Here is a 230686-nt window from a genome sequence, read left to right on the forward strand (position 1 = left end):
CGTCGCCTTTGCGATGGCCAGCGCGCTGGGGCTTGGAGAGCAGAGCCTGTCTGTCAACCTGCTCCCGATGACGCTGGTTAACGTGCCCAATGCGGTCAGCTATCTGATTCAGGAGATAGAGGCCAACGGGCTGGTGGCCGAGCAGATCATCGTGGAGTTTACCGAGAACGAAGTGATCTCGCGTCTCGAGGAATTCACCGGTGCGGTGCGTGAGTTGAAGGCTGCGGGCATCGGCGTGGCCATTGACCATTTCGGCGGCGGTTTTGCCGGACTGCTGCTGCTGGCGCAGTTCCAGCCGGACCGGATTAAGATCAACCGCGACCTGATCCGCGACGTTCACAAGAGCGGCCCGCGCCAGGCCATCGTGCTGGCCATCATCAAATGTTGTACAGCTTTGGAAATTCTGATCTCGGCAGTGGGTATTGAGCAGCCGGAAGAGTGGATGTGGCTCGAATCGGCCGGGATTTCTCACTTCCAGGGACACCTGTTTGCCCACCCGGAACTGGCCGGCATCCCGCCAGTTTACTGGCCTGAGCCGCGCGATACATTCTGAAACTGATACAACCCAGGCAGTGATACAATTTTGTTGTACAATATAACGGGTTGTACAGCCCGATGAGATTCGTTACTTTGTTTACAGAATATATCGGTCAGGCATGGGGAATCGATGGCCTTTTACAGTATTGGCGATGTGGCAGAACGCTGCGGCATCAACCCCGTCACACTACGCGCATGGCAGCGACGATATGGTCTGCTCAAACCGCAGCGCAGTGAAGGCGGGCATCGACAATTTGACGACGAAGACATCCAGCGCATTGTGGAGATCAAGCGCTGGATTGAGCGTGGCGTGCCGGTGGGTAAGGTCAAAGCCCTGCTCGATCAGGACAAACCCGCAGAGCCGGGAGACTGGAGCACGCTGCAGGAAGAGATGATGGGCACGTTGCGGCAGGTCAGCCCGGGTAAATGCCGCGCCCAGATCGTGGCGTTTTGCCAGCATCATCCTGTGGATGCGCTCATCAACCACGTGTTTATTCCCGTCCGGGAAACCCTCAGCCTCGATCAAAATACCGCGGGCATCATGTGCAGCATGCTGGACGGCATTCTGATTGAGCAGGCGGTCGCCAGCCTGAGCGAATCACGCGCCAAAGCGGGCAGGGATGCGTTACTGATTGGCTGGAGCGTTGAGGATCGTACCCGTCTGTGGCTTGAGGCGTGGCGTCTGTCCCAGCGTGGCTGGCGCATTAACGTATTTGCTGAACCGCTGGAGTTACCCCATCCGGAGTTCTTCCCCGGTCAGCATATCCTTGTCTGGGCCGGGAAAACGTTATCGCCGCAACAGCGTCTGCAGCTGGAGCACTGGCAAAAGCAGGGATACAACATTACCGCCCACGGGGCAGCCGACGCTGCCTGATAAGATTACCCGCCGCAGCGGGTCACTTTTCGCCTGTCACGAGCCGATCCGGCACGCATCCGCTTCCCAGCGATAACCCACGCCATACACCGCCCGAATAAACGACTGTTCCGCGTCGAGGGATTCCAGCTTACGCCGCAGGTTTTTGATATGGCTGTCGATAGTTCGGTCGGTCACCACCCGGTAGTCATCATACAGATGGTTCAGCAGCTGCTCGCGGGAGAAGACCTTGCCCGGCTCGTGCGACAGGATTTTCAGCAGGCGGAACTCGGCGGGGGTCAGATCCAGCAGCTTGCTGCGCCAGCTGGCTTGGAAACGGGCTTCGTCGATGATTAACGGACTTTCGGCATCCAGCGCCTGCAGCTCGCGCTGCGGTTTGCAGCGGCGCAGAATGGTTTTCACCCGTGCCACCACTTCACGCGGGCTGTAGGGTTTGCAGATGTAGTCATCGGCGCCGATCTCCAGCCCCAGCAGGCGGTCGATCTCTTCGATTTTGGCGGTCACCATCACAATCGGCACTTCAGAGAAGCGGCGGATTTCGCGGCACAGGGTCAGGCCGTCGGTGCCGGGCAGCATCAGATCGAGCAGGATCAGATCCGGCGGGGTCTGGCGCACATAGGGCAGAACCTGATCGCCGTGGCCGATCAGCGATGGGGCATAGCTTGCCGCCCTGAGATAGTCGATTAATAACTGCCCAAGCTTAGGCTCATCTTCCACGATCAGGATGCGGGGTGTGTTTTCGTCAATGGGTAACTCAGTCATACTTCTCTCGATAAATCGCGTTCCAGCGGTAGCTCTACTGTAATGCTAACCCCGCCAAAAGGCGAATGGGCGGTGCGGAGGGTACCCCCGTGGGCCTCGACGATGTTGACGCAGATCGCCAGCCCCAGACCGGATCCGCCGCTGGCGCGGTTGCGTGAGCCTTCGGTGCGATAAAAACGCTCAACAAGCCTGTTGAGCTGGTCGTCAGAGACGCCAGGGGCGGTGTCGGCAAAGGTCAGCGCAAAGCGGTGATCTTCACATTTGCCGGAAATACGGAGCGCGCCGCCCGCGTCGGTATAGCGCAGGCAGTTTTCCAGCAGGTTGTTGAAGAGCTGCATCAGCCGGTCGCGATCGCCAAACACCACCGCATTTTCCGGCAGCGACAGCTCAATGCGCAGGTCGCGGCTGGCGAAGCGTTCGCGGAACACGCCGCTCGCCATCTCCAGAATGTTAATCACATCGACGGGCGCTTTCTGGTAGGCCAGCGCCCCCTCGTCGGACATCGACAGCTGGTGCAGGTCGTCCACCAGCTTGGTAAGCGTGCCGACTTCCGCCTGCAATGAGGTGACTGATTCCGGGGTGAACTTGCGCACCCCGTCCTGGATCGCCTCCAGCTCGCCGCGCAGCACCGCCAGCGGGGTGCGCAGCTCGTGAGAGATATCGGCCATAAAATCCCGGCGCATCTGCTGGTTCTTCTCGAGGGTGCTGGCGAGCTGGTTAAAGTCCTGCGCCAGCTTGCCCAGCTCATCCTCGCTACGGGTATCCACCCGGGTGGAGAAATTGCCCGCCGCCAGCTGGTGGGTACCGTCCACCAGCCGTTTAACCGGGGCCAGCAGGCCACGCGCCAGCGGGAAGGTCGCCAGCGCCGCCAGCAGGGTGGAGAGGGCGACAATCAGCCAGCTGGTCTGGCGCTGCTGGCGGTCAAAGTTGATATCGGTATTGCGCGTCAGCCGTTCAACCGGAGAGGCAATCACCCAGCCGACGGCAGCCCCGTTCACCGTAATGGCCCGCTTCGTGCCGTCCGCCGGCACCGGGGCGCGCGGGCCGACCAGCACCCGCATCTCCTGGTCGATCACCCAGAACTGGGTGCGCCAGCCGTGCGGCGGCATGCCGGGGCCGGGGCGATCGTCGTCGGTGTCGTGCTCCAGCGAACGCAGGATCTGGAAGATAAACCGGTCATTATTGCGTAAAAAACGCCAGTTGCCGTGCAGGGCGTACTGCTCGGCCAGGGCATCGCTCAGGCCCTGTAAACGCTGCTCGTTACCGTGTTTGATGTAGTCGATAAAGCCGCGTTCAAAGCTGACCCGCACCGCCCAGTGCATGGTGATCAGCAATACGATGCAGGTGGCAAAGATGGCCAGAAACAGCTTGCCGGTAATGCCGGGCCGCCAGAACTTCATGGTTCACTCCTTTTGCGCCGCCTGATGACGACATTCTTGCTGGTATCATCCGGGACCCGGGCGAAAACAAAGGCCGGCAGGGCGATAATCACCGCCATGCTCAGGTAGGTGTAGAGGAACACCTGATGGACGACGGGGCTGTCTGCTGTCAGGTGGTGCTGGCCGTACATGCCCAGCAGCAGCCCGGCGATGGTGACGCCGACGCTCATCGACAGCTGCATGATCATCGACAGCAGGCTGTTGCCGCTGCTCGCCAGCTCGTCGGGCAGATCCTTCAGGGTCAGGGTGTTCATGGAGGAGAAGCGGATGGAGTTGACCATCCCCTGGCAGAACAGCACCAGCGGCAGAACGTAATACCAGCCGAGCAGCGCGATGCCCATAAACAGCAGGCTCACCAGCGCCAGCCCGAGGGTGGAGGCCACCAGCACCCGGCGATAGCCCAGCGCATTAACGACCTGGACCACAATGCGTTTCATCCCCATGCTGCCGAGCACCATCGGGATCATCATCAGACCGGCGTGGAACGGCGAAAAGCCGAGGCCAATCTGCAAAAATACCGGGGTCATAAACGGCAGCATCCCGCTGCCGATGCGCCCGGCAAAGCTGCCGAGCAGTCCCAGTCGATAAGTGGTATTGCGGAACAGGCTCAGGCTGAACAGGGCCCGATCGTTATCCCGCGCATGCCACAGATACCAGAGAATAGCGATCACGCCGATGGCGACCAGTCCGGCCAGCGACAGGGTGGAGATCCCCAGCCCTTTCTGGCCGTCGAGGGCTAGGGTGAGGGTCGCCATTCCCGCCGCCAGCAGGAAAAAACCCACCAGATCGAAGCGCCGGGTCTGCATTTTGTAGTTCGGCATCAGCCAGAGGGTGGCAATGGCCCCGATAATGCCCACCGGCAGGTTGATCAGGAAAATCCAGTGCCAGGAGGCATACTCCACCAGCATCCCGCCGAGCGCCGGGCCGAGCAATGGCCCCACCTGGCCGGGCAGGGTGACAAAGGTCATTGCCGCCATATACTGCTCGCGCGGGACGATCTTCATCACCGTCAGCCTGCCGACCGGCACCATCATCGCCCCGCCGACCCCCTGTAACACCCGGGACATCACCAGCTCGTTGAGGGTCTCCGCCCGGGCGCAGAACAGCGATCCGGCGGTAAACAGCACGATGGCGGTAAAGAAGATATTGCGCACCCCAACCTTGTCCGCCAGCCAGCCGCTGGCGGGCAGCATGACCGCCACCGTCAGCACATAGGCGACGATCACCATATGCATATGCAGCGGGCTCTCCCCCAGGCTTTGCGCCATCGAGGGGAGGGCGGTATTAACGATGGTCGTATCCAGGGCCTGCATAAAGAAGCCGAAGGCGACAATCCATAACTGCCAGCGAACGTTAGCGGGGAGATCCGTCATTAGCCAGTTACCGTCTCTTTCTGTTTACGTGAAAAACGCACCCGTAAGCGGTCAAAGAACAGATAGACCACCGGGGTGGTGTACAGCGTCAGCAGCTGGCTCATCACCAGCCCGCCGACAATGGTGATCCCCAGCGGCTGACGCAGCTCGGCGCCATCGCCGCTGGAGATCACCAGCGGCAGCGCGCCGAACAGCGCCGCCAGGGTAGTCATCATGATCGGGCGAAAACGCAGCAGGCAGGCCTGGAAGATCGCCTCCTGCGGGGTCATATTGCCGTTGCGCTGCGCCTCCAGCGCAAAGTCGACCATCATGATGGCGTTTTTCTTCACAATCCCGATTAACAGCATAATGCCAATCAGCGCGATCAGGCTGAACGGCGCGCCAAACAGCTCCAGCGCCAGCAGCGCCCCCACGCCCGCCGAGGGCAGGGTGGAGAGGATGGTTAGCGGATGGACGTAGCTCTCATACAGCACGCCGAGCACGATATAGACCGTGGCGATCGCCGCCAGAATCAGGATCACCTGCGAATTCATGGTCTCCTGGAACACCTGAGCGGTCCCGGCAAAGCTGCCGCGCACCGTTGACGGCACGCCGAGCTGGGTCATGGCGCGGTTGATGGCATCGCTGGCCTCAGACAGGGATTTACCGGTCGGCAGGTTAAACGACACCGTCGATGCCGCCGACAACCCCTGATGGTTCACCGACAGCGGCGCGTTCGACGGCTGCCAGCTGGCGAAGTAGGACAGCGGGATCGCCTTGCCGTCGTTATTAATCACGAACATCTTATCCAGCGCACTGATGTCCTGGGTATAGCGCGGATCGACCTCCATCACTACCTTGTACTGGTTCATCGGCTGATAGATGGTCGAGATCTGCCGCTGGCCGAAGGCGTTGTTCAGCAGGCTGTTGGCGGCGTTGACATCAATGCCCAGCCGCGACATGGTTTCGCGGTCATAGGTCAGGGCCATCTCCGCGCCGTTATCCTGCTGATCGGAGTTCACGTCCGCCAGCTCCGGCAGGGCCGCCAGCGCCTTGCGGATCTTCGGCTCCCACTCTCTAAGCGCCGCCAGATCGTCCGACAGCAGGGTGTACTGGTAGCTGGCGTTCGACTGACGCCCGCCGACGCGGATATCCTGCACCGCCACCAGGAACATGTTTGCCCCCGGCTCTTTGGCGAGCTTACCCCGCAGGCGGTCGATCACCTGCTGGGCGGTTTCGTTGCGCACATCGCGCGCCTTGAGGGTGATAAACATCATCCCGCTGTTGACCCGCGAGCCGCCGGTAAAGCCGGTGACGTTATCCACGGCCGGATCTTCACGGATGATCTTCATGAAATCCTGCAGTTTGCCACGCATCGCCTGGAAGGAAATGCTCTGGTCGGCCTGGATCCCGCCCATCAGCACCCCGGTGTCCTGCTCCGGGAAGAAGGTTTTCGGGATGGTGATGTACATCCAGACGTTAAGCGCGATGGTGCCGATCAGCACCAGCCCGACGATCCGGGTGTGGTTCAGCACCCATTTCAGCGATTTGCCGTAGCCCGCCTGCAGCGCCATCAGCATCCGGCCAAAGCCTCTCTTGCGTGGCTGCGACTGGGGCGGGCTGCGCTTGAGCATCCAGCCGCACATCATCGGCGTCAGGGTTAAGGAGACTAACAGCGAAATACCGATCGCCACCGACAGGGTGACGGCGAACTCTCGGAGCAGTCGCCCCGGCAGGCCGTCCATCAGCAGCAGCGGCAGGAACACCGCCACCAGCGACAGGCTCATGGAGAGCACCGTAAAGCCCACCTCCCGGCTGCCCTGCAACGCCGCCTGCAGCGGCTTCATTCCCGCCTCGAGGTGGCGGGAGATGTTCTCCAGCACCACGATGGCGTCGTCCACCACAAAGCCGGTGGCGATGGTCAGGGCCATCAGTGACAGGTTGTTGAGGCTAAAGCCGCACAGGTACATGGCGGCGAAGGTGCCGATCAGCGACACCGGGACCGCCACCGCCGGGATCAGCGTCGCCCGACCGGAGCGCAGGAACAGGAACACCACCAGGATCACCAGCGCCACAGAGATGAGCAGCGATTGCTCCACCTCCTCCAGCGAGGCGCGAATGGTCGGTGAACGGTCCTGGGCAATCTGCAGATCGATGGCCGCGGGAATGGTCTCCTGCAGCTCCGGCAGACGGGCGCGAATGCTGTTCACCGTCTCAATAATGTTGGCTTCCGGCAGCTTGCGGATCATCAGCAAAATCGCCGGTTTGGCGTTGGTCATCCCGGCGTTACGTACGTCCTGCACCGAGTCGGTGACGCTCGCCACGTCGCTTAAGCGCACCGCCGCGCCGTTGTTGTAGTGGATGATTAAGGGCTGATATTCTGCCGCGGTTTTCAGCTCGTCGTTGGTCTGGATCTGCCAGCGATGGCTGCCATCCTCCACCGACCCCTGAGGTCTGCGCACGTTGGCGTTGCTGATGGCGCTGCGCACGTCATCCAGCGAGACGCCCTGATTAAACAGCGCCTGCGGGTTGAGCCCCACGCGCACCGCGGGAAGGGAGCTGCCGCCGACGTCGACATCGCCCACGCCGTCGATCTGGGCGATGGTCTGCGCCAGCTGGGTGGAGGCGAAGTCGTACAGCTGCCCCTGGGAGTGGGTATCCGAGGTGAGCGTCAGGATCATGATCGGCGCATCGGACGGGTTGGCTTTGCGGTAGGTCGGCCGGCTCGGCATCCCGCTCGGGAGCAGGCTTTGCGCAGCGTTGATCGCCGCCTGCACGTCGCGCGCCGCGCCGTTGATGTCGCGGTTAAAGTTGAATTCCAGAATGATGCGCGTGCTGCCGAGCGAGCTGCTGGAGGTCATCTCGTTAACCCCGGCAATGCGCCCCAGCGAGCGCTCCAGCGGCGTCGCTACCGACGAGGCCATGGTCTCCGGCGAGGCCCCGGGGAGCGAGGCGCTGACCATGATCACCGGGAAATCCACCTGCGGCAGCGGGGCCACCGGCAGCAGCCGGAAGCCGAGCACGCCGCAAAGGGTGATGGCCAGCGAAATCAAAATCGTCGCCACCGGGCGGTAAATGAAGAGGGCAAAAAACTTCACTTACGCCTCCTCTTCTTCACGTTTCGGGAAACGGCTTTTGCTCCACAGCGCCAGGCGGTCAAACAGCAGATAGATCACCGGGGTGGTAAACAGGGTTAACACCTGGCTCACCAGCAGCCCGCCGACCATGCCGATCCCTAACGAACGGCGCAGCTCCGCGCCGACGCCCGTGCTCAGCATCAGCGGCAGGGCACCGAGCAGCGCGGCGAGGGTTGTCATCAGGATCGGGCGGAAACGCAGCAGGCAGGCCTGGTAGATCGCCTCGCGCGGCGGCATGCCCTGCTCGCGCTCGGCGGCGAGGGCAAAGTCGATCATCATGATGGCGTTCTTCTTGACGATACCGATCAGCAGAATGATGCCGATGATGGCAATCACGTCCAGCTCGCTGCCCGCCAGCATCAGCGCCAGCAGGGCCCCCACACCCGCGGTCGGCAGGGTGGAGAGAATGGTGATCGGGTGGATAAAGCTCTCGTACAGCACCCCCAGCACGATGTACATCGCCACCACCGCGGCGACAATCAGCCAGATGGTGCTCCCGAGCGCCGCCTGGAACGCCAGGGTGCTGCCCTGGAATTTGGTCTGAATGTCGGTCGGGAAGCTGAGGTTTTTCTCCGCGTCGGTGATCGCCTGCACCGCTTCGCCCAGCGAGTATTCATCCGGGACGTTAAACGAGATGGTGGTGGACGGGAACTGATCCAGATGGTTCACCGCCAGCGGGGTATAGCGCTCCTCCACTTTGGCAATCGCGCTCAACGGCACAATGCCGCCGCTGCTGCTGGTCAGACGCACCGAATCCAGCGCCGCCAGCCCTGGCGTCTGTCGGGTGTCGTGCTCCAGCACCACCCGGTACTGGTTAGCCTGGGTGTAGATGGTGGAGATCAGGCGCTGGCCGAAGGCGTTGTACAGCGCGTTATCCACATCCGCCATGGAGATCCCCAGCCGGCTGGCGCTGTCGCGGTCGACGTTGATGTATGCCGCCAGACCTTTGTCCTGCCAGTCGCTGCTGACGTCGGAGAGCTGCGGCAGCTGCTGTAGCTCATCTACCAGCTGCGGTACCCAGGTGCTGAGGGCGTCGAGGCTGGTGGCCTGCAGGGTGAACTGATACTGGGTGCGGCTCACCGTGGTGTCGATGGTCAGATCCTGCGTCGGCTGCAAATACAGCTCCACCCCTGGCACCTTCGCCACCGCGCTCTGCAAGCGTTCGATCACCGTGTTAACCCGGTCGTCGCGGTCGTCCAGCGGCTTGAGGTTGATCTGCAGGCGGGCGCTGTTGAGCGACGGGTTAGTGCCATCGACGCCGACAAAGGAGGTCAGGCTCTCCACCGCCGGATCTTTCATGATTGCTTCCGAGACCGCCTGCTGGCGCTGGGCCATGCTGGCGAAGGAGACCGACTGCGGGGCCTGCAGGGTGCCCTGAATAATGCCGTTATCCTGGATCGGGAAGAAGCCTTTCGGGATCATCACCCACAGCAGCACGCTCAGGGCCAGGGTGCCCAGCGCCACGCCGAGGGTGGCCCACGGGTGGTTCAGCACTTTTGCCAGCATGCGGCCGTAGGCGGCAATAATGCGCTCGAACATCCGCTCTGAGGCGCGGGAGAAGCGGTTCTGCTTGCGCAGGGACTCGTGGCTCAGCATGCGGGCGCACATCATCGGGGTCAGGGTCAGGGAGACCACCGCCGAAATGAGGATCGCCACCGCCAGGGTCACTGCAAACTCGCGGAACAGGCGTCCGACGATATCGCCCATAAACAGCAGCGGGATCAGCACCGCAATCAGCGAGAAGGTCAGGGAGATAATGGTAAAGCCAATCTCCCCGGCCCCTTTCAGCGCCGCCGCCAGCGGTTTTTCGCCTTTTTCGATATAGCGGGAGATGTTCTCGATCACCACGATGGCGTCATCCACCACAAAGCCGGTGGCGATGGTCAGGGCCATCAGCGTCAGGTTGTTGATTGAGAAGTCGAGGAACACCATCACCGCGAAGGTACCCACCAGCGACAGCGGCACCGCCACGGCGGGAATGATGGTCGCGGGAACGTTGCGCAGGAACAGGTAGATGATCATCACCACCAGCGCTATCGCCAACATCAGCTCAAACTGGGTGTCGCTGACCGAGGCGCGAATGTTGGTGGTGCGATCCGACAGCACCTTGACGCTCACCGACTTCGGCAGGCTGTCGATAAGCGTTGGCAGCATGGTGCGAATGCTGTCGGCGGTATCGATGATGTTCGCCCCCGGCTGGCGCTGGACGTTCATTACGATCGCCTGCTGCTTGTTGGCCCAGGCACCGAGCCAGCTGTTTTCTGCCCCTTGTTCGACGGTGGCGACATCTCCTAAGCGGATCGCCGCCCCGTTCTGGTAAGCGACAATCAGCTGACGATACTCATCCGCGGACTGCATCTGGTCGTTGGCGGAGAGCGTCACCGCCCGGGTCGGGCCATCGAGCGAGCCTTTCGCCGAGTTGACGTTGGCGTTGCTGATGGCGGTGCGGATGGTTTCGCTGGTTAAGCCCAGAGAGGCAATCGCCTGGGCGTTCAGCTTCACGCGAACCGCCGGACGCTGGCCGCCGGAGATGGTCACCAGCCCGACGCCGGAGACCTGGGAAATCTTCTGCGCCACCCGGGTTTCCACCATGTCTTCGACCTGGGTCATCGGCATGGCGGAGGAGGTGACGGCGAGGGTCATGATCGGCGGATCCGCAGGATTCACCTTACTGTAGACCGGCGGGTTAGGCAGGTCGGACGGCAGCAGGTTGGTGGCGGCGTTGATTGCGGCCTGCACCTCCTGCTCGGCGACGTCCAGCGACAGGCTGAGCTGGAACTGTAGGGTCACCACCGACGCGCCGCCTGAACTCTGGGAGGACATCTGCTTCAGGCCGGACATCTGGCCAAACTGGCGCTCCAGCGGGGCGGTGATCGCCGAGGTCACCACATCCGGGCTGGCGCCAGGGTAGAGCGTCACCACCTGAATGGTGGGGTAATCCACTTCCGGCAGGGCAGAGACCGGCAGGAAGCGGTAGCCAATGATCCCCGCCAGCAGGATCGCCACCATCAGCAGGGTGGTGGCGACAGGGCGCAGGATAAACAGACGTGACGGCCCGCCTGTAGAGCTCGGGGGCATCACCTGCATCAGGCGTTCTCTCCCTGTTTTTTATGGTCGCGTTTTGCCGGCTGGGCAGGGGTGTCGGCGTGGGCTTCCACCACTTCCACTTTCGCCCCTTCGGTCAGACGGTCGATACCGTCGGTCACCACGCGGTCGCCCGCCGACAGCCCGGCGGCAATCACCACGCTCTGGCTGTCCTGAATGCCCGGTTTCACCAGATGCTTGCTGACTTTGTTGTCGCTGTTCAGCACCCAGACGAAGTTGCCTTCGTTACCCATCTGCAGCGCCGCGGTTGGGATCACTACCGCGTTCTCTTCGGTAGCCACCAGCATCCGGGCGTTAACAAACTGGTTCGGGAACAGGGCATCGTCCTGATTGTTGAAGCGCGCTTTCAGCTTGATGGTGCCGGTAGTGGTGTCGATCTGGTTGTCGAGGCTCAGCAGGGTGCCATCGCTCAGCTTCTGCTTGTTGGCCCGATCCCAGGCTTCCACCGTTAAGCTCTGCCCGGCTTTCTGCGCCTGGATCACGGTGGCGATATCGCTTTCCGGCAGGGTAAACACCAGATCGATCGGGTGGGTCTGGGTAAGCACCACGATCCCGGTGGTATCTCCGCTGGAGATCTGGTTGCCGATATCCACCTGCTTTAAGCCCACGCGCCCGTCGATAGGGGCGGTAATGCGGCTCCAGTCGAGCTGGAGCTGCGCGCTGGCAACCGCGGCTTGATCCGCTTTAATGGTGCCGAGGCTTTCGCTAACCAGCGCCTGCTGGGCGTCAAGCTCCTGGCGGGAGACGAGGTTGGTTTTCACCAGCTGTTGATAACGGGCCAGATCGCGGCGGGCATTGGCGAGGGTGGCGGTGTCTTTCGCCAGCTGTCCCTGGGCCTGGGCCAGCGCCACTTTGAACTGGCTGGGATCGACTTCGGCCAGCAGATCGCCGGCTTTCACCTGTTGCCCTTCCTGGAAGTGCAGGGCGATCAGCTGCCCGTCGACGCGGCTGCGCACGGTGACGGTGTTGGCGGCGGTAATGGTCCCGAGCCCGGACAGATACCGCGGCACGGATTTACTCACTGCGGTAGCAGCCTGCACCGGGGCCAGCGGACCGCTGCGCATCCCGTGGCGTCCACCACCGCCCGCCGGGCGCTGCGCCTGGCTGGACGCACCGGCAGGGGCCGAAGACTGTTGATGCCAGTACCACGCGGCGGCAAGGGCCACCACAATGATGCCAGCGGCGATTACCCAGCGGGATTTATTGCGGCCTTTCATCGTTATACGTACTCATCCTGAAACTGTGCGGAAAATAATACTAGTTTAGTAAGGCAATGGAGCAGAAAAATGGAGGAAATATGGAAGACTGTCTGGAATTGTCTGAATGGAGGCGGTGCGGCCTGGTTGCCGGGTGGCGGCTGCGCCTTACCCGGCCTACGGGAGGTAAAAGCAAAACGGCAACGCGCGTTGCCGTTTGTAGGGTTTTCTCCCTCTCCCCGTGGGAGAGGGCGGGGTGAGGGCAACAGACCGCACCAGACGTAGGCCGGGCAAGCGCAGCGCCGCCCGGCATTTCCACCCTAGCTAAAGACCACCTGCGCCCAGCGGGCCAGCCCGGCGGTGACGGAGCCGAAATCATCGCCCCCGGCAATCGGGATGCCCGGCAGCTGCTGCGCCAGCGCTTTTTTGATCAGCGGTGAACGGGCGCTACCCCCGGTCAGGTAAATGACGTCCGGCTTTTCGTTGCCATTATCCAGCGCCAGCTGCACCTGTTCCAGAATGCGCTGTAACGGCTGAGCAAGCGCCGCTTCCAGCCCCTGCTGGCTGATGGCCGTCGCCAGCTCATCGCTGATAAACGGCAGCGTCACGGCGTGCTCTGCGGCCTCGGAGAGGGCGATTTTGCTCTCTTCCGCGCTGCGCACCATCCGGTAGCTCAGGCGCTGGCGCCACACTTTATGCAGCAGCGCCACTTTGTCGCCGTCCTGGGCGTCGCGGACCAGGTCGTTAAGGAAACGCCCGTTGGCGACGCTGTAGAAATCGCTTTGCGCCGGCACGTCGTTGATTGCCACGGCGTTCCACCACGGCAGGATCGGCAGGGCAGTGCCTTTTTCGGTCTGGCCGCCCATGCCGAGCAGCGGCATCAGGCTGCGGAAGGCCAGGGCGATATCGAGGTCGTTACCGCCGATACGGCAGCCGCTGTGCCCCAGCAGGCTGGTTTCGCGATCCCGGCGCTGGTGCCACTCCGGGCCCATCAGCAGCAGCGAGCAGTCGGTGGTCCCGCCGCCGATATCGACGACCAGCACCCGTTTTTCACTGCTCAGCGTCGCTTCAAAATCCAGACCGGCGGCAACCGGCTCATACTGGAACACCACGTCGCGGAATCCGGCACGCTGGGCGGCACGCTCGAGGATCCCCTGCGCCTGCTGGTTGGCCTCATCGCCCCCCAGCCCCTGGAAGTTGATCGGACGGCCAATCACCGCCTGGGTAATCTCTTCCGTCAGCTGGGACTGCGCCTGCTGGCGGATATGCAGCATCATGGCGCAGACCAGATCTTCAAACAGCGCCACCTGCTGCGGCTTCAGACCACTCGCGCCGAGGAAGGATTTTGGCGACTTAACGAAGTACACCTCCTCCGGATCCTCAATGTAGTGGCCCAGCGACGACAGGCCAAACTGCACGCTGCCCGGGGTCACGTCGATATCTTCATCGCGGTTAAAGTTGACCGCGCGGCGCAGCAGCGCCTGGGTTTCCGCGCCGGTGGCCGGAACCTGGTGATGGCGGTACAGCCACTCGCTCACCGCCTCGCGGGTCGGTGCGCAGAGCATCGACGGCAGCAGCGTGCTGTTGTTTTCCATTTTCAGCAGCTGCGGCTGCCCGTTTTGCATTACCGCTACTGAGCAGTTGGCGGTGCCATAGTCAAATCCGATAAACACGTCAGCGTCCCCATGCCATTGAGAAGGGGCGAGACTTTAGCGAAATGTCAGGCTGGCGACAACTGGAATATGAAAGCAAGGCACAACCCGCCATCTCCGTTTATGCTGTGACAGGACAAAAAAAGGAGCGACGATGTTTACCCTCACCTGGCAGCCGCCCTACGACTGGCAATGGATGTTGAAATTTCTTGGCGATCGTGCGGTCGCCGGGATTGAAATCGTGACCGCCACCGACTACACCCGCAGCTTTGCCTGGCAGGGCTATCGCGGGCTGATCCACGTCACGCCGCAATCCGGGGGCACGCTGGAGGTGGTGCTCAGCGACGGGCTGTTGCCGATTGCCGATCTCTGCCTGGCGCGCATTACCCGCCTGTTCGATCTGCAGTGCGATCCGCAGCAGATCGCCGCCGCGTTGGGCAGCCTCGGGGCCGCGCGGCCCGGTCTGCGTCTGCCGGGATCGGTTGATACCTGGGAGCAGGGCGTGCGGGCGATCCTCGGCCAGCTGGTCAGTGTGGCGATGGCCGCGAAGCTGACCGCGAAGCTGGTGGCGCTCTGCGGCGAACCTCTGCCGGAGGCACCGGGCTATCGCTGTTTCCCGGAACCTGCCGCGGTGGCGGGGGCCGATCCGCTGGCGCTGAAGGCGCTGGGCATGCCGCTTAAGCGCGCTGAATCGCTGATTCATCTCGCGCAGTCGGTGGTGGCGGGGGATTTCCCGTCGGAGGCCCCGGAGGATATTGAAAGCGCGATAAAAGCCCTCCAGACCCGGCCGGGGATCGGTCGCTGGACGGCGAACTACTTTGCCCTGCGCGGGTGGCAGGCAAAAGATGTCTTTCTGGCGGATGATTATCTGATCAAGCAGCGCTTTGCCGGGATGACCCCGGCGCAAATACGTCGCTATGCCGAACGCTGGCAGCCGTGGCGCTCGTACGCTCTGCTGCACATCTGGTATACCGACGGCTGGACACCGTCAGTTGATACCGAAATAACTGGTATTTAGCAGGAGTTCCAGCGGCTGCGGCTCGCCGATGGTATTACCGAAGATGTAGTCGATGCCAATGCCGGAGAGGGTGTCCATCATGATCGGCTGATTGCTCGGTCCGGCAATGGTCTTGATGCCCAGGCGGCGGGCATGGCCCTGGATAATAGTCACCAGCATCTCATCCATCAGATTGCCGTGGACGTTCACCACCAGCTCCGGATCGAGGAGCAGGTAATCGGCCATCTGCGCGCTCAGGTGGTTGAACACCTCCATATCGCGGCCCACATGGCTCAGGATAATCTGGCATCCGGCCTGGCGCAGTTTATACAGGTTGTTGTGGGTGTGCTCATCCTCCAGCGTCAGCACGCTGACGTGCACCACCAGATGCAGCAGCCGCGGCTGTAGCGGGCTGGCGCTCAGCATCTCCAGCAGTTCATCCACCAGCGTGGCGCTGGCGAGACCGGCCATCGACAGCGGCAGGGCGACTCCGGTGCCTTTGCTGGTCAGTGGCGTGGCGAAATTGCGGAAAAACTCCTGCAATATACGTCTGTCGAGGGCGTGAACCAGCTCCGGCTCAGCCAGCCCGGCCCGGAAGGCCTGCTCTTCCAGCATCTCGCCGTCGTTGGTCCACAGACGCAGGGCCAGCATCCAGAAAGTGCTGCTCTCAGGGATGCGCGGTGAGGCGACGCTGCGGGCAATCATCAACAGATGATTGTCTTTAATCATGTGCCACTGCTCGTCGAGAGAGATGGTGCCCGGGGCGTTGTGCATCCGTTCCTGCTGCGGTTCATACACCGTCACCACGCCGCGACCGTTGTTTTTCGAGGAGTAGCAGGCGATATCGGCCTGCGACATCACCTCTGAGGCCTGATTGTTGCGCTCGTCAATCTGGGTGATCCCGGCGCTGGCGCCAATCCGGTGCAGGCGGCCTTCCCACATAAAGTGATAGTCGTTGATGGCGTCAATGATGCGACCGGCAATGTAGCGCGCGCTTTCGGTATTGCAATCCGGCAGCAGCAGGCCGAACTCGTCCCCGCCCAGGCGCGCCAGCATGTCGGTGGAGCGCAGCATGCTCAGCATCAGCGACGATAGCTCCCGCAGCAGGGCATCCCCCGCGGCGTGGCCTGCGGTGTCGTTGACCGCCTTAAAGCGGTCGAGATCGATAAACACCAGCGCATGACGCTGACGGGTATCCTGCACGGTGTGCAGCATCCGCTTGAGGTAGGCCTCAAAGCTGACGCGGTTCGCCAGGTGGGTGAGGGCATCGTGAGAGGCGTTATAGCTCAGCTCGCGCAGCATTTTCCGCGATTCGGTGACGTCCTGAATGACCAGCACCGAGCCGATATTTTGCCCGTCGAGGGTGCTGAGCGGCGTAATGCTGTAATGGATGTCGAAGCTGCCGCCGCTGCGGCTGTGTAGCACCACGTCCTGCTCTATGTCGGTCCGGGACATATCCCCGCTATGAATGTTCTCCATCAGCGGGCCGTTATCCCCGAAGGTAATATGCAGCACCGAGAGGATCGGTTGCCCCAGCGCATCCTGCTGCAGCCAGCCGCTCATCTTCTCCGCCACCGGGTTCATAAAGGTGACGTTCATATTCACGTCGGTACAGAGCACCGCTTCACCGATCGAGTCGAGGGTAATATGCAGACGCTCTTTTTCCTGGAACAGCGCCTCATTCAGCTCTTTGACTTCGGTCATGTCCATATTAATGCCGAGCAAGCGTTCCACTTCACCCTGCTTATTCAGCACCCGGTTCGCCAGGGCGCGGATGTGGCGAATGCCATCTTTTACCCGGATGCGGAACTCCAGCTTGAACGGCACGCGGGCCGCCAGCGAATCGCGCACCACCTGTTCCGCCTGGGCGCGATCTTCCGGCAGCATGCACTCGTGCCACAGCTGCCAGGTGGGTTTGACGTGCGCAGGCACTTCGTACAGCTCGAACATCCGTTTGTCCCAGCTGATGACGTTAGGTTTCACGTCCCACTCCCAGATGCCGATCCCGCCCGCTTCGTTAGCGAGGGTAATACGCTCCATCAGGCGCTTATTGACCCATTCGGTATGTTTAAGATCGTTAATATCTTCGATCTGGGCGATAAAATAGAGCGGGGTGCCGTCGGCGTGACGCACCAGCGACACCGCCAGCAGGGCCCAGACCACCTCACCATTACGGGTGTAGTAGCGTTTCTCCAGCGAGTAGCTGTTGATTTGGCCTTTTAATAACTGGTCCAGCTGCTGCAGATCGCTTTCCAGATCTTCCGGCCAGGTTAACTGCTGGAAGTTAAGGGAACGCAGCTCTGACTGGCTGTAGCCGAGGAACTGACACAGGGCCTTGTTCGCCTGCAGCCACTGCCCGTCGGTGCTCACCAGCGCCATGCCGATAACGGAATACTCCATCGCATTCCGGAAGCGCTCTTCGCTCTCGGTGATGTGCTTACGCTCGGCGCGAAACGCGTACATCACCATGGTCATGACGTTAGCGGGGAGCAGCATCATCAGGAACGGCAGCCAGGGGGCGTTGATCATCGCGCTGGCATTCTGCGTCGTCAGCGGGATAGGGTTTTTGGCGATCATCAACGACACCGTCATCACCGTAACGAGGAAGACCAGGAAGGCTTCGAGGCGCGGCAGGCGCACGGCGCTCCACATCAGCAGAACAATAATGGCCGTGAACGGCCACGGCAGAAACTGCAGGGAGATCCAGCTCAGAACCAGCGTCACCGCCATGGTCAGCAGGGTTTCAAGCAGTAACCGGGGATTGCGGTGACGCAGAAGATAGTGCGGTTTGAACAGCAGGCCTAAAGGCACCAGCGCCAGCGAGCCGATGGACTCCGACAGCACCCAGACCAGAAAAGTGCGCAGCGGCTCGTCGCTCGGCACCAGCAGATACATCAGCACCCCGCCCAGCAGGGGAGGGATCACCGCGCTGCCGATCGCCAGACGGAGCCAGTCGCCCAGGTTCTGCAGCGGATTGTAGCTGGGCAGCAGTTTACGCAGCAGCAACGCGCCAACGAAAGCTTCCACAATATTGATGGTGATGTACCAGGGATTGACCGTCCCCCAGGAGTAAATCAGCGAGGAAGCAAGGAGGTTTCCGAGGGTGCAGGCGAGGGCGATCCCGGGCCACATCTTCCCGGCGTGGCGGTAAAACGCCACCATCATAATAGAGGTCGGGAACCATAAAGGTGCCAGAAAAGTTCCGAAACGCGTGAGTTCGAGCGAGAACAGAGTGAAGATGAAGGTAACCAGACCAAGACTGACAAGCCGTAGTAAAGGATGTGGCGTAGTTACCAAAACGCGCTGGTATTTTTTATTCATTACCGCTTTATCCGAAGACGCCATGCCGCCAGGAGCCAACTCCGGACGAGTTCATTTCTAATTTGAATCATGCTAGTACAAACAATTTACAATTAATATGGTATGCGCTCATAATTTGACATCACAGGGTTATTAAATACTTATCCTGCGAAGATTTCATCTTAGGCGCTGAAAAAGTAAGCGGGAAAATTTGTGGCAGGGATAATCCGCACGGACTTTGAAGGCGTCTCGCATAACATTTCTATTCGACTGGTATCAGGCCCGTGAAATCCCTATAATTGCCGCGTTTGACGCTCAGGCGTCGTCCTTCCTTACTTACATCCAGGTTACTCAGGTCGCAAAATTTATGACTGATAAGTCTCATCAGTGCGTCATTATAGGCATCGCCGGCGCATCGGCTTCAGGTAAAAGTCTCATTGCCAGTACGCTTTACCGTGAATTACGTGAACAGGTCGGTGATGAGCACATCGGTGTCATTCCAGAAGACAGCTACTACAAAGATCAAAGCCATCTGTCGATGGAAGAGCGTGTTAAGACCAATTATGACCATCCAAGCGCGATGGATCACAGTCTGTTATTCCAGCACCTTCAGGCCCTGAAGAACGGCACCGCCATTGAGCTGCCGGTATATAGCTATGTTGAACACACCCGTCTGCAGGAAACCGTTCGCATTGCCCCGAAAAAGGTCATTATCCTCGAAGGGATCCTGCTGCTGACCGACGCCCGCCTGCGCGAGTCGATGAATTTCTCGATTTTTGTCGATACCCCGCTGGATATCTGCCTGATGCGCCGCATTAAGCGCGACGTGAACGAACGCGGCCGCTCCATGGACTCGGTTATGGCGCAGTACCAGAAAACGGTACGCCCAATGTTCCTGCAGTTCATTGAGCCCTCCAAGCAGTATGCCGATATCATCGTGCCGCGCGGGGGTAAAAACCGCATTGCTATTGATATTCTGAAAGCAAAAATCAGCCAGTTTTTTGAATAACACCCGCGAATTGTGTACCGTTCAAAGATAAACGGGTTCGCCCTCCGGCTTTGCAGGCCCGAGGGCGCGATGCACGAAAGGAGAAAGTGGCATGCGTCTTTGTGACCGAGATATTGAAGCCTGGCTGGACGAAGGCCGTCTGACCATCACCCCGCGCCCGCCGGTCGAGCGGATTAACGGCGTTACTGTCGATGTGCGTCTGGGTAATAAGTTTCGTACCTTCAGCGGTCATACCGCGCCCTTTATCGACCTCAGCGGGCCGAAAGATGAAGTCAGCGCGGCACTCGATAGAGTGATGAGCGATGAAATCGTGCTGGCCGACGGCGACGCCTTTTACCTGCACCCGGGTGAGCTGGCGCTGGCGGTCACCTTTGAGTCAATCACCCTGCCAGCGGATCTGGTAGGCTGGCTCGACGGGCGCTCTTCACTGGCGCGTCTGGGGCTGATGGTGCACGTTACCGCGCACCGTATCGATCCAGGCTGGTCCGGGCGGATCGTGCTGGAGTTTTTCAACGCGGGTAAACTGCCGCTGGCGCTGCGCCCGGGCATGATGATCGGCGCGTTGAGCTTTGAACCGCTAACCGGCCCGGCGGCACGTCCGTATAACGCCCGTCAGGACGCAAAATATCGCGACCAGCAGGGTGCGGTCGCCAGTCGTATTGATAAAGATTGAGCTTAAACCCGGTCCATTGAGGAAGCCATGAGAAGAGTTCTGACAACGCTGATGATTTTGCTGGTGGTGCTGGTTGCTGGCCTTTCAGCGTTGGTTCTGCTGGTCAACCCCAATGACTTTCGCGCCTATATGGTGCGTCAGGTCGAGGTTCGCAGCGGCTATGCTCTGAAGCTGGAGGGTCCGCTGCGCTGGCACGTCTGGCCGCAGCTCAGCATCCTGTCCGGCCGCATGTCGCTTACCGCTCCGGGGGCCTCAGTGCCGCTGGTTGCTGCCGACAACATGCGCCTCGACGTGGCGTTGACCCCGCTGTTTTCGCATCAGTTGCAGGTTAATCAGGTGATGCTCAAAGGGGCGGTGATCCAGCTGACCCCGCAGTCTGAAGCGGTACGTAACGCCGATGCGCCGGTGGCCCCGCGCGAAAACACCCTGCCGGATAAAGCAGAAGATACCGGCTGGTCATTTGATATTGGTCGCCTGAAGGTGGCAGACAGCCTGCTGGTGTTCCAGCACGAGGGTGACGAGCAGGTCACGGTGCGCAATATCAACCTGCAGATGGATCAGGATGAACACCACAAAGGTAAGATCGACTTCAGCGGTCGCGTTAACCGCAACCAGCGCGATCTCACCCTCTCCCTCACGGCAAATGTGAATGCCTCTGACTATCCCCACCTGCTCAGCGCCGATATCCAGCAGCTGAGCTGGCAGCTGACCGGTGCCGATCTGCCTGCGCAGGGCATCAGCGGGCAGGGCACTCTGCTGGCGCAGTGGCGAGAAGAGCAAAAGCAGCTCGAACTCAACCAGCTCAATTTACAGGCCAATGACAGCACGATGACCGGCCAGGCCAGCGTGATCCTGGGCAGCGAACCGCAGTGGAACATGAACCTGCAGTTCGACAAGCTCAATCTGGAAAACCTGCTCCCGGCCCAGGTCGCCGCAGCCGCCGAAGGCGACGCGGTGCAGCAGGGGCAAACGCAGTCCAAACTGCAGCGCCCGGTGATCTCCTCCAATCTCGAACAGCCCGACTACAACGGCCTGCGCGGCTTTAGCGCCGATGTCCTGTTGAAGGCCAACACCGTCCACTGGCGGGGGATGGACTTCAACCAGGTTACCAGCCAGATGTCCAATAAAAATGGCCTTCTGACCATTACTGATCTAAGCGGTAAGCTGGGGGAAGGGCATATCTCCTTACCCGGCACGCTCGATGTGCGTAAAGCTATCGCCCGGTCATCTTTCCAGCCGCGCCTGGATAACATTGAGATCGGCACCATTCTGAAGGCCTTTAACTACCCGATTTCGCTGACCGGCCGCCTGACCATGGCGGGCGATTTCTCGGGCAGCAAGATTGACGCCGACGCCTTCCGTCACCACTGGCAGGGTCAGGCCCATCTGGAGATGCAGAATACCCGGATGGAAGGGCTGAACTTCCAGCAGCTGGTGCAGCAGGCGGTAGAGCGCAGCAGCAATGTGAAGGTGAAAGAGAATGCCGATAACGCGACCCGTCTGGACAGCTTTGTCACCGACCTGAGCCTCGACGAGGGGCAGGTGACGTTGGACGGTATGCAGGGCGAGTCGCCGATGCTGACGCTCGAAGGGAACGGTACTCTGGATCTGATCAAAGAAACGGCCGACACCCGCTTTAAGATCCGCGTGCTGGAGGGCTGGCTGGGTGAAGGTAAGCTGATCGATTTCCTGAAAACGACGCCGATCCCGCTGAACGTCTACGGCAACTGGCAGGCGCTGAACTACAGCCTGCAGGTGGATCAGCTGCTGCGTAAACATCTCCAGGATGAGGCGAAACGACGCCTGAGCGGCTGGGCGGAGAAGAACAAAGATTCGCAGAATGGTAAAGACGTGAAGAAGCTGCTGGAAAAGATCCAGTAGTTTTCAACACCCCTCACCCCGCCCTCTCCCCATAGGGGAGAGGGGGAAAACCCGATCGAGCTCATGCTTTAAGACCGCACCTGACTGTTCCCTCTCCCCTCTGGGGAGAGGGTTAGGGTGAGGGCAACAGCATCACACCTCGTAATCCACATCATCCTCGTTAATCAGCGGGATCAGCTGCACCTTCTGCACCCGGTGGTTTTCCACCTCCAGGGTTTTCAGCGCATAATCTCCCACCTGAACTTCTTCACCCGGCTGCGGGATGCGCTGCAGATATTCCATCAACAGACCGGCAATCGTGTGGTACTCCCGCTTATCGTCCAGCGGCAGCGGCACATATTGCACCAGATCTTCCAGCGGCATATGGCCGTTGGCGGTCCAGCTGCCGTCGGCATTCTTCTGAATATCGTGCCGGGCGTCGATCTCTTCCACTTCGTTCGGCAGGTTACCGGCAATGGTCTCCATCACGTCGCTGAGCGTCACAATCCCCTCTACAGAACCAAACTCATCCACCACGAAGGCGAAATGGGTCCGCGCATTGCGGAACTGCTCGAGTGCCTGCAGCAGCGGCAGCACTTCCGGGAACACCAGCGGCTGGCGGATCAGTACCCGCAGGTTGAGCGGCTCGCCGCGCAGCTGCTGATTGAGCAGGTCGATAACGTGCACCACCCCCAGCAGCTCCTCCTCCTGCTCGCCGCCGGTGACCACGATGCGGGTGTGCTGGTTTTTATCCAGCAGCGCCCGGATGCTACTCTCCGGCGTGTTCAGGTCGATATGCTCAATATCGTGGCGCGAGGTCATGATGCTGCTGACGGAGCGCTGGTTAAGGTGCAGCACCCGCTCAATCATCCGCCGTTCCTGCGGGGCAAAGATCGGGCTGTCGTCGTGGTCGGCAAGCAGCGAAGCGCTCTGCGCATCCAGCTCGGCATCCTCTTTTTTACCGCTCAGCAGGCGGATTACCGTGTCCGCGGTGCGCTGACGCAGGGTCTGATTGGCTGAGAGGAAACGGCGGCGGTTGAAGATCGCCAGCTGGTTCAGGGCCTCGATAATCACCGAGAAGCCAATTGCGGCGTACAGATAGCCTTTCGGAATGTGGAAGCCAAAACCGTCTGCCACCAGGCTAAAGCCGATCATCAGCAGGAAGCTCAGACACAGAATCACAATCGTCGGATGGTCGTTAACAAAGCGGGTGAGCGCCTTGCTGGCCATCACCATCAGCGCAATGGCGATAATGACCGCGGCCATCATCACCGCCAGGTGATCGACCATCCCCACGGCGGTGATCACCGAATCCAGCGAGAAAACGGCGTCCAGCACCACAATTTGCGCCACCACGGCCCAGAATTTGGCCCCTCGCCGCTGGGTGGGGTTTTCGTTGTCCTTGCCTTCCAGCCTTTCGTTGAGTTCGACGGTGGCTTTGAAAATCAGGAAAAAACCACCAAACAACATGATCAAATCGCGGGCGCTAAAGCCAAAACCGTGGACGGTAAACAGCGGGCGGGTGAGCGTCACCAGCCAGGAGATAGAGGCCAACAGCAGCAGGCGCATCACCATCGCCATTAACAGGCCGGTGACGCGGGCGCGGTCGCGCTGAGCAGGGGGCAGTTTTTCGGCGAGAATAGCGATAAAGACCAGGTTATCGATACCGAGCACAAGTTCCAGCACCACCAGGGTGACCAGTCCGGCCCATATTGATGGATCTGCTATCCATTCCATAGTGTGAGTAATACCCTTTCGTTATATGACAATTGTCACATTTCGATCATGGATACTGCGCCTGAAAAATGCAATGCCAGCCGGGCATTTATCTGTACAGATTTTCCTGAATCCTGGTGAAAATAAACCCTGCACTCTGTGGGTTAATATTGTGAATAGTCTGTATTATCGCAAAATAAGAAATATCGCAGGCTGAGGTGCTTCTGCAATAAAGTCAATATAAAGCTATTCCTAAAAACACAGAAGTGTCGGTGTTAATACTAATCTTAAAAGCGATACCTTCACGGATGTTTCCTTGCCTGCTATTCCGTTAGCTGCAACAATTCTTTCAGCATTAAATGGCGCTGTCTTTTTGATGCTATTTCTGTATCGGTTTAATGACGTGAAACATTTATATCGGGTTCGGAATAATCCTGCCTTTTATTTTTTCCGTTATGCCCTGCCAAAGAGGGTGTTTGCTCATAACGTACTGTTTAAACAGTAGATTGGTAACTGAAAGCCAAGGGCGGTAGCGTGCCTGAAAGCGTGTGAATCAGCCTCGATTATTCTGTCAATAGTCTGAATGCAAATAAGCCTCTTTTAGGACTGATGCCAGTTATATTTCACTTTTATTGACTGCATGCTAAAAGTAATACGCCTCCGCGCTTATTTAAATGCACAGGATAATTACTCTTCCATAGTGATAAATAATCAATGATGAAATCCAAAATGAAATTGATGCCATTATTGGTGTCTGTGACCTTGATGAGTGGTTGTACGGTCTTTCCCGGCAGCAATATGTCAACATCGGGCAAGGATGTGATTAAACAGCAGGATGCTGATTTTGATATCAACCGCATGGTGAATGTTTATCCAATGACCCCGCAGCTGGTTGAACAATTACGCCCTCGCCCGGTTGTGGCGCGACCTAACGACAGCCTCGACCAGGAGATCGCCAACTACCAGTACCGCGTCGGGCCTGGGGATGTCATTAACGTCACCGTCTGGGATCACCCGGAGCTGACCACCCCCGCCGGGCAGTATCGTAGCTCAAGCGATGCCGGTAACTGGGTTCAGCCGGATGGCACCATGTTCTATCCCTATGTCGGCAAAATCCGTGTGGCCGGCAAAACGCTTTCCCAGATCCGTAGTGATATTACCGGCCGTTTAGCGCAGTACATCGCTGACCCGCAGGTGGACGTTAATATCGCCGCATTCCGTTCGCAAAAAGCCTATGTCTCCGGCCAGGTGAATAAATCCGGCCAGCAGCCGATCACCAACGTGCCGCTGACGGTGCTTGACGCCATCAACGCCGCGGGCGGGCTCACCGATGGCGCCGACTGGCGCAATGCGGTGCTGACCCATAAAGGCAAAGAGGAGCGTATCTCCCTGCAGGCGCTGATGCAGAACGGCGATCTGAGCCAGAACCGTCTGCTCTATCCGAGTGACATCCTGTTTGTGCCGCGCAATGACGACCTGAAAGTGTTTGTGATGGGTGAAGTGAAGAAACAGAGCACCCTCAAGATGGACTTCAGCGGTATGACCCTGACCGAAGCGCTGGGCACCGCGGAAGGGCTGGATATGAGCACTTCCGACGCCAGCGGTATCTTCGTGATCCGTCCGATTACAGGAAACGGTGCGAAGGGCAAGATTGCCAACGTCTACCAGCTGGATATGTCTGATGCCACCTCGCTGGTGATGGCAACCGGGTTCCGCCTCCAGCCGTATGACGTGGTTTACGTCACCACCGCGCCGATAACGCGCTGGAACCGTGTGATGAACCAGCTGATGCCGACCATCAACAATATCCATACCATGACCGATACGGTACATCAGTACCACAACTGGTGATAACGATGTTTAACAAAATTCTGGTGGTTTGTGTGGGGAATATTTGCCGTTCCCCCACCGCTGAGCGGCTTTTAAAACAGTACCAGCCACAGCTGACCGTCGCGTCAGCCGGGCTGGGGGCGCTGGTCGGCAAAGGGGCCGATGAGCGTGCCAGTCAGGTCGCGGCAGAGCATCAGCTGTCACTCGACGGGCATTGCGCCCGTCAGGTGTCAGCCAGCCTGTGCCGGGACTACGACCTGATCCTCGCCATGGAAAAACGCCACATCCACGCCCTGTGCGATATCGCACCGGAGATGCGCGGCAAGGTGATGCTGTTTGGTCACTGGGACAATGAGCGTGAGATCCCCGATCCGTATCGCAAAAGCCATGAAGCGTTTGAGGCGGTTTACACCTTACTCGACCAGTCTGCCCGCCAGTGGGCACAGGCACTGAACGTTCAGCAGGGATAATAATGACAGCAAACGTAAAACCTTCTTCCTCCCCAAGTGCGGGCGGTGATGAGATTGATCTTGGTCGCCTGATCGGCACCGTAGTAGAGGCGCGCTGGTGGGTAATTGGGATCACCGCGGTGTTTGCCGTGGCGGCGGTGATTTATACCTTCTTTGCTACCCCCATCTACAGCGCCGATGCGCTGGTGCAAATTGAGCAAAACAGCGGCAGTTCGCTGGTGCAGGACATTGGTTCGGCGCTGGCGAACAAGCCGCCCGCCTCGCAGGCGGAAATTGAGCTGATCCAGTCCCGCCTGGTATTGGGGCAAACGGTAGACGATCTCGACCTCGACATCGGCGTCAGCAAAAACACCTTCCCGGTGTTTGGCGCGGGCTGGGATCGGTTGATGGGCCGTCAGAATGACACCGTCAAAGTGACCACCTTTACGCTGCCTGCCGGAGGAGCCAGCCAGGTCTTTACCCTCGAGGTGTTGGGCAAAGATCAGTATCAGCTCACCAGCGACGCCGGGTTTAGCGCCCGCGGCAAGGTGGGGGAGATGCTGACCAAAGACGGCGTGAGCATGATGGTCAGTGACATTCATGCCCAGAACGGCAGCGAGTTCACCGTCAGCAAATTCTCGATGCTGGGGATGATCAATAACCTGCAGGGCAACCTGACGGTGACCGAAACCGGGAAAGACACCGGGGTGCTGAGTCTGACCTTTACCGGGGAAGACAAGGATAAGATCCGCGACATTCTCAACAGCATCACCCGCAACTATCAGGCGCAGAACGTGAAGCGCAAGTCGGAAGAGGCGTCAAAAAGCCTCGACTTCCTTGCCAAACAGCTTCCGGAGGTGCGCGCGCATCTGGATGAAGCCGAGAACAAGCTCAACGCCTTCCGCCAGGATAAAGATTCCGTCGACCTGCCGCTGGAAGCGAAGTCGGTGCTGGATTCGATGGTCAACATCGACGCCCAGCTCAACGAGCTGACCTTTAAAGAGGCGGAAATTTCCAAGCTCTACACCAAGCGCCACCCTGCCTACCGCACGCTGCTGGAAAAACGCCAGACTCTGGAAGAGGAAAAAGCGAAGCTCAACGGCCGCGTCACCGCGATGCCAAAAACCCAGCAGGAGATCCTGCGTCTGACCCGTGACGTGGAGTCCGGCCAGCAGGTCTATATGCAGCTGCTGAATAAACAGCAGGAGCTGAAGATCACCGAAGCGAGCACCGTGGGCGACGTGCGGATTGTCGACCCGGCCATCACCCAGCCCGGCGTGCTGAAGCCGAAGAAGGCGCTGATTATTCTCGGCAGCATTATTCTCGGCCTGATGCTCTCCATCGTCGGCGTGCTGCTGCGCTCCCTGTTTAACCGTGGAATCGAAAGCCCGCAGGTGCTGGAAGAGCATGGCATCAACGTCTACGCCAGCATCCCGTTGTCCGAGTGGCAGAAGTCCCGTGACAGTGTCAAAACCACCAACGGGGTCAAACGCTACAAACAGAGCCAGCTGCTGGCGGTGGGTAACCCGACGGATCTGGCCATCGAAGCCATTCGTAGCCTGCGCACCAGCCTGCACTTTGCCATGATGCAGGCCAGTAACAACGTGCTGATGCTCTCCGGGGTCAGCCCGTCGATCGGGAAAACCTTCGTCTGCGCCAACCTCGCGGCGGTGGTCAGCCAGACCAACAAGCGCGTGCTGCTGATCGACTGCGATATGCGTAAGGGCTACACCCACGAACTGCTGGGCACCAACAATGTGAACGGTCTGTCGGAGCTCCTGCTGGGCAAGGGCGATATCACCCAGTGCGCGAAACCAACCTCTATTCCTGGCTTTGACCTCGTTTCTCGCGGGCAGGTACCGCCGAATCCGTCGGAACTGCTGATGAGCGAGCGCTTTACCCAGCTGGTGAAGTGGGCCAGCGAGAATTATGACCTGGTGATCATCGATACCCCGCCAATCCTCGCGGTCACCGATGCAGCGATTGTGGGTCGCCACGCGGGCACCACCCTGATGGTAGCGCGTTACGCGGTCAACACCCTGAAAGAGGTCGAGACCAGCCTCAGCCGCTTTGAGCAGAACGGCATTCCGGTGAAAGGGGTGATCCTCAACTCAATCTTCCGTCGCGCCACCGGGTATCAGGATTACGGGTATTACGAGTACGAATATAAGTCGGACAGCAAGTAATGAGCCATTCGGGGAATACCATGACAACACGCCCTTTGATTTCTATTTATATGCCGACATGGAACCGTCAGCAGCTGGCGATCCGTGCGATAAAGTCGGTATTGCGTCAGGATTATGACCACTGGGAGCTGATCATCGTCGATGACTGCTCCTCCTCCTGGGAACAGCTGCAGCAGTTTGTCACCGACCTCAACGATCCGCGCGTGGTCTATACCCACAACGCCATCAACTCCGGCGCCTGTGCGGTACGCAATCAGGCGATCCTGCAGGCTAACGGTCAGTACCTGACCGGTATTGACGATGACGACGAGTGGACGCCGAACCGGCTCTCGACCTTCCTCGCGCATCAGCATCATCTGGTGACCCATGCGTTCCTGTACGCCAACGACTACGTCTGCGAAGGTGAGGTCTACTCTCAGCCCGCCAGTCTGCCGCTGTACCCGAAATCGCCGTACTCGCGCCAGCTGTTCTACAAGCGCAACATCATCGGCAATCAGGTCTTCACCTGGGCATGGCGCTTTAAGGAGTGCCTGTTCGATACCGAACTGAAGGCTGCTCAGGATTACGACATCTTCCTGCGGATGGTGGTGGAGTATGGCGAGCCGTGGAAAGTGGACGAGGCGACGCAGATCCTGCATATCAACCACGGTGAAATGCAGATTACCTCCTCGCCGAAAAAGTTCTCCGGCTACTTCCACTTCTACCGCAAGCACCGGGACAAGTTCGATCGCGCCAGCCGCAAATATCAGCTGTTTACCCTGTATCAGATCCGCAACAAGCGCATGAACTGGCGCACGCTGCTGACGCTGATCTCGGTGCGTAACGGCAAGCGTCTGGCTGACGGACTGCGGGGGAAATAATGGTGCTGGAAGATTGTCGCGCAAACAGCTGGAGCCTGCGCCCCTGCTGCATGGTGCTGGCCTACCGGGTGGCCCATTTCTGCTCCGTCTGGCGCAAAAAGAACGTCCTTAATAACCTGTGGGCGGCCCCGGTGCTGGTGCTCTACCGCATCATCACCGAGTGCTTCTTCGGCTACGAAATCCAGGCCGCAGCCACCATCGGACGGCGTTTTACCATTCACCACGGCTATGCCGTGGTGATCAATAAGTTCGTGGTCGCCGGGGATGATTTTACCATCCGCCACGGCGTGACTATCGGCAACCGCGGCCCGGACAGCCTGGCCTGCCCGGTGATTGGCAACAACGTTGAGCTGGGTGCCAACGTGGTGATGATTGGTGATATCACCGTGGGCAATAACGTCACCGTGGGCGCGGGGAGCGTGGTGCTCGACAGCATCCCGGACAACGCGCTGGTGGTGGGCGAGAAGGCCCGGGTGAAGGTGATCAAATGAATATTCTGCAATTTAACGTGCGCCTCGCCGAGGGCGGGGCGGCAGGGGTCGCGCTGGATCTGCACCAGCGCGCGCTGCAAAAAGGACTTCAGTCGCGCTTTATCTACGGCTACGGCAAGGGCGGCAAGAAGAGCGTCAGCCATGACCGTTATCCGCAGGTGGTGAAACACACCCCGCGCCTGACCTCGGTGGCCAATATTGCGCTGTTCCGCCTGTTTAACCGCGATCTGTTCGGCAACCTCAACAGCCTGTATCGCACCGTGACCCGCACCCCGGGCCCGATGGTGCTGCATTTCCACGTCCTGCACAGTTACTGGCTGCGGCTTGAAGAGGTGGTGGCCTTCTGTGAGAAGGTGCAGGCCCATAAGCCCGATACCACGTTCGTCTGGACCCTGCACGATCACTGGAGCGTCACCGGCCGCTGCGCCTTTACCGACGGCTGTGAAGGCTGGAAAGACAATTGCCAGAAGTGCCCGACGCTTGGCAACTATCCCCCGGTGAAGATAGATCGAGCCCATCAGCTGGTGGCGGGTAAACGCCAGCTGTTCCGCGACATGCTGGCGCTTGGCTGCCAGTTTATCTCTCCCAGCCAGCACGTGGCCGACGCCTTCAACAGCCTGTACGGGGCAGGGCGCTGCCGGATCATCAACAACGGTATCGACGTGGCGACGGAAGCCATTCTGGCGGAACTGACGCCGGTCGCGGTCACGCCGGGCAAACCGAAAATCGCGGTAGTGGCTCACGATCTGCGCTACGACGGCAAAACCAACCAGCAGCTGGTGCGCCAGATCATGGCCCTTGGCGATAAGGTCGAGCTGCACACCTTCGGTAAATTTTCGCCGTTTGACGGTGCCAACGTGATCAATCATGGCTTCGAAACCGACAAGCGTAAGCTGATGAGCGCCCTGAACGGTATGGACGCGCTGGTGTTCAGCTCCCGGGTCGATAACTACCCGCTCATCCTGTGCGAAGCGCTCTCCATCGGGGTGCCGGTGATCGCCACCCACAGCGACGCCGCCCGGGAAGTACTGGAGAAATCAGGGGGCAAAACCTTCAGTGAAAACGAGGTGCTGCCGCTGGTGCAGCTGTCGAAAGCGGAGATTGCCCAGGCTGTTTTTGGCACCGACCTGGAATCGTTCCGCACCCGCAGCCGCCAGGCCTACAGTGGACAACAGATGCTGGAGGAGTATGTCTCGTTCTATCAGAATCTGTAGCTATCTGCTGCTGCCGCTGATCTACCTGCTGGTCAACGTTAAAATTGCCCAGCTGGGTGAGAGCTTCCCCATCACCATCGTGACCTTTTTACCGCTGCTGCTGTTGCTGTTCGTCGATAAGATCAGCGTGAAAAAGCTGATGATTGCGCTGGGGTTAGGCGTCGGGCTGACGGCCTTTAACTACATCTTTGGCCAGTCGCTGGATGCCAGTAAATATGTCACCTCCACCATGCTGTTTGTCTATATCGTGATCATTATCGGTATGGTGTGGAGTATTCGTTTCAAAACTATCTCGCCGCACAATTATCGGAAGATCCTCAGGTTCTTTTATCTGGTCATCGGCATCATTGTTATGATAGCGGCTCTGGAGATGGCGCAAATTATTTTGACAGGCGGCAGTAGCCTGATGGAAATAATTTCGAAATATCTTATTTACAGTAATAGCTATGTACTGAATTTCATTAAATTTGGCGGCAAGCGTACTACGGCACTCTATTTCGAACCGGCATTCTTCGCTCTGGCGTTAATCTCAATTTGGCTCAGCATCAAACAGTTTGGTATCAAAACGCCCAAGAGCGATGCTATGATTCTTGCAGGAATAGTCCTTTCAGGATCGTTCTCCGGGGTAATGACCTTTATTCTGTTTTACCTTCTGGAGTGGGCGTTCCAGTATCTGAATAAAGAGGCGATCAAGAAAAAGTTACCTTTAGCGATCATTTCATTGTCCGTATTTTTAGTGGGGGTAGTATTTGCCTTCCCGTATATTTCTGAGCGTCTGGGTGATTTAGGGACCGAAGGGTCGTCATCCTATTACCGTATTATCGGTCCGCTGGTGATGGTGGGTTACTCTTTAACCCATATTGACGGCGTTGTCAGATTCGGCTCACTTTATGAATATGTCGCATCATTCGGAATCTTTAACGGTGCGGACGTCGGAAAAACCATAGACAATGGTTTGTATCTGCTGATTATTTATTTTTCATGGTTCGCAGTATTATTAACTGCGTGGTATCTGAGCAAAATTTTCAAAATGACGCTCAGCGCCTTTGGTGATAATCAGAATTTTCGCGTACAGCTTTATCTTTTTACGCCGGTGTCGCTGTTTTTTACCGGGTCAATATTTAGCCCGGAATACGCATTCTTAATTGTTTGTCCGTTTATTTTGCGCAAGGCGCTGAATATTACCCATTCATAACGAGGTGGTTTATGTTACTCAGCGTTATTACTGTTGCCTTCCGTAATCTTGACGGCGTGGTAAAAACCTGGCGGTCGCTGCGCAATCTGGCCCGCGATCCCAGCCTCAGCTTTGAATGGATTGTGGTGGATGGCGGTTCAAACGACGGTACGGCAGAGTTTCTCGAAAAACTGAATGGTGAGTTCAACTTACGCTACGTCAGCGAGAAGGACCGCGGCATATACGATGCGATGAATAAAGGCATCGATATGGCGCAGGGGCGCTACGCCATCTTCCTTAACTCCGGCGATATTTTTCATGACCATGTGGCGCAGTTTGTGCGCCAGCTCGGCAGAGTGCAGGGCAACGCCATGGTCATGGGCGACGCCTTACTCGATTTTGGTGACGGCAATAAAGTCCGCCGGGCGGCGAAACCGGGCTGGTATATTTATCACAGCCTGCCGGCCAGCCATCAGGCGATTTTCTTCCCGGTAAGTGGATTAAAAACGTACCCGTACGATCTGCAGTATCGCGTCTCGTCGGATTACGCCCTGACCGCCAGAATGTATAAAGCCGGTTATCCCTTTAAACGTCTGCCGGGCCTGGTGTCTGAATTTTCGATGGGCGGGGTGTCAACCTCGAATAATCTGGAATTATGTCAGGATGCCAAAAAAGTGCAGCGCGAAATATTACGCATGCCGGGCGTGTTCGCGGAATTATCTTATTTATTACGTCTGAAAACGACGGATAAAACTAAAGCCTTATATAACAAAGCCTGAATATAAGGAAATACGATGCAGGAATTAAGTGGCTTCTCTGTGCCAAAAGGCTTTCGTGGCGCAGGCGGTATAAAAGTGCAGTTGTGGTGGGCCGTACAGGCGACGTTATTTGCCTGGTCGCCACAAATCATGTACCGCTGGCGTGCCTTTTTATTACGCCTGTTTGGCGCAAAAATCGGAAAAAACGCAGTGATTCGACCGTCGGTAAAAATTACCTACCCGTGGAAATTAACCTTAGGGGATAACGCCTGGGTAGGCGACGAGGCGGTGTTATATACGCTGGGTGAAATTTCGATTGGCGCCAATTCAGTGGTGTCGCAGAAGTGTTATCTCTGTACCGGCAGTCACGATTATAAGAGTCAACATTTTGATATTAATGCGCAGCCCATCACCCTGGGTGAGAAATGCTGGCTGGCGACCGACGTCTTTGTCGCTCCCGGTGTTTCCATTGGTGATGGCACCGTGGTTGGTGCGCGCAGCAGTGTTTTTAAATCGCTACCGGCAAATAAGGTTTGCCGTGGCAATCCCGCAGTGGCGATACGCGAACGCGTTGAAACTGAATAACTTCTGATAAGTCTGGAGAAAATAAACATGTCTAAAGTCGCTCTCATCACCGGCGTTACCGGACAGGATGGTTCTTATCTGGCGGAACTCCTGCTGGAAAAAGGCTATGAAGTGCACGGAATCAAACGTCGTGCCTCCTCATTTAACACCGAGCGCGTGGATCATCTCTATCAGGATCCGCATGCAGCAAACCCGAAATTCCACCTGCACTACGGTGACCTGACCGACAGCTCCAACCTGACCCGTATTCTGCAGGAAGTGCAGCCGGACGAGGTCTACAACCTGGGCGCGATGAGCCACGTAGCGGTCTCCTTCGAGTCCCCGGAATATACCGCCGACGTGGATGCCATCGGTACCCTGCGTCTGCTGGAAGCCATTCGCTTCCTCGGTCTGGAGAAGAAGACCCGTTTCTATCAGGCGTCCACCTCCGAGCTGTATGGCCTGGTGCAGGAGATCCCGCAGAAAGAGACCACCCCGTTCTACCCGCGCTCACCGTATGCCGTGGCTAAAATGTACGCCTACTGGATCACCGTGAACTACCGCGAGTCGTACGGCATCTACGCCTGTAACGGGATTCTGTTCAACCACGAATCCCCGCGTCGCGGCGAAACCTTCGTGACCCGCAAAATCACCCGCGCCATCGCCAACATCGCCCAGGGTCTGGAATCCTGCCTGCACCTCGGCAACATGGACTCCCTGCGTGACTGGGGCCATGCCAAAGACTACGTGAAAATGCAGTGGATGATGCTGCAGCAGGAAAAACCAGAAGACTTCGTGATTGCGACCGGCGTGCAGTACTCCGTGCGTCAGTTCGTTGAGATGGCGGCAGCCCAGCTGGGCATCAAGCTGCGCTTCGAAGGCACCGGCGTGGAAGAGAAGGGTATCGTGGTCTCTGTCACCGGTCATGACGCACCGGGCGTGAAGCCGGGCGATGTGATTGTCCAGGTTGACCCGCGCTACTTCCGTCCTGCTGAAGTGGAAACCCTGCTCGGCGACCCAAGCAAAGCGCACGAAAAACTGGGCTGGAAGCCAGAAATCACCCTGCAGGAGATGGTGTCCGAGATGGTTGCCAACGATCTTGAAGCGGCGAAGAAACACTCCCTGCTCAAGTCCCATGGCTACGAGGTTGCCATCGCGCTGGAGTCCTGAGTATGAGCAAACAACGAATTTTTGTTGCTGGTCATCGCGGGATGGTGGGTTCCGCGATTGTCCGCCAGCTGGAACAGCGCGGCAACGTCGAACTGGTGCTGCGCAACCGTGATGAACTGAACCTGCTGGATGCGGGCGCGGTACAGGCCTTCTTTGCCGAACAGCGCATCGATCAGGTCTATCTGGCGGCGGCAAAAGTGGGCGGTATTGTCGCCAACAATACCTACCCGGCGGATTTCATCTACGAAAACATGATGATCGAGAGCAACATCATTCACGCTGCGCATCTGCATAACGTGAACAAGCTGCTGTTCCTCGGATCCTCCTGTATCTATCCGAAGATGGCGAAACAGCCGATTGCCGAGAGCGAGCTGCTGCAGGGCACGCTTGAAGCGACCAACGAACCGTACGCCATCGCCAAGATTGCCGGGATCAAGCTGTGCGAATCCTATAACCGCCAGTACGGTCGCGACTATCGCTCGGTGATGCCGACCAACCTGTACGGCCCGAACGATAACTTCCACCCGAGTAACTCCCACGTGATCCCGGCGCTGCTGCGTCGTTTTCACGAGGCCACCGTCAGCAACGCACCGGAAGTGGTGGTGTGGGGCAGCGGTACGCCGATGCGCGAGTTCCTGCATGTGGATGACATGGCGGCCGCCAGCATTCACGTGATGGAGCTGGCCCGCGAGGTGTGGCAGGAGAACACCGAGCCGATGCTGTCGCACATCAACGTCGGCACCGGGGTGGACTGCACCATTCGCGAGCTGGCAGAGACCATCGCCCAGGTGGTGGGATACAAGGGGCGCGTGGCGTTCGATGCCAGCAAACCCGACGGCACGCCGCGCAAGCTGCTGGATGTGACCCGTCTGCATCAGCTGGGCTGGTTCCACGAGGTAACGCTGGCCGCCGGGCTGGCCAGCACCTACCAGTGGTTCCTGGAAAACCAGCAGCGCTTCCGGGGGTAGATATGTTTTTAAGTCAGGAAGATTTTGCCACTGTGGTGCGTTCCACTCCGCTGATCTCTATCGATCTGATTGTGGAGAACGAGCGGGGCGAGTTCCTGCTCGGGCAACGTACCAACCGTCCGGCGCAGGGCTACTGGTTCGTGCCGGGCGGGCGGGTGCAGAAAGACGAGACGCTGGAAAATGCTTTTGCGCGTCTGACGCAAGCGGAGCTGGGGCTGCGCCTGCCGATGACGGCGGGGCAGTTCTACGGGGTCTGGCAGCACTTCTATGACGACAACTTCTCCGGTACCGGTTTCACCACCCATTACGTGGTGATCGGTTATCGCCTGCAGGTGAAAGAGGCAGACCTGCGTCTGCCTGATTCTCAGCACGACGATTATCGCTGGTTGACGCCTGAACAGCTTCTGGCAAGCGATAACGTGCATGACAACAGCCGGGCCTATTTCCTGGAAAATGCTGGAGTACCGGGCTTATGAAGATCCTTATTTACGGTATCAACTACTCGCCAGAGTTAACCGGGATCGGTAAATATACCGGCGAGATGGTGGAGTGGATGACGGATCAGGGACACGAGGTGCGGGTCATTACGGCCCCGCCTTACTACCCGGACTGGAAGGTGGGTGAGCGCTACTCCAGCTGGCGCTACCGCCGCGAAGAGGGGGCCGCCACCGTCTGGCGTTGTCCGCTGTATGTGCCGAAAAAGCCCTCTACCTTAAAGCGTTTGATTCATCTGGGCAGCTTTGCCCTGAGCAGTTTCTTCCCGCTGATGGCGCAACGTCGCTGGAAGCCGGATCGCATTATCGGCGTGGTGCCGACCCTGTTTTGCACCCCGGGCATGCGCCTGCTGGGCAAGCTTTCCGGGGCCCGCACCCTGCTGCACATTCAGGATTATGAAGTAGATGCCATGCTCGGTCTGGGCATGGCCGGCAAAGGCAAGGGCGGCAAAGTCGCCAAACTGGCCAGCGCCTTCGAGCGCAGCGGCCTGCACAAAGTCGACTACGTCTCAACCATCTCGCGCTCGATGATGAATAAAGCGCAGGAGAAGGGCGTGGCGGCGGAAAAGGTGATCTTCTTCCCTAACTGGTCGGAAGTGGCGCGTTTTCGTGACGTAACCCGTGCCGATGCGGCGGCGCTGCGCGCAGAGTTGGGTCTGCCTGAATTGCAAAAAATTATTCTCTACTCCGGCAATATCGGCGAAAAACAGGGCCTCGAAAACGTGATTGAAGCCGCAGAGCTGTTAAGCGATAAGCCCTGGCAGTTTGTGATTGTCGGTCAGGGGGGCGGCAAGGCGCGGCTGGAGAAGATGGCCCGCGAGCGTGGCCTGGCGAACGTGCGGTTCATGCCGCTGCAGCCTTACGAGGCTTTACCAGCGCTGCTGAAGATGGCCGACTGCCATCTGGTGGTGCAAAAACGCGGCGCGGCGGATGCGGTTCTGCCCTCCAAGCTGACCAATATTCTGGCGGTGGGCGGCAACGCGGTGATCACCGCTGAAGCCCACACCGAGCTGGGCCAGCTGTGCGACAGCCTGCCGGGCATCGCCGTATGCGTTGAGCCGGAGTCGGTTCCCGCGCTGGTGGCCGGGATCGAACAGGCGCTGTTTATGCCCAAAGAGAACAGGGTAGCCCGTGACTATGCCGAACGCACGCTCGAGAAAGAGAACGTGCTGAGCCAGTTTATTGCAGATATTCGGGGATAAATCATGAGTAAAAATACGTTGTACCCGGTGGTAATGGCAGGTGGCTCTGGCAGCCGTTTGTGGCCGCTCTCCCGCGTGCTCTACCCAAAACAGTTCCTCTGCCTGAAAGGGGAACTCACCATGTTGCAGACGACGGTCAACCGTCTGAATGGCGTGAATTGTGAAAGCCCGGTGGTGATCTGTAACGAACAGCACCGCTTTATTGTCGCCGAGCAGCTGCGTCAGCTGAACAAGCTGACCGAAAACATCATTCTTGAGCCTGCCGGCCGTAACACCGCTCCGGCCATCGCCCTGGCGGCGCTGGCGGCCCAGCGCAGCAGCCCGGATTGCGATCCGCTGATGCTGGTGCTGGCAGCGGATCACGTGATCCAGCAGGAAGAGGCCTTCCGCGACGCCGTGCGCGCCGCTATCCCTTATGCCGACAGCGGCAAGCTAGTGACCTTCGGCATCGTGCCGGATCTGCCTGAAACCGGCTATGGCTATATTCGCCGTGGCAACGTCACGCCGGGCGAGGGCGACAGCCTGGCCTTTGACGTGGCGCAGTTTGTCGAAAAACCGAATATGGAAACCGCCCAGGCCTACGTCGCCAGCGGGGAGTATTACTGGAACAGCGGCATGTTCCTGTTCCGCGCCGGACGCTATCTGGAAGAGCTGGAGAAGTACCGCCCGGATATCCTGAACGCCTGCCAGCAGGCCATGGCCACCGTTGACCCGGATCTGGACTTTATCCGCGTCGATGAAGCCGCGTTCCTCGCCTGCCCGGAAGAGTCGGTGGATTACGCAGTGATGGAAAAAACTGCCGATGCGGTGGTAGTGCCGATGGACGCGGGCTGGAGCGACGTTGGCTCCTGGTCTTCCCTGTGGGAGATCAGCGCCCAGACTCCGGAAGGCAACGTCCATCACGGGGATGTGATCAGCCATAAAACCGAAAACAGCTACGTCTACGCCGAGTCTGGCCTGGTCACCACCGTCGGCGTCAAAGATCTGGTGGTTGTGCAGACCAAAGATGCGGTGCTGATTGCCGATCGCAACGCGGTGCAGGACGTCAAAAAAGTGGTGGAGCAGATTAAGGCCGATGGCCGCCATGAGCACCACATTCATCGCGAAGTGTACCGTCCGTGGGGCAAATACGACTCCATCGACGAGGGCGATCGCTACCAGGTCAAACGCATCACCGTTAAACCGGGCGAGGGCTTGTCGGTGCAGATGCACCATCACCGCGCCGAGCACTGGGTAGTGGTGGCGGGGACCGCCAAAGTGACCATCGACGAAGAGGTGACGCTGCTGGGTGAAAACGAATCCATTTACATCCCATTAGGCGCGACCCACTGCCTGGAAAACCCGGGGAAAATCCCGCTCGACCTGATTGAAGTGCGCTCCGGCTCGTACCTGGAAGAGGACGATATCGTCCGCTTTGAGGATCGCTACGGCCGGGTCTAGCCCCGGAGCGCGGCTTGCCGGATGCGCGTTGCTTATCCGGCCTACGAATGAAGCAAAACAAATAATTTAATTGGCCCTGTCCGGGTCGGGCCAACTGTTGCCTGAATAAGGGGTAATGATGCAAAAATTAACCTGTTTTAAAGCCTACGATATTCGCGGCAAGCTCGGTGAAGAGCTGAATGAAGACATTGCGTGGCGCATTGGCCGCGCGTACGGCGAATACTTAAAGCCGAAAACCATTGTGCTGGGCGGCGACGTGCGCCTGACCAGCGAATCCCTGAAGCTGGCGCTGGCGAAAGGGCTGCAGGATGCGGGCGTCGACGTGCTGGATATCGGTTTATCCGGTACCGAAGAGATCTACTTTGCCACCTTCCACCTGGGCGTTGACGGCGGGATCGAAGTGACCGCCAGCCATAACCCGATGGACTACAACGGTATGAAGCTGGTGCGCGAAGGTGCCCGTCCGATCAGCGGCGACACCGGTCTGCGCGACGTGCAGCGTCTGGCGGAAGCCAACGACTTCCCGCCGGTGAACGACGCCAGACGCGGCAGCTATAAAAAAATTGAGCTGCGCGAGGCCTACATCGACCACCTTCTGGGCTACATCAACCTGGCGAACCTCAAGCCGCTCAAGCTGGTGATCAACTCCGGCAACGGCGCGGCAGGCCCGGTGGTGGATGCCCTGGAAGCCCGCTTTAAAGCGCTTAACGTGCCGGTCACCTTCATCAAAGTCCACAACACCCCGGATGGCAACTTCCCGAACGGCATCCCGAACCCGCTGCTGCCGGAGTGCCGGGCCGATACCCGCAACGCGGTGATTGAGCATGGCGCGGACATGGGGATCGCCTTTGACGGCGACTTTGACCGCTGCTTCCTGTTCGACGAAAAAGGGCAGTTTATCGAGGGCTACTATATTGTCGGCCTGCTGGCGGAAGCCTTCCTTGAGAAAAACCCAGGGGCGAAAATCATTCACGACCCGCGTCTCTCGTGGAACACCGTTGACGTGGTGGCTGCGGCGGGCGGTCAACCGGTGATGTCCAAAACCGGGCACGCGTTTATCAAGGAGCGGATGCGCGAAGAGGATGCGATTTACGGCGGCGAGATGAGCGCTCATCACTACTTCCGCGATTTTGCCTACTGCGACAGCGGGATGATCCCCTGGCTGCTGGTCACCGAACTGCTGTGCCTGAAGGGCCAGTCGCTGGGTGAACTGGTGCGTGACCGCATGGCGGCCTTCCCGGCGAGCGGAGAGATCAACAGCACTCTGGCGGCACCGGCCGAGGCGATTGCCCGCGTGGAGAACCACTTTGCCCTGCACGCGCTGGAGATCGACCGTACCGACGGCATCAGCATGACTTTCCCCCAGTGGCGTTTCAACCTGCGCTCGTCGAATACCGAGCCGGTGGTGCGCCTGAACGTGGAATCACGCGCCGATGCGGCGCTGATGGCGGCGCGAACGCAGGACATTATGGCGCTGTTGAATCAGTAACCTTTCCCCCTCTCCCGTTGGGAGAGGGGGCCCTGAAACAGGAACAACGATGACAAATCTAAAAAAGCGCGAGCGAGCCAAAACGAATGCATCGTTAATCTCTATGGTGCAGCGTTTTTCTGATATCACCATCATGTTCGGCGGTTTGTGGATGGTGTGTAAACTCAGCGGGCTGCCCTTCCTCTACATGCACCTGCTGATGGCGCTGATCGCCCTGGTAGTGTTCCAGATGATCGGCGGGATGACCGACTTCTACCGTTCATGGCGTGGCGTCAAGATCGCCACCGAGCTCCTGCTGCTGTTACAGAACTGGACCTTAAGCCTGGTCTTCAGCTTCGGGTTGGTAGCCTTTAATAACGACTTTGATAACCGCTTTGCCACCTACTTTGCCTGGTACCTGCTCACCAGCGTGGGGATGGTGGTCTGCCGGGCGCTGATCCGCTTTGGCGCGGGCTGGCTGCGTAACCGCGGCTACAACACCCGCCGGGTGGCGGTAGCCGGGAGTCTGCCGGCCGGGATGGCGCTGCTTGACGGTTTTCGTAAAGAGCCGTGGCTGGGGTTTGACGTGGTCGGGGTTTATCATGATGCGCAGCCTGGCGGCGTTTCTGCGGACTGGGCCGGGAACTATTCGCAGCTGGTTGACGATGCCAAAGCCGGCAAGATCCACAACGTCTACATCGCCATGCCGATGAGCGACGAGGCCCGAATCAAAACCCTGATGCACAAACTGGCGGATACCACCTGCTCGGTGATCCTGATCCCCGATGTGTTCACCTTTAACATCCTGCATTCCCGCATCGAAGAGGTGAACGGCGTGCCGGTGGTGCCGCTGTATGACACGCCGCTCTCCGGGCTCAACCGGGTGCTGAAGCGCGTGGAAGATATCGTCCTCTCCTCGATGATCCTGCTGCTGATCTCCCCGGTGCTCTGCGCCATTGCCCTGGCGGTTAAGCTCACCTCTAAGGGGCCGGTGATCTTCCGCCAGACCCGCTACGGTATGGACGGTAAGCCGATCATGGTGTGGAAATTCCGCTCCATGAAGGTGATGGAGAACGACGAGGTGGTCACCCAGGCGACGCAGAACGACCCGCGCGTCACCCGCGTCGGTAACTTCCTGCGCCGTACCTCCCTCGACGAACTGCCGCAGTTTATCAACGTCCTGACCGGGGGCATGTCGATTGTCGGCCCACGTCCGCACGCGGTGGCCCATAATGAGCAGTATCGTGCCCTGATTGAAGGCTACATGCTGCGCCATAAAGTGAAACCGGGCATTACCGGCTGGGCGCAAATCAACGGCTGGCGCGGTGAAACCGACACCCTCGAGAAGATGGAAAAACGCATTGAATTCGACCTGGAGTACATCCGCGAGTGGAGCCTCTGGTTCGATATCAAAATCGTGTTTCTCACCGTCTTCAAGGGCTTCGTGAACAAAGCGGCGTACTAACATGAGCTTACGTGAAAAAACTCTCAGCGGGGCAAAGTGGTCGGCTATCGCCACGGTGATTATCATCGGCCTCGGGCTGGTGCAGATGACGGTGCTGGCGCGCATTATCGATAACCACCAGTTTGGCCTGCTGACCGTCTCGCTGGTGATCATCGCCCTGGCCGATACGCTGTCGGACTTCGGCATCGCCAACTCGATTATTCAGCGCAAGGAGATCAGCCACCTGGAGCTGACCACTCTTTACTGGCTGAACGTCGGCCTCGGCGTGCTGGTGTTCGTGGCGCTGTTTCTGCTGAGCGATACCATCGCTGGCGCACTGAATAACCCGGAGCTGGCCCCGCTGATGCGCGCGCTGTCGTTTGCCTTTGTGGTGATCCCGCACGGGCAGCAGTTCCGCGCCCTGATGCAAAAGGAGCTGGAGTTCAGCAAAATCGGCATGATTGAAACCAGCGCGGTGCTGGCCGGGTTTACCTTTACCGTGGTGAGCGCCCATTTCTGGCCGCTGGCGATGACCGCCATCCTCGGCTATCTGGTGAACTCTGCCGTGCGCACCCTGCTGTTCGGCTACTTTGGCCGCAAGATTTATCGTCCAGGTTTTCACTTCTCGCTCTCTTCCGTGTCATCCAACCTGCGCTTCGGCGCCTGGCTGACCGCCGACAGCATCATCAACTATGTCAATACCAACCTCTCGACGCTGGTGCTGGCGCGCATCCTCGGCGCCAGCGTGGCGGGGGGCTATAACCTGGCGTACAACGTGGCGGTCGTGCCGCCAATGAAGCTCAACCCGATCATTACCCGCGTGCTGTTCCCGGCATTTGCCAAAATTCAGGACGACACGGAAAAGCTGCGGATCAACTTCTACAAGCTGCTGTCGGTGGTGGGGATCATTAACTTCCCGACCCTGCTGGGGCTGATGGTGGTCTCCGGCAATCTGGTGCCGCTGGTATTCGGTGAAAAGTGGATCAGCATTGTGCCCATTCTGCAGCTGCTGTGCGTGGTGGGCCTGCTGCGCTCCGTCGGTAACCCGATCGGTTCCCTGCTGATGGCCAAAGCCCGCGTCGATATCAGCTTCAAATTTAACGTGTTTAAGACTTTCCTGTTTATTCCGGCGATTGTCATCGGCGGCCATCTGGCCGGTGCGATGGGGGTAACGCTGGGCTTCCTGCTGGTGCAGATTATCAACACCGTACTGAGCTACTTCGTGATGATTAAGCCGGTGCTCGGTTCCAGCTATCGCCAGTACATTCTGAGCCTGTGGCTGCCGTTTTACCTGTCGCTGCCCACGCTGGCGGTGAGCTATGGCTTAGGGCTAGCCCTCAACGGCCATCTGCCGCTGGCGGCGCTGCTGGCGGTGCAGGTTGCCGCGGGCGCGCTGGCCTTCGCGGTGATGATTGTGCTGTCGCGTAATGCGCTGGTGGTGGAGATCAAACGTCAGTTCTGCCGCAACGAAAAGATAAAAACGCTGCTTCGCGCAGGCTAATTTTAAGAGGTCATTATGAAATTACTGATTCTGGGCAACCATACCTGTGGTAACCGTGGTGACAGCGCCATTCTGCGCGGCCTGCTGGATGCCATTTACGCGCTGTCGCCGGAGACCGAAGTCGATGTGATGAGCCGCTATCCGGTGAGCTCCTCCTGGCTGCTGAACCGCCCGGTGATGGGCGATCCGCTCTACAGCCAGATGAAGCAGCATAACAATGCCGCGGGCGTGATGGGCCGGGTGAAAAAGGTGCTGCGCCGCCGCTACCAGCATCAGGTGCTGCTGTCGCGCGTGACCGACACCGGCAAGCTGCGCAATATCGCCATCGCCCAGGGCTTTACCGATTTTGTCCGCCTGCTCTCGGGTTACGACGCCATTATCCAGGTAGGCGGCTCCTTCTTCGTTGACCTCTACGGCGTGCCGCAGTTCGAGCATGCACTCTGCACCTTTATGGCGAAAAAGCCGCTGTTTATGGTCGGCCACAGCGTTGGGCCTTTCCAGGATCCGCAGTTCAACCAGCTGGCGAACTATGTGTTTGGCCACTGCGACGCCCTGATCCTGCGTGAGTCGGTGAGCCTGAATCTGATGCAGCGTAGCGAGATCGATACCACTAAAGTAGAGCAGGGGGTCGATACCGCCTGGTTGGTGGATCACCAGGAGGCGAACTTTACCCCGAGCTATGCCGTGCAGCACTGGCTGAACGTGGTAGGGCAGCAAAAAACCGTCGCCATCACCCTGCGTGAACTGGCCCCGTTTGACAAACGTCTGGGCACCACCCAGGCGGCCTATGAAAAGGCCTTTGCCGAGGTGGTGAACCGGGTGCTGGACAGCGGCTATCAGGTGCTGGCGCTCTCCACCTGTACCGGGATCGACAGCTACAACAAAGATGACCGCATGGTAGCGCTCAATCTGCGCCAGCACGTCAGCGATCCGTCCCGCTACCATGTGGTGATGGACGAACTCAACGACCTCGAGATGGGCAAGTTGCTGGGCGCCTGCGATCTGACTGTCGGCACCCGTCTGCATTCGGCGATCATCTCCATGAACTTTGGCACGCCAGCCGTCGCCATTAACTATGAACACAAGTCCGCCGGGATCATGCAGCAGCTGGGCATGCCGGAGATGGCGGTGGATATCCGCCATCTGCTGGATGGCTCGCTGGGCGCGATGGTAGGCGACACCCTGGGCCAGCTGCCGGCCATCAACGAACGCCTGGCGGTGGCGGTGAAGGCCGAACGTGAAAACGGCATCAGGATGGTGAAATCGGTGCTGGATCGTGTCGGGGAGGGCAAATGAAGGTTGGTTTCTTCTTACTGAAATTCCCGCTGTCGTCCGAAACCTTTGTGCTGAACCAGATCACCGCGTTTATTGATATGGGATATGACGTGGAGATCGTCGCCCTGCAAAAGGGCGACACGCAAAATACCCACGCCGCCTGGACGCAGTACGACCTGGCCAGCAAAACCCGCTGGCTGCAGGATGAGCCGCAGGGCCGGCTGGCGAAACTGGGCTACCGCGCCCGCCAGACCCTGCGCGGGCTCCATCGACCGGGCACCTGGAAAGCGCTGAACGTCTCCCGCTATGGTGCCGAATCGCGCAACCTGATCCTCTCCGCCATCTGCGGTCAGACGGTGCGGCCCTGGCGCGCGGATGTCTTTATCGCCCACTTCGGTCCGGCTGGCGTAACGGCAGCAAAGCTGCGTGAGCTGGGCGTTATCGAGGGGAAAATCGCCACCGTCTTTCACGGGATCGACATCTCCAGCCGGGAGGTGTTGGCGCACTATACCCCGGAGTATCAACGCTTGTTTCAGCGCGGCGATATGATGCTGCCAATAAGCGATCTCTGGGCTGGTCGCCTGAAAAACATGGGCTGCCCGCCGGAGAAAATCACCGTCTCGCGCATGGGTGTGGATATGCAGCGCTTTACCCAGCGTCCGGTGAAGACACCGGGAAGCCCGCTGCAGATCATCTCGGTGGCGCGCCTGACCGAGAAAAAAGGGCTGCACGTGGCGATCGAAGCCTGCCGTCAGCTGAAAGCGCGCGGGGTGGATTTTCGCTATCGCATTCTTGGCATAGGTCCCTGGGAGCGCCGCCTGCGCACCCTGATCGAACAGTACGAGCTGGAAGACGCTGTCGAGATGCCGGGGTTCAAGCCCAGCCATGAGGTCAAAGCCATGCTGGATGCCGCCGATGTCTTCTTGCTTCCGTCGGTCACCGGCACGGATGGCGATATGGAGGGCATCCCGGTGGCGCTGATGGAGGCGATGGCGGTAGGGATCCCGGTGGTCTCCACGGTACACAGCGGGATCCCTGAGCTGATCGAGCCCGGCCACTCCGGCTGGCTGGTAGAAGAGAACAACCCCGAGGCGCTGGCCGGGCAGCTGGAGCGTTTTGCCGCGCTGGGCGACCAGGAGCTCTCACCCGTGCTGCACAACGCACGGCGGAAAGTGGAGACCGATTTTAATCAACACCTGATCAACCGGCAGTTAGCCACTCTGCTACAGACGCTTTAAAAAGGGAGGCGATATGCCGAAAGAGATAACGCGACGCGCGTTTGTCACCGCCTGCTCCGTACTGGCCGCTGCACCGCTGGTGGGCGTACGGGCCGCAGCGAACAGCGCCACGGTAGATATCAGCCGCTACAATCGCCGTGACTGGATCGCGGCCTTCAAACAGGCCTTCACCGAAGGCGACACCGTGGTGGTGCCCGCCGGGTTGACCTGCGACAACATCAACACCGCCATTTTTATCCCCGAAGGCAAAACCCTGCGCATCCGCGGCGCGCTCACCGGCAACGGGCGCGGGCGGCTGGTACTGCAGGATGGCAGTAAAGTGATTGGCGAAGGGGAGGGGCGCAGCGAAAATATCACCCTCGACGTCCGTGGCTCCGACTGCGTGATCCAGGGGCTGGTGATGAGCGGCTATGGCCCGGTGACCCAGATTTACATCGGCGGTAAAAAGCCGCGGGTAATGCGCAACCTGCTGATCGACAACCTGCGGGTGACCAAAGCGAACTATGCGATCCTGCGTCAGGGTTTCCACAATCAGGTGGATGGCGCCAAAATCACCAACTGCCACTTCAGCTATCTGCAGGGCGATGCCATTGAGTGGAACGTGGCGATCAACGACCAGAATATCCTGATTTCAGACCACGTAATCGACCATATCGACTGCACCAACGGCAAAATCAACTGGGGGATTGGCATTGGCCTGGCCGGAAGCACCTACGACAATGCCTACCCGGAAGACCAGGCGGTAAAGAACTTTGTGGTGGCCAATATTACCGGCAGCAACTGTCGCCAGTTAGTGCATGTGGAGAATGGTAAACACTTTATTATCCGTAATGTTAAAGCCCAAAATATCACCCCTGATTTCAGCAAAAAAGCGGGGATTGATAACGCCACGGTAGCCATATATGGCTGCGATAATTTTGTCATCGATAACGTAGAAATGATCGACAGCGCGGGCATGTTAATTGGCTACGGCGTGATTAAAGGCGATTATCTGTCGATACCGCAGAATTTTCGCCTCAACAATATTCATCTCAACAACCAGAATCTTGCGCGGAAATTGCGCGGAATACAGATCTCCTCCGGCAATGCCACCTCGTTCGTGGCGATCACCAATCTTGAGATGAAACGCGCCACGCTTGAGTTACATAACAAACCGCAGCATCTTTTTATGCGCAATATCAAAGTGATGCAGCATTCTGACATCGGGCCGGCCCTGACGCTGAATTTCGATCTGCGCAAAGACGTGCGCGGGAAATTTATGGCGCGTGAAGCGACGCTGCTTTCACTGGCGAACATTAACGCGATTAATGAGAAGGGCCAAAGTTCGGTGGATATCGACCGCATCGATCAGCATACAATTAATACGGAACGGCTGAATTTTAATCTGCCGAAGCGCTAAATATTAACCAGACGGCATTTTGCGAGGATTCCTGGAATTAAAGCGCGCGGATTCAGACTGCATCCACTGGTATTCGCAAGGCAGCGGCGTAACATCTACCGCTGATTTGTAGCAAATCATGCTGGCGAAACCAGGCTAAAGAGCTATAATTCGGCAACCATTTTAAGGTGGAAGAAATATGATTAATTTGAAAGCGGTTATTCCGGTAGCCGGTCTGGGCATGCATTTGCTCCCGGCCACAAAAGCCATTCCTAAAGAGATGCTGCCGATCGTTGACAAGCCGATGATTCAGTACATCGTCGACGAGATTGTTGCTGCAGGGATCAAAGAAATCGTTCTGGTGACCCATTCCTCGAAGAATGCGGTAGAAAACCATTTCGACACCTCCTACGAACTTGAAGCCCTTCTGGAGCAGCGCGTTAAGCGTCAGCTGCTGGCGGAAGTGCAGTCCATCTGCCCGCCGGGCGTGACCATTATGAACGTTCGCCAGGCGCAGCCGCTGGGGCTGGGTCACTCTATCCTGTGCGCGCGTCCTGTGGTTGGCGATAACCCGTTTGTGGTTGTGCTGCCGGACATCATTCTGGACAACGCCTCAGCCGATCCGCTGCGCTACAACCTTGCAGCCATGGTGGCGCGTTTCAACGAGACCGGCCGCAGCCAGGTGCTGGCGAAGCGCATGAAGGGCGATCTGTCCGAGTACTCCGTGATTCAGACTAAAGAGCCGCTGGATTCTGAAGGTAAAGTCAGCCGCATCGTTGAATTTATCGAGAAACCCGATCAGCCACAGACGCTTGACTCAGACCTGATGGCCGTGGGCCGCTATGTGCTCAACGCTGAGATCTGGGCTGAGCTGGAGCGTACCGAGCCAGGTGCCTGGGATCGTATTCAGCTGACGGATGCTATCGCTGAACTGGCGAAGAAGCAGTCTGTCGATGCAATGCTGATGACTGGCGACAGCTACGATTGCGGTAAGAAGATTGGATACATGCAAGCCTTTGTACAATATGGCCTTCGTAACCTGAAAGAAGGACAGAAGTTCCGGGAAAGCATGAAGAAACTACTCACCAACGATTAACCGTTGGTTGGTTGTTGACTAAACGGCAGTGGATCATTCCAGGCTTGCATAAGCTATGAGAATGACACTGCCGTTTTCTTTTTTTTAAATAAATTCTTGTTTTTCAGGTAGTTAATTGCTGTTTTTTTGTATTGTTCGCCTGCTTTTTTCCCTTGTTTCTGCAAGCATTTAAGACGACAATTATTAATTGGTTCACATGCTATTCTGTTACTAAGTAACAGTGAGTGAAAACTGACCAAATTCTCTATTTTGACTGCATTCAGTGCACTGGTAGCTGTTAAGCCAGGGGCGGTAGCGTGTCTACATATCGTGATCAAACCATCTATGCAGGCGATCGTCCCGGGCATGACCGTCGATACGCGATAGACGCCGGGAAAATGAGCCAGGAATTAGGCTGGCTGCGGTCTGAAACATGTAATTCAGAACTTCGCAAAACTGTGTAATGGTACTTAGAAAATCAAGAATGGGTAGAGAATATCCAACGCGGGACTTTTCCAAACCAGATTAAATTGAACTGCAGGAATCGTTAATGAAAAAAATTCTGCTTTTCGGTAAAACGGGTCAGGTCGGCTGGGAATTGCAACGCGCTCTGGTACCACTCGGTAGTGTTATTGGCGTAGATACTCATTCGACTGAGATATGTGGTGATTTCAGAGATCCTCAGGGCGTTGCAGAAACGGTTCGTCTCATTCGCCCTGATATTGTCGTGAACGCGGCCGCCTATACCGCTGTCGATAAAGCAGAATCAGAATATAAATTAGCTTACTTAATCAATGCAGCCAGCGTTGAAGCAATTGCTCGAGAAACTGAAGCCCTAAATGCATGGTTTGTCCATTATTCAACCGATTATGTCTTCCCTGGCACAGGCGATTTGCCCTGGGATGAAAATGACAGACCTGCACCGCTAAACGTTTACGGCGAAACAAAGCTGGCTGGGGAAAAGTTTATTCAGCAGGAATGCTCTAAATATTTAATTTTCCGGACAAGTTGGGTCTATGCAGCGAAAGGCAATAATTTTGTCAAAGCCATGCTGAGATTAGCAACAGAACGTCATGAGATATCGGTTGTTAACGATCAATTTGGTGCTCCGACAGGTGCTGAGTTACTGGCAGACTGCACTGCTCACGCGATTTCCATCGCAATGAACAAAACGGATGTTACCGGGCTTTATCATCTGGTTGCTACCGGTACAACAAACTGGTTTGAATTTGCACAACTTATTTTTGCTGAAGCACGAAAGGCTGGTTTGACATTAGCTGTCCAAAAAATTAACGCGATCACATCTGATTCATATCCGACGCCGGCTAAACGTCCACTTAACTCGCGTCTCAATACCACTAAATTCACTCAGAAGTTCGGTCTCACTCTTCCCCATTGGGAGAACGGAGTAAAACGGATGTTGGCTGAAGTATCAACACCGGCTTCAGTTTAATTAATTCTCAAATACTATCGTAAAAGTATTTTATTCTGAGGAATACGAAATGAAAACGCGTAAGGGAATTATTTTAGCTGGCGGGGCCGGTACTCGGTTATATCCAGTGACGATGGCTGTTAGCAAACAATTATTGCCAATCTATGACAAACCGATGATTTACTATCCGTTGACCACTCTTATGTTGGCAGGGATTCGCGATATTCTTATCATCAGTACTCCCCAGGATACTCCTCGTTTTGAACAATTGCTTGGTGATGGCAGTCAGTGGGGTATCAATCTTCAATACGAAGTGCAGGCAAATCCTGATGGGCTCGCACAAGCTTTCCTCATTGGCGAGAAATTCCTTGGTACGGATGATTGTGTATTAATCCTGGGCGATAACATTTTCTATGGTCATGATTTACCTAAGCTGATGGATAAAGCTGCTAATCAGGAAGGCGGGGCGACAATATTTGCCTACCACGTTAACGATGCTGAGCGATATGGTGTGGTAGAGTTTGATAACACGGGCAAAGCAATAAGTCTCGAAGAAAAGCCAACGGAACCAAAAAGTAATTATGCGGTTACCGGCCTGTATTTTTACGACAATACTGTTATCAGTATGGCAAAAGACCTTAAACCATCCGAACGTGGTGAGTTGGAAATTACCGACATCAATCGTATTTATCTGGAGCAGGGTCTTTTAACTGTCGCAATGATGGGGCGAGGATATGCCTGGTTAGATACAGGAACGCATCAAAGTCTTATTGAAGCAAGTAATTTTATTGCGACTATTGAAGAAAGGCAGGGTCTAAAAATTGCCTGTCCTGAAGAAATTGCATATCGTAAGGGTTTTATTAACAAAGAAAATTTAGAAGCCTTAACGGCTCCGTTCTTAAAAAATAATTATGGTAAATATCTACAAAAAATCATCAATGAGCAGAGCGATTTAACAAAATAACTTCGCTTTGCGGTAGCATTAATTAATGCGTGCATTAGTATGGATATTATTGCCAATACTTTCATGTCACACATCATGCATTTATTATAATCATCAATATGATTCAAATTAAGGTAAATTATGAGTAAAGTTGCACTTATTACAGGTATTACTGGGCAAGATGGTTCCTATCTGGCTGAATTCTTGCTTGAAAAAGGCTATGTAGTTCATGGCATCAAACGCCGTTCTTCTTCTTTCAATACAGAAAGAGTCGATCATATTTACCAAGAGCCACATACTAGCAACTCTAATTTTCATTTACACTACGGTGATTTGACTGACACCTCAAACTTAACTCGAATTATTTCAGAAGTTCAGCCAGATGAAATTTATAATTTAGGTGCAATGAGTCATGTTGCGGTTTCTTTTGAATCCCCAGAATATACTGCCGACGTTGATGCAATCGGCACGTTGCGGATATTAGAGGCTATTCGATTTTTAAAATTAGAGAAAAAAACGCGTTTTTACCAGGCGTCTACATCTGAGTTATATGGTCTTGTTCAGGAAATACCGCAGAAAGAAACAACACCATTTTATCCTCGATCACCTTATGCTGTAGCTAAACTGTATGCTTATTGGATTACGATTAACTACAGAGAGTCTTATGGTATCTATGCATGCAATGGAATACTGTTTAATCATGAATCACCAAGACGCGGTGAAACTTTCGTAACGCGTAAAATTACTCGTGCTTTAGCGAACATCTCATTGGGATTGGAAAAGTGCTTGTATCTGGGAAATATGGATTCCTTGCGTGACTGGGGACATGCGAAAGACTATGTAAAAATGCAGTGGCTTATGTTGCAGCAAGATCAGCCAGAAGATTTTGTGATTGCGACGGGTATTCAATATTCAGTTCGTGAATTTGTAAGACTTGCCGCACTTGAATTGGGTATCACGCTTCGTTTCGAAGGTGAAGGTGTAGAAGAAAAAGGCATCGTTGAGTCCATTACTGGTGATAAAGTGACCGGGGTTCAAATCGGAGATGTAATTGTCTCTGTAGACCCACGTTATTTCCGACCTGCGGAAGTTGAAACTCTTCTGGGCGATGCGACAAAAGCTTGTCAGAAATTAGGTTGGAAGGCAGAGACATCATTGCAAGAACTGGTTGCTGAAATGGTGTTAAGCGATTACGACACCGCAAAAAGACATTCTCTGCTGCAAAAGAATGGCTACGCCGTAAATATTTCGCAGGAATGAGTGTTATGAACAAAACAAGAGTTTTCATTGCCGGGCATAACGGAATGGTAGGTTCAGCGATAGTACGTAAGCTGGCCAAAGAACCTGATGTTGAATTGATTTTAAAAGATAGAAAAGAACTGGATTTATTAGATTATAAAGCTGTTAATGAATTTATAAAAAAAGAAAGACCAGATCAAATCTATCTTGCAGCTGCAAAAGTCGGGGGTATAGTTGCTAATAATACATATCCCGCAGATTTCATTTATCAAAACCTAATGATCGAAGCGAATATTATTCATGCTGCTCATATAAATGATGTGCAGAAATTATTATTTCTTGGATCTTCATGCATTTATCCAAAACTTGCAGCGCAACCGATTAAAGAAGATGAGTTGTTGCAAGGAACATTAGAATCCACCAACGAACCATATGCAATAGCAAAAATTGCAGGTATCAAGCTTTGTGAATCTTATAATCGGCAATATGAGCGTGATTATCGTTCGGTTATGCCAACGAACTTATACGGCCCGAATGATAATTTTCATTCCGAAAACTCTCATGTCATACCTGGATTGATGAAGCGTTTCCATCAGGCCAAATTGGATAATGCTCCAACAGTTACCGTGTGGGGTAGTGGGAATGTCATGCGTGAATTTTTGCATGTCGACGATATGGCTGCTGCTAGCATTTATGTGATGAATTTAGAACGCAATGTATGGCTGGAAAATACAGAGCCAATGCTTTCGCATATAAATGTCGGAACAGGAATAGACTGCACGATTAAGGAACTTGCACAAGCTATTGCGCAAACTACCGGTTACGAAGGCCGCATAGAGTTCGACTCAACTAAACCTGACGGTACACCACGAAAGCTACTCTGTGTAGAGCGTTTATCGAAACTGGGCTGGAATTATCAAACTGAACTGCAGAATGGGTTGCAGGACACATACGCTTGGTTTAAGGCTAACCAGAAAAGTATTCGAGATTAATTATGTATTTGCCGGATGATGATTTTAAAAAAATCATACAAAGTAGCCCGTTGATCTCAATAGATTTATTGGTGAAAAACGAGTGTAACGAATTCCTCTTTGGTGAAAGAGTCAATCAGCCTGCTAAGGGATATTGGTTTGTACCCGGTGGTCGTATCTTAAAAGATGAGACTATTGAACAAGCTATGCAGCGGATAAGCCTTAATGAGTTGGGTGTTACTTTGCCACTACAACTTGCTAAACATTATGGCGTGTGGGAGCATTTTTATCCCGATAATTTTTTTAATGATGAATTCACCACTCATTACATCGTCCTTGCATACATAGTTAATGTCATTAAACAGGATATTAATCCGCCTAAAACACAGCATCAAAATTTTAAGTGGCTCCGTAGAGAACAGATTTTAGTAGACTCTACGGTCCACAATTATTCAACATCATATTTTTTGAATGATGCTATTGTCACAGCAATTGGGTAATGTAGATGTCAAATATAAAAGAACCATACAAGCTTTTCCCTGTTATAATGGCTGGTGGGACAGGTAGTAGACTGTGGCCTTTATCCAGGGAATTGTACCCAAAGCAGTTTTTATCGTTGACTGGCCAGTCTTCAATGTTGCAAACCACGTTGAATCGATTGACTGGCATGCATTGTGAAAATCCAGTCGTAATATGTAATGAATTACACCGGTTTATTGTTGCTGAGCAATTGCGTAATATTGGTATGCTTTCCAATAATATTATTTTGGAACCGGAAGGTAGAAATACTGCGCCAGCAATTGCTTTAGCTGCATTAACTATATTAAAAGCGAATCCTGATTCAGATTCATTGCTCTTGATTCTTGCTGCCGATCATATCATTGAAGATGAAATTAATTTCAGGAAAAGCGTTACTGGTGCTCTGGAACTTGCTCAATTGGGTAAATTAGTTACGTTCGGGATTATTCCAACGCATCCAGAAACTGGTTACGGCTATATTAAAAGAGGCGATAAATTTAGTCATGTTTCTGTCGATTTATCTGAAACTGGTTATGCAGTAGAAGCATTTGTTGAAAAGCCTGATTTATCAACCGCTGAAACTTTCCTTTCCTCGCAAGAATATTACTGGAACAGTGGTATGTTCCTTTTCAGTGCCAAAAATTATCTTGCGGAATTGAAAAAGTATCGACCTGATATTCTCGAAGCATGTGAGAAAGCGCTTAACTCCTCAATGCCTGATATGGATTTTGTCAGAGTAGATCAAGAAGAATTTTTAAGATGCGCGTCAGAATCGATTGATTATGCTGTTATGGAAAATACCAGTGATGCCGTCGTAGTACCATTATCCGTTGGTTGGAGTGATGTCGGTTCATGGTCATCTCTTTGGGACATCTCTACAAAGTCTGAAGGGGGTAATGTGCTTCAGGGAGATGTCATTGTCACTAATTCGCAGAATAATTATATAAATGCTGAATCATCGTTAGTTGCTGCTGTTGGCATAGATAATTTAGTTATCGTACAGACAAAAGATGCAGTTCTGGTTGCTAATAAAAATGATGTCCAGGACGTTAAAAAAATAGTTTGTGATTTAAAGCTGGAAGGGCGGCGTGAATATTATAGTCACCGCGAAGTTTTCCGGCCGTGGGGAAAATATGAAGAAATTGCCCACGGCAACCGTTATAAAGTAAAACGTATTACGGTTAAAGAAGGTGAGGGACTATCGCTGCGATTGCACCATCATCGTTCTGAACATTGGGTTGTAGTTTCAGGTACTGCCCGTATGACCTTGTCTGGTGAAAGCAAATTACTTGTAACGAATGAATCAGTTTATATACCTGCCGGAGCGAGCTATAGCCTCGAAAATCCCGGTGTTATTCCGTTAGAGCTTATAGAAGTTACCTCTGGCGATTATCTTGAAGAAGACGATATAGTACGATTCAGCAATCGTTATCAAAATTAACATATTTGATGATATGAGAGCATGTAAGAATGGACCAGTTAACTTGCTTTAAAACATATGACATACGCGGTCGTATTGATAGTGAAATAACCACGGATATAGCCTGGAAAATCGGCAAGGCGTTTGGTATTTACTCTAATGCCAAAGCTGTAGTAGTGGGCGGCGATTGTCGACTTACTAGTGAATCTTTTAAAATGGCCGTGGCAAATGGTTTAAGAGATGCCGGGGTTGATGTTATTGATATTGGAATGGTGGGCACAGAAGAAATTTATTTTGCCACCTCATATCTAAATCTTGATGGCGGTATTGAAATCACAGCTAGCCATAATCCAATTAATTACAATGGGATGAAAATTGTCGGAAAGAATTCGCAACCAATTAGTTGCGAAAACGGTCTGAATGAAATAAAGAAAATAGCTGAATCAATTGAAATTGACGCTAATATCATAAATCTCAAAGGAAAATATAATAAAATATCCTTAAAGGATGAATATGTTGATCATATTTTGTCCTTTATCGATTTAAATAATATAAAGCCATTAAAAGTTGTAGTTAATTCGGGGAACGGATCTGCAGGCCCTGTAATTGATTGTTTGGAAAAGCGCTTTCAAGAAAATAATGTCCCAATAACAATCATAAAACAACATCATGATGTTGATGGTACTTTTCCACATGGGATACCAAATCCTTTACTCCCAGAATGTCGCCAGGATACCTCTGATGCGGTGTTGCATCATGGGGCGGACCTGGGTATTGCATTTGATGGCGATTTTGATAGGTGTTTCTTTTTCGATAAAAATGGACGTTTTATCGAGGGATATTATATTGTTGGATTGCTAGCCGACTCCTTTTTGAAAAAGGAGCCAGGTGCTAAAATTATTCATGATCCGAGATTAATTTATAATACAATTGATATTGTTAAAAAAGCAGGAGGCACTCCTGTGATGTCAAAAACCGGGCATGCCTTTATTAAAGATAGAATGCGCCTTGAAAATGCCATATATGGTGGGGAAATGAGCGCGCATCATTATTTTAGAGATTTCTTTTATTGCGATAGCGGCATGATTCCCTGGCTGTTAGTTGTTGAAATGCTGAGTATTCAAAATACGGGTTTGAGCCAATTAATTGATTCTTATATCTCTGCATGGCCTGCTTCTGGCGAAATCAATCGTCGAATAGCCGACGCGCGTGCTTGTATTAAAGAAATCAACGATAATTATGCCCCTTCTGTACTTTCTGTCGAACATGTAGATGGCCTAAGTATGGATTTTGGTGATTGGCGCTTTAATTTACGTTCATCAAATACTGAAAACTTAATCCGATTAAATGTGGAAGCACGTGGAGATTATGCTTTAATGGAAGCGAAAACTTCAGAGCTTCTTCGTTTCCTGGATGCTTATGTAGAGTGACGTATTGTAACGGCATTTCAGTAACCTGAAATGCCGTAAAAATGAATAAAATCCATCTTTCTAATAAGTGGATTTTTGCAGTAGCAGTAAGCTAAATATAGATTGACTAAAGTGTCTGTAAGCTATCGATAGTTATACCTATGCCTTAAAAAATATACATCATATAGAGGCCTCAGGTTGCGTCGTATGATGTATGTAATTTACTGGAAGCGACATTGGTAAATCGAAAGAAAGTATTTAGTAACGTAATGCAGAGCATAATCTACTTTTGAATTATTATTCTTGCCTTAAAAGTTCAATTTTAAGGTGATATTTCTAATTCGGAAAATCATCAACCTGGATTTTGCTATTCAACGTACCTATATTTAAATAACCAAGTTAATCAAATTGAAAATTTTAAAGAATAGTTTTTGGAATATTGGGGGATTTATCATCCCCTCATTGATTGCGATTCCAGCGATGGGTATGATAGCCCGTTTACTTGGGGTTGAACTGTTTGGCTTATTCACGATCTTTTTTACCATTTTTGGCTTTGCAAGTATTCTGGATGCAGGATTAAGCCGTACGGTCATTCGTGAAGTTGCGATGTATCGTGAAGATAAGAAACAGCTGGATATTATACTTTCAACCTCTTTGGTAATGATACTGACCATCAGTGTATTAGGCGCGATTCTTGTAGCTTTAAATGCGAATAATATTGCTGGTATTTTCAATGTATCGGGTGAGCATATAAACGATGTCGTCATTTCTCTAAAAATTATCAGCATATCCTTTCCCTTTTTGCTATTTTCTCAAATATACACAGGTTATCTTGAAGGATTAGAGAACTTTAGATCAATCAACTTACAAAAAACAATAACTGGCTCTATACTTGCGTTACTCCCCGTTGTTCTTATTTATTATAACGCTTCTCTTAGCTCAGGAATACTTGGGTTAACCCTCGCTAGAGTTATTTCTTTTGCGATAAATCATTACTGTGTTCGGCGTTATGTGACAATTAATTTTTTGCTATTTGACAAGCATGTATGTAAACGACTTTTATCACATGGCGGTTGGGTATCAGTGAGTAATATTATAAGTCCCTTGATCCTGTATTGTGATAGATTCATTTTATCGAATATGTTGGGTGCTAAAAATGTTGCTTTTTACACCGCTCCATCTGAAATAGTCAATAGAATTTCAATTTTCCCAAATGCGATTTCTCGCGTCCTGTTCCCGCTGTTTAGTCATTCAATAAATAAAAAAGAGACGGGTAAACAGCTTCGGCATGGTTATCTGCTAGTAGGAGGCAGTGCTTTAATAATAATTTTGCCTTTCCTGATCGCACCTGCTTTTATTTTGAATAGTTGGGTAGGCAAAGAATACGGAGCACATTCTGTAGGAATCTTATTCGTGCTTTTACTGGGGATGTTTGTCAATTCGATCGCTCAAGTAACCTTTGCTGAAATTCAAGCGAAGGGTTATTTCAAAGCGACGGCTATTATACATGTTATCGAATTGGTTCCCTATTTTTGTTTCCTCTATTTTGCAATCAAACAATACGGTTTGTTAGGTGTGGCTTGGGCCTCTACTTTTAGGGTCATACTGGATTTTATAATGTTACTTATTTTTAGATCTTTCATACAGAATGGTGAAAAATTAAAATGACTCCACTCTTGATAACTTCTTGTGTTGTTTCCAATGCACCTCTTACAGTATTGAGCGATAGCAATGCGCGTTTGCAGTCAACAATGAATGCTCTTTTGGAATTAGCTAAAAATTGCCGCGAAGTTCCTATAGTCATCTGTGATGGCAGCGGTTATGAATTCACAAATGAAAGGAAAGCACTTCAAAATATATTTAAAGAAATAGAATTCCTCAGTTTTCACAACGATAGTGATTCAGTAAAACTGTACGGTAAGGGTTATGGTGAAGGGCAGATTGTAAACTTTGCTCTGGAACATAGCCGAATTTTAAAAAAGTACGATGCTTTTGCGAAATGCACCTCTAAGCTGTGGCCCTCAAATTATCTTGAATGTATTAACGCTTTTTCTGGTCATGCCGCATTTTTAACGGCTCCGTTTTTTTCTCCAGATAAGGTAGATACAAGATTTTATATTATAAAAAAACAATATTATCTTGATAAATTTTCAAATATTCATACTAAGGTAGATGACTTAAATGGACGTCATCTGGAGCATGTCTTTTTTGAAGTAATTGATGGATTACCTTATAGAGATGTGATTGGCCGTATCATCCCTGAGATGTATGGACACTCTGGATCGGTTGGTATTCATTTCAAGCCTTCAAAAGCTAAAAACTTCATTAAAAAAATGAAGGTATTATTTGCAACGGCTCTCAACCTTAAGGTATAAGAGTGGCATTTAATTATTGTGATATTAACTTTTATTGTTAGCATATTCGCTAAGATAAAGTTATTTCTCTGTATTTCTGTACTACGCTATGCATTACCTTTTTTATTATTTTGAGGGCTATTAGCATCTTATATGTATCTTATAATTTTAATTTATCTGCTATGCTGCTCGCTGGTAAATAATAAAAGCATTACTGGCTTTAATATATTTGTTACTTTTTGCATTATGAGTGGTTGGTATTTTCCTGCTTATGATTGGATGAACTACCATGATTTTTATGCTCGAATAGATACTGTAGGTTATTTAAATAGTACTTTTGAGCCTGGTTTTACGGCATTAATGAAATTTTGTGCCTTTTTCAATTTTGATTATCATGTCGTTTATATTTTAAGCAATGCAATAATCTATTTTTTCATATATAAATATTGCATGAAGTTCCCCCGGCCCGGATTTGTATTTTTCTTTATTTTTTCTTTGTTCGGGTTTGTATTATTTGCTGAGCAAATTAGACAAGGTATCGCCTTAGCCATATTGTTATATGCTTCTGGGCGAAGGAAGTTTATCTTTTATGCGTTAATTGCCTGTCTTTTCCATTATTCAGCAGTTTTCGCTATTGGATTGGAATATATAATTAACAGTGATGATAAACGGCGTAAAAGATTAACCTTTATATTTGCTGGTTGTTTGGCAGTGGTTGTTGGCTTTATATTGTTAGGTATGGGTTCTCCAGTATTTGATTTTATTAATAATAAACTTGCTAACCATTTGAACGTGAATATCCTTGCTCCATCATTTATGGTTGGATTGTTGTTATACTTTATGTTTCCATTTTTTTGCTTATATAAAAACAGAAATAATATTATTAGCAAGAAATGGCAATATTTCTGTTTTACAGTAATTTTATTAGGGGTGCCTTTCCCAGTTTTCAACAGATTCACATATTACTGTTACCCATATATTATTCCTGATATGGAGAAGTTATTTTCTCGATACATACATCGTGCAATTTTGATTCTTGCTATAGTATTTATACTTGGGCTGAGGATTGTTATATCACCGATCTATTTACCGTTAATGAGTGACTATCACTTCTATATTCCGGGACTTACTGATGCGCCAAATTATGAATCAATCAGGATAGATCGCTGCATCATTTTAAGAAATAATGATGTTAACGATTTCTGTTAGAAATATTTTTGTATGATTTGATAGAAGGAATGGTAATGATTGTTCGCTTAACTGGTGGATTAGGGAATCAACTTTTCCAGTTCGCTGCAGCAAAAGTTTTACAAAATAAATTTGGCGGCAATGTTGTCATTGACGACAGTTATTATGCAAATCAACCTAAAAAAGACACTTTGCGTAATCTGGAAATTTTTCAATTCAATGTTGAGTACACTCGGAAAAGTAACAGAAGAGAGCAAACTAATATTCGTAATGCAGTATTAATACATAAAGTATTAACGCGCATTCCTGTATTAAATCAGCCTTCGTTAATTTATAAAGCTTCTCGATTAATTAATATATACTCGGAAGAATTATTTCTTAATAATGTTGTGCCTAAAGAAAATGATTGTCTCATTGGACATTTTCAGAACTACAACTTCCTGAAAGACCAGTTGGTTTCTATTCAGGATGAGTTTTCATTAGCTCCAGAAGTTAAAGAGCAGATGCTTGGGCTTGATGCATATCGTTATATTACAGAACATGATAATACTATTGCGATTCATATACGCAGAGGTGATTATGTCTCTAATAAAAATGCCAGTGCTTTCCATGGGCTTTGTGGTATAGATTACTATAAAAAAGCGTTAGAGTTTTTTGCTGTTAAAATTTCAGAGCCGAATTATGTGTTTTTCTCTGACGATATTGAATGGGTAAAAGAAGCATTCTCATGGGTGCCTAATGCTTACTATGTTGAACATAATGTACCTACGTTTTCTGCTGTAGATATGTTTTTAATGTCTCTGTGTAAACATAATATTATCGCTAATAGTACCTATAGTTGGTGGGGCGCTTTTCTAAATAGAAATTCAGAAAAAATAGTTATATGCCCTCAACAATGGACGTTGGGGCACAGTATTGACCAACTTTATGTAGATGGTTGGGTTAAAATTTGAATTATATCTTCATGATTTTTATTAAAAGTAACGTGATGCTATGAGCGACAAATACGGTGTTAGTGGATTGATCGCCCTGAACAATATTGATAAATATACTCGCTTAGCGATTGATAGTATTCTTAATCAGACCCGCTCTCTCGATGAGCTTGTCGTTGTTGTTAATGGGAAAAACAGGGCGTTTATAAAAAGTACTTTGACGGAATGGTATGCTGAAATCAGCAATATCAAATTTATTGACTGCTCTTTGGAACAACTTTCTTTCGCATTGAACCTGGGCTTAACAAAATGCGAATATAAATATGTTGCGAGAATGGATGCGGATGATATATCCCATCCGGAAAGAATTGCAACACAGCTTGCGTTTATCGAAGCACACAATCTGGATGTCGTAGGTTGTGACATATATAAAATAAACTCTTCAAGCGAGATTATTGGAGAAGTTAGTTACCCCCGAGGTAACAAAATCAAAAATAAACTCAAATATAGTAATCCATTTTGCCATCCTGCAGTAATGTTTAAAAAAGAAACTATCATGATGGCACGCGGATATAATGCTGGTTTTAAATCAGAAGATTATGACCTTTGGTTAAGATTAGCGCGTACGGATATCAGATGGGATAATATTGAAAATATATTATTTAGCTACCGTATCCATGATAGTACGGCCCAACGCAAATCATTAGCATATGCAGAGCTTACAGGATTAATGTTCCGCGAAATGCTGGTTAATAAGAGCTTCCACTTTTTTGTTGCTTCACTGATTGCAATTTTGAAGTTTTTTATTCGCGGCAAAGATTGATTTGTTTACTTTGTACCATAGATGTTTAGTAACATTGTATAATTCACAAGCGTTTCAATTAGTTAATTATAAGATATTTATAGTTGCTATTATAATGTTGATATTTCGTGGTCATATTTTGTCTCAGGATTTGTAAATGCGGATATTATTTATTGGTAACCAAAGCGGAACCATCGTTCTTTTTCGAAAAAGATTGATAGAAAAATTTATATCTAAAAACTGTGATGTATACACACTCACAATGGATAATAATGCTGAAAATTTCAAGCAAATTATTAATATTGGTGCGCATCCATCGAGATATGAGTTTTCACGTTCAGGCACCAACCCATTATCCGATATATATAACACTTTTAAACTTTCTAAGATAATAAAAGAGTTAAAGCCTGACGTTGTTTTTTGTTTTTTCCCTAAGCCGGTTATTTTCGGTGCTCTTGCATCCCGATTAGCGGGGATTAAAAAAATCGATGTGCTGCTTGAAGGATTAGGTTATTGTTATACGAAGCATGCTACGCCTGATAGTTTTAAGAAAAAAGTACTCCGAACTGTGCAAACAACGCTTTATAGAATAGTTCTGCCCCGATGCAGACAAGTAATGTTTCTTAATCCAGACGATCATAAAGAGCTTCTAATTAATAATAATATTACTGTAAAATCTACTCAAGTTGTTGGAGGAATTGGCGTTAATTTAAATGAGTATAACTATTACTCTCCAAAGATTGAACCCGTACACTTTACTATGGTTTCTCGTCTTTTAATCGAGAAAGGTGTACGTGAGTTCGTACATGCTGCTGAAAAAGTAAAAAAAGTCTATCCCAATGTGAAGTTTAGTATCGCTGGTACTTTTGATGATAATCCTGGTGGTATTACAAGTGCTGAATTTGAATCATGGGTTAAAAGCGGTGATGTCGAATTTTTAGGTCAAATTTCTGATATTAAGTCTCATCTTGAAAATTGCAGCGTATTTGTTCTTCCTTCCTACCGTGAAGGTGTGCCAAGAAGTACTCAGGAAGCTATGGCTGTTGGCCGGCCCATCATTACCACAGATGTTCCAGGATGTCGGGAAACAGTCATTGATGGCAAAAATGGTTTCTTGATTCCGCCTTGGAACGAAGATGCCCTTGCTGATAAAATGATGACCTTTATTCAGCAACCTGAACTTATTGTGACTATGGGAAAAGCAAGTCGCGAAATAGCACAGGCTAAGTTTGATGAAGAACAGGCATGCGATCTATTAGTATCAGTCATCTTATCCTGAGATAACCTATAAGAAGCTTTACCTGAAAGTTTGAGGGGCCATTATGTCAATATTGGTAACAGGCGGGGCAGGATACATCGGTTCTCATACCGTATTGTCCCTTTTAGAGCAGGGTTATGAGGTTGTCGTTCTCGATAACCACAGTAATTCCTCTTTCGAATCGCTACGCCGCGTCAAAATTTTAACGGGATGTGATATCACCTATTATGAGGGCGATGTCTCAAATCGTTTACTTCTACAGAATATTTTTTCAGAAAACGATATCAAACAAGTTATTCATTTTGCTGGGCTTAAATCTGTTTCCGAATCAGTTCAGTCGCCACTTAAATACTATGACAACAATGTTATGGCAAGCATTGTCCTCATTCAGGAAATGATTGCGCATAATGTTTGCGAACTTATTTTTAGTTCGTCTGCAACGGTTTATGGCATACCTGAATCTGTTCCGCTTAACGAAGATTCTAAAATAGGGGGGACTACAAACCCCTATGGTACGTCTAAGTTAATGGTAGAGCAGATATTACGAGATACAGCAAAAGCTTATCCGCAATTAGATATTACGATACTCCGTTACTTTAACCCAGCAGGTGCTCATCCCTCAGGACTTATTGGAGAGGATCCAAGCGGTGTACCTTGCAATCTAGTACCTTATATTAGCCAGGTTGCTGTTGGTAAACTCCCAAAACTTTTGGTTTATGGTAATGATTATCCTACACATGATGGCACCGGTGTAAGAGATTATATCCATGTCATGGACCTTGCAGAAGGTCATATCGCTGCATTGAAACATAAAATGGCTGAAAGCAATTGTAGAACGTACAATTTAGGCACCGGCAAGGGCTATTCAGTATTGGATTTGATATCTGCTTTCGAGCGCCAAAGCGGTAAAATAATCCCTTATCAATTTGTTGAACGACGTATCGGTGATGTTGCTGAGTGTTGGGCAAATCCTTCTTTGTCGCAGCAAGCATTGAATTGGACCGCCAGCCGAAGTTTAGATGACATGATGCGAGACTCATGGAACTGGCAACAAAAGAATCCAACTGGCTATGAGTGATGAATCGGATCTAAAATCATTGTCCATTCATGCTTGATGTCTTCTAGCAGGTTGATTTCGGTTAACATATCGAGACATCCTGAGTTAGCATAATAAACACTATTACCTGCGTTGAGTTTCGCAGTATCACACCTGACAGGAGTAAGTAATGTCCAAACAACAGATCGGCGTCGTCGGTATGGCAGTGATGGGGCGCAACCTGGCGCTGAACATCGAAAGCCGTGGTTATACCGTCTCCGTTTTCAACCGCTCCCGTGATAAAACCGAAGAAGTGATTGCCGAGAACCCTGGCAAAAAACTCGTTCCTTTCTATACGGTTCAGGAGTTCGTTGAATCTCTGGAAACGCCTCGTCGTATCCTGTTAATGGTGAAAGCGGGCGCTGGCACCGATGCAGCCATCGACTCCCTGAAACCGTATCTGGAAAAAGGCGACATCATCATCGATGGCGGTAACACCTTCTTCCACGACACCATTCGTCGTAACCGTGAACTGTCAGCTGAAGGCTTCAACTTCATCGGAACCGGTGTATCCGGCGGTGAAGAGGGCGCGCTGAAGGGCCCATCCATCATGCCTGGCGGTCAGAAAGATGCCTATGAGCTGGTTGCGCCGATCCTGACAAAAATTGCTGCCGTTGCTGAAGACGGTGAGCCGTGCGTGACCTATATCGGTCCGGACGGTGCGGGTCACTATGTGAAGATGGTTCACAACGGTATCGAATACGGTGATATGCAGCTGATTGCAGAAGCCTATTCTCTGCTGAAAGGCGGCCTTAACCTCTCTAACGATGAGCTGGCGCAAACCTTCACCGACTGGAACAACGGCGAGCTGAGCAGCTACCTGATCGACATCACCAAAGATATCTTCACCAAGAAAGATGAAGAGGGTAAATACCTGGTCGATGTGATTCTGGATGAAGCGGCGAACAAAGGTACCGGTAAATGGACCAGCCAGAGTTCACTGGATCTGGGCGAGCCACTGTCCCTGATCACCGAATCAGTCTTTGCACGTTATATCTCTTCTCTGAAAGAGCAGCGTGTTGCAGCCTCTAAAGTGCTGACCGGTCCACAGGCGAAGCTGGCAGGCGACAAAGCAGAATTCATCGAGAAAGTCCGTCGCGCACTGTACCTGGGTAAAATCGTCTCTTACGCACAGGGCTTTTCTCAGCTGCGTGCCGCGTCTGATGAGAACAACTGGGATCTGAACTACGGTGAAATCGCGAAGATTTTCCGTGCCGGTTGCATCATTCGTGCGCAGTTCCTGCAGAAAATCACCGATGCGTACGCTGAAAACGCAGGCATTGCAAACCTGCTGCTGGCACCATACTTCAAGCAGATTGCTGATGATTACCAGCAGGCGCTGCGTGACGTCGTAGCCTACGCAGTGCAGAACGGCATTCCAGTGCCGACCTTCTCTGCTGCAGTTGCGTATTACGACAGCTATCGTGCTGCCGTTCTGCCTGCTAACCTGATTCAGGCGCAGCGCGACTACTTCGGTGCTCACACGTATAAGCGTACCGATAAAGAAGGTGTATTCCACACCGAGTGGCTGGATTAATCTGATTTAACTCAGTCATGTAGCGAGGCCCGGTGAACGTCACCGGGTTTTTTTTATCCATAATATCCCCGTGTTGCCTAACCTGGTTCATCCAGGAGGCTATACTGCAGCATAAACCACTATAATTGTCCCTTTCTGCAGCCAGCCATTCGTCTTGACATCAACTCGGCATACGGGGTAAAAACCCCAAAAGTTGCTTATTGCGGTGGGGCGATTGTCGCTCCCGACACTTAACTTAAAGAAGTTAATTCAATGAAAATAACAATCTCCGGTACAGGTTATGTGGGTCTCTCTAACGGGATCCTGATTGCACAGCACCATGAAGTGGTGGCCCTGGATATCGTGCAGGCCAAAGTGGATATGCTTAACCAGAAGATCTCCCCTATTGTGGATACAGAGATCCAGGATTATCTGACCAATAAGCCGTTGAATTTCCGCGCGACAACCGACAAAGTTGACGCCTACAGCGGTGCGGATTTTGTAATCATTGCCACGCCAACCGATTACGATCCAAAAACGAACTATTTCAACACTTCTAGCGTTGAAGCGGTGATCAAGGATGTGACGGCGATTAACCCGAACGCCGTGATGATCATCAAATCGACCATCCCTGTCGGCTTTACCCAATCGATCAAAGAAGAGCTGGGTATCGATAATGTCATTTTCTCGCCTGAGTTTTTGCGTGAGGGCAGGGCATTGTACGATAACCTGCACCCGTCACGTATCGTCATTGGCGAGCGCTCAGAGCGTGCAGAACGTTTTGCTGCCCTGCTGCAGGAAGGCGCAATCAAAAAGGACATCAATGTCCTGTTTACCGATGCGACAGAAGCTGAAGCCATCAAACTCTTTGCCAATACCTACCTGGCGATGCGTGTCGCCTATTTTAACGAGCTGGACAGCTACGCAGAGAGCCTGGGGTTAAATACCCGTCAGATCATCGAAGGCGTATGCCTCGACCCGCGGATCGGCAACCACTATAACAACCCTTCCTTCGGTTACGGTGGCTATTGTCTGCCGAAAGACACCAAGCAGCTGCTGGCCAATTACCAGTCCGTACCGAACAACTTAATTTCTGCGATTGTGGATGCTAACCGCACGCGTAAGGATTTCATCTCTGACTCCATTCTGGCGCGTCATCCAAAAGTCGTGGGCGTGTATCGACTGATCATGAAGAGCGGTTCGGACAACTTCCGTGCCTCGTCCATTCAGGGTATTATGAAACGTATTAAGGCGAAAGGCGTTCAGGTCATCATTTATGAACCCGTAATGAAAGAAGATGAATTCTTCCATTCACGCGTGGTTCGCGACCTGGATGCCTTCAAGAAAGAAGCGGATGTAATCATCTCTAACCGGATGGCAGAAGAGCTTTCTGACGTGGCGGATAAGGTCTATACCCGCGATCTGTTTGGTAGCGACTGATTTGTCGACAGCAGAATAAAGCCCGGCATAATCGCCGGGCTTTTTTTTAAACCTTATAAAACTCGCGATACCAGTCAACGAAGTTTTTCACACCCTCTTTAACCGAGGTCTGCGGTTTGAAGCCGATAACCTCGTACAGCGCCGTGGTATCCGCGCTGGTCTCCAGCACATCACCTGGCTGAATCGGCATCAAGTTCTTGTCAGCTTCAATGCCCAGTGCCTCTTCCAGTGCCGTGATGTAGTCCATCAATTCAACAGGCGAGCTGTTACCGATGTTATAGACACGATAGGGTGCGGAGCTGGTTGCCGGGGAGCCAGACTCAACCGTCCATTCACTGTCAGCCTGAGGGATCACATCCTGCAGGCGAACAATGGCTTCAGCAATATCATCGATATAGGTGAAGTCACGCTTCATCTTACCGAAGTTGTAAACGTCGATGCTTTTGCCTTCTATCATGGCTTTGGTGAACTTAAACAGCGCCATGTCGGGACGACCCCACGGGCCATAGACGGTAAAGAAGCGCAGGCCGGTCGTCGGCAGACCGTACAGATGGGAGTAAGTGTGGGACATCAGCTCGTTGGCTTTCTTGGTCGCCGCGTAGAGCGAAACCGGGTGATCCACGGAGTCGTCGGTCGAGAAAGGCATTTTGCGGTTCAGTCCGTAAACGGAGCTGGAAGAGGCGTACAACAGGTGCTGCACTTTATTGTGGCGGCAGCCTTCCAGCACGTTCAGATGACCCACCAGATTGGCTTCTGCATACGCGTGCGGGTTATCCAGGGAGTAACGTACGCCCGCCTGGGCGGCGAGATGGATCACCCGGTCGAATTTTTCAGCGGCGAAGAGCGCCGCCATACCGTCGCGGTCAGCCAGTTCAAGCTTATGGAAGCTGAAGTTCGCGGAGGTTAGCAGATCAAGACGCGCCTGCTTCAGGTTCACATCATAATAGTCATTGAGGTTGTCGATACCCACAACCTGATGTCCGGCATCAAGGAGCCGCTTGCTGACATGTGCGCCGATAAATCCTGCCGCGCCAGTGACCAGAAATTTCATAACTGTCCTCATCTGTTACTTATCATGTCCGGTGCGTTAAATACCGGATTTGGGGTATGATAACGCGATGCGCAGGCTAACCAAACATCATATTTTCGATATGGCTAATCGGATTCCTATAGAAAATCCGTCAACAATCGATAAACTATATCTGAAACTTTATTATTTGCGCTTTTTGGCCTTCGAAGGATTATATGACGCAGAACAACAATAACGTGGTCACGCGAAGCAGTGACCCTGAGCAGGTTGATTTAATTGATCTATTGATGCAGCTTTGGCGTGGGAAATGGTTAATCGCTGCGTTTATCGTTATCGCTCTTGTGATTGCTGGCGTGTACCTGACTATTGCAAAAGAGAAGTGGACATCTACCGCGATCATTACCCAACCTGACGCCGCTCAAATTGGCAGTTATAGCAACGCGCTGAATATCCTTTATGGGAGTAATGCGCCGAAATTAACCGATATCCAGGAGAGCGTGATTACTCGCTATAACGCCTCATTCTCCGCATTGTCCCAGACGCTGGAAAATAAAGCTGACGCGGAAAAGTTGACTATCGAACCTACAGTAAAAGGCCAAAGCTTCCCGTTTAGTATCAAATACGTAAGTACTTCGGCCGAAGCGGCGCAAAAGCAGGTGGCGCAGTATATCCAGCAGGTAGATGAGCTGATTCAAAAAGAGCTTCAGGTTGACCTCAACGATAACATCAAGCAGCAGGTCACCAGTCTGAAAGATGTGCTGAGTAACCAGGAGACGATTGCTCAGGAACAGAAGGATTTACGCATCAAACAGGTTGCTGAAGCGTTGAAGTATGCTCAGGCGGCAAACGTTACCAGTCCAAAAATCCAACAGACGCAAGAAGTTACGCAGGAAACGATGTTCCTGTTAGGTACCGAAGCGTTGCAGGAGATGATCGCGCGTGAGTCATCGCGTCCGCTTACGCTGTCCGACAGCTACTATCAAAACAAACAGAAATTGCTGGATATCGAGAAGCTGAAAATCGATCCGACTACCATCCATGCCTATCGTTACGTGATGAAGCCGGACCTGCCGATTCGTCGTGACAGCCCTAAACGTTCGCTGGTGCTGGTGCTGGCTGTACTGCTGGGCGGTATCATTGGCTCCGGCGTCGTATTAGGCCGTAACGCTCTGCGCAACTACCAGCCCCGGGCCTGATACAGGCCTGCAAGCTGAAAAAAAACCGGGTTTCCCCGGTTTTTTTATTTGTGTCGCTGACGCAGATTCTCTATCACGGCGGTCAAATCTAACTCCTGATCCTGCAGTAGCACCAGCAGGTGATACATCAGATCAGAGGCTTCGTTTGTCAGTTCAGCCCGGTCGTTGACGGTAGCGGCCAGCGCGGTCTCAACGCCTTCTTCACCCACTTTTTGCGCGATACGCTTGGTGCCGCTGGCATAGAGCTTCGCGGTATAGGAGCTTTGCGGGTCGGCAGTTTTACGCTCAGCCAGCAGTTGCTCGAGTTGATACAGGAACAGCCACTGGTGGCTGGCATCGCCAAAGCAGCTGCTGGTGCCGAGGTGGCAGGTCGGTCCGATGGGATTCACCAGCACCAGCAGGGTATCGTTGTCGCAGTCCGGGGTGATGCTGACCACGTTCAGAAAATGGCCGGACGTTTCGCCTTTGGTCCACAGACGCTGTTTGGTGCGCGAGAAAAAGGTGACTTTGCCGCTGTCGATGGTCTTCGCCAGCGCATCCTGATTCATATAACCCAGCATCAGTACTTCGCCGGATACCGCGTGCTGCACAACTACCGGCATTAAGCCGTCGGTCTTTTCCCAGTCCAGTTGCGCACGTTGTTGCTCTGTTAGCATACCCTTATCTCCACGCCCTGATTTGCCAGGAACGTTTTTAACTCACCAATATTAATGATCTGCTTGTGAAATACCGAGGCTGCCAGCGCGCCATCAACGTCGGCGTCGCGGAAGGCTTCCAGGAAGTGTTCCATCGTACCTGCGCCGCCCGAGGCAATCAGCGGCACATGGCATACCTCGCGCACTTTTTTCAGCTGCGCCAGGTCATAGCCGTTACGCACGCCGTCCTGGTTCATCATATTCAGTACGATCTCACCTGCACCGCGCTTCTGCACTTCCTGCACCCAGTCCAGCGTCTCCCACTGGGTGACGCGAGTGCGGCTCTCATCGCCGGTATACTGATTGACGTGGTATTTGCCGGTGGCTTCGTCAAACCAGGTATCAATCCCGACCACGATGCACTGCACGCCAAAGCGATCGGCCAGGCGGGTGATGAGCTCAGGATCGGCCAGAGCAGGGGAGTTAATGGAAATTTTGTCGGCACCAAAGGTGAGGATCTTTGCCGCGTCGTCTGCTGATTTAATCCCGCCTGCCACGCAGAAGGGAATATCAATCACTTCCGCCACGCGCGCGACCCAGCTCTTATCCACTACGCGGCCATCGCTGGAGGCGGTGATATCGTAAAATACCAGCTCGTCGGCACCTTCTTCGGCATAGCGTTTTGCCAGAGGAACGATATCGCCGATGATCTCGTGATTGCGGAACTGCACGCCTTTGACGACCTGACCATCACGCACGTCGAGACAAGGAATTATCCGTTTTGCCAGCATTGAATCGCCTCCTTAACCGTAAATTTTTCTTCCAGCAGGGCGCGCCCAACGATCACCCCACGTACCCCGGTCCCGCGCAGGGCCGCGATATCATTCAAATCACCAATACCGCCGGATGACTGGAACGCCACCTGCGGATAACGGGCGCAAACCTCTTCGTACAGCGACACGTTAGAACCAGCCAGCGTGCCGTCACGGGAGATATCAGTGCATAAAACATGCTTCAGGCTCATCGGCAGATAGCGATCCACCAGCTCCTCCAGCGTCACGCCGGAGTTCTCCTGCCAGCCGCTGACCGCCACCTGTTTATTACCCTGTTCGTCGATACGCACATCCAGCGCGAGCACCAGCGCGTCGGCGCCAAAGCGCTTGAACCAGCCTTGTACCGTCTCAGGCTCTTTTACCGCAGTAGAGCCCACCACCACGCGCGCCACGCCCGCTTCCAGCAGCGCCGCTACGTCCTCTTCGGTGCGCACGCCACCGCCAACCTGAACCGGGACGTTAACGCCCGCGACCAGCTTTTTCAGCAGCGGGATCTGGCGCTTGGCCGGATCTTTCGCGCCGGTCAGGTCAACCAGGTGCAGCACCTCGGCGCCCTGTGCGGCATAGTCCTGCAGGCGCGGCAGCGGATCGTTACCATAGTCGCGCTGCTGGCCATAATCGCCCTGGTGCAGACGGACAACCGTGCCGTCAATCAAATCTAAAGCGGGAATAATCATCACATCTCCAGGAAGTTTTTCAGCAACTGCGCCCCTGCGGCCCCGGAACGCTCCGGGTGGAACTGCACGCCGTAGAAATTGTCTTTCTGCACTGCGGCGGTGAAGGGTTCGCCATAGTGGCACTGGGCGATGGTATTTGCGTTCACCGGCATCGCGTAGCTGTGCACAAAATAGAAGTAAGCCCCGTCCTCGATACCGCGGAACAGCCGATCGCCCGCTTTGGGATAGACCCGGTTCCAGCCCATGTGCGGCAGCGGCAGGCCGTGGTCGGTCATTTTTGGCACGTCCTCGTCGATGATGCCCAGCAGATCCACGCCGTTGGACTCTTCGCTGCGGCGCCCCAGCAGCTGCATTCCCAGACAGATACCCAGCACCGGCTGGGTACAGGCTTTTATCAGTTCAACCAGCTCACGCTGGTGAATCTGATCCATTGCCGCCTGCGCCGTACCGACGCCAGGTAAAAAGAGTTTGCTGGCGTGCAGCACCACATCCGGATCGCGGCTGACCAGCGGATCGTAACCGTGGCGCATAATCGCGGATTTCACGGAGTTGAGGTTGGCGCAGCCGGTATCGAGGATCACCACGTTCATTACAGCACTCCTTTCGACGACGGCAGGGTATCGCCTTCCACGCGAATGGCCTGGCGCAGGGTGCGGCCAAAGGCCTTAAACAGGCTCTCCACGCGGTGGTGATCGTTCTTACCTTTGGTTTTCAGGTGCAGCGTCAGGCCCATGGTGTAGGAGAGGGAGCGGAAAAAGTGCTCAACCATCTCGGTGCTCAGGTCGCCTACGCGCTGATAGGTAAAGTCGGCTTTGTATTCCAGGTGCGGACGGCCGGAGATATCCAGCGCACAGCGGGCCAGACACTCATCCATTGGCAGCACAAAGCCAAAGCGGTTGATGCCGCGCTTATCGCCCAGCGCCAGCTTCAGCGCTTCGCCCAGTGCCAGGCCGGTATCTTCGACGGTGTGGTGATCGTCAATGTAGAGATCGCCCTTAACGCCGATCTCCATGCGGAAACCGCCGTGGGTGGCGATCTGATCCAGCATATGATCGAAGAAACCCACGCCGGTGTGGATCTTGCTGCCGCCTTCGCGATCCAGCCACACCTTGACGTCGATCTGCGTCTCTTTGGTATTGCGCTCCACGTGGGAGTAACGGTCACGTTTGGTCAGCTGCTCGCCAATCATCGCCCAGTTCAGACCCTCACGCTGATAGCGCAGGCCGGTGATACCCATGTTGCTCGCCAGCTCAATGTCCGTAGCGCGATCGCCAATCACATAGCTGTTGACTTTATCCAGCGCCGCTTCGGCCAGATACTGCTCAACCAGCTTCACTTTCGGCTTCCGGCAGTCGCAGTTATCGGCAGGCAGGTGCGGACAAATCAGGACCTCATCAAATACCACGCCCTGAGAGGTGAGGATCTGCATCATCAGGTCGTGCGGGCCGTCAAAATCCGCCTGCGGGAAGCTGTCCGTGCCGAGGCCGTCCTGATTGGTGATCATCACCAGCTTAAAACCGGCTTTCTGCAGCTTCAGCAGCACCGGAATGACGTCGGCTTCAAAGGCCAGTTTGTCGAAACGATCGACCTGATAGTCACTGGGTGGTTCCGAAATGATAGTGCCGTCACGATCGATAAAGAGGTACTTCTGGCTCATACTTTCTCCGCATTCAGGGCGTCGATAACGCGCTGGCTCTCTTCACGGGTACCCACGGTAATGCGTAAGCAGCCACTTAAAGAGGGTTGTTTGTTCTGGTCTCGTAAGATAATGCCCTGATCCCACAAAGATTTAAATACTGCACTCGAGGCGGTAAAACGCGCCAGAATATAGTTGGTTTCTGACTCGAAAACCTGTTCAACGCAGGCGATATTTTTAAGCTCGCTGACGAAGTACTGACGCTCGTCGACAATCTGCGCCACGCGGCTCCGCATGGCGGTGATGCCTTCTGGCGACAGCGCCTGGGCGGCGATATCCGCCACCGGCGTCGAGAGCGGATAAGGCGCAATCACCTTCATCAGCAGGTCGATCACCTCTTTATTAGCCAGCGTAAAGCCGCAGCGCAGTCCGGCCAGGGCAAAGGCTTTGGACAGGGTACGCAGGATCACCAGGTGCGGATACTCCTTCAGCCAGCCGGCGAGCGTCGCCTGCGGGCAAAACTCGATATAGGCCTCATCGGCCACCACCAGGGCTTTGCCGCGGGTCATCTCCAGCAGCGTGCGGATATCCTGGGGATTAATCAGCTGGCCGGTAGGGTTATTCGGGCTGCAGACAAATACCACCTTCACACCGTCGAGATTGTCGGCGATCCCCTGCAAATCGAGCTGCCAGTTTTCCAGCGCAGGCACTTTGCGCAGCTCCACGTTGAAGGTTTCGGCGCTGACGCTGTACATGCCGTAGGTCGGCGGGCAGTAGAGCACCGCGTCTTTGCCCGGCTCGCAGAAGGCGCGGATCAGCAGTTCGATGCCTTCATCCGCCCCGCGGCTGACCAGCACCTGCTCCGGTTGTACCCCGGCATAGGCCGCATAGTTTTCGATCACCGCTTTCGGCTGACACTCCGGGTAGCGGTTCAGCGTCTGCTGGGTCAGCGCGAAGCTGACGGCAGTTGGAAATTCATTGGCGTTCAGCCACACGTCGCCATTGCCACCCAGGCGGCGGGCGGATTGATACGGGGTCAGGGCGCGAACGTTGTCGCGGGCTAACTCTTCAATACTCATGCTTGCTCCTTCAGGGCGGCGACGCGCAGCGTCACGGCATTTTTGTGGGCGGTCAGACGTTCGGCGGCGGCCAGCGTTTCGATAGTAGAAGCGAGTGAGGCAAAGCCCTCGCGGGAGAGCTCCTGAACGGTCATGCGCTTCTGGAAATCCGCCAGTCCGAGGCTGGAACAGGTGGAGGTATACCCGTAGGTCGGCAGCACGTGGTTAGTGCCGGAGGCATAATCGCCTGCGGACTCCGGTGACCAGTCGCCAAGGAACACCGACCCGGCGCTGGTGATGCTGTCAACCAGCTCACGGGCGTTGCGGGTCTGGATGATCAGGTGCTCCGGGCCGTAGAGGTTTGAAATGGCGATGCACTGGGCCAGATCCCGGGCCACAATCAAGCGGCTGGCGGAGAGCGCCTGGCGGGCGGTATCGGCACGCGGCAGATCGGCCAGCTGACGTTCAACTGCTTCACCGACCCGTTGTGCCATACCTGCATCCGGCGTCAGCAGGATCACCTGCGAGTCCGGGCCGTGCTCTGCCTGAGAGAGCAGATCCGAGGCCACGAAATCCGGCGTCGCGCCGCTGTCGGCAATGACCAGCACTTCCGACGGGCCGGCCGGCATGTCGATGGCCGCACCGTCCAGGCGCTGGCTGACCTGACGTTTGGCTTCGGTGACGAAGGCGTTGCCTGGCCCGAAGATTTTATCCACGCGCGGCACTGATTCGGTACCCAGCGCCAGCGCCGCGATAGCTTGCGCCCCGCCAACGTTGAAAATCTCCTGCACACCGCACAGCTGGGCGGCATACAGAATTTCATCGGCAATCGGTGGCGGAGAGCAGAGCACCACTTTGCGACAACCAGCGATACGGGCAGGGGTCGCCAGCATTAATACGGTAGAGAAGAGGGGGGCGGAGCCACCCGGAATATACAGGCCCACCGAGTCGACCGGACGGGTCACCTGCTGGCAGCGCACGCCGGGCAGGGTTTCCACATCAACGGTTTGCAGTTGCTGTGCGGTGTGGAAGGTATCAATGTTCTGCACCGCGACGGCCATCGCCTGCTTTAGCTCATCGCTCAGACGCGCTGCAGCCTCGGCGATCGCCTGCTCGCTCACCTTCAGCGCGCCGACTTCGGTTTTGTCGAATTTCGCGCTGTACTCCCGCAGGGCATCGTCGCCACGGGTTTTCACATTTTCCAGAATCTCCGCCACGGTGCGAGTGATGCTTTCCGACGCGGAGATGGCCGGACGCATCAGCAGATCGCGCTGTTGTTCTGCGCTACAGGTGTTCCAGTCGATAACGGTGTTAAAGGTCATGGTTGTTACTCCATCATCTTCTCAATCGGCAACACCAGGATGGAACTGGCGCCCAGCGCTTTCAGTTTTTCCATGGTTTCCCAGAACAGGGTTTCGCTACTGACCATATGCATCGCCACGCGCTGCTGATCGCCAGCCAGCGGCAGAATGGTGGGACGTTCCGCGCCTGGCAGCAGGGCAATCACCTCATCCAGACGTTCGGTCGGCGCGTGCATCATGATGTATTTCGATTCGCGGGCCTGGATCACCCCCTGAATACGGGTCAGCAGGCGGTCAATCAGCTGCTGCTTGGCTTCCGGCATCTCGCCGTCACGCTGGATCAGGCAGGCTTTGGAGCGATAGATCACTTCCACTTCGCGCAGGCCGTTGGCTTCCAGCGTGGCGCCGGTGGAGACCAGGTCGCAAATCGCGTCAGCCAGCCCGGCACGCGGAGCCACTTCAACCGAACCGTTCAGCAGGCAGGATTTGAACTGCACCCCTTTCTGATCGAGGTAACGCTTCAGCAGGTGAGGGTAGGAGGTGGCAATACGTTTGCCGTTCAGCCCCGCCGGACCGTCCCAGGCTTCGTCAGCGGAGGTGGCCAGCGACAGGCGGCAGCCGCCAAAATCCAGACGGCGCAGGGTGAAGTAACGCGGGTCTTCGCCCTGCGCGCGGCGGGTCAGAAGTTCTTCTTCCAGCACGTTTTCGCCTATGATGCCCAGATCTACCACGCCGTCCATCACCAGACCGGGAATGTCGTCGTCACGCACGCGCAGAATATCAATCGGCATATTCTCTGCCAGCGCAATCAGACGCTGCGTGTGCAGGTTAATTTTAATGCCGCAGCGGGCCAGCAGTTCGCGGGAATCGTCGCTAAGACGACCTGATTTCTGCATAGCTATGCGTAAACGTGAATTATCTAACATTGTCGGTTCCTCATGATCCTGTTGTAACTTGCCTGAACACGGTCCAAAAAAAAGCCCCCGGAAGATGATCTTCCGGGGGCTTTTTCTTGCGTTCATGCACCGCTGGAAGATCTAACTGTCTTCCAGCACACATCGCCTGAAAGACTAGTCAGGATGATGGTGATGATGGTGGTGTTTAAATTGAACGCGTGTCATAAAATTCTCGATGAATGCTTATTCATGTGATGTCGTTTAACCTAAACCACTTGCGCTACATAAAGCAAGGGCTTTTTTTAATCATTAAATGATTTCATATTTGCGCTATCAATTGTCAGTTGCGCATAGCTGGCGTAGCCTTAAAGCAGAGGCGTAAAAGTCAGGAGAAAACGCATGAAAAAGGTCGCCATTGTCGGTCTGGGATGGCTTGGAATGCCGCTGGCCATGTCGCTACTTGCGCGGGGCTGGGAGGTTACCGGCAGTAAAACCACAGCGGATGGGGTCGAGGCGGCGCGGATGTGCGGCATCGAGAGTGTTGAATTGCGCCTGGAACCAGAGCTGGTATGCGATACCGACGACCTGGATACGTTACTGAGTGATGTGGATGCGCTGGTCATTACGCTGCCGGCGCGTCGCACCGGGCCGGGCGAGACTTATTATCTGCAGGCGGTACAGGAAATTGTCGACAGCGCCCTCGCGCACCATATTCCCCGTATTATTTTCACCAGTTCCACTTCGGTATATGGCGATGTTGAAGGTGCCGTAAAAGAGAATATGCCGCGCCAGCCGGTGACGGCCAGCGGACGGGTATTAAAAGAGCTGGAAGACTGGTTGCATAATTTACCCGGCACCCAGGTGGATATATTACGCCTTGCGGGGCTGGTGGGGCCAGGTCGCCATCCCGGTCGTTTTTTTGCAGGGAAATCAGCGCCTGATGGACAACATGGCGTCAACCTGGTGCATCTTGAAGACGTGATCGGCGCAATTACCCTGTTATTACAGGCCCCGAAAGGCGGGCACATCTATAATATATGTGCGCCCTCTCATCCAACACGCAGTACATTTTATCCGCTGATGGCGCGTCAGCTTGGCCTGGCGCCACCGCACTTCCACGATGCCCCCGGAGAGGGGAAGGGCAAATTGATTGATGGGAACCGCATCTGTCATGAACTGGGATTTGAGTATCTCTTTCCCGATCCGCTGGTTATGCCTATGGAGTAACGCCGCTGGCGGAGCGTAAGCGCACCACAAGGGGGTGAGCATGAAACCGCTGCTGGATGTCCTTATTATCCTTGATGCACTGGAAAAGGAGGGGAGCTTTGCTGCGGCCTCGGCGAAGCTCTTTAAAACCCCCTCAGCGCTCAGCTACACCGTTCATAAGCTCGAAAGCGATCTTAATATTCAGATCCTTGACCGTTCCGGCCACCGGGCTCGCTTTACCCGCACCGGGCAGATGCTGCTGGAGAAAGGGCGTGACGTACTGCATACGGTACGTGAGCTGGAAAAGCAGGCCGTCAAACTGCATCAAGGTTGGGAAAACGAGCTGATTATCGGCGTGGATGATACCTTTCCGTTTTCCCTGCTGGCGCCCCTTATCGAGGCCTTTTACGCGCGACACAGCGTTACCCGTCTCAAGTTTATTAACGGCGTGCTGGCTGGCTCCTGGGAGTCGCTGGTGCAGGGAAGGGCGGATATCGTCGTCGGCGCGCTGCACGAGCCGCCGCAGCTCAGCGATTTTGGTTTTGCCTGTATTGGGCAACTGGAACAGGTGTTCGTCGTTGCGCCGCACCATCCGCTGGCTCAGGAGCCGGAGCCGGTGAACCGGCGGACGATCAAAAATTATCGCGCTATTGTCGTGGGTGACAGTTCATTGCCGGGCAGTACGGCCTCTTCCCAGCTGCTGGACGATCAGGAAGCCATTACCGTATTTGATTTTAAAACCAAGCTGGAGCTGCAAATTAGCGGCTTAGGCTGCGGCTATCTGCCGCGTTATTTAGCCCAACGTTTTATTGAAAGCGGTGCGCTGGTAGAGAAACAAGTTATCGCGCAATCCAGTTATGATTCCGTATGGATTGGCTGGAATGAGCAGACCGCGGGGCTTGCCAGTGCATGGTGGCGACAAGAAATTTTAGCAAATAGTGCTATTGCTGCCGTTTATGCGCAGGGCGTCACTGAGAAATCAGCTGATTAAATAAAAATTTAACTTTAGGATGCCTTTCGATCTCTTGCATTTTCGCTATCATTTAGGGAAAATGCGCCGCAGCAAACATGGAATAATCGACGATATAAAAGGCGTCGATTATTTTTTTTTGCATGTAAGAAAACCATTAAATCCAAGAGGCCGGGCTTCGTACCGGATAGATATTTACTAAAATCCGACAGTTGTTGTCGCTGAGGAAGAAAGAAATGGGGCAATCATTCGCTTACGTGGCGGTATTCACCGTAAAGGAGAATAACCATGTCGCATAACGCAACTCCAAAAACCTCTCGCGTGGAATTACGTAAAACGCTTACGTTGATTCCGGTTGTTATGATGGGCCTTGCCTATATGCAGCCGATGACGCTGTTCGATACGTTTGGTATCGTTTCAGGCCTCACTGACGGTCACGTTGCAACGGCGTATGCCTTTGCGCTGATCGCGATCCTCTTTACCGCGCTGAGCTACGGCAAGCTGGTTCGCCGCTTCCCGTCCGCAGGCTCTGCGTACACCTATGCTCAGAAGTCCATTAGCCCGGCTGTTGGCTTTATGGTGGGCTGGTCATCCCTGCTGGACTACCTGTTCATGCCGATGATCAACATCCTGCTGGCAAAAATTTACTTCGAAGCGCTGGTGCCTTCCGTACCCTCGTGGATTTTCGTTGTGGCGCTGGTGGCCTTTATGACCATCTCTAACCTGCGCAGCATCAAGACCGTTGCCAACTTCAACACCCTGATCGTTATCCTGCAGATGGGTATCGTGGCAGTGATTGTGGGGATGATCATTTACGGCGTATCTCACGGTGAAGGCGCAGGTACCCTGACCAGCACCCGTCCGTTCTGGTCTGAAGGCGCGCATGTCGTGCCGATGATCACCGGTGCGACTATCCTGTGCTTCTCGTTCCTCGGCTTCGACGGCATCTCTTCTCTGTCTGAAGAGACCAAAGACGCTGAGCGTGTGATTCCGCGCGCTATTTTCCTGACGGCGTTGATTGGCGGCATTATCTTTATCGGTGCCTCTTACTTCCTGCAGCTGTACTTCCCGGATATCTCTCGCTTCAAAGATCCGGACGCGTCACAGCCAGAAATCATGCTGTATGTTGCCGGTAAAACCTTCCAGTGGGGCGTGCTGATCTTCTCCAGCGTTACCGTTCTGGCATCCGGTATGGCGGCACACGCGGGCGTTTCCCGTCTGATGTACGTGATGGGCCGTGATGGCGTGTTCCCGACTCGCTTCTTCGGTTATGTTCATCCGAAATGGCGTACCCCGGCATGGAACGTGCTGCTGGTTGGCGCAATCGCCCTGATGGCGATTAAGTTTGACCTGGTTACAGCGACTGCGCTGATCAACTTCGGTGCGCTGGTTGCCTTTACCTTTGTTAACCTCTCCGTGATCTCTCAGTTCTGGATCCGTGAGAAGCGCAACAAAACGTTGAAAGACCACTTCAATTACCTGCTGCTGCCGGTATGTGGTGCGCTGACTGTCGGTGCGCTGTGGATCAACCTGGAAGAGAGCTCTATGGTTCTGGGTCTGATCTGGGGTGGTATCGGCCTGATTTACCTGGCATGCGTTACTAAAAGCTTCCGCAACCCGGTTCCTCAGTACGAAGACGTCGCGTAATAAATCTGTCGGCCCGGCAAGCGTAGCGACGCCGGGCAAAACAAAAAAACCGGAGAACATCGCCTCCGGTTTTTTTATGCCCTGAACTTACACAATCTCCTGCGCATACTGATACAGCGCTTTCAACAGCGCCTGCTTTTCAGCATTTCCTTCATACTCGCCGTAGAGCATTTCCAGCTCCTGGGCGTAGGCCTGCAAATACTCCGGCGTAAACACGTTGCGGCGATGCTGTAACCACCGTTCCTGTTCGGCCTCATCCAGCGTGCCGGGGAAATTACGCGCCCGGTAGTTAAAGATCAGCTTGTTGATGCGACTATCGGCAAAGGTGATATCCAGCGCGGGCAGGTTACGGGGATCGGTCTGCAACACGATATTCATGGCAGAGCGATCGGCATCGCTGAAAAAGCCATTATAGAGTTGGGCATCGACGTTTTCTGAAGGGACGAACGGCTCTGCTTCGGCAAAAATCGCGACCACTTTTTCGCGCACCTGCGGGTTTTCCCGCAGCTTTTTCAGGTTGTCCAGACAGTGCTGGCGGTCGATTCCCAGCCGCCCGGCATCCTCCGGGCGCAGGGTGTTGGCGGGCGCCAGCACCGGGCACTTGTTGATATGCACCAGCTTCACCGGCACGGCAGCATCATCCCCCAGCGCCTCTTTCGGGGTGTAGAGCCGCTCGCGAAGCTCATTACTGTCCAGCGTCAGCAGCGGGGTAATATCCCCGGCCAAATCCACCATAATCACCGCGTTGCGGTTTTCCGGGTGCCAGGCCAGAGGCGCCACCCAGCTGGTATTTCCGCGCCAGGCGCCGAACATTCCGGAGATGTGCATCAGCGGCTTCATCTGCGGCACATCAATCAGGGTGGTGAGTTTCTGCTTGCTGCGATGGCTGAGCAGGTACTCAAACAGTTTGGGCTGTCGGGTCTTCACCAGCTTCGCCATGGCGATAGTGGCGTAGACGTCCGCCATCGCGTCATGAGCATTACTGTGTTCAATGCCGTTCGCACGGGTCAGATGTTCAAGGCGGAAGCTGGGGAGCCCGTCCTCATTTTCGGGCCAGTTGATCCCTTCCGGACGCAAGGCATAGCAGGCGCGCATCACGTCCAGCAGATCCCAGCGCGAGTTCTTGTTTTGCCAGCTCCAGGCATAGGGATCGTAGAAGTTGCGGTAAAATATATGCCGGGTCACTTCGTCATCGAAGCGCACATTGTTGTAGCCCACCACGCAGGTGTTGGGCACGGTAAACAGGTCATGAATGCGACGGGCAAACTCTGCTTCATTTACCCCTATCTCCCGCGCTTCCTGCGGGGTGATGCCGGTGACCATTACCGCGCCGGGCTGAGGCAAATAATCATCGGCGGGCTTGCAATAAAACACCTCAGGCTCACCGATGATATTGAAATCGGCATCGGTGCGGATCGCGGCAAACTGTGCAGGGCGGTCCAGCGAGGGGCTGGTGCCAAAGGTTTCGTAATCGTGGAATAAAAATGTAGGCAGCGCGGCGGAGTCAGACACCAGTAATACCATCCTGTTTATGAGTGACACCTCTATGGTAAACCATCCGGCCTGGCACGCCGAAGGAAAAGCGCCGCCAGCCTGCAAATTTGCGAGGCATCGTCCGGAAAAAACCTGCGTACTGTCACATTTTTTTGCAATTATTCCAGGTATCCAGCGGAAAACTTCCGTAAAAAGGGCAACGATTTTAAATGACCTGAGGATATACCGTTGAAACGCCGTCTGTTTATTGCTGTTTCTTTACTCACTTTGAGCATTTCTTCCGCGCTGGCTGCCGACCCGATTAACTATGCGCCGCAGCCGCCAGCTATTCAGGCAGGCTCCTGGGTGCTGATGGATTACACGACGGGGCAGATTTTAACGGCGGGCAACGAACATGTGCAGCGGAATCCGGCCAGCCTGACCAAGCTGATGACCGGCTATGTAGTGGATCGCGCCATTGATAGCCATCACATCACCCCCGACGACATGGTTACGGTCGGTCAGGATGCCTGGGCTAAGGGCAATCCGGTGTTCGACGGCTCCTCGCTGATGTTCCTGAAGGCGGGCGAGCAGGTTTCGGTGCGCGACCTCAGCCGCGGCCTGATTGTTGACTCCGGCAACGACGCCTGCGTGGCGCTGGCCGATTACGTGGCGGGCGGGCAGCCGCAGTTTGTCACCATGATGAACGACTACGTTAAAAAGCTGAATCTGCGCGATACCCATTTTGAAACGGTGCACGGTCTGGATGCGCCGGGCCAGCACAGCTCAGCGTACGACCTGGCGGTGCTCTCACGCGCCATCATTCACGGTGAGCCGGCGTTTTATCACATGTACAGCGAGAAGAGCCTGACCTGGAATGGCATCACCCAGCAGAACCGAAACGGCCTGCTGTGGGATAAGTCGCTCAGCGTTGATGGCCTGAAAACCGGGCACACGTCCGGGGCTGGTTTTAACCTCATTGCCTCAGCGGTGGACGGTCAGCGCCGCCTGATTGCCGTTATCATGGGGGCCGAGAGCCCGAAAGGCCGCGAGGATCAGGCGCGCAAACTCCTGCACTGGGGACAGCAAAACTTCGACACCGTGCAGATCCTGCGTAACGGTAAGCAGGTAGGTATCGAGCGGATCTGGTACGGCGATAAAGAGCAGATTTCGCTGGGGACCGATCAGGACTTCTGGCTGTCGCTGCCGAAGGCGGAGCTGCCGAACATTAAAGCCAAATATGTGCTGGATAAAAAAGAGCTGGAAGCGCCGATTGCCTCGCATCAGCGGGTGGGGGAGATCGAGCTGTACGATCGCGATAAGGTGGTTGCCCACTGGCCGCTGGTGACCCTGGAAAGCGTCGGTAAAGGCGGGATGTTCTCACGTCTGAGCGACTATCTGCACCATAAAGCCTGACGGCAGAATGAGCAGGCTGGCGACTGTGCGAGCCTGCTCGCATAATAGACAGATCATCATTGTTAAACCGCATTTCTCTGCATTACAGTGTATGTATATACAGTAACCAATCGGAGGCAGCATGGACTACAGCATCAAGCACCAAAACAAACGCAAAATCGCCGGTTTTCATATGGTTGGCCCCTGGGAGCAAACGGTTAAGCAGGGTTTTGAGCAGCTGGTGATGTGGGTGGATGGCAAGCACATTCAGCCGCTGGAGTGGGTGGCGGTCTATTATGATAATCCCGATGAAGTGCCGGCAGAAAAGTTGCGCTGCGACACGGTTGTCACCGTGCCGGACGATTTTGTCATCCCCGCCAACAGCGAAGGGGTGATCCTCACCGAAGTGGCCGAAGGCGAGTACGCGGTCGCCACCGCCCGCGTTGAGAATTTTGACTTTGCCACTCCGTGGAACCTGTTTTTCGATAGCCTGCTTGAAGATGGCGATTACCAGATCGCACCGAAACCCTGCTTCGAACGCTACCTGAACGACGGTAACGCCGATGGCTACTGGGATATCGAGATGTTTATTCCGGTACAAAACCGGGTTGCGTAACGCCGCACCTATGCCCACTCTTCACAGGGTTTTTCTGCCGGATGCCACCACTCCGGCAGAAAACGCAGTACAATCAGGGTTTGCCGTAATGCTGGAGAGCGTGTGCGCCCCGACAAAACTTTAACGCCTTTTGAAATAAGACTGTATCGCCATTACCGCACCGTACATGGATGCCGTATTGCGCTGGCGTTTATCCTCACCTTTTTACTGGTGCGTCTGCTGGACGTACCGGAAGGAACATGGCCGCTGATTACCCTGGTGGTCATCATGGGGCCCATCTCCTTTTGGGGCAACGTTGTGCCGCGCGCGTTCGAGCGCATTGGCGGCACCATTCTGGGCTCGGCGCTAGGGCTGATCGCCCTGAAGCTGGAACTTATCTCCCTGCCGCTGATGCTGCTGTGGTGCGCGGCGGCGATGTTCCTCTGCGGCTGGCTGGCACTCGGCAAGCGCCCCTATCAGTCGTTGCTGATTGGTATCACCCTGGCGGTAGTGATCGGCGCCCCTACCGGGGATATGCACACCGCGCTATGGCGAAGCGGCGACGTGATCCTCGGTTCCCTGCTGGCGATGCTGTTTACCGGGATCTGGCCGCAGCGGGCGTTCCTGCACTGGCGTATCCAGATGGCGAACTATGTCACCGCCTTTAACCGGGTCTATCAGGCCGGTTTTTCCCCCAACCTGGTGGAACGTCCGCGGCTGGAAAAGCATCTGCAAACCATCCTCAACGACGTGGTCAAAATGCGCGGCCTGATCACTTCGGCCAGCAAAGAAACCCATATTCAGAAATCCATCTTCGAAGCCATACAGACTGTCAGCCGCAACCTGGTCTGTATGCTGGAGCTGCAAATCAACGCCCACTGGGCCTCCCGGGCCAGCCATTTTGTGATGCTGAATGCCCGGACTTTAAAAGAGACGCAGCAGATGACGCAGCAGACGCTGCTTACCATTGCCCATGCGCTCTATGAAGGTAATCCGCAGCCGATTCTGGCCAATACCGAGAAGCTAAACGACATCGTTGCCGAGCTGCGCCAGCTGATCAACGATCGGAACAGCGAAAACGTGGCGGAAACGCCTATTCACGGCTATGTATGGTTGAGCATGGAGCTTGCGCGGCAGCTGGAGCTGTTGTCACATCTTATCTGCCGGGCATTGCGCAAATAAAAAGCGTCTATGCGCGGTCGCGTTGTCTGCTGCTTCGATTCAGCAGAAATTGAGGTTATGATAGGGACAAAGGAAAAATTATTGTCATCAGCAATCGCTGTCAGTAAGGTTAACGGCATCGCGGTTGTTTAAACGAATCCGAATCTCACATTATCAGGGGTGTAAAAATGGAAACTACCAAGCCTTCTTTCCAGGATGTTCTGGAATTCGTCCGCCTGTTCCGCCGCAAGAACAAACTGCAACGTGAAATCCAGGACGTTGAGAAAAAGATCCGTGACAACCAGAAGCGTGTTCTGCTGCTGGACAACCTGAGCGATTACATCAAACCCGGCATGAGCGTTGAAGCCATCCAGGGCATTATCGCCAGCATGAAAAGCGACTACGAAGACCGTGTAGACGACTACATCATCAAAAATGCTGAGATCTCTAAAGAACGTCGTGAAATCTCGAAGAAGCTGAAAGTCATGGGCGAAATCAAGCACGCTGAAGCCAAAGGCGAATAATCGCCGCTGAACAGGCTAAGCCCTCCGACCTGTCGGGGGGCTTTTTTTTTGGCGTCGGTTTACCGAACCCGGAAAAGCAAGAAGCCTGCTCGAAAGCAGGCTTCTTAAATGTGGCTCCTCTGACTGGACTCGAACCAGTGACATACGGATTAACAGTCCGCCGTTCTACCGACTGAACTACAGAGGAATCGTTGTGGAGCGTTATCTTAGCGGCGAAAAAACTTTTGTCAAACCTGATCTTAACCGATTTGGATTAACTGTTGATTCCGTCGTCAGTTTGACGCAATTACCAACATATTTTTGTGGGAAATACTTTGCAGGATCTGCATTTCTCCCTCATCATTTGAAATGGAGTTTCAACTTTTCTCGCTAAGGTCCATTTTGAACGTCACCTCCGCTTTACGCCAGGCCGTGATGCGCACGCCCTGGTATGCCAAACGTAAGAGCTACAAGGTTCTCTTCTGGCGCGAAATCACCCCCCTTGCCGTGCCTATCTTTCTGGAAAACACCTGCGTCCTGCTGATGGGGGTGCTCAGTACCTTCCTGGTCAGCTGGCTTGGCAAAGAGGCGATGGCGGGCGTCGGGCTGGCCGACAGCTTCAACATGGTGATCATCTCGTTCTTTGCGGCCATCGATCTTGGGACCACGGTGGTGGTGGCCTTTAGCCTGGGTAAACGCGATCCGCGGCGGGCGAGGGCCGCAGCCCGCCAGTCGCTGGTGATCATGACGTTGTTCTCCATCGTGCTGGCGGCGGTGATCCACTATTTCGGGGAAGAGATCATCAACGTTGTCGCCGGTGAGGCTAACGGCGAAGTGAAAGCGCTGGCGCTGTCGTATCTCGAAATGACGGTGCTTAGCTATCCGGCCGCGGCGATTGCCCTGATTGGCAGCGGAGCGCTGCGCGGGGCAGGGAACACCAAAATTCCGCTGCTGATTAACGGCGGGATGAACATCCTGAACATTATGATCAGCAGCGTGCTGATTTACGGCATTTTTTCATGGGACGGGCTCGGCTTTGTCGGTGCCGGTCTCGGGCTGACAATCTCGCGCTATATCGGTGCCGTTGCCATCATCGTGGTGCTGGCAGTCGGGTTTAACCCGTCGCTGCGCATCAGCATCAAGAGCTATTTCAAGCCGCTCAACTTCGCCATTATCTGGGAAGTGATGGGCATCGGCGTGCCCGCCAGCATCGAATCTGTACTGTTCAACGGCGGTAAACTGCTGACCCAGATGTTTGTCGCCGGAATGGGTACCGACGTGATTGCCGGGAACTTTATCGCCTTTTCCGTCGCAGCACTGATTAACCTGCCGGGTAATGCCCTCGGTTCCGCCTCCACCATTATCACCGGAAAACGGCTCGGTAAGGGACAGATCGGCCAGGCGGAGCGTCAGCTGCGCCATGTCTTCTGGCTCTCGACGATTGGCCTGACCGCCATCGCCTGGGGGACCGCGCCGTTCGCCGGGCTACTGGCGTCGTTCTATACCCGTGAGCAGGACGTTAAGGACGTCGTGGTGATCCTTCTCTGGCTCAACGCGGCCTTTATGCCGATCTGGGCCGCCTCGTGGGTATTACCTGCCGGGCTGAAAGGAGCGCGCGACGCCCGCTTTGCGATGTGGGTCTCGATGCTCGGGATGTGGGGCTGTCGTGTCGTTGCGGGTTACACGCTGGGGATCATGCTGGGTATGGGCGTGGTCGGGGTCTGGCTGGGGATGTTCCTCGACTGGGCGGTACGCGGGGCGCTGTTCTACTGGCGCATGGTCAGCGGGCGCTGGCTGAAGAAATATCCGCGACCACAGCGTGATAAGGTGACGGTTGCTGCCGCAGAACGCGTAGCAAATGTGCAAACTGGGGAATAAATCGGCAAACGATGCAAAATCTGCATTCTGGCTTTGACAACGCCAGGTGGCATCGCTAATATTCGCCCCGTTCACACGATTCCTCTGTAGTTCAGTCGGTAGAACGGCGGACTGTTAATCCGTATGTCACTGGTTCGAGTCCAGTCAGAGGAGCCATATTTAAGAAGCCCGCTTAAGGAAACTTAAGCGGGCTTTTTGCTTTTGTGCGCAAGGTAAAAGCAAAACGGCAACACAAGTTGCCGTTTCTGTGTTTGTACCCTCTCCCTGTGGGTGAGGGCATCAGGCCGCACTATCTCTGCACACCGGTGCCGTCGCCTCAACCAGCCACGGAAGTGCATCGCTGTTAACGTGCGGCGAGAGCACCTCGCGTACCTGCTGGTGATATCCATCCAGCCACTGGATCTCTTTGTCGCTCAGCAGATGCAGCTCCACTTGACTCAGATCGATCGGCGCCAGGGTCAGCGACGCAAATCGGCAGAAGCCCGGTTGGCTTTCCACAATCTCCACCTGATTTTCAATGCGGATCCCATACTCATCGGCCAGATAATAGCCCGGTTCGATGGTGATGATATTGCCCGCCACCAGCGGCCACGGGTTGACCTTCTTCGCGATACGCTGCGGGTTTTCATGGATCAGCAGCTGGTGGCCTACGCCGTGTCCCGTGCCATGATCAAAATCGAGCCCCAGCTCCCACAGCCCGCGCCGCGCAAAGGCATCAATCTGATGCCCGCAGGTGCCAGACGGGAACTGGAGGGAGATGAGCGATAAAAAGCCTTTCAGTACCGCAGTGTAGTGCAAACGACACTGAGCGCTCAGCGGGCCGAAGGCCAGGGTGCGCGTGGCATCGGTGGTGCCGTTGTGGTACTGGCCGCCGGAGTCGTTCAGATAAAAATGGGCGCGGGTAATGGCCGCATTGGTCCGCTCGCTGGCGTGGTAATGACACATCGCTGCATTGCTGGCAGAAGCGGAAATAGTGGCAAAACTCTGCTCGATAAAGCCCGGTCTCTGCTGGCGGAACGCCAGCTGCTGCGCCTGGGCTTCCAGCTCGGTGAGGGGATTGCCCGCAGCGTCGCGGCGAGGCACCTCTTGTGCCAGCCAGGCAAGAAAGTTGACCCACGCCACGCCATCCTGCTGGTGGCTGTCGCGGTAGCCCGCCAGCTCGGCCTGATTTTTATGGGCTTTCATGGCGGTGATCGGGTCGGCGTGCCAGACGATCTCCCCCTGCGGCTCAACGGCAAAGCGCAGGGCGACAGGCGCCGAATCGGCATCCACCATCACCCGTTTGCCGGCGCACAGCTGCTGGCTGCGCGGCAAAAAATCGGCTTCAGGGGCCAGCACCAGGCTCTCCAGCAGCGATGCGGACAGCCCCTGAGTTTTCTCAGGGGTAACAAACCACTCCACCGCGCCGTCGCGGCTCAGCAGGGCAAACGAGTTCGGCACCGGGCTCATCGGAATATCGCTCCCGCGCACGTTCAGCAGCCAGGCAATGTTGTCTGGCTGGGTAATCGCCATATAATCGGCATTCTGCCCCGCGAGAATGGCGGCGACGCGCTGGCGCTTGTCGGCGCTGCTCTCGCCGCTGATGTCAACCGGCATCTCGCGGATCGCGCCGACCGGCGGGGCCGGGCGATCCTGCCACAGGCTGTCGAACGGCGAATCGTTCAGGGCGATTAATGCGCAATGGCTGGCGTTCAGCGCCTCGAACTGGGCGTTGGTCATCAGCAGGGCTTCAAAGGCAATCCGTGTACCTGCACCGACATGCCGATCCAGCCACTCCGCCAGCGGATCGTTGTGCAGATGCAGGATCTCAATCTCTGTCAGATCCACCTGTTCGCGGGCCTGCACCTGATAACGTCCGTCGACAAACAGCAGGGCGCGATCGCGCAGGATCAGGGCATGCCCCGCCGAGCCGTCAAAGCCTGTCAGCCAGGCCAGAACATCATCATGCGGGTGACAATATTCGCTCTGAAAGGCATCGGTACGCGGGACGATGATGCCGTCCAGCGCCTGGGTTTCCAGCCACTGGCGCAGGGCAGAGAGCGGAGATGTGGTGTGCATAACTTTCCTTTTTTATGATTAGCGGAACGGCGGCTCGTTGAAGGTACGCAGTTTGCGCGAGTGCAGCTTATCGCCTTCGGCACGCAGCAGATCGATGGCGCGAATGCCAATTTGCAGATGCTCGGAGATCGCCCCCTCGTAAAAACGGTTCGCCTGGCCGGGGAGCTTAATTTCGCCGTGCAACGGCTTATCCGAGACGCACAGCAGGGTGCCGTAAGGCACGCGGAAGCGGTAACCCTGGGCGGCGATGGTGGCACTCTCCATATCGATAGCCACCGCGCGGCTTAAGTTAAAGCGCAGCGCCGACGCCGAGTAGCGCAGCTCCCAGTTACGATCGTCGGTGGTGACTACCGTTCCGGTACGCAGGCGTTGTTTAACCTCTTCGCCCGGCATGCCGCTCACCTCTTTGGTGGCGTCGTACAGCGCCCGCTGCACTTCGGCAATGCTCGGGATCGGAATGTCCGGCGGCAGCACCGCATCCAGCACGTGATCGTCACGCAGGTAGGCGTGGGCCAGCACGTAATCGCCAATCAGCTGGCTTTCACGCAGCCCGCCGCAGTGGCCAATCATCAGCCAGACGTCCGGGCGCAGCACCGCGAGGTGATCGCAGATGGTTTTCGCATTCGACGGGCCCACGCCGATGTTGATCAGGGTTATGCCCTGGCCGTCGGCGGTGACCAGGTGCCAGGCCGGCATCTGATGCTTCTTCCACGCCAGATCGGAGATGGCCTGCTCCGGCGCTTCGGTTTCAGCGGTGATCCAGATCCCACCCGCGCAGGAGAGGGCGATGTACGGGCTGTCAGGATCGAGGATCTGGCTGCAACCCCAGCGCACAAACTCATCCACATAGCGGGTGTAGTTGGTGAACAGCACGAACGGCTGGAAATGTTCTGCCGGGGTGCCGGTGTAGTGACGCAGGCGCGCCAGCGAAAAATCGACGCGGCGGGCATCAAAGTGCGACAGCGGGGAAAACTCCGCCGGGTGGTAGATCCCATCGGCGGTCTCATCGCCGATCTGTGACAGCTCGGTGGTCGGGAAGTGGCGCGTCAGGCCGGCGCTCATGGAGCGATCCAGCGTCAGTTCTGAGCCGTCGATAACGTACGGATAGGGGATCTCATGGCGCGACGGCTCCACGGTAATGTGGGCACCGTAATCCTGATACAGCAGCGTCAGCTGCTCTTCCAGATACGGACGAAACAGCGTTGGGCGGGTAACGGTGGTGGAGTAGCATCCGGCGTGGGTAAAGCGCGCATAGGCGCGGGTCTTCGGCGTATTGGTGGCGCTACCATCCCAGGTCACTGAAAGTGAAGGATAAACAAAGAGGCCATTCATTCTGGCCTCTGCATCCGGGAGCGTTCCGTCTTTAATATACTCGCTGATGGCGCTGCGCAGAGCGTTGACCGCCTGCTCGTACAGCGCATCCAGCATATCCAGTGCCTGAGCCGGGGTCAGGCTGGAGCCCTTATTATTCATCTCTGTCTCCTTGTTCCACAGGTGTACGGCGTTCACCGATAGTATGTCACCTGGATGTGAAACAAAAGTGAGATCAGGACGCGGCCTGTTTCATCAGCAGGGCCGTGGCGGCAGAGAGCAGACAACCGGCCAGCAGATAGATTGCCACGCTGTGCCAGTCGCCGCCGGAGAAGGTGACCAGCGCGGCGGCAATAAACGGCGTAAATCCACCCCCCACCACGCTCGCCACCTGATAGCCGACGCCCGCGCCGCTGTAGCGGTAGCTCGCGCCAAACATCTCGGTGAACATCGGCTGCTGGACGCACACCACCATGTCATGGGCAATATTCGCCAGCAGGATAGCGAACACCACAATCCAGAAGACCGACTGGGCTTCAAGAGCCATAAAGAACGGGAAGGTGCTGAGAGCGCCGGTTAGCGCGCCGGTGATATAGACCCGACGGCGGCCAAAGCGGTCTGCCAGCCAGGCAAAGCAGGGGATGGTCAGGCAGCTGATGCCACCCACCAGCAGGCCAATATTGAGAAACAGCTCACGGGGCAGGCCGAGGTTCTGAGTCGAGTAGCTCAGGGCAAAGGCCGTGACGATATACATCGTCAGCAGCTCGCACAGGCGCAGGGCGATGATTTTCAGAAACGCCCCCGGATGGCGGATCAGCGCGTCCATCACCGGCAGACGGCGTTTCTCTGCCGGTTCCTGACGTTGCTGCTCGAATTCGGCGGACTCGTCCATCCCTTTACGCACCCACAGCGCCCCCAGCACCAGTACGATGCTGAACAGGAACGGGATCCGCCAGCCCCAGCTCAGAAACTGCTCATCGGTGGTGAAGGTGCTGATCAGCGAGACCAGCCCGGTGGAGAGGAGCAGGCCAACGCCATATCCCACCTGCACGCCGCTGCTGTAGAACGCCTTTTTTCGCGCCGGGGCGCTTTCCACCGACAGCAGCGCCGCGCCGCCCCATTCGCCGCCGACGGCGAAGCCCTGAACGGCTCGCAGGGTGACCAGCAGAACCGGCGCCCACCAGCCAATCGCCGCAAACGAGGGCAGAATACCAATCAGCGCCGTGGCGATGCCCATCATCCACACCGTCAGCATCAGCATCCGTTTGCGGCCCAGTTTGTCGCCAAAGTGACCGAAGATTACCCCGCCGAGCGGGCGGAACAGAAAGCCGACGCCGAAGGTGGCAAAGGCGGCAAGCGTGCCCATCGCCGGACTAATCTGTGGGAAAAACTCGTGGTTAAAGACCAGCGCGGCGGTAATGCCGTACAGCAAAAAATCGTACCAGTCGACTACCGCTCCGGCAAAACTGCCGAGGGCCGCGCGGCGCGCGCGGTTGAGTGACGGTGTGGCCCCGTCGGGGGACGAGGAAGTGAGGGTGGTGTCCATAGTGGTCCTGTCTGACGTTATTTTCTTATAGGTATAGGAAGAAGATCACTCACATTGCGGTCGCCTGAAAATAGCAACGGGTATGAGACTACCCCGAGAGCGGACAGGTGAAAACGTTTTTATCCCCGCGTGAGCTAAACGGGTGATATTTATCGACATGATGATTTGTTAACTGGCTATAAACGCAGCAACAAGGCTATGCTTGTCAGACACGTGGAGCGACAGAGGAAGGGAATGATGCGTCGTAGTACTATTCTGGGCTGTTTTGCCGCATTACTGGTCAGTCAGAGTGCGCTGGCGGTGAGCTATTCGTTGCCACCTGAAGGAAGCCGTCTGGTGGGGAGCCCACAGACGATCACCGTTCCGGCTGACAACAGGTTGCCGCTCGAAGCCTTTGCGGCGCAGTACGGGCAGGGGCTGAGCAATATGCTGGAGGCCAATCCGGGGGCCGATCCGTTTTTACCTAAATCCGGTTCGCAGCTGATCGTACCTCAGCAGATCATCTTACCGCCCACGGTGCGTGAGGGCATTGTCGTGAACGTGGCGGAAATGCGCCTGTACTATTATCCGCCAGGCAGCAACACCGTGGAGATCTTCCCGATTGGCATTGGTGAAGCCGGGCGAGAAACGCCGCGTAACTGGGTCACTGCCGTCGAGCGTAAGCAGGACGGGCCGACCTGGTCGCCAACGCCGAACACGCGTCGCGCCTATGCCAAAGAGGGCAAAACCCTGCCCGCCTTTGTTCCCGCCGGTCCGGATAACCCAATGGGCCTGTACGCCCTTTATATCGGCAGGTTATATGCCATTCACGGTACCAATGCGAACTTTGGCATCGGGCTGCGGGTCAGTCAGGGCTGTATTCGTCTGCGGGACGACGATATTAAGTACCTGTTCGATAATGTCCCGGTCGGGACGCGCGTACAGCTGATCGATCAGCCGGTGAAAGTGACCACCGAGCCGGACGGCAGCCGCTGGGTGGAAGTGCACGAACCGCTGTCGCGTAACCGTGCGGAGTTTGAATCGACCAATAAAGTGCCGCTGCCGATGACGCCAGGGATGCGTGCCCAGCTCAACGGTGCAGAGGTGGATGCCGTGCGGGTAAGCGGGGCGCTGGAGCGCCGGTCGGGAATGCCGGTGAATGTCAGCTGGGGGGCAGCGAAGCTGTAGCAATTTTTTACGGGCGGGGCGTTAATGTGGTCATGACGTTATTTCCCGCCCCCGATAATCAAATCGTTTTTATAACCGTTACTGTTATTAAGTTTTGCTCAAAGCGGTAAAATTATTATTAACCGTATTGAGATGATTGTTCGTTAATTAATTCATACGATCAGAGTACGGTGGAAATAAAACGACCAACTATTATCAAGACTTACCCTTAGAACTTATTTCTCACCGCAAGCTGGTGGGCCAGTCTCGTTTTATCTGGCGAGCTCGTGAATGAGAAGTAAGCTAGCGAGCATAGATACGATGAAGGATAACCCCTCTTTAGTTCCTCAGGTGCCGAAACCACCCGTGAGGCGACTCAATGTATATGCTTTCGATCCGCAATCCTCTGTGGAGTTAAAAACCGCTGTTATTAACCATACGATAATTGAATTACCCTGGGAAAATCGTTGGGAGGATCAACTGGAGCCTGGCCCGGTCAACGATTATCTGGAGGTGATTGATTGCGATCCCAGCTCTGGGCTCTTCTATGCCCCAACCGATCTCAATGATCCCCTCCTTCTGGCGCAAGATGGGTTACCGCCCTCAGAAGGCTGCCCTCAGTTTCATCAGCAGATGGTATTCGCGGTCGCGATGCGTACTATCCGTAATTTCGAGCGCGCACTTGGTCGGCTGGTCCTGTGGGCAGGTGACCGGAACGCAGCAAAATATTCTCCTGAGCGAAATTTCACACGACGCTTGCGTATTTATCCCCATGCTTTGCGTGAAATGAATGCTTACTACAGCCCCAGCAAACGGGCGTTACTGTTTGGATACTTCAAGTACCAGGAGAGCAATGCCGACGCCTGCACCTGGGTCTTTACCTGTCTTTCGCAAGATATCGTTGCCCATGAGACAACCCATGCCATCCTCCACGGCATGCAGCAGCGTTCAATTGAAGCCTCCAACTTCGATTCCCTGGCCTTTCATGAGGCCTTCGCCGACATTATTGCGCTGCTGCAACATTTCAGTATGACAAACGTTGTCCGTCACCAGTTGGCACAGAACAAAGGTTCGCTGCGTGAACCGGGATTGTTGAACGGGCTGGCGCTCCAGTTTGGACATGCGACGGGCAGTCACGGGGCTTTACGCTATGCGCTGCAGTATCTGAAGTCATCTGCCACAGCGGCCAACCCGCAAGAATATAAGACGATCGGTAAGCCTAAAAAACTGTCTGAAACCTTTGAAGCCCATGAACGAGGTGGCTTTCTCGTTGCCGCTATTTTTGACGCTTTTGTCACGATTTATGAGCAAAAAACCGCCGATCTTTTTCGTCTGGCACATTCGGGAACGACCTCTACACAGGATTACCTCTCCACTGAGCTGGTGGACCGTCTGGCCAGTGAGGCAGGAAAAGCCGCCGATCAGGTGCTGCGTATGTGTGTCCGTGCGCTGGACTATATTCCGCCGGTCGATCTGCACTTCGGCGAGTATTTACGCGCCATTATCACGGCAGATACCGATCTGGTGGCAAACGATCCCATGCGTTACCGCATTGCTTTTGTTGAAGCCTTTAAAAAGCGTGGCATCACTGTACCAGGCTGCATTTCAATGGCACCTGAAAGTCTGCTATGGGATGAACCGGATCTCACGGAAGCCCCCGAATTTGCTGGTGCTGGAGATAGCCCCGAAGATGGGCTCAGTAATGTGTTCGCTTACCTGCTGAATCAGCTCGAACTTTCGGGGTCGCTTAAGGCTGGGGGGCGAGGATCTTCGGGAGGTGGGCGACGAAATCTCCGGGAGGCGGCGATGCAGTCAATCCAGCGTAACCAGGCGCGTATCTACGACTGGTTTAAAGAGGATAGCCCCTATGACGAAGGGTGGGAGAAACTGGTCGGTATGCGGCTCATCGCTTTTGATGATCCCAGGCGCAAGTTGCCCGTCGACAATATGCCTACCCTCTGGACAGGCAAGGCAGATGAGAACGGCGTGTTTCCTCAAGTCCCTACCGTCGAAGTTCATTCTGCCCGCATCGCGCGTCGTGTCGGGCCGGAAGGTCAGGAGACACATCATCTTATCATCCAGATTACGCAAAAGCGGCGTGGATACGATGACCCCGCCGACCAGGATAAAGCTGATGCCGGTGATGTCGCACTGCTAGCGCGCGACCCCGATTTCTGGTTCCGCGGCGGCGCGACAATGCATATTGATCTGCGAGACGGCAAATTGATTCGCATCATCAGAAAGAACGTATGCGACAACAAGCGGCTAGCGGCGCAGCGTGCATTTCGTACAGGGCAAGCCCAGGGGAGGGCTCCAGGTTTATATTTACATGCGAATAGCGAGCCATTCGCTTTTCTGCACCGGGGGCTCTGATGACCCAACCAAAAATATCGGTACGTATGTACAGGGCCCTGGGCATACAGGGAAGCCCCTATAAAGGGTATCTGGGTGACTGTTTTCTTATTCGGGTTGAGAGTGAACAGAGCGACCCCGCACATATCTTGATCGACTTTGGTATCCTGATGGGCTCCGCTCAGGCAGAAGAGCGTATGCGGCAAGTCGCCATCGATATCGTCAAGATGACAGGGGGACAATGGGATGATCAGGGCAAAATAGCCCAGCAGGGCAAGCTGGATCTATTGATAATTACCCATGAACACTGGGACCATCTTTCGGGGTTTTCACAGGCGCAGGATATTTTTTTCAACGGTCTGATTATTGACAAACTCTGGATGGCCTGGACTGAAGACGACAATGATGATTTTGCCAATCAGCTGCGGCAGGAGCGAGACAAACGCAGTGTGGCGCTTGCCGCAGTTGCGGAAATGATTCAAAAGGGTGCAAGGGAGGCTGAATCCTCACCTCTGGCTGCCGACAGCCAGATAGTGCTGGCTGGGCTCGATGCCTTTTTAGGCCCGCTGGTAAGTAAAGATACACCAGCGATCCTGGATGACGGGCTGGCAGCCAGAGCAGTAAAGCCCAGACAGCTTAAGACACGGGAAATTATCGACAAGCTGAAAGCGAAGGCAAAAAGCAAAATATTTCTGTCCCCTGGGCAAGTGATGACCGCTCCCGGAGAGATGAAAACCTTTGTTCTCGGCCCCCCGCGTAATCTGGCCCGACTGAAAAAGGACAAACCTTCAACAAATGAGGCCTGGTTCAGTAATCAGGCATTAGAGGAGCGTCTGTTCCGTTTAGCCGACGACGTACCTTCCGAAACGGACAACGATCTGCCCTTTGCCCCTCGTTACAATCGACTTCGAGCCGAACTGGTTCGTCATCCTGGCGGGGCCTCTGCGGGCAGCGACTGGAGCACTCTGCTCTGGCTCACAGAGCACTATTTTGCGCCAACCTCCGCTGAAGGTGCTGATTTGTCGCGTCGAACCATTGATTCAGACTGGCTGGAGGCTGCGGGGCAACTTGCGCTCAAACTTGACGCTGATACCAATAATACGAGCCTGGTGCTTGCTTTCGAACTCCCGGACGGAACCTTTATGCTCTTCCCGGGCGATGCTCAGGTGGGTAACTGGGACTCCTGGCACGATCAGTCGTATCGTGATAGCGATAAGGACATTTCCGCGACGTATATTCTCGAGCGTGTGCGATTTTACAAGGTGTCGCACCATGGGAGTGACAACGCCACCATCAAGGATAAAGGCCTTAGCCTGATGACTCACCCTGAACTGGTAGCAGCCATTCCTACGGATGAAGCTTTTGGCAAGCAGCAAGGGGTTAAGGGATGGAAAATGCCCGATCCCCGTTTAAACGAGGCAATCCTGGCGGCGACGAAAGGACGCGTTTTTCGAAACGATGACCCGGTCAATACCTGTTACTCAAACTTCGAAAATCCGCCGTCTTCCTGTGACCTCTATCTTGAGTACACCGTGTTTAAACCAGCGGAGTAGACATCATGGCTTTCGATCACCAGTCTGCTAAAGACTTTATTGCCAGAACAGATTTACCTTCACAGCCTGAGCTTTTTGGGATTAATGCGGGGATGGGCATGCCCGATTTCGAGACATCCAGCCAACAGTCACTGGTTGTCGGCTCAAATGTTGTTTCTTTCGCTTCAGGCATCGACGCAAAATTGCGGCAGGCTATTACCGATACCTCTCTTTTCGCACAGCTCGCCGCTGCCAGGGCGGTTAACAACGATCCAGACCCGCTGAAATTCTTTGATGCCTATTTTACTTATCTGGCGAACATTGGTTGGGTTATTCAGAGCAAACAGACGGCGGAAGTTAACTATGAGGGGGATACGCTGGAAGTTCATAAAGCGATACTCGGCGTTATCACCTCTTTTTTGAGCCCCGTTGCGGGTGCTTTACAGGCCGTACTTTCCGTGCTGAGCGGGTTACAGAATATGAACAGGAATGCACCGTTTATTACGCTCTTTAAGAAACAAAGCCAGCATGGAAATATTGGGCGTTTCCAGTTTACCTGTATCTATTCCGACCCTGAACAAGGCCCGGTGGCGAGAGCAATCGCTTTTTCTCTACAGGCCGATAATACCTTGACGCAAGTCCTGTTTTTTAAATTGCAGAAAGGCAAAACCAACTTCAGGCGTAGCGAAGGTGTGCTATCTATCGATGCTCACGCCTTAATCTCCCTGCAATCACAGCTGACTACGAAGTTGAAAGCGTATCACAGCGCGTATATTGCCGATACTAAGCTTGCCCCACTCGAAGAGGACTGAAAAATGGCGATATGTCCCTTTGCCGAAGAGCACCCCATCACTGGAAGTAGCGGAACTTACACCGGTGGGGTGTTTAAAATTATTCATCACACCACTGAAGGGGGAAATGCTGAAGGCGCTTTTGCCCAGTTTAAGGCCCACCGTTCAGATCCCCATTTTACCGTTGATGCCAGCAAAATTTATCAGCACATTGATACCGACAAGGCCGCACGCGCGTTGAGAAATGACCCGGGTGGGGTTGAGACCAACCGGGAGCGCGCGCTACAGATTGAAGTTGTCGGTTTTGCGGGGAAAACGAAAAACAGAGCGACGCTGAAGAACCTTGCTCGTCTGTGCCGTTGGCTAGAAAAAACACATAATGTTCCCTTAGTGTGGCCAGCGGGATACCCCAAACCCGCGAAAAATGGCAAGGATCCAGGGGGACATATACGAAGTATAGAAACCTGGAAGAAGGGCGGACATTTTGGACACTGCCATGTGCCTGAAAATATTCACTGGGATCCCGCCTATACCAAGACCGAAGTCGATTACATCATGGCGGCGAAATTTGACGCCGATGGGAAATTAATCAATGCGCAGGATCCTGCGGTGACGGCGCTGGACCTTCAACCGATGGCAATGGATGGTGATAGCGCTTTTGCCATCATGAACGATCACGCAGACGTTGGAGAAGCAGTGACAAACAATGTCGAACCTGTTTCTGTACTAACAGGTAAACAGCAGGAGCCTGACCTCGATCGTTTAACCACGGGTACGGGTCTTTGTCTTTCAGGCGGTGGTTATCGGGCAATGCTGTTCCATGCGGGAAGCCTGTTGCGGCTTTATGAAACCGGATATCTCTTTTCCCTACAGCGTATTTCAAGCGTATCCGGCGGCTCAATCACCAGTGCGGTGCTGGCGCTGGCGTGGAAATATCTCCCTTTTGACGGCGATCGAACCCCATTTGAAGCCCGGGTTATCTTGCCTGTCAGAGAGTTGGCTGGCCGGACCCTGGATGAGGAAGGGATACTTGCCGGGATGATTCTGCCGGGTAGTATTGGCGAAAAAATTGCTGATGCCTATAACAAATACCTTTTTAAGGGGGCAACATTGCAGGATCTACCTGATGCTCCCCGTTTTGTCATCAATGCGACAAATGTGCAGTCCGGCGCTCTGTGGCGCTTTTCCAAACCCTACATGGGGGACTACCTTGTAGGTTTAATTGAGAAACCGGATTTGTTACTCGCTAAGGCCGTAGCGGCATCTTCCGCTTTCCCACCGTTTCTCTCGCCGCTCACGCTCGAACTCCATCCTGCTTCATTTAAACCGGGTTCAGGGGATGGCCTGCAAAAAGTTCCCTATACCTCTGAGGTCGTCCTCACCGATGGCGGCGTGTATGACAACATGGGGCTTGAGACAGTCTGGAAGCGTTTTGATACGGTACTGGTCAGTGATGCAGGAGCGAAAATCAAACCCGAGGAAGAACCCAAAAAAGACTGGGGACGGCATGCCTATCGCGTTCTTGATCTCATCGATAACCAGGTGCGGAGCTTAAGAAAACGAGCGCTTATTGCGAGCTATAAGGCCGGGCCTGACGATCCCGGTAAACGAAAGGGGACGTATTGGGGGATCGGTGCGGAATATGCGCATTACCCTATGCGGGCACTCAATCTCAAATGTGATCCGGTCAGGGTTAAGGAACTGGCAGGTGTGGCAACGCGCCTGAAGAAACTGGATGATGAGCTGCAGGAACGGTTAATTAACTGGGGTTACGCCGTCACGGATGCCGCATTACGAAGTTATGTCGATCCCCAACTGCCTAAACCGAACGCTTTTCCCTATCCAGGGCGTGGAGTCTGACGCCACCAGGCAATAGGGTATGACGAAGCCTGTATGAGCCAACCGCAGAAAAGCAAAAAGCCTGCTTTAAAAGCAGGCTTTTCAAATTTGGCTCCTCTGACTGGACTCGAACCAGTGACATACGGATTAACAGTCCGCCGTTCTACCGACTGAACTACAGAGGAATCGTGTGAACGGGGCGAATATTAGCGGCGTCGCCTCCCGTTGTCAAAGGGTGATCCCGCCTGTCGCGATCGTTTGCTGACAAAATCAGCAAACTGACGTTTTCACCAGCGGATTGCACGTTTTTGGTGCGCATATACCCCGAATGGGGCAGATCATAAACCGTTGTTTCATGTTTAAAATCGTCGACAGCGATTAGATTTCCTTATTTTCCGTCACTTAGCAGACATATCGGACCTCCTGGCAAAACTGGCAAGCATCTTGCAAAACCCTCAGTACATTCGCGCCGGACTCGGCAACGCATTTCGTACAGGGGGCAAAATGAACTTAAGACGACTGAAATACTTCGTAAAAATCGTCGATATCGGTAGCCTGACCCAGGCCGCTGAAGTGTTGCATATCGCACAGCCGGCACTGAGCCAGCAGGTGGCCACTCTGGAAGGTGAACTGGATCAGCAGCTGTTGATCCGCACGAAACGCGGCGTAACGCCTACCGAAGCGGGCAAGATCCTCTACACCCACGCACGTACCATTCTGCGTCAGTGCGAACAGGCGCAGCTGGCGGTGGGCAATGTCGGGCAGACGCTAAGCGGGCAGGTCTCAATTGGCCTCGCGCCTGGCACGGCGGCCTCGTCGGTCACCATGCCGCTGCTGCAGGCGGTGCGCGCGGAGCTGCCGGAGGTACTGGTCTATCTCCATGAGAACAGCGGTTCAGCGCTGAACGATAAATTGCTCGGCGGACAACTGGATATGGCGGTGCTCTATGACCGTTCACCGGTGGCAGGGATCACCAGCCAGCCGCTGCTGAAAGAAGATCTCTTCCTGGTGGGAACGCGCGACTGCCCGGGGCAGAGCGTCGATTTAACCGCAGTGGCCGAGATGAATCTGTTCTTACCTCGCGACTATAGCGCCGTACGTTTGCGCGTTGACGAGGCCTTCTCTCTGCGTCGTCTGACGGCCAAAATCATTGGCGAGATCGACTCTATTTCCACGCTGACCGCCGCTATCGCCAGCGGAATGGGTGTCACGGTTCTGCCTGAATCGGCAGCCCGCTCGCTCTCAAGCGCTGCCAACGGCTGGATGGCGCGGATTTCCTCGCCGTCGATGAGCCTGCCGCTGTCGCTGAACGTCTCGGCGCGCGGTGCCCTTTCACCGCAGGCGCAGGCGGTGAAAGAGATCCTGATGTCGCTGGTGAGCCGTCCGTCACTGGAGAACCGTGAGCTGCAGCTGGTGAGTTGATATTCCATAAAGGTATAAGTTGCGGGTTTTTATTATTTGTTCTCTCGGCGGGCACACTCTAACAATAGTGTCATGTCAGAAGCGCCGGAGTGAACCGTGAATTTCCAGCAACTTAAAATTATCCGTGAGGCGGCCCGTCGGGATTACAACCTGACCGAGGTCGCTAACATGCTCTATACCTCCCAGTCGGGCGTCAGTCGTCATATCCGCGAGCTGGAGGAGGAGCTGGGCATTGAGATCTTCATTCGTCGTGGCAAACGCCTGCTGGGAATGACCGAACCCGGCAAGGCGCTGTTGACCATTGCCGAACGCATTCTTAATGAAGCCAGCAACGTGCGTCGTCTGGCCGATCTCTTTACCAACGATGCCTCCGGCGTGTTGACCATCGCCACCACCCACACTCAGGCCCGCTACAGCTTGCCACCGGTGATAAAGGCGTTCCGCGAGCTGTTCCCGGACGTGCGTCTGGAGCTGATCCAGGGCACGCCGCAGGAGATTGAAGTCCTGCTGCAAAACGGCGGGGCGGATATCGGCATCGCCAGCGAGCGATTAAGCAACGACCCGCTGCTGGCCGCGTTCCCGTGGTTCCGCTGGCATCACAGCCTGCTGTTGCCGGTCGACCATCCGCTGACTCAGGTCTCTCCGCTCACCCTGGACGATATCGCCAAATGGCCGCTCATTACCTACCGTCAGGGCATTACCGGGCGTTCGCGTATTGACGAGGCCTTTAACCGTAAAGGGCTGACGCCGGATGTGGTGCTCAGCGCCCAGGATTCGGACGTGATCCGCACCTACGTCGAGCTGGGGCTGGGTATTGGGCTGGTGGCAGAACAATCCGGCGGCGAGCGCGAGCAGGGGAGCCTGGTGCGCCTCGATACCCGGCACCTGTTTGATGCCAACACCGTCTGGCTCGGGCTTAAGCGCGGCCAGCTGCAGCGCAACTATGTCTGGCGCTTTATCGAACTCTGCAACGCCGGGCTGTCGGTGGATGAGATTAAACGCCAGGTCATGGAGCCGGAAGAAGTGGCGATTGACTATCAGATATAACCCCATCAACCCCGCATCGCGGGGTTTTTTCTGCGCAACGATGATTTAGCGCGACACGCTTAAAGCGTTGTTATCGATAAAAACGCGCGAAAAAGCAAAAAGCCCGCTTAAGTTTCCTTAAGCGGGCTTTTTAAATATGGCTCCTCTGACTGGACTCGAACCAGTGACATACGGATTAACAGTCCGCCGTTCTACCGACTGAACTACAGAGGAATCGTGTGAACGAGGCGCATGTTAATGGCCCCGCTATTTTGTGTCAACATTAAATTCAACGCGCTGATTCAATTGATTAATTAAGCCTCAGAGTGCTGATTTAGTGTACTTGTGCAGCGGGATCCCCGCCCGGGCCCTCATTTTCACGTAACCGTTGCAGTGGGTCCTGCTGATAAAACTGGCAAAAACGCTGCCACAGCGCCGGGAAGCGAGGCGCGAAAAGCTCGGGCGCGCTGAAGAAATATTCCGACAATACCGCAAAGCACTCGGCAGGATCGGTGGCTGCATAGGCGTCGATACTGGCTGCGCTTTCGCCCACCAGATCGATTTCATCCTGAATGTTGTTCATTGCGGCGTGCAGGTCGTGTTCCCAGCCTGCCACTTCACGCAGTGGGATAAAAGGAACGCCGCTGGCGCGATCGCCATTGCGGGTGTCCAGCTTGTGCGCCACTTCATGAATAATGAGGTTGAAACCGGAGGCATCGAACGAGTCCTGAATATCCAGCCAGTTGAGGATAATCGGCCCCTGCTGCCAGCTCTGGCCAGACTGCACCATTCGCTGACTGTGCACCAGCCCGATGTCGTCCTCCCATTCGTCGTCCACCACAAACGGCGCCGGATAGATCAACACTTCATGGAAACCGTCCAGCCACTCGATACCCAGCTCCAGTACCGGCAGGCAGAAGAGCAGGGCAATACGGGTGCTCTTGCGATCGTCGAGTTCAAAGCCCTGTAGCGGGACCAGACGTTTTTGCTGTAAGAATCGCACGGCCAGCTGCACCAGACGCGATTTATCCTCATCCGATAAAGTGGACAGGACGGGTATCGCCAGCGCCTCTTCCCACGGCAGCGCCGCGCTTCGGGCGGATTCATTCGATTTCCAGGGCCACTTAATCATCGCTTTGCTCGCAAACTCGTCACTTGAACAAAATTGACCGGTTATGGTCTGTTAAAATGCCAAATTACCCGGCATGATGGCAATCATCAAAACGGAGAGATGCCAGAGCGGCTGAATGGACCGGTCTCGAAAACCGGAGTAGGGGCAACTCTACCGGGGGTTCAAATCCCCCTCTCTCCGCCACTTCCTCTCTTCAGACCGTCTTCCCGCTCCCTTTCTAGTCAGACATCCTGTGCGCTGGTACCTTATCATTCCACTTACGTTAAGTAACCGCCCTTTACCGCTGCAAAACAATATATGTGAACTAAATCAGGATGTTTACCCGAATAGTTTGTATTACGGGCGTTACGCCTGGTGGCAATATTGCCGAAGCAGGGCGACCTGCTCAGGACGCAGTCGATAGCGATACACGGGTCGGCCGGTGGCACCATAGTGAATGCTGGTGTGCAGAATGTTGATCTGGGCCAGCCAAATCAGATATTTGCGGCAGGATACCCGGGAAATATTGACTGCGCTAGCCAGATCGTCGGTCGAAAACTCCGTCCCCGGATGGGCATCAATCCACAGGCACAAGGTGCGCAGCGTCTGAGGGGTGAGCCCTTTCGGCAGGCGTCGGCTGTCCGCCAGCCCAGGCGCGCCACCGCGCAACAGCCGGTCGACATCAGCCTGGTCATGATACTGATGTGACGCCATCAGCGCCTTTTTCTCGCGCCAGCCGTTCAGCGCTTCTTCGAAGCGCGGGAACTGGAAAGGTTTGATGAGATAGTCCACCACCCCGTAGTGCATCGCGGTCTGAATGGTGGCGGCATCGGAGGCCGAAGTGATCATGATGACATCGGTATCGCGCCCGGAGGCGCGGATAACCGGCAGCAGGTTCAGACCGTTTTCGTGCTGCATATAGACATCGAGCAGGATCAGGTCGACCTGCCGGGCGGCATTGTTCACTACGATCCCGGCTTCCGCCAGCGAGGTGGCTACGCCGCAGCAGCAAAAACCGTCCACCCGGTTAACGTACTGGCGGTTAAGATCGGCCACCATGTCATCATCATCAACAATCAAAACATGTATCACGTGCTCTTCCTTTCACTGTCCCAGGGGAGCTGAACAAAAAACTGGGTAAACACCCCCGGTTCAGATTCGACGGTAATGTCCCCGCCCAGGTTTTCAATTTGCTGACGGGCGAGGAACAGCCCCACGCCCCGGTTTTCCCCTTTGGTGGAAAATCCTTTGTTAAAGATGGCCTGCAGATGGTCGGGAGTAATGCCCGGCCCGTCGTCACTCACCTCCGCATTGAGCCAGCCCTGCTGATAGTGCAGCAGCAGGCCGATCTCCCCTTCAGGCTGTGCATCCAGCGCATTCTCAATCAGATTTCCGAGCACGGTGACCAGCCCCGCGACCTGCTGTTCATTGGGGTTATCCGGCACCTGGCTGGCGTCGGAGAGCGTCAGGCTAAACCCCAGCTCTCTGGCGCGGTTAATTTTGCCCAGTAAAAATCCAGCCACCACCGGTGACTTCACCTTGCGCTGCAGCGTACCGACGTCGCTCTGCCAGGCATTGGCGGTCAGCAGGACGTACTCTTCCAGTTTGGCATAGTGCTTCATATGCAGCAGCCCGAGGATCACATGCAGCTTATTCATAAATTCATGGGAGTGGCTGCGCAGCACATCCAGATAGCTCACCATCCCGTCCAGCCGCTGTAGCAGCTGGCTGATCTCGGTCTTATCGCGGAAGGTGGTGATGGCCCCCATCAGCTGGTTCTCGCTTTTGACGGGGAGGGTGTTGCAGAGTAACAGCCTGCCATGACAGTTGATCTCCTGATCCTCACGCGGCAGCCCGGTTTGCAATACCTCGCGCAGGTTCGCCAGCAGCGGTGCCTCGTGCAGGGCATGGCTGCTGGCGTTGGCATTGAGAATCTGTCGGGCGGCGTGGTTTATCATCGTCATATTCCCCTGCCGATCCACCGCGATCACTCCCTCGCGCAGGGATTGCAGCATCGCCTGACGCTGTTCCAGCAGGGCGGAAATCTGATACGGCTCCAGACCCAACAGCACGCGCTTGAGCATCCGCACCAGCCCCCATGCGCCGAGCGCGCCGAGCAGGGCGCTGAACAGCACCAGCCAGATGGCATCCCAGCGGTTGCGGGCGATCTGCTGCTCCACTTTGTTCAGGGAGATCCCCACCGCGACGACCCCAATCTGCTGATGCTGCGCGTTATAGACGGGGGTAAACACGCGCAGCGCCTCATCGAGCACGCCGTGGTTAATGGCGACATTCTCTTTATCCTCCAGAGCAGGCCGGAGATCGTCACCAATAAAGGTTTTGCCGATCAGAGCGCTGTTGGGATGCGAATAGCGGATCCCGCGCATGTCTGTGACGACGGCAAACAGCAGTTTATTGCGCTGCATCACCGTCCAGGCGACAGGCTGGATGATATTGCTGTCCGGGGGCAAGGACAAGCCGCGGATTACTTCCGGACTGTCGGCCAGGGTTCTGGCGACCGCCAGGGCGGTATCGCGCACGCCATCGCGCGTGGCCCGGGTGATTTGCGCAAAATAGAGGACAAAAATCACCAGCAGGATCGCGCCCGTCACGCTGTAGACCATCAGCGTGACCAGGGTGTTCAGTTTCATTGGGCGCTTGTGCGTAGGCGGAAGAGGCGGCAGATCGCGCATTGAAACTCCAGGGCAGGCGGAAAAGCGGGCATTATCGCTGATGGCGCTAGTTTGTTAAAGCTATGTAAATCTGTGAGGGGCAGAAAACAAAAAGCCCGCGTATCAGCGGGCTTTGATTGGGAACCATGTCGTTTAGAACTGGTAAGTGATACCCAGCGCAAACTGGTCATCGGCATGGCCACCGGTTCTGGCCGCGTCGTCTTCATCCAGCAGGTTGAACTTGTACGCGGTATAGACGTTCATGTTCTTATTGAAGTAGTACCAGGTACCCAGTTCAATATAGTTCACGAGGTCAGCGTTAAAGCCGCGAACACCGCTGCGTTCACCCAGATCTTTGCCTGTGGAATAGACATAGCCCAGAGAAGGACGCAGGCCGAAATCAAACTGATACTGCACCACGGCTTCGACGTTCTGGGTTTTGTTGGCAAAACCGACGCTGTCAGCCCAGGTCATGTTGCGGGTTTCACCGTACATCACGGCGGCGTACAGGTTGTTGGCATCATATTTGGCCGCCAGCGACCAGACTTCAGCGGTATCGCCAAAACCGTCAGCAGACTGCTTGTTGGTGCGATCGGACTTGCCGTACACGCCCACGAAGCCGAAGCCATCGAAGTTGTAGTTCAGGGAGGTGCTGTAACCGTCGCCGTTAGCTTTCTTCTCCTGACGATCGTTATTTTTGCCCTGGTACTGCACGGCAAAGTTCAGACCTTCAACCGCGCCGAAGAAATCGGTGTTGCGATAGGTCGCCACGCCAGTGGTTCGGCCAGTCATAAAGTTATCGGTGTGAACCCAGGAGTCGCCACCCCATTCCACCAGCATATCGGTATAAGCGCCGGCGTCGTATGCCACGCCGTAGTTACGGCCATAGTCAAACGAACCGTAGTCGCCAAATTTAAGGCCCGCGAAAGCCAGACGGCTGCTCTCATCCTGCTCGCCTTCCGGGGTGCTGGCGGTCATGTTGTACTCAAACTGACCGAAACCGATCAGCTCGTTGCTGATTTGGGTTTCGCCTTTAATACCGAAACGGGCATAGGAGGTATCAGCGTTTTCACTGTTGCTATCATCAGTCTTGTCCCAGATGCGCTCGCCGACCATTTTTCCGTACAGATCGAACTTATTGCCGTCCTTGTTGTAGATTTCAGCCGCATTTACCGCGCCAGCGCTCAACAAAACAGGGACGAGAACTGCCAGAACTTTTCTTTTCATTATATATTCCCTTCAATGTATTTTCTTAATGAATATACGCAACCCTCTCCGGGTTACGGGGTCAATACTATTTCAGGGTGGGTTTTTACCCTTTAACAATAAATGTAACTAAATCATTTAGATTATTTCAAAATATTAATAATGGTGTCACCATATGTAATAATTATGATTATAACAATAGTATTTACATTATTTATTGATATGTATTTCATGGGCTTATGGGTGAGTGTGGATTTATTGAAAAAATGAGGGTAGAGCAGTCAGCGGATCGGCCAGTAAAAAAAGCCCGATAAGAATATCGGGCTAAAAATTAGGGGGTAATTTAAACGTTTTTAATAGTGAGGCGATAAAAAAGCACATAACCCCGACATCATTGCACAGTTGATCAATTTAGAAAATATTTTCCGTAAATAATAATATTGAAAAAGCTTTGCCCGCTTTCTCTTGATGATGGTTATTTCCCGCCTGAATAAATACGCTTAAATAATAAATGTGCTCAATATAAAATTGCGGAAGATCAATGTTGCGCCTATGGGCAGCGAAAAATTAGCACCAGAAGAGTGCGTTTAATTGAAAAATGTGATTTATTTCACGGTTTAGATTGGCGATGTGAATGTGGTAGCTATACTGCCGTGAACAAGGAAAGGACAACATGGAACAAAAACACGATCGCAGCCTGGGGGGCAAGCTGGCCCTGTGGGTGTTTTACGCCTTTTGCGGCTATTTTATCTGGGCGATGGCGCGCTATCTATGGATCGTCAGTAAAGTCAGTTCGGTACCGGGGCCGTTGATCGAGGGCGATCTCGGCTCAACGTCCGGCAAATGGCTGAGTGCTTTGTGCGGCTTTCTGCTGTTAGGCGCGGTGGGGACAATCCTCGGCGCCATTGCCTGGTACACCCGGCCACGTGATGTGCCAGAAGAGTAAATAGTTGCTATTGTACGGTTTTTCACTTCAGGGAAAGCGCTATGGAACTCGTGCAATGGCAGCAACGTTTTGAAGGCTGGCTGAAGGCGCATCATGCCACCGATGATACCGCCCACGATCTCTCCCATTTCCGTCGGGTCTGGAACACCTCACAGCGGCTGATGAAGGACCAGCAGGTCGATGCGCTGGTCATTCTGACGGCCTGTTATTTTCACGATATCGTCAGCCTGCCTAAAAATCATCCGCAGCGGGGCCGCTCGTCGCAGCTGGCTGCCGAAAGAACGACGGCCATCCTGCGCGAGGACTTTAGTGATTTCCCTGCCCAGCATTATGCCGCCATCGAGCATGCCATCGAGGCGCACAGCTTCAGCGCGGGCATTACGCCGATTACCGCAGAAGCGAAAATTGTGCAGGATGCCGACCGGCTGGAGGCCCTCGGCGCGATTGGCCTGGCGCGCGTCTTTGCCGTGTCCGGCGCGCTGGGGGTGCCACTCTTCGACCCGGAAGATCCCTTTGCCGATGCGCGTGAGCTGAACGACCGGGCGTTTGCGCTGGACCATTTCCAGACCAAACTGCTCCGCCTGCCAGAGACGATGCAGACCGCCGCCGGTCGGCAGCTTGCGCGACAGAGTGCCGATGTGCTGATCCAGTTTATGGCCCGGCTCAGTGCCGAGCTACGCGGCGATTACGACGGCATCGATGCCGCGGTGTTGCAGCGTTTCCGCGACAGTCTGTAATGCCTTTCTGTGTTACTCTCTCATCAGTCCCTTTTGGTCCGGTTAAATCTATGCAGGAAAATGTATCAGTGATGGAGTCCGCGCGTGTGCTGGCTGAGAAATCAACGGCGTCGGTCCAGGCGTTATTGTGCCAGCTGCTGGAAATTTACGATGCCAGAACGCTGGCTCATCTTCTGAATGCTCAGGGCGACAGCCACTGGAGCCCGGCGATCCTCAAGCGACTGGTGACCAGCGAGCGGGCAGGCCGCCGCCTCAGCGACGGTGAATATAGCGTGCTGCAAAACCTGCTCCCGCGCCCCCCGGCCTGTCATCCTCACTATGCCTTCCGGTTTGTCGATCTGTTTGCCGGCATTGGCGGCATCCGCCATGGTTTTGAGGCGATTGGCGGCCAGTGCGTGTTTACCAGCGAGTGGAACAAACACGCGGTGCGGACCTACAAGGCCAACTGGTACTGCGATCCGGATGCGCATCAGTTCAATGATGACATCCGCGAAGTGACACTCAGCCACCAGAGCGGCATTACGGATGACGAGGCGGCGGAGCACATCCGCAACGCCATTCCGGCGCATGACGTGCTGCTCGCCGGCTTCCCCTGTCAGCCGTTTTCGCTGGCCGGGGTATCCAAGAAGAACGCCCTGGGCCGCGCGCACGGTTTTGCCTGCGACACCCAGGGAACGTTATTCTTCGACGTGGCGCGTATCATTGACGCCCGCCGCCCGGCGATCTTCGTGCTGGAAAACGTCAAGAATCTGAAGAGCCACGACGGGGGCAAAACGTTCCGCATCATCATGCAGACCCTCGACGATCTGGGGTATGACGTGGCGGATGCCGCGGAGAGCGGGCCTGACGATCCTAAGATCGTCGATGGCAAACATTTCCTGCCCCAGCATCGCGAGCGCATTGTGCTGGTGGGCTTTCGTCGCGATCTCAACCTGCGGGGCAACTTTACCCTGCGCGATCTCCCCGGGCTGTGGCCGACCCGTCGACCGACCATTGCCGATCTGCTCGAGCCCGTCGTGGACGCCAAATTCATCCTCACCCCGGTGCTGTGGAAGTACCTGTATCGCTATGCCAAGAAGCATCAGGCGAAGGGCAACGGGTTTGGCTTCGGGATGGTCGATCCGACGAACCCGCACAGCGTGGCCCGCACCCTGTCGGCGCGCTATTACAAAGACGGGGCCGAGATCCTGATCGACCGGGGTTGGGATAAAGCCCTCGGCGAGCGGGATTTCGACGATCCGCAAAACCAGCGCCACCGTCCTCGCCGCCTGACGCCGCGCGAGTGCGCCCGTCTGATGGGCTTTGAAACCCCGCAGGGCTACCAGTTCCGCATTCCGGTATCGGACACCCAGGCCTACCGTCAGTTTGGTAATTCGGTGGTGGTTCCGGCGTTTGCCGCCGTCGCCCGACTGCTGGAATCGCGTATTCTGCAGGCGGTACAGCAACGCAAGGCTGAGACTGTTAATGGCGGACGTTCATAATAAGGCCACCCGCAGCAAAAACATGCGCGCCATCGGCACGCGGGATACGGCCATTGAAAAACGGCTGGCGGGTCTGCTGACGCAGGTCGGTTTTGAGTTCCGCGTGCAGGATGCCCGCCTTGCCGGGCGGCCCGATTTTGTCATCGATAGCCACCAGTGCGTGATCTTCACCCACGGCTGCTTCTGGCATCGCCACGACTGCTATCTGTTTAAGGTCCCGGCGACCCGCACCGACTTCTGGCTGGATAAGATTGGTAAAAATGTAATACGCGACAACCGCGATATCGCCTTGCTACAGCAGCAGGGCTGGCGGGTGCTGGTGGTGTGGGAGTGCGCGCTGCGCGGCAGGCTGAAGTTGGATGATATGGCGCTCACCGAGCGGCTGGAGGAGTGGATCTGCGGCGGTGGCGAGACCGCGCAGATCGACACTCAGGGTATCCGCCCGCTTAGGGTTTCTCCGCCCGACATGGCGTAACCACCGGTTTAGCCGGTAACAGATACTTGCCTAGCGTCACCAGCACCACCGCCATAATAATGATCCCCAGCGCTATCCACTCAACCGCAGAGAGCGATTCCCCGCCGAGGCCCGTCCCCAGCAGCACGGCGACCACCGGGTTCACGTAGGCATAGCTGGTGGCCACTGCCGGCGAAACATTGCGGATCAGGAACATATAGGCATTTATCGCAATCACCGAGCCGAAAATCGCCAGATAGCCCACCGCCAGGAAGCCTGACGTGTCGGGCAGGGCGGTCAGCTTCTCGCCGGAGAGCAGCGACGCCACCAGCAGCACGATCCCAGCGGTGACCATCTCAATGGCCCCGGCCATCATCCCGGTGGGCAATTCGATGCGCGAGCCGTACACCGAGCCCAATGCCCAGCTCATGGAGCCGATCAGGATCAGCACGGCACCCCACGGATTACCGCTCAGGTTACCGCCGCTGTTGAGCAGAATGATGCCCGCCATTCCGATAGCGATCCCCAGCCACTCCAGCTTGCGCGTTTTGATGCCAAACAGGCGGCTGAAGCAGAGGGTGAACAGAGGCACGGTGGCGACCACCACCGCGGCGATCCCGGAGGGCACGTTCTGATGTTCCGCCACGGTGACAAAGCCATTCCCGACCGCCAGCAGCAGGACGCCGATCAGGGCGGCGTTGAGCAGCGGGCGCAGCGGCGGCAGCTTATGGCCGCGCAGGAACAGAAACGCGAGCAGCAGCGTCCCCGCAGAGAGGAAACGCACCCCCGCCATCATTAGCGGCGGCCAGCTCTCCACGCCGATACGGATCACGAAGTAGGTGGAACCCCAGATGATATAGAGCGCAAACAGCGCCCCCGCTAATGGTAAGACTTGCCTGAAACGCATACTCCCTCACGGCGTAATAAAAAGGTCGCGTATAGTTAACGTGAAAACTATCACGCTGGCGAGTCCTTTAATTGTTCAAGGGTTGTGAATTGTTTGTTGACATAAAGGGGATGGTTTCAGGCTTCCGGGTTTTACTCCATACTGTTCAGGTTATTAACAAAATGAAGGAATGTAATTTTGGCGGGAAGTAGCTTATTAACACTGCTGGATGATATTGCCACGCTGCTGGACGATATTTCGCTGATGGGAAAACTGGCGGCCAAGAAGACCGCGGGCGTGCTGGGAGACGACTTGTCTCTTAATGCCCAGCAGGTCTCGGGCGTGCGCGCTAATCGTGAACTGCCGGTGGTCTGGGCCGTAGCGAAGGGGTCACTGCTCAATAAAGTGATCCTCGTGCCGCTGGCGCTGCTGATCAGCGCCTTTATTCCGTGGGCCATTACGCCGCTGCTGATGGTGGGCGGGGCGTTTCTCTGCTTTGAAGGGGCGGAGAAAATTTTGCACTCGCTTGAGTCGCGCAAAAATAAAGGGAAGGAGAGTCCGGAGGCGCGACAACAGCGTCTGGAGGCGCTGGCAGGCCAGGATCCTGTCACCTTCGAGCGGGACAAAGTTAAGGGGGCGATCCGCACTGACTTTATTCTGTCAGCTGAAATTGTCGCCATCACCCTCGGCATTGTGGCGGATGCGCCGCTGCTGAACCAGGTGCTGGTGCTATCCGGGATTGCCTTTCTGGTCACCCTGGGGGTCTATGGCCTGGTAGGGATCATCGTTAAAATCGATGATGTCGGCTACTGGCTGAGCGATAAAACCAACGCGCTGGCAAAAATGACCGGTAAAGCCCTGCTGGTGATGGCGCCCTGGCTGATGAAGTCCCTGTCGGTGATCGGCACCCTGGCGATGTTCCTGGTTGGCGGCGGGATTGTGGTGCACGGGATTGCCCCGCTGCATCATGCCATCGAACACTTCGCCCAGGCACAAGGTGCTGTTATTGCAACCGTTTTACCCACGTTAATCAATCTGGTGATCGGCTTGATCATTGGCCTTATTGTGGTCGCGGTCGTCACAGTTGTGGGGAAAATGCGAGGTCGATCGCATTAATAACTTCAAGCTATACCAGGCATAACTGTTATTCCTCGACTAAATTGATACAGTTTCACACTGATAAAGGAGGCGGTTATGGTCTTTCTGGTCAGCGATGAAGTTAAGCCAAAAAACGGCGGTCCACACATGGTCGTTACCGGCTATGCAAGCGGAATGGTGGAGTGTCGCTGGTACGACGGTTACGGCATCAAGCAGGAAGCGTTTCGTGAAGATGAGCTTCAGCATGGTGACGGCACCCGGCGACAGGACAAGGCTTAAGTCACGCTACGCCCGGCAATGCCGGGCGTTTTTGTGCACTATAATCGCTAACAGGTAGTAATATTACCGTCCCCGCCGGTGCGAATGGTTTTCAGGGAGTGTGTGTGCAGCCCGACGATATTGTAAGAAAAGCGTTTTTTTCGGCACGTCATCATTTTCATCCGGGCCGGGTTGTTAACATTTGCTTTATTGCCGTCCTCATTTTCTCCACGCTATTGACCTGGCGCGAGGTTGTGGTGCTGGAAGACGCCTACGCCGCCACGCAGCACAACCATCTCGAGAATGTGGTCAACTCGCTGGATCGCCAGCTACAGTTCAGCGTCGAAAAACTGCTCTTCTTTCGCAACGGCATGCAGGATGCGCTTGAAACCCCGCTTGCTTCTACAGTGCTGAGCGATACCGTCTCACACATCAGCGATCTGCGTGAAAAAAACGCCTGGCATCTGACCTTTGACGCGCGGCGCACCTTAACCCTGCATGGCGTTTCCGATGCCTTTGTTGAGCAAACAAACAGTCTGGTACGCGACGACGAACGGCTGGAACAGGAGATGAGCGCCGCCTTCGAAATGGGCTATCTGCTGCGCATTAATGCCCCTTCAGCGCAAGCCAGGCGCGTCGTCTACGCCTCGCGGGCCGGGTTTTACGTCTCGACCGATCCCAATGATGAGGGGCGGGACATTACCAGCCGCTACTATCGTCTGGTGACCAGCCCGTGGTTTACCCAGCAATCGGAGCGCGACAATCGGGCCCGCAGCGTGCGCTGGTTTACTCAGCGGGCTGAACGCGAACAGGTCGTTACGGTCAGCGTGCCGGTTGACTATCAACAGTACTGGTACGGCGTGCTGGCGATTGAATTTACCCTCCAGGGGATGAAGAAACTGCTACAGGATGCGGTAGACGGTAACGGCGAAGGAGAATTCCAGCTTTACGACAACGGTTTTCATCTCCTCGCCACCTCAGAGAGCGTTGCCGCTAACGTGAACCATTTTGACGCGCGCGAGCTGGCGCAAATTGCCGGGGTGATGGCGAAAGATACGGGGGGCGAAATCCGCCTGGGAAGCCGTTACGTTAACTGGCAGCACCTGGACCACTTCGACGGGGTCCTGCTGCGTATCCATACCTTAAGAGAGGGCGCACAAGGCGATTTTGGCAGCATCACCATCGCGCTGGCGCTGCTGTGGCTGTTGTTCACCGGGATGCTGATTGTCTCGTGGGCCGTGATCCGCCGGATGGTAAGCAACATGTACCGGCTGCAACACTCGCTCCAGTGGCAGGCCTGGCATGACCCCCTGACGCGAATCAATAACCGCGGCGCGCTGTTTGAGCAGGCGAAAGCGCTGGCGAAGCGATGCCAGCAACAGCATCGGCCGTTCTCGGTGATGCAGATGGACCTTGACCATTTTAAATGCGTTAACGACAGATATGGCCATCAGGCGGGCGACAAGGTACTCACCCATGCGGCCCGGTTAATTACCAGCACAATACGCAAGGCGGATGTCGCCGGGCGCGTAGGTGGCGAAGAGTTTTGCGTGGTTCTGCCGGGGGCCGGGCCTGAAGAGGCGATGCAGATTGCTGAGCGGATCCGCGAGCGCATCAACGACCGCGAAATCCTGGTGAAAAAGAGCGAGACCACGCGCATTAGCGTGTCAATCGGCGTCAGCAGCGCCCTGGAAAGCGATAATTATGACTTTGAACAGCTGCAGTCCGTCGCTGACGCCCGTCTCTACCAGGCGAAGCAGCGAGGACGCAACCGGGTGGTCGGTCAGGACGATATGAAGTGATCCAGCCCTTCACGCCAGCCCGCAGGGCCGGGCTGTTGGGTATGGTAAACCCGCTCCGGATTGTCGTTTTTAAGCTGTATGCCCTGGCGGTTGATGCCTTTGACCACCACCGCCAGGTCCACGCTGTCCAGCAGCGGGGCGTCGTTAGGTCCATCGCCCAGCCCTAAGGTGGTGGGCAGCATGCCATCGCGCTGCAGGTACTGCTCGTTGAGCCAGTTAATGGCCTGATCCTTGCCGCCCCGGGCATCGAGGATGTGCCAGAAGCGCGCCCCCTGTACAAACTTCAGCCCAAGCGCTACCAGCGCCGCTTCAAAAGCTGCCATTCTCTCGTCGCTGTCACGCCAGATTAGCGTAACCGAGGCTTCATGCAGCCGCGCCAGCATCGCTCTGTCGCGGCTGAGCCCGGTCCACTCGCTAATCACCCGGTCGTCAACATCATCGAAGGTGGTGAACTTGTACCCTGCGTCGGCGCGCAGCCGATTGATAACCTGGACGATATCGTGATGGGGAACGCCGTTAATCAGCCGAGGGGCGTCGGGATGATCGTTCCAGCGCACATCCAGCTGGATCACCGCGCCGTTTTCGGCAATGAAGGGCAGGCCATCCAGCCCGAGATCGCTCTGGATCTCCAGCATCTCCGCCGCGGTTTTGCTGCTACAGAGAATCACCGGGATTTGATGGTCCTGTAAGGTCTCCAGCCAGCCAGCAGCGGGCTGCCAGTTGTAGGTGTGAATGTCCAGCAGCGTGCCATCCAGATCGCTATAGATGAGCAGCGGGTCCTCAAGTGAAGGCATAGCATCTCCCGTAACAGTTGAAGGTTGCGGATAGGATTTTTCTTAAAAAAAGGAACGGTAAAAGTTTCGCTTATGGAACCGATCCCGTTCAGGCCGCGCCCCAGGCCTGTCGACAACCATAACTAAAACTTTAATTTCGCGTGGCAACTATAAATGTGCAAAATATATTCTTGTTTTACAAAAATTTTGCAGATAATGTCTACACGACATCAGATTTCCTGGTGTAACGAATTTACAAGTGCTTCTTGCATAAGCAAGTTTGATCCCGGTCACCCCATGACCGGGATTTTTTTCGCCTCAGCGATTCACTTCCGTCACGCTAAAATCATGGATATCAAGCTCGAAGGCCTCAGCCAGCTCGCGCCAGGTATGGTAATCCCGATCGTTTACGCGTACCCGGGTGGGGTCATCTTCAACCCGTTTTACCTCACTCTCGCTGATTTCATTGATCGCGGCGAGCAGGGCATCGACGTCAACATTCACTTCTCGCTTTGCCGTTTCGCTGTACTCTTTTGCGGTCTTCATCACTCACTCCTCACTATAAGTGTCCATCAGTAAGTATAGACCGCCGATAAAAGCGTCAATCGCGCGGCAACTCGCTGCCAGTTTTCACGTTTTGTTCTACACTGGCTCAAAACCAGAGGAGGATTTTATGAAGGTCAACGATCGGGTAACAGTCAAAACGGACGGCGGAGCGCGCCGCTCGGGTGTTGTACTGGCGGTTGAGCAGTTTAATGAAGGTACGATGTATCTGGTGTCACTGGAAGATTACCCGCTCGGGATCTGGTTCTTTAACGAGCTTGGCCACCCTGACGGCATTTTTGTCGAAAGCCAGGAGTAACGCCTGTGTCGGGTAGCGCGGGCTGGCCCGACCCGAATCGAGCTGGGGAAAAATCTCTGGCATAGCCAGAGATTGGAGAGTAATTCAAAAGGGGAGGGGGTTAACGCAGGTTAACGTAAATTCCGTTGGTCACATTGTCCGTCAGTCGTACGACATGATAGATCACTTGCTTATTATGCGTTTTTATCTTCCTTTTAATATTTCCTTTATGTGACGACACGGTCTTGGCTTTGATATTCATCTGATCGGAAATCTGAATGGTTCCCTGTCCTGCCATCCACATTCGCAGCATACTGGATTCAGTTCGGCTTAATGATAAAGTCGGAAAATTAACTTCCGCTACACTCTTTATCTCTTTGCTTAAATAATCTCCCACCAGATCATCCAGCGATTCGGGCTTAATAGATTTCGAACTAATCAGAAGATTCTGACGCACCCGTAAATATTCATCGAAATGGAGATTAGCAATGGCCATAAATACAATAAACAGCGTGCCGGGATGCTGATTAATGATGTGCTTTATTTGCTGACTGTTGGCGGGGTCGTGAATGAAACAGTCCTCATTAATAAACACCACGCCTGGCGTCAAGGCTTCACATGCGGCGGCAAGTTCGTCGACAGTGTGTACGTCGTTGATCTCTTTTTTCTTGACCCCTCTGCTGGCCAGATACCCGGTTAACCCTAGCCGGGTGTAACTGCATAAATCCATAATGATCGTTGACATGGCATACCCTCACTCAATGCATAACGATAATTTACCACCTGCCTGAGAGCTCTATAACAGCCATACGGGATGGAATAAATAATTACCTGTGAGCATTACAAGGACTTTCAGGCGAACTCACTATCCCGTAAAGTTACGTATAATTTGCCAGGAAACATCTTAAAGTAAAGTAAATGTTGAATATTGTGAGGTGGATAAAAACAATCAAGCCGCGCCAGATATATCCTGGTAGATGTTTCTCAATTCTTATTTTAGGAATATCCTCAGAGAGACAATATAAAACACAGGGGTTATTACTTCGCAGAAAGTTCGCTCAGGATATTGCTCAGCAGATTAAATACCTCACTGAATAAGCGTTCACAGAAAGGCGCAATAAGGGGCATTAACAGGGAAATAAGCAAAATGCCCACGGTCAGGGTGATCGGAAAACCAATAACAAATACCGAGAGCTGCGGCGCCATACGGTTGAGTAAACCCAGCGCCAGGTTGACGGTCAGCAGCAGGGTGATGAGCGGTAGCGCCAGCATCAGGCCGTTGAGGAAGATCATCCCGGCCGCGCGGGTCAGGGCCATAAAGGCATTGCTGTTCACCGCGTCGCCGCCAATCGGCAGCGAGTGGAAGGTGTCCACCAGCATCGAAATCAGCCACAGGTGGCCGTCAAAGGCCATGAACAGCAGCAGCGCCAGCAGGTCGATAATACGGGCGATGATCGGCATATTGAGCCGGCTACCCGGATCGAAGAAGGTGGCAAACGACAGCCCCATCTGTAAACCAATCAGCTCCCCGGCCATACGCACGGCGGCGAAGGCGAACTGCATGGTAAAGCCGATGGCCACGCCAATCAGGATCTGCTGTAGCCCAATCCACAACGCCGGGGCCGAAAAGATCGGCACGTTCACCGGCGGCAGCGTCGGGGCAACGATAATGGTGATCAGAATGGCAAGGCCGATTTTGACCCGCTTGGGGATCGCCCGTTCACTGAGGATCGGCGCGGTGGAGATCAGGGCCAGAATGCGCAGCAGGGGCCAGAAGTAGAGGCCGAGCCACTCAAGCCATTGATCGCTGGTTATTTGCAGCATGGCTAGCCGATGATGTACGGCAGGTTGGTAAACAGATTACGCATGTAATCCAGCAGCAGGTTCAGCATCCACGGCCCGGCAACAATGATCGCCACGAACACGGCGATGATTTTCGGGATAAATGACAGGGTCATTTCGTTAATCTGGGTGGCGGCCTGCAAAATACTGATGATAAGGCCGGTGACCAGCGCCACCAGCAGCAGGGGAGCGGCAACAGAGATGGCGACTTTCATCGCCTCTGTGCCCATCATCATGACCGATTCTGGCGTCATTGCGTGCTCCTCAACTGTAGAAACTTTGCGCCAGCGAGCCGACCAGCAGCTGCCAGCCGTCCACCAGCACAAACAGCATCAGCTTGAAGGGCAGGGCAATGGTTGCCGGGGGCACCATCATCATCCCCAGCGCCATCAGCACGCTGGCGATCACCAGGTCGATAATCAAAAACGGAATGAAGATCGTAAAACCAATCTGGAAGGCGGTTTTCAGCTCGCTGGTGACATAGGCGGGCAGCAGAATGCGCATCGGTACCGCTTCCGGGCCCTGGATCGGCCCGGCGTTCGCCAGGCGGGCAAACAGTGCCAGGTCGGCTTCGCGGGTCTGACGCAGCATAAATTCGCGCAGCGGCTGCGCCCCTTTATCCAGCGCCTCCTGCATCGAGATCTTGTCTTCGCTGAACGGCTGATAAGCGTCGACATAAATTTTGTCGATCACCGGTGACATAATAAAGAAGGTCAAAAACAGGGACAGACCGAGCAGGACCTGGTTCGGCGGCGCCGACGGGGTGCCCAGCGCATTTCGCAGCAGGCCAAATACGATGATGATGCGGGTGAAGCTGGTCATCATCAGCAGGATCGCCGGGATAAAGGTCAGCGAGGTGATAAACACCAGCGTCTGAACCGGCAGGGACCAGCTCTGGCCGCCTCCGGCCATCGGCGTGGAGATCAGGCCTGGCAACTGGGCGTACACGGCGGGAGCAAACAGGCCAAGGCCTGCAAGCGCAAGGGATAAAACACGGCGCATCACGATCTCCCGGAACGCTTAAGCAAACTCTTCATCACGGACTGAAAATCCGGTGGAACCTCCGTGCGGCTCTCCTCGGAGACCGGCGCAGGCGGCAATGTATGCAGGATATTAATTTGCGAGGCGGTCACCCCCAGCACCAGCCGGGCGTCTTCCACTTCCACGATCACCACGCGTTCGCGCGGCCCCAGCGATGTGCTGGCCGCGAGCTTCAGCCCGCGCGCACCGGCGGTTTTACCCGCCAGGCCGACGCGTTTTGCCAGCCAGGCGACAATCAAAATAAAGGCAATGATCCCCAGCAGCGCACCGCTGACCTGAAGCAGCGGCGAGCCTGGAACGGCAGAGGGTTGTGAGACGATTGCCTGGGTTTTCATGCTTAGCGGCTCAGACGACGCATACGTTCGGACGGGGTAATAATGTCGGTAATACGCACGCCGTACTTGTCGGCGACCACCACCACTTCACCCTGGGCAATCAGGTAGCCGTTGATCAGAATATCCAGCGGCTCACCGGCCAGACCATCCAGCGCGACCACCGAACCCTGCGTCAGGCGCAGTAGCTCCTTGATGGTCATCCGGGTACGGCCCAGCTCCACGGTCAGCTTGACCGGGATATCCATAATCAGATCGATATCCTGCAGCGTGCCGCTGACGTCACCGCCGCCCAGCTGCTGGAACACCGCATCGGCCACGCTTTTGCTGGCCGGTGCTTTTTGTTCGTTTAACGCCTCAGCCCACAGATCGTCCAGTGCTCCGTTGTTGTCATCGGACGGATTGTTCATATCACTCATTTGGGCTGTTCCTCATTCAGAGAATTCAAAATCGGGTTAATCAGGTGCTCAACGCGTAAGGCGTATTGATTGTTCACGGTGCCATACTGGCTGGTCAGCACGGGCACGCCATCCACATGGGCAATAATGCGATCGGGTTTTTCGATCGGCAGTACATCACCAGGTTTTAATTTTAAGATCTGCGATAACCGCAGCGGGACGTCGGCAAAGTTCGCTACCAGCTCCAGCTGGGAGTGCTGTACCTGGCGCACCAGGTTCTCACGCCAGTTCTGATCTTCATGGCGGGAGTTTTCCAGCGGCGGGTTCACCAGCACTTCGCGCAGCGGTTCAATCATGCTGAACGGCAGGCAGATATTGAACTCACCGGTCAGGTTGCCGATCTCCACGTGGAACGGGGTGTTAACCACGATGTCGTTTGGCGAGGTGGTGATGTTGGTGAACTTCACCTGCATCTCGGAACGGACATACTCCACATCCAGGGGATGAATCGCTTTCCACGCATCGCTGTAGCCTTCAAGGGCCAGCTTGAGCATGCGGTTAATGACGCGCTGTTCGGTATGGGTAAACTCGCGGCCTTCCACTTTGGTCGGGAAACGACCGTCGCCGCCGAAGAGGTTATCTACGGCGATAAAGACCAGGCTTGGCGAGAAGACGAACAGGCCCGTGCCGCGCAGCGGTTTCAGATGGATCAGGTTGAGGTTCGTCGGCACCGGCAGGTTACGGGCGAACTCATGATACGGCTGAATGCGGATCGCGCCGACGGTGATATCCGGGCTACGACGCAGCAGGTTAAACAGCCCCATACGGAACTGACGGGCAAAACGTTCGTTGATGATCTCCAGCGCCTGCAGACGCTCGCGCACCACGCGACGCTGGGTATTGGGATCGTAGGGGCGAATATCGCTTTCGCCCGCTTTACCCGGTTTTGGATCGTCGGTTTTATCGCTGTCGCCGTTGAGCAGCGCATCGATTTCCGCCTGAGAAAGAATACTGTCGCCCATGTCGTTACCGCAAAATGAAAGCTGTATACAGAACGTCAGTGACTTCCTGCTTAGGTTGACCGCTAATCAGAGGCGCGGCCAGCGTTTGCTTAATGTCTGCCACCAGTTTTTGTTTACCTTCATTGGTAGACAACTGCGCGGCATCCTGACGCGAAAACAGCAGCAGCAGACGGCTGCGCACTTCCGGCAGATATTCACTCAGACGGGTGCGCGTAGCTTCGTCTTTCAGACGCAGCGTAATGCCCACGTAAAACACGTGCTCGGCATCACCCAGGTTAACGGTAAAAGTATCCAGTGCGAAAAAGAGCGGGGCCGCTGGCGGTGGGGGTTCCACTTTGGCTGCGGCTGACGGTGCTTTATTCATGCGCCAGTAGCTGTAACCTGCGGTCGCGCAGGCGGCAAGCGTAATTAACACCAGAAGCGGGATCCAGATGGAACGCTTACTTTTCTTGGTGATGGCGGAGTCAGTCATCTGATTCGTGCTTCCTGTTTCGGGACTGCTAATGAGGTGATTATCCCGTGTCCGCTCGCCGTCAAAGGGTCGAAAAGACGGGGATAATCACGCTACCTCTGGCGTTTAGGTTTAGGCGAAGATATCGACAGCGTTGTTTCCACGCGCCGCGGACTGCAGGGAGGCAGGCACCGCCAGCAGCTCATCGCTCTCTTCATCGAATGCGCCTGCCGTGCCGGCACGGGCAGTCTGCTGCTGATGCTGGGAAGACGCCTGCTGCTGGCCGTTGAAGTTTTCACTGCTGATGTTGCTTTGTGTCAGCTCAATACCATTTTCCGCCAGCTGGGTACGCAGAACCGGCAGGGCCGCTTCCAGCGCCGCTCGCACGTGGCTATGGCCTGAGATCAGCTGCAGCTGCGCCTGGTTATCATCCAGCTTAAGGGAAATTTGAATCTGACCCAGATCTTCCGGGTGCAGACGCAGCTCGGCGCTCTGCTGGCCCTGACGGGTGAACAGGGTGATGTGCTGGCTGACGGTCTGCTGCCATTCATTGCTGCCCAGCTGCGCGCTGACCACCGGCGCGGCGGCCAGGGTCGGCTGCACTGAGGTTTGGCTACTGACGATCGGCCCCATGGTGACGGTCGGGCCGGTCGGAGACGGCGTGCTCTCTGCCGCCTGTCGGGTGGTCGTCGCGGCAACGGCTGGCGTCAGCTGCGTGTTGGAGGCCAGCCCGGCATCTTTATCCTCAACCACGGCTTTAGCGGTGCGCAGGGCATCGGTGTCCAGCGCAGGCTGACGGCCACGATCGCTGGTCAGGGAGGCCTTAACGTCAATGCCTCCGGTGCTTACCGGCTGAGGGGCAGCGGCAGTGGCGGTCTGCTGGTGGGGCAGCATCGCCATCAGGGCGCTTAACCCTGCCAGCTCTTCATCACTGAGATCGGTTTTGCTGTCGGCCTCTTTGGCTGCCTGGGTCAGGCTCTTCAGCACGTCGCCTTTGACCGCGGGCAGCAGTCCGGCGGTCAGGCCAGGCTGGGAGGCCGTTTCGTCAGTGACGGCGAGATCCTGACGCGCCAGCAGTTCGGCCAGTTTCCCGGCGTCGGTATCGACATCACTCTCGGTGACATCAGCTTTCAATGCCACGCTGGCCCGCTTACCGCCCGCGGTGTGCAGATCGTTCAGCGTCAGCCCGACCTCTTTGCCCTGGCCTTTGGCGTCGTCTAACGCGCCCGCCAGCAGGGCAAGAAAGTCCTGCGCGCCATCGGCCGCTTTTCCGCCCCGCACGCCAGCCGTAGGGTCGGTGTCGGTCGAAAGCAGTTGTTGAAGGGTGATCATTCCGGTGTCCTCATTGTTGCGCGCTGGGCAAATTCATCCATTTTTTTCTGATCGAGACGGCTTTCCGCCAGATTTGCGGCGGCAAGCTGGCGATCCTGCAAGGTTTGCCAGGCCTGTAAACGCTGTTTCTTCTCGCGCCAGAAGTTCAGGGCCCGGTCAACCTTCTCGGTCCACTGAAGCACCTGCTGGCGATGCTGTTCTATGGCTTTCTCCAGCGTCTGGATGAACTGTTGATAGTTGATCCAGCGCTGGCTGCCGATGCCCTGAGCCATATCCGTGTTGAGGTTGGTGCGATACTCATGCTGGTAGTCGATCAACATCTTCAGCTGCTCTTCCGCCTGTTGATACCCGCGGCGCATCGCGCCAAGCTGCTGTGCGGCATTATCAACGTCTTTCTCGGCCAGATCTTTCAGCGTGGTTAATGCGCCGTGTTGTGCCATGACATTCGCCCTCTACTCGGTTACACCTGCGGGAAAATCATTTCCAGAGCCTGGATCGAGCTTTCCCAGTCGGCTTTCTCAAAAATACCCTGCTGCAGATAGGCTTCCAGGTGCGGCCACAGGGCAATCGCCTTGTCGAGCATCGGATCGCTGCCTTTGGCATAGGCCCCGACGCTGACCAGATCGCGGTTGCGCTGGAAGCTGGAGAGCAGCTGCTTGAAGTTACGCACCCGGGCGTAATGCTTCTCGGTAATCAGGGCCGTCATTGCACGGCTGATCGAGGCTTCGATATCGATCGCCGGATAGTGGCCCGCTTCGGCCAGACGGCGCGACAGGACGATGTGGCCGTCGAGGATCGCACGCGCCGAGTCGGCAATCGGATCCTGCTGGTCATCGCCTTCGGTCAGCACCGTGTAAAACGCGGTAATCGAGCCGCCGCCGCTGATGCCGTTACCCGCGCGTTCCACCAGCGCCGGTAATTTGGCGAAGACCGAAGGCGGATAGCCTTTGGTCGCAGGCGGTTCGCCGATCGCCAGGGCGATTTCACGCTGGGCCATCGCGTAACGGGTCAGGGAGTCCATGATCAGCAGGACATGCTGACCCCGGTCGCGGAAATCTTCCGCGATGCGCGTGGCGTAGGCGGCACCCTGCATACGCAGCAGGGGAGAGACGTCCGCCGGCGCGGCGATCACCACCGACCGGGCGCGCCCTTCGGCGCCGAGGATGTTCTCGATAAAATCTTTTACTTCACGGCCACGCTCGCCAATCAGCCCCACCACGATCACGTCGGCCTGGGTGTAGCGAGCCATCATCCCGAGCAGCACCGATTTGCCGACGCCGGAGCCGGCAAACAAGCCCATACGCTGGCCGCGACCGACGGTCAGCAGGGCGTTGATCGGGCGCACGCCGGTATCCAGCACATGCTCGATCGGCGTTCGTTGTAACGGGTTAAAGGGTTGAGTGATCAGCGCCCCGGTTTCGGTGGTATCGGGGGAGGGCAGGCCATCCAGCGGTTTACCGGCACCGTCCAGAACCCGTCCGAGCAGCGCCGGGCCGAGCGGCAGCTGTTTGCCGCTGTGCAGGCCGTCGCCGGATAAATTTTTGGCGTACACGCGCGCGCCGGGCAGAACGCCTTCGACTTCTTCCAGCGGCATCAGGAACAGCCGCTGGCCGTTAAAGCCCACCACTTCGCTCTCGACTTCACGGATCTCGTTGCCGTCCTGGCGTTCGATAATGCAGGTAGCCCCCAGCGGCAGCTGCAGGCCGGTAGCCTCCAGCACCAGACCGGTGGCGCGGGTTAAACGGCCATAACGACGAACGGACGGCAGTTGCGCCATCTTCGTTTCAAAATTGTCGAGGGTGTTGAGCCAGCGGGTCAGGCGTGCGGTCATCAGATGACTCCCGGTGCCGCCAGGCGGCACAGTTCCTGCCAGCGGGTGGCCACGCTGGCGTCCAGATCCCCTTCGTCGGCAGAGACTTTGCAGCCGCCGTGATGCAGGGTCGGATCGCCGCGCAGACGCCAGCCGTGCAGGCTGAGGGTCGCGCCGAGCATATCTTCAACCCGCTGCAGATCGTCCGGATGGACGCGCAGCTGCGGTTTGCCGCTGAACAGCGGCTCCTGCTGCAGCAGACCCTGGATCTGTTTGATCAGCGATGAGTTATCCACCGGCGGGGTGTGGCCGATCACCTGGCGTGCCGCCTCGAGCGCCATCTGCATCAGGCGCGAGGCGATAACGCTGTCCAGCGCGTCCAGAGTATTCTGGAACTCGCTGACCAGCTGCTGCATCCGGGCATGGATGGGCGCCTGCTGTGAGCGCGCCTGCTCCAGACCTTGCGCCAGCCCCTGGGCCAGCCCTTCCTGATAACCCTGTTCTTGACCTTTCTGCCGACCTTCGTTGACGCCGGCGGTATAGCCCTGATCGTGTGCCTGCATCTGGATCTGCGCCAGCTGCTGCGCGCGCTGTTCCTCTTCGCTCAGCTCAGGCGCGGCGTCCTCTTCATCCATCCCGACGGATTCGATGTTTGCAGGAACAAATTCCGCGCGAGGAGGGGAGAGGTCATCCGGCGTCCAGACCTTCCACGGCAGTTCATCAGACATAGGTATCCTCGCCGCTGCCTACCACCATCTCGCCGGTTTCGGCCAGACGACGCACAATAAGCAGGATCGCTTTCTGTTCGTTTTCCACCTGAGACAGACGCACCGGGCCACGGTTGGCAAGGTCGTCGCGCAGGATATCCGCCGCACGCTGGGACATGTTGCGCAGGAACTTCTCGCGCAGCGGCTGTTCGGCACCTTTGAGGGCGATAAGCAGCGATTCGGAGTCCACTTCCTGCAGCAGGCGCTGGATACTGCGATCGTCCACGTCGACCAGGTTTTCGAACAGGAACATCTCGTCGATAATTTTTTGTGCCAGTTCGCCGTCGAATTCGCGCACTGCGGTAATGACCGCCTCTTCCTGCTGCGTTTTCATCAGGTTGATAATTTCTGCCGCCGTCCTCACGCCGCCCATTTTGCTGCGCTTGAGGTTCTGGCCGTCGAGCAGGCCGTTCAGCACTTCGGTCAGTTCCGCCAGCGCCGCCGGCTGGACGCCGCCGAAGGTGGCGATACGCAGCATCACATCGTGACGCAGACGTTCGTCGAACAGCGCCAGAATATCCGCCGCCTGGCCACGCTTGAGGTGGACCAGGATGGTGGCGATGATCTGCGGATGCTCGTCGCGAATAAGGTCGGCAGCGGTCTGCGGCTCCATAAAGTTGAGCGTTTCGATGCCGCTGGCGGTATCGCGGGTCTCGAGAATATCCTCCAGCAGGCTGGCGGCGCGTTCTTCGCCGAGCGCCTTGACCAGCACCGAACGCAGGTATTCGTTGGCATTGACGTTGAGCGCCGCAAACTGTTCGGCTTCTTGCTCAAACTCCGCCAGCACTTCGGTCAGCTGCTTGTTGGAGATCTGACGCACGTTGGCCATCGCCGAACTGAGAACCTGCACTTCGCGCTGGGAGAGGTGTTTGAATACCTCTGCCGCCCGGTCCTCGCCAATGGTCATCAGCAGGATGACGCTTTTATCCGTTCCGGTAAGGTTACTCATTTTCTGTACTCATCCACTGGCGAATGACCAGCGCCACGACGCGCGGATCGTTATCTGACATTTCGCGAATACGCTGGCTCATCACCTCAGCGCCCATGCGCTGGTTAGCACGGCGCTGCTGCATTTGTTCGTCTTTGCTGAGGCGCACTTCCACCGCTTCCTGCGTTTCTGTACGCAGCAGGGTCTGCTCTTTCAGCGCTTTGGCCTCTTCTGCGCGGCGTACGAACTGCGGACGGACCGCTTTACGCCACAGCAGCCAGGCCACAATCACCACCAGCAGCCAGCGACCGGCTTCAATCAGCTGATCGATAAACGACTGTGTTTTCCAGAACGGCAGTTCACCGCTGGTATCGTCAACGGCGCTGAACGGCGAGTTCACGACGTTAAGGCTATCGCCACGCTTCTCGGAGTAACCCATGGCTTCACGGGTCAGGTCTTCGATCTGCTTCATCTGCTCGGTGGTCAGCGGCAGGGGCTTACCGTCCGGCAGGGTTTTGTAGTTGACGACCACCGCCACGGAGAGACGCTGCACATCCCCGGTGTTCATTTTGGTGTGACGAATGGTGCGGTCGACTTCGTAGTTAGTGGTTTCGTTATGGCTGGTGCTACGCGGACCGGCGCTGGCCGCAGTTTGCTGGGCTCGCGCCTGCTGACCATTCTGCTGGCCGTTTTGTTGACCGTTCTGTTGGTTTTGCGCCGGTGCGTTGATTGGCGCAGTATTCGCCGGTGCTGGCTGGTTGGAGAGTGCACCCGGTACACCACCCGCTGCGCCACCGACCTGTTCGGAGTTATTGACCTGACGTGAGCGCATCACGGCCTGAGCGGCATCGCCGTTTGGACGATACTGCTCTTCGGTCTGCTCTTTATCGGCAAAATCGATCTGCGCGGTGACCTGGGCATGGACGTTGCTGGTGCCGACGATCGGGCCAAGAATGGCTTCGATGCGGCTCTGAACGCGATTTTCCACGTCAGTGGCATATTTCAGCTGCGCGTCATTCAGATCGCGATCGCTGGTGTTGGATTTGGTTAACAGGCGACCCATCTGATCCACCAGGGTCACGTTACCCGGCGGTAAACCGGCTACGGCGCTGGAGACCAGATGCACCACGGCGCTAATCTGCCCTTCATCCAGCGCACGGCCAGGCTGCAGATTAACGGTAACGGAGGCGGATGGCGCTTTCTGTTCACGCACAAAGAGGGTCGGTTTTGGCATCGCCAGGTGGACGCGGGCGCTTTTCAGCGGGCCCAGCGTTTCGATGGTGCGGGCCAGTTCACCTTCCAGCGCGCGCTGGTAGTTAACCTGCTCGCTGAACTGGCTGATGCCGAATTTTTCCTGATCCAGCAGTTCGAAACCTACCGCGCCGCCTTTCGGCAGGCCTTGCTGGGCAAGACGTAAGCGGAGTTCATGAACTTTATCGGCAGGGACTTCCAGCGCGCCGCCATTATCCGAGAAACGGTAGGGGACGTTCATCTGGGTTAACTGGGTGACGATTGCGCCGCCATCCTGGTCCGAGAGGTTGCTGAACAGCGTGCGGTAGTCAGGCTGTTTGGCCCACAGGACCATAGCGACGACGATGGCGATAGCGGCAGCGCCTGCCACGATCAACGGCACTTTAGGGTTCGCGCGCAGGCGGCTCATCCATTCGAGAGATTTAGTTTGAGGGGCTGATGTTGCTGACGCACTCATTGCGCACCTCGTGACTCATCGTGGATTACATTATTCGTGTGGAGAAACAAAACAGGCTCCCGGGTCGGCAAACACAACAAAAATTCCATAATCATGGCTGTGCCATTATTTGATGAAACGGGAATTTCTATGCGTCAAATAACCTGGTTTTTTAACGCTATTTAGCGCCTTTATCTCATTGACAGGCTGATACTCTTAAGCGAGTAAAAATCCATCAGGGGAAAATCATGGCAATACAGGGGATTGAAGGCGTCATCAGCCAGTTGCAGGCCACGGCAATGACCGCCCGAAATCAGAACGTGACTGACGTGCAGTCTACCGTCAGCTTCGCGGGTCAGCTGCATGCGGCGCTTGACCGGATCAGCGATACGCAAACCGCGGCGCGCGTGCAGGGTGAAAAATTCACCATGGGCGCACCGGGTATTGGTCTGAACGATGTGATGACCGATTTGCAAAAAGCCTCGGTCTCCATGCAGATGGGTATTCAGGTGCGTAATAAACTGATGCAGGCGTACCAGGACGTTATGTCTATGCAGGTTTAGTCCTTCTGGTGCTGGCGACCCGACGGCTTAAATGCCACACTATTTTTTTCGCCGTATACCCGTCATACTTCAAGTTGCCTGCGCGTTGGCTTTCCTCGCTCACCCCAGTCACTTACTTTAGTAAGCTCCTGGGGATTCGCTGCGTCGCCGCCTTCATGCAACTCGAATTATTTAGGGTATAGACGGAACAATGATGAAAAAAATAGCAATTATCGCGGGGCTGCTGGCGTTAACCGGATGTGTGCAGGTCGACAGATACCAGGACGTGATCAAGCATCCCGTCCCGGCTGAACTGGCGGGGTACTGGCAGTCGAAAGGGCCGCAAAGCAAAATGGTCAGCCCGGAAGCCATCGCCACGCTGGTGGTAACGCAAGAAGGGGATACCCTGGACTGCCGTCAGTGGCAGCGCGTGGTGGCCGTACCGGGGAAAATCATGCTGCGCTCGGATGATTTTTATAACGTCACCCGCAAGCTGGATATCTACCCGCTGGAGCGGGAAGGCAGCGCCATCGAGTATGACGGGATGATCCTGCAGCGCGTCGACCGTCCTACCGTCGAGTGCGCGAACTACCTGAGCAAAAATCCGCTGGAAAGTAAGCTGCCATAAGTGATTTGAAAGCCGGGCAAACGTAGCGCCGCCCGGCTTCCCACCCTTTATAACACCTCTTCCAGAACCCACACGCTGACGCTGCCGCCGTTGCAGGTAAACACGCCGGTGCCGGTTTCGTCGGTCGTTACACTCTCTTCGCGGTTGCCGAGGAAATCTTTCCAGTTTTTATTGCCGTAGTTCTCGCCCAGCGTAATCGTCTTTTCACCCTCATCGCCGTTAGAGAGCACCACCACGCAGCCCGGATCCTCATCGGTGCCGCTGCGGCTGAAGGCAATGCAGTTGGGGTGATCGAACCACAGAGTCTGAACGCCGTGGGCAAAACGCTGGCGGGCGTGGATCAGCTGGTCGAGCTGCTCGATCACCGGCATATCGATGTGATACATCTCGCCATCGCCGCCGGTATCGTCATAGCTGGCACCGTACAGATCGGGATAGAAGACGCTCGGCACCCCGTTCTCACGCAGTAAAATCAGCGCGTAGGCCAGCGGTTTGAACCAGGCTTCGACCGGTGCTTCCAGAGCCTGTAACGGCTGGGTGTCGTGGTTGGCCACCAGCGTCACCGCGTGGAAGGGGTCGGCCTCCACCAGCGTGCCGGTAAAGATCTGGCTCATGTCGTAATCACGTCCCTGCAGCGAGGCTTCGTGAAACTTCATGTGCAGCGGGGCATCAAACAGCATGGTTTTCCCTTCCACCTGATCGATATACTGCTGGAGTTTATCGACATCAGGCGACCAGTATTCCGCCACGATAAACAGCGGTTTCGGGGCCACTTCCTGCACGTGCTCGATCCACTCTTTATAAAACCATGCCGGAATATGTTTCACCGCATCCAGACGGAAGCCGTCGCACTGGGTCTGCTCCATTAGCCAGCGCGCCCAGTATTTGATCTCCTCGGTTACCGCACGGTTACGAAAATCGATGTTTTCGCCCATCAGGTAATCAAAGTTCCCCAGCTCGTTATCGACCTGATCGTTCCAGCCATCGCCGGTGTAGTCATTGACGATTTTGTAGATGCCGTCTTCATCGGGATTTTCGATATGATCGATGCCGCTGAAGCATTTGTAATCCCAGATGAATTCCGAGTATTTTCCGGCCCGGACCGGGAAGGTGTAGCGGGTCCAGGCTTCGCATTCGACGATCTCGTCGTGGATTTGATTGCGATCGTCGGCGTTGACCCGCTGAACGCGGATGGCCTCTTTCTCGTCGGCACCCATTTTGTGGTTGACCACCACGTCCATCAGCACCGCGATGTCGTTGCGCTTTAGCGCCCCGATAGCGGCCAGCAGCTGGGTTTTGTCGCCGTATTTAGTGGGGACAGATCCTTTTTGATCGAACTCCCCAAGATCGAAGAGATCGTAGGAGTCGTATCCAACAGAGTAACCACCGGATGCCCCTTTATATGCCGGGGGCAGCCAGACCATGTTGATACCAATATCGTTTAACAGGTCGGCACGCTCGGCCACTTCCGGCCAGAGTTGACCGCCTTCAGGGTAATACCAGTGGAAAAACTGTAAGAGAGTGGGGTTTTTCATCTTCCGTGCTCCAGAAGCCGTTTCGGCTGACTTCTGGAGTATGGATCATTTGAATCATAACGGGAGGTCGCGGGTTAAATTTTCCGGATAAAGAATATTGCCTGACAGCTTGCCGTAGGTAGAGGTGACCGATTGTTGTTTACCGGTTTGGGTGATCAGATGACGCAGTTCATCCATTCTTCCTCTCAACAGCGCCTTTAGCTCAGTCTCATTTTGCAGCACTTTTTCTAGGATAAAGCGTGCCTGTTCAATCTGCGCAGGCGGGCTGGTAGAGATGGGGTTCTGTGCGATGCCTTCGACCAACTGAACGTATTCCATCTCTTTTTCAATAAGCTCATCCCATTGACCGGAATGAGCAAGATTAAGCATGGAAAGACTCAGGGCATGCAGAGCATGCCAGTTGTTGAGAGCTGAGCTAGGACTGTTCATCAAAATTATCCTGAAATAGAGGCAGCATTGGGGCCGATTTGTTTCCACGCATCCGCAATGTTATTCAATAAACCCTCAACCTCGACGATCGCCTCGACATCATTGCGTAAGTTCGCCTGCAATAAACGGCGAACCATATAGTCATAAAGTGCGGCGAGATTACCTGGCAAGTCACTGTCGACGTCCATGTTCAGGCCAGCCTTTAATCCATTATCAATGATGTTGATGGCTTTCGAGAGGGCCTCGCCTTTCTCCGGCAGCTGACCTGCTTCAAGAAACAGGCGAGCCCGCACAAGGGCGCTATGCGCCCCATCGAACAACATGACAATCAGCTGATGTGGACTGGCGTTCATTACCGCGCTTTCCACCCCTATCTGCTGATAGGACTGAACACCAGAGGTGTTGTACATATTTACTCCTGAAATTACGATGAACTAGAGAACTGTTGAGTCAGGTAGTTACCTGTATTCGTCATTTTCGTCACGAGGACGTTCAAACTAGTAAACTGCGTTTTGTATCGCTCCATGGTTGCTTCAATAGAGGCTTCCATCGCGTCATACCGCTTACCCAGCGTTTTGATAGTCGCATTGATACCGTCTTTCGCATTCTGGATCACGCCGGTACTGCCTGCACTGGTACTCAGCATGGTGTCCAGCGCCTTGCTCATTTTGGTGGCGAGCCCCGTCGTTTTCCCGTCACCGACAAAATACTGCTGCACGGCGTCCGGGTTATCGCTCAGCGCTTTTTTCAGTTTGTCGGAATCAATTTTTAAATTGCCCAGGGTTCCATCCGTCGCGCGGTTAGGATCCTGAGTGACCCCAAGCTGGGCCATGATCTGCATCGAGCCACTTTGCACTTCCGTCAACAAACCGCGTAATTGAGACTGAATACCGCGGACATTGCCATCCCCAACCAGCGCACCATTACTGGAAGACTGGCTGTCTGAGCCGGCATCGACAGCAACATATTTGGTCACGCTGTTGATGGTGGATTGCAGCGAGTTATAAGCCGTTACCCAGTCGGAAATTGCTTTTTGGTTAGCATCTGTCGCACGGGTAATATCCAGTGATTCGTCGGCTTTACTTTCCGCTTTAAGATTGAACGTCACGCCCGGAATCGCATCGGAAATCGTATTTGACTGACGCTCAATCGTAATATCGTTCACGACGATGGTGGCATTCTGTGCCGCGGTCTGGACGTTCAACGCACCGGTTTTGGTGCCTGAGTCATAACCAATCGCAGCTTGTAATTTGTCATCACCGGTGACATTTATCGTCATTTGACCGTCGGTGCCGGTAGATTTAGACGTCAGCATCAAGCGGTAATCACCGTCTTTCGCTTTGATAACGCTGGCAGTCACGTTGCCGTTTGCTTTGTTGATGGCGCTGGCGATACCGTTTAAGGAAGTATCGGAATCCGACAGTTCCACTTCCAGCGGCTTTTCTGTGCCTTTCTGGGTAATGGTAATTTTGCGCGTGCTGCCAGTCGTGTCGCCTAACGCATCGGTATTGCTGCCAATGGTCCCTGTCGTCAGAGACTGTGCTTTTGCAAGGTGATTGACGTTCACCGTGTAAGATCCGATAGCGGATTCGGATGTTGTTGTCGCAGTGAATGCCGTATTGGTGCTACTCACCGCCGTCGAGTTCCAGGTTGTCGTTTTACCCAACGTCGCAGTTGCCGTCTGCAGACTGGTCATGGCGCTCTGCAGTTTGCCGTACGCGCTTAATTGCGCGTTATAGGTCGTTTGCTGGGATGTGATCGTCGTTAGCTTGGTTCTTTCCGCTGCTTCTAACTGATTGTACAAATCCCCGAGTCCTGCAGAACCTATCCCGAGATTACTGATAGTAGCCATGCATATATTCCTTAAAAGACGAAGTAGTTCAGAACTCGTTATCGGCGTCTTGGGGTAAAAGTTTACGGCCTGGAAAAAAAAATAATCTAAGAATAAGCCGCCACTGAATAGGGTATATGGAGGGATTGCGTCAGGACGTGAAGATCACGCTAAGAAGTAAAACGTCGATTGAGAGAGTGAAAAGAGAAGGGTGAGTTTGCGTTAGGGGTGATTCATTCAAAAAGGCTTAATGTGATTTATTTAATAAAAATCACTATTTATCAATTGGTTAAAATTTTTTAAAAATTGATTCTAAAGTCTTTTGGCGACCCGTCGATAACCTTGTTGACGGTGAGAGACGCCGTGAGTGTTAGGCACCGAAACCTAAACCCAATTTTGAAGGAAAGAAAATTATGGCAGTTATCAATACTAACCTGTTGTCCCTGACTACTCAGAACAACCTGAACAAATCTCAGTCTTCCCTGGGTACAGCAATCGAGCGTCTGTCCTCCGGTCTGCGTATCAACAGCGCTAAAGACGATGCAGCGGGTCAGGCGATTTCTAACCGCTTCACCTCTAACATCAAGGGTCTGACCCAGGCTTCTCGTAACGCCAACGACGGTATCTCCCTGGCGCAGACTGCTGAAGGCTCCCTGAACGAAATCAACAACAACTTACAGCGTATTCGTGAGCTGTCAGTTCAGGCGCAGAACGGTACTAACTCTGCTTCTGACATCGACTCCATCCAGTCTGAAGTTAACCAGCGTCTGCTGGAAATCAACCGTGTTGCTCAGCAGACTCAGTTCAACGGCAGCAAAATCCTGTCCGGTAACGCTGCTGGTACAGATATCAAAATCCAGGTTGGTGCTAACGATAGCGAAAGCATCGATATCAGCATCAATAAAAACTCCGATTGGAACAAACTGGGTAAACAAGCTGTAGGTGCGGACACTGTAAGCCAGGCATGGAATACCTCTGCAGGTAGTGTTTCTACAACGGCTGCTAACACCGGTACTGACTCACTTGTGAACACATCGATCTCTTCTTCTGCGGCAGCCACCCTGACTTTAAATAAAGTAGGTACTGATGCTCGTTCTGTTGGTGTTCTGAGTGATGGCTTTGACGTGCTGTCAACTGATGTGCTTAAAGACGTTGATGCAGCAATCAAAGCGGTTGATAACCAGCGTTCAGATTTGGGTGCGATTCAGAACCGTTTCGAATCTACCATTTCTAACCTGAGCAACACCATTACCAACCTGTCTGCTGCACAGTCCCGTATTCAGGATGCTGACTACGCTACCGAAGTTTCTAACATGTCTCGTGCGCAGATCCTGCAGCAGGCTGGTACTTCTGTACTGTCTCAGGCGAACCAGGTTCCACAGGGTGTTCTGTCCCTGCTGCGTTAATATCGCTTTATGTTCAACAAAGGTCAGCCTGCCGGCTGGCCTTTTTTATTTTCGGAGAAATAAAATTTTTTCCCTTCTTATTCCACTACTTACATATATCCGTCAGATCAGTATCCAACTTTTCTCTTCCTCAGTCAGAAGATTCAATTTGGCTTTTTTTCCACTGTGAATTGAACTTTTGGATATTGCTTTATCATCCTTAAAGCCAAGCGGATGCCGCACACTTAATGACCTGCAACCTCTTCTAGAAAACTTGTGTTCAAATAATAAGGGAGGATCTTACATTTGAGTGGGTCAGCTCATACCATTTACGTTGGCTGTTTTTATTCGCTTAGGGTAAGCGTGAATTAACGGGTAATTGATCAGACTGCTCCGCGAATTGGGACGTAAGGAGCTTTGCTACTCTGCTACCATATCAGAATAAAAGGTGGACATATGAACAACGTGGTCAACAATGAAACACCGGCAGAGTTTACGCTCTCCGGGTCTCGGCGTCTTTACAGCTCTATAGACCATATTCGGGCTGCAGCGTGGCTCTACGGAGTGGACACAGAACGTACCCGAAATTCGTCAGTGCTGGTATTAGGATGTGGTAACGGGGAAGAGTTACTCGCCACGTCGGTCAAATATCCGTACGCCGACGTCGTGGGTATCGAACTGGAGACAGAAAACTGTCTGGACGCAATGTTGGCTACCTTGGCCAGCGGCAGAGACAATCTGAAGCTTTATTCTGCATCAATTGAAACCTTTCTCGCGGCTGATTTAGGCAAATTCGATTTCATTATTGTGCAGGGGAGTTTTACCTTTCTGTCAAACTCGCTGACGGATGCGATTTTGCTTTCCTGCCAGCAGCGTTTAAGCGAGAAAGGTATCATCGCCATTGACTGGTTTTGCCAGCCTGGTGCCGGGTTTATAGAAACTTTACGCGATGCTATGCAGATCCACAGTAGCCGCGCCAATACTCGTGGCGGGCAGATCGAGCACGCTCGCGCGATGTTGGCCTGGCTTGATCAGACGACCGTTGAGACCAGCACAACCAAAAAACTGATTACCCATATCAACAAAACCTCGCAACAGCTTTCGGACGCGCTGCTAAGCCATCATTATCTGAGTAGCGATCATACCGCCAGCTATTTGATTGAATTTAATGAGCGGATTCAGAATAGCGGGCTGGCGTATGTGGGCGACCTCCGGCCTGCCACTGAGCATACAAGCTATTTTGATGATGACATGACGGAGTCATGGCTGAAACTGTCCAACGGTGCGGGGAAGGTTTTAACCCAGCAATATCTGGATATCGCGGTTAACCGTAATCGCCGGTTTAGCTTATTAGTCAATGAAAACCGAAGCGGCGAGGTATTCGAAACCGTTGATTATAGCCGCCTGAAAGGCATGCGTTGGGCGGGCAGCTTCCGCCGTAAAAGCCTGAATATTCGTCATAGTCCAAATTTTTTGGCTGGTCATGATGGCACGCCGATTGCTACGGAAGATATTACTGCACTTGGGATCCTTGATATTCTGGGTGAAGCTTGGCCCCTCAGCGTGAGTTTTGAACAGCTCGTTTTCCATACTCGCCTGCCAGATGACGATCCGCTGGAAATTGATGAACAGACCCACAGAAAAAAGGTCCTAGCCGCACTGACCGCACTGTTTAAAACGAATTTTGCCGGATTGCACTACCAGCGTGAAGTGGAACCTGTCTCAATGGAACATGAATTAGGTATGGCACCTTCGGTTTCTGCACAAATTCAGGCTAAACCTGATGCCAGTGCGCTTATCAATCTCTGGGACGAAACGGTCAACATCAGCGATGAAGAGCGTGCCTTAATACGTAATCCTAAAATAGTACATGATGAAGATAATCATCTGCTATTTGAGGGGCTGATATTTAAAGGGTTATTGACAGGGTCGGTGATCGCCTGGAAGCGCTATTACCAGTTAATGGCTAATCAGGCGAGCATTACTGAGGCAGGGCGCATTGCCAATGCGTTACTATTGTTCTCCAGTAATGAATCGGCGGGCGGGTTCTATTCCAGCGAATTTGAAAAACTGGCCAAAAAGATGATGCTATCCGCACAGACCGGAACGGAGCCGGAAGTCGATGCGGATATGATTATTGAAATTAATAAACTTCTTATTAAAGGCGAGAATGCCCTAGCTCGAGAGTTGGTGGCAAAAAGAATTCCGGTCCTTCAGGAAACTTTAAACGGTAACTATTATCTGGTGCGTTTTTATAAGCGCGTTGCGGATTATCCGGCGGCAATTCTTGCCCTTATCCGTATGCTTTCCTTTAATTCGACCAGTCTGTTTATCTATTCTGAACTGGCGATGGTATTGCACGAGTACCGTATGTCGTGGCAGGCAGGGCGTTTAGCCAGAGCAATATTACGTTGTGATAACACCAGCGGCCCTGACTGGTATCTGTTGGGTATTTTGCATAAAGAGAGTAAAACGCTCGAGCGAGCAGAATATTGTGTCCGTAAAGGTGTGAAATTAGTGCCGACCAGCAAACAGATGGTCAGTCTGCTGGGTAGTTGCTTGTGTGAGCAAGCTAAAACAGACGAAGGCATTGCGTTCCTGAAGCAATCCATAAAAGATCCTTTAGTCGATTTTGGTAATATGGGTTCGCTTGCCTTTATTCTGACCCACAGCGGTAATGCTTCTGTAATGGAAATATTAAAGTACCATCTGGGTTACGCGAATGGCGCCATGCGATGGGCCGAACAGCAGAAATTTGTGGGTTATCAACCGCTAGATAAAAATATCAACCGCAAACTACGCATTGGGTTTGTCTCTGGCGATTTCAAGGAAAACCACCCGGTTAACTTCTTCTTCTTACCTGTCTGGGATGCGCTGGACAGAAGCAAATTCGAACTTTTTGCTTATAACAGCGCCCCGGCGTATGGGCGGAATGCCGGCACGGATTATTACGAAAACACGGCTGACGGGTGGAGAGAGGTTCAACACACCAGTACCACTGAACTCGCCGAAATGATCAAGCAGGATCAGATTGATATTCTCATCGATCTGGCGGGCCATACGGCGTATAACCGTCTGATGACCTTTGCATTGAAACCTGCACCGGTGCAGATCTCTTGGGTGGGTTATCATGCCACCACGGGCCTGCCGACCATGGATTATTATGCAACCATCTTCCCGGTTCCGAAAGATCCGGCGCTTGAATCGCAGTTTACAGAAAAACTGATCTATCTTTCGTTGCCACGCAATTTCGGGGCGAAGGAAGAAAGCCCGGATATTAATATATTGCCGGCGTTCGAAAATGGCTATTTCACATTCGGCAGTTTTAACCGTCCGAATAAAGTCAATGACAGCGTTCTTGACATCTGGGCGCAGATTTTACTGGCGGTCCCATCGTCCCGGATGATTGTGGCTAACATGCCAATGGTGACTTGGCCTGAACTGGAACATAAATTCGAGATCCGCGGTATCGATAAGGACCGAATTACGCTGCGTGAAGCGACCGATATGCAGTCGTATTTGAAAGCGCATAATGAGGTCGATTTACTGCTGGATACCTTCCCGTTCACCGGCGGAACGGTGACCAGCCATGCGGCGTGGATGGGGGTGCCGACGGTCTCCCTTTCAGGGGAAACGCTGGTATCCCGTCAGGGCGCATCAATTATGTACTCTCTGGGTTTACCTGAATTTATTGCCCACAGTAAAGAAGAATACGTCGCCAATGCCGTGGGCTGGACACAGCGTCTGAATGAACTTAATTCGATTCGAACGAATCTGCGTAACAGCATGAAAATCAAACATAATCAGAAAGAAAATATAGCCGATTATGTGGAACAAATGCTGCATAAGTGCTGGCAGGATTATTGTGAAGGACGTGAACCGGAGAGTTTCTCGGTGGGCGAAATTTATGAGATTAATAAATAACGTAGTTTTGTAACTTCACACTACGACAGCAAGGATAATTTTTTATCCTTGCTGCAATAAAACCGCATTTAGCTTAACTCTCAAAATAACCCCCCATTTCACCCCTATTCACCCAATTAAAACCCCTCCAGAAACGGATAATCATGCCGATAACTCAACTAACGCAGGGCTGTTTATCGTGAATTCACTCTATACCGCTGAAGGTGTAATGGATAAACACTCGCTGTGGCAGCGTTATGTTCCGCTGGTGCGCCATGAAGCATTGCGGCTTCAGGTGCGGCTACCGGCGAGTGTGGAACTGGACGATCTGCTACAAGCGGGCGGTATCGGGTTATTGAATGCAGTTGACCGGTACGACGCTCTGCAAGGAACGGCATTTACGACTTACGCAGTACAACGTATTCGTGGTGCGATGCTCGACGAACTGCGCAGCCGCGATTGGGTGCCGCGCAGCGTTCGACGCAATGCACGCGAAGTAGCGCAAGCAATGGGGCAGCTGGAACAAGAGCTCGGACGAAACGCAACGGAAACCGAAGTTTCGGAGCGTCTGGGGATCACCACGGCTGACTATCGCCAGATGTTGCTCGATACCAACAATAGCCAACTCTTCTCCTATGACGAGTGGCGTGAAGAGCATGGCGATAGCATCGAGCTGGTGACGGACGATCATCAGCAGGAAAACCCGTTGCACCAGTTAATGGAAGGCAATGTACGCCAGCGCGTGATGGAAGCCATCGAAGCGTTACCGGAACGCGAGCAGCTGGTGCTGACCCTCTATTACCAGGAGGAGCTCAATCTCAAGGAGATTGGGGCCGTGCTGGAAGTAGGGGAGTCGCGGGTTAGCCAGCTGCACAGCCAGGCCATTAAACGCTTACGTACCAAGCTGGGTAAGTTATAGGTGATCCATATCACCCGTTAAATGCCGCACAACGTATTGACAACCAGGAGTTATCATGACGGTGCAGCAATCTAAAAGACGGCCACTAAGCCGCTACCTGAAAGACTTTAAACACAGCCAGACGCATTGCGCCCATTGCCATAAGCTGCTCGATCGCATCACGCTGGTTCGTCGCGGCGAAATCGTCAATAAAATTGCGATTTCCCGACTCGATACTTTGCTGGATGAAGCCGGATGGCTGGAAGAGCAGAAAGAGTGGGTGGCGTTATGCCGTTTTTGCGGCGATCTGCACTGTAAAGAGCAGAGCGACTTTTTCGATATCATCGGCTTTAAGCAATTCCTGTTTGAACAAACAGAGATGAGCCACGGCACGGTGCGCGAATATGTTGTGCGTCTGCGTCGCCTGGGCCAGCATCTGACCACGCAGCGTATCTCCCGTGATTTACTGACCAGCGGTTATCTGGATGAGAATCTGGAGCCGTGGCTGCCTGCGACCAGCACCAATAACTACCGGATTGCGCTGCGCAAGTACGCGCAATTTAAAACGCAAATGCCGGTGACGCCAAAGCAGAAAGTCCACCGCGAAACAACTTCTGATATATATTAAAAATGAATAACATGTAGCGGAGTCGTGTTTGATCTTGCGGCCGAACGCCCTACACTACAATCAAAATTCCAATGATATCGGGGTAAGTATGAAATTTGCACTTTTGGGTCGTCAGGCGCTGATGGGTGTAATGGCCGTTGCGCTGGTAGCTGGTATGAGCGTGAAAACGTTCGCGGCAGAAGGTCTGTTAAATAAAGTGAAAGAGCGCGGCACGCTGCTGGTTGGGCTGGAAGGCACTTATCCTCCGTTCAGCTTCCAGGGTGACGACGGTAAACTGACCGGGTTTGAAGTGGAGTTTGCCGAAGAGCTGGCCAAACATCTGGGTGTGAAAGCGTCGCTGAAACCGACCAAATGGGACGGCATGCTGGCCTCGCTGGACTCCAAACGTATTGATGTGGTGATTAACCAGGTCACCATCTCTGACGAGCGTAAGAAAAAGTATGACTTCTCCACCCCGTATACCGTCTCCGGTATCCAGGCGCTGGTGAAAAAAGGTAACGAAGGCACGATCAAATCTGCCGCCGATCTGAAAGGCAAAAAAGTCGGTGTCGGTCTGGGGACTAACTACGAAGAGTGGCTGCGCCAGAACGTGCAGGGCGTCGATATTCGTACCTATGATGATGACCCGACCAAATACCAGGATCTGCGCGTAGGCCGTATCGATGCCATTCTGGTTGACCGTCTGGCGGCGCTGGATCTGGTGAAGAAGACCAACAACACCCTGGCGGTTGCCGGTGATGCCTTCTCCCGTCAGGAAGCCGGTGTTGCCATCCGCAAAGACAACGACGATCTGGTGAAAGCCGTCGACGGTGCGATTGCGGATATGCAGAAAGACGGCAGCCTGAAGGCGCTCTCCGAGAAATGGTTCGGGGCAGACGTCACAAAGTAAGCAGTTGAATGCAAAAAAAGGCGCTTTGATAAGCGCCTTTTTTATTTCCTCGCCAGCAACGTGCATAATAAAAAAAGACAGACTTAGACAGGGTTACGGAGGTTTTCATGTCATTACAGAATCTAACGCGTTTTCCGCGCCTCGAATTTATTGGCGCCCCGACGCCACTGGAGTATTTGCCGCGCTTATCGGACTACCTCGGGCGCGACATCCTTATCAAACGTGATGACGTGACGCCCATGGCGATGGGCGGCAACAAGCTGCGCAAGCTGGAGTTCCTCGCTGCGGATGCCCTGCGCGAAGGGGCCGATACCCTGATTACCGCCGGAGCAATCCAGTCCAACCATGTGCGCCAGACCGCCGCCGTTGCGGCAAAGCTGGGCCTGCACTGTATCGCCTTGCTGGAAAATCCGATTGGCACCCAGGCAGAAAACTACCTCAGCAACGGCAACCGTCTGCTGCTGGACCTGTTCAACGTGCAGATTGAAATGTGCGATGCGCTGACCGACCCGGTGGCGCAGCTGCATGAGCTGGCCACCCGCGTTGAAGCTCAGGGCTTCCGCCCGTATGTGATTCCGGTGGGTGGCTCGAACGCGCTGGGCGCGCTGGGTTACGTCGAAAGCGCGCTGGAAATTGCCCAGCAGTGCGAAGGGGCAGTGGGCATCTCTTCGGTGGTGGTGGCCTCCGGTAGCGCAGGCACCCATGCCGGGCTGGCGGTGGGGCTGGAGCAGTTAATGCCTGACGTCGAGCTGATTGGCGTCACCGTATCGCGCAGCGTTGCCGATCAAAAACCGAAAGTGGTCACCCTGCAGCAGGCGTTGGCTCAGCAGCTGGAGGTGAGCGCCAACGCCGACATCATCCTGTGGGATGACTACTTCGCGCCAGGCTACGGCACCCCAAATGACGAAGGCACCGAGGCAGTAAAACTGCTGGCGCGTCTGGAAGGGATCCTGCTGGACCCGGTCTATACCGGCAAAGCGATGGCGGGTCTTATTGACGGCATCAGCCAGAAGCGCTTCAAAGATGAAGGGCCGATTCTGTTTATTCATACTGGCGGGGCGCCGGCTCTGTTTGCCTACCATCCTCACGTCTAAATCACAGGCAGAAAAATCATAATGCAAGAAAGTATTCAACTGGTGATTGATTCGCTGCCCTACCTGCTGAAAGGTGCGGTGTTTACGCTGCAACTGAGTATTGGCGGGATGTTCTTTGGCCTGCTGCTGGGCTTTATTCTGGCGCTGATGCGCATGTCGCCGGTGCTGCCGGTGCGCTGGCTGGCGCGTTTTTATATCTCCGTGTTTCGCGGTACGCCGTTGATTGCCCAGCTGTTTATGATCTACTACGGCCTGCCGCAGTTTGGTATCGAACTCGATCCCATCCCGGCGGCGATGATTGGTCTGTCGCTCAACACCGCGGCCTACACCTCGGAAACCCTGCGCGCGGCAATCTCCTCCATTGAAAAAGGGCAGTGGGAAGCCGCAGCCAGTATCGGTATGACGCCGTGGCAAACCCTGCGCCGGGCGATCCTGCCTCAGGCCGCACGCGTGGCGCTGCCGCCGCTGAGCAACAGCTTTATCAGCCTGGTGAAAGACACCTCGCTGGCGGCCACCATTCAGGTGCCGGAGCTGTTCCGCCAGGCGCAGCTGATTACCTCGCGCACTCTGGAGGTCTTCACCATGTATCTGGCCGCCTCGCTGATCTACTGGGTGATGGCGACGGTGCTGTCGGCGCTGCAAAACTATTTTGAAAACCAGCTTAACCGCCAGGAGCGTGATCCAAAATGAGTGCTATCGACGTTAAAAACCTGGTGAAGAAGTTTCACGGCCAGACGGTATTGCACGGGATCGACCTGGAGGTGCAGGAGGGCGAAGTGGTGGCGATCATCGGGCCGAGCGGCTCCGGTAAAACCACGCTGCTGCGCAGCATCAACCTGCTGGAGCAGCCGGAAGGCGGCACCATCCGCGTGGGTGAGATCACCATTGATACCGGCAAGTCCCTGAGCCAGCAAAAAAGTTTAATTCGCCGTCTGCGCCAGCATGTCGGCTTCGTCTTCCAGAGCTTTAATCTGTTTCCCCATCGCACGGTGCTGGAGAACATTATTGAAGGGCCGGTGATTGTGAAAGGCGAATCGAAAGAGGAAGCCACTGCCCGCGCCCGCGAGCTGCTGGCGAAGGTGGGGCTTTCCGGCAAGGAGACCAGCTACCCGCGTCGTCTCTCCGGCGGCCAGCAGCAGCGTGTGGCGATTGCCCGCGCGCTGGCGATGCGTCCTGACGTGATCCTCTTTGATGAACCGACCTCGGCGCTGGATCCGGAGCTGGTGGGGGAGGTGCTGAACACCATTCGTCAGCTGGCGCAGGAGAAGCGTACCCTGGTGATTGTCACCCATGAGATGAGCTTTGCCCGGGATGTGGCGGACAGGGCGATATTTATGGACCAGGGACGCATCGTTGAGCAGGGGCCGGCAAAATCACTGTTTGCCGACCCTCAGCAGCCTCGTACCCGGCAATTCCTGGAAAAATTCCTCATGCAATAGCATGTTTGCTCTCAATTGCTCCGGAAATAATCCCCGGAGCAATATATTCATCCCCGCTATGAATGCTTGCCTGATTTTATCCCGGCAAAACCGCTCTAAGTGCATAAAATGTGTAGGTAATTATCGCAGGGTCGATATTTTATACATATAAATAAGATTTATGTGTTAGTTTAGAAATCCATAATAATGATTATCTTTTACAGGGGCTTAATTCAGTCAGTATGAAGGATTTAGATTTTTTCACATGGCGACGGGAATGCTTCCTCCGTTTTCAGCAGATGACTTCTGCCGACGAGGTATATCCTGAACTACAGCGACAAACGCAGAACCTGGGTTACGATTTCTTTTCGCTCTGTGTTCGTCATCCGGTGCCTTTCACGCGCCCTAGAGTCTCGGTGCATTCGACCTATCCGCAACAGTGGATGGCCCAGTATCATGCAGAAAATTTTTTCGTCATCGATCCGGTGCTCAAACCTGAGAATTTCGTTCATGGGCACTTACCCTGGAACGATGCCTTATTTGCAGAGGCGCAACCTTTATGGGACGGCGCGCGCGACCACGGACTGCGAAAAGGGATCACCCAGTGCCTGATGCTGCCTAATCATGCGATGGGATTCCTGTCGGTCTCCAGTACCAGCCTGTCGGTGAACCTGCTGGCAGGTGAAGTGGTAGAACTGCGTCTGCAAATTCTGGTGCAAATGGCGTTGACCACGCTGCTGCGGCTGGAACATGAAATGGTGATGCCGCCCGAGATGAAATTCAGCAAGCGCGAGAAAGAGATTCTGAAATGGACGGCGGAAGGGAAGACTTCAGCAGAAATAGCCATCATTCTTTCTATTTCTGAAAATACGGTGAACTTCCATCAGAAAAATATGCAGAAGAAATTCAATGCGCCTAACAAGACGCAGATCGCGTGCTATGCGGCCGCGACGGGGATTATCTGACTACACTTCTGTTCTGCGTGGCAGGCGAGTAAACGGCTGAAGGCACTGCGTTCAGCCGTTTTTGTTTTATTGACGGTAAGCTTGTTTGATCTGCTTAACGGTGCTGGAAAATACCTCGGCCTCAGACTGGTTTTCCATCTGCGCAATCTGGCGTTCCATCTTAAGGATCACACGACCGGCGTCCGCCTGGCCCATCGCCTGCAGCATCAGGGTCAGCAGGGATTTCAGACAGGAGACTTCCTGTGCCAGTTCTTGATTATTCTCCGCAGTGGCGAAATCAGGTGTGCTCATTTATTTTCCTCATGATAAAAACAGCGCTCAAGCGCATAGACCAAAGTAAAGGCGGCGGAGTATACCACAAGCCGTTAAGAAAAACGCAGTGCTTGTTTTTTGTACATTATCCCGCTTTGTTTATTCAATTGAACAAGTTTAACTTTGAATTTTCTAATACTTTAGTGTGGGTTAATTGTTTGATGAAAGTAGGGTAGAGGTTAATTATTGTTACAAATTTATAAGGTGTATATTATCAGCAATAAAATAGCGCTTAAAATTTGTAAGTTTTTGAAAACATCCTTCTAAGAAAAGTGGTCAATGTCGCCCTGCACAAGGCATCTGTTGCCAGTCGATGTACAACTTAATTTCCAAAAAAAAGTGCGGTATCGAGAGCATCTATTTTTTAACGTTTTCAGTTTCGGATAAAACCCGTTAATATGTGCCGAATAAACTGTCTGTAGCGATATCCCTATTCTGGAGAATTTCCTTTGATCAACGTCCTTCTTGTTGATGACCACGAACTGGTGCGCGCAGGGATACGACGCATTCTTGAAGATATAAAAGGTATTAAAGTTGCCGGCGAGGCCTGCTGCGGTGAAGATGCCGTAAAATGGTGCCGGTCGAATAACGCCGATGTTGTCCTGATGGACATGAACATGCCCGGCATTGGTGGCCTGGAAGCGACGCGTAAAATCGCGCGTACCTGGGTTGATACCAAAGTGATCATGCTGACGGTTCACACTGAAAATCCTCTTCCTGCAAAAGTGATGCAGGCAGGGGCTGCGGGCTATTTAAGCAAAGGTGCCGCCCCTCAGGAGATGGTCAACGCAATCCGTTCCGTCTACTCCGGGCAGCGCTATATCGCTTCCGATATTGCGCAGCAGATGGCGCTTAGCCAGATTGAGCCAGAAAAGACCGAATCACCGTTTGCCAGTTTGTCTGAGCGCGAATTGCAGATTATGCTGATGATTACCAAAGGCCAAAAGGTGAATGAGATCTCCGAGCAGCTTAATCTCAGCCCGAAAACGGTGAACAGCTACCGCTACCGTATGTTCAGTAAATTGAACATCCATGGCGACGTTGAACTCACTCACCTGGCCATCCGCCATGGTCTTTGCAACGCTGAGACCCTAATTAGTCAGTGAGTGAAGTGTTTGAATCCAGTGCATTCCTGAAAACCGTTACCAGCCAGCCAGGCGTCTACCGGATGTATGACGCTGGCGGGACGGTTATCTACGTCGGAAAGGCGAAAGACCTCAAGAAGCGACTTTCCAGCTATTTCCGCAGCAATCTTGCCTCCCGCAAAACAGAAGCGCTGGTCGCCCAGATCCAGCAGATCGATGTCACTGTGACCCACACAGAGACCGAAGCGCTGTTGCTGGAGCATAACTACATCAAGCTGTATCAGCCGCGTTACAACGTGCTGCTGCGCGATGACAAATCCTATCCGTTTATCTTTCTCAGCAGCGACACCCATCCGCGTCTGGCTACCCATCGCGGCGCTAAGCATGCGAAAGGCGAGTACTTTGGCCCGTTCCCCAACGGCTATGCCGTGCGGGAAACCCTGGCCCTGCTGCAAAAGATTTTCCCGGTTCGCCAGTGTGAAAACAGCGTCTATCGCAACCGCTCCCGTCCGTGCCTGCAGTATCAGATCGGTCGTTGCCTTGGGCCCTGCGTAGAAGGGCTGGTCAGCGAGGAGGAGTATGCGCAGCAGGTGGAATATGTGCGCCTGTTTCTTGCCGGGAAAGACGACCAGGTTCTGACCCAACTGATTGCCCGCATGGAGAAGGCCAGCCAGGCGCTGAACTTTGAAGAGGCGGCGCGGATCCGCGATCAGATCCAGGCCGTGCGTCGGGTCACGGAAAAACAGTTTGTCTCCAACAACGGGGATGACCTGGACGTGATTGGCGTCTCCTTTGATGCGGGCATGGCCTGCGTGCATGTGCTGTTTATCCGTCAGGGCAAGGTGCTTGGCAGCCGCAGCTACTTCCCGAAAGTGCCTGGCGGCACCGAGCTGGGCGAAGTGGTGGAGACCTTTGTCGGCCAGTTCTATCTGCAGGGCAGCCAGATGCGCACCCTGCCGTCGGAAATTTTGCTCGATTTTAATCTCAGCGATAAGACGCTGCTGTCCGATTCGCTGTCGGAGCTGGCGGGGCGTAAGGTGAACGTCCAGACCAAACCGCGCGGCGATCGTGCCCGCTACCTGAAGCTGGCGCGCACCAACGCGGCGACGGCGCTGAGCACCAAACTGTCCCAGCAGTCGACCATTCACCAGCGTCTTGCCGCGCTGGCGACAACGCTACAGCTGCCGGAAGTAAAACGGATGGAGTGCTTCGACATCAGCCACACGATGGGGGAGCAGACCGTTGCTTCCTGCGTGGTGTTCGATGCCAACGGGCCGCTGCGCGCGGAATATCGCCGCTATAACATCACCGGCATTACCCCCGGCGATGACTATGCCGCCATGAATCAGGTGTTACGCCGCCGCTACGGTAAAGCTATTGAAGAGAGTAAGATCCCGGACGTTATTGTCATTGACGGTGGCAAAGGGCAGCTCGGCCAGGCAAAATCGGTGTTTGCCGAGCTGGACGTCACCTGGGATAAGCATCATCCGCTGTTACTGGGTGTGGCCAAAGGCACCGACCGTAAAGCCGGGCTGGAGACCCTGTTCCTGGAACCGGAAGGGGAGGGTTTTAGCCTGCCGCCGGATTCACCCGCGCTGCATGTGATCCAGCATATTCGCGACGAGTCGCACGATCACGCGATCGGCGGCCACCGTAAAAAACGGGCCAAGGTGAAAAACACCAGTACGCTGGAGACGATCGAAGGGGTCGGGCCAAAGCGTCGCCAGATGCTGCTGAAATACATGGGCGGTTTGCAAGGATTACTCAACGCCAGCGTGGAGGAAATTGCAAAAGTGCCGGGTATTTCGCAAGGGCTGGCAGAAAAGATCTACTACTCGTTGAAACATTGAGGGCTCTGTAGCAACATAGGGCTAATAATTACTGACAACAAACAGTTACCGTCACTATGCGATTAAACATCCCTACGTTGTTAACGCTTTTCCGCGTCGTCCTTATTCCTTTCTTTGTGCTGGCGTTTTACCTGCCTTTCGTCTGGGCTCCCTTCGCCTGTGCATTGATCTTCTTTATCGCGGCTGTGACCGACTGGTTTGACGGCTACCTGGCGCGTCGCTGGAACCAGAGCACCCGTTTTGGGGCCTTCCTCGATCCGGTAGCCGACAAGGTGATGGTCGCCATCGCCATGGTGCTGGTGGTGGAGCATTACCACAGCTGGTGGGTCACCCTGCCTGCCGCGACCATGATCGCCCGTGAAATTATTATCTCGGCCCTGCGCGAGTGGATGGCTGAACTGGGTAAACGCAGCAGCGTGGCGGTCTCCTGGATCGGTAAGGTAAAAACTACCGCCCAGATGGCGGCGCTGGTGTGGATGTTGTGGCGTCCAAACGAGTGGGTAGAGTGGGCCGGTATTGGCCTGTTTATGGTCGCTGCGGTGCTGACGCTCTGGTCGATGTTGCAATATTTGAACGCTGCACGCGGCGATTTGCTTGATCAGTGATCGTTTCGCCTTAATTTTCAGCAAACGATCCTGAGTTGCGAAAAATAACGTTGACTCAAAACGTCAGGTAAGTAGAATGCAACGCATCGAACGACGGCACGGTTCGTTAGTCGATAAGAAAATCAAGTGATTAGCATAATGACTTGATGATTGCGGGAATAGCTCAGTTGGTAGAGCACGACCTTGCCAAGGTCGGGGTCGCGAGTTCGAGTCTCGTTTCCCGCTCCAAATTTAAGACAGTCGCAATTGCGGGTGTCAGTCGCAAGACAAAACATTTAAGGCGCGTTAGCAAAGCGGTTATGTAGCGGATTGCAAATCCGTCTAGTCCGGTTCGACTCCGGAACGCGCCTCCACTTTCTTCCCGAGGCCGGATGGTGGAATCGGTAGACACAAGGGATTTAAAATCCCTCGGCGTTCGCGCTGTGTGGGTTCAAGTCCCACTCCGGCTACCATGGGAAAGCAAAGAATAATCAAAGCAATAAGCAGTGTCGTGAAACCACCGAAAGGTGGTTTTTTTGTGCCTGCAATTTACCGTTCTAGCCTGACCGGTGGAGAGGATGCGCTCAATTTTGATCCCCGGCGCAACAAGTAATGCATCGAATATTTCATGCTCGTTATGAACGCCCGCCCCAGGCAACTGTGAAAAGAGATTTAACGCCATCTGACTGCCTCCGCTGACCATCAGGATCGGTTGAACAGGTGGGAGAGATTAGCCCCTTTGAGGAAAATAAACGCCAGCAGCAGGCCGCCCCACAGGGCCATGGTGATATAGCTGCTCACCCCGAGAATGTTCAGACCGCTCTCCAACATCTGCAACAGGATCAGCGCCATCACCATGCCAAAGACTTTGCCGAAGCCGCCATCGGGGTTGACCCCGCCCAGCACCGCCGCCAGGATCGACACCAACAGATAAGACTCCCCGTAAGAGGCCTTGGCCGAGTTCAGCTTGGACATCATCAGCAGTGCGGCAATCACGCACAACACCGATGAGAGGATATAAACCCAGATAAGCGTCCTGCGGGTGTTGATCCCGGCGTAGTGGGTTGCCTGTTCATTGGAGCCAATCAGGTAGAGGGTGCGCCCGAAGGCGGATTTTTCGAGGATCACCCACAGCACCGCCACGACGGCCAGAAACACCAGTAACGGCAGCGGGATGCCGAGGACATCGGTGCTGTTGATGACCAGGACGTAATCCGGGAAGTTGGATATCGACGAGCCTTTGGAGATCAGGATATTGATCCCCTTCAGCAGGGTCATGATCCCGAGCGTCGCTAAAATCGGCGAGACCCGCACCACGGCAATCAAAAATCCTATCACCGACCCAATGAGGATCGCCATGGCGAACCCGGCAGCCAGCACCAACAGCATGCTGCTGAAGGTCGGGGGATAGTGGGTGGCGACCCAGGCCATCACCAGCCCGCAGGCGTTCATGGTGGCGATGATGGACAGGTTGATCCCACCGGTGAGGATGGTGACCGCCATGGCTAACGCCAGCACGCCGAGGATCGGCATCTGCGAGGCGACAGACTGGAAGTTGGCGGACGACCAGAAGACAGTGGGGATGAGAAAGCTAAACGCGATCACCACGACGGCGATTAACAGACTCAGGTAAATCTCGACGCGATCCTGGGTTTTTCTGGCGCTCATGCTAGTGCTCCCTGACCTTTGCGCTGACTCCAGGCCGTCATGCTGATGCTGGTAACAATCACCACCCCGGTCACGACCGTATGCCAGTAAGAGGAGACCCCTGTCAGATTGAGGCCGTTTTGTATCACGGCCAGTAAAATCACCCCCAGCAGGGTGCCGAGTAAGCTGCCGCGCCCGCCAACAATACTGGTTCCGCCTAACACCACCGCTGCGAGCACCGTCAGCTCATAGCCGAGCAGCGAGTCGGGGGCGACGGTCAGGACGGTCGCGGACTGGACCACACCGGCCACGCCGGACATTAATCCCATATAGCCGTAAACAAACAGCTGCATTTTAAAGATGCCGAACCCCATCCGGGAGGCCGCTTCGCGGTTGCAGCCCATGGCGTAAATCATCCTGCCAATGCTGGTTTTATTCATGATAAAGCCGGTTAATGCCACCACCACCAGCAGGGTGATGATCGGCAGGCTCAGGCCATAGTCGTAGCCATCGGCGGCCGTGAATTTAAACAGCATTACCCCTTGTTCAAACCACTCCGGGTAGCTGTAGAGCCAGACTCCTTTAGACAGGTACAGCAGCAGGCCGTAAAAAATATTGAGGGTTGAAATGGTAATGATGATGGAGGGCACCTTCAGCCGGTTCACCAGCGTGGCGTTGACCAGGCCGAGGAGTAAACCCAGCCCGCCGGACAGCGCAAAGGCCAGGGCAAAATTGCCGCTGGTGCCCTGAATCAGGGTCACCATCACGTACTGGGAAATGATGGTCATGGCCGGGAAGGATATATCGATCCCGCCGGAGATCAGGACGATAAACAGGCCGCAGGCCAGGATAGTTAACATGGCGTAGTTGTTGATCAAATCGTAGATATTGCCCAGCGTCATAAAATCGGCGCTGGCAAACGACAGATAGCCGCCAATCACAATAATGGTCAGCCCGAGAAACAGCTCATGGGTTTTGACCCCGATTTTCTTAGCCATTGACGACCTCTGCCAGCGCGGCCTCTGTGGTCTTTTCCGGGAGGATTTCAGCGACGATCTCGCCCTTGCGCATCACTAAAATCCGGTGACTGTTAAAGAAGGCTTCGTCGATCTCGTCGGTGATCATCAGCACCGCGATCCCCTTGCGCGACAGGGCGGAGATGATCTGGTAGATCCCCGCTTTGTTGGCAATGTCGACGCCGACGGTGGGGGAGTCGAGGATCAGCACTTTAGGGTTGATGGCCAGCCATTTGGCAATCGCCACGCGCTGGGCGTTGCCGCCGGAGAGGGTGTTAACCGGCAGACTCACGCTGCCAACCTTAATGCTCAGCTGCTCGATGAGATCCGTGACGATGCGGTCCGATTTGGACCTGTCCAGCAGCCTGAACGGCGTTTTCAGCCGCTGCAGCACGGCTGAGATAATATTGTCATTGATCGACTGATCCATCACCAGGCCGGTGCTCATCCGGTCTTCAGATACGTAGCCAATCCCGGCTTTCACCGCATCCCGGTTGCTGGCGAAATGAACCACCTTGCCCTCCAGCGCTATCTCGCCGGAATCAGGTTTCGTAAGCCCAAACAGGCTCAGGCACAGTTCCGTACGCCCGGCACCCAGCAGCCCGGTAATGGCTAGGATCTCCCCCCGGTGGATCTGGAAAGAGATGTCTTTATACTGCTGACGTTTAGTGAGGTGAGTGACCTTAAGCGCCACCTCGCCAATTTTCTCAATCGGCGGCAGGACCGCATACGAGAACGCTTTCCCGGTCATCAGGAAGGCGAGTTTTTTAGTGTTAATGTCGCTGGCGGGGTAAGTGCCGATCAGGCTGCCGTTTTTCAGCACGCTGATCCGGTCGGAGATCTCCAGCACCTCATCCAGCCGGTGGCTGACAAAAACCACGCAGATATTTCTTTTCTTGAGGTCGCCAATCACCCGCAGCAACCCCTTCACCTCCTGCATGGTCAGCGAGGCGGTAGGCTCATCCATAATGATCAGCCGGGCTTCCTGGGCCAGCGCCCGACAGATGGCGACGATCTGACGTTGAGCGATGGGCAGGGAGTCCACGTTGGCATCCAGATCCAGCCTGGCGTCAATACTCTTCATCGTCAGCTCGGCGATACGGCGGATTTCCCGCTTGTTGACCAGCAGATGGTGGTGATGCTGATGGATGCCGATATTTTCCGCGACGGTTAAATTAGGGAATAAGGAGAGATCTTGATAGATCACCTGAATCCCGGCTTTGACGGAGTCGATAGGCGAAAGATGGGCATAAGGCTTACCCTCTATGGCGATCTCAAAGCCAGGATCGGGTTTATAGACGCCGGAGATGATTTTAATCAGGGTCGATTTGCCGCAGCCGTTCTGCCCGGCCAGACAGTGCACTTCTCCGGGATACAGCGTCAGGTTGATGTTATCCAGCGCTTTCACACCGTAGAAAGTCTTGCTGATCTTACCCAGTGAAATAAAGGGCTCCATGTCTACCTCTCAGGGACTCAGGCCGCACGCCCGGACAGGACGTGCGGGTTCCGCGGATCAATACAGGCTATCGATATTCTCTTTGGTGACGCGCAGAACTTTGTGGAATTTGATGATGCGCTTTTCGGTATCCACGTCCGCTTTACCGAGGCTCGGGATCTCCAGACCCTGGGTAATCTCTTCGCCTTTCAGGACTTTGTCGGCGATGGCGGTAATGGCGTACCCCGCAGAGGCCGGATCGTAGGTGATGCCCATGGCGATATCGCCGCTTTTAATCAGCGAGGCGGCCTGGGAGGGGATCATCATGCCGTAGACAAAGACTTTGCCTTTCGCCCGTTTCTCTTTCACCGCCCGGCCCGCACCGATAGGGCCCTGAGAGCCAAATGAGACGATCCCTTTCATGTCGGGATGGGCTTTCATCAGATCGATGGTGGTACGGCGGGCGTCGTCGATGTTTTCCGCCACCGGCATCCGGTTGGTGACTTCATGCATCTCCGGGTAGTGTTCTTTCTGGTATTTGACGAACAAATCGGCCCACAGGTTATGCTGCGGCACGGTCAGGCTGCCGACGTAAATCACATACCCCCCTTTACCGCCCATGGCTTTTGCCATCTCCTCGACGTTGTCGGCGGCGAATTTCTGGTTATCGATAATTTCCACATCCCAGTTGGCGCTGGGCTGCCCGGGGGATTCATTGGTTAATACTACGATGCCCGCCGCACGCGCCTTTTTAAATACCGGCTCGAGAACATCGGCGTCATTAGGCACGATACCGATCGCGGAGACTTTTTTAGCGATTAAATCCTCAATAATTTTAACCTGCTGCGGCGCATCGGTACTGGACGGCCCCACCTGAGAGGCTTTAATTCCGAGATCGCTGCCCGCTTTCGTCACGCCTTCCCCCATGCGATTAAACCAGGGCATGCCGTCTATTTTTGAAATATTGACCACTTCAATTTCTTTCGCCATTGCAGAGGTCGAGAAAACCATCAACCCGAGCAAGCTCGCAGACAATAATTTTGTTAAGCCTATTTTACTCATCTCATACCTCTGTAGGGTGGTAAAAAATTAAAATGAATATCTGGATATGTTGTTTGAGATAGCGGTGTTCATTTTTAATATTAGGTGAGAATAACCATTCCCTCATGCTGTAAATCTCTGGTCAGGAAATGGGGAATATATTTTTAAATCCGGCCCTTAAAGAATTAACAGTAGGGTTTTCATATTTATAATGTTATGGAGTTACCGGCTTATAGCATGGACTATTATGCCAATACTCTATTTTGCGAGAGGTATCACAAATATTTGCCGATGAATTAAATAAGTGCACGATCGGCCCCCTCTCCATTCAGGGAGAGGGATGGGGTGAGGGGGAACATGCGGCTCAGGTGGTGGTTCCGTTCACTTTACGTTCTGCACTTCTCTGCCAGCCGCGTCACCCGTGAACGTGTTAAGGGGCTTGCCGCCGCCCCTTAACAATCCCGGCTCCCGGCAAGAAAATCGCCGCTTCGCGGTGCCCTCAGCTTATTCTTCCAGGCTTTCGGGTCGGGCGTCCCTGCGCCTCGCCCCGGCCTTCCGGAAACGCTTCGGCGATATTCAGCCGGACCAGGGAGCCGCTGTAAGCCTTTTGCTCTTTTAAAATTTCGCTTTTGCTGTATGAGCAATCTCCATAATCGCTCTGTACAGTAATTAATCACACCTTCTCCCCAGCCCTGCAATTATTGCGGTTATTGCGGATTTTTTGCCTTCATGCCTGTACAACCCCGCCAGAATGCCGCCTAATAACGGCGCTCATTTTTCCATTCACAGTTAACAGGTCTGTTATTGATGAATCATCTCTATCACTCCGCGCCAGCGCCTGTCTGCTGTGATGAACATTCATTCTCAAGGGACAGATAGCCATGCAGCGTCGACAATTTCTTAAATCCAGCGTTCTTCTTTCTGCCGCAGGCCTGGTGGGCCCGGCCATCGCCAGCCAGACGGTGGTGCAAAACAGCGCGCCGCTGGCCGCGCCGGTGATGCGCCGCCGTTTTGTCCTGTCGCAAACCTATAAGCTGGCACCGCCGCAGGGCTCCAGCGGGGTGGTTAAACTCTGGATCCCGTTACCGGTGGATACCGCCTTTCAGCAGATGACCGGCGTGTCGTTCAGCGGCAATTATCAGCAGGCATACATCACCACCAACAACGCCTACGGGGCCAAAACCCTGTTCGCGAGCTGGCCAAAATCCGACGGCGATCTGCTGCTCCAGCTCGATCTGGAGATCGAAACCGCAGACTGGGAGCCGCTGAAGCATGACGCCCTGAAACACTGGCAGGCACCGGAGCAGATCGTCTATCCGCTGGCGGTTAAGCCGTACCTGCTGCCGACGACGCACACCCCGGTTGATGGCCTGGTACGCGAAACGGCACAAAAAATTACCGGCGGTGAAACCGATCCGCTGAAGAAAGCGCGCCTGATTTACGAATGGGTCAGCAGCCATATGGAGCGCGATAATGACGTGATCGGCTGCGGCACTGGCGATGTGGCCACCATTCTGCAAAGCGGCAAGCTCAGCGGCAAATGCACCGACATCAGCTCGGTGTTTGTCGCCCTGGCGCGTGCCAGCGGCATCCCGGCGCGTGAGCTGTTCGGTATTCGTCTGGGCCGGGCCAACAAGCTGGAGCGTTACTCCGCCAGCGCCTTCGGCAAGGCCGACAGCGCGGGCGTGTCCGACGTCAGCGGCGGGCAGCACTGCCGGGCGGAGTTTTATCTGGCGGGCTACGGCTGGCTGCCGTGCGATCCGGCTGACGTCACCAAAATGCGTCTGGCGGAGAAAAAAGCGCATCAGGATCCCGACGTGCAGGCGGTAAATACCTACCTGTTTGGCAACTGGGAGATGAACTGGGTGGGCTTCAACTACGGGCGCGATTTCGAACTCTATCCGGCGGCGGAGCAGGGGGCGGTGAATAACCTTGGCTACCCGTATGCCGAAGTGGACGGCGACCCGCTCAATTTTTACGATCCAAAGGTGTTTACCTACCACTATGTCTCAACAGAACAACGCTAAGGGAGCAGGACTGACCCTGCTGACGGCGGCCGCGGCGGCCGTCACCGCCGGGCTGTGCTGCGTCGGGCCGCTGCTCTATCTGCTGTTTGGTATCTCGGCCGCCGGTTTTGCCGGGCTCAGTCAGCTGGAATTTCTGCGGGTGCCGATGATCCTGCTCTCGTCAGGGCTGATGCTGCGGGTATTCTGGCGGCTCTATTTTTCAACGCGGCCGTGGTGTACCGGACGGATGACGCTGGGGCAAATGCGTCTGCTGTTCTGGCTCTCGCTGCCGGTGCTGTTGCTGGTGCTGTTCTACCCCACGGTGGTGGCCTGGTATTATGAGGTGATGGAATGAAACGACTGCTGATAATCGCGAGTCTGTTGCTGCCCCTGGTTGCGCAGGCCGCAAATGAAAAAGTGGTGCTGGACGTGCAGGGCATGACCTGCTCGTTGTGCGTGATTTCGGTAAACCAGGCCCTGCGGGAAACGGAAGGGGTGGTGAAAGCGAAAGCGTCGTTAAAGACGCGGCAAACCGACGTTATTGTCCCGGAAGGTTTCCCGACGGAAACCTTATTACAGGCGGTGGCGAAAACAGGTTATTCGGCAACTGTGAACCGTATTGAAAAACCGTAAATATAATAATAATGCCTGATGGCTTAATTATTAGTAGCGTCTTTCCCAAATAATGGGAAAGACGCATTACCACACAATTATTAATAAATTATGATGATATTGTTTCAGTTTGATAAATATCATGTGAAGAAACGTTGACCTTCCCACCCGCGCGCTCTATCTTTTAATAAGATTATCCATATAAAGCTCCATTTTATCCATATATCGTCTTTTATGGCGGTGTGTCGATCCCTTACGCCAGCATTCGCTGCGGCTAAAGATGGATTAAGGTCAATATGAATATAACCGCGAGTAAATATACCCTCTGGATCCGCGATATTACCCTTAATCCATGGGCTGCTTTTTATTTCCTGCAGTCGGTGCTGATTAATTACTCGTTTGGATATTCATTCAGCCTGCTTTATTCAGTGGCCTTTAGCTGCGTACTGTTTGTTCTCTGGCGGATCGCCCCCCGGGTGCAGAAAGGCGTTATTGTGCTGTGTAGCCTGCTGGCGGCGATGTACTTCCCGTTTCAACAGGCCTATGGCGCACCGAATTTCAATACTCTGCTGGCGCTACACTCCACCAACGTCAATGAATCCGTTGAGATCCTGACGATATTTCCCTGGCATAGCTATCTGGTTTCACTGTTTATTCTGGTATTAGGCGGGGTGGCGGTAGGGCGTAAAATAACCCCGAAAAAGCCGTGGCGCCGCGTGGATATGCTCTGTCTGGCCTTCAGCGTGGCCTGTTTCTTTATGACCCCGATGAAAAACCTGGTCCACTGGGGCAACTTTACCCTGATGGATGTGGGCTATCCGGTGTTCCGCTTTGTGAAGGACGTGGTGATCAACAACCGGGAAGTGGTGCAGGAACAAGCGCACATGCTGGAACTGGCTAAATTGAAGGACAGCTGGACCGTGCTGGCGGTGAAGCCCCGCTATCAGAACTACGTGGTGGTGATCGGGGAAAGCGCGCGGCGGGATGCCTTAGGGGCCTTTGGCGGGGAGTGGAATAACACCCCGTTCGCCAGCTCTGTTAAGGGCACGCTGTTTACGGATTTCGTCTCCTCCAGCGCCTCCACCCAAACCTCGCTGGGCCTCTCCATGACCCGGGTGCGTGGGGGAAGTCCGGAGTATCAGAATAACTTCGTCACGCTGGCAAACCGCGCCGGTTTTCAGACCTGGTGGTTCTCCAATCAGGGGCAAATTGGTGAAAACGATACCGCTGTCGCCAGTATTGCGAAGCGAGCGAATGAGGTGAATTTTTTGCGCAAAGGGTATTACGAAGATGAAAACAACCCGCGGGATGAGGCCTTGTTACAGATGACGCAGCAGGTGCTTGCCACCCAACCGACTAAAACGCGGCTGATCGTCCTGCATTTAATGGGCTCACACCCGCAGGCCTGCGAGCGCACTCAGGGCAAATACGTCGAGTTTGTGCAATCGAAAGAGACCTCCTGTTACCTTTACAGCATCACCCAGACCGATGCCCTGTTAAAACAGCTCTATCAGCAGCTGCAAAATACCGGCGACAGCTTTTCGATGGTCTACTTCTCCGATCACGGCCTGACCTATAAAGCCCGTCTGACCGGAGGGCAATATATGGGTCATGGTGATGCCTTCCAGCAGAACTATCAGGTGCCCTTTATGATCATGTCGAGCGACGACAAAGCGCATCGCCTGATAGAGGCCCGGCGTTCCGCCAATGATTTCCTCGATTTCTTCTCCGTCTGGACCGGGATCGAGGCGAAAGAGCTCACCCCGACATACCCCTTTGTCTCGGAGCAGGATGTGGGCACCCCCTGGGTGACGAACTTCAGGCTTGAGAAAGTGGACTACGAGCAACTTCCTGACGATCACCATTGATGCCGCCAGTCAGGGAGACCTGACTGGTGGGGTCCCTGCTACGCGCCGCCCAGATAGGCCTTTCTGACGTCCTGATTCCCGAGCAGCTCCTCGCCGCTGCCGCTCAGGCGGATCTGGCCGTTGACCATCACATACCCGCGGTCGGAGAGCTTTAGCGCATGGTGCGCGTTCTGCTCCACGAGGAAGATCGTCATTCCGTTGCGCGCCAGCTCCCGCAGGGTCTGGAAGATCTGCTTCACCACGATGGGCGCTAACCCCAGGCTCGGCTCATCGAGCAGCAGCAGTTTTGGCCGACTCATCAGGGCCCGGGCGATCGCCAGCATCTGCTGCTCGCCGCCGGACATGGTCATCGCCCGCTGCTTACGCCGCTCTTTCAGGCGCGGAAAGAGGTCAAACATGCTCTGCAGATCCTCTGCAGCATACTGATTGCCGATGGGGATGGTGCCCATCAGCAGGTTCTCTTCGACGGTCATATCGGGGAAGATGCGCCGTCCTTCGGGGGCCTGGGCAATGCCGCCTGAGGCCACGTAGTGGGTCGATTTATGGCTGATGTCTTCGCCGCAAAACAGGATTTGCCCGTCGCGCACCCGGGGCTGGCCGAAAATCGACATCAGCAGGGTCGACTTGCCCGCCCCGTTAGCGCCGATCAGAGCCACGGTTTCGCCGGGATTCACCTGCAACGACACCTGCTTTAGCGCCTGGATCACCCCGTAATAGACATCCACCTGACGAAACTCCAGCATCGCCTCACTCATATACTGACCTCGCTCTCATCGGTGCCCAGATAGGCAGCAATGACTTTTTCATCGTGCTGGATTTGCGCCGGTTTACCCTGGGCAATCACATCCCCGTGGTCGAGGACGATGATGTGATCCGATATCTCCATCACCATGCCCATATCGTGCTCGATCAGCAGGACGGTGATGTCATGACGATCGCGCAGGAAACGGATGATGTTACTCAGCGTGTGGGTCTCTACCGGGTTGAGTCCAGCGGCCGGTTCATCGAGGCAGATCATCTCCGGCCCGGTACACATGGCGCGGGCAATCTCGAGCCGCCGCTGCTGGCCGTAGGACATCTCGCCCGCCAGGCGGTTGGCGCAGTCCACCAGATCCACCACCTCCAGCCAGTAAAAGGCCCGGTCGAGGGCGTCGCTCTCCGCCCGCCGGTAGGCCGGGGTGTTGAGCACTCCGGCCAGCAGGTTGCGGTTCACCCGCATGTGCTGTGCCACCAGCAGGTTCTCCACCACCGACATCTCGCGGAACAGGCGGATGTTCTGGAAGGTGCGCGCCAGCCCGGCGCGGTTGACCAGATGGGTACCGCCAAACATCTTGTAGAACAGCCGCTGGCCGAACTGCGCCGGGTTGATCCAGTCCCCCGGCTGGAATTTCTGTCCGAGGATCTGGATCACGTTGGTGGTTTTGCTCCGGGTGTTGAACAGAATATTGCCCCCGGAGGCCTTATAAAACCCGGTCAGGCAGTTGAACACTGTGGTTTTCCCCGCGCCGTTGGGCCCGATCAGGGCGGTGATCGAGCCGCGCTGCACCTCGAGATTAACGTCGTTGAGCGCCTTGATGCCGCCAAAGTGCATCATCAGATGCTCCACGCTTAAGATGGTCCCGTTCATGGTGCCACTCCTTTACGCACCGCAAACCCGCTGCGGTTAATACGGATCAGCCCGCGCGGCCGCCAGATCATCATCACCACCATTAACACGCCAAACAGCAGCACCCGGTACTCGGCAAAGGTGCGCAGCAGCTCGGGGGTTACGGTGAGCACGAAGGCGGCCAGCACCACCCCGAGAGTGGAGCCCATCCCGCCTAACACCACGATGGCGAGGATCAGGGCCGACTCAAAGAAGGTGAACGAGGTGGGGTTAACAAACCCCTGATAGGTCGCGAAGAACACCCCGGCAATCCCCGCGGTAGAGGCCCCGAGGGTAAAGGCCGACAGTTTAACCAGCACATGGTTAAGGCCCATGGAGCGACAGGCAATTTCATCTTCGCGCAGTGCTTCCCAGGCGCGGCCAATTGGCATCCGCGTCAGGCGGTGCTTGATGTACAGCACCAGCAGTACCACCAGCAGCAGAATGGCGTAGATGAAGATGAACTTCAGATTGGGGTTAAAGGTGATATTGAAGAACTCATGGAACGGCACGCCGCCATCTTTGGCCCGTCGGCCAAACTCCAGCCCGAACAGGGTCGGGGGTGGGGCGGAGATGCCGTTCGGCCCGCCGGTAAAGGTCAGCCAGTTGTTCAGCACCAGGCGGATGATCTCTCCGAAGCCGAGGGTCACAATCGCCAGATAGTCGCCGTGCATCCGCAGCACCGGGAAGCCGAGCAAGGCTCCGGCCGCGGCGGCCATCAGCGCCGCCAGCGGCAGCATGGTCCAGAAGCCGAGCCCCAGATACTGATAGCCCAGCGCCAGGCCGTAGGCACCGATGGCGTAGAAGGCGACATAGCCGAGGTCCAGCAGGCCCGCGAGACCGACCACGATATTCAACCCGAGGCCTAGCAGGACGTAGATCAGGCCGAGGATCGCCACCGTCAGCACGTACTTGGTGGCGACGAACGGAAAACAGACCGCCAGGGCGATAATCAGCGGCAGGATCCAGCGCATCCGGCTTTTGTACTCCGGCGGGCGGACGTAGACCCCTGAGTTATCGTTGTCGAAGCGGGCCATCACGCGTCGGCCCGGCGCGGTAGATAAAAAGGCGCTCAGTAGAAATCGGCCCGTCATCACCGTGGCGATGATCCACGCCAGCCGCCGTCCTTCGAAGTTAAAGCTGTAGCCGTCCAGCACCACGCCGGCGATCGGACCAAATACGATCAGCGCCACCATGCCGGCAAAAATGGCGTCGAGAAGACAGCGCTTAAGCGAAAAACCGTCGTGGGATACGGTTTGCGAAACGATTTGTGCAGTCATCTTTTTTCCCTCATACCTTAGCCACGACAGGGCGGCCAAGCAGTCCCTGAGGACGGAAAATCAGGATCACCACCAGCAATCCAAAGGAGAACACGTCTTTATAGTCAGAGTTCACCATGCCGGAGAACTGCGCCTCGGCAATGCCGAGGATTAGCCCCCCGAGCATCGCGCCGGGCAGGGAGCCTATCCCCCCGAGGACGGCGGCGGTGAAGGCTTTAATCCCGATGATAAACCCGGCGTAAAAATCAAAGGTGCCGTAGTTCATGGTGATCAGCACCCCCGCCAGCCCGGCCATCGCCGCGCCAATCACGAACACCAGGGAGATTATCCGGTCGGTATTGATGCCCAGAATCGACGCCATCTTGCGATCCTGCTGCACGGCGCGGCACATCCGCCCGAGCCGGGTCTGGCTGATGATCCAGGTGAGCAACAGCATCCCGGTGAACGAGGCGATCAGAATGAAGACTTTGGTGTAGGTGATCTGCACAAAGCCCTCGCCAATATGAAAACGCAGCACCCCGTCCAACATGGTGGGGACCCCCTGCTGGCGTGGACCCTGGCTGATCTGAGCGTAGTTTTGCAGGATCAGCGACATGCCGATGGCGGAGATCAGCGGCGCCAGGCGCGTGGAGTTACGCAGCGGTTTATAGGCGATGCGCTCGATGGTCCAGCCATATACCCCCGTCACCACGATGGTGAAGACCAGCGTGCCGAGGATCAGCAGCGGGAAGGATTCCAGCCCGAAGAAGGAGAGGAGCGCCAGGCCGATGGCGCAGAGATAGGCAGAGATCATATACACTTCGCCGTGAGCGAAGTTAATCATGCCGATAATGCCGTAGACCATGGTGTAGCCGATGGCGATCAATCCGTAGACCGACCCCAGCGTCAGGCCATTGATTAACTGCTGCAGAAAGAAAGTTTCCATCATCGCGCGCTCGTGTTATAGGCCGCCGGTTGCGGTGCGGCCCGATGGTTTTAGTGCGTCGGTATGTCGCCATACCGACGTTGAGCGTGATTCCGTCCCGTTACTGCACTTCCTTATATTTACCCTTGTCGTCCCACTCATACACCACGTAGTCAGAGACTTTCAGGTCGCCTTTGCTGTCCCAGGATTTTTTGCCCATTACGGTATCCACCGAATTGGCCTTCAGCCATTCGCTGGCTTTCGCCGGATCGGAACCGGTGGCTTTAAAGGCCGCAGCAATGGCCTGTACGGAGGCGTAAGAGTAGAGGGTGTAACCTTCTGGCTCGAATTTACCGGCGCGGAATTTGTCGATCACCGCTTTGCCTTCCGGGATCAGGCGCGGGTCTTTACCGAAGGTCATATAGATGCCGTTGGTGTACTGCGCGCCCCCGGCAGCGGTGACCATCTCTTCGTTGACGATGCAGTCGCCGGAGAAGAATTTGGCCTGCACGCCCTGCTCACGCATCTGGCGCACCAGCGGGCCCGCTTCCGGGTGACAGCCGCCAAAGAAGACCACGTCCGGCTTCTGGGCACCGATTTTGGTCACCAGCGCGTTAAAGTCTTTTTCGCCGCGCGACAGGCCTTCGTACATCACATCCTTAACGTCACGTTTCGCCAGCGCCGCTTTGGTGGCATCCGCCAGCCCCTGGCCGTAGGTGTCTTTGTCGTGAATGATCACCACCCGTTTGGCCTTCAGCTTATCAATAATAAAATCAGCGGCGACCTGACCCTGCTGGTCATCGCGACCGCACATGCGGAACATGTCGTTCATCCCGCGCTCGGTGATCAGCGGGTTGGTGGAGCCGGGGGTGATGGCGAGTACGCCAGCGTCGTTATAGACCTCGGAGGCCGGCATGGTGGAGGAGGAGCAGAAGTGGCCGACCACGGCTTTGACCTTATCCTGGTCAACCAGACGGTTAGCGACCGAGACGGCCTGCTTCGGTTCACAGGCGTCATCGCCCTGCACCAGTTTGATCTTCTCGCCATTAATGCCGCCCGCGGCGTTAATGTCTTCCGCGGCCTGCGTCGCGCCGTGCCAGTATTGATCTCCGTAGGTTGCGTTCGGCCCGGTGAAGGGTCCTGCCACGCCAATCACGATATCAGCCTGGGCGGAAAACGCCGTCACCAGACACCCTGCCAGCACGATAGAGAGAGGACTTCTGATCAATTTCAGCGACATTATTATGTACCTTTTCTGAGTGGTTTTATGCACGAACCCTGTGTAGCCGAACGCCGGAGGCGTACCCAATCCAAAACGTATTCAAAACGTAATGCACTAAACGGACGACATACCGCAGAAACAGGCGAGATTGCCTGAAGGTTTTCACCCTCAGGACAACAGTAAGCAAAATGGTTGCCAGAACGGCAGCGTATTGCCAGTGTTTCGACAATTTTCAGTATAGAGCGCCGTTTTAAGCCACCCGGCACCACGAAGTGAAATTACAGCGGGGATCACATCTCATTAACAACAAAGCACATAAGTTGTGCAACGGTCACGATTTGAACCGTTTTGCACCACTAAAGCGCCCGGTAACGGCAGGGGAAAGGGACCGTGTAACGGGGTTTCTGTGTTAATCTGCACGCAATTCTATTCTGCAGGAGATTTACCCATGACCGAAGGCCCGTTAAACGAAACCGAAATGGAGTGGCTGGAAGAGACCTTAATGACCTACGGTAATGACGCCGAATCCGTGATGGACGTCTCGGAGCTCGACGGGATGCTGACCGCGGTGCTGTCTGGCCCGGTGGTGGTTGAGCCGGACCGCTGGCTGGTGGCGGTGTGGGGCGGTGAGAAAAACATTCCGCGCTGGAAGAACGATCGCGAGATGAACCGCTTTATCGATCTCTGCTTCAAGCACATGAACGACATCGCCGAGCGCCTGAGCGACTACCCGGAACAGTTTGAACCGATGTTTGGTATGAACGATGTCGAGGGTGAAACCTATACCGTGGTGGAAGAGTGGTGCTTCGGCTATATGCGCGGCGTGGCGTTGACCGACTGGTCATCCCTGCCGGAGTCCCTGCGTGCCGATCTGGATTTGATCGCCCTGCACGGCTCCGAAGAGAACTTTGAGCGCCTGGATAGCTTCAGCGAAGAGGAGTTCCAGCAGAGCATCGAGAGCATTCGTCCTGCGGCGCTGCGTCTGTACAACTACTGGATTGCCAACCCGCAGGAGCCGGTCGCCCAGCAGCCGGTGATCAACGGCACCAAAGTCGGTCGCAACGATCCCTGCCCGTGCGGCAGCGGTAAGAAATTCAAGAACTGCTGTCTGCATTAACAGCGCCCGGCGGCGCTTCGCTTGCACGGCCAACAGGTATCGTAGGCCGGGTAAGCGCAGCGCCACCCGGCACAACGGCTTATCCCACTGCCGGTAACAGCCCCGCCGCAATCCCGAACTGCACCAGAATGATCGCAATCCCGCAGGCGAAGACCAGACACAGCGCCGGTTTCCCGCCTGGCACCCGGTAGTCGCCGCCTGGATGATGCTTACGGCTCTGCCAGACCAGCAGCGACGGCAGCAGCAGTGCCAGCACCGCCAGCGCCACACCTGCATACCCCAGCGCCATCACAAACCCACGCGGATAAAACAACGCAAAGGCCAGCGGCGGCAGGAAGGTGATCGCCCCGGTCTGAATACGCCCGCTAACGGTGCGGCTGCGCTGGAACAGATCGGCAAGGTAATCGAACAGGCCCAGCGCCACGCCAAGGAACGAGGTCGCCAGGGCGAGGTCGGCAAACAGATGCACCGCCAGCTCCACGTGCGGCGATGCGACCACTTCCCGCAGGGCCTGCAGCAGCCCGTTCAGGCCGGTATGGCTGGCCAGCATCCCCATAAAGGTCGATGAGTTGATGCTGCCTAGCGTCACCAGCTGCCAGAAGATATACGCCACCAGCGGGATGGCGCTGCCGGTGATAAAGATCCAGCGCAGCTTGCGCACGTTGCCATTCATATAGCTGACGATGCTCGGCACGCTGCCGTGAAAGCCAAACGAGGTAAAAATCACCGGGATGGCCGACAGCGCCAGCCCTTTCTCCAGCGGCAGGGTCAGCAAGTTGACTTTATGAATGTGCGGTGCCAGTAGCGCCAGCATCACCACCAGGAAGAGGATTTTTGCCGAGAACAGAAAACGGTTGAACAGATCCACCAGCGAGGTGCCCACGCAGACCACGCCGCCGCCAATCAGGGTAAAGAAGATCACCCCGGTGGTGGGGGAGATATCGGCGTTAAACCAGTCGTTAACGCTGGAGGCGATAAGCTCACCCGCGCCGCTGATATAGGCCGCGGTCAGGGCATACATCAGGAACATCATGCTAAAGCCGGTGATCCACTGGCCGAAGCGGCCCAGATAGCGCCCGGCCAACGATCCCAGTCCGGTATCGGCAGGAACGTGCTGATACACTTCCAGCAGCAGCAGGGCGGTGTAACACATCAGCGCCCAGAGTACGCCCAGTAACACCAGCGTGACGCCAAACCCGACGCCCGCCGCTGCCAGCGGCATCGCCAGCATCCCGGCCCCAATCGTCGTTCCGGCGACGATGAAAATACTTCCCAGCGTTCTGTTCTTCACGTTTTCCTCTACGGCCTTGCACTATCGCGACAAAATCTGCGGCGCAGAGTAAGGTAAAAGCGCAGATTCGTCAAACAGCCGTTACAACACCTGTAAAGTCAGCTTTACGAAATTAATCACAATCCGCGGGCAGGGAGATCGAAAGCGAATCCTGCGCCAGCGCAAGGCGGGCAGGGGCAGAACCTGTCAGGCTGCGCCTTTCATTCAGGAGGGTTTATGGCATCCATACATGGGCACGACGTGCTGACGATGATGATAGAGTCTGGTGAGCAGTACACCGAAGCGAGCCTGGTGGCGGCAATTACCGCACGGTTTGGTGAGGAAGCGCGTTTTCACACCTGTTCGGCGGCGGAAATGACTGCGACGGAGCTGGTGGCTTTTCTGGCGGCACGCGGGAAATTTATTCCGCGGGATAGCGGGTTTTCAACCCACGAAAGTAAAATGTGTCGACATTAAAAATAATGCGGCGCCGGAAGGCGCCGCGTTAATATTAATTTTGTGCATCGAGCGTCGACAGCTCTTTATCAATGAAGTACAGCCCTTCACCGGATTTCCCGGCCAGCGACAGTTTATCGAGAACCGATTTAAACAGTTTCTCTTCTTCATGCTGTTCTGCCACATACCACTGCAGGAAATTAAAGGTGCCATAATCCTGGCCGGTCATGGCCGCATGGACCAGTTCGTTAATTTTCTGGGTGATCAGCTGCTCGTGCTCGTAGGTGGCGCGGAAAAGTTCGTCCAGCGAGGCGTATTCGGCAAACGGTGAAGCCACCGGTGTAATGCGCGGCAGGCTGCCGGTATCGGTAAGATAATCAAAGAGACGCTGCATGTGGGTCATCTCTTCCTGCGCGTGACGGCGCATAAATGCCGCGGCGCCCTCAAAACTGTGATAGCTACACCAGGCGCTCATCTGCTGATAGAGCAGGGAAGAGTAAAGCTCCAGATTCATTTGCTCATTAAGCTTGTCGATCATTTCAGTTTTAAGCATGGTGCAGCTCCGTATTATTATTAACTGGTCAACGTGAGCGTCACTATAATTTGTTATTTATTTATTTGCAAAAAGTAAAATAAATATTTAAATAATCATAATACGAATGGGAATAAAACGCATTGCGGGTAATTTAATTCTATTAATGAGAATTATTCTGTTTCGTGTTTGAAATATTATTGCCAGCAGGACCGCTGGCAACGGAATTAATAATACGCGGGGGTGACGACGGGCTGCGGGGCATAGCCATGACACTGATACTGGATGGTCATGGTTTCATTAAGGCACAGCGAGCCGCTGATGAGGCTACAGGTTTTGATCGGCTGACCGTAGGCCATAGCCGTGCTGTACCCCATCGCCTGGCATTCACGGGTCGCGGTGCCGCTGGTGACGTAGTCGTCATAGCGGGCGTTCTGCAACATGGCCTGATCGTAATTGAGCATGACAACACCTGACGTGACGTCGACGCTGCTGACTTCTGCTTGCCGGGTGACGCCGCAGCCTGCCAGCAACAGGAGCAGGCCGCCAGTGCATAATCTCTTCATAGAACACTCTGAATGCGTTGAAATAACCTATACTAGCGGCTGATGTGCATCGCAATGCCAGGATTAAACGCCTGTTCTGCCCCTTCTCTTTGCTACGAGCCCCGGCTCCTTCAATCCTACGCCATCCGTTTCTTAATGGTGGCAAAAACGCGCCTGAGTACAAAATTGTGAGCGCATCTTTGTTTTTTGAAACTATTTTTCACTTAATTTGAAAGTGTGTTTGCTTAGTAGTAAGGTTGAACAGGTAAGCTATTCACAGCGGGATGCCCCGCATCGCATTCAGGAGACGAAGAATGAAAATTGCACTGATGATGGAAAACAGCCAGGCGCCAAAAAACGCCATCATCCTCAAGGAATTGAACGCCGTTGCTGAAGAGAAAGGTTTCCCGGTCTACAACGTTGGGATGAGCGACGAAAACGATCACCACCTGACCTATATTCACCTGGGGATCATGGCGAGCATTCTGCTGAACTCAAAAGCGGTTGATTTCGTCGTGACCGGTTGCGGTACCGGCCAGGGCGCGCTGATGTCCCTGAACATCCACCCGGGCGTGGTGTGCGGCTACTGCATCGATCCGGCGGATGCTTTCCTGTTTGCCCAGATCAACAACGGTAACGCGCTCTCCCTGCCATTCGCCAAAGGCTTCGGCTGGGGTGCAGAGCTGAATGTTCGCTTCATCTTCGAAAAAGCCTTCACCGGTCGTAAAGGCGAAGGTTATCCGCAGGACCGTAAAGAGCCGCAGGTTCGCAACGCCGGCATTCTGAACCAGGTGAAAGCTGCGGTTGTTAAAGAGAACTATCTCGACACCCTGCGTGCTATCGATCCAGAGCTGGTCAAAACGGCGGTGACCGGCCAGCGTTTCCAGCAGTGCTTCTTTGAGAACTGCCAGGATAAAGAGATCGAAGCCTTTGTCCGCGGTATTATCGGCTAAGTTGCCAACATCAGGAAGAAGCCAGCTTGCGCTGGCTTTTTTTATGCCCGCTTTCTGGATACCGCACTGCCGGCATCTTTCACCAGCCGCAGGGTATCGAACATCCCCAGCAGACAGACCAGCGCAATCGCCACAAACGCCAGGCGGAAGCTGATCCCCGGCAGCGCCGCCATCCCCAGCATCTCGCTGCATAACTCCCCGATCCGGATCCCAATCGCGCCGAGGGTGATCCCCAGTCCCACCGCCAGCTGGGTGGCGGTCGAGAACAGGGTATTGGCATAGCTCATCTGCGGGGAAGGGACGTCGGCAAAGGCGAGGGTGCTGATGGCGGTAAACTGTATGGAACGGAATACGCCGCCCAGATAGAGCACCAGCATGATGACCCACACCGGGGTTTGCGGCGTCAGGAAGGCACAGGCCAGCAGAGCCAGCACGTTAAGCGCCCCGTTAATCAACAGCAGCTTTTTAAAACCCAGCCCGCGGATCAGCGGGGTGGTCGCCGGTTTGATGGTCAGGTTGCCGACAAACACCGCCAGCACCAGCAAACCGGAGTGGAACGCATCCATGCCGAATCCCACCTGGAACAGCAGCGGCAGCAAAAACGGTACGGCGCTGATAGAGGCGCGAAACAGCGACCCGCCGTACATGGTCACGCGGAAGGTGGGTACCTTCAGGGCGTCGAGGCGGATCATCGGCCATTCAGCGCGCCGGAAATGGCGCAGGGCATAAATCAAAGTCACAACCCCGACGGCCAGCAGCGCGATGGTAAGTGCGGTATTCACCTCCTGCGCCCCCATCATCTCCATGGCGCAGACCAGGCTCACCATGGCTATCGAAGTGGCGATAAAGCCCGGGGTGTCGAACGGCCGACGGGTTTCCTCATAGATGTCCGGGATGATGCGCAGCGCCAGCACGATGGCAATCAGCCCCAGCGGCACGTTAATAAAGAAGATCCAGCGCCAGTTGGCATAGCTGGTAATAAAGCCGCCCAGCGGCGGGCCGATGATCGGTGCCACCAGCGCGGGCCAGGTGAGGGTGGCAATGGCGGTGATCAGCAGATGTTTCGGGGTGGTGCGCAGCACCGCTAGCCGCCCGACCGGCACCATCAGCGCGCCGCCCATCCCCTGCAGGACGCGCATGGCGACGAACTGATCGACGCTGGTGGCGAGGCCGCACAGCACCGAGGCGAGGGTGAAGATCGCCAGCGCAAGGGTGAAGATTTTACGGGCACCAAAACGATCGGCAATCCAGCCGCTCGCCGGGATCAGCACCGCCAGGGTGATAAGATAGGCGCTGATGCCGATGTTAAGATCCACCGCCTGCACGCCGAAGCTTCTCGCCATATCGGGCAGCGCGGTGGCGATCACCGTCCCGTCGAGAAACTCCATAAAGAACGCGCCAGCCACCAACAGCGCGGCGGGGGAGATCCCGCTGGCCGCTTTACCGGAGATGTTTTCGGTCATTTTTCCTCTACCACTTAAAATTTTTTTTAAAAATTTACAGGAACAAGTACGCTTCTAATCGCATGATTTGTATTTATTTTTAACGGGAACGCTGTTTTATTTTAAATAAACTGCCGTGATGAATATCACAAAATCATTGATTTTTGTGATGGCGGTCATATTATAAGCGCATCAACAATAACACCTGCATAACAAATAGCCGGAGCAAAACAATGAAATTGCGCAAAATCCTGAAAAGCATGTTCGAATCCTACTGCAAGACCTTCAAGGACGTACCGCCAGGCGCGATGTTCTGATAACAAAAAACCTGCTTCGGCAGGTTTTTTTGTGCCTGCAGGCCGCATCAGGCCAGGTGTTTTGCTACTATGGCCGCCTTTCAAACAGGAGAAGCCTATGTCTCAAAACCTGAGTGCCGATCAGGAACTGATCTCTGACGTTGTTGCATGCCAGCTGGTCATCAAACAAATCCTTGATGTGATTGAAATCATCGCCCCGGCTGAGGTGCGCGAGAAGATGTCCAGCCAGCTCAGAAACATCGATTTCGCCAGCAATCCTGCGTCAGCCGACCCCGTCACGCTGCGCGCGGTTCAGAAAGCCATTGCGCTGATTGAACTGAAGTTCACGCCGCAGGGCGAGTCTCACTAAAATAAACCGACGTTTTGAATTTAGAAATGGTTTTGTGAGAATAAACTGAACGGGCGACCCAGGGTCGCCCGGAATGAGGGTTACATGAAGGTCTGCACCAGCAGATAGCTTACCGCACAGGCACAGCTGACCCCGATAAGCCCTGGCAGAATAAAGCTGTGGTTGATAATAAACTTGCCGATGCGCGTGGTGCCGGAGCGGTCAAAGCCAATGCAGGCGAGGTCGCTGGGGTAGGTGGGCAGAACGAAATAGCCGTACGACGCCGGGAAGAAGGCAATCAGCATCTTCGGATCGATCCCCAGCATTAACCCCATCGGGGCGACCGCGGTCAGCGCTGCCGCCTGGCTATTGACCAGTTTCGAGACCAGGAACAGCACGATGGCGTAGGTCCAGGGGTGACTTTTTACTACCCCCTCAAGGGCCATCTTCAGCTCATCCAGATGCGCCTGGAAAAACGTATCGCTCATCCACGCCACGCCAAAGACCGAGAAAATGGCCACCATCCCGGCTTTAAACACCGCCCCGTTTGAAATCGCCGCGGCATTCACTTTACATATCATCAGCATTACGGCCCCGGCGATCAGCATCATCATCTGGATCACCAGGTTCATCGACAGGGCCGTCATTTTACCTTTTACCTCAAAGGCCGGACGCAGCTCGGGCATAGCGCCCAGCAGCACCACGACGGCAATCCCGGCGAAGAAGATCCAGGTCGACCAGTAGGCCTGCTTCGGGAAGCGCTGATTCATTAAAGTGTCGGTGCTGCCGTAGATAAACTTACGCTGTTCAGGATCCTGCAGCCGGGCCTGAAACTCGTCGTCATCGGCCAGATCCTTGCCGCGGCGTAGACTCCAGAGCGCGGCAATCGCGACCCCTGCCAGCGAGGCCGGGACCGAAATTGCGAGGATCTGCAGAATGCCAAACGCCTGACCGACCCCGTGCTGTGCGGCAAGAATTGAGAGCAGCGAGACGACGGCAACCGACACCGGCGAGGCGGTAATCGCCATCTGTGAGGCAATAGACGCCACCGCCATCGGGCGCTCGGGGCGGATGCCTTTTTTCAACGCGATATCGGCGATGATCGGGAACATGGTATAGACCACATGGCCGGTGCCGCACAGGAAGGTGAGCATCCAGGTGGTGAAAGGGGCAAGCAGGGTGATGTGCTGCGGATGCCGCCGCAGCAGCCGTTCGGCAAACTGCATCATCACGTTCAGTCCCCCGGCCGTCTGCAGTGTGGCCGCACAGCCAATGACCGCCAGGATCGTCAGCATGACATCCACCGGAGGCTTACCAGGCTGAAGCCCAAAGACAAAGCTGAGAATAAACAGGCCAATGCCGCTTATCAGCCCCAGTCCCATCCCACCGAACCGGGTGCCAATGAGCAGGCACAGGATAATGACAATAAATTCAACGGTAATCATACGCATCCCTCGTCTGTGAAAATAAAATTTTCGCAAATCATTACACGGAGGAGGGTTATTCGGTGGGAGCCAGATCGAATTTGTTAAAGATTAAGAAAAGCAAAGGGTTGATTGCATTTTTGTAACAAAATTACCCGGCACAGGCCGGGTAAATGAGGTGACGTGCAGAATCAGTGGTGCTGGCAGTTGACGACGTTAAGCAGGTGGCGATCGGTCTGTTCAAGACCCATTCCGGTGCGACGCGCCTGGCGAACTTCATCGAGGACGGTTTTCAGTAATACCCCATCCTGCTGCTGTTCTTTTTCAATATCGTGCAGGAAGTTGAGCGTGGAGAGGTCCTGCATTTTACGCGCTTCATCCGTTAATTGATTCAGCGTCAGGGAGCGTTGTTCATACTCTTCCAGCGTGCGCTGGAAGACCGCTTCCAGGCAATTACACTCTTCATCAGACATATCGACGGGTTTCAGAACCGGCATGGCGCCTGATGCTTTCAGAAAATCAAAAACGCGCATCATCTGCGTGACGTTGCTCTGCGCCTGGGTGCGCAGGAAGGTCGCGGAGCCGTTTAGCTGATGTTCTGAACACCACTCGCTGAGGTGCAAGGAGAGGTTTGACGCATGAAACTCCAGATTCATCTGCGTGTTGAGCTTGTTGATCATATCCGAGACAGCCATATCCATTCCCTTTTGTTCGTTTATGTAACCTAAAAATAATCATCATTAACGATAGTTCACTCCAGAATAAAAGCATTCTGTTTTCCCTGTATGTGATCCCATATTCATTTCAGGCATCGGGTAAATTCATCATAACAGCGACTGCATTATAAGAAAATCCTTATAAATATATTCTTACTAAACCTTACCTCTCATCAGGAATTAAAAACAGTGAAGGATTTGGAGAGATATGGACAGACGGAGATGGCGTCTAACTGTTTGTTATTTATGGGTTTGTATAAATAAAATACAATCCGATCGATTACGTTATTTTATGTGTTGCCGGGTAGCAGCGAAAAAAGCGCTTAGCAAATAAATTTTTAATTATTCCTGCCAGGCGGAATAGAGATAATTCTTGTATTAATAGAATTATTACATCTGAGGAAAATTGCGCCGGATCATTTTTGTGGAAAATAGTGCGATATGTGATCCCGCAGGAAGTTTGTCGCTCTGGACTCTGTGAAAATGAAACATTGTTTTATCTTTCTATCTGACGGAGTTCTTATGGCAAAGGTTGCGGTGCTGCTGGCACCCGGATTTGAGGAGGCGGAAGCGATTATCACTATTGATATCCTGCGCCGTCTTAACATTGAGGTTGAAACCCTGGCCTGCGCCGGGTCGCGCGCGGTGGTGAGCTACCATACTATCCCGATGGTCGCGGACACCACCCTGAACGAGAGAATCGACACCTGGTACGACGCCGTGGTCCTGCCGGGCGGCCCGCAGGGCAGCGTCAATCTCGCTGCCAGCCCTGAGGTAGTGCGCTTTGTCGCCGCGCATGACGAAGCGGGCAAAATTATCGCGCCCATCTGCTCCGCCGCCGCGCGCGTGCTGGCCGGGAACGGGTTATTGAAAGGGCGTCGCTACGTCTGTTCGGGCGATCTCTGGCAGAGCGTTGAGGACGGCGTCTATGTCGATGCCCCGGTAGTGGAAGACGGCAACCTGATCAGCGGTAAAGGTCTGGGCCACGCCTTCGACTTCGCGCTAACCCTCTCCGCACGCCTGTTGGGCGATGAAGCGCCGGTGCGCGACCACGCCGATCACATCTACTATCGCTGGTAGGATCCTCGGGCGCGTTTGCGCCCGGCTTACAGGGATATCTTAGCTAATCTTATGGACTAATCTGCTTTAACCCTTTCTAATTGTCTGACAAATCCTTCCTTATTTATGTCATTTTTCGCTGAATGTATGTACGCAATTACTGTAATTCTGCGGTGTGATGGCGCTCTCTTATGGATGATTAATTTCCCGCTAAAACTATCTCAAGCAAATGCGCTTTAAACACGTCCGGCGCTAATGCCTTGTTTTAAGTCCGATTACGCAGAATTGAGACGTTGTTTCCCCTACAAAATAGAACGCTAAAGCTGGAGTTAACCATGCACAAATTTACTAAAGCGCTGGCGGCCATCGGTCTGGCTGCCGTTATGTCACAATCCGCTATGGCGGAGAACTTAAAGCTCGGTTTCCTGGTCAAGCAGCCGGAAGAGCCGTGGTTCCAGACGGAGTGGAAATTCGCTGACAAAGCCGGGAAAGATTTAGGCTTCGAAGTGATTAAAATTGCCGTGCCGGACGGTGAAAAAACGCTGAACGCCATCGACAGCCTGGCGGCCAGCGGTGCGAAAGGATTTGTCATCTGTACTCCGGATCCGAAGCTGGGCTCCGCCATCGTGGCGAAAGCGCGCGGATACGACATGAAGGTTATCGCGGTGGACGACCAGTTCGTCAACGCCAAAGGCAATCCAATGGACACCGTGCCGCTGGTCATGATGGCCGCGACCAAAATCGGCGAGCGTCAGGGTCAGGAGCTGTATAAAGAGATGCAAAAACGCGGCTGGGATGTGAAAGACACCGCCGTGATGGCCATTACCGCTGACGAACTGGATACCGCCCGCCGTCGCACCACCGGCTCGATGGATGCCCTGAAAGCGGCCGGCTTCCCTGAAAAACAGATCTACAAAGTGCCAACCAAATCTAACGATATCCCGGGCGCTTTCGATGCGGCCAACTCCATGCTGGTTCAGCACTCTGAAGTGAAACACTGGCTGGTGGTCGGGATGAACGACAACACCGTGCTCGGCGGCGTGCGCGCCACTGAAGGCCAGGGCTTCAAAGCGGCAGACGTGGTCGGTATCGGCATTAACGGCGTGGATGCGGTGAGCGAGCTCTCCAAAGCACAGGCGACCGGCTTCTACGGCTCTCTGCTGCCAAGCCCGGACGTTCACGGCTACAAATCCAGCGAAATGCTCTACAACTGGGTGACCAAAGGGGCAGAGCCAGCGAAATTTACTGAAGTGACCGACGTGGTGCTGATCACCCGCGACAACTTCAAAGCCGAGCTGGAGAAAAAAGGACTGGGCGGTAAGTAATTTACTGTGATTGTGCCCCCCGAAGCCTGGGGGGCCAGACGTTCACGACGCGATCCCCGGAGACGCTATGCAACACTCTGAACCCTATCTCTCATTTCGCGGCATCGGCAAAACCTTTCCCGGTGTCAACGCGCTAACCGACATCAGCTTTGACTGTTACCCGGGTCAGGTTCATGCCCTGATGGGGGAGAACGGCGCCGGAAAATCCACGCTGTTGAAGATCCTCAGCGGCAACTACTCCCCCACGACGGGCACCCTGGCGATACAGGGCAAAGAGGTCGCCTTTGCGGATACCACCGCCGCGCTGAACGCCGGCGTCGCCATCATCTACCAGGAGCTGCATCTGGTGCCGGAGATGACGGTCGCGGAGAACATCTATCTTGGCCAGCTCCCGCATAAGGGCGGTTTTGTGAACCGTTCGCTGCTCAACTATGAAGCCGGTCTGCAGCTGAAGCACCTCGGGCTGGATATTGACCCACAGACCCCGCTCAAATACCTCTCCATCGGCCAGTGGCAGATGGTTGAGATCGCCAAAGCGCTGGCGCGCAATGCCAAAGTCATCGCTTTTGATGAACCAACCAGCTCGCTGTCGGCACGCGAAATCGAGAACCTGTTCCGGGTGATCCGCGAGCTGCGTAAAGAGGGGCGCATCATTCTGTACGTGTCGCACCGCATGGAAGAGATCTTCGCCCTCAGCGATGCCATCACCGTGTTCAAAGATGGCCGTTATGTTCGCACCTTCACCGATATGCAGCAGGTCAACCACGACCAGCTGGTGCAGGCGATGGTGGGCCGCGAGTTGGGGGATATCTACCACTGGGAGCCGCGCCAGTACGGCGGCGAGCTGCTGCGTCTGGAAGAGGTTAAAGCCCCGGGCGTCCGCACGCCAGTCAGCCTCACCGTGCGCAGCGGTGAGATCGTCGGCCTGTTCGGGCTGGTGGGGGCAGGGCGCAGCGAGCTGATGAAAGGGCTGTTTGGCGGAACCCGTATCACCGGCGGCCAGGTCTTTATCGACGGACAGCCGGTCGATATTCAGAAACCGGCGCACGCCATTCGCGCGGGGATGATGCTCTGCCCGGAAGACCGAAAAGCCGAGGGGATCATCCCGGTGCATTCGGTACGGGACAACATCAATATCTCGGCGCGGCGCAAGACCATCCGTGCCGGGTGCCTGATTAACGATACGTGGGAGGTCAGCAATGCCGATCACCACATTCGCTCGCTCAATATCAAAACCCCGGGCGCCGAGCAGCTGATCATGAACCTCTCCGGCGGGAACCAGCAGAAGGCGATCCTGGGCCGCTGGCTGTCGGAAGAGATGAAGGTGATCCTGCTGGATGAACCGACCCGCGGTATCGACGTGGGGGCGAAGCACGAGATTTATAACGTGATTTACGCTCTGGCAAAACGCGGCGTAGCGGTGCTCTTCGCCTCCAGCGATCTGCCCGAAGTGTTGGGTGTGGCCGACCGTATCCTGGTGATGCGTGAAGGGGCCATTGCCGGTGAATTGCTTCATGAACAGGCGAATGAACAGCAGGCGTTAAGCCTCGCCATGCCTAAAGTCAGCCAGGCTGTCGCCTGAGTAAGGAGAATAAGATGTCCTCTGTCACTACATCCGGAGCGCCGAAATCGGCCTTCAGCTTTGGGCGGATCTGGGATCAATACGGCATGCTGGTGGTTTTCGCCGCGCTGTTCCTCGGTTGCGCCATCTTTGTGCCTAACTTTGCCACCTTCATTAATATGAAGGGGCTGGGTCTGGCGATCTCCATGTCCGGGATGGTCGCCTGCGGGATGCTGTTCTGCCTGGCGTCCGGCGACTTCGACCTGTCGGTGGCCTCGGTTATTGCCTGCGCCGGGGTGACGACCGCGGTGGTCATCAACATGACCGAAAGCTTGTGGATTGGCGTGGCGGCCGGGCTGCTGCTCGGCGTGCTCAGCGGGCTGGTGAACGGCTTCGTGATCGCGCGTCTGAAAATCAACGCCCTGATCACGACTCTCGCCACCATGCAAATCGTGCGCGGGCTGGCCTATATCATCTCTGACGGTAAAGCGGTAGGGATTGAAGACGAGCGCTTCTTCACTCTCGGCTATGCCAACTGGCTCGGTTTGCCTGCGCCTATCTGGCTCACCGTCGGCTGCCTGATCGTCTTTGGTTTCCTGCTGAACAGAACCACCTTTGGCCGTAACACCCTGGCGATTGGCGGTAATGAAGAGGCGGCACGACTGGCCGGTGTTCCGGTAGTTCGCACCAAGATCATCATCTTTGTGCTCTCCGGCCTGGTGTCGGCGGCAGCGGGGATAATCCTGGCTTCGCGTATGACCAGCGGCCAGCCGATGACCTCCATCGGTTATGAGCTGATCGTTATCTCTGCCTGCGTTTTAGGGGGGGTATCACTGAAAGGCGGCATCGGAAAAATCTCATATGTGGTGGCGGGGATCCTAATCCTGGGGACGGTAGAGAACGCGATGAACCTGCTGAACATCTCCCCGTTCTCGCAGTACGTGGTACGTGGCCTCATCCTGCTTGCAGCGGTGATCTTCGACCGTTACAAACAAAAAGCCAAGCGTACCCTTTAACCCGTTTTCCTGCCTTCCGCGACCTAACTTTTAAGTGTAGTCGCGACCTTAACCCCCTTTCCAGCCGCAGCGGGAAGGGGGTTGTCAAATGGCGAGCGCCGTCACACTGTCTATACTTACATGGCTACTGAGATGTTAACAGTTTTTCATCTCGCCAACTGTAAGGAGGATCAGGGTGGCCGATACGTTAACTTCACCGCCATTACTAGCTGAAAACTATGCGTACTTTTTTGACCTCGACGGGACCCTGGCAACCATCCAGCCGCATCCCGATGAGGTGGCGGTTCCCACAGAGGTGTTAGAGGCGCTCAATCAGCTCGCGCAGTTGAATCAGGGGGCACTGGCATTGATATCAGGGCGTTCAATGGCCGAGCTGGATCAGCTCGCCAGACCCTACCGTTTCCCGCTTGCCGGTGTACACGGGGCGGAGCGCCGCGACATCCATGGTCATTTGCAAACCGTTTCCCTTCCTCCGGATCTGGTCCAGACGCTGCATGCGCAGTTGACGACGGCACTTTTATGTCTGCCCGGCACCGAGCTTGAGGCTAAAGGGATGGCGTTTGCGCTCCACTATCGCCAGGCTCCCCAGTATCAGCAGGAAGTATTTAACCTGGCGGAAAAGATAGTGCACGACAATCCGCAGCTGTCACTTCAGCCGGGTAAATGCGTCGTTGAAATCAAACCGAGGGGCATCCATAAAGGTGAAGCTATCTCCGCCTTTATGCATGAAGCGCCTTTCCTCGGCAGAACGCCGGTGTTCTTTGGCGATGACTTAACCGATGAGCACGGCTTTGAGGTGGTCAACCAGCTTAAAGGGGTATCAGTGAAGGTCGGCGCGGGTGAGACCAAAGCCAGCTGGCGGCTGGCAACGGTACCCGACGTCTGGCAATGGGTAATAAAAGCCGCTAACCATCAACAAGAAAAAGAAATAGCGCAAATTAACAGGAGAAAACCTTATGGGTCGCTTGATCGTAGTTTCTAATCGCATCGCTCCCCCGGACGACAAAAAAGCCAGCGCAGGTGGCCTGGCTGTAGGGGTGCTGGGGGCGTTAAAAAGTACGGGGGGACTCTGGTTTGGCTGGAGTGGAGAGATTGGTAACGAGGATAAACCGCTAAAAAAGGTGACGCGCGGGAACATCACCTGGGCCTCGTTTAATCTCAGTGAAAAGAATTACGATGAATATTACAGCCAGTTCTCTAACGCCGTGCTGTGGCCAGCCTTCCACTATCGTCTCGACCTGGTGAAGTTTAAGCGTGAGGCCTGGGAAGGGTACTCGCGAGTGAATAGCCTGCTGGCCGATAAGCTGCAGCCGTTAGTCCAGCAGGATGACGTGGTATGGGTGCATGATTACCATCTGCTGCCCTTTGCCAGCGAGTTGCGTAAACGGGGCGTGAACAACCGCATCGGCTTCTTCCTGCATATTCCGTTCCCGACCCCGGAGATCTTCAACGCGCTGCCGCCAAGCGACGAGCTGCTGGAAGATCTCTGCGATTACGATCTGCTGGGCTTCCAGACCGAAAACGACCGACTGGCCTTCCTCGACAGCGTGGCCAGCAAAACGCGGCTGACGGCCCATGACGATGATTCGCACTCCGCATGGGGCAAGCGCTTCCGCACCGAAGTTTATCCTATCGGCATTGAGCCGGAAGAGATTGTTGAGCAAGCCTCCGGCCCGCTGCCGCCTAAGCTGGCGCAGCTTAAAGAAGAGCTTAAAAACGTTAAAAACATCTTTTCCGTTGAGCGTCTCGACTATTCAAAAGGGCTGCCGGAACGCTTCCAGGCTTACGAGACCTTGCTGGAGAACTATCCCGAGCACCACGGTAAGATCCGCTATACCCAAATCGCGCCCACCTCGCGCGGTGAGGTGCAGGCCTATCAGGACATTCGTCATCAGCTTGAAAACGAAGCCGGACGTATCAATGGCCGCTACGGTCAGCTGGGCTGGACGCCGCTGTTCTATCTTAACCAGCATTTTGAACGCAAAATTCTGATGAAAGTGTTCCGCTATGCCGACGTCGGGCTGGTCACGCCGCTGCGTGACGGGATGAATCTGGTGGCGAAAGAGTACGTGGCCGCGCAGGATCCGGCCGACCCGGGCGTGCTGGTATTGTCGCAGTTTGCCGGTGCCGCCAATGAGCTGACCTCGGCGCTGATCGTCAATCCTTACGATCGCGATGATGTCGCCAACGCCCTGCACCGGGCGCTGAATATGCCGCTGACGGAGCGTATCTCACGACATGCGGATATGATGAAGGTGATCCGCGAGAACGATATTGACCGCTGGCAGGCGCGCTTCATTGACGATCTGAACCAGATCACCCCCCGCAGCGTGGAGAGCAACCTGCAAAAAAAGGTCGCAACATTCCCTAAACTTGCCTGATAAATATTCCACTCAGCGCATTAAACTGCGCTGAGTGGAATTAACAGCACATCTACTTTACTGTTGCTAACGATTGTTTTTGCGCAACAGGCTGCCCGCGAAAAAAAACTGTGGTTATGGTTTCCGCAAATGACCAGGTCGACCTTCTGTTTTTGACATATATCAAATATCTGCTCGCTTAATTCCCCGGTTGCACAAACTGTTTGTGCAATGGGATATTCTGCGCGCGCAATAAGATCGCCCAGAAATTGCTGGGTTTCCTCCTGAAGAACGCCACGAATATCTTCCAGCATCGGTGCGGCTAGTTGATTATACATCTCAGGATCGGCGGAAAGGGTCACCAGAGTGATGCGCGCCTGGTTTGGTCGGGCGATAGCCACGGCTTTCGCGACCAGTTGATGGCTTTCGGGGGAAACAGAAACAGAAACAAGGATATGGGAGTAACTCATTGTACCCTCCGGACGTATCTGTCCATTAGCTCTTCCTCAGCTTTAGCGCGAATTTTCTGCTGACGCAAGGGGGGGCTATGACATTCCTGTGATGCTTATCATAATTATTCATTAAATATTCTTATGTAATGAATAGCGTTAACCCCTGCAAAGTGGGGTAAAACAGGGTTCTTAACGTAAATCATACAATTGAATTCCCCGCAAAAACAAGGGGATTACCCCAATGTAACAATCTTTCCGCCATAAACGAAAGAAATTACTTACGTATTCATCGGAGTTTTACTTATTTTATTTCAATGGCTTATGAGTCTGTTTCTATCTTAGATATGTTGTCGGTTTTGCAAATTTGTAAATTGTCAACCCCAGGCAAGAGGCGTGCCGGGTTTGTTCATACTTGTGCATGAATATTCGGCCATACAGAATATATCTGGATGCTATTTGCTCAAAATGTAAACAATTTAGAAGTGATACTGATGGATTTTTGGTTCTAATTCACCTAAATTATGTGACGTGGATCACATTTATTTTAAATTTCGGGCGGGGCTGCATTGTATGTCCTACATCGGACGGGTAGAGTTGCACCGAATTAGGAAAAATCTTAGTTAATTGTAAGAAGTGATAACTGTGTAAGAAGCAAATTTTGTTTTTCTTTACGTGATTCATCAATACAGAACTTAATTCAACGAGCGTTTTAGTCTTTTCTTCTTTTTTTTACCGGGGTTTTCCCGGCGACATCACGGGGTGCGGTCTACCGCACAAGAATATAGTGTTATTCGGGAAGGGAAAATGAACACATCCGAATTGCTAAAACACATCTATGACATCAACCTGTCATATTTATTGCTTGCACAACGTTTGATTAGCCAGGACAAAGCCTCTGCGATGTTCCGTCTGGGTATTCATGAAGAGATGGCGACAACGCTTGGTGGTTTGACGCTGCCACAGATGGTCAAACTGGCTGAAACTAACCAGTTAGTGTGTCAGTTCCGTTTCGATAATCACCAGACTGTGACCCAACTGACTCAGGAGTCCCGCGTGGACGATCTGCAGCAGGTTCACACCGGTATTTTGCTTTCTACCCGTTTGCTTAACGAAATCAGCCAGCCTGATGACGCAGCCCGTAAGAAAAGGGCTTAACAATGAGTGAGAAGAGCATTGTTCAGGAAGCGCGTGACATTCAACTGGCGATGGAACTGATTACGCTTGGTGCTCGTTTGCAGATGCTTGAAAGCGAGACACAGCTGAGCCGTGGTCGTCTTATCAAACTGTATAAAGAATTACGTGGTAGCCCGCCGCCAAAAGGCATGCTGCCCTTTTCCACCGACTGGTTTATGACGTGGGAGCAGAATATTCATGCTTCCATGTTCTGTAATGCCTGGCAGTATCTGCTGAAGACCGGCTTATGCAGCGGCGTTGATGCAGTGATTAAAGCGTACAAACTTTACCTCGAGCAGTGCCCGCAGCCTGAAGAAGGCCCTTTGCTGGCACTGACCCGTGCATGGACGCTGGTGCGTTTTGTGGAAAGCGGATTGCTTGAGTTGTCTCGCTGCAACTGCTGTAGCGGTAACTTTATCACCCACGCACATCAGCCCGCCGGCAGCTTTGCCTGCAGTTTGTGCCAACCACCGTCTCGCGCGGTAAAAAGACGTAAACTTTCCCGGGATGTTGCCGATAGTAATCCACAACTGCTGGATGAACAGATCAAACAGGCTGTTTAACCCGAACGTACGGGCAAGACTCCAGCAGCGGTAAGAAATTACCGCTGCTTTTTTTTGCCCCGCGGAAGGCTAAACCCCCGAACTCTGTCTCCTGGCTAAAGTCACTAGCGGAAGGATGATGTCGTGCTTATCGTATTAGGTTACCTGGTAGTTCTCGGTACAGTTTTCGGCGGTTATATGATGACCGGCGGGCACCTTGGGGCACTCTATCAACCGGCCGAACTGATCATAATCGGTGGTGCAGGGGTAGGGGCGTTTATCGTTGGCAACAACGGCAAGGCGATCAAGGGAACGTTAAAAGCGTTGCCGTTACTGTTCCGTCGTTCGAAATACACCAAAAGTATGTATATGGACCTGCTGGCGCTGCTCTATCGCCTGATGGCCAAGTCGCGTCAACAGGGGATGTTCTCTCTGGAACGCGATATCGAGAATCCGAAAGAGAGCGAGATCTTCGCCAGCTATCCGCGGATCCTGGCGGATTCGATGATGCTCGAATTTATCGTCGACTATCTGCGTCTGATCATCAGCGGCAACATGAACACCTTCGAAATCGAAGCCCTGATGGACGAAGAGATCGAAACCCACGAAAACGAAGCGGAAGTGCCGGCCAACAGCCTGGCAATGGTGGGTGACTCCTTGCCTGCGTTCGGTATCGTCGCGGCGGTAATGGGGGTGGTACACGCGCTGGCTTCTGCGGATCGTCCGGCGGCTGAACTGGGGGCGCTGATTGCTCACGCCATGGTGGGGACCTTCCTCGGGATCCTGCTGGCGTACGGTTTTATCTCTCCGCTGGCAACCGTATTACGCCAGAAGAGCGCTGAGACTACCAAAATGATGCAGTGCGTCAAAATCACGCTGCTCTCCAACCTGAACGGTTATGCTCCGCCGATCGCGGTAGAGTTTGGTCGTAAAACCCTGTACTCCAGCGAGCGTCCGTCGTTCATCGAACTCGAAGAGCACGTGCGCGCGGTGAAGAATCCAAACCAGCAGACGAGCACTGAGGACGCATGAAAAACCAGTCCCATCCCATCGTCATAGTCAAAAAGCGCAAGCACAAAGGGCATGGGGGAGGTTCCCATGGCTCCTGGAAGATCGCCTATGCGGACTTTATGACCGCGATGATGGCGTTCTTCCTGGTGATGTGGCTGATTTCTATTTCCAGCCCGAAAGAGCTGATTCAGATAGCAGAGTATTTCCGTACCCCGCTGGCAACGGCGGTGTCGACGGGGCCGCGTATCTCCAACAGCGATAGCCCGATCCCGGGCGGCGGAGATGATTACACGCAAAAGCAGGGTGAAGTAAAACGCGAGCCTAACATCGACGATCTGAAAAAACGCATGGAGCAGGCGCGCCTGAAGAAACTGCGGGGCGATCTGGATCAGCTGATCGAAGCGGATCCGAAGCTGCGCGCCCTGCGTCCGCACCTGAAAATCGATCTTGTTCAGGAGGGTCTGCGCATTCAGATTATCGACAGCCAGAACCGTCCGATGTTTAAAACCGGCAGCGCCGAAGTGGAACCCTATATGCGCGACATCCTGCGCGGGATTGCCCCGGTGCTGAACGGGATCCCAAACCGAGTCAGTCTCTCCGGTCACACCGATGACTTCCCTTACGCCGGTGGCGAAAAAGGGTACAGCAACTGGGAGCTCTCTGCGGATCGTGCTAACGCATCCCGTCGTGAGCTGGTGATCGGTGGGCTGGACGATGGCAAGGTGCTGCGGGTCGTCGGCATGGCCGCCACCATGCGCATGACCGACCGCGGGCCGGGAGATGCCATCAACCGTCGAATTAGTCTCTTAGTGCTCAACAAGCAGTCGGAGCAGGCCATCCTGCACGAAAACGCCGAAAGTGAGAATGAGTCACTGGATGATTTAAAACAGCCAGACCCTGTGTCTTCGGCTGCCGTTCCAACATCGCCACCAGCCAATCCGAGGTGATAGCGTGAGCATGGATATTAGCGATTTTTACCAGACGTTTTTTGATGAAGCCGACGAACTGTTGGCGGATATGGAGCAACACCTGCTGGACCTGGTGCCCGAGGCACCGGATTCAGAGCAGCTCAACGCCATATTTCGTGCAGCCCACTCCATAAAAGGGGGCGCCGGTACGTTTGGCTTTACCATTCTGCAGGAGACAACCCATCTGATGGAGAACCTGCTGGATGAGGCCCGACGCGGTGAGATGCAGCTCAATACCGACATTATTAACCTGTTTTTGGAAACGAAAGATATTATGCAGGAACAGCTCGATGCCTATAAAAGCTCGCAAGAGCCGGACGCTGCCAGCTTTGAATATATCTGCCAGGCCCTGCGTCAGTTAGCGCTGGAAGCCAAAGGCGAGACGGCAGCCGTGGCCGTCAGCCCGGCGAAACTGAGCGTCGTGGACGCCGCGCCGAGCACCGCGCCAGCCGCAGACGACCGCGTGCGTGTGGTGCTCTCCGGTCTGAAAGAGAGCGAAGTCAATCTGCTGGAAGAAGAACTGAGCAATCTGGCGACGCTGAGCAACGTGGTGAAGGGCAAAGATACCCTGGCGGCCACCCTCGATGGCGGCATCAGCAAAGATGACGTGGTCGCGGTGCTCTGCTTTGTGATTGAGCCTGAACAGATCGACTTTGAAGCGGTAGCGGATGCACCCGCTGCCGAGGTGGCTGAGGTCGCGGAAGCCGCCCCTGCGGTGCCGGCCGTGGCACCCGCCGCGCCAGTGCTGAAAGCCGTTCCGGGTGAAGCTGCTGCGCCAAACCGTGGCGAACGCGAAAAACCGGCCGCCCGCTCCAGCGAATCGACCAGTATCCGCGTGGCCGTTGAGAAGGTCGATCAGCTGATCAACCTGGTCGGCGAACTGGTGATCACCCAGTCGATGCTGGCCCAGCGTTCTAACGAGCTGGACCCGGTGAACCACGGGGATCTGATCACCAGCATGGGCCAGCTGCAGCGCAACGCCCGTGACCTGCAGGAATCGGTGATGTCCATCCGTATGATGCCGATGGAGTACGTCTTCAGCCGCTTCCCGCGCCTGGTACGTGACCTGGCCACTAAGCTGAATAAGCAGATCGAACTGACGCTGATGGGCAGCTCCACCGAGCTGGATAAGAGCCTGATTGAGCGCATTATCGATCCGTTAACGCACCTGGTGCGTAACAGCCTCGACCACGGTATTGAATTGCCGGAAAACCGCGTTGCCGCAGGGAAATCCCCGGTCGGTAACCTGATCCTCTCTGCGGAACACCAGGGCGGAAACATCTGCATCGAAGTGACCGACGATGGCGCAGGCCTGAACCGCGAGCGTATCCTGGCGAAAGCGATGTCGCAGGGGATGGCGGTTAACGAAAACATGACCGACGAAGAAGTGGGCATGCTGATCTTCGCCCCGGGCTTCTCCACCGCCGAGCAGGTGACGGACGTCTCCGGGCGTGGCGTGGGCATGGACGTGGTAAAACGTAACATCCAGGAGATGGGCGGCCACGTTGAGATCAAGTCGAAGCAGGGTTCCGGTACCACCATCCGTATCCTGCTGCCGCTGACGCTGGCGATCCTCGACGGGATGTCGGTCAAAGTGGCGGGCGAAGTGTTCATTCTGCCGCTGAACGCGGTGATGGAATCACTCCAGCCGCGTGAAGAAGATTTACATCCACTGGCGGGCGGTGAGCGCGTGCTGGAAGTGCGTGGCGAATACCTGCCGCTGGTGGAGCTGTGGAAAGTGTTCGACGTGGACGGCGCCAAAACCGAAGCCACGCAGGGGATTGTGGTGATCCTGCAAAGCGCGGGCCGCCGCTATGCTCTGCTGGTCGATCAGCTGATTGGTCAGCATCAGGTGGTGGTGAAGAACCTTGAGAGCAACTACCGCAAGGTACCAGGCATTTCAGCCGCCACCATCCTCGGTGATGGTAGCGTGGCGCTGATCGTCGATGTTTCGGCGCTTCAGGGATTAAATCGTGAACAACGTATGGCGCACACAGCCGCCTGATTCAGTTAAGAAGGTAAAAAAATGACCGGTATGAGTAATGTAACCAAGCTGGCCGGCGAGCCGTCAGGTCAGGAATTCCTGGTTTTCACTTTAGGTGACGAAGAATACGGTATCGATATTCTGAAAGTGCAGGAAATCCGCGGCTATGATCAGGTGACCCGCATCGCCAACACGCCAGATTTCATCAAAGGCGTGACCAACCTGCGTGGCGTTATCGTGCCCATCGTCGACCTGCGCGTGAAGTTCAGCCAGGGCGATGTCGAGTATGATGACAACACCGTGGTGATCGTGCTCAATCTGGGCCAGCGCGTGGTCGGGATCGTGGTTGACGGGGTGTCTGACGTGCTCTCCCTGACCGCCGAGCAGATCCGCCCGGCGCCGGAGTTTGCGGTCACGCTGTCCACCGAATACCTGACCGGTCTGGGTGCGCTCGGTGACCGTATGCTGATTCTGGTGAATATCGAGAAGCTGCTGAACAGCGACGAGATGGCGCTGCTGGATGTGGCGGCGAGTCATGTAGCCTAGGTAAACGCAAAACGGCAACTATGTTGCCGTTTTTAGTGTTTGCTCCTTCTCCTTGTGGGAGAGGGTCGGGGTGAGGGCATCAGACCGCATTCATCTGTAGGCCGGGTAAGGCGTAGCCGCCACCCGGCTTTTTTTATTGCCGCACCGTGCCTGATGCGGCAACGCCCGGCGGTGCTGCGCTTGCCGGGCCTACGGATCGAGGTTTACGCGTCCTGCTCAATTAACACCGGTTCGTCCTCCAGCAGCCCCTCATTCTGCGCCAGCATCGCCGTCGCCACGCCGTTCCCCAGCACGTTAATCGCCGACCGCCCCATATCCAGGAAGTGGTCAATCCCCATCAGCAGCAATATCCCCGCGACCGGGATATGGAAACTCGGGATAGTGGCTGCCAGCACCACCAGCGCCGAGCGCGGTACCCCGGCAATGCCTTTCGAGGCCAGCATCAGGGTCAACATCAGCACCGTAATTTCCGAAAACGTCAGCTGAATATTGTACGCCTGGGCGATAAACATCGAGGCAAACGAGCAGTAGACCATCGACCCCACCAGATTAAACGAATACCCGATCGGCAACACAAAGGAGACGATATTGCGCGAGCAGCCAAAGCGGGTGAGCTGCTCGAGGGTTTTCGGATAGGCCGCTTCGGAGCTGCTGGTGGTAAAGGCCACCAGCACCGGATCTTTCAGCATGCCCACCAGGCGGAAGATCTCGTTTTTCAGCACCATATAGCCCACCGCCACCAGCACCATGCAGGTAAGGACGATTGCCAGATAGTAGCCGCCAATAAACGAGGCGTAGTTAAGCAAAATCCCCAGCCCCTGGGTGGCGATCACCGAGGAGATGGCGGCGAAGATTGCCAGCGGCGCAACGTACATCACGTAGCCGGTCACTTTCAGCATAATGTGGGAAACCACGTCCAGCGCGGCCACCAGCGGGGCATTAAATTTCTCCCCCAGCGACGCGCCGCCGATGCCGAAGAACATCGAGAACACCACAATCTGCAGGATCTCGTTATTGGCCATCGCCCCGGCAATGCTGGTGGGAATAGTGTGGGAAAGAAAGCCCTTCAGCGACATGCCGCTGGTCGCCAGCCCGGTCTCCACCGTCCCGGCCGGAATGGCCAGGTTCAGGCCGCTGCCCGGGTGGAGCAGGGTGACGATAAACAGCCCGACCAGAATGGAGAGCACCGAGGAGCTGATAAACCAGACCATCGCTTTACCGCCCACGCGGCCGATGGTGGCGGTCTCGCCCAGACGCATAATCCCCACCGTCAGGGTGCTGAACACCAGCGGGGCAATGACCATTTTGATCAGGCGTAAAAAGATGTCGGTCAGTAAAGTGATGTTGTCTGACCAGGCTGCGATCGCGTCGGCTGACGCATATTCATGAATGATTGCCCCGGACAGAATGCCCGCCAGCATAAAGACCACGATGAAAATCGTGAGTCGGTTTGCACTTGCCACCAAAATACCTCATTAACAGAAAGATGAAATTAATCAGCTGATGTATTTAATTTTTATTATTCAGCGCATGAATGATTCATAACCTAAATTGAAGTAAAAAAGCGGGCATTTCAATATTTATTAGTTTTGTTAATAATTCTGTGGCGATATATTGTGATGCAGATCACATTATAATCAATATATCTTCCCCAAAAGCTAAAAATCCGGTGAGTGACATTTTTTATCTGTTTGTTTTTATTTGTAAATAGTTGTCAATACGGTAAAAGCATGAGTCAGGGGGTAAAAAGTGGTTGAGAACGAAACCTTAAACTAAATTTCACAATAACCACCCGGCAGCAGCATGAAGGGTGCTAACAGACTGAGTGTTATCAAAAAATGATAACCCCAAGTGACATTTTCTGGAGGGTGGAAAATGAATAAAAAGCTCCTGATGCTGTTTACCGGTGGACTTCTGGCGATGGCCGCCAACAATAGCCAGGCTGTTACCAGCAGCGGCACCATTGGCGCAACCCTGACGTTGACCAACGGTTGCCTGATTAACGGCTCGCCAACGCAGGACGGTATTAACTTCGGTACGCTCGATTTCGGTACCCATCCGGCGACCTTCTCCACGCTGACCACCCAGCTTACCGGGGCCAGCGGCGGCAACACCTTCACCATTCAATGCACCACCGCCAGCTACACGGTGGCGATCACCGGTAACACCAACGCGACGGCGCCCGGCACCGTGGTCGGCACCCCGGGCACGCCCGCGCGCTATCTGGTGAATACCGCCAATACCAGCCAGGGCGTGGCCTACAGCCTGTTCAGCGACGGCGGGTTTAACAACATCATTGCCAACAACGCACCGCTGCCGGTGACTTCTACCGCCGGGGGCGTCGACAGCTACACGCTGTACGGCCGCATCACCGGCGGCGGAAACAGCGTCACCGTGGTGCCTGGCACCTACACCGATACCATCAACGTCAGCGTCACCTATTAGCGCCAGCACGTTTTAATGAGCGTGGATAACCAAAAGCTCCATCACCGGGGAGAGGGAAAACCGCGCGCTTTTTTGGGCCTGAGCATGCTGCTGCTTGCGGCGGGAAACGGCGAGGCGGTGACGACGCAATCCTTTCAGGTGAGCGCCACGATCACCCCCGGCTGTTCAGTCGCCGCAGGCAGCGGTGGCCTGCTGGGCACCCTGGATTTTGGCACTCATACCGGGGTGGCGCGGGGATCGGTGAATACCAGCTTTGTGCCGAACGGATCGCTCTCCATTGCCTGTACGCCCGGCGTGGCGCTGAGCATGAGCATCGATGGCGGTCAGCACTACACCTCGGTGCGCAATATGCAGCGGGCCGGGGCGACAAATCAGGTCCCGTACCGCCTGTACAGCAGCAGTTCCCTGGCGGCCAACAGTGAGATTGGGGTTAACCAGGCGGTGTCTGTGACTTACACCAACAGCAACAACATTGCGCTACCGCTCTTTGGTGTGGCGCTTCTGACCGGATTCAGCCCGGCCGGAAATTATTCCGATCAACTCACCGTGACCCTGTCGTGGTGAAAAAGGGAGAAGGACGATGAAGGCATTTCCAGCAACCCGCACGCTCTGCCTGCTCATGGCGCTGGGGGCGACGCTCAACACCGCCCACGGAGCGGCCACCATTCTGCTGTGGCCCATCGACCCGTGGCTGTCGGCAGATACTAAAGCCACAGAGCTGTGGGTGCAGAATCAGGGCAACAGTGCCACCACCATGCAGGTGCGGATTGTGCGCTGGCGGCAGGAGAACGGGCTCGAACGCTACACCGCCCAGCAGGAGGTGGTGGCCAGCCCGCCGATTGTCACCATCGCCAGGGGCAGCAAGCAGTTAATCCGCCTGATTAAACAGAGCGGGGTGCCGGCCGGGGTGGAGCAAGCCTACCGCATCATCGTGGACGAAATACCCCAGCCGCAGGATAAGGAGACCCCGCAGATGGGGTTAAAACTGCAGATGCGCTACTCCATTCCGCTGTTTGTCTACGGCCAGGGGATCGCCACCATTAAGGACGGGGCGCACCACGCTCTGGCCGAGACGCGGGATCTTTCCTGGCGGGTGATCCGCGAGAACGGCCACCCGGCTCTGCAGGTCCGCAATCAGGGCAATGTGCACGTCCGCCTTAGCCAGGTCACGCTGCAACAGGGGGGACAGAAACGCACCCTCGCAGATGGCCTGCTGGGTTACGTGCTGCCGGGCAGTGCCCGCAGCTGGCCGCTACCGTCAGGGATCGACCAGCCAGGCCAGATGCGTGCGCAAATTAATGCCCGGGATACGCAATGGCAGTCGGCCCCCGTCAACTGAAGCCGTCGATGTTTATCCTGCTCTGCGTCAGCGCCGCAAGCTGGGCCGAACCCGGTGATGATATGCTCCCGCCGCCGCCGGTACCGCAGTCGATGAATGACGAGGCGGTATTCCAGCTGGTGCTGATCGTTAACCACTACGACACCGGGCTGGTGGTGCCCGTTACCCGGCGACAGGAGGAGTATCTGGTCGCCAGCGCCGATCTGCGCCGGGCCGGTTTGCCCGCCGAGCACGTCCCGCCGGGCGAGGTGAACGTCAGCCGTATGGCGGAGGTGCGTACCGAGTACGACAGCACCGGACAGCGGCTGCTGCTCAGCGTGCCGCGGGAGTGGATCGGCGCGCGCGTGACCCCCTTCAGCGGCCAGATGGCGCGCAGCACTCCCCATTTTGGCAAAGGGGCGCTGCTCAACTACGACTTCTACACCAACCACACCGAGCACAGCGGCGGCCAGGCCTCCCTGTGGCATGAGTTTCGCTATTTTGACGACCGGGGATCGTTATCCTCCACCGGCTACGTGCGGAAAAACCTGTCCGGCGGCAGCGGGCAGCAGGAGGGGTACGTGCGCTACGACACCACCCTGACGATCACCGACGAAGAGGATGCCACCACCTGGACCGCCGGGGATGTGATCAGCGACGCCCTGAGCTGGAGCAGCAGCGTGCGCATGGGCGGCATCAGCTACGGCCGCGATTTCTCCCTGCGCCCGGACCTCGTCACCTGGCCGCTACCCGAATTCTCCGGGGAGGCGGCGGTACCCACCTCGGTGGATCTGTTCGTCAACGGCTACCGGGCGGGCTCCACCCGTTTGCAGCCGGGGCCTTTTACGCTCACCAATCTGCCCTATATTAACGGCGCCGGGGATGCGGTACTGGTTACCACCGATGCGCTGGGCCGCCAGGTCAGCACCACCATGCCGTTCTATGTCACCAGCGATCTGCTCCGCCAGGGGCTCAGAGACGGGGCCATGACCCTCGGCAGCCTGCGGCGCAACTACGGCATCGAGAATTTTGACTACGGTCCGGCCGCGGGCAGCGGCTCGTACCGCTACGGCCTCACCGACTGGCTGACGCTGGAAGGGCACGTCGAAGGGGCAGAGGAGCTGGCGCTGGGCGGCGCCGGGACCATCGTCAAACTCGGGCGCTTCGGGGTGGTAAACAGCGCCTGGACCCAGAGCAAGATGCGCGGCGATACCGGCGGGCAGGTCAACTGGGGCTACCAGTACAGCACCAACGCCTTCAGCATCGCCACCCAGCACAGCCGCCGCGATCGCGGCTTCGGCAACCTCGCGCTCTACGATCAGCCCACCGTCTATGATGAACACGACCAGCCCATCGCCAGCCTGAGCCGCAACAGCGATCAATATTCCCTGACCTTTAATCTCGGCGACTACGGCAATATCGGCGCGGCGTGGATCGGGGTGAAGAGTTTTGACGATCAGAAAACCGAGCTGCTGAACCTCTCCTGGAGCCGTAACCTGTGGGGCAGCAGCAGTATTTATCTCGCCGCCAGCCGGGATCAACAGCAGGGCGACTGGACGGTGGCCCTGTCGCTACAGATCCCGCTGGGCGAACGTGACAGCGCCGCCATTACCCTGGAAAACACCCCGGATGCCGGCAGCACCCAGCGTCTCAACTATAACCACTCCATGCCTACCGACGGCGGCTTCAGCTGGAATATGGCGTGGGCGCGCCAGTCCCAGGCCAGCAACTATCAGCAGGCCACGCTGGGCTGGCGGAATAATAATATTGAATTGCAGGGCGGCGGCTATGGCGATCGGGACATGATGACCTGGTGGGGCGAGGCGATGGGGGCCCTGGTGCTGATGGACGGGGAGCTGTTTGCCGCCAACAAAATCAACGACGCCTTCGTGGTGGTCAGCACCGACGGCCAGCCGGACGTGCCGGTCAGCTATGAAAACCAGCCGGTGGGTAAAACCAATCGCAACGGCTATCTGCTGATCAGCGGCGTTTCGGCCTACTACCCGGCCAGCTACAGCATCAATACCCTCAATTTACCCGCCGACACCCGCCTGAAGGAGACCGAGCGCCGGGTCGCCCTGCGGCGCAACAGCGGCTATCTGGTTGATTTCCCGATGGAGCAGGAGCGCGTCGCCAGCGTGATCCTCCACGACGGGGCAGGGGAGGCGATCCCTCTCGGCAGCCAGGTGCGACGCCAGGGCCGGGAGCCAGTGGTGGTCGGCTATGATGGGCTCGCCTGGCTGGAGGATCTGGCGGACGTCAATCCGCTGGAGGTTATCACGCCGGAGGGCAAAGGCTGCCACGTCACCCTGACGCTTGCGGCGAACCCGGAGCATAAGCTGCAAACCTACGGCCCGCTGACATGCCGGGTGGAACCATGAAACGCCTGCTGCTGTTGGTGATGTTGATGCTCTTTACGGCGACCAGCTGGGGGGCGTGCCGGGTCAGCACCGTCAACGCCAGCTTTGGCAGCGTCACCTCGTTTGCCCTCAGCGGCAGCAATGAAGTCGCCACCACCGGTACGCTGGTGGTGAACTGCGATAAGGTGCTAAATTTGCTGACCAACGATTCAGTGACCCTCAACTTTACCGGGGCCACGATTGCCGCCAGCAGCCGCGGGACGATGAAGCGCACCGATAACGCCACCGTCACCGACGTGATCCCCACTCGCCTGTGCGGTCAGACCACATGCAATAGCAGCAGCGAAGTGCAGATCGGCAAAGCTTATACCTGGAGCGGTTCGTCGCTGTTAAGCCTGCTCGGTTCAACGCAGTACAACATCCCGCTCTATTTTCGCACCGTCGCCGGACAGAACGTCAGCGCCGGGCCCTATCAGGTGACTCTCAATTTCAGCGTGAGCTACAGCGTCTGCTCGCTGGGCGTACTGGGATTATGCACCACCCCGCAAACCGGCACCGCGCTGACCAGCATTACCCTCAACATGACGGTGACCAACGACTGCAGCGCCATGACTACCCCGAATGTCAACTTCAACAGCGCGCCGCTGGTGCAGAACTTCCCCACCGTCTCCCAGGCCATCTCGGTCACCTGCACCAAGGGCAGCGTCTACACCATCGGCATTAATAACGGCGCTTATGCCAGCAATAACGTGCGCCAGATGGCCAGCGGCAATAACCGCATGAGCTATGAGATCTATAAGGAAGCCACCGCCAGTCGCTGGGGCAGCAGCGGCAGCGAACGCTGGTCCAGCGGCGCCTCTTCCCAGGTGAGCGCCGACGGGCTGTTACGCAGCTATAACTACACCGCCCGCGTCCTGACGAATCAGACCACCCCTCCCGCCGGTAACTACAGCGACACCCTGGTCGTCGACGTCGCCTTCTGACCCACGCTTTTCCCTTTCGCAAATGTAAAGTTCCTGTCAGTTGTGCCGATAACACCGAGAACAAATCTATGAGAAGGTGTTGTATGTTGAACCGTATGCGCGTTGTCACAATGCTGATGTTGGTGCTGGCTGTCTTCGCTCTGTTGCAGCTCGTTTCCGGCAGTCTCTTTTTCTCTTCCATTAAAGCTAACCAGGACAGTTTTGCGGTTTCCAACCAATTCCGCGTTCAACAAAGCGAAATCACCTCCACCTGGGATTACCTGCTGCAAACGCGCATCAACCTGAGCCGCGCCTCCGCGCGTCTGGCGACGGATCCCTCAAAGCCGCAGCCTGAACTGATCAACAGCGCCCGCACCACGCTGGCGGAAGCGGACAAACACTTCAAAGCCTACAGCGCCATCGCGCCACAGCCGTCGATGGAGCAGGTGAGCCAGACCATCAGTGACAAATATCAGGACTACGCCGCAGCGCTGACGGAGCTGATCCAGTTCCTGGAGAGCGGCAATATGGATGCCTATTTCGCCCAGGCGACCCAGTCAAAGCAGAATGCGCTCGGCACCGCCCTGCGGGACTATGTCACCGCCTCTGACGCCCGTAACCAGCAGGCGTTCAACGCCAGCGTTGCGGATTACACCTTCGCCAAATGGCAGATGGGGATCCTCGCCCTGGCGCTGGCGATCGTGCTGGTGGGGGTCTGGTACGGTATCCGTCATACCCTGCTTAACCCGTTAAACCGCGTGATTGAGCACATTCGTCAGATTGCCAGCGGCGATCTGACCCAGTCCCTCACCATCGCCGGACGCAGCGAGATCACCCAGCTGGCGGTCACCGTGGATCACATGCAGCGCTCCCTGAGCGAGACGGTCGCTAACGTGCGCCAGGGCTCGGATGCCATCTACACCGGCACCAGCGAAATCGCGATGGGCAACAACGATCTCTCCTCCCGCACCGAGCAGCAGGCGTCGGCCCTGGAAGAGACCGCGGCCAGCATGGAGCAGTTAACCGCCACCGTGAAGCAGAATGCCGACAACGCCCGTCAGGCGTCCCAGCTGGCAAACAGCGCCTCGGAAACCGCACAGCGCGGCGGCAAAGTGGTGGACGGCGTGGTGAAAACCATGCACGACATCGCCGGCAGCTCGAAGAAGATCGCTGACATCATCAGCGTGATTGACGGCATCGCCTTCCAGACCAACATCCTGGCGCTGAACGCCGCGGTGGAAGCCGCCCGTGCCGGTGAGCAGGGGCGTGGTTTTGCGGTGGTGGCCGGGGAGGTACGTAACCTCGCCAGCCGCAGCGCCAATGCCGCCAAAGAGATCAAAGCCCTGATTGAAGATTCTGTCGCGCGCGTGGATACCGGCTCGGTGCTGGTGGAAAGCGCGGGAGAAACCATGAATGACATCGTTAACGCGGTCACGCGCGTGACCGACATCATGGGTGAAATCGCCTCGGCCTCTGATGAGCAGAGTCGTGGTATCGACCAGGTCGCCCTGGCGGTATCGGAAATGGATCGTGTCACACAACAAAACGCCGCGCTGGTTCAGGAGTCCGCGACCGCTGCGGCGCAACTGGAAGAGCAGGCGAGCCGTCTGAAGATGGCCGTTTCGGCGTTTCGACTGACTTCTGCACCGGGAAAAACGGTGTCATCGCGTACCCGCCAGCAACCGGCCGCGCCGGTCAATGCACCGGCTCAGGGACGCGCGCTGACCACCGGGAAAGATGAGAACTGGGAAACATTTTGATCGAACGTTAAATCGCGGCTGCTGGCCGCTAAATGGGAGCGTGGATGTTAAATCGTATTCGTATCTCGACCACCCTGTTTTTGATTTTGATTCTTTGTGGGGTGTTGCAGGTTGGCAGTAACGGCTTGTCGTTTTGGGCTTTTCGCGATGGTTATCAGAACTTGCAGGAGATGCAGAGCAGCAATCAGCAACGCGCGCTGCTTACCCAGAGCCGCGCCGTACTGCTGCAGGCCAGCACGGCGCTGAATAAAGCGGGCACCCTGACCGCGCTGAGCTATCCGCCCGATGACATCAAGGCGCTGATAACCACCGCGCGCAGCAGCCTGAAACAGGCTGACGGCATGTTCAAGAGCTTTAACGAGCAGGCGGCGATCGGCAAGAAAGACGGCGAACTGAAAAAAGCGATGCAGGGCGCGTTCAGCCAGTGGTATAGCGATCTGGATCATCAGGCGACCTGGCTGGAAAACAACCAGCTGTCGGATTTCCTCACCGCGCCGGTGCAGGAGTCGCAGGCGGCGTTTGACGCCAGCACCGATGCCTGGCAGCAGGAGATTAACCAGTTTGTACAGGTGGCGGGTAACGACAGCCGCAACAGCTACCACATGTCGGGCGTGGTCTTCGTCACCATGATTGTGCTGGCGGCCCTGCTGACCAGCATCGCGCTGTGGTGGTCACGCAGGATGATCGTCCAGCCGCTGGCAATCATCAGCAGCCATTTCGACAGCATTGCGAAAGGCGACCTGGCGCGGCCGGTGGCGGTGTACGGTAAAAACGAAATTTCGGCGATTTTCGCCAGCCTGAAAGCGATGCAGGGCTCGCTGCGCGAAACGGTAACCGAGGTGCGTCAGGGCAGCTATGCCATGCACACCGGGATCTCCGAGATTGCCGAAGGCAATAACGATCTCTCGTCGCGCACCGAGCAGCAGGCGGCTTCGCTGGCGCAAACGGCTGCCAGCATGGAGCAGCTGACCGCTACCGTCGGGCAGAACGCCGACAACGCCCGTCAGGCCTCCGGTCTGGCGAAGAGCGCGGCGCAGACGGCGAAGAAGGGGGGCGAACAGGCTTCCCGTGTGGCGAACACCATGAACGCGATCGCCACCAGTTCGCAGAAGATTGGCGACATCATCAGCGTCATCGACGGTATCGCGTTCCAGACCAATATTCTGGCGCTAAACGCCGCCGTCGAAGCCGCCCGCGCGGGCGAGCAGGGGCGCGGCTTTGCGGTGGTGGCCGGCGAAGTGCGTAACCTGGCGAGCCGCAGCGCCAACGCGGCGAAAGAGATTAAGGTGCTGATTGAAGAGTCGGTATCACGGGTGCAGCAGGGGTCGGAGCTGGTGGATACCGCGGCGAAAACCATGACCGAGATCGTCAGTTCGGTCACCCAGGTCAACGACATCATGGGCGAAATCGCCTCGGCATCGGATGAACAGCGTCGTGGTATTGAGCAGGTGGCGCTGGCCGTCAGCCAGATGGATCAGGTGACGCAGCAGAACGCCGCGCTGGTCGAAGAAGCCGCCGCCGCCACCGACCAGTTAGCCGGCCAGGCGGATCATCTGACCTCGCTGGTCGCGGTATTTAATGTGAATGAACGTAGTGAAACAGTTACAGAAGTCGGGCGGTCGCAGGCCGTTCCAGTCGGAACCTGAACGTGATTAAGAAGGCGCTATGACATCACCACTGCCCTCAGGGCAATCGTCATTATTGTTACAGATGACACAGCGCCTCGCGCTGTCCGATGCGCATTTCCGTCGGATATGTCAGTTAATCTACCAGCGCGCGGGGATCGTGCTTGCGGACCACAAGCGGGACATGGTTTACAACCGTCTTGTGCGTCGCTTGCGCACCCTCGAGCTGGATGATTTTGGTCGCTACCTGGGCATGCTGGAAGCGAACCCGAACAGCGCGGAGTGGCAGGCGTTTATCAACTCGCTGACCACTAACCTGACCGCCTTTTTCCGGGAAGCACACCACTTCCCGGTGCTGGCGGACCATGCGCGTCGCCGCAGCGGCGGCGAATATCGCGTGTGGAGTGCGGCGGCCTCGACAGGCGAAGAGCCGTACTCGCTCGCGATTACCCTGGCCGATACCCTGGGTACCGCGCCGGGCCGCTGGAAGGTGGTCGCCAGCGATATTGATACCGAAGTGCTGCAAAAAGCGCAAAGCGGTATCTATCGTCAGGACGAGCTGAAAACCCTGTCGCCACAGCAGCTTCAGCGCTATTTCATGCGCGGTACCGGTCCGCACGACGGGCTGGTGCGGGTGCGCAGCGAACTGGCGAATGCGGTGGAGTTCTCCATGGTCAATCTGCTGGAGAAGCAGTACAACGTGGCGGGGCCGTTTGACGCCATTTTCTGCCGTAATGTGATGATCTATTTCGACAAAACGACGCAGCAGGAGATCCTGCGCCGCTTTGTGCCGTTGCTCAAGCCGGACGGATTACTGTTTGCCGGGCACTCGGAGAATTTCAGCAATCTCGTGCGCGAGTTCAGCCTGCGTGGGCAGACGGTATATGCGCTGAGTAAGGATAAAGCATGAGTAAAATCAGGGTCTTGTCAGTTGATGATTCGGCGTTAATGCGCCAGATCATGACCGAGATTATCAACAGCCACAGCGACATGGAAATGGTGGCGACGGCCCCCGATCCGTTAGTCGCCCGGGATTTAATTAAAAAATATAACCCCGACGTGCTGACCCTGGATGTCGAAATGCCGCGCATGGACGGCATCGACTTCCTCGAGAAGTTAATGCGTCTGCGGCCGATGCCGGTGGTGATGGTCTCTTCCCTGACCGGCAAAGGCTCCGAGATCACCCTGCGGGCGCTGGAGCTGGGGGCGGTGGATTTTGTCACCAAACCCCAGCTCGGCATCCGTGAAGGGATGCTGGCGTACAGCGAGATGATCGCGGAAAAAATTCGTACCGCCGCGCGGGCGCAGGTGGCCATGCACAAGCCGATGGCCGCACCGGTCACGCTGAAAGCGGGCCCGCTGCTGAGCTCGGAAAAACTGCTGGCGATCGGCGCATCGACCGGCGGAACAGAGGCAATTCGCCATGTACTCCAGCCATTGCCGCTCTCAAGCCCCGGTATTCTGATTACCCAGCACATGCCGCCAGGCTTTACCCGCTCCTTCGCCGAGCGTCTGAACAAGCTGTGTCAGATCAGCGTGAAAGAGGCGGAAGATGGCGAGCGCGTTCTGCCGGGGCATGCGTATATCGCCCCGGGAGACAAGCATATGGAGCTGACGCGCAGCGGAGCGAACTATCAAATCAAAATTCATGACGGGCCGCCGGTTAACCGGCACCGTCCGTCGGTGGATGTACTGTTTCATTCGGTGGCGAAACACGCGGGGCGCAACGCCGTTGGGGTGATCCTGACGGGGATGGGCAACGACGGGGCCGCCGGAATGCTTGCGATGCACCAGGCTGGCGCCTGGACCATCGCGCAGAATGAAGCAAGTTGTGTAGTGTTCGGCATGCCGCGCGAGGCCATCAATATGGGTGGCGTCAGCGAAGTGGTCGATCTCAGTCAGGTTAGTCAGCAGATGCTGGCAAAAATCAGTGCCGGACAGGCAATACGTATTTAACGAGGAGTGTAGTTTTATGGCGGACAAAGAGCTCAAGTTTTTGGTTGTGGATGACTTTTCCACCATGCGTCGCATCGTGCGCAACCTGCTGAAAGAGCTGGGATTTAACAATGTTGAAGAAGCAGAAGACGGTGTCGATGCGTTGAACAAACTGAACGCCGGCGGCTTTGGTTTTGTCATTTCCGACTGGAACATGCCGAACATGGATGGTCTGGAACTGCTGAAAACCATTCGTGCGAATGCTGCGATGGCCTCTCTGCCAGTGTTGATGGTGACGGCCGAAGCGAAGAAAGAGAACATTATTGCTGCAGCCCAGGCTGGCGCAAGCGGGTATGTGGTGAAGCCATTCACCGCTGCAACTTTGGAAGAAAAACTCGGTAAGATCTTCGAGAAACTCGGCATGTGAGGTACGGGAGATGATGCAGCCTTCGATTAAACCCACGGATGAGCATTCACCCGGCGACATAATTGCCCGGATCGGCAGTCTGACGCGCATGCTGCGCGACAGCCTGCGTGAGCTGGGACTGGATCAGGCCATTGCAGAGGCGGCGGAAGCGATTCCTGACGCCCGCGACCGTCTTGATTATGTTGTGCAAATGACTGCCCAGGCGGCAGAGCGTGCGCTGAACAGTGTTGAAGCGTCGCAGCCTCATCAGGATGAGATGGAAAAGGGCGCGAAAGCGCTGACCAAACGCTGGGATGAGTGGTTCGAAAATCCAATCGAACTGTCCGACGCCCGCGAACTGGTCACCGATACCCGCCAGTATTTGGGTGACGTACCGGGCCATACCAGCTTCACCAACGCCCAGCTGCTGGAGATCATGATGGCGCAGGATTTCCAGGACCTTACCGGTCAGGTGATCAAGCGCATGATGGATGTGATCCAGGAGATCGAGCGTCAGCTGTTGATGGTGCTGTTGGAAAACATGCCGGAGCCTTCGGCGCGTCCGCAGCGCGAAAACGAAAGCCTGCTCAATGGCCCACAGCTCGACACCACCAAAGCCGGTGTCGTGGCAAGCCAGGACCAGGTCGACGATCTGCTGGACAGCTTAGGGTTCTGATACCTGCGTTCTGCTGGAATTGCCTGGCGGCGCTGCACTTGCACAGTCCTGACCGTTTTGTAGGCCGGGTAAGCGCAGCGCCACCCGGCAGAAAAGCCACCTGCGAAGGTGGCTTTTTTTGTGCCTCTGTTTCATCCCTTTTTACGATAATCCTTCCAGAATCAGCAATCTGCCATGACTTCCTTTATTTCAATTTCCGCCAGTCTGTTAGTGTTTTCAGTGCTTTTGCTGGCCGTAGACAGCAAATAGCAAGCGGGGGCGACACGGAAAGGTAATAAATATTTACCGTTGACAAGTGTCAACGCGTCGCAATAAAATCCTGAACACGGAGGCAAATGAAGAAACATCCAAACAAGCATATTCAGGAGGCGGTTGAATATGCCCTGAGTAAAGGCTGGGTTTGGGTCCCACCAGGTCATTCAGCGCACTGTTTTTGCAAGTTACGCTGTGGTAACCCAGAAGGTGAACATCGGGATCATCAGATGAGCGTATGGTCGACGCCGAAAAACGCGGAAAACCATGCCATGCAAATCATCCGCAATGTAAAACATTGCCTTTGATTTCGCCCGGTAAAACGTGGTTGCGGCCACGTTTTACCGAATACAAGAAAAAAGCAAACAACGATATAAAGAGGGGCTATGGCGCTTTATAACTTCACTCTGACCCTTTCCGGCGTAACCAGTGAGACTGAAGGGCTGGAAGATGCACTCTACAAAAGCGGCTGTGACGATGCGCTGATCTGCGCATACGGAAACTCCGTCTATCTCATATTTGACCGGGAAGCAGACTCCTTAGATGCAGCCATCTCCTCTGCGATCGACAATATCGAATCGGCCGGTATCGGCGCTATTGTAGAATCTGTCGACTCTGCTCTTGTCGGTTTGAGCGACATAGCCGAAATGACCAACATGTCGCGCCAGGCGATCGCCATGCTGAAAGACGGCACCCGCGGAAGCGGTGATTTTCCTTGCCCCATCCAGCGTATTAAAGGTCAGTCTCCGCTGTGGGACTGGGGCGAAGTGGCTCACTGGCTGGCATCCAATGGCCGCTTAAAACAGGAGAGCGAACTGGTGGTAAACGCCCGCGTCCTCAGCAAGTGGAATCTGGTGCTCAGGAACAGCGCCTCAAAAGATTTCGAACAAATTGAGTCTCTCGCGGCATCACTGGTGGCACGCCGTCACAAACGGGTTGCATGCGCATAAATAAACGCCTCTGATAACCCCTGGAACCGCCGAAAGCCCTAAATCGGCCCTTTTAACGCCCTTAATTAACCCATTGGTCACGCGCGGCTTTGGCATCATATCGTCCAGACCTCTACCTGCGAGATGCTTGCCGTGGCAGAAGACAGCGACGACAAAACAGAAGCCCCCACACCCCACCGACTTGAAAAAGCGCGTGAGGAAGGGCAGATACCCCGATCCAAGGAACTCACCTCCCTGCTGATTTTATTAGTAGGGGTGTGCATTATCTGGATCGGTGGGGAGTCCCTTGCCCGCAGGCTAGCCGGTATGCTCTCGGCGGGGTTGCGCTTCGACCACAGCATGGTTAACGACCCGAACCTGATCCTCAGCCAGATTATCCTGCTGATCAAAAGCGCGATGGTTGCGCTGCTGCCGCTGATCGCCGGCGTGGTGCTGGTGGCGATCGTGTCGCCGATCATGCTGGGCGGGCTGGTGTTTAGCGGTAAGTCGCTGCAGTTTAAATTTTCCAAACTCAACCCGCTGCCCGGGATCGCCCGGATGTTCTCCGCGCAGACCGCCGCTGAACTGCTGAAAGCCTTGATGAAAGCCACGCTGATGGGCAGCGTGGCCGGCTTTTTTATCTGGCACAACTGGCCGGAGATGATGCGCCTGATCAGCGAATCCCCCTTCACCGCGATGCGCAATGCGCTCAACCTGGTGGGGCTCTGTTCGCTGCTGGTGGTGCTGGGCATTATCCCGATGGTGGGGTTTGACGTCTTCTTCCAGATCTACAGCCACATCAAAAAACTGCGCATGTCTAAGCAGGACCTTCGCGATGAACATAAGCAGATGGAAGGCGACCCGCACGTCAAAGGGCGTATCCGCCAGATGCAGCGCGCCGCCGCCCGTCGCCGGATGATGGAAGATGTGCCGAGAGCGGACGTGATCGTCACCAACCCGACCCATTACTCCGTTGCGCTGCAGTATGACGAAGACAAAATGAGCGCGCCGAAGGTGGTGGCGAAAGGGGCAGGGCTGATTGCCCTGCGGATCCGCGAAATTGGTAATGAAAACCGTATTCCGATGCTGGAGGCCCCGCCGTTGGCGCGTGCGCTCTATCGCCATGCGGAAATTGGACAACAAATCCCAGGCCAGCTGTATGCCGCTGTGGCGGAAGTGCTGGCGTGGGTGTGGCAGTTGAAGCGCTGGCGTCTGGCCGGTGGTCAACGGCCTGTGAAACCTGAGAATCTCCCGGTGCCTGCAGCGCTGGATTTTATGAACGAGAAGGACTCTGATGGCTAATCTGGTGGCAATGTTGCGCTTGCCAAGCAACCTGAAATCGACCCAATGGCAGATCATGGCCGGGCCGATCCTCATTCTGCTCATTCTGTCGATGATGGTATTGCCGCTCCCGGCATTCATCCTCGATCTGCTTTTTACCTTTAACATTGCGCTCTCGATCATGGTGCTGCTGGTGGCGATGTTCACCCAGCGTACCCTCGAGTTCGCCGCGTTCCCGACCATTCTGCTGTTTACCACGCTGTTGCGCCTGGCGCTGAACGTGGCCTCCACCCGTATTATCCTGATGGATGGTCATACCGGGGGTGCGGCGGCGGGTAAGGTCGTTGAGGCCTTCGGCCACTTCCTGGTGGGCGGCAACTTCGCCATCGGTATCGTGGTGTTTATCATCCTCGTGATCATCAACTTTATGGTTATCACCAAAGGTGCGGGACGTATCGCCGAAGTGGGCGCGCGTTTCGTACTGGACGGGATGCCGGGCAAACAGATGGCGATTGACGCCGATCTCAACGCCGGTCTGATTGGCGAAGATGAAGCGAAAAAACGCCGTGCAGAAGTGACCCAGGAGGCCGACTTCTACGGCTCGATGGACGGTGCGAGTAAGTTTGTTCGCGGCGATGCCATCGCCGGTATTCTGATCATGGTGATCAACGTGGTGGGCGGCCTGCTGGTCGGGGTGCTGCAACACGGGATGGACATGGGCCATGCGGCAGAGAGCTATACCCTGCTGACCATCGGTGACGGTCTGGTCGCCCAGATCCCGGCGCTGGTGATCTCCACCGCAGCCGGTGTGATCGTGACCCGCGTCGCCACCGATCAGGACGTCGGTGAACAGATGGTGAGCCAGCTGTTCACCAACCCGAACGTGCTGATGCTCTCTGCGGCGGTCTTGGGGCTGCTGGGCCTGGTCCCGGGCATGCCGAACTTCGTCTTCCTGCTGTTTACCGCTGCGCTGCTGGGGCTGGCCTGGTGGCTGCGCGGGCGCGAAACTAAACCGAAGGCCGAGCCTGCACCGATTAAAATGCCGGAAAACACCCAGGCGGTGGAAGCCACCTGGAATGACGTTCAGCTGGAAGATTCCCTGGGGATGGAAGTGGGCTATCGCCTGATCCCGATGGTCGATGCCCAACAGGACGGCGAACTGCTGGGGCGTATCCGCAGTATCCGTAAAAAATTCGCCCAGGACATGGGCTTCCTGCCGCCGGTGGTGCATATCCGTGACAATATGGATCTGCCGCCTGCGCGCTATCGCATCCTGATGAAAGGGGTGGAGATTGGCAGCGGTGACGCCTATCCGGGGCGCTGGCTGGCGATTAATCCGGGCACCGCAGCGGGTACGCTGCCGGGTGAACAAACGACCGACCCGGCCTTTGGCCTGGCGGCAATCTGGATCGAAAGCGCCCTGAAAGAGCAGGCGCAGATCCAGGGATATACCGTGGTGGAAGCCAGTACCGTGGTCGCCACCCACCTCAACCATATTATTGGCCAGTTCTCGGCGGAGCTGTTTGGTCGCCAGGAGGCGCAGCAGCTGCTCGATCGCGTGACCCAGGAGATGCCGAAGCTCACCGAAGATCTGGTGCCGGGTGTCCTGACCCTGACCACGCTGCACAAGGTGCTGCAGAACCTGCTCGACGAGAAAGTGCCGATCCGCGATATGCGTACCATCCTGGAAACCCTGGCCGAGCATGCGCCGCTGCAAAACGATCCACACGAGCTGACGGCGGTGGTACGTGTGGCACTGGGCCGCGCCATCACCCAGCAGTGGTTCCCGGGCAACGGCGAAGTGCAGGTGATTGGGCTCGACACGCCGCTTGAACGTCTGCTGCTGCAGGCGCTGCAGGGCGGTGGCGGGCTGGAGCCGGGGCTGGCGGATCGTCTGCTGGCGCAAACCCAGGAGGCGTTGCAGCGTCAGGAGATGCTCGGCGCGCCGCCGGTGCTGCTGGTCAACCACGCGCTGCGTCCGCTGCTGTCACGCTTCCTGCGTCGCAGCCTGACGCAGCTGGTGGTTCTGTCGAATATGGAGCTGTCGGACAATCGCCACATCCGCATGACCGCCAGCATTGGAGGCCAATAACGATGCGTAAATTACTCTGGTTACTGGCCCTGCCAATGATGGCCCAGGCCGCAGGCGAGGGGGCATGGCAGGACAGCAGTATCGGCCTGACCCTCAACAACCGCGGCGTGGCAGCCTCGTCCCGCCCGCTCTCTGCGAAGCAGCCGGTATCCGGCCTGATGACCCTGGTGGTCTGGCGCTACGAGCTGAACGGCCCGATCCCGGCCGGGCTGCGGGTACGGCTATGCTCCCAGGCGCGCTGCACCGAACTGGACGGCGCCAGCGGCAGCACCCAGGCCTTCAACAATGTCCCTGCCGCCGAGCCGCTGCGCTTTATCTGGGAAGTGCCCGGTGGTGGGCGTCTGATCCCCGCTCTGAAGGTACAGCGTAACGAAGTCATCGTTAACTACCGCTAAACGCCCAATGCCGTTCAGTTCGTCCGAGCTGAACGGCATGGTTATTTATCAGGCTTTGTTATTTTCCTTACTGCTATTTTTGCCGTATTAAACTTCCCCTCGCGATGCTTATTTAGAGAATATCACTGGATGTCGCCCTCCAGAGGATATACGCTACGTGATGAGGTACTGTGATATATATGTCAATGATGGATCGCAATTAGGGAAAGGAAGCAGGTATGAAATTGAGCTTTCGACACACGTGTATGTTCTGGGGCGTCATGGATGTTTTATATCTGGCAGCCTATGTCTGGCAAAGTATTGCCGAGGGTCGTATTCCTTTAATTGATGATATTTTCAATTTTAATCAGCTTTACACAGAACAGGGAGGCGGCTACTGGCTTATTTTAATATTTATCCTGTCAATGATAACAACCCTTTCCATTGCTTTTTCAGCGGTGTTACTCCTTATCGCATGGGATAAGGTCGGCTATCTGGTGGCCGCGCAAACCCCCTTGCGCTTGCTGTTGGTTGTGCCCTCACTCTCTTTTTTGCCCTGGATCCTGAAAGGCATTAATTCAGGAGGGATAGCGTTGGCACTCGTTTTATTGCTAACGTCAGAGATACTGAAGGTCTGTTCATTGCTACTCGCAAGAAAATTCAATAATTGATTCTCTAATAACGTCAGGGATAGGGATTGTAAAAGGATGAACATATGAATAAAGACATTAAGGATTGTTATTTTGACGGCTGGAAAAAGATGTTTGTGTACAGGGGGCGAGCGACGCGAAAAGAGTTTTGGTTATTCATAATAATGAATATATTAATTGTTCTGTTCATTGCGGTGCTGAGCTATTTCCTTCTGGTCGTTTCAGTTGCCGACCATACCAGTCGGGGCGGGATGATGCTGGTCTGGGCCTGGTATGTCTGGCTTCCACTCAGTGCGCTGGCACCGGTAATATTTCTTGTGCCGATCGTCTCGCTGGGCATCCGCAGAATGCACGATGCCGGAAAATCAGGCTGGTGGTTTGGCGGAGCGCTGCTGATAAACCTGCTGATCCTGCCGCTTATTCTGACCGGTATTCATCAGGTTATGCTTATCCTGGTCGATGAAAGTCATGCACAGCAGGTGATGAAGATCGTCAGTAACATACTCAGTTCATTAGCAGCGCTTTATCTGCTCTGGCTATGCTGTATGTCGTCAAACGCGGCGGCAGAGAACGTCGACTGAGCGCTTTTTCGCCAGTCATCAGCCCATTCTGATGACTGGCTCGCATAATTGACCCTGCCTTTTGAAGCAAACAAAACACTGTTTTATAAAAGAGTGACGCGAGTAGTAAATCTCTTTGCGTTTTTGCCAGATGCCGCCAGGCAGTGGCAGAAACAGAAAGGTATCCGCGTAGGGATACTTTTACTGTAACCCTGTAGACACTCCCGTTCCCTCCGGGCTCACCGGGAGTCATCTGAAACTTACAGGGTCGACGATAATGAAAACACGTAAAATTGGACTCGCAAACTATCTGGCTTACGGGTCGGGCGATTTTCTCGGGGCGGGAACCACAGCGCTGACTGCCGCCTGGCTGCTATATTTTTATACCACGTTCTGCGGCCTCTCTCCGATTGAGGCTACCTTCATCTTCGCTGCGGCAAGGGTTCTGGATGCCGTCGTCAGTCCTTTGATGGGCTTCCTGACCGATAACTTTGGTACCACCTGGCTGGGCAAACGCTTTGGTCGTCGGAAGTTCTTTATCCTGCTCGGCATCCCGTGCGTCTTCAGCTACTCGCTAATGTGGGTCGGGGATATGGGATTCTGGTACTACCTGCTGACCTATCTGATCTTTGATATCGTCTACACCATGATCCTGGTCCCGTACGAAACGCTGGTACCGGAGATGACCGACGACTTCAAACAGAAAACCAAATTCTCCGGCGCGCGTATCTCCATGGCGCAGATGTCGGCGATTCTGGCCTCATTCCTGCCGGGTATTCTGCTCACCCACTTCGGTAAAGACAACGCCGTCTCCTTCTTCTATGCCAGCCTGGTGTTCTCGGTGCTGTGCGCCCTGATGCTGACTTTCGTCTGGTTCTTTACCTGGGAGCGTCCGCGTGAAGAGTGGACCGAGGCCGCGCTGCGTGCCGAAGAAGAGAAGAAAAAACTGACTCTAGGGCAGAGCCTGAACCGTCTGTTCGTTGAGCTGAGCTCCACCCTGCGGATTAAAATTTTCCGTCAGCACCTGGGGATGTATCTCGGGGGCTATATCGCGCAGGACGTGTTCAACGCCGTCTTTACCTACTACGTGGTCTTTGTGCTGATGCAGGAAGCCTCCATGGCCTCTAACCTGCTGGGCACCATGGCCATCTTCCAGTTCCTGGCCGTGATTGCCATGATCCCGCTGTGCATCCGCTTTGGACCTGCGCCGTCGTACCGCATGGTGGTGGTGTTGTTTGGTCTGGCGTCCATGTCCTATGCCGGTCTCTATTACGCCGGTATGAGCGACATTTACGCGCTGCTGCTGCTGGTTTCTGCGCTGGCGGGTCTGGGTCGCGGCGGGATCAACTATGTGCCGTGGAACACCTACACCTATATCGCTGACGTGGATGAAGTCATCACCGGTCAGCGTCGCGAGGGGATCTTCGCTGGCATCATGACCCTGACCCGTAAAGCATCCCAGGCAGGAGCCATCATGCTGGTGGGGATCGTCATGCAGATGTCCGGCTTTGTCAGCGGTCAGAAAGTGCAGCCGGAAGGGGTAAGCCACACCATTCTGATGATCCTGAGCGTAGGTACCATTCTGGTTCTCTGCTGCGGCTTCCTGGTGTCACTGCGCTTTAAGCTGAACTTACAAACGCACAGTACGCTGCGTGAAGAGACGGCCAAAATGCGTGAATCCGGCCGCGCGATGCCGGAGGCCGCCACGCCGCAGGCCCGCGCCACGGTCGAAATGCTGGCGGGTATGCCCTACGACTGCCTGTGGGGTAACAACAACATCGGCTATCTGAATCGCAATAAACCTGCTGCACCGTCCCTGAAAGAACGTGCTCCACTGAATTCGACATACAACAGAGGTTAAGATTATGAAGGTTTGGCCTGTCAAACATAGTCCGTTACTGCGTCAGCCAGAGCGTTTTATCGCCAGAGATGAACTGAAAGCGCTGATCCAGAAAGTGACGCATAACCTGGTGAACATTCACGATAAAACCGGCGAGTTTTTACTGCGGCTGGACGACGGGCGGGTGATCGACACCAAAGGCTGGGCGGGCTGGGAGTGGACCCACGGGGTCGGTCTCTACGGTATCTGGCAGTATTACTGCCAGACCGGAGATGAAGGGATGCGCGATATCATCGACAGCTGGTTTGCCGAGCGTTTTGCCGAAGGGGCCACCACCAAAAACGTCAACACCATGTCGCCGTTTTTGACCCTCGCGTACCGCTATGAAGAGACGCGTAACCCGGCATGGCTGCCGTGGCTGGAGAGCTGGGCCGAGTGGGCGATGGTTGAGATGCCGCGCACCGATCACGGCGGTATGCAGCACATCACCCTGGCGGAAGAGAACCATCAGCAGATGTGGGATGACACTCTGATGATGACCGTCCTGCCGCTGGCGAAGATTGGCAAGCTGCTCAATAAGCCCGAATACGTGGAAGAGGCGGTTTATCAGTTCCTGCTGCATGTGCAGAACCTGATGGATCGCGAAACCGGGCTGTGGTTCCACGGCTGGAGTTACGACGGTCAGCACAACTTTGCCAACGCCCGCTGGGCGCGCGGCAACAGCTGGCTGACAATCGTGATTCCTGATTTCCTCGAGCTGGTGGATCTGCCGGAAAACAACGCCGTGCGCCGGTATCTGGTGCAGGTGCTGAATGCGCAGATCGCCGCCCTGGCGAAGTGTCAGGACGAGAGCGGCCTGTGGCATACGCTGCTCGACGATCCGACCTCCTATCTGGAAGCCTCTGCTACCGCCGGGTTCAGCTACGGGATCCTGAAGGCGGTGCGCAAGCGTTATGTGGCGGCGGAGTATGCGGACGTGGCCGAGAAAGCCATTCGCGGGATCGTGCAAAACATCTCCCCGGAAGGCGAACTGCTGCAAACCTCGTTTGGGACCGGGATGGGCAGCGATCTGGCGTTCTATCGCCAGATCCCCTTAACGTCGATGCCGTATGGTCAGGCAATGGCGATTTTGTGTCTGACGGAGTATCTGCGCAAATACTTCTGATAATAAAAAACCCGGCAAATGCCGGGTTTTTTATTCGTTATTGTCGGCCTGATGGCGCTTCGCTTACCGGGGCTACCAAACCAACAAATCTGATTACATACGTTCTACGGTTTCGATACCCAGGGTATCCAGACCCAGCTTCAGGGTCTTCGCCGTCAGCTGCGCCAGCTTCAGGCGGCTGTTGCGTACTGCTTCACTCTCGGCCGAGAGAATAGGGCAGTGCTCGTAGAAGCCGGAGAACAGGCCAGCCAGATCGTACAGGTAGGCACACATCACGTGCGGCGTACCGTCGCGGGCCACCACGGACAGCGTCTCTTCGAACTGCAGCAGGCGTGCCGCCAGCTGTGCTTCGCGATCTTCGCTGATGATGACCTGCGCCTGGGCCAGCACGCTTTCGTCGATCTCTGCCTTACGGAAGACGGAGAGCACGCGGGTATAGGCATACTGCATATACGGCGCGGTGTTGCCTTCAAAGGCCAGCATGTTATCCCAGTCGAACACGTAGTCGGTGGTGCGGTTCTTGGAGAGATCCGCGTACTTCACCGCACCGATGCCGACGGCGTTGGCCAGTTTTTCCAGCTCGTCCGCAGGCATGTCCGGGTTTTTCTCGGCCACCAGACGACGGGCACGCTCCAGCGCCTCGTCCAGCAGATCCGCCAGCTTCACGGTACCGCCGGCACGGGTTTTGAACGGCTTGCCGTCTTTGCCCAGCATCATGCCGAACATGTGGTGTTCCAGCGGCACGGAATCCGGTACATAGCCCGCTTTACGCACGATGGTCCACGCCTGCATCAGGTGCTGGTGCTGACGGGAGTCGATGTAATAGAGGACGCGATCCGCATGCAGCGTTTCATAACGATACTTGGCGCAGGCGATATCGGTAGTGGTGTAGAGGTAGCCGCCATCCTTTTTCTGGATGATGACGCCCATCGGTTCGCCTTCCTTGTTTTTGTACTCATCAAGGAAGACCACCGTTGCGCCTTCGCTCTCGACCGCCAGCCCTTTGGCTTTCAGGTCGGCCACGATACCGGCCAGCATCGGGTTGTACAGGCTCTCGCCCATCACATCTTTACGGGTCAGAGTCACGTTCAGACGATCGTAGGTGAGCTGATTCTGGGACATGGTAATGTCCACCAGCTGACGCCACATCTGACGGAAATACTCGTCGCCGCCCTGCAGTTTCACCACGTAGCTACGCGCGCGCTCGGCAAAGGCTTCGTCTTCGTCGTAGTGCTTTTTCGCGTCGCGGTAGAAGCCTTCGAGGTCTGCCAGCGCCATCTCACCGGCGTTATCCTGCTGCTGTTTTTCCAGCCAGGCGATCAGCATGCCGAATTGGGTGCCCCAGTCGCCGACGTGGTTCGCACGGATCACGTTGTGACCGAGGAACTCAAGGGTACGCACGGAGGCATCACCAATGATGGTGGAGCGCAGGTGGCCGACGTGCATCTCTTTCGCCACGTTAGGGGCGGAATAGTCGACGACGATAGTTTGCGCCTGTGGCTGCGCCACGCCCAGACGGTCTGATTTCAGCGCCGCATCCACGTTTTGCGCCAGGAAGGCAGGGTCGAGGAAGATATTGATAAAGCCCGGCCCGGCGATTTCGGTTTTGCTGGCGATACCCTGGAGATCCAGATGCGTCAGGACCTGCTCTGCGAGTTGTCGCGGCGCCATGCCCAGTTTTTTAGCCACTGCCATCACGCCATTGGCCTGATAGTCGCCAAACTGTACTTTCGCGGACTGACGAACCTGCGGTTCACAGTCAGCAGGTGCGCCTGCAGCAATCAGTGCCTGGCTGACTTTTTCTGAGAGAAGAGCCTGAATATTCACCGGGATACCTTACATTTTTGACGCAACTATTATGCTGTCGCGTCAGTTAAAGAAATTAGGCCGGGAGTATACTGCAATTGCCCGTTGCCGTCAGCACTGGCTCAAATCATCGGTTGGTCGCAGGACGGCAACAGAGTAAATTAACGCTTTTGCATGACGATAAGAGTATCAATGATGGCGAACTGGCAATCTGTTGACGCGCTGCAGGACATTGCAGCGGATTTACCGCGTTTCACCGCGGCCTTTACGGCGCTTGCCGAACGCCTGGGGCTCGATATCGCTCCGCTTGCGGCGGACCATATCTCCCTGCGCTGCCATCAGAACGCCACCGCCGATCGCTGGCGGCGCGGGTTTGAGCAGTGCGGCGAGCTGCTCTCGGAAAACATCATCAATGGCCGTCCGATCTGCCTGTTTAGGCTGCACGAGCCGGTCAGCGTCGCCCACTGGCGCTTTGACGTTGTCGAGCTGCCGTGGCCGGGTGAAAAACGCTATCCCCACGAAGGCTGGGAGCACATCGAAATCGTGCTGCCTGGCGACCCCGAAACCCTGAATGCTCGCGCCCTGGCGCTGCTGTCAGACGAGGGCTTGAGCCAGCCCGGGATCTTTGTCAAAACCAGCTCGCCAAAAGGGGAGCGCGAACGCCTGCCCAATCCAACTCTGGCGGTCACCGACGGCAGCGTGACGGTGAAATTTCATCCGTGGACCATCGAGCAAATCGTCGCCAGCGAAGAATAAGGAGATTTTATGGCATTGCTTGAGATCTGTTGTTACAGCATGGAGTGTGCCGTGACCGCGCAGGCGCGTGGTGCCGACCGCATTGAGCTCTGTGCAGCCCCGAAAGAGGGTGGACTGACCCCGTCCTATGGCGTACTGAAATCGGTGCGTCAGGCAGTGACCCTCCCGGTACACCCGATTATTCGCCCGCGCGGCGGGGATTTTTGCTACAGCACGGGCGAATTTAACGCCATGCTGGAAGATATCGCTCTCGTGAAGCAGCTGGGTTTCCCGGGACTGGTAACGGGCCTGCTGGATGAGGATGGTCATATTGACATGCCGCGAATGCGCCAGATTATGGCCGCCGCACAGGGGATGGCGGTAACTTTTCATCGCGCCTTCGATATGTGCGTAAATCCACAGCAAGCCTTTGAAAATCTGGCGGAACTGGGGGTGGCGCGCGTGCTCACTTCCGGCCAGCAATCCTCCGCCGAAAAAGGTATTTCATTAATTAAGGAACTAAAAGCACAATCAGGTGTTCCAATAATAATGGCAGGTGCTGGCGTTCGCGCCGCTAACCTGGAAACCTTTTTACAGGCAGGGGTTGAAGAGCTTCACAGCTCGGCAGGCAGAGGGTTGCCGTCACCCATGCGCTATCGCAACACAGGCTTGTCGATGTCGACGGATGCCGAGGCGGATGAATATTCCCGCTATGGCGTGGACGGCGAGTCGGTTGCAGAAATGAAGGCGATAATCGACAGGTATTGTCGCTAGAACAGTTTTTACCGCGCATCATGTCGCCCAATATGATGCTTGTTTGTACCAGGCCCCTGCAATTTCAACAGGGGTCTTTTTTTGTCTGTTGTTTGGCGGCGAGCCCCCTTCGCACGTTCACGGGTGACGCGGCTAACAGAGAAGTACGGAACGTAAAGTTAACGGAACAACCATCTCAGTCGCATGTTCCCCCTCACCCCAGCCCTCTCCCTCAAGGGAGAGGGAGTAAATTGTGCAAAGCTTTAATTTATGACGATCCCTTCGGGCCTGGATGAGAGCAATTTTACGGCTTGGTGGCAATCAACACCGCACGTACCGGTGCCGGATAACCTTCAATGGTTTTAGTCCGATCGTTCGGGTCGAGGAATTCCGCCAGCGATTCGGTGGTCATCCACTCGGTGCGGCGCTGCTCTTCGGTGGTAGTGACGCAAACGTCCGCGATACGGATATCAACAAAACCGCACTTCGCCAGCCAGTTTTTCAGCGCCAGCGCCGACGGGATAAAGTAGACGTTACGCATCTGGGCATAACGATCGCCCGGAACCAGCACCGCATTTTCATCGCCTTCAATCACCAGCGTCTCCAGCACCAGCTCACCGCCGCTGACCAGCTGATCTTTCAGCTGCCAGAGGTGTTCCAGCGGGGAACGACGGTGGTAGAGCACGCCCATTGAGAAGACGGTATCAAACGCCGCCAGCACCGGAAGTTGCTCGATGCCCAGCGGCAGCAGGTGCGCGCGCTGATCGTTGCCCAGCAGTTTACGTACCGCTTCGAACTGGCACAGGAACAGCTGCATCGGATCAATCCCGACCGCCAGATGGGCACCTGCGCCGATCATGCGCCACAGGTGATAGCCGCTGCCGCAGCCGACATCCAGAATGGTGCGTCCGGTTAAATCGGAGAGGTGCGGTAATACGCGATCCCATTTCCAGTCCGAATGCCATTCGGTATCGATATTCATGCCGTACAGGGAGAATGGCCCTTTACGCCACGGCATCAGATTACGCATCAGCTTGTCGAGACGCACCATCTGGCCTTCGCTCAGCGGCGCTTCGCTTTCAGCGGTGACGCTGTGCAGCAGATCCAGTTTGTACGGAGTCATCTCCGGCAGAAACTCGACTGCGTTGCTCCACTGCTTAAACTGGCCGTGCAGGGACTCGCGCTGCCAGGCGGCGATCTGTGCTGGCAGGGTTTCCAGCCAGTGCGACAGGTGATTTTTAGCAATCAGCTGATAAAAGTTACCGAAATCGATCATGCCTCACCGCCTTTAAGCGCCACCAGAGAGCCAAAGTTAAAGCACTGGAACCACAGCTCGCTATGCTCGAATCCGGCCTTGTGCAGGCGGGCTTTGTGGGCTTCGACCGAGTCGGTCAGCATCACGTTCTCCAGCATGCTGCGCTTCTGGCTGATCTCCAGCTCGCTGTAGCCGTTAGCCCGTTTGAAATCGTGGTGCATGTTGAACAGCAGCTCGCCGACGGTGGCATCTTCGAAGCTAAACTTCTCCGACAGCACCAGCGCGCCGCCAGGGTTCAGGCCCTGATAAATCTTATCCAGCAGCAGCTGACGATCGTCGGGCTCGAGGAATTGCAGGGTAAAATTCAGCACCACCATCGAGGCGTTTTTAATCTCGATATGGCGGATATCGCCTTCGACCACCTCAACCGGCGTGGGCGCTTTCCAGGCGTCGATATGGCGGCGGCAGCGTTCAACCATGGCCGGTGAGTTGTCGACGGCGATGATATTGCAGCCGTCGTGTTTGATGTTACGACGAACCGACAGCGTGGCCGCGCCCAGTGAACATCCCAGATCGTAGACCTGCGTGTCGGGCTGAACAAAACGTTCCGCCAGCATGCCGATCATGGAGATGATATTGGAATAGCCGGGGACCGAGCGCTGGATCATATCCGGGAAGACTTCAGCTACCCGTTCATCGAAGGTCCAGTCGCCCAGACTGGCGATAGGCGCAGAAAAAAGCGTGTCGCGATCTGACATAACGTAAAAATCCGGGAAAAATAAAGGGGCGTATTGTGCGCTAATGCAATGAGAAAACCAACTCCCACGGCACATACCACAGGTTAGCCAGCACCATTAGCACAAGGGAACACCAGGTGGCGCTCATGCCGGAGCGACGCCAGCGAAACAGACGCTGATGGAGGCCATAGTAATGCATCAGGCGCCCAAGAATCAGCAGCAGGCCGCAGACATGCACCATCCAGGTCTCGGCGCCGTTCATTTCCATAAACAGCAGCAGGATCAGCGCCGTCGGAATGTACTCCACCGCATTGCCATGAATACGGATCGCGGTTTGCAGCTCCGAAAACCCCCCGTCGCCATAAGAGACGCGGTACAACAACCGCAGGCGCGCAACATCGAACGAAAACTTAATTAACAGTAACGCACCCAGCACCGCATACAGCGCGCAGACCATACAAACTCCCTGTTTTTTGGCAGATGGCACTTTATATGATAGGGGCTGGGATCAGAAAAGAGAAGATTGCTGCGGAATGGTGGGGGCGTCGCCAATGGACGGAGCCACGTCCAGCAAGGCTTGCCAGAGAGCATCGACCAGTTCAGGCGCCTGGGCAATATCGGGAGTATGCAGAAAAAGATAGGGCGTGGCGGTCTGCTCCCACTTCGCCAGGGTCTGCAGCCAGACGGCAAACAGCGCCTGGTTTTGCGGCATATTGTCGCTGCCGATAAAGCGCACCATCGGATTGCTGGCGGTCATCACCGCATGCACCGGCACCTTCGGTTTTTTGCGCTGGGCCTCGATAACGGCCTCGTTGTGCGGCACAGCGGCGTGCACCGGACGGCTGTCGAGGATCGTACGATTAACGCCGCGCTCGTGCAGACCGCGATTGAGCGCTTTCTCCGCGTCACCTTTCATAAAGAACTCGGGGTGACGGACTTCAACGCCGTAGGTAAATTCCCGGGGCAGGGCGTCGAGAAACTGCCACAGCGCGGGCAGATCCCGGGGACCAAAGGTCGCGGGGAGCTGCACCCAGTACTGGCCGATGCGGTTGGCCAGCGGTGACAGGCGGGTGAAAAACTCTTCGGTTAAATCGTCGCAGTTGCGCAGCGCGGCCTGATGGGAGATGGTGGCCGGGAATTTAAAGCAGAAGCGAAAGTCGTCGCTGGTCTGCTCCCGCCAGCGCGCCACCACTTCGGCCTTTGGCAGGGCGTACAGCGTGGTGTTGCCCTCCACACAGTTAAAGTGGCGGGCGTACTCTTCAAGACCGGTAATGCCCAGCCGCACCCATTTCGGGTGCGACCATTGGGGTAAACCCAGATAGATCATAGTGCGTTGATAATCTCGTCGGTGCTGCGCACCCGGCTGATGCGCGGGAAGATATGGGTCACGCTGGCCTGGTGCTGTTCGGCGGTGGCCGTGCTGCAGGCGTCTTCGGCGATCACCAGGTTAAAGCCCATTTCCCAGGCGTTGCGCGCGGTGGATTCCACGCCAATGTTGGTGGCGATCCCACACAGAATAATAGTATCAATGCCGCGACGGCGCAGCTGCAGCTCCAGATCGGTGCCGTAGAAGGCGCCCCACTGACGTTTGGTCACTTCGATATCGCTGTCGCGCTTGCCGAGTGACTCGGGATACGTCCACCAGTTGTCCGGCAGGGCATGGGCCGCGCCCTGGGCATCAACCGGCTGCTTCAGCGCCTCGGCAAAGTCGGCAGACCAGCCCACACGCACCATCACGACCGGAGAACCGCTTTCGCGGCATTTTTCCGCCAGGCGCGCGCTGCGGCTGACCACGTCCTGCGCCGAATGCGGGCCACCGGCGAAGGGCAGGATCCCTTCCTGTAAATCAATGACCACGAGGGCGGTACGGGCAGCGTCGAGTGTAAACATGGTTTTTCCTGTAAAAGAGTTAGCGTCCAGAATACCTTACGCGTCAAGGCATGTTGTGGGTCTGATATTTTTGTTAATTTTTGTGAGAATATGCAAGATGCGAGCAGCAATCGCGCGTCTGGCGTGCTTCTCTCTTATCGTCTGGCGGAATTTCCAGTATAATAGCCGCCTTTTTTCATCCAGTTTGACATACAGAAAGCTGCGACCTTGTAGCCTGCGGCTAAGTTAAGGGATATCTCATGCGTACAGAATATTGCGGGCAGCTGCGTCAGTCCCACGTCGGACAGCAGGTGACCCTGTGTGGTTGGGTCAACCGTCGTCGTGATCTTGGCAGCTTAATCTTTATCGATATGCGCGACCGCGAAGGCATCGTGCAGGTATTTTTCGATCCGGATCGTGCCGACGCGTTAAAGCTGGCGTCAGAGCTGCGTAACGAGTTCTGCATCCAGGTGACCGGCACCGTGCGTGCGCGTGACGAAAAGAACATCAACAGCGACATGGCGACCGGCGAAATCGAAGTGCTGGCGACCGATCTGACCATTATTAACCGTTCAGAATCACTGCCGCTGGACTTCAACCACGTCAATACCGAAGAAGCGCGTCTGAAATATCGCTACCTCGATCTGCGTCGTCCTGAAATGGCCGATCGCCTGAAGACCCGTGCGAAAATCACCAGCCTGGTGCGCCGCTTTATGGACGATCACGGTTTCCTCGACATCGAAACCCCGATGCTGACTAAAGCGACCCCGGAAGGCGCGCGTGACTACCTCGTGCCATCCCGTGTGCATAAAGGCAAATTCTACGCGCTGCCGCAGTCTCCTCAGCTGTTCAAACAGCTGCTGATGATGTCCGGCTTCGACCGTTACTATCAGATTGTTAAATGCTTCCGTGACGAAGATCTGCGTGCTGACCGTCAGCCTGAATTTACCCAGATCGACGTTGAGACCTCCTTCATGACCGCCGAGCAGGTGCGTGAAGTGATGGAAGCGCTGGTGCGCAGCCTGTGGCTGGACGTGAAGGGCGTGGATCTGGGCGATTTCCCGATCATGACCTTCGCCGAAGCCGAGCGTCGCTACGGCTCCGACAAACCAGACCTGCGTAACCCGATGGAGCTGGTGGACGTTGCTGACCTGCTGAAAGGCGTTGAGTTCGCGGTCTTCTCCGGCCCGGCTAACGATCCGAAAGGCCGCGTGGCTGCCCTGCGCGTACCGGGTGGCGCGTCTCTGAGCCGTAAGCAGATCGACGACTACGGTAACTTTATCAAGATTTATGGCGCGAAGGGTCTGGCTTACATCAAAGTCACCGAGCGTGCGAAAGGCATCGAAGGCATCACCAGCCCGGTCGCCAAATTCCTCAACGCGGAAATCGTCGAATCCATTCTGGCGCGCACTGAAGCCCAGGACGGGGACATAATCTTCTTCGGCGCGGACAACAAGAAAGTGGTTGCCGATTCCATGGGCGCGCTGCGTCTGAAGCTGGGTAAAGATCTGAACCTGACCGACGAAGCCAAATGGGCGCCGCTGTGGGTGATTGACTTCCCGATGTTCGAAGACGACGGCGAAGGCGGCCTGACCGCGATGCACCACCCGTTCACCTCGCCGAAAGACATGAGCGCGGCAGAACTGAAAGCGGCACCGGAAGATGCCGTGGCGAACGCCTACGATATGGTCATCAACGGCTACGAAGTGGGCGGCGGTTCCGTACGTATCTACAGCGGTGAAATGCAGCAGACGGTGTTCGGTATTCTGGGCATTAACGAGCAGGAACAGCGCGAGAAGTTCGGCTTCCTGCTGGACGCCCTGAAGTACGGTACCCCTCCGCACGCAGGCCTGGCCTTTGGTCTGGATCGCCTCACCATGCTGCTGACCGGTACCGACAACATTCGTGACGTTATCGCCTTCCCGAAAACCACCGCCGCTGCCTGTCTGATGACCGAAGCGCCAAGCTTTGCTAACCCAACCTCCCTGAGCGAGCTGGGTATCGAAGTGGTGAAAAAGGAAGAGAAAAACTGATATGGCATATAAGCTTCCCGTTTCTGTCTTAGTTATCATTTATGCCCAGGACACGAAGCGGGTGCTGATGTTGCAGCGGCGCGACGATCCCGCGTTCTGGCAGTCGGTTACCGGCAGCCTGGAAGAGGGTGAAACCGCGCTGCAGGCCGCCGCGCGCGAAGTAAAGGAAGAGGTCGCCATTGACGTTGCTCGCGAGCAACTGACCCTGAAGGACTGTCAGCGCACGGTGGATTTTGAAATTTTTAGCCATTTACGTCATCGCTATGCGCCGGGGACGGAACGCAATACGGAATCCTGGTTCTGCCTTGCGCTTCCTCACGAGCGGGAGATCGTGTTCACCGAACACCTGACCTACCGCTGGGTGAATGCGGCCGAGGCCGCAGCCTTAACCAAGTCGTGGAGCAACCGGCAGGCGATTGAAGAATTTGTAATTAACGCTGCCTGACAAGGCACGCTTTTTGAGGATATTTCTATGGCAGGTCATAGTAAGTGGGCCAACACCAAACACCGCAAAGCGGCACAGGATGCCAAACGCGGTAAGATCTTTACCAAAATCATTCGTGAGCTGGTCACCGCAGCCCGTCTGGGCGGCGGCGATGCCGGCTCCAACCCACGTCTGCGTGCGGCGATCGATAAAGCGCTGAGCAACAACATGACGCGTGACACCCTGAACCGCGCTATCGCCCGTGGCGTAGGCGGCGACGATGACACCAACATGGAAACCATCATTTATGAAGGTTACGGTCCTGGCGGCACGGCAGTAATGATTGAGTGCCTGTCCGACAACCGTAACCGTACCGTTGCCGAAGTGCGTCACGCTTTCACCAAAACCGGTGGCAACCTGGGGACCGACGGTTCCGTGGCCTACCTGTTCAGCAAAAAAGGCGTGATCTCCTTCGAGAAAGGCGACGAAGACGTGATCATGGAAGCGGCGCTGGAAGCCGGTGCTGAAGACGTGGTGACCTATGACGACGGCGCGATTGACGTCTATACCGCATGGGAAGAGATGGGCGCGGTGCGTGATGCGCTGGAAGCGGCGGGCCTGAAAGCCGATGCGGCTGAAGTCACCATGATCCCGTCCACCAAAGCGGACATGGATGCGGAAACCGCACCAAAACTGCTGCGTCTGATCGACATGCTCGAAGATTGCGACGATGTGCAGGAAGTTTACCACAACGGTGAAATCTCCGACGAGGTTGCGGCTACCCTGTAATGGCCCAACGTAAACCGACAACCGGAGAGGCGTGATGGCGATTATTCTCGGTATTGACCCGGGCTCACGCATCACCGGTTATGGCGTTATCCGCCAGGTCGGGCGTCAGTTGACCTACCTTGGCAGCGGGTGTATCCGCACCAAAGTAGAGGATCTGCCGTCGCGTCTGAAGCTCATCTACGCAGGCGTGACGGAGATCATCACCCAGTTCCAGCCGGACTATTTCGCCATCGAACAGGTATTTATGGCGAAGAATGCCGACTCGGCGCTGAAGCTCGGTCAGGCACGCGGCGTGGCGATTGTCGCGGCGGTAAATCAGGATCTGCCGGTGTTTGAATACGCCGCGCGGCAGGTCAAGCAAACCGTAGTAGGGAACGGTGGGGCAGATAAAACCCAGGTGCAGCACATGGTGCGTACGCTGTTAAAACTGCCCGCCAATCCGCAGGCGGATGCCGCCGATGCCCTGGCAATCGCCATTACCCACTGCCACGTCAGCCAGAACGCGATGCAAATAAGCGAGTCGCGGCTCAATCTGGCGCGCGGTCGATTGCGCTAAATGTGAAATCAGGCTGGATGTTTATCCAGCCTTTTTTTATTATGGCAGCGGTAACTTATAGCCCTTAACGCAGGAGCGTCACGTGATAGGCAGACTCAGAGGCATCATCCTAGAAAAACAACCCCCGATAGTGCTGCTTGAGGCCGGAGGCGTGGGCTACGAAGTGCATATGCCGATGACCTGTTTCTACGAACTGCCGGAAGTGGGGCAAGAGGCGATAGTTTTCACCCACTTTATCGTTCGTGAAGATGCTCAGCTGCTGTTTGGCTTTAATAACAAGCAGGAACGTACCCTGTTTAAAGAGTTGATTAAGACCAACGGCGTCGGTCCGAAACTGGCGCTGGCGATCCTCTCCGGGATGTCGGCGCAGCAGTTTGTGAATGCCGTTGAGCGTGAAGAGCTGGCGGCGTTGGTAAAACTGCCTGGCATTGGCAAGAAAACGGCCGAACGTCTGATTGTTGAGATGAAAGACCGCTTTAAAGGTCTGCATGGCGATCTGTTTACCCCTGCTGCCGACCTGGTGCTGACCTCGCCTGCCGGCCCGACTGATGATGATGCGGAGCAGGAAGCGGTTGCCGCGCTGGTGGCGCTGGGCTATAAACCTCAGGAAGCGAGCCGGATGGTCAGCAAAATTGCTAAACCGGACGCCACCAGTGAAACCCTGATTCGTGAAGCGCTGCGCGCGGCATTGTGAGGTAAAGGATGATTGAAGCAGACCGTCTGGTCTCGGCAGGCAGCGTTCAGACAGAAGATCTGGTGGACCGTGCGATCCGCCCGAAGCTGCTGGATGAGTATATTGGCCAGCCGCAGGTGCGCTCGCAGATGGAGATCTTTATCCAGGCGGCGAAACTCCGCGGCGATGCCCTCGATCACCTGCTGATTTTTGGCCCACCGGGTCTCGGGAAAACTACCCTCGCCAACATTGTCGCCAACGAGATGGGCGTTAATCTGCGCACCACCTCCGGCCCGGTACTGGAGAAGGCGGGCGATCTGGCGGCGATGCTGACCAACCTCGAACCCCACGATGTCCTGTTTATCGATGAGATCCACCGCCTGTCCCCGGTGGTGGAAGAGGTGCTCTATCCGGCGATGGAAGACTACCAGCTGGATATCATGATCGGTGAAGGCCCGGCGGCGCGTTCGATTAAGATCGATCTGCCGCCGTTCACCCTGATTGGCGCCACCACCCGCGCGGGTTCGTTAACCTCGCCGCTGCGCGACCGTTTCGGCATTGTGCAGCGCCTGGAGTTTTATCAGGTGCCCGATCTCCAGCACATCGTCAGCCGCAGCGCGCGCTACATGGGGCTGGAGATGAGCGAAGAGGGGGCTTTTGAAGTGGCGAAGCGTTCCCGGGGTACGCCGCGTATCGCCAACCGCCTGCTGCGCCGGGTGCGTGATTTTGCCGAGGTGAAGCACGATGGCTCCATTTCGCATGAGATCGCCGCCCAGGCGCTGGATATGCTGAACGTGGATGCCGAAGGGTTTGACTATATGGACCGCAAGCTGCTGCTGGCGGTGCTGGACAAATTCTTTGGCGGGCCGGTCGGGCTGGATAACCTGGCGGCAGCCATCGGTGAAGAGCGGGAGACCATCGAAGATGTGCTGGAGCCGTACCTGATCCAGCAGGGCTTTTTGCAGCGTACGCCACGCGGGCGCATGGCGACGGTGCGGGCCTGGGATCACTTTGGCATCAAGCCACCGGAGATGCCTTAACCTCTGCGGAAATTGCCGGATGGCGGCTGCGCCTTATCCGGCCTACACGTCTTTGTAGCCCCGGTAAGCGCAGCGCCACCGGGGAGCGGCTCAGCTGGCAGGCTTCTTCATCATGCTGAAGATAAACAGCGCAGCTGCACACAGCACCACTGACGGTCCGGCTGGGGTGTCATAAAACGCCGAGAAGGTTAACCCCCCGGTCACGGCAATCATCCCGACACCCACGGCCACGCTGGCCATCTGCTCCGGCGTGCGGGCAAAACGACGCGCGGTAGCGGCGGGAATAATCAGCAGCGACGTAATAATCAACGCCCCGACAAACTTCATCGCCACGCCAATGGTCAGCGCGGTCACCAGCATCAGCAGCAGTTTGACGCGCTGTAGCTTCACGCCATCCACAAAGGCTAAATCCGGGCTGATGGTCATCGCCAGCAGGCTACTCCACTGCCAGAGCAGGATAGCGAGTACAATCACCACTCCGATGGCGATAGCGATCAGATCGTCCGGCGTCACCGCCAGCAGGTCGCCAAACAGATAGGCCATCAGATCCACGCGGATGTTGGACATCAGGCTGACCACCACCAGACCCAGTGACAGGGCGCTGTGCGCCATGATCCCGAGCAGCGTATCCACCGCCAGGTGCGGACGCTTTTCCAGCCACACCAGACCGGCAGCCAGCAGCAGCGTCACCGCAATCACCGCGTAAAACGGATTCACATTCAGCAGTAAGCCAAATGCTACCCCCAGCAGGGAGGCGTGGGCGAGGGTATCGCCAAAATAGGACATCCGACGCCAGACGACAAACGAGCCCAGTGGACCCGCCGCGCAGGCGAGCATCATCCCGGCCAGCCAGCCGGGCAATAATAGTTCAATCATGAGTTACCGTTTCCCCGGCGCAGGACGATACGTCCCTGCAAATCATGGCGGTGGTTGTGATGATGGCGATAAATACCCAGCTGCTCGGCACCGCGTGGGCCAAACATCGAGATAAACTCAGGGTGCATGGAGACCACTTCCGGCGTGCCAGAACAGCAGATGTGCTGATTGAGACAGAGCACTTCGTCCGTTTTCGCCATCACCAGATGCAGGTCGTGCGACACCATCAGCACGGCGCAGTCCAGCTCTTTGCGCAGCTGATCGATCAGGTCATACAGCGCCACCTGACCGTTGACGTCCACCCCCTGGGTCGGCTCGTCGAGCACCAGCAGCTGCGGCTTGTTGAGCAGGGCGCGGGCCAGCAGTACGCGCTGGGTCTCGCCGCCGGAAAGCTTTTGCAGGGGCGCGTCGATCAGATGCCCGGCCTGCACCCGCTTGAGCGCCGGCAGGATATCCTCTTTGCGCGTGTCGGGACGCAGACGCAGAAAACGGCTGACCGTCAGCGGCAGGGTGGCGTCCAGATGCAGCTTCTGTGGCACATAGCCGATGCGCAGCTGCCGATCGCGCTTGATAAGGCCGCTGTCGGGTGCTATCAGGCCCAGCACCACGCGCACCAGCGTCGATTTACCCGCACCATTTGGACCAAGCAGCGTCAGAATTTTACCGGGTTTCAAATCCAGCGAAACGTCAGAGAGGACGCGGCGCTGACCAAATGAAACCGAAATATTTTCGAGAGATACCAGATTCGTCATATTAATTTTATGCTTGCAGAAGTCATCGAATGTTATAATATCACATTCCACCCACTCATTACGATGAATAGTCGCATTATGTTACAGAAAAATACGCTTCTTTTCGCAGCATTATCCGCTGCCCTTTGGGGTTCAACAGCACAAGATGTTAACGCCGCCGTCGTCGCTTCGCTTAAGCCGCTCGGATTTATCGCTTCCGCTATCGCCGATGGCGTGACGCAAACCGAGGTATTACTGCCAGATGGTGCCTCTGAACATGACTATTCCCTGCGTCCTTCTGATGCAAAACGCTTACAAAACGCGGACTTAGTGGTATGGATTGGCCCAGAGATGGAAGCCTTCATGCAGAAGACGGCAAATCAGCTGCCGGACGCTAAACAGGTTAGCATCGCTAATCTTCCAGGCGTGAAACCGCTTCTCATGAAAGGGTCGGATGATGACGATCATGACCACGATCACGGGAGCGCAGAAGGGGAAAAAGGTGACGAACATCACCATCACGGTGAGTACAATATGCACCTTTGGCTTTCCCCTGAAATAGCGCGCCTTTCGGCGGTTGCAATCCACGAAAAATTAGTGGAACTTATGCCGCAAAGTCGAGCCAAACTTGACGCCAACCTGAAGGATTTTGAGGCACAACTTGCCGCAACCGACAAGCAGGTGGGTACCGAGCTCGCACCACTGAAAGGTAAAGGATATTTCGTTTTTCATGATGCCTATGGCTACTACGAAAAACACTACGGTCTCACGCCGCTTGGCCATTTCACCGTCAATCCAGAGATTCAACCCGGTGCGCAGCGTTTACATGAAATCAGAACACAGTTGGTTGAGCAGAAAGCGTCCTGCGTTTTTGCTGAGCCACAGTTCAGGCCAGCGGTCGTTGAAGCCGTGGCAAGGGGGACGTCCGTGCGGATGGGTACCCTTGACCCACTGGGAACCTCTATCCAGTTGAGCAAAGCGAGCTATTCGCAGTTTCTCAGCCAACTGGCGAACCAGTATGCGAGCTGCCTGAAAGGAGATTAACGAGGAAGTGAATACGTGCAACAGATAGCCCGCTCTGTCGCCCTGGCATTTAATAATTTGCCCCGGCCCCACCGCGTCATGCTGGGGTCGCTTACTGTTCTCACCTTAGCGGTCGCCGTCTGGCGGCCCTATATTTACCACCCAAATACTGCCCCTGTTATTAAAACCATTGAGCTGGAAAAGAACGAAATTCGCTCGTTGTTACCCGAAGCCAGTGAACCTATCGATCAGGCCCCGCAGGAAGAAGAAGCCATTCCCCAGGATGAGCTTGACGATAAAACCGAAGCCGAAGTGGGCGTACACGAATATGTCGTCTCTACCGGGGATACGTTAAGCAGCGTTCTGAATCAGTACGGCATTGAAATGGGCGAGATCAGCCAGCTTGCCGCGGCCGATAAAGATCTGCGTAACCTGAAAATTGGGCAACAGCTCTCCTGGACCCTGACCGATAGCGGCGATTTACAGCGCCTGACCTGGGAAGTTTCCCGTCGTGAAACCCGCACCTACGATCGTGCTGAAAACGGTTTCAAGATGAGCAGCGAAATGCAGCAGGGCGACTGGGTTAACAGCGCCATCAAAGGCACCTTAGGCGGCGGTAGCTTCGTTGCCAGCGCCCGTGATGCGGGGCTGACCAGCGGTGAAATCAGTTCGGTGATCAAAGCCATGCAGTGGCAGATGGACTTCCGTAAGCTGAAAAAAGGCGATTCTTACTCGGTGCTGATGTCCCGCGAAATGCTGGACGGCAAGCGGGAGCAGAGCCAGCTGCTTGGGGTTCGTTTACGCTCTGACGGAAAAGATTATTATGCGATCCGCGCCGAAGACGGCAAATTCTACGATCGCAACGGTACCGGGCTGGCGAAAGGCTTCTTACGCTTCCCGACCTCGAAGCAGTTCCGCGTCTCTTCGAACTTTAACCCGCGTCGTCTGAACCCGGTAACCGGCCGCGTGGCCCCGCACCGCGGTGTGGACTTTGCCATGCCGCAGGGGACGCCTGTTCTGGCGGTAGGCGACGGCGAAGTGGTCATGGCGAAACGCAGCGGTGCTGCCGGTTATTACGTTGCCGTGCGTCACGGACGTACCTATACCACCCGCTATATGCACCTGCGTAAGCTGCTGGTGAAGCCGGGTCAGAAGGTGAAACGTGGCGATCGTATCGCGCTGTCGGGCAATACCGGTCGCTCTACCGGCCCGCATCTGCACTATGAAGTGTGGATTAACCAGCAGGCGGTCAACCCGTTAACGGCGAAGCTGCCGCGCACCGAAGGGCTCACCGGCAAAGACCGTAGCGATTATCTGGCGCAGGTCAAAGAGGTTATTCCGCAGCTCAGTATTGATTAATCCTGCAGCAATAAAAGCCGGTGCGTGACTGCACCGGCTTTTTCTTTTGTGCCTTGCGCACTGCCTCGCTAAACTAACGCATTACTCTTTTAAGCATCATCCGCCCTGGAAAAAGCATGGACACCCAAAAAAACAACAGTGAATACATTCCTGAATTTGAGAAATCCTTTCGTCATCCGCGTTTCTGGGGCGCCTGGCTGGGTGTGTATGCCTTTGCGGGTATTGCGATGCTCCCTGCGTCCGTGCGCGATCCGCTGCTCGGCAAAGTGGGCCGTCTGGCGGGCAAGCTGGGTAAAAGCGCCCGTCGCCGCGCGCAAATAAACCTCTTCTACTGCTTCCCGGAGAAGAGCGAGGCGGAGCGTGAAGCGATCATTGATGAGATGTTTACCACTGCGCCACAGGCGATGGCGATGATGGGCGAGCTGGCGTTACGCGGGCCGGAGAAAATCATCAGCCGCGTTGACTGGAAAGGGCTGGAGATCATCGAGGAGATGCGTCGCAACGACGAGAAGGTGATCTTCCTGGTGCCACACGGCTGGGGCGTGGATATTCCGGCGATGCTGATGGCGTCGCAGGGACAGAAAATGGCGGCGATGTTCCACAATCAGGGGAACAAGGTCTTCGATTATGTATGGAATACGGTGCGTCGTCGCTTTGGCGGTCGCCTGCATGCCCGTAACGACGGCATCAAACCTTTTATCAAATCCGTACGCCAGGGCTACTGGGGCTACTATCTGCCGGACCAGGATCACGGGCCGGAACACAGCGAGTTTGTCGATTTCTTTGCCACCTATAAGGCGACTCTACCCGCCATTGGCCGGTTGATGAAGGTATGCCAGGCGCGGGTGATTCCGTTATTCCCGATTTACGACGGCAAAACGCATCGTCTGACCATTGAAGTTCGCCCGCCGATGGACGATCTGCTCACCGCTGACGACAACACCATTGCACGCCGGATGAACGAAGAGGTGGAGATTCTGGTGGGGCCGCATGCGGAACAGTACACCTGGATCCTGAAACTGCTGAAGACGCGCAAGCCGGGCGAGAAAGAGCCCTACAAGCGCAAAGAGCTGTATCCGAAGAAATAAAAAAATCCTCCGGTTCGGAGGATTTTTTTATAGCGGGTCATTGCCGGGTGGCACTGCGTTTACCCGGCCTACAAAACCGTAGGCCCGTGCAAGCGAAGCGCCGCCGGGCAAAACGCAAGCACTCAGCTTATTCGACGGTCATCACGCGGGTGGTGTTGGTTGAGCCGATGGTGCTCATCACATCGCCCTGGGTCACGATGACGATATCACCGGAAACCAGATAGCCTTTGTCGCGCAGCAGGTTCACGGCGTCGTTCGCCGCGGCCACGCCGTCGCTTGTGCTGTCGAAGAACACCGGCGTCACGCCACGATACAGCGCGGTCAGATTCAGGGTGCGCTCATGACGGGACATGGCGAAGATCGGCAGACCGGAGCTGATACGCGAGGTCATCAGCGCGGTGCGGCCGGACTCGGTCATGGTGATGATCGCGGTCACGCCCTTCAGGTGGTTAGCGGCATACATCGCCGACATGGCAATGGCTTCTTCCACGTTGTCGAACTGAATGTCCAGACGGTGCTTGGAGACGTTGATGCTTGGGATCTTCTCTGCACCCAGGCAGACGCGCGCCATCGCGGCCACGGTTTCCGCCGGGTACTGGCCAGCAGCGGTTTCGGCTGAGAGCATCACCGCATCGGTACCGTCGAGCACGGCGTTCGCCACGTCCATGACTTCCGCACGGGTCGGCATTGGGTTGGTGATCATTGATTCCATCATCTGGGTTGCGGTGATCACGGAACGGTTAAGCTGACGGGCACGGCGGATCAGCGCCTTCTGGATCCCGACCAGTTCCGGGTCGCCAATCTCAACGCCCAGGTCACCACGAGCCACCATCACCACGTCAGAGGCGAGGATGATGTCATCCATCGCGTCCTGGCTGCAGACCGCTTCAGCACGCTCCACTTTAGCAACGATTTTGGCATCGCAACCTGCGTCGCGCGCCAGACGGCGAGCGTAGTTCAGATCCTCGCCGCAGCGCGGGAAGGAGACGGCCAGGTAATCAACGCCAATCTCGGCCGCGGTGAGGATATCGGCTTTGTCTTTTTCGGTCAGGGCTTCAGCAGAGAGACCGCCGCCCAGTTTGTTAATGCCTTTATTGTTGGAGAGCGGGCCGCCAACGGTCACTTCGGTGAATACCTTCATGCCCTGAACTTCCAACACTTTCAGCTGAACGCGACCGTCGTCGAGCAGCAGGATATCGCCCGGCACCACGTCAGCAGGCAGGCCTTTATAGTCGATGCCGACTTTCTCTTTGTCGCCTTCGCCTTTGCTCAGGTTGGCGTCGAGCAGGAATTTGTCACCGATATTGAGGAAAACTTTGCCTTCTTTGAAGGTCGAAACACGGATTTTGGGACCCTGCAGGTCGCCGAGGATAGCTACATGACGTCCCAGTTTTGCCGCGATCTCACGGACCTTATCCGCGCGTAATTTATGATCTTCCGGTGTTCCGTGAGAGAAGTTCATACGTACCACGTTGGCGCCTGCAGCGATGATCTTCTCGAGGTTATTATCGCGGTCAGTAGCCGGGCCTAAGGTGGTAACGATCTTGGTTCTGCGAAGCCTTCTGGACATGTAATACTCCGTTGTCTGAAACAACCTGGTGTTGCGTGAACGATGATTCGGCACGTTGTCCGCCGTAATACCAACAGGAAACTTACCGAATGCCGAAAAAAGTAACAACTTTATAATTGACGATCAGGGAACGTCACCCTTGATGAACAATTCTTTATCAAAACGCGATTCCTTGAGCGCTTCTTTGACGCGCTTCAAGTTATCTCTGAATTTCGTCCCACGGCGCAGGGTAAAACCGGTCGCCAGCACGTCGATAACGGTCAGCTGCGCCAGACGCGATACCATCGGCATGTAGATATCGGTGTCTTCCGGCACGTCGAGAGTGATTGCCAGCGTCGCCTCACGCGCGAGCGGCGTACCGGTGGTGGTGAGGGCGATCACCATGGCATCGTTTTCACGCGCCAGCTGGGCCAGCTCAACCAGACTTTTGGTGCGGCCAGTATGCGATATCAGCACCACCACGTCATCTTCGTTACAATTCATACAACTCATGCGTTGCAGCACGATGTCGTCGGAATAAATAACCGGGACATTGAAGCGAAAAAATTTATTCATTGCATCGTGGGCGACGGCAGCGGACGACCCGAGGCCAAAGAAGGCGATCTTCTTGGCCTGAGTGAGCAGATCCACGGCCCGGTTAACCGAACTCATATCCAGCGACTGCCGGACCTGGTCCAGCGTCGCCATCGCCGATTCGAAAATTTTGCCGGTGTAGGCCTCTACGCTGTCGTCTTCATCGACATTGCGGTTTACATAGGGAGTGCCATTAGCCAGACTTTGCGCCAGATGCAGTTTAAAATCAGGATAACCCCGCGTCTCCATGCTGCGGCAGAAGCGGTTAACGGTCGGTTCGCTGACCCCCGACTCCTGGGCCAGGGTGGCGATGCTGGAATGAATGGCCTGAGCGGGGGCGGCGAGAATTACTTCAGCCACTTTTCGCTCGGATTTGCTAAGGTGTTCCAGTTGAAACTGGATTTTTTCCAGCATGTTCATTATTAACACGGCGCTCATCGGTGGAAACGATTTCATTAAGGGGTGAAATCACGATTCGAATTAGCAAGAATATACCCCCGTGATGTGCCGAAAAGGGCAAACCCCGAAAAAAATGTTGTTGTTTTTTTTCATTACTTGATCGCTGTCGGATTTTAGCAACGGCCAGACAGCGCAAAGTTTCACCGTCATTATCTCATGCCAGCGATCCCAGGGCGAAATATTGCCGTATCGCACGGGAGGATAAGCGCAAATGGTTTCGGGAATGACATAAAAGCAGTAGAGTGCATGTAATAAAATTACAACGATATTCTGGCAAAAGCACCAGGGTATCCAACTGAGGAGAATGACATGGCGGTAACGCAAACAGCCCAGGCATGTGACCTGGTCATTTTCGGCGCGAAAGGCGATCTTGCACGCCGGAAATTGCTGCCTTCCCTGTATCAACTGGAAAAAGCGGGTCAAATCCACCCGGAAACGCGGATCCTGGGCGTGGGCCGTGCCGACTGGGATAAAGACGCGTATACCAAAGTGGTGCGCGAAGCGCTGGAAACTTTCATGAAGGAGAAGATCGATGAAAGTTTGTGGGATACGCTGAGCGGACGTCTCGATTTCTGTAACCTCGACGTTAACGACACGTCGGCCTTTGCCGATCTGAGCGCCATGCTCGATCAGAAAAATCGCGTTACCATCAACTATTTCGCCATGCCGCCAAGCACCTTCGGTGCCATCTGCAAAGGGCTGGGCGAAGCAAAACTGAACGCCAAACCGGCACGCGTGGTCATGGAGAAGCCGTTGGGCACCTCGCTGGCTACCTCCCGCGAAATCAACGACCAGGTCGGTGAGTACTTCGAAGAGTGCCAGGTCTACCGTATCGACCACTACCTCGGTAAAGAGACGGTCCTGAACCTGCTGGCGCTGCGCTTCGCTAACTCCCTGTTCGTCAATAACTGGGATAACCGCACTATCGACCACGTGGAGATCACCGTGGCGGAAGAGGTCGGCATTGAAGGGCGCTGGGGTTACTTTGACCAGGCCGGCCAGATGCGCGACATGATTCAGAATCACCTGCTGCAAATCCTCTGCATGATCGCCATGGCGCCGCCGTCGGATCTCTCTGCAGACAGCATTCGCGACGAGAAGGTGAAAGTGCTGAAGTCCCTGCGCCGCATCGATCGCTCCAACGTGCGTGAGAAAACCGTCCGCGGTCAGTACACCGCTGGTTTTGCTCAGGGTAAAAAAGTGCCGGGCTATCTGGAAGAAGAGGGCGCGAATAAAACCAGCAGCACCGAAACCTTTGTCGCCATTCGCGTGGATATCGATAACTGGCGCTGGGCGGGCGTGCCGTTCTACCTGCGTACCGGCAAGCGTCTGCCGGCCAAATGCTCTGAAGTGGTTGTCTATTTCAAGAACCCTGAACTGAACCTGTTCAAAGAGTCCTGGCAGGAGCTGCCGCAGAACAAACTGACCATCCGTCTGCAGCCGGACGAGGGCGTGGATATTCAGGTGCTGAACAAGGTGCCTGGCCTCGATCACAAACACAACCTGCAGACCACCAAGCTGGATCTGAGCTACTCCGAAACCTTCAACCAGACCCATCTGGCGGATGCGTACGAACGTCTGCTGCTGGAGACCATGCGTGGGATCCAGGCCCTGTTTGTGCGTCGTGACGAAGTGGAAGAGGCGTGGAAATGGGTCGACTCCATCACCGAAGCCTGGGCTGCGGATCAGGATGCACCGAAACCGTATCAGGCAGGTACCTGGGGACCTGTTGCCTCTGTGGCGATGATCACCCGTGACGGCCGCTCCTGGAACGAGTTTGAGTAAAATTACCGCTAATCCTAAGGGGTTATTTTACCGGTAACATGATCTGGCTCAGGCCAGCGCACAATAATTAATCATTTAAGCTCCGTGTGGATTTCCACCCGGAGCTTTTTTTATTACACTGCCGGAAGCGATTTTGCCCCAGAGCTCCGGCAATCAAGCGTTTCAGCGATGTTATAGCCTGCTAAACACTTTGTTAATTCCAGAGCGCGGACAGATAAATGACAGGAGCTTCTATGAATTCCACCTTGTTACGGGTAACACAACGCATTGTTGAGCGCTCGAAAAAGACCCGCTCAGCCTACCTCGCTCGCATTCAGCAGGCGAAGACCGACACGGTCCATCGTTCGCAGCTGGCCTGCGGTAACCTGGCGCACGGCTTTGCCGCCTGCCAGCCGGAAGACAAAGCCTCGCTGAAAAGCATGCTGCGTAACAATATCGGCATCATCACCTCCTATAACGACATGCTCTCGGCGCACCAGCCGTATGAGACCTACCCGGACATCATTCGTAAAGCGCTGCACCAGGCCAATGCCGTAGGGCAGGTGGCAGGCGGTGTGCCAGCGATGTGCGACGGCGTAACCCAGGGCCAGGATGGGATGGAACTCTCGCTGCTGAGCCGGGAAGTGATCGCTATGTCGGCCGCGGTAGGCCTGTCACACAACATGTTTGACGGCGCGCTGTACCTCGGCGTGTGCGATAAAATCGTCCCGGGCCTGGCGATGGCAGCGCTGTCGTTTGGTCATCTTCCTGCGCTGTTCGTGCCGTCAGGCCCGATGGCCAGCGGTCTGGCCAATAAAGAAAAAGTCCGCATTCGCCAGCTGTATGCCGAAGGCAAAGTGGATCGCATGGCGCTGCTGGAGTCCGAAGCCGCCTCTTAT

Annotated in this window: 211 protein-coding genes, 8 tRNA genes, 1 pseudogene and 1 other annotated feature (2 of these 221 running past the window's edge); of the genes and pseudogenes, 141 read left to right on the forward strand and 79 right to left on the reverse strand. The window is 55.2% G+C overall.

The genetic code is table 11. The annotated features are described in order from the left end of the window. Both V7Q49_RS01245 and V7Q49_RS01250 read left to right on the forward strand, forming a co-directional pair. Positions 1-553, forward strand: the 3' end of a protein-coding gene (locus V7Q49_RS01245) for a diguanylate phosphodiesterase (protein WP_333848921.1). The gene continues 668 nt to the left of window position 1, outside the view; the window shows 553 of its 1221 coding nt (coding positions 669-1221); its start codon lies beyond the left edge, outside the window; it ends in the stop codon at positions 551-553. 114 nt (positions 554-667) lie between these two features. After that, on the forward strand, positions 668-1411 hold the full coding sequence (locus V7Q49_RS01250; RefSeq protein ID WP_333848922.1) for a MerR family transcriptional regulator: 744 nt from the start codon (positions 668-670) through the stop codon (positions 1409-1411). A 36-nt stretch (positions 1412-1447) separates the two neighbouring features. Here V7Q49_RS01250 and baeR read toward each other — a convergent pair whose 3' ends face one another. The 7 genes from baeR to yegD all read right to left on the reverse strand — a co-directional run bounded on the left by baeR (position 1448) and on the right by yegD (position 14075). Further along, a complete protein-coding gene (baeR, locus tag V7Q49_RS01255; protein WP_333848923.1) occupies positions 1448-2173 on the reverse strand; it encodes a two-component system response regulator BaeR in 726 nt (241 codons plus the stop codon). Beyond that, positions 2170-3573 carry a two-component system sensor histidine kinase BaeS gene (gene baeS / locus V7Q49_RS01260; protein ID WP_333848925.1) on the reverse strand — a complete coding sequence of 468 codons (1404 nt, stop codon included), beginning with the start codon at positions 3571-3573 and terminating at the stop codon, positions 2170-2172. Before baeS ends, baeR begins: the two co-directional genes overlap by 4 nt. Continuing rightward, positions 3570-4985 (reverse strand): MFS transporter, encoded by a 1416-nt coding sequence (locus tag V7Q49_RS01265; protein ID WP_333848927.1) that lies wholly within the window; start codon positions 4983-4985, stop codon positions 3570-3572. Before V7Q49_RS01265 ends, baeS begins: the two co-directional genes overlap by 4 nt. Beyond that, on the reverse strand, positions 4985-8062 hold the full coding sequence (gene mdtC, locus V7Q49_RS01270) for a multidrug efflux RND transporter permease subunit MdtC (protein WP_333848928.1): 3078 nt from the start codon (positions 8060-8062) through the stop codon (positions 4985-4987). The genes V7Q49_RS01265 and mdtC overlap by 1 nt, the downstream gene beginning before the upstream one ends. Beyond that, on the reverse strand, positions 8063-11188 hold the full coding sequence (locus V7Q49_RS01275; RefSeq protein WP_333848929.1) for an MdtB/MuxB family multidrug efflux RND transporter permease subunit: 3126 nt from the start codon (positions 11186-11188) through the stop codon (positions 8063-8065). Next, entirely contained in the window at positions 11188-12423 is a 1236-nt protein-coding gene (locus tag V7Q49_RS01280) for an MdtA/MuxA family multidrug efflux RND transporter periplasmic adaptor subunit (RefSeq protein ID WP_333848930.1), read from the reverse strand. Before V7Q49_RS01280 ends, V7Q49_RS01275 begins: the two co-directional genes overlap by 1 nt. Positions 12424-12722: 299 nt before the next feature. Continuing rightward, on the reverse strand, positions 12723-14075 hold the full coding sequence (gene yegD / locus V7Q49_RS01285) for a molecular chaperone (protein ID WP_333848931.1): 1353 nt from the start codon (positions 14073-14075) through the stop codon (positions 12723-12725). Between the two features lie 133 nt (positions 14076-14208). On the opposite strand from yegD, the gene alkA reads away from it, so the two are divergent. Further along, positions 14209-15072 (forward strand): DNA-3-methyladenine glycosylase 2, encoded by an 864-nt coding sequence (gene alkA / locus V7Q49_RS01290; protein WP_333848932.1) that lies wholly within the window; start codon positions 14209-14211, stop codon positions 15070-15072. On the opposite strand, the gene V7Q49_RS01295 is transcribed toward alkA, so the two are convergent. Next, a complete protein-coding gene (locus V7Q49_RS01295; protein WP_333848933.1) occupies positions 15043-18372 on the reverse strand; it encodes a diguanylate cyclase in 3330 nt (1109 codons plus the stop codon). The two genes, alkA and V7Q49_RS01295, sit on opposite strands and share 30 nt — an antisense overlap. Positions 18373-18718: 346 nt before the next feature. Here V7Q49_RS01295 and udk point away from each other — a divergent pair, with 346 nt between their 5' ends. The 3 genes from udk to asmA all read left to right on the forward strand — a co-directional run bounded on the left by udk (position 18719) and on the right by asmA (position 21914). Beyond that, positions 18719-19360, forward strand: coding sequence for a uridine kinase (gene udk / locus V7Q49_RS01300; RefSeq protein ID WP_032612454.1), 642 nt, complete (start codon positions 18719-18721; stop codon positions 19358-19360). Positions 19361-19451: 91 nt separating this feature from the next. Next, positions 19452-20033 (forward strand): dCTP deaminase, encoded by a 582-nt coding sequence (dcd, locus tag V7Q49_RS01305; protein WP_106993508.1) that lies wholly within the window; start codon positions 19452-19454, stop codon positions 20031-20033. 27 nt (positions 20034-20060) lie between these two features. After that, a complete protein-coding gene (gene asmA / locus V7Q49_RS01310) occupies positions 20061-21914 on the forward strand; it encodes an outer membrane assembly protein AsmA (protein ID WP_333848935.1) in 1854 nt (617 codons plus the stop codon). 132 nt (positions 21915-22046) lie between these two features. Here asmA and V7Q49_RS01315 read toward each other — a convergent pair whose 3' ends face one another. Then, positions 22047-23630, reverse strand: a complete 1584-nt coding sequence (locus tag V7Q49_RS01315; protein WP_333848937.1) for a TerC family protein — start codon at positions 23628-23630, stop codon at positions 22047-22049. Positions 23631-24323: 693 nt separating this feature from the next. On the opposite strand from V7Q49_RS01315, the gene V7Q49_RS01320 reads away from it, so the two are divergent. From V7Q49_RS01320 to ugd, 37 genes are all read left to right on the forward strand, one after another. Then, a complete protein-coding gene (locus V7Q49_RS01320; protein WP_333848938.1) occupies positions 24324-25460 on the forward strand; it encodes a polysaccharide export protein in 1137 nt (378 codons plus the stop codon). Positions 25461-25465: 5 nt separating this feature from the next. After that, positions 25466-25909 carry a low molecular weight protein-tyrosine-phosphatase Wzb gene (gene wzb, locus V7Q49_RS01325; protein ID WP_142486387.1) on the forward strand — a complete coding sequence of 148 codons (444 nt, stop codon included), beginning with the start codon at positions 25466-25468 and terminating at the stop codon, positions 25907-25909. Between the two features lie 2 nt (positions 25910-25911). Next, entirely contained in the window at positions 25912-28074 is a 2163-nt protein-coding gene (gene wzc / locus V7Q49_RS01330; protein WP_333848939.1) for a tyrosine-protein kinase Wzc, read from the forward strand. 20 nt (positions 28075-28094) lie between these two features. Beyond that, positions 28095-28934, forward strand: a complete 840-nt coding sequence (gene wcaA / locus V7Q49_RS01335) for a colanic acid biosynthesis glycosyltransferase WcaA (RefSeq protein WP_333848941.1) — start codon at positions 28095-28097, stop codon at positions 28932-28934. Positions 28935-28936: 2 nt separating this feature from the next. Further along, entirely contained in the window at positions 28937-29425 is a 489-nt protein-coding gene (gene wcaB / locus V7Q49_RS01340) for a colanic acid biosynthesis acetyltransferase WcaB (protein ID WP_333850462.1), read from the forward strand. Continuing rightward, positions 29422-30639: a colanic acid biosynthesis glycosyltransferase WcaC gene (wcaC, locus tag V7Q49_RS01345; RefSeq protein WP_333848942.1), complete on the forward strand. Its 1218-nt coding sequence runs from the start codon at positions 29422-29424 to the stop codon at positions 30637-30639. The genes wcaB and wcaC overlap by 4 nt, the downstream gene beginning before the upstream one ends. Next, positions 30614-31834 (forward strand): colanic acid polymerase WcaD, encoded by a 1221-nt coding sequence (gene wcaD / locus V7Q49_RS01350; protein WP_333850463.1) that lies wholly within the window; start codon positions 30614-30616, stop codon positions 31832-31834. Before wcaC ends, wcaD begins: the two co-directional genes overlap by 26 nt. An 11-nt stretch (positions 31835-31845) precedes the next feature. Then, complete coding sequence (gene wcaE / locus V7Q49_RS01355; RefSeq protein ID WP_333848943.1) at positions 31846-32592, forward strand: colanic acid biosynthesis glycosyltransferase WcaE; 747 nt, start codon at positions 31846-31848, stop codon at positions 32590-32592. Positions 32593-32607: 15 nt separating this feature from the next. Next, entirely contained in the window at positions 32608-33156 is a 549-nt protein-coding gene (wcaF, locus tag V7Q49_RS01360) for a colanic acid biosynthesis acetyltransferase WcaF (RefSeq protein ID WP_333848944.1), read from the forward strand. Positions 33157-33183: 27 nt separating this feature from the next. Then, entirely contained in the window at positions 33184-34305 is a 1122-nt protein-coding gene (gmd, locus tag V7Q49_RS01365) for a GDP-mannose 4,6-dehydratase (RefSeq protein ID WP_333848945.1), read from the forward strand. A 2-nt stretch (positions 34306-34307) separates the two neighbouring features. Then, positions 34308-35273: a GDP-L-fucose synthase gene (gene fcl, locus V7Q49_RS01370; protein ID WP_142486380.1), complete on the forward strand. Its 966-nt coding sequence runs from the start codon at positions 34308-34310 to the stop codon at positions 35271-35273. A 2-nt stretch (positions 35274-35275) separates the two neighbouring features. Continuing rightward, on the forward strand, positions 35276-35749 hold the full coding sequence (locus V7Q49_RS01375; RefSeq protein WP_333848946.1) for a GDP-mannose mannosyl hydrolase: 474 nt from the start codon (positions 35276-35278) through the stop codon (positions 35747-35749). Next, positions 35746-36969 carry a colanic acid biosynthesis fucosyltransferase WcaI gene (gene wcaI, locus V7Q49_RS01380; protein WP_333848947.1) on the forward strand — a complete coding sequence of 408 codons (1224 nt, stop codon included), beginning with the start codon at positions 35746-35748 and terminating at the stop codon, positions 36967-36969. Before V7Q49_RS01375 ends, wcaI begins: the two co-directional genes overlap by 4 nt. A gap of 3 nt (positions 36970-36972) precedes the next feature. Continuing rightward, positions 36973-38409, forward strand: a complete 1437-nt coding sequence (gene cpsB / locus V7Q49_RS01385; RefSeq protein WP_333848948.1) for a mannose-1-phosphate guanyltransferase — start codon at positions 36973-36975, stop codon at positions 38407-38409. Between the two features lie 118 nt (positions 38410-38527). Next, positions 38528-39898 (forward strand): colanic acid biosynthesis phosphomannomutase CpsG, encoded by a 1371-nt coding sequence (cpsG, locus tag V7Q49_RS01390; protein WP_333848949.1) that lies wholly within the window; start codon positions 38528-38530, stop codon positions 39896-39898. Between the two features lie 49 nt (positions 39899-39947). Further along, positions 39948-41342 (forward strand): undecaprenyl-phosphate glucose phosphotransferase, encoded by a 1395-nt coding sequence (gene wcaJ, locus V7Q49_RS01395; protein ID WP_333848950.1) that lies wholly within the window; start codon positions 39948-39950, stop codon positions 41340-41342. Position 41343: 1 nt separating this feature from the next. After that, a complete protein-coding gene (gene wzxC, locus V7Q49_RS01400; RefSeq protein ID WP_333848952.1) occupies positions 41344-42822 on the forward strand; it encodes a colanic acid undecaprenyl disphosphate flippase WzxC in 1479 nt (492 codons plus the stop codon). Positions 42823-42837: 15 nt separating this feature from the next. Further along, positions 42838-44118 carry a colanic acid biosynthesis pyruvyl transferase WcaK gene (gene wcaK, locus V7Q49_RS01405; RefSeq protein WP_333848953.1) on the forward strand — a complete coding sequence of 427 codons (1281 nt, stop codon included), beginning with the start codon at positions 42838-42840 and terminating at the stop codon, positions 44116-44118. After that, positions 44115-45335 carry a colanic acid biosynthesis glycosyltransferase WcaL gene (gene wcaL / locus V7Q49_RS01410; protein WP_333848954.1) on the forward strand — a complete coding sequence of 407 codons (1221 nt, stop codon included), beginning with the start codon at positions 44115-44117 and terminating at the stop codon, positions 45333-45335. Before wcaK ends, wcaL begins: the two co-directional genes overlap by 4 nt. 13 nt (positions 45336-45348) lie before the next feature. Continuing rightward, the gene (gene wcaM / locus V7Q49_RS01415) at positions 45349-46734 is read left to right on the forward strand and encodes a colanic acid biosynthesis protein WcaM (RefSeq protein ID WP_333848955.1); all 1386 of its coding nucleotides are present in this window, start codon (positions 45349-45351) and stop codon (positions 46732-46734) included. A gap of 178 nt (positions 46735-46912) precedes the next feature. Next, positions 46913-47809: a GalU regulator GalF gene (gene galF / locus V7Q49_RS01420; protein WP_333848956.1), complete on the forward strand. Its 897-nt coding sequence runs from the start codon at positions 46913-46915 to the stop codon at positions 47807-47809. A gap of 529 nt (positions 47810-48338) precedes the next feature. Further along, on the forward strand, positions 48339-49241 hold the full coding sequence (rfbD, locus tag V7Q49_RS01425) for a dTDP-4-dehydrorhamnose reductase (protein ID WP_333848957.1): 903 nt from the start codon (positions 48339-48341) through the stop codon (positions 49239-49241). Between the two features lie 49 nt (positions 49242-49290). Further along, positions 49291-50184, forward strand: a complete 894-nt coding sequence (gene rfbA / locus V7Q49_RS01430; protein WP_333848958.1) for a glucose-1-phosphate thymidylyltransferase RfbA — start codon at positions 49291-49293, stop codon at positions 50182-50184. Between the two features lie 120 nt (positions 50185-50304). Then, a complete protein-coding gene (gmd, locus tag V7Q49_RS01435) occupies positions 50305-51423 on the forward strand; it encodes a GDP-mannose 4,6-dehydratase (RefSeq protein ID WP_333848959.1) in 1119 nt (372 codons plus the stop codon). Positions 51424-51428: 5 nt separating this feature from the next. Beyond that, positions 51429-52394, forward strand: coding sequence for a GDP-L-fucose synthase (gene fcl, locus V7Q49_RS01440; protein WP_333848961.1), 966 nt, complete (start codon positions 51429-51431; stop codon positions 52392-52394). A gap of 2 nt (positions 52395-52396) precedes the next feature. Then, positions 52397-52873, forward strand: coding sequence for a GDP-mannose mannosyl hydrolase (locus V7Q49_RS01445; RefSeq protein ID WP_333848962.1), 477 nt, complete (start codon positions 52397-52399; stop codon positions 52871-52873). A 5-nt stretch (positions 52874-52878) separates the two neighbouring features. Next, complete coding sequence (locus V7Q49_RS01450; RefSeq protein WP_333848963.1) at positions 52879-54333, forward strand: mannose-1-phosphate guanylyltransferase/mannose-6-phosphate isomerase; 1455 nt, start codon at positions 52879-52881, stop codon at positions 54331-54333. Between the two features lie 29 nt (positions 54334-54362). Continuing rightward, positions 54363-55742, forward strand: a complete 1380-nt coding sequence (locus V7Q49_RS01455) for a phosphomannomutase CpsG (RefSeq protein ID WP_333848964.1) — start codon at positions 54363-54365, stop codon at positions 55740-55742. A 387-nt stretch (positions 55743-56129) separates the two neighbouring features. Further along, on the forward strand, positions 56130-57389 hold the full coding sequence (locus tag V7Q49_RS01460) for a flippase (RefSeq protein WP_333848965.1): 1260 nt from the start codon (positions 56130-56132) through the stop codon (positions 57387-57389). Next, positions 57386-58096 (forward strand): hypothetical protein, encoded by a 711-nt coding sequence (locus V7Q49_RS01465; protein WP_333848966.1) that lies wholly within the window; start codon positions 57386-57388, stop codon positions 58094-58096. Before V7Q49_RS01460 ends, V7Q49_RS01465 begins: the two co-directional genes overlap by 4 nt. Positions 58097-58228: 132 nt before the next feature. Then, on the forward strand, positions 58229-59284 hold the full coding sequence (locus V7Q49_RS01470) for an EpsG family protein (RefSeq protein WP_333848967.1): 1056 nt from the start codon (positions 58229-58231) through the stop codon (positions 59282-59284). Between the two features lie 35 nt (positions 59285-59319). Further along, a complete protein-coding gene (locus V7Q49_RS01475) occupies positions 59320-60216 on the forward strand; it encodes an alpha-1,2-fucosyltransferase (RefSeq protein ID WP_333848968.1) in 897 nt (298 codons plus the stop codon). A 40-nt stretch (positions 60217-60256) separates the two neighbouring features. Then, entirely contained in the window at positions 60257-61018 is a 762-nt protein-coding gene (locus V7Q49_RS01480) for a glycosyltransferase (protein WP_333848969.1), read from the forward strand. 136 nt (positions 61019-61154) lie between these two features. After that, positions 61155-62276, forward strand: coding sequence for a glycosyltransferase family 4 protein (locus tag V7Q49_RS01485; RefSeq protein ID WP_333848971.1), 1122 nt, complete (start codon positions 61155-61157; stop codon positions 62274-62276). A gap of 43 nt (positions 62277-62319) precedes the next feature. Next, on the forward strand, positions 62320-63333 hold the full coding sequence (galE, locus tag V7Q49_RS01490) for a UDP-glucose 4-epimerase GalE (protein WP_333848972.1): 1014 nt from the start codon (positions 62320-62322) through the stop codon (positions 63331-63333). Positions 63334-63481: 148 nt separating this feature from the next. Continuing rightward, positions 63482-64888, forward strand: a complete 1407-nt coding sequence (gene gndA / locus V7Q49_RS01495; RefSeq protein WP_333848973.1) for an NADP-dependent phosphogluconate dehydrogenase — start codon at positions 63482-63484, stop codon at positions 64886-64888. 252 nt (positions 64889-65140) lie between these two features. Continuing rightward, positions 65141-66307, forward strand: a complete 1167-nt coding sequence (ugd, locus tag V7Q49_RS01500; protein ID WP_333848974.1) for a UDP-glucose 6-dehydrogenase — start codon at positions 65141-65143, stop codon at positions 66305-66307. A 46-nt stretch (positions 66308-66353) separates the two neighbouring features. On the opposite strand, the gene V7Q49_RS01505 is transcribed toward ugd, so the two are convergent. Then, positions 66354-67358 (reverse strand): NAD-dependent epimerase, encoded by a 1005-nt coding sequence (locus tag V7Q49_RS01505; RefSeq protein ID WP_333848975.1) that lies wholly within the window; start codon positions 67356-67358, stop codon positions 66354-66356. A 194-nt stretch (positions 67359-67552) separates the two neighbouring features. Between V7Q49_RS01505 and wzzB the strand changes: the two genes are divergently transcribed. After that, on the forward strand, positions 67553-68533 hold the full coding sequence (wzzB, locus tag V7Q49_RS01510; protein WP_333848976.1) for an LPS O-antigen chain length determinant protein WzzB: 981 nt from the start codon (positions 67553-67555) through the stop codon (positions 68531-68533). A 44-nt stretch (positions 68534-68577) separates the two neighbouring features. Here wzzB and hisIE read toward each other — a convergent pair whose 3' ends face one another. The 9 genes from hisIE to hisL form a co-directional block, all read right to left on the reverse strand. Then, positions 68578-69189 carry a bifunctional phosphoribosyl-AMP cyclohydrolase/phosphoribosyl-ATP diphosphatase HisIE gene (hisIE, locus tag V7Q49_RS01515; protein WP_231311941.1) on the reverse strand — a complete coding sequence of 204 codons (612 nt, stop codon included), beginning with the start codon at positions 69187-69189 and terminating at the stop codon, positions 68578-68580. After that, positions 69183-69959 carry an imidazole glycerol phosphate synthase subunit HisF gene (gene hisF / locus V7Q49_RS01520; protein WP_333848977.1) on the reverse strand — a complete coding sequence of 259 codons (777 nt, stop codon included), beginning with the start codon at positions 69957-69959 and terminating at the stop codon, positions 69183-69185. Before hisF ends, hisIE begins: the two co-directional genes overlap by 7 nt. Beyond that, a complete protein-coding gene (hisA, locus tag V7Q49_RS01525; RefSeq protein WP_333848978.1) occupies positions 69941-70678 on the reverse strand; it encodes a 1-(5-phosphoribosyl)-5-[(5-phosphoribosylamino)methylideneamino]imidazole-4-carboxamide isomerase in 738 nt (245 codons plus the stop codon). Before hisA ends, hisF begins: the two co-directional genes overlap by 19 nt. Then, positions 70678-71268, reverse strand: a complete 591-nt coding sequence (gene hisH, locus V7Q49_RS01530) for an imidazole glycerol phosphate synthase subunit HisH (protein ID WP_191152447.1) — start codon at positions 71266-71268, stop codon at positions 70678-70680. The genes hisA and hisH overlap by 1 nt, the downstream gene beginning before the upstream one ends. Next, a complete protein-coding gene (hisB, locus tag V7Q49_RS01535; RefSeq protein WP_333848980.1) occupies positions 71268-72335 on the reverse strand; it encodes a bifunctional histidinol-phosphatase/imidazoleglycerol-phosphate dehydratase HisB in 1068 nt (355 codons plus the stop codon). The genes hisH and hisB overlap by 1 nt, the downstream gene beginning before the upstream one ends. After that, positions 72332-73393: a histidinol-phosphate transaminase gene (hisC, locus tag V7Q49_RS01540; RefSeq protein ID WP_333848981.1), complete on the reverse strand. Its 1062-nt coding sequence runs from the start codon at positions 73391-73393 to the stop codon at positions 72332-72334. The genes hisB and hisC overlap by 4 nt, the downstream gene beginning before the upstream one ends. After that, positions 73390-74694 (reverse strand): histidinol dehydrogenase, encoded by a 1305-nt coding sequence (gene hisD, locus V7Q49_RS01545; RefSeq protein ID WP_333848982.1) that lies wholly within the window; start codon positions 74692-74694, stop codon positions 73390-73392. Before hisD ends, hisC begins: the two co-directional genes overlap by 4 nt. Before the next feature lie 5 nt (positions 74695-74699). Further along, positions 74700-75599: an ATP phosphoribosyltransferase gene (gene hisG, locus V7Q49_RS01550; protein ID WP_191152451.1), complete on the reverse strand. Its 900-nt coding sequence runs from the start codon at positions 75597-75599 to the stop codon at positions 74700-74702. Positions 75600-75644: 45 nt separating this feature from the next. Continuing rightward, positions 75645-75768: a sequence feature (His leader region), on the reverse strand. After that, complete coding sequence (gene hisL / locus V7Q49_RS01555; protein ID WP_001364200.1) at positions 75744-75794, reverse strand: his operon leader peptide; 51 nt, start codon at positions 75792-75794, stop codon at positions 75744-75746. (Overlaps the previous feature by 25 nt.) Positions 75795-75968: 174 nt before the next feature. Between hisL and V7Q49_RS01560 the strand changes: the two genes are divergently transcribed. From V7Q49_RS01560 to V7Q49_RS01570, 4 genes and pseudogenes are all read left to right on the forward strand, one after another. Beyond that, entirely contained in the window at positions 75969-76796 is an 828-nt protein-coding gene (locus tag V7Q49_RS01560) for an SDR family oxidoreductase (RefSeq protein ID WP_333848983.1), read from the forward strand. Between the two features lie 40 nt (positions 76797-76836). Then, positions 76837-77822, forward strand: a pseudogene (locus V7Q49_RS01565) (LysR substrate-binding domain-containing protein). Positions 77823-77981: 159 nt separating this feature from the next. After that, positions 77982-78044: a membrane protein YoeI gene (yoeI, locus tag V7Q49_RS23490; RefSeq protein ID WP_100780850.1), complete on the forward strand. Its 63-nt coding sequence runs from the start codon at positions 77982-77984 to the stop codon at positions 78042-78044. After that, positions 78034-79392 (forward strand): APC family permease, encoded by a 1359-nt coding sequence (locus V7Q49_RS01570; protein ID WP_333848986.1) that lies wholly within the window; start codon positions 78034-78036, stop codon positions 79390-79392. Before yoeI ends, V7Q49_RS01570 begins: the two co-directional genes overlap by 11 nt. An 87-nt stretch (positions 79393-79479) precedes the next feature. Here V7Q49_RS01570 and sbcB read toward each other — a convergent pair whose 3' ends face one another. Further along, a complete protein-coding gene (gene sbcB, locus V7Q49_RS01575; protein ID WP_333850464.1) occupies positions 79480-80916 on the reverse strand; it encodes an exodeoxyribonuclease I in 1437 nt (478 codons plus the stop codon). Between the two features lie 192 nt (positions 80917-81108). On the opposite strand from sbcB, the gene dacD reads away from it, so the two are divergent. The 4 genes from dacD (at position 81109) to V7Q49_RS01595 (ending at position 84540) form a co-directional block, all read left to right on the forward strand. After that, entirely contained in the window at positions 81109-82281 is a 1173-nt protein-coding gene (gene dacD / locus V7Q49_RS01580) for a serine-type D-Ala-D-Ala carboxypeptidase DacD (RefSeq protein ID WP_333850465.1), read from the forward strand. Between the two features lie 121 nt (positions 82282-82402). Next, a complete protein-coding gene (sbmC, locus tag V7Q49_RS01585; RefSeq protein ID WP_333848987.1) occupies positions 82403-82876 on the forward strand; it encodes a DNA gyrase inhibitor SbmC in 474 nt (157 codons plus the stop codon). Positions 82877-82978: 102 nt separating this feature from the next. Next, positions 82979-84037, forward strand: coding sequence for an FUSC family protein (locus tag V7Q49_RS01590; protein WP_333848988.1), 1059 nt, complete (start codon positions 82979-82981; stop codon positions 84035-84037). A gap of 167 nt (positions 84038-84204) precedes the next feature. Continuing rightward, a complete protein-coding gene (locus V7Q49_RS01595; protein WP_333848989.1) occupies positions 84205-84540 on the forward strand; it encodes a DUF496 family protein in 336 nt (111 codons plus the stop codon). A 111-nt stretch (positions 84541-84651) separates the two neighbouring features. On the opposite strand, the gene V7Q49_RS01600 is transcribed toward V7Q49_RS01595, so the two are convergent. Next, positions 84652-84727, reverse strand: a tRNA-Asn gene (locus tag V7Q49_RS01600). Between the two features lie 161 nt (positions 84728-84888). On the opposite strand from V7Q49_RS01600, the gene V7Q49_RS01605 reads away from it, so the two are divergent. Together V7Q49_RS01605 and V7Q49_RS01610 are read left to right on the forward strand one after the other, a co-directional pair. Next, positions 84889-86397 carry an EmmdR/YeeO family multidrug/toxin efflux MATE transporter gene (locus tag V7Q49_RS01605; RefSeq protein WP_333848990.1) on the forward strand — a complete coding sequence of 503 codons (1509 nt, stop codon included), beginning with the start codon at positions 84889-84891 and terminating at the stop codon, positions 86395-86397. A gap of 80 nt (positions 86398-86477) precedes the next feature. Next, positions 86478-86553, forward strand: a tRNA-Asn gene (locus tag V7Q49_RS01610). Between the two features lie 123 nt (positions 86554-86676). On the opposite strand, the gene V7Q49_RS01615 is transcribed toward V7Q49_RS01610, so the two are convergent. The 3 genes from V7Q49_RS01615 to shiA all read right to left on the reverse strand — a co-directional run bounded on the left by V7Q49_RS01615 (position 86677) and on the right by shiA (position 91312). Then, on the reverse strand, positions 86677-88455 hold the full coding sequence (locus V7Q49_RS01615) for an aminopeptidase P family protein (protein WP_333848991.1): 1779 nt from the start codon (positions 88453-88455) through the stop codon (positions 86677-86679). 18 nt (positions 88456-88473) lie between these two features. Beyond that, complete coding sequence (locus tag V7Q49_RS01620; RefSeq protein ID WP_333848993.1) at positions 88474-89928, reverse strand: AMP nucleosidase; 1455 nt, start codon at positions 89926-89928, stop codon at positions 88474-88476. Between the two features lie 73 nt (positions 89929-90001). Then, complete coding sequence (shiA, locus tag V7Q49_RS01625; protein WP_333848994.1) at positions 90002-91312, reverse strand: shikimate transporter; 1311 nt, start codon at positions 91310-91312, stop codon at positions 90002-90004. A 234-nt stretch (positions 91313-91546) separates the two neighbouring features. On the opposite strand from shiA, the gene ldtA reads away from it, so the two are divergent. The 5 genes from ldtA (at position 91547) to V7Q49_RS01650 (ending at position 98993) form a co-directional block, all read left to right on the forward strand. Beyond that, a complete protein-coding gene (ldtA, locus tag V7Q49_RS01630) occupies positions 91547-92479 on the forward strand; it encodes a L,D-transpeptidase (protein WP_333848995.1) in 933 nt (310 codons plus the stop codon). 270 nt (positions 92480-92749) lie between these two features. Beyond that, on the forward strand, positions 92750-94831 hold the full coding sequence (locus V7Q49_RS01635; protein WP_333848997.1) for a hypothetical protein: 2082 nt from the start codon (positions 92750-92752) through the stop codon (positions 94829-94831). Continuing rightward, positions 94831-96363, forward strand: a complete 1533-nt coding sequence (locus tag V7Q49_RS01640) for an MBL fold metallo-hydrolase (RefSeq protein WP_333848998.1) — start codon at positions 94831-94833, stop codon at positions 96361-96363. Before V7Q49_RS01635 ends, V7Q49_RS01640 begins: the two co-directional genes overlap by 1 nt. 5 nt (positions 96364-96368) lie before the next feature. After that, complete coding sequence (locus V7Q49_RS01645) at positions 96369-97154, forward strand: hypothetical protein (RefSeq protein WP_333848999.1); 786 nt, start codon at positions 96369-96371, stop codon at positions 97152-97154. 3 nt (positions 97155-97157) lie between these two features. Beyond that, positions 97158-98993 carry a patatin-like phospholipase family protein gene (locus V7Q49_RS01650; RefSeq protein WP_333849001.1) on the forward strand — a complete coding sequence of 612 codons (1836 nt, stop codon included), beginning with the start codon at positions 97158-97160 and terminating at the stop codon, positions 98991-98993. An 88-nt stretch (positions 98994-99081) separates the two neighbouring features. Here V7Q49_RS01650 and V7Q49_RS01655 read toward each other — a convergent pair. After that, positions 99082-99157, reverse strand: a tRNA-Asn gene (locus V7Q49_RS01655). Positions 99158-99476: 319 nt separating this feature from the next. Here V7Q49_RS01655 and nac point away from each other — a divergent pair. Both nac and cbl read left to right on the forward strand, forming a co-directional pair. After that, positions 99477-100394, forward strand: a complete 918-nt coding sequence (gene nac / locus V7Q49_RS01660; RefSeq protein ID WP_142486333.1) for a nitrogen assimilation transcriptional regulator NAC — start codon at positions 99477-99479, stop codon at positions 100392-100394. Positions 100395-100490: 96 nt separating this feature from the next. Next, positions 100491-101441, forward strand: a complete 951-nt coding sequence (gene cbl, locus V7Q49_RS01665) for an HTH-type transcriptional regulator Cbl (protein ID WP_191152471.1) — start codon at positions 100491-100493, stop codon at positions 101439-101441. 137 nt (positions 101442-101578) lie between these two features. Here cbl and V7Q49_RS01670 read toward each other — a convergent pair. Both V7Q49_RS01670 and mtfA read right to left on the reverse strand, forming a co-directional pair. Beyond that, positions 101579-101654 (reverse strand) — tRNA-Asn (locus V7Q49_RS01670). A 100-nt stretch (positions 101655-101754) separates the two neighbouring features. Beyond that, positions 101755-102552: a DgsA anti-repressor MtfA gene (mtfA, locus tag V7Q49_RS01675; RefSeq protein WP_333849002.1), complete on the reverse strand. Its 798-nt coding sequence runs from the start codon at positions 102550-102552 to the stop codon at positions 101755-101757. A 93-nt stretch (positions 102553-102645) separates the two neighbouring features. Here mtfA and V7Q49_RS01680 point away from each other — a divergent pair. After that, positions 102646-102735: transfer RNA gene (locus V7Q49_RS01680), tRNA-Ser, on the forward strand. Between the two features lie 162 nt (positions 102736-102897). On the opposite strand, the gene dcuR is transcribed toward V7Q49_RS01680, so the two are convergent. From dcuR to V7Q49_RS01695, 3 genes are all read right to left on the reverse strand, one after another. Then, complete coding sequence (dcuR, locus tag V7Q49_RS01685; RefSeq protein ID WP_333849003.1) at positions 102898-103623, reverse strand: two-component system response regulator DcuR; 726 nt, start codon at positions 103621-103623, stop codon at positions 102898-102900. Beyond that, positions 103620-105224 carry a sensor histidine kinase gene (locus V7Q49_RS01690; RefSeq protein ID WP_333849004.1) on the reverse strand — a complete coding sequence of 535 codons (1605 nt, stop codon included), beginning with the start codon at positions 105222-105224 and terminating at the stop codon, positions 103620-103622. Before V7Q49_RS01690 ends, dcuR begins: the two co-directional genes overlap by 4 nt. A gap of 132 nt (positions 105225-105356) precedes the next feature. Continuing rightward, positions 105357-106430, reverse strand: a complete 1074-nt coding sequence (locus tag V7Q49_RS01695) for a porin (protein WP_333849005.1) — start codon at positions 106428-106430, stop codon at positions 105357-105359. A gap of 652 nt (positions 106431-107082) precedes the next feature. On the opposite strand from V7Q49_RS01695, the gene drpB reads away from it, so the two are divergent. From drpB to V7Q49_RS01715, 4 genes are read left to right on the forward strand one after another with little or no spacing between them, the layout of a single operon-like run. Continuing rightward, complete coding sequence (drpB, locus tag V7Q49_RS01700; RefSeq protein ID WP_333849007.1) at positions 107083-107355, forward strand: cell division protein DrpB; 273 nt, start codon at positions 107083-107085, stop codon at positions 107353-107355. Positions 107356-107396: 41 nt separating this feature from the next. After that, a complete protein-coding gene (locus V7Q49_RS01705) occupies positions 107397-108092 on the forward strand; it encodes a phosphohydrolase (protein WP_333849008.1) in 696 nt (231 codons plus the stop codon). Positions 108093-108142: 50 nt separating this feature from the next. Beyond that, complete coding sequence (locus V7Q49_RS01710; protein ID WP_333849009.1) at positions 108143-109573, forward strand: DNA cytosine methyltransferase; 1431 nt, start codon at positions 108143-108145, stop codon at positions 109571-109573. Beyond that, positions 109557-110048 (forward strand): very short patch repair endonuclease, encoded by a 492-nt coding sequence (locus V7Q49_RS01715; RefSeq protein ID WP_333849010.1) that lies wholly within the window; start codon positions 109557-109559, stop codon positions 110046-110048. Before V7Q49_RS01710 ends, V7Q49_RS01715 begins: the two co-directional genes overlap by 17 nt. On the opposite strand, the gene yedA is transcribed toward V7Q49_RS01715, so the two are convergent. Beyond that, a complete protein-coding gene (gene yedA / locus V7Q49_RS01720; protein WP_333849011.1) occupies positions 110020-110934 on the reverse strand; it encodes a drug/metabolite exporter YedA in 915 nt (304 codons plus the stop codon). The two genes, V7Q49_RS01715 and yedA, sit on opposite strands and share 29 nt — an antisense overlap. Positions 110935-111111: 177 nt before the next feature. On the opposite strand from yedA, the gene V7Q49_RS01725 reads away from it, so the two are divergent. The 3 genes from V7Q49_RS01725 (at position 111112) to dgcQ (ending at position 114071) form a co-directional block, all read left to right on the forward strand. Beyond that, on the forward strand, positions 111112-112029 hold the full coding sequence (locus V7Q49_RS01725) for a DUF808 family protein (protein WP_333849012.1): 918 nt from the start codon (positions 111112-111114) through the stop codon (positions 112027-112029). A 78-nt stretch (positions 112030-112107) separates the two neighbouring features. Continuing rightward, a complete protein-coding gene (locus V7Q49_RS01730; protein WP_333849013.1) occupies positions 112108-112290 on the forward strand; it encodes a YodC family protein in 183 nt (60 codons plus the stop codon). Positions 112291-112394: 104 nt separating this feature from the next. Beyond that, positions 112395-114071, forward strand: coding sequence for a cellulose biosynthesis regulator diguanylate cyclase DgcQ (gene dgcQ, locus V7Q49_RS01735; protein WP_333849014.1), 1677 nt, complete (start codon positions 112395-112397; stop codon positions 114069-114071). On the opposite strand, the gene V7Q49_RS01740 is transcribed toward dgcQ, so the two are convergent. Further along, complete coding sequence (locus V7Q49_RS01740; RefSeq protein ID WP_333849015.1) at positions 114053-114865, reverse strand: mannosyl-3-phosphoglycerate phosphatase-related protein; 813 nt, start codon at positions 114863-114865, stop codon at positions 114053-114055. The two genes, dgcQ and V7Q49_RS01740, sit on opposite strands and share 19 nt — an antisense overlap. A 297-nt stretch (positions 114866-115162) precedes the next feature. Next, the gene (gene yodD / locus V7Q49_RS01745) at positions 115163-115390 is read right to left on the reverse strand and encodes a YodD family peroxide/acid resistance protein (protein WP_333849016.1); all 228 of its coding nucleotides are present in this window, start codon (positions 115388-115390) and stop codon (positions 115163-115165) included. A gap of 127 nt (positions 115391-115517) precedes the next feature. Here yodD and dsrB point away from each other — a divergent pair, with 127 nt between their 5' ends. Beyond that, on the forward strand, positions 115518-115706 hold the full coding sequence (gene dsrB / locus V7Q49_RS01750; protein ID WP_333849017.1) for a protein DsrB: 189 nt from the start codon (positions 115518-115520) through the stop codon (positions 115704-115706). Between the two features lie 100 nt (positions 115707-115806). Here the strand turns inward: dsrB and rcsA are convergent, their stop codons facing one another. The 14 genes from rcsA to fliF all read right to left on the reverse strand — a co-directional run bounded on the left by rcsA (position 115807) and on the right by fliF (position 127316). Then, the gene (rcsA, locus tag V7Q49_RS01755) at positions 115807-116430 is read right to left on the reverse strand and encodes a transcriptional regulator RcsA (RefSeq protein WP_333849018.1); all 624 of its coding nucleotides are present in this window, start codon (positions 116428-116430) and stop codon (positions 115807-115809) included. 293 nt (positions 116431-116723) lie between these two features. After that, positions 116724-117509 carry a flagellar biosynthetic protein FliR gene (gene fliR / locus V7Q49_RS01760; RefSeq protein WP_333849019.1) on the reverse strand — a complete coding sequence of 262 codons (786 nt, stop codon included), beginning with the start codon at positions 117507-117509 and terminating at the stop codon, positions 116724-116726. Positions 117510-117511: 2 nt separating this feature from the next. Further along, positions 117512-117781: a flagellar biosynthesis protein FliQ gene (fliQ, locus tag V7Q49_RS01765; RefSeq protein WP_154125850.1), complete on the reverse strand. Its 270-nt coding sequence runs from the start codon at positions 117779-117781 to the stop codon at positions 117512-117514. Positions 117782-117791: 10 nt separating this feature from the next. Further along, entirely contained in the window at positions 117792-118529 is a 738-nt protein-coding gene (gene fliP / locus V7Q49_RS01770) for a flagellar type III secretion system pore protein FliP (RefSeq protein WP_191152483.1), read from the reverse strand. Continuing rightward, positions 118529-118903 carry a flagellar biosynthetic protein FliO gene (gene fliO / locus V7Q49_RS01775; RefSeq protein ID WP_333849020.1) on the reverse strand — a complete coding sequence of 125 codons (375 nt, stop codon included), beginning with the start codon at positions 118901-118903 and terminating at the stop codon, positions 118529-118531. The genes fliP and fliO overlap by 1 nt, the downstream gene beginning before the upstream one ends. A 2-nt stretch (positions 118904-118905) precedes the next feature. After that, complete coding sequence (gene fliN, locus V7Q49_RS01780; RefSeq protein WP_032612268.1) at positions 118906-119319, reverse strand: flagellar motor switch protein FliN; 414 nt, start codon at positions 119317-119319, stop codon at positions 118906-118908. After that, entirely contained in the window at positions 119316-120320 is a 1005-nt protein-coding gene (gene fliM, locus V7Q49_RS01785) for a flagellar motor switch protein FliM (RefSeq protein ID WP_333849022.1), read from the reverse strand. Before fliM ends, fliN begins: the two co-directional genes overlap by 4 nt. Before the next feature lie 4 nt (positions 120321-120324). Further along, positions 120325-120792: a flagellar basal body-associated protein FliL gene (gene fliL / locus V7Q49_RS01790; RefSeq protein ID WP_333849023.1), complete on the reverse strand. Its 468-nt coding sequence runs from the start codon at positions 120790-120792 to the stop codon at positions 120325-120327. Positions 120793-120903: 111 nt separating this feature from the next. After that, positions 120904-122103, reverse strand: coding sequence for a flagellar hook length control protein FliK (fliK, locus tag V7Q49_RS01795; RefSeq protein WP_333849024.1), 1200 nt, complete (start codon positions 122101-122103; stop codon positions 120904-120906). Continuing rightward, the gene (gene fliJ / locus V7Q49_RS01800; protein ID WP_333849025.1) at positions 122100-122543 is read right to left on the reverse strand and encodes a flagellar export protein FliJ; all 444 of its coding nucleotides are present in this window, start codon (positions 122541-122543) and stop codon (positions 122100-122102) included. The genes fliK and fliJ overlap by 4 nt, the downstream gene beginning before the upstream one ends. 20 nt (positions 122544-122563) lie before the next feature. Continuing rightward, a complete protein-coding gene (gene fliI, locus V7Q49_RS01805) occupies positions 122564-123934 on the reverse strand; it encodes a flagellar protein export ATPase FliI (RefSeq protein WP_333849026.1) in 1371 nt (456 codons plus the stop codon). Then, positions 123934-124641, reverse strand: a complete 708-nt coding sequence (gene fliH, locus V7Q49_RS01810; RefSeq protein ID WP_333849027.1) for a flagellar assembly protein FliH — start codon at positions 124639-124641, stop codon at positions 123934-123936. The genes fliI and fliH overlap by 1 nt, the downstream gene beginning before the upstream one ends. Then, entirely contained in the window at positions 124634-125629 is a 996-nt protein-coding gene (fliG, locus tag V7Q49_RS01815) for a flagellar motor switch protein FliG (RefSeq protein WP_156264144.1), read from the reverse strand. The genes fliH and fliG overlap by 8 nt, the downstream gene beginning before the upstream one ends. Next, complete coding sequence (gene fliF, locus V7Q49_RS01820) at positions 125622-127316, reverse strand: flagellar basal-body MS-ring/collar protein FliF (RefSeq protein WP_333849028.1); 1695 nt, start codon at positions 127314-127316, stop codon at positions 125622-125624. Before fliF ends, fliG begins: the two co-directional genes overlap by 8 nt. A gap of 224 nt (positions 127317-127540) precedes the next feature. Here fliF and fliE point away from each other — a divergent pair, with 224 nt between their 5' ends. Next, a complete protein-coding gene (gene fliE / locus V7Q49_RS01825; protein ID WP_333850466.1) occupies positions 127541-127858 on the forward strand; it encodes a flagellar hook-basal body complex protein FliE in 318 nt (105 codons plus the stop codon). 193 nt (positions 127859-128051) lie between these two features. Next, on the forward strand, positions 128052-128465 hold the full coding sequence (gene yedD / locus V7Q49_RS01830; RefSeq protein ID WP_333849030.1) for a lipoprotein YedD: 414 nt from the start codon (positions 128052-128054) through the stop codon (positions 128463-128465). 47 nt (positions 128466-128512) lie between these two features. On the opposite strand, the gene amyA is transcribed toward yedD, so the two are convergent. The 4 genes from amyA to fliD are packed head-to-tail and all read right to left on the reverse strand — an operon-like array spanning position 128513 to position 132281. After that, positions 128513-130000: an alpha-amylase gene (gene amyA, locus V7Q49_RS01835; protein WP_333849031.1), complete on the reverse strand. Its 1488-nt coding sequence runs from the start codon at positions 129998-130000 to the stop codon at positions 128513-128515. Between the two features lie 54 nt (positions 130001-130054). Further along, positions 130055-130429, reverse strand: coding sequence for a flagella biosynthesis regulatory protein FliT (gene fliT, locus V7Q49_RS01840; RefSeq protein ID WP_333849032.1), 375 nt, complete (start codon positions 130427-130429; stop codon positions 130055-130057). 5 nt (positions 130430-130434) lie between these two features. After that, positions 130435-130839 carry a flagellar export chaperone FliS gene (gene fliS / locus V7Q49_RS01845; protein WP_333849033.1) on the reverse strand — a complete coding sequence of 135 codons (405 nt, stop codon included), beginning with the start codon at positions 130837-130839 and terminating at the stop codon, positions 130435-130437. 14 nt (positions 130840-130853) lie between these two features. After that, a complete protein-coding gene (gene fliD, locus V7Q49_RS01850; protein WP_333849034.1) occupies positions 130854-132281 on the reverse strand; it encodes a flagellar filament capping protein FliD in 1428 nt (475 codons plus the stop codon). A 392-nt stretch (positions 132282-132673) separates the two neighbouring features. On the opposite strand from fliD, the gene V7Q49_RS01855 reads away from it, so the two are divergent. The 9 genes from V7Q49_RS01855 (at position 132674) to sdiA (ending at position 143440) form a co-directional block, all read left to right on the forward strand. After that, on the forward strand, positions 132674-133666 hold the full coding sequence (locus V7Q49_RS01855; RefSeq protein ID WP_333849035.1) for a flagellin N-terminal helical domain-containing protein: 993 nt from the start codon (positions 132674-132676) through the stop codon (positions 133664-133666). Between the two features lie 435 nt (positions 133667-134101). Beyond that, positions 134102-137569 (forward strand): O-linked N-acetylglucosamine transferase family protein, encoded by a 3468-nt coding sequence (locus V7Q49_RS01860; protein ID WP_333849036.1) that lies wholly within the window; start codon positions 134102-134104, stop codon positions 137567-137569. Positions 137570-137747: 178 nt separating this feature from the next. Next, complete coding sequence (gene fliA, locus V7Q49_RS01865) at positions 137748-138467, forward strand: RNA polymerase sigma factor FliA (protein WP_191152498.1); 720 nt, start codon at positions 137748-137750, stop codon at positions 138465-138467. Positions 138468-138522: 55 nt separating this feature from the next. After that, a complete protein-coding gene (gene fliZ, locus V7Q49_RS01870; protein WP_191152499.1) occupies positions 138523-139074 on the forward strand; it encodes a flagella biosynthesis regulatory protein FliZ in 552 nt (183 codons plus the stop codon). A gap of 88 nt (positions 139075-139162) precedes the next feature. Further along, on the forward strand, positions 139163-139963 hold the full coding sequence (gene tcyJ, locus V7Q49_RS01875; protein WP_191152500.1) for a cystine ABC transporter substrate-binding protein: 801 nt from the start codon (positions 139163-139165) through the stop codon (positions 139961-139963). Positions 139964-140070: 107 nt separating this feature from the next. Further along, positions 140071-141057 carry a D-cysteine desulfhydrase gene (gene dcyD / locus V7Q49_RS01880; protein ID WP_333849037.1) on the forward strand — a complete coding sequence of 329 codons (987 nt, stop codon included), beginning with the start codon at positions 140071-140073 and terminating at the stop codon, positions 141055-141057. A 21-nt stretch (positions 141058-141078) separates the two neighbouring features. Then, positions 141079-141747: a cystine ABC transporter permease gene (gene tcyL / locus V7Q49_RS01885; RefSeq protein ID WP_191152502.1), complete on the forward strand. Its 669-nt coding sequence runs from the start codon at positions 141079-141081 to the stop codon at positions 141745-141747. Next, entirely contained in the window at positions 141744-142496 is a 753-nt protein-coding gene (gene tcyN, locus V7Q49_RS01890; protein WP_333849038.1) for an L-cystine ABC transporter ATP-binding protein TcyN, read from the forward strand. Before tcyL ends, tcyN begins: the two co-directional genes overlap by 4 nt. A gap of 221 nt (positions 142497-142717) precedes the next feature. Further along, entirely contained in the window at positions 142718-143440 is a 723-nt protein-coding gene (sdiA, locus tag V7Q49_RS01895) for a transcriptional regulator SdiA (RefSeq protein WP_333849039.1), read from the forward strand. A 66-nt stretch (positions 143441-143506) separates the two neighbouring features. On the opposite strand, the gene V7Q49_RS01900 is transcribed toward sdiA, so the two are convergent. Next, positions 143507-143731: a DUF2594 family protein gene (locus V7Q49_RS01900; RefSeq protein WP_333849041.1), complete on the reverse strand. Its 225-nt coding sequence runs from the start codon at positions 143729-143731 to the stop codon at positions 143507-143509. A gap of 470 nt (positions 143732-144201) precedes the next feature. Here V7Q49_RS01900 and uvrY point away from each other — a divergent pair, with 470 nt between their 5' ends. From uvrY to V7Q49_RS01930, 6 genes are all read left to right on the forward strand, one after another. After that, positions 144202-144858: a UvrY/SirA/GacA family response regulator transcription factor gene (gene uvrY / locus V7Q49_RS01905; protein WP_333849042.1), complete on the forward strand. Its 657-nt coding sequence runs from the start codon at positions 144202-144204 to the stop codon at positions 144856-144858. Then, positions 144855-146687 carry an excinuclease ABC subunit UvrC gene (uvrC, locus tag V7Q49_RS01910; RefSeq protein ID WP_333849043.1) on the forward strand — a complete coding sequence of 611 codons (1833 nt, stop codon included), beginning with the start codon at positions 144855-144857 and terminating at the stop codon, positions 146685-146687. The genes uvrY and uvrC overlap by 4 nt, the downstream gene beginning before the upstream one ends. Before the next feature lie 56 nt (positions 146688-146743). Then, entirely contained in the window at positions 146744-147292 is a 549-nt protein-coding gene (gene pgsA, locus V7Q49_RS01915; RefSeq protein ID WP_138369386.1) for a CDP-diacylglycerol--glycerol-3-phosphate 3-phosphatidyltransferase, read from the forward strand. A gap of 152 nt (positions 147293-147444) precedes the next feature. Further along, a tRNA-Gly gene (locus V7Q49_RS01920) sits at positions 147445-147520 on the forward strand. Between the two features lie 51 nt (positions 147521-147571). Then, positions 147572-147645 (forward strand) — tRNA-Cys (locus V7Q49_RS01925). A gap of 12 nt (positions 147646-147657) precedes the next feature. Next, positions 147658-147744 (forward strand) — tRNA-Leu (locus V7Q49_RS01930). A 229-nt stretch (positions 147745-147973) separates the two neighbouring features. Here the strand turns inward: V7Q49_RS01930 and V7Q49_RS01935 are convergent. The 4 genes from V7Q49_RS01935 to V7Q49_RS01950 are packed head-to-tail and all read right to left on the reverse strand — an operon-like array spanning position 147974 to position 152431. Next, positions 147974-148939, reverse strand: coding sequence for an ABC transporter permease (locus V7Q49_RS01935; protein WP_333849044.1), 966 nt, complete (start codon positions 148937-148939; stop codon positions 147974-147976). Beyond that, the gene (locus tag V7Q49_RS01940; RefSeq protein WP_333849045.1) at positions 148936-149916 is read right to left on the reverse strand and encodes an ABC transporter permease; all 981 of its coding nucleotides are present in this window, start codon (positions 149914-149916) and stop codon (positions 148936-148938) included. The genes V7Q49_RS01935 and V7Q49_RS01940 overlap by 4 nt, the downstream gene beginning before the upstream one ends. Continuing rightward, positions 149909-151390 carry a sugar ABC transporter ATP-binding protein gene (locus tag V7Q49_RS01945; RefSeq protein ID WP_333849046.1) on the reverse strand — a complete coding sequence of 494 codons (1482 nt, stop codon included), beginning with the start codon at positions 151388-151390 and terminating at the stop codon, positions 149909-149911. Before V7Q49_RS01945 ends, V7Q49_RS01940 begins: the two co-directional genes overlap by 8 nt. A 57-nt stretch (positions 151391-151447) precedes the next feature. Beyond that, complete coding sequence (locus tag V7Q49_RS01950; RefSeq protein ID WP_333849048.1) at positions 151448-152431, reverse strand: autoinducer 2 ABC transporter substrate-binding protein; 984 nt, start codon at positions 152429-152431, stop codon at positions 151448-151450. Between the two features lie 860 nt (positions 152432-153291). On the opposite strand from V7Q49_RS01950, the gene V7Q49_RS01955 reads away from it, so the two are divergent. The 4 genes from V7Q49_RS01955 (at position 153292) to V7Q49_RS01970 (ending at position 156896) form a co-directional block, all read left to right on the forward strand. Then, complete coding sequence (locus V7Q49_RS01955; RefSeq protein ID WP_333849049.1) at positions 153292-154437, forward strand: transglutaminase-like domain-containing protein; 1146 nt, start codon at positions 153292-153294, stop codon at positions 154435-154437. Next, positions 154415-154771, forward strand: a complete 357-nt coding sequence (locus V7Q49_RS01960; protein WP_333849051.1) for a mercuric transporter MerT family protein — start codon at positions 154415-154417, stop codon at positions 154769-154771. The genes V7Q49_RS01955 and V7Q49_RS01960 overlap by 23 nt, the downstream gene beginning before the upstream one ends. Beyond that, on the forward strand, positions 154768-155049 hold the full coding sequence (locus V7Q49_RS01965; RefSeq protein ID WP_333849053.1) for a heavy-metal-associated domain-containing protein: 282 nt from the start codon (positions 154768-154770) through the stop codon (positions 155047-155049). Before V7Q49_RS01960 ends, V7Q49_RS01965 begins: the two co-directional genes overlap by 4 nt. A 275-nt stretch (positions 155050-155324) precedes the next feature. Then, positions 155325-156896 carry a sulfatase-like hydrolase/transferase gene (locus V7Q49_RS01970; RefSeq protein ID WP_333849054.1) on the forward strand — a complete coding sequence of 524 codons (1572 nt, stop codon included), beginning with the start codon at positions 155325-155327 and terminating at the stop codon, positions 156894-156896. A 38-nt stretch (positions 156897-156934) separates the two neighbouring features. On the opposite strand, the gene V7Q49_RS01975 is transcribed toward V7Q49_RS01970, so the two are convergent. The 5 genes from V7Q49_RS01975 to V7Q49_RS01995 form a co-directional block, all read right to left on the reverse strand. Continuing rightward, positions 156935-157651, reverse strand: a complete 717-nt coding sequence (locus V7Q49_RS01975) for an ABC transporter ATP-binding protein (RefSeq protein WP_333849055.1) — start codon at positions 157649-157651, stop codon at positions 156935-156937. Continuing rightward, positions 157648-158523: an ABC transporter ATP-binding protein gene (locus V7Q49_RS01980; RefSeq protein ID WP_333849056.1), complete on the reverse strand. Its 876-nt coding sequence runs from the start codon at positions 158521-158523 to the stop codon at positions 157648-157650. Before V7Q49_RS01980 ends, V7Q49_RS01975 begins: the two co-directional genes overlap by 4 nt. Beyond that, positions 158520-159821, reverse strand: coding sequence for a high-affinity branched-chain amino acid ABC transporter permease LivM (livM, locus tag V7Q49_RS01985; RefSeq protein WP_333849057.1), 1302 nt, complete (start codon positions 159819-159821; stop codon positions 158520-158522). Before livM ends, V7Q49_RS01980 begins: the two co-directional genes overlap by 4 nt. 10 nt (positions 159822-159831) lie before the next feature. After that, positions 159832-160746 carry an ABC transporter permease subunit gene (locus V7Q49_RS01990; RefSeq protein WP_333850467.1) on the reverse strand — a complete coding sequence of 305 codons (915 nt, stop codon included), beginning with the start codon at positions 160744-160746 and terminating at the stop codon, positions 159832-159834. Between the two features lie 100 nt (positions 160747-160846). Further along, positions 160847-161965 (reverse strand): branched-chain amino acid ABC transporter substrate-binding protein, encoded by a 1119-nt coding sequence (locus V7Q49_RS01995; protein ID WP_333849058.1) that lies wholly within the window; start codon positions 161963-161965, stop codon positions 160847-160849. A 430-nt stretch (positions 161966-162395) separates the two neighbouring features. Here V7Q49_RS01995 and V7Q49_RS02000 point away from each other — a divergent pair, with 430 nt between their 5' ends. Next, complete coding sequence (locus tag V7Q49_RS02000) at positions 162396-163064, forward strand: YecA/YgfB family protein (RefSeq protein ID WP_333849059.1); 669 nt, start codon at positions 162396-162398, stop codon at positions 163062-163064. A 79-nt stretch (positions 163065-163143) separates the two neighbouring features. Here the strand turns inward: V7Q49_RS02000 and tyrP are convergent, their stop codons facing one another. Continuing rightward, a complete protein-coding gene (tyrP, locus tag V7Q49_RS02005) occupies positions 163144-164355 on the reverse strand; it encodes a tyrosine transporter TyrP (RefSeq protein WP_333849060.1) in 1212 nt (403 codons plus the stop codon). Positions 164356-164571: 216 nt separating this feature from the next. Between tyrP and V7Q49_RS02010 the strand changes: the two genes are divergently transcribed. Next, positions 164572-164811 (forward strand): YecH family metal-binding protein, encoded by a 240-nt coding sequence (locus V7Q49_RS02010; RefSeq protein WP_333849062.1) that lies wholly within the window; start codon positions 164572-164574, stop codon positions 164809-164811. 34 nt (positions 164812-164845) lie between these two features. On the opposite strand, the gene ftnA is transcribed toward V7Q49_RS02010, so the two are convergent. Together ftnA and yecR are read right to left on the reverse strand one after the other, a co-directional pair. Then, the gene (gene ftnA / locus V7Q49_RS02015; protein WP_333849064.1) at positions 164846-165343 is read right to left on the reverse strand and encodes a non-heme ferritin; all 498 of its coding nucleotides are present in this window, start codon (positions 165341-165343) and stop codon (positions 164846-164848) included. 206 nt (positions 165344-165549) lie between these two features. Further along, complete coding sequence (gene yecR / locus V7Q49_RS02020) at positions 165550-165888, reverse strand: YecR family lipoprotein (RefSeq protein ID WP_333849065.1); 339 nt, start codon at positions 165886-165888, stop codon at positions 165550-165552. Positions 165889-166181: 293 nt separating this feature from the next. Between yecR and V7Q49_RS02025 the strand changes: the two genes are divergently transcribed. Beyond that, positions 166182-166820 carry an RpiB/LacA/LacB family sugar-phosphate isomerase gene (locus tag V7Q49_RS02025; protein ID WP_333849066.1) on the forward strand — a complete coding sequence of 213 codons (639 nt, stop codon included), beginning with the start codon at positions 166182-166184 and terminating at the stop codon, positions 166818-166820. 41 nt (positions 166821-166861) lie between these two features. Here the strand turns inward: V7Q49_RS02025 and V7Q49_RS02030 are convergent, their stop codons facing one another. Then, a complete protein-coding gene (locus tag V7Q49_RS02030) occupies positions 166862-168283 on the reverse strand; it encodes an MFS transporter (RefSeq protein WP_333849067.1) in 1422 nt (473 codons plus the stop codon). A 212-nt stretch (positions 168284-168495) separates the two neighbouring features. Between V7Q49_RS02030 and azuC the strand changes: the two genes are divergently transcribed. After that, on the forward strand, positions 168496-168579 hold the full coding sequence (gene azuC / locus V7Q49_RS02035; RefSeq protein ID WP_098946254.1) for a stress response protein AzuC: 84 nt from the start codon (positions 168496-168498) through the stop codon (positions 168577-168579). A 97-nt stretch (positions 168580-168676) separates the two neighbouring features. Next, positions 168677-168928: a DUF2766 family protein gene (locus tag V7Q49_RS02040; RefSeq protein WP_106993370.1), complete on the forward strand. Its 252-nt coding sequence runs from the start codon at positions 168677-168679 to the stop codon at positions 168926-168928. Positions 168929-169008: 80 nt separating this feature from the next. On the opposite strand, the gene V7Q49_RS02045 is transcribed toward V7Q49_RS02040, so the two are convergent. Both V7Q49_RS02045 and V7Q49_RS02050 read right to left on the reverse strand, forming a co-directional pair. Further along, positions 169009-170352 (reverse strand): anaerobic C4-dicarboxylate transporter, encoded by a 1344-nt coding sequence (locus V7Q49_RS02045; protein WP_333849069.1) that lies wholly within the window; start codon positions 170350-170352, stop codon positions 169009-169011. Positions 170353-170522: 170 nt separating this feature from the next. Further along, on the reverse strand, positions 170523-171026 hold the full coding sequence (locus tag V7Q49_RS02050) for a non-heme ferritin-like protein (RefSeq protein WP_333849070.1): 504 nt from the start codon (positions 171024-171026) through the stop codon (positions 170523-170525). Between the two features lie 543 nt (positions 171027-171569). Between V7Q49_RS02050 and V7Q49_RS02055 the strand changes: the two genes are divergently transcribed. The 6 genes from V7Q49_RS02055 to otsA all read left to right on the forward strand — a co-directional run bounded on the left by V7Q49_RS02055 (position 171570) and on the right by otsA (position 178389). Further along, complete coding sequence (locus V7Q49_RS02055) at positions 171570-172127, forward strand: DJ-1 family glyoxalase III (RefSeq protein WP_333849071.1); 558 nt, start codon at positions 171570-171572, stop codon at positions 172125-172127. A 314-nt stretch (positions 172128-172441) separates the two neighbouring features. Continuing rightward, positions 172442-173431 (forward strand): arabinose ABC transporter substrate-binding protein AraF, encoded by a 990-nt coding sequence (gene araF, locus V7Q49_RS02060; RefSeq protein ID WP_333849072.1) that lies wholly within the window; start codon positions 172442-172444, stop codon positions 173429-173431. Positions 173432-173498: 67 nt separating this feature from the next. After that, entirely contained in the window at positions 173499-175013 is a 1515-nt protein-coding gene (araG, locus tag V7Q49_RS02065; RefSeq protein WP_333849073.1) for an L-arabinose ABC transporter ATP-binding protein AraG, read from the forward strand. Between the two features lie 14 nt (positions 175014-175027). Continuing rightward, positions 175028-176008 (forward strand): L-arabinose ABC transporter permease AraH, encoded by a 981-nt coding sequence (gene araH / locus V7Q49_RS02070; RefSeq protein ID WP_333849074.1) that lies wholly within the window; start codon positions 175028-175030, stop codon positions 176006-176008. Positions 176009-176183: 175 nt separating this feature from the next. Then, entirely contained in the window at positions 176184-176990 is an 807-nt protein-coding gene (otsB, locus tag V7Q49_RS02075; RefSeq protein ID WP_333849075.1) for a trehalose-phosphatase, read from the forward strand. Then, complete coding sequence (gene otsA, locus V7Q49_RS02080; protein WP_333849076.1) at positions 176965-178389, forward strand: alpha,alpha-trehalose-phosphate synthase; 1425 nt, start codon at positions 176965-176967, stop codon at positions 178387-178389. Before otsB ends, otsA begins: the two co-directional genes overlap by 26 nt. A gap of 20 nt (positions 178390-178409) precedes the next feature. Here otsA and uspC read toward each other — a convergent pair whose 3' ends face one another. Continuing rightward, positions 178410-178838 (reverse strand): universal stress protein UspC, encoded by a 429-nt coding sequence (gene uspC, locus V7Q49_RS02085; RefSeq protein WP_333849077.1) that lies wholly within the window; start codon positions 178836-178838, stop codon positions 178410-178412. 786 nt (positions 178839-179624) lie between these two features. Here uspC and flhD point away from each other — a divergent pair. The 6 genes from flhD to cheW all read left to right on the forward strand — a co-directional run bounded on the left by flhD (position 179625) and on the right by cheW (position 185044). Next, positions 179625-179975 (forward strand): flagellar transcriptional regulator FlhD, encoded by a 351-nt coding sequence (gene flhD, locus V7Q49_RS02090; protein ID WP_142486257.1) that lies wholly within the window; start codon positions 179625-179627, stop codon positions 179973-179975. Between the two features lie 2 nt (positions 179976-179977). Further along, a complete protein-coding gene (gene flhC, locus V7Q49_RS02095) occupies positions 179978-180556 on the forward strand; it encodes a flagellar transcriptional regulator FlhC (RefSeq protein ID WP_333849078.1) in 579 nt (192 codons plus the stop codon). Between the two features lie 123 nt (positions 180557-180679). Then, positions 180680-181567, forward strand: a complete 888-nt coding sequence (motA, locus tag V7Q49_RS02100; protein WP_333849079.1) for a flagellar motor stator protein MotA — start codon at positions 180680-180682, stop codon at positions 181565-181567. Further along, positions 181564-182493 carry a flagellar motor protein MotB gene (gene motB / locus V7Q49_RS02105; RefSeq protein WP_333849080.1) on the forward strand — a complete coding sequence of 310 codons (930 nt, stop codon included), beginning with the start codon at positions 181564-181566 and terminating at the stop codon, positions 182491-182493. The genes motA and motB overlap by 4 nt, the downstream gene beginning before the upstream one ends. Positions 182494-182497: 4 nt before the next feature. Further along, positions 182498-184519, forward strand: a complete 2022-nt coding sequence (gene cheA / locus V7Q49_RS02110) for a chemotaxis protein CheA (RefSeq protein WP_333849081.1) — start codon at positions 182498-182500, stop codon at positions 184517-184519. A gap of 21 nt (positions 184520-184540) precedes the next feature. Further along, positions 184541-185044 (forward strand): chemotaxis protein CheW, encoded by a 504-nt coding sequence (cheW, locus tag V7Q49_RS02115; protein ID WP_032611989.1) that lies wholly within the window; start codon positions 184541-184543, stop codon positions 185042-185044. A gap of 203 nt (positions 185045-185247) precedes the next feature. On the opposite strand, the gene V7Q49_RS02120 is transcribed toward cheW, so the two are convergent. Further along, the gene (locus V7Q49_RS02120; RefSeq protein WP_333849082.1) at positions 185248-186507 is read right to left on the reverse strand and encodes a dicarboxylate/amino acid:cation symporter; all 1260 of its coding nucleotides are present in this window, start codon (positions 186505-186507) and stop codon (positions 185248-185250) included. Positions 186508-186919: 412 nt separating this feature from the next. Here V7Q49_RS02120 and V7Q49_RS02125 point away from each other — a divergent pair, with 412 nt between their 5' ends. The 20 genes from V7Q49_RS02125 to bglB all read left to right on the forward strand — a co-directional run bounded on the left by V7Q49_RS02125 (position 186920) and on the right by bglB (position 207674). Continuing rightward, on the forward strand, positions 186920-187489 hold the full coding sequence (locus V7Q49_RS02125) for a Csu type fimbrial protein (RefSeq protein WP_333849083.1): 570 nt from the start codon (positions 186920-186922) through the stop codon (positions 187487-187489). Positions 187490-187573: 84 nt separating this feature from the next. Next, positions 187574-188053 (forward strand): Csu type fimbrial protein, encoded by a 480-nt coding sequence (locus tag V7Q49_RS02130; protein WP_333850468.1) that lies wholly within the window; start codon positions 187574-187576, stop codon positions 188051-188053. A 16-nt stretch (positions 188054-188069) separates the two neighbouring features. Continuing rightward, a complete protein-coding gene (locus V7Q49_RS02135; protein WP_442913052.1) occupies positions 188070-188828 on the forward strand; it encodes a fimbrial biogenesis chaperone in 759 nt (252 codons plus the stop codon). Next, entirely contained in the window at positions 188804-191188 is a 2385-nt protein-coding gene (locus V7Q49_RS02140) for a fimbria/pilus outer membrane usher protein (RefSeq protein WP_333849084.1), read from the forward strand. Before V7Q49_RS02135 ends, V7Q49_RS02140 begins: the two co-directional genes overlap by 25 nt. Continuing rightward, on the forward strand, positions 191185-192150 hold the full coding sequence (locus tag V7Q49_RS02145) for a Csu type fimbrial protein (RefSeq protein ID WP_333849085.1): 966 nt from the start codon (positions 191185-191187) through the stop codon (positions 192148-192150). Before V7Q49_RS02140 ends, V7Q49_RS02145 begins: the two co-directional genes overlap by 4 nt. 83 nt (positions 192151-192233) lie before the next feature. Beyond that, on the forward strand, positions 192234-193889 hold the full coding sequence (gene tar / locus V7Q49_RS02150) for a methyl-accepting chemotaxis protein II (protein WP_333849086.1): 1656 nt from the start codon (positions 192234-192236) through the stop codon (positions 193887-193889). Between the two features lie 44 nt (positions 193890-193933). Next, positions 193934-195535 carry a methyl-accepting chemotaxis protein IV gene (gene tap, locus V7Q49_RS02155; RefSeq protein ID WP_333849087.1) on the forward strand — a complete coding sequence of 534 codons (1602 nt, stop codon included), beginning with the start codon at positions 193934-193936 and terminating at the stop codon, positions 195533-195535. 19 nt (positions 195536-195554) lie between these two features. After that, positions 195555-196424 (forward strand): protein-glutamate O-methyltransferase CheR, encoded by an 870-nt coding sequence (gene cheR, locus V7Q49_RS02160; RefSeq protein ID WP_333849088.1) that lies wholly within the window; start codon positions 195555-195557, stop codon positions 196422-196424. Continuing rightward, positions 196421-197470, forward strand: a complete 1050-nt coding sequence (locus V7Q49_RS02165; RefSeq protein ID WP_333849089.1) for a protein-glutamate methylesterase/protein-glutamine glutaminase — start codon at positions 196421-196423, stop codon at positions 197468-197470. The genes cheR and V7Q49_RS02165 overlap by 4 nt, the downstream gene beginning before the upstream one ends. A gap of 16 nt (positions 197471-197486) precedes the next feature. Then, on the forward strand, positions 197487-197876 hold the full coding sequence (cheY, locus tag V7Q49_RS02170; RefSeq protein WP_333849090.1) for a chemotaxis response regulator CheY: 390 nt from the start codon (positions 197487-197489) through the stop codon (positions 197874-197876). Positions 197877-197886: 10 nt separating this feature from the next. Then, positions 197887-198531: a protein phosphatase CheZ gene (cheZ, locus tag V7Q49_RS02175; RefSeq protein WP_142486242.1), complete on the forward strand. Its 645-nt coding sequence runs from the start codon at positions 197887-197889 to the stop codon at positions 198529-198531. Between the two features lie 335 nt (positions 198532-198866). Next, the gene (locus V7Q49_RS02180) at positions 198867-199091 is read left to right on the forward strand and encodes a hypothetical protein (protein WP_333849091.1); all 225 of its coding nucleotides are present in this window, start codon (positions 198867-198869) and stop codon (positions 199089-199091) included. A 78-nt stretch (positions 199092-199169) separates the two neighbouring features. After that, positions 199170-199733, forward strand: a complete 564-nt coding sequence (locus tag V7Q49_RS02185; protein ID WP_333849092.1) for a helix-turn-helix transcriptional regulator — start codon at positions 199170-199172, stop codon at positions 199731-199733. Between the two features lie 132 nt (positions 199734-199865). Further along, positions 199866-201014: a flagellar biosynthesis protein FlhB gene (flhB, locus tag V7Q49_RS02190; RefSeq protein ID WP_333849093.1), complete on the forward strand. Its 1149-nt coding sequence runs from the start codon at positions 199866-199868 to the stop codon at positions 201012-201014. Then, positions 201007-203085, forward strand: coding sequence for a flagellar biosynthesis protein FlhA (gene flhA / locus V7Q49_RS02195; RefSeq protein WP_333849094.1), 2079 nt, complete (start codon positions 201007-201009; stop codon positions 203083-203085). Before flhB ends, flhA begins: the two co-directional genes overlap by 8 nt. A gap of 2 nt (positions 203086-203087) precedes the next feature. Then, positions 203088-203480 (forward strand): flagellar protein FlhE, encoded by a 393-nt coding sequence (gene flhE / locus V7Q49_RS02200; RefSeq protein ID WP_333849095.1) that lies wholly within the window; start codon positions 203088-203090, stop codon positions 203478-203480. 218 nt (positions 203481-203698) lie between these two features. Beyond that, the gene (locus V7Q49_RS02205; RefSeq protein WP_333849096.1) at positions 203699-204130 is read left to right on the forward strand and encodes a hypothetical protein; all 432 of its coding nucleotides are present in this window, start codon (positions 203699-203701) and stop codon (positions 204128-204130) included. 44 nt (positions 204131-204174) lie between these two features. Further along, positions 204175-204690, forward strand: a complete 516-nt coding sequence (locus V7Q49_RS02210) for a DUF805 domain-containing protein (RefSeq protein WP_333849097.1) — start codon at positions 204175-204177, stop codon at positions 204688-204690. Positions 204691-204946: 256 nt separating this feature from the next. After that, complete coding sequence (locus tag V7Q49_RS02215; RefSeq protein ID WP_333849098.1) at positions 204947-206530, forward strand: MFS transporter; 1584 nt, start codon at positions 204947-204949, stop codon at positions 206528-206530. A 4-nt stretch (positions 206531-206534) separates the two neighbouring features. Further along, positions 206535-207674 carry a beta-galactosidase BglB gene (gene bglB, locus V7Q49_RS02220; RefSeq protein ID WP_333849099.1) on the forward strand — a complete coding sequence of 380 codons (1140 nt, stop codon included), beginning with the start codon at positions 206535-206537 and terminating at the stop codon, positions 207672-207674. A gap of 93 nt (positions 207675-207767) precedes the next feature. Here the strand turns inward: bglB and argS are convergent, their stop codons facing one another. Then, positions 207768-209501: an arginine--tRNA ligase gene (gene argS / locus V7Q49_RS02225; RefSeq protein ID WP_333849100.1), complete on the reverse strand. Its 1734-nt coding sequence runs from the start codon at positions 209499-209501 to the stop codon at positions 207768-207770. A gap of 174 nt (positions 209502-209675) precedes the next feature. Here argS and V7Q49_RS02230 point away from each other — a divergent pair, with 174 nt between their 5' ends. Then, on the forward strand, positions 209676-210236 hold the full coding sequence (locus V7Q49_RS02230; RefSeq protein WP_333850470.1) for a VOC family protein: 561 nt from the start codon (positions 209676-209678) through the stop codon (positions 210234-210236). Positions 210237-210245: 9 nt separating this feature from the next. Beyond that, complete coding sequence (gene cutC / locus V7Q49_RS02235; protein ID WP_333849101.1) at positions 210246-210989, forward strand: copper homeostasis protein CutC; 744 nt, start codon at positions 210246-210248, stop codon at positions 210987-210989. 283 nt (positions 210990-211272) lie between these two features. Here cutC and cmoB read toward each other — a convergent pair whose 3' ends face one another. Genes cmoB through V7Q49_RS02260 form a run of 5 tightly spaced genes read right to left on the reverse strand, consistent with a single transcriptional unit; the run spans position 211273 to position 214850 of the window. Continuing rightward, positions 211273-212244: a tRNA 5-methoxyuridine(34)/uridine 5-oxyacetic acid(34) synthase CmoB gene (cmoB, locus tag V7Q49_RS02240; protein WP_333849102.1), complete on the reverse strand. Its 972-nt coding sequence runs from the start codon at positions 212242-212244 to the stop codon at positions 211273-211275. Further along, positions 212241-212981, reverse strand: a complete 741-nt coding sequence (gene cmoA / locus V7Q49_RS02245) for a carboxy-S-adenosyl-L-methionine synthase CmoA (protein ID WP_333849103.1) — start codon at positions 212979-212981, stop codon at positions 212241-212243. Before cmoA ends, cmoB begins: the two co-directional genes overlap by 4 nt. 40 nt (positions 212982-213021) lie before the next feature. Beyond that, entirely contained in the window at positions 213022-213417 is a 396-nt protein-coding gene (locus V7Q49_RS02250) for an MAPEG family protein (RefSeq protein ID WP_333849104.1), read from the reverse strand. 51 nt (positions 213418-213468) lie between these two features. Continuing rightward, positions 213469-214287, reverse strand: a complete 819-nt coding sequence (locus tag V7Q49_RS02255; RefSeq protein ID WP_333849105.1) for a DUF72 domain-containing protein — start codon at positions 214285-214287, stop codon at positions 213469-213471. Then, on the reverse strand, positions 214284-214850 hold the full coding sequence (locus tag V7Q49_RS02260) for a hydrolase (protein WP_333849106.1): 567 nt from the start codon (positions 214848-214850) through the stop codon (positions 214284-214286). The genes V7Q49_RS02255 and V7Q49_RS02260 overlap by 4 nt, the downstream gene beginning before the upstream one ends. Positions 214851-215089: 239 nt before the next feature. Here V7Q49_RS02260 and aspS point away from each other — a divergent pair, with 239 nt between their 5' ends. The 6 genes from aspS to ruvB all read left to right on the forward strand — a co-directional run bounded on the left by aspS (position 215090) and on the right by ruvB (position 220344). Further along, positions 215090-216862, forward strand: a complete 1773-nt coding sequence (gene aspS / locus V7Q49_RS02265) for an aspartate--tRNA ligase (protein WP_333849108.1) — start codon at positions 215090-215092, stop codon at positions 216860-216862. Between the two features lies 1 nt (position 216863). Further along, entirely contained in the window at positions 216864-217307 is a 444-nt protein-coding gene (gene nudB / locus V7Q49_RS02270; RefSeq protein WP_333849109.1) for a dihydroneopterin triphosphate diphosphatase, read from the forward strand. 27 nt (positions 217308-217334) lie between these two features. Beyond that, entirely contained in the window at positions 217335-218075 is a 741-nt protein-coding gene (locus tag V7Q49_RS02275; RefSeq protein ID WP_032611949.1) for a YebC/PmpR family DNA-binding transcriptional regulator, read from the forward strand. A 34-nt stretch (positions 218076-218109) separates the two neighbouring features. Then, positions 218110-218631 (forward strand): crossover junction endodeoxyribonuclease RuvC, encoded by a 522-nt coding sequence (ruvC, locus tag V7Q49_RS02280; RefSeq protein WP_333849111.1) that lies wholly within the window; start codon positions 218110-218112, stop codon positions 218629-218631. An 82-nt stretch (positions 218632-218713) separates the two neighbouring features. Beyond that, positions 218714-219325, forward strand: a complete 612-nt coding sequence (gene ruvA, locus V7Q49_RS02285; protein ID WP_333849112.1) for a Holliday junction branch migration protein RuvA — start codon at positions 218714-218716, stop codon at positions 219323-219325. Between the two features lie 8 nt (positions 219326-219333). After that, positions 219334-220344 (forward strand): Holliday junction branch migration DNA helicase RuvB, encoded by a 1011-nt coding sequence (gene ruvB, locus V7Q49_RS02290; protein ID WP_307762019.1) that lies wholly within the window; start codon positions 219334-219336, stop codon positions 220342-220344. A gap of 90 nt (positions 220345-220434) precedes the next feature. Here ruvB and znuB read toward each other — a convergent pair whose 3' ends face one another. Together znuB and znuC are read right to left on the reverse strand one after the other, a co-directional pair. Next, the gene (znuB, locus tag V7Q49_RS02295; RefSeq protein WP_333849114.1) at positions 220435-221220 is read right to left on the reverse strand and encodes a zinc ABC transporter permease subunit ZnuB; all 786 of its coding nucleotides are present in this window, start codon (positions 221218-221220) and stop codon (positions 220435-220437) included. Beyond that, the gene (gene znuC, locus V7Q49_RS02300) at positions 221217-221972 is read right to left on the reverse strand and encodes a zinc ABC transporter ATP-binding protein ZnuC (protein ID WP_333849115.1); all 756 of its coding nucleotides are present in this window, start codon (positions 221970-221972) and stop codon (positions 221217-221219) included. Before znuC ends, znuB begins: the two co-directional genes overlap by 4 nt. A gap of 78 nt (positions 221973-222050) precedes the next feature. Here znuC and znuA point away from each other — a divergent pair, with 78 nt between their 5' ends. The 3 genes from znuA (at position 222051) to lpxM (ending at position 225421) form a co-directional block, all read left to right on the forward strand. Beyond that, complete coding sequence (znuA, locus tag V7Q49_RS02305) at positions 222051-222995, forward strand: zinc ABC transporter substrate-binding protein ZnuA (protein WP_333849116.1); 945 nt, start codon at positions 222051-222053, stop codon at positions 222993-222995. Between the two features lie 15 nt (positions 222996-223010). Beyond that, entirely contained in the window at positions 223011-224333 is a 1323-nt protein-coding gene (gene mepM / locus V7Q49_RS02310; RefSeq protein ID WP_333849117.1) for a murein DD-endopeptidase MepM, read from the forward strand. Positions 224334-224449: 116 nt separating this feature from the next. After that, positions 224450-225421 (forward strand): lauroyl-Kdo(2)-lipid IV(A) myristoyltransferase, encoded by a 972-nt coding sequence (gene lpxM / locus V7Q49_RS02315; RefSeq protein ID WP_333849118.1) that lies wholly within the window; start codon positions 224450-224452, stop codon positions 225419-225421. Positions 225422-225548: 127 nt separating this feature from the next. Here lpxM and pyk read toward each other — a convergent pair whose 3' ends face one another. Then, a complete protein-coding gene (gene pyk / locus V7Q49_RS02320; protein ID WP_333849119.1) occupies positions 225549-226991 on the reverse strand; it encodes a pyruvate kinase in 1443 nt (480 codons plus the stop codon). A gap of 123 nt (positions 226992-227114) precedes the next feature. Continuing rightward, positions 227115-228020 carry a MurR/RpiR family transcriptional regulator gene (locus V7Q49_RS02325; RefSeq protein WP_333849120.1) on the reverse strand — a complete coding sequence of 302 codons (906 nt, stop codon included), beginning with the start codon at positions 228018-228020 and terminating at the stop codon, positions 227115-227117. A gap of 312 nt (positions 228021-228332) precedes the next feature. Between V7Q49_RS02325 and zwf the strand changes: the two genes are divergently transcribed. After that, on the forward strand, positions 228333-229808 hold the full coding sequence (zwf, locus tag V7Q49_RS02330) for a glucose-6-phosphate dehydrogenase (protein WP_333849121.1): 1476 nt from the start codon (positions 228333-228335) through the stop codon (positions 229806-229808). Between the two features lie 233 nt (positions 229809-230041). Continuing rightward, positions 230042-230686: the start of a phosphogluconate dehydratase gene (gene edd, locus V7Q49_RS02335; RefSeq protein ID WP_333849122.1), read on the forward strand. It continues 1167 nt past the right edge of the window; only the first 645 of its 1812 coding nucleotides appear in the window; it begins with the start codon at positions 230042-230044; the stop codon falls past the right edge of the window.

Source organism: Leclercia sp. (assembly GCF_036780805.1).
In the GTDB taxonomy this organism is placed as follows: Bacteria; Pseudomonadota; Gammaproteobacteria; order Enterobacterales; family Enterobacteriaceae; genus Enterobacter.

Bases quoted from the DNA above. Each gene is read 5' to 3' on its own strand.
- flhD (WP_142486257.1), top strand. From the start codon at position 179,625: ATGAACACATCCGAATTGCTAAAACACATCTATGACATCAACCTGTCA.
- V7Q49_RS01275 (WP_333848929.1), bottom strand. From the start codon at position 11,188: ATGCAGGTGATGCCCCCGAGCTCTACAGGCGGGCCGTCACGTCTGTTT.
- cheZ (WP_142486242.1), top strand. From the start codon at position 197,887: ATGATGCAGCCTTCGATTAAACCCACGGATGAGCATTCACCCGGCGAC.
- fliL (WP_333849023.1), bottom strand. From the start codon at position 120,792: ATGACTGACTCCGCCATCACCAAGAAAAGTAAGCGTTCCATCTGGATC.
- V7Q49_RS01465 (WP_333848966.1), top strand. From the start codon at position 57,386: ATGACTCCACTCTTGATAACTTCTTGTGTTGTTTCCAATGCACCTCTT.
- zwf (WP_333849121.1), top strand. From the start codon at position 228,333: ATGGCGGTAACGCAAACAGCCCAGGCATGTGACCTGGTCATTTTCGGC.
- nac (WP_142486333.1), top strand. From the start codon at position 99,477: ATGAACTTAAGACGACTGAAATACTTCGTAAAAATCGTCGATATCGGT.
- V7Q49_RS01455 (WP_333848964.1), top strand. From the start codon at position 54,363: ATGGACCAGTTAACTTGCTTTAAAACATATGACATACGCGGTCGTATT.
- V7Q49_RS01730 (WP_333849013.1), top strand. From the start codon at position 112,108: ATGGTCTTTCTGGTCAGCGATGAAGTTAAGCCAAAAAACGGCGGTCCA.
- V7Q49_RS02325 (WP_333849120.1), bottom strand. From the start codon at position 228,020: ATGAAATCGTTTCCACCGATGAGCGCCGTGTTAATAATGAACATGCTG.
- V7Q49_RS02040 (WP_106993370.1), top strand. From the start codon at position 168,677: ATGTCTCAAAACCTGAGTGCCGATCAGGAACTGATCTCTGACGTTGTT.
- V7Q49_RS02185 (WP_333849092.1), top strand. From the start codon at position 199,170: ATGGCGCTTTATAACTTCACTCTGACCCTTTCCGGCGTAACCAGTGAG.
- V7Q49_RS02260 (WP_333849106.1), bottom strand. From the start codon at position 214,850: ATGTTTACACTCGACGCTGCCCGTACCGCCCTCGTGGTCATTGATTTA.
- flhE (WP_333849095.1), top strand. From the start codon at position 203,088: ATGCGTAAATTACTCTGGTTACTGGCCCTGCCAATGATGGCCCAGGCC.
- mtfA (WP_333849002.1), bottom strand. From the start codon at position 102,552: ATGATTAAGTGGCCCTGGAAATCGAATGAATCCGCCCGAAGCGCGGCG.
- V7Q49_RS01945 (WP_333849046.1), bottom strand. From the start codon at position 151,390: ATGGAGCCCTTTATTTCACTGGGTAAGATCAGCAAGACTTTCTACGGT.
- V7Q49_RS02275 (WP_032611949.1), top strand. From the start codon at position 217,335: ATGGCAGGTCATAGTAAGTGGGCCAACACCAAACACCGCAAAGCGGCA.
- V7Q49_RS02050 (WP_333849070.1), bottom strand. From the start codon at position 171,026: ATGGCTGTCTCGGATATGATCAACAAGCTCAACACGCAGATGAATCTG.
- azuC (WP_098946254.1), top strand. From the start codon at position 168,496: ATGAAATTGCGCAAAATCCTGAAAAGCATGTTCGAATCCTACTGCAAG.
- livM (WP_333849057.1), bottom strand. From the start codon at position 159,821: ATGACTGCACAAATCGTTTCGCAAACCGTATCCCACGACGGTTTTTCG.
- fliH (WP_333849027.1), bottom strand. From the start codon at position 124,641: ATGTCTGATGAACTGCCGTGGAAGGTCTGGACGCCGGATGACCTCTCC.
- V7Q49_RS02215 (WP_333849098.1), top strand. From the start codon at position 204,947: ATGAAAACACGTAAAATTGGACTCGCAAACTATCTGGCTTACGGGTCG.
- flhC (WP_333849078.1), top strand. From the start codon at position 179,978: ATGAGTGAGAAGAGCATTGTTCAGGAAGCGCGTGACATTCAACTGGCG.
- V7Q49_RS01295 (WP_333848933.1), bottom strand. From the start codon at position 18,372: ATGAATAAAAAATACCAGCGCGTTTTGGTAACTACGCCACATCCTTTA.
- araG (WP_333849073.1), top strand. From the start codon at position 173,499: ATGCAACACTCTGAACCCTATCTCTCATTTCGCGGCATCGGCAAAACC.
- V7Q49_RS01995 (WP_333849058.1), bottom strand. From the start codon at position 161,965: ATGTCGCTGAAATTGATCAGAAGTCCTCTCTCTATCGTGCTGGCAGGG.
- cmoA (WP_333849103.1), bottom strand. From the start codon at position 212,981: ATGTCAGATCGCGACACGCTTTTTTCTGCGCCTATCGCCAGTCTGGGC.
- tar (WP_333849086.1), top strand. From the start codon at position 192,234: ATGTTGAACCGTATGCGCGTTGTCACAATGCTGATGTTGGTGCTGGCT.
- drpB (WP_333849007.1), top strand. From the start codon at position 107,083: ATGGAACAAAAACACGATCGCAGCCTGGGGGGCAAGCTGGCCCTGTGG.
- V7Q49_RS01990 (WP_333850467.1), bottom strand. From the start codon at position 160,746: ATGGAAACTTTCTTTCTGCAGCAGTTAATCAATGGCCTGACGCTGGGG.
- V7Q49_RS02180 (WP_333849091.1), top strand. From the start codon at position 198,867: ATGAAGAAACATCCAAACAAGCATATTCAGGAGGCGGTTGAATATGCC.
- hisC (WP_333848981.1), bottom strand. From the start codon at position 73,393: ATGAGTATTGAAGAGTTAGCCCGCGACAACGTTCGCGCCCTGACCCCG.
- V7Q49_RS01320 (WP_333848938.1), top strand. From the start codon at position 24,324: ATGATGAAATCCAAAATGAAATTGATGCCATTATTGGTGTCTGTGACC.
- cpsB (WP_333848948.1), top strand. From the start codon at position 36,973: ATGAGTAAAAATACGTTGTACCCGGTGGTAATGGCAGGTGGCTCTGGC.
- V7Q49_RS02250 (WP_333849104.1), bottom strand. From the start codon at position 213,417: ATGGTCTGCGCGCTGTATGCGGTGCTGGGTGCGTTACTGTTAATTAAG.
- V7Q49_RS01250 (WP_333848922.1), top strand. From the start codon at position 668: ATGGCCTTTTACAGTATTGGCGATGTGGCAGAACGCTGCGGCATCAAC.
- V7Q49_RS01570 (WP_333848986.1), top strand. From the start codon at position 78,034: ATGTCGCATAACGCAACTCCAAAAACCTCTCGCGTGGAATTACGTAAA.
- ftnA (WP_333849064.1), bottom strand. From the start codon at position 165,343: ATGCTTAAAACTGAAATGATCGACAAGCTTAATGAGCAAATGAATCTG.
- sbcB (WP_333850464.1), bottom strand. From the start codon at position 80,916: ATGGTATTACTGGTGTCTGACTCCGCCGCGCTGCCTACATTTTTATTC.
- baeR (WP_333848923.1), bottom strand. From the start codon at position 2,173: ATGACTGAGTTACCCATTGACGAAAACACACCCCGCATCCTGATCGTG.
- V7Q49_RS01960 (WP_333849051.1), top strand. From the start codon at position 154,415: ATGTCTCAACAGAACAACGCTAAGGGAGCAGGACTGACCCTGCTGACG.
- V7Q49_RS01640 (WP_333848998.1), top strand. From the start codon at position 94,831: ATGACCCAACCAAAAATATCGGTACGTATGTACAGGGCCCTGGGCATA.
- tap (WP_333849087.1), top strand. From the start codon at position 193,934: ATGTTAAATCGTATTCGTATCTCGACCACCCTGTTTTTGATTTTGATT.
- V7Q49_RS01450 (WP_333848963.1), top strand. From the start codon at position 52,879: ATGTCAAATATAAAAGAACCATACAAGCTTTTCCCTGTTATAATGGCT.
- wzzB (WP_333848976.1), top strand. From the start codon at position 67,553: ATGACGCAGAACAACAATAACGTGGTCACGCGAAGCAGTGACCCTGAG.
- cpsG (WP_333848949.1), top strand. From the start codon at position 38,528: ATGCAAAAATTAACCTGTTTTAAAGCCTACGATATTCGCGGCAAGCTC.
- V7Q49_RS01480 (WP_333848969.1), top strand. From the start codon at position 60,257: ATGAGCGACAAATACGGTGTTAGTGGATTGATCGCCCTGAACAATATT.
- V7Q49_RS01505 (WP_333848975.1), bottom strand. From the start codon at position 67,358: ATGAAATTTCTGGTCACTGGCGCGGCAGGATTTATCGGCGCACATGTC.
- cheW (WP_032611989.1), top strand. From the start codon at position 184,541: ATGACCGGTATGAGTAATGTAACCAAGCTGGCCGGCGAGCCGTCAGGT.
- wzc (WP_333848939.1), top strand. From the start codon at position 25,912: ATGACAGCAAACGTAAAACCTTCTTCCTCCCCAAGTGCGGGCGGTGAT.
- rfbA (WP_333848958.1), top strand. From the start codon at position 49,291: ATGAAAACGCGTAAGGGAATTATTTTAGCTGGCGGGGCCGGTACTCGG.
- rcsA (WP_333849018.1), bottom strand. From the start codon at position 116,430: ATGTCAACGATCATTATGGATTTATGCAGTTACACCCGGCTAGGGTTA.
- aspS (WP_333849108.1), top strand. From the start codon at position 215,090: ATGCGTACAGAATATTGCGGGCAGCTGCGTCAGTCCCACGTCGGACAG.
- V7Q49_RS01485 (WP_333848971.1), top strand. From the start codon at position 61,155: ATGCGGATATTATTTATTGGTAACCAAAGCGGAACCATCGTTCTTTTT.
- V7Q49_RS02030 (WP_333849067.1), bottom strand. From the start codon at position 168,283: ATGACCGAAAACATCTCCGGTAAAGCGGCCAGCGGGATCTCCCCCGCC.
- fliZ (WP_191152499.1), top strand. From the start codon at position 138,523: ATGACGGTGCAGCAATCTAAAAGACGGCCACTAAGCCGCTACCTGAAA.
- V7Q49_RS02255 (WP_333849105.1), bottom strand. From the start codon at position 214,287: ATGATCTATCTGGGTTTACCCCAATGGTCGCACCCGAAATGGGTGCGG.
- V7Q49_RS02210 (WP_333849097.1), top strand. From the start codon at position 204,175: ATGAATAAAGACATTAAGGATTGTTATTTTGACGGCTGGAAAAAGATG.
- V7Q49_RS01955 (WP_333849049.1), top strand. From the start codon at position 153,292: ATGCAGCGTCGACAATTTCTTAAATCCAGCGTTCTTCTTTCTGCCGCA.
- V7Q49_RS01940 (WP_333849045.1), bottom strand. From the start codon at position 149,916: ATGGCTAAGAAAATCGGGGTCAAAACCCATGAGCTGTTTCTCGGGCTG.
- pyk (WP_333849119.1), bottom strand. From the start codon at position 226,991: ATGTCCAGAAGGCTTCGCAGAACCAAGATCGTTACCACCTTAGGCCCG.
- wcaD (WP_333850463.1), top strand. From the start codon at position 30,614: ATGTCTCGTTCTATCAGAATCTGTAGCTATCTGCTGCTGCCGCTGATC.
- araH (WP_333849074.1), top strand. From the start codon at position 175,028: ATGTCCTCTGTCACTACATCCGGAGCGCCGAAATCGGCCTTCAGCTTT.
- V7Q49_RS02145 (WP_333849085.1), top strand. From the start codon at position 191,185: ATGAAACGCCTGCTGCTGTTGGTGATGTTGATGCTCTTTACGGCGACC.
- V7Q49_RS01855 (WP_333849035.1), top strand. From the start codon at position 132,674: ATGGCAGTTATCAATACTAACCTGTTGTCCCTGACTACTCAGAACAAC.
- sbmC (WP_333848987.1), top strand. From the start codon at position 82,403: ATGGACTACAGCATCAAGCACCAAAACAAACGCAAAATCGCCGGTTTT.
- V7Q49_RS01950 (WP_333849048.1), bottom strand. From the start codon at position 152,431: ATGAGTAAAATAGGCTTAACAAAATTATTGTCTGCGAGCTTGCTCGGG.
- V7Q49_RS02010 (WP_333849062.1), top strand. From the start codon at position 164,572: ATGGCATCCATACATGGGCACGACGTGCTGACGATGATGATAGAGTCT.
- yedD (WP_333849030.1), top strand. From the start codon at position 128,052: ATGAAAAAAATAGCAATTATCGCGGGGCTGCTGGCGTTAACCGGATGT.
- alkA (WP_333848932.1), top strand. From the start codon at position 14,209: ATGTTTACCCTCACCTGGCAGCCGCCCTACGACTGGCAATGGATGTTG.
- ruvB (WP_307762019.1), top strand. From the start codon at position 219,334: ATGATTGAAGCAGACCGTCTGGTCTCGGCAGGCAGCGTTCAGACAGAA.
- cmoB (WP_333849102.1), bottom strand. From the start codon at position 212,244: ATGATCGATTTCGGTAACTTTTATCAGCTGATTGCTAAAAATCACCTG.
- V7Q49_RS01690 (WP_333849004.1), bottom strand. From the start codon at position 105,224: ATGCGCGATCTGCCGCCTCTTCCGCCTACGCACAAGCGCCCAATGAAA.
- V7Q49_RS01605 (WP_333848990.1), top strand. From the start codon at position 84,889: ATGGAGTTTCAACTTTTCTCGCTAAGGTCCATTTTGAACGTCACCTCC.
- fliQ (WP_154125850.1), bottom strand. From the start codon at position 117,781: ATGACGCCAGAATCGGTCATGATGATGGGCACAGAGGCGATGAAAGTC.
- dsrB (WP_333849017.1), top strand. From the start codon at position 115,518: ATGAAGGTCAACGATCGGGTAACAGTCAAAACGGACGGCGGAGCGCGC.
- sdiA (WP_333849039.1), top strand. From the start codon at position 142,718: ATGAAGGATTTAGATTTTTTCACATGGCGACGGGAATGCTTCCTCCGT.
- galE (WP_333848972.1), top strand. From the start codon at position 62,320: ATGTCAATATTGGTAACAGGCGGGGCAGGATACATCGGTTCTCATACC.
- V7Q49_RS01705 (WP_333849008.1), top strand. From the start codon at position 107,397: ATGGAACTCGTGCAATGGCAGCAACGTTTTGAAGGCTGGCTGAAGGCG.
- bglB (WP_333849099.1), top strand. From the start codon at position 206,535: ATGAAGGTTTGGCCTGTCAAACATAGTCCGTTACTGCGTCAGCCAGAG.
- hisH (WP_191152447.1), bottom strand. From the start codon at position 71,268: ATGAACGTGGTGATCCTCGATACCGGCTGCGCCAACCTCAACTCCGTG.
- znuA (WP_333849116.1), top strand. From the start codon at position 222,051: ATGTTACAGAAAAATACGCTTCTTTTCGCAGCATTATCCGCTGCCCTT.
- znuB (WP_333849114.1), bottom strand. From the start codon at position 221,220: ATGATTGAACTATTATTGCCCGGCTGGCTGGCCGGGATGATGCTCGCC.
- V7Q49_RS01980 (WP_333849056.1), bottom strand. From the start codon at position 158,523: ATGAACGGGACCATCTTAAGCGTGGAGCATCTGATGATGCACTTTGGC.
- udk (WP_032612454.1), top strand. From the start codon at position 18,719: ATGACTGATAAGTCTCATCAGTGCGTCATTATAGGCATCGCCGGCGCA.
- V7Q49_RS01445 (WP_333848962.1), top strand. From the start codon at position 52,397: ATGTATTTGCCGGATGATGATTTTAAAAAAATCATACAAAGTAGCCCG.
- amyA (WP_333849031.1), bottom strand. From the start codon at position 130,000: ATGAAAAACCCCACTCTCTTACAGTTTTTCCACTGGTATTACCCTGAA.
- V7Q49_RS02130 (WP_333850468.1), top strand. From the start codon at position 187,574: ATGCTGCTGCTTGCGGCGGGAAACGGCGAGGCGGTGACGACGCAATCC.
- V7Q49_RS01975 (WP_333849055.1), bottom strand. From the start codon at position 157,651: ATGAGTGAGGCGATGCTGGAGTTTCGTCAGGTGGATGTCTATTACGGG.
- wcaF (WP_333848944.1), top strand. From the start codon at position 32,608: ATGCAGGAATTAAGTGGCTTCTCTGTGCCAAAAGGCTTTCGTGGCGCA.
- wcaI (WP_333848947.1), top strand. From the start codon at position 35,746: ATGAAGATCCTTATTTACGGTATCAACTACTCGCCAGAGTTAACCGGG.
- uspC (WP_333849077.1), bottom strand. From the start codon at position 178,838: ATGAGTTACTCCCATATCCTTGTTTCTGTTTCTGTTTCCCCCGAAAGC.
- araF (WP_333849072.1), top strand. From the start codon at position 172,442: ATGCACAAATTTACTAAAGCGCTGGCGGCCATCGGTCTGGCTGCCGTT.
- fliI (WP_333849026.1), bottom strand. From the start codon at position 123,934: ATGACCGCACGCCTGACCCGCTGGCTCAACACCCTCGACAATTTTGAA.
- V7Q49_RS02230 (WP_333850470.1), top strand. From the start codon at position 209,676: ATGGCGAACTGGCAATCTGTTGACGCGCTGCAGGACATTGCAGCGGAT.
- wcaM (WP_333848955.1), top strand. From the start codon at position 45,349: ATGCCGAAAGAGATAACGCGACGCGCGTTTGTCACCGCCTGCTCCGTA.
- yedA (WP_333849011.1), bottom strand. From the start codon at position 110,934: ATGCGTTTCAGGCAAGTCTTACCATTAGCGGGGGCGCTGTTTGCGCTC.
- fliJ (WP_333849025.1), bottom strand. From the start codon at position 122,543: ATGGCACAACACGGCGCATTAACCACGCTGAAAGATCTGGCCGAGAAA.
- pgsA (WP_138369386.1), top strand. From the start codon at position 146,744: ATGCGATTAAACATCCCTACGTTGTTAACGCTTTTCCGCGTCGTCCTT.
- gndA (WP_333848973.1), top strand. From the start codon at position 63,482: ATGTCCAAACAACAGATCGGCGTCGTCGGTATGGCAGTGATGGGGCGC.
- V7Q49_RS01860 (WP_333849036.1), top strand. From the start codon at position 134,102: ATGAACAACGTGGTCAACAATGAAACACCGGCAGAGTTTACGCTCTCC.
- nudB (WP_333849109.1), top strand. From the start codon at position 216,864: ATGGCATATAAGCTTCCCGTTTCTGTCTTAGTTATCATTTATGCCCAG.
- hisD (WP_333848982.1), bottom strand. From the start codon at position 74,694: ATGACCTTTAACACCGTTATCGACTGGAACACCTGTAGCGCAGAACAA.
- znuC (WP_333849115.1), bottom strand. From the start codon at position 221,972: ATGACGAATCTGGTATCTCTCGAAAATATTTCGGTTTCATTTGGTCAG.
- V7Q49_RS01615 (WP_333848991.1), bottom strand. From the start codon at position 88,455: ATGCACACCACATCTCCGCTCTCTGCCCTGCGCCAGTGGCTGGAAACC.
- fliP (WP_191152483.1), bottom strand. From the start codon at position 118,529: ATGCGCCGTGTTTTATCCCTTGCGCTTGCAGGCCTTGGCCTGTTTGCT.
- hisF (WP_333848977.1), bottom strand. From the start codon at position 69,959: ATGCTGGCAAAACGGATAATTCCTTGTCTCGACGTGCGTGATGGTCAG.
- galF (WP_333848956.1), top strand. From the start codon at position 46,913: ATGATTAATTTGAAAGCGGTTATTCCGGTAGCCGGTCTGGGCATGCAT.
- wcaL (WP_333848954.1), top strand. From the start codon at position 44,115: ATGAAGGTTGGTTTCTTCTTACTGAAATTCCCGCTGTCGTCCGAAACC.
- V7Q49_RS01740 (WP_333849015.1), bottom strand. From the start codon at position 114,865: ATGCCTTCACTTGAGGACCCGCTGCTCATCTATAGCGATCTGGATGGC.
- V7Q49_RS02125 (WP_333849083.1), top strand. From the start codon at position 186,920: ATGAATAAAAAGCTCCTGATGCTGTTTACCGGTGGACTTCTGGCGATG.
- wcaK (WP_333848953.1), top strand. From the start codon at position 42,838: ATGAAATTACTGATTCTGGGCAACCATACCTGTGGTAACCGTGGTGAC.
- tcyN (WP_333849038.1), top strand. From the start codon at position 141,744: ATGAGTGCTATCGACGTTAAAAACCTGGTGAAGAAGTTTCACGGCCAG.
- tcyL (WP_191152502.1), top strand. From the start codon at position 141,079: ATGCAAGAAAGTATTCAACTGGTGATTGATTCGCTGCCCTACCTGCTG.
- rfbD (WP_333848957.1), top strand. From the start codon at position 48,339: ATGAAAAAAATTCTGCTTTTCGGTAAAACGGGTCAGGTCGGCTGGGAA.
- wcaE (WP_333848943.1), top strand. From the start codon at position 31,846: ATGTTACTCAGCGTTATTACTGTTGCCTTCCGTAATCTTGACGGCGTG.
- hisG (WP_191152451.1), bottom strand. From the start codon at position 75,599: ATGTTAGATAATTCACGTTTACGCATAGCTATGCAGAAATCAGGTCGT.
- gmd (WP_333848959.1), top strand. From the start codon at position 50,305: ATGAGTAAAGTTGCACTTATTACAGGTATTACTGGGCAAGATGGTTCC.
- V7Q49_RS02025 (WP_333849066.1), top strand. From the start codon at position 166,182: ATGAAAATTGCACTGATGATGGAAAACAGCCAGGCGCCAAAAAACGCC.
- V7Q49_RS01315 (WP_333848937.1), bottom strand. From the start codon at position 23,630: ATGGAATGGATAGCAGATCCATCAATATGGGCCGGACTGGTCACCCTG.
- fliK (WP_333849024.1), bottom strand. From the start codon at position 122,103: ATGATCACCCTTCAACAACTGCTTTCGACCGACACCGACCCTACGGCT.
- V7Q49_RS01595 (WP_333848989.1), top strand. From the start codon at position 84,205: ATGGAAACTACCAAGCCTTCTTTCCAGGATGTTCTGGAATTCGTCCGC.
- shiA (WP_333848994.1), bottom strand. From the start codon at position 91,312: ATGGACACCACCCTCACTTCCTCGTCCCCCGACGGGGCCACACCGTCA.
- ldtA (WP_333848995.1), top strand. From the start codon at position 91,547: ATGATGCGTCGTAGTACTATTCTGGGCTGTTTTGCCGCATTACTGGTC.
- fliS (WP_333849033.1), bottom strand. From the start codon at position 130,839: ATGTACAACACCTCTGGTGTTCAGTCCTATCAGCAGATAGGGGTGGAA.
- V7Q49_RS02045 (WP_333849069.1), bottom strand. From the start codon at position 170,352: ATGATTACCGTTGAATTTATTGTCATTATCCTGTGCCTGCTCATTGGC.
- V7Q49_RS01620 (WP_333848993.1), bottom strand. From the start codon at position 89,928: ATGAATAATAAGGGCTCCAGCCTGACCCCGGCTCAGGCACTGGATATG.
- V7Q49_RS01280 (WP_333848930.1), bottom strand. From the start codon at position 12,423: ATGAAAGGCCGCAATAAATCCCGCTGGGTAATCGCCGCTGGCATCATT.
- flhA (WP_333849094.1), top strand. From the start codon at position 201,007: ATGGCTAATCTGGTGGCAATGTTGCGCTTGCCAAGCAACCTGAAATCG.
- cheR (WP_333849088.1), top strand. From the start codon at position 195,555: ATGACATCACCACTGCCCTCAGGGCAATCGTCATTATTGTTACAGATG.
- V7Q49_RS02000 (WP_333849059.1), top strand. From the start codon at position 162,396: ATGACCGAAGGCCCGTTAAACGAAACCGAAATGGAGTGGCTGGAAGAG.
- V7Q49_RS01475 (WP_333848968.1), top strand. From the start codon at position 59,320: ATGATTGTTCGCTTAACTGGTGGATTAGGGAATCAACTTTTCCAGTTC.
- V7Q49_RS02140 (WP_333849084.1), top strand. From the start codon at position 188,804: ATGGCAGTCGGCCCCCGTCAACTGAAGCCGTCGATGTTTATCCTGCTC.
- V7Q49_RS01715 (WP_333849010.1), top strand. From the start codon at position 109,557: ATGGCGGACGTTCATAATAAGGCCACCCGCAGCAAAAACATGCGCGCC.
- gmd (WP_333848945.1), top strand. From the start codon at position 33,184: ATGTCTAAAGTCGCTCTCATCACCGGCGTTACCGGACAGGATGGTTCT.
- fliM (WP_333849022.1), bottom strand. From the start codon at position 120,320: ATGGGCGACAGTATTCTTTCTCAGGCGGAAATCGATGCGCTGCTCAAC.
- yodD (WP_333849016.1), bottom strand. From the start codon at position 115,390: ATGAAGACCGCAAAAGAGTACAGCGAAACGGCAAAGCGAGAAGTGAAT.
- yecR (WP_333849065.1), bottom strand. From the start codon at position 165,888: ATGAAGAGATTATGCACTGGCGGCCTGCTCCTGTTGCTGGCAGGCTGC.
- dcd (WP_106993508.1), top strand. From the start codon at position 19,452: ATGCGTCTTTGTGACCGAGATATTGAAGCCTGGCTGGACGAAGGCCGT.
- motB (WP_333849080.1), top strand. From the start codon at position 181,564: ATGAAAAACCAGTCCCATCCCATCGTCATAGTCAAAAAGCGCAAGCAC.
- V7Q49_RS02165 (WP_333849089.1), top strand. From the start codon at position 196,421: ATGAGTAAAATCAGGGTCTTGTCAGTTGATGATTCGGCGTTAATGCGC.
- otsA (WP_333849076.1), top strand. From the start codon at position 176,965: ATGGGTCGCTTGATCGTAGTTTCTAATCGCATCGCTCCCCCGGACGAC.
- V7Q49_RS02135 (WP_442913052.1), top strand. From the start codon at position 188,070: ATGAAGGCATTTCCAGCAACCCGCACGCTCTGCCTGCTCATGGCGCTG.
- V7Q49_RS02205 (WP_333849096.1), top strand. From the start codon at position 203,699: ATGAAATTGAGCTTTCGACACACGTGTATGTTCTGGGGCGTCATGGAT.
- ugd (WP_333848974.1), top strand. From the start codon at position 65,141: ATGAAAATAACAATCTCCGGTACAGGTTATGTGGGTCTCTCTAACGGG.
- V7Q49_RS01650 (WP_333849001.1), top strand. From the start codon at position 97,158: ATGGCGATATGTCCCTTTGCCGAAGAGCACCCCATCACTGGAAGTAGC.
- wcaJ (WP_333848950.1), top strand. From the start codon at position 39,948: ATGACAAATCTAAAAAAGCGCGAGCGAGCCAAAACGAATGCATCGTTA.
- V7Q49_RS01645 (WP_333848999.1), top strand. From the start codon at position 96,369: ATGGCTTTCGATCACCAGTCTGCTAAAGACTTTATTGCCAGAACAGAT.
- V7Q49_RS02055 (WP_333849071.1), top strand. From the start codon at position 171,570: ATGGCAAAGGTTGCGGTGCTGCTGGCACCCGGATTTGAGGAGGCGGAA.
- V7Q49_RS01935 (WP_333849044.1), bottom strand. From the start codon at position 148,939: ATGAGCGCCAGAAAAACCCAGGATCGCGTCGAGATTTACCTGAGTCTG.
- V7Q49_RS01375 (WP_333848946.1), top strand. From the start codon at position 35,276: ATGTTTTTAAGTCAGGAAGATTTTGCCACTGTGGTGCGTTCCACTCCG.
- lpxM (WP_333849118.1), top strand. From the start codon at position 224,450: ATGGACACCCAAAAAAACAACAGTGAATACATTCCTGAATTTGAGAAA.
- V7Q49_RS01695 (WP_333849005.1), bottom strand. From the start codon at position 106,430: ATGAAAAGAAAAGTTCTGGCAGTTCTCGTCCCTGTTTTGTTGAGCGCT.
- fliN (WP_032612268.1), bottom strand. From the start codon at position 119,319: ATGAGTGATATGAACAATCCGTCCGATGACAACAACGGAGCACTGGAC.
- tcyJ (WP_191152500.1), top strand. From the start codon at position 139,163: ATGAAATTTGCACTTTTGGGTCGTCAGGCGCTGATGGGTGTAATGGCC.
- V7Q49_RS01710 (WP_333849009.1), top strand. From the start codon at position 108,143: ATGCAGGAAAATGTATCAGTGATGGAGTCCGCGCGTGTGCTGGCTGAG.
- cutC (WP_333849101.1), top strand. From the start codon at position 210,246: ATGGCATTGCTTGAGATCTGTTGTTACAGCATGGAGTGTGCCGTGACC.
- hisB (WP_333848980.1), bottom strand. From the start codon at position 72,335: ATGAGCCAGAAGTACCTCTTTATCGATCGTGACGGCACTATCATTTCG.
- V7Q49_RS01470 (WP_333848967.1), top strand. From the start codon at position 58,229: ATGTATCTTATAATTTTAATTTATCTGCTATGCTGCTCGCTGGTAAAT.
- wzxC (WP_333848952.1), top strand. From the start codon at position 41,344: ATGAGCTTACGTGAAAAAACTCTCAGCGGGGCAAAGTGGTCGGCTATC.
- V7Q49_RS01965 (WP_333849053.1), top strand. From the start codon at position 154,768: ATGAAACGACTGCTGATAATCGCGAGTCTGTTGCTGCCCCTGGTTGCG.
- hisA (WP_333848978.1), bottom strand. From the start codon at position 70,678: ATGATTATTCCCGCTTTAGATTTGATTGACGGCACGGTTGTCCGTCTG.
- ruvC (WP_333849111.1), top strand. From the start codon at position 218,110: ATGGCGATTATTCTCGGTATTGACCCGGGCTCACGCATCACCGGTTAT.
- V7Q49_RS01635 (WP_333848997.1), top strand. From the start codon at position 92,750: ATGAGAAGTAAGCTAGCGAGCATAGATACGATGAAGGATAACCCCTCT.
- fliG (WP_156264144.1), bottom strand. From the start codon at position 125,629: ATGAGTAACCTTACCGGAACGGATAAAAGCGTCATCCTGCTGATGACC.
- fliO (WP_333849020.1), bottom strand. From the start codon at position 118,903: ATGAAAACCCAGGCAATCGTCTCACAACCCTCTGCCGTTCCAGGCTCG.
- baeS (WP_333848925.1), bottom strand. From the start codon at position 3,573: ATGAAGTTCTGGCGGCCCGGCATTACCGGCAAGCTGTTTCTGGCCATC.
- wcaA (WP_333848941.1), top strand. From the start codon at position 28,095: ATGACAACACGCCCTTTGATTTCTATTTATATGCCGACATGGAACCGT.
- V7Q49_RS01560 (WP_333848983.1), top strand. From the start codon at position 75,969: ATGAAAAAGGTCGCCATTGTCGGTCTGGGATGGCTTGGAATGCCGCTG.
- wzb (WP_142486387.1), top strand. From the start codon at position 25,466: ATGTTTAACAAAATTCTGGTGGTTTGTGTGGGGAATATTTGCCGTTCC.
- fliT (WP_333849032.1), bottom strand. From the start codon at position 130,429: ATGAACAGTCCTAGCTCAGCTCTCAACAACTGGCATGCTCTGCATGCC.
- V7Q49_RS01900 (WP_333849041.1), bottom strand. From the start codon at position 143,731: ATGAGCACACCTGATTTCGCCACTGCGGAGAATAATCAAGAACTGGCA.
- fcl (WP_142486380.1), top strand. From the start codon at position 34,308: ATGAGCAAACAACGAATTTTTGTTGCTGGTCATCGCGGGATGGTGGGT.
- cheY (WP_333849090.1), top strand. From the start codon at position 197,487: ATGGCGGACAAAGAGCTCAAGTTTTTGGTTGTGGATGACTTTTCCACC.
- V7Q49_RS01970 (WP_333849054.1), top strand. From the start codon at position 155,325: ATGAATATAACCGCGAGTAAATATACCCTCTGGATCCGCGATATTACC.
- fliD (WP_333849034.1), bottom strand. From the start codon at position 132,281: ATGGCTACTATCAGTAATCTCGGGATAGGTTCTGCAGGACTCGGGGAT.
- V7Q49_RS01265 (WP_333848927.1), bottom strand. From the start codon at position 4,985: ATGACGGATCTCCCCGCTAACGTTCGCTGGCAGTTATGGATTGTCGCC.
- hisIE (WP_231311941.1), bottom strand. From the start codon at position 69,189: ATGCTAACAGAGCAACAACGTGCGCAACTGGACTGGGAAAAGACCGAC.
- fliR (WP_333849019.1), bottom strand. From the start codon at position 117,509: ATGCTGCAAATAACCAGCGATCAATGGCTTGAGTGGCTCGGCCTCTAC.
- wcaC (WP_333848942.1), top strand. From the start codon at position 29,422: ATGAATATTCTGCAATTTAACGTGCGCCTCGCCGAGGGCGGGGCGGCA.
- fcl (WP_333848961.1), top strand. From the start codon at position 51,429: ATGAACAAAACAAGAGTTTTCATTGCCGGGCATAACGGAATGGTAGGT.
- asmA (WP_333848935.1), top strand. From the start codon at position 20,061: ATGAGAAGAGTTCTGACAACGCTGATGATTTTGCTGGTGGTGCTGGTT.
- fliF (WP_333849028.1), bottom strand. From the start codon at position 127,316: ATGAGTGCGTCAGCAACATCAGCCCCTCAAACTAAATCTCTCGAATGG.
- dcyD (WP_333849037.1), top strand. From the start codon at position 140,071: ATGTCATTACAGAATCTAACGCGTTTTCCGCGCCTCGAATTTATTGGC.